The 227837-nt window shown below is 60.1% G+C and carries 212 protein-coding genes, 5 tRNA genes and 1 pseudogene (1 of these 218 only partly in view); 109 read left to right on the forward strand and 109 right to left on the reverse strand.

All coding sequences use genetic code 11. The annotated features are described in order from the left end of the window. Positions 1-212: 212 nt before the first annotated feature. From preA to hydA, 3 genes are all read right to left on the reverse strand, one after another. Positions 213-1487: an NAD-dependent dihydropyrimidine dehydrogenase subunit PreA gene (gene preA, locus E4P00_RS19030; protein ID WP_032880504.1), complete on the reverse strand. Its 1275-nt coding sequence runs from the start codon at positions 1485-1487 to the stop codon at positions 213-215. After that, positions 1487-2854, reverse strand: coding sequence for an NAD(P)-dependent oxidoreductase (locus tag E4P00_RS19035; RefSeq protein ID WP_248132531.1), 1368 nt, complete (start codon positions 2852-2854; stop codon positions 1487-1489). Before E4P00_RS19035 ends, preA begins: the two co-directional genes overlap by 1 nt. A gap of 158 nt (positions 2855-3012) precedes the next feature. Further along, positions 3013-4452 (reverse strand): dihydropyrimidinase, encoded by a 1440-nt coding sequence (gene hydA / locus E4P00_RS19040; protein WP_078821738.1) that lies wholly within the window; start codon positions 4450-4452, stop codon positions 3013-3015. A gap of 594 nt (positions 4453-5046) precedes the next feature. On the opposite strand from hydA, the gene E4P00_RS19045 reads away from it, so the two are divergent. Together E4P00_RS19045 and E4P00_RS19050 are read left to right on the forward strand one after the other, a co-directional pair. Further along, entirely contained in the window at positions 5047-6534 is a 1488-nt protein-coding gene (locus E4P00_RS19045) for an NCS1 family nucleobase:cation symporter-1 (RefSeq protein ID WP_216091753.1), read from the forward strand. 154 nt (positions 6535-6688) lie between these two features. Then, positions 6689-7960, forward strand: a complete 1272-nt coding sequence (locus E4P00_RS19050) for a Zn-dependent hydrolase (RefSeq protein WP_216091752.1) — start codon at positions 6689-6691, stop codon at positions 7958-7960. Between the two features lie 110 nt (positions 7961-8070). Here the strand turns inward: E4P00_RS19050 and E4P00_RS19055 are convergent, their stop codons facing one another. From E4P00_RS19055 to E4P00_RS19070, 4 genes are all read right to left on the reverse strand, one after another. Further along, on the reverse strand, positions 8071-8529 hold the full coding sequence (locus E4P00_RS19055; RefSeq protein ID WP_248132534.1) for a transposase: 459 nt from the start codon (positions 8527-8529) through the stop codon (positions 8071-8073). 269 nt (positions 8530-8798) lie between these two features. Further along, a complete protein-coding gene (locus E4P00_RS19060) occupies positions 8799-10217 on the reverse strand; it encodes an efflux transporter outer membrane subunit (protein WP_248132536.1) in 1419 nt (472 codons plus the stop codon). Further along, positions 10201-11370, reverse strand: coding sequence for an efflux RND transporter periplasmic adaptor subunit (locus tag E4P00_RS19065; RefSeq protein ID WP_248128245.1), 1170 nt, complete (start codon positions 11368-11370; stop codon positions 10201-10203). The genes E4P00_RS19060 and E4P00_RS19065 overlap by 17 nt, the downstream gene beginning before the upstream one ends. After that, positions 11360-14581, reverse strand: coding sequence for an efflux RND transporter permease subunit (locus tag E4P00_RS19070; RefSeq protein WP_248132538.1), 3222 nt, complete (start codon positions 14579-14581; stop codon positions 11360-11362). Before E4P00_RS19070 ends, E4P00_RS19065 begins: the two co-directional genes overlap by 11 nt. Positions 14582-14785: 204 nt before the next feature. Here E4P00_RS19070 and E4P00_RS19075 point away from each other — a divergent pair, with 204 nt between their 5' ends. Then, positions 14786-15196 carry a hypothetical protein gene (locus E4P00_RS19075; protein ID WP_005789306.1) on the forward strand — a complete coding sequence of 137 codons (411 nt, stop codon included), beginning with the start codon at positions 14786-14788 and terminating at the stop codon, positions 15194-15196. Here the strand turns inward: E4P00_RS19075 and E4P00_RS19080 are convergent. Then, positions 15193-15354 carry a hypothetical protein gene (locus tag E4P00_RS19080; protein ID WP_005789305.1) on the reverse strand — a complete coding sequence of 54 codons (162 nt, stop codon included), beginning with the start codon at positions 15352-15354 and terminating at the stop codon, positions 15193-15195. The genes E4P00_RS19075 and E4P00_RS19080 overlap by 4 nt on opposite strands. Positions 15355-15564: 210 nt before the next feature. On the opposite strand from E4P00_RS19080, the gene E4P00_RS19085 reads away from it, so the two are divergent. Then, a complete protein-coding gene (locus tag E4P00_RS19085; protein ID WP_032880515.1) occupies positions 15565-16227 on the forward strand; it encodes a peptidase C39 family protein in 663 nt (220 codons plus the stop codon). A 126-nt stretch (positions 16228-16353) separates the two neighbouring features. On the opposite strand, the gene pbpG is transcribed toward E4P00_RS19085, so the two are convergent. Both pbpG and folD read right to left on the reverse strand, forming a co-directional pair. Next, positions 16354-17277, reverse strand: a complete 924-nt coding sequence (gene pbpG, locus E4P00_RS19090) for a D-alanyl-D-alanine endopeptidase (RefSeq protein ID WP_078821725.1) — start codon at positions 17275-17277, stop codon at positions 16354-16356. A gap of 207 nt (positions 17278-17484) precedes the next feature. Continuing rightward, the gene (gene folD, locus E4P00_RS19095) at positions 17485-18339 is read right to left on the reverse strand and encodes a bifunctional methylenetetrahydrofolate dehydrogenase/methenyltetrahydrofolate cyclohydrolase FolD (RefSeq protein ID WP_005789300.1); all 855 of its coding nucleotides are present in this window, start codon (positions 18337-18339) and stop codon (positions 17485-17487) included. 274 nt (positions 18340-18613) lie between these two features. Here folD and E4P00_RS19100 point away from each other — a divergent pair. The 10 genes from E4P00_RS19100 (at position 18614) to E4P00_RS19145 (ending at position 28032) form a co-directional block, all read left to right on the forward strand. After that, positions 18614-18690, forward strand: a tRNA-Arg gene (locus E4P00_RS19100). 32 nt (positions 18691-18722) lie between these two features. Continuing rightward, a tRNA-His gene (locus E4P00_RS19105) sits at positions 18723-18798 on the forward strand. A gap of 56 nt (positions 18799-18854) precedes the next feature. Beyond that, a tRNA-Leu gene (locus E4P00_RS19110) sits at positions 18855-18939 on the forward strand. 77 nt (positions 18940-19016) lie between these two features. Further along, a tRNA-His gene (locus tag E4P00_RS19115) sits at positions 19017-19092 on the forward strand. Between the two features lie 395 nt (positions 19093-19487). Beyond that, positions 19488-20798: a trigger factor gene (gene tig, locus E4P00_RS19120; RefSeq protein ID WP_032880518.1), complete on the forward strand. Its 1311-nt coding sequence runs from the start codon at positions 19488-19490 to the stop codon at positions 20796-20798. A 91-nt stretch (positions 20799-20889) separates the two neighbouring features. Further along, positions 20890-21525, forward strand: coding sequence for an ATP-dependent Clp endopeptidase proteolytic subunit ClpP (clpP, locus tag E4P00_RS19125; protein ID WP_005789297.1), 636 nt, complete (start codon positions 20890-20892; stop codon positions 21523-21525). A gap of 112 nt (positions 21526-21637) precedes the next feature. Then, complete coding sequence (clpX, locus tag E4P00_RS19130) at positions 21638-22921, forward strand: ATP-dependent Clp protease ATP-binding subunit ClpX (RefSeq protein WP_003238279.1); 1284 nt, start codon at positions 21638-21640, stop codon at positions 22919-22921. Between the two features lie 188 nt (positions 22922-23109). Further along, on the forward strand, positions 23110-25506 hold the full coding sequence (gene lon / locus E4P00_RS19135; RefSeq protein ID WP_032880520.1) for an endopeptidase La: 2397 nt from the start codon (positions 23110-23112) through the stop codon (positions 25504-25506). A 148-nt stretch (positions 25507-25654) separates the two neighbouring features. Next, positions 25655-25927: an HU family DNA-binding protein gene (locus tag E4P00_RS19140; RefSeq protein WP_003174819.1), complete on the forward strand. Its 273-nt coding sequence runs from the start codon at positions 25655-25657 to the stop codon at positions 25925-25927. A 230-nt stretch (positions 25928-26157) separates the two neighbouring features. Next, entirely contained in the window at positions 26158-28032 is a 1875-nt protein-coding gene (locus E4P00_RS19145) for a SurA N-terminal domain-containing protein (RefSeq protein WP_032880522.1), read from the forward strand. Positions 28033-28114: 82 nt separating this feature from the next. Here E4P00_RS19145 and nhaA read toward each other — a convergent pair whose 3' ends face one another. Then, complete coding sequence (nhaA, locus tag E4P00_RS19150; protein ID WP_032880524.1) at positions 28115-29458, reverse strand: Na+/H+ antiporter NhaA; 1344 nt, start codon at positions 29456-29458, stop codon at positions 28115-28117. A gap of 118 nt (positions 29459-29576) precedes the next feature. Next, positions 29577-30755, reverse strand: a complete 1179-nt coding sequence (locus E4P00_RS19155) for an MFS transporter (protein ID WP_248132540.1) — start codon at positions 30753-30755, stop codon at positions 29577-29579. Between the two features lie 115 nt (positions 30756-30870). Here E4P00_RS19155 and E4P00_RS19160 point away from each other — a divergent pair, with 115 nt between their 5' ends. Continuing rightward, positions 30871-31776: a LysR family transcriptional regulator gene (locus E4P00_RS19160; protein WP_032880528.1), complete on the forward strand. Its 906-nt coding sequence runs from the start codon at positions 30871-30873 to the stop codon at positions 31774-31776. 83 nt (positions 31777-31859) lie between these two features. Next, on the forward strand, positions 31860-32672 hold the full coding sequence (locus E4P00_RS19165) for a DUF2242 domain-containing protein (protein WP_248132542.1): 813 nt from the start codon (positions 31860-31862) through the stop codon (positions 32670-32672). A 1-nt stretch (position 32673) separates the two neighbouring features. On the opposite strand, the gene aceE is transcribed toward E4P00_RS19165, so the two are convergent. Further along, positions 32674-35334 carry a pyruvate dehydrogenase (acetyl-transferring), homodimeric type gene (gene aceE / locus E4P00_RS19170; RefSeq protein WP_248132544.1) on the reverse strand — a complete coding sequence of 887 codons (2661 nt, stop codon included), beginning with the start codon at positions 35332-35334 and terminating at the stop codon, positions 32674-32676. Positions 35335-35479: 145 nt separating this feature from the next. On the opposite strand from aceE, the gene E4P00_RS19175 reads away from it, so the two are divergent. After that, positions 35480-35950: a MarR family transcriptional regulator gene (locus E4P00_RS19175; protein ID WP_005789278.1), complete on the forward strand. Its 471-nt coding sequence runs from the start codon at positions 35480-35482 to the stop codon at positions 35948-35950. A 55-nt stretch (positions 35951-36005) separates the two neighbouring features. Here the strand turns inward: E4P00_RS19175 and E4P00_RS19180 are convergent, their stop codons facing one another. The 3 genes from E4P00_RS19180 to E4P00_RS19190 all read right to left on the reverse strand — a co-directional run bounded on the left by E4P00_RS19180 (position 36006) and on the right by E4P00_RS19190 (position 39506). After that, positions 36006-37010 carry a pyruvate dehydrogenase gene (locus E4P00_RS19180; RefSeq protein WP_248132546.1) on the reverse strand — a complete coding sequence of 335 codons (1005 nt, stop codon included), beginning with the start codon at positions 37008-37010 and terminating at the stop codon, positions 36006-36008. Between the two features lie 327 nt (positions 37011-37337). Further along, positions 37338-38372 (reverse strand): AraC family transcriptional regulator, encoded by a 1035-nt coding sequence (locus E4P00_RS19185; RefSeq protein WP_078821716.1) that lies wholly within the window; start codon positions 38370-38372, stop codon positions 37338-37340. A 3-nt stretch (positions 38373-38375) separates the two neighbouring features. Then, on the reverse strand, positions 38376-39506 hold the full coding sequence (locus E4P00_RS19190; RefSeq protein WP_248132548.1) for a carbon-nitrogen hydrolase family protein: 1131 nt from the start codon (positions 39504-39506) through the stop codon (positions 38376-38378). A gap of 211 nt (positions 39507-39717) precedes the next feature. Here E4P00_RS19190 and E4P00_RS19195 point away from each other — a divergent pair, with 211 nt between their 5' ends. After that, positions 39718-41757: an NADPH-dependent 2,4-dienoyl-CoA reductase gene (locus tag E4P00_RS19195; RefSeq protein ID WP_103734454.1), complete on the forward strand. Its 2040-nt coding sequence runs from the start codon at positions 39718-39720 to the stop codon at positions 41755-41757. 57 nt (positions 41758-41814) lie between these two features. Next, complete coding sequence (locus E4P00_RS19200; protein ID WP_248132550.1) at positions 41815-42702, forward strand: pyridoxal-phosphate dependent enzyme; 888 nt, start codon at positions 41815-41817, stop codon at positions 42700-42702. A gap of 3 nt (positions 42703-42705) precedes the next feature. On the opposite strand, the gene E4P00_RS19205 is transcribed toward E4P00_RS19200, so the two are convergent. The 3 genes from E4P00_RS19205 to E4P00_RS19215 all read right to left on the reverse strand — a co-directional run bounded on the left by E4P00_RS19205 (position 42706) and on the right by E4P00_RS19215 (position 45347). Further along, positions 42706-43266, reverse strand: coding sequence for a cytochrome b (locus E4P00_RS19205; RefSeq protein ID WP_078821712.1), 561 nt, complete (start codon positions 43264-43266; stop codon positions 42706-42708). A 114-nt stretch (positions 43267-43380) separates the two neighbouring features. Then, a complete protein-coding gene (gene phnX / locus E4P00_RS19210) occupies positions 43381-44208 on the reverse strand; it encodes a phosphonoacetaldehyde hydrolase (RefSeq protein WP_248132552.1) in 828 nt (275 codons plus the stop codon). Between the two features lie 29 nt (positions 44209-44237). Then, complete coding sequence (locus E4P00_RS19215; protein ID WP_078821710.1) at positions 44238-45347, reverse strand: 2-aminoethylphosphonate--pyruvate transaminase; 1110 nt, start codon at positions 45345-45347, stop codon at positions 44238-44240. Between the two features lie 111 nt (positions 45348-45458). On the opposite strand from E4P00_RS19215, the gene E4P00_RS19220 reads away from it, so the two are divergent. Then, on the forward strand, positions 45459-46313 hold the full coding sequence (locus E4P00_RS19220; RefSeq protein WP_186561689.1) for a LysR substrate-binding domain-containing protein: 855 nt from the start codon (positions 45459-45461) through the stop codon (positions 46311-46313). On the opposite strand, the gene E4P00_RS19225 is transcribed toward E4P00_RS19220, so the two are convergent. Then, the gene (locus E4P00_RS19225) at positions 46289-47179 is read right to left on the reverse strand and encodes a LysR substrate-binding domain-containing protein (protein ID WP_103734459.1); all 891 of its coding nucleotides are present in this window, start codon (positions 47177-47179) and stop codon (positions 46289-46291) included. The two genes, E4P00_RS19220 and E4P00_RS19225, sit on opposite strands and share 25 nt — an antisense overlap. A 258-nt stretch (positions 47180-47437) precedes the next feature. Between E4P00_RS19225 and E4P00_RS19230 the strand changes: the two genes are divergently transcribed. Beyond that, a complete protein-coding gene (locus E4P00_RS19230; RefSeq protein WP_078821707.1) occupies positions 47438-48763 on the forward strand; it encodes an MFS transporter in 1326 nt (441 codons plus the stop codon). Between the two features lie 109 nt (positions 48764-48872). Next, positions 48873-49580 (forward strand): YebC/PmpR family DNA-binding transcriptional regulator, encoded by a 708-nt coding sequence (locus E4P00_RS19235; RefSeq protein ID WP_005789254.1) that lies wholly within the window; start codon positions 48873-48875, stop codon positions 49578-49580. 54 nt (positions 49581-49634) lie between these two features. On the opposite strand, the gene E4P00_RS19240 is transcribed toward E4P00_RS19235, so the two are convergent. Then, entirely contained in the window at positions 49635-50927 is a 1293-nt protein-coding gene (locus E4P00_RS19240; protein ID WP_248132554.1) for a leucine-rich repeat-containing protein kinase family protein, read from the reverse strand. 37 nt (positions 50928-50964) lie between these two features. Beyond that, positions 50965-52059, reverse strand: a complete 1095-nt coding sequence (zapE, locus tag E4P00_RS19245; RefSeq protein WP_148853537.1) for a cell division protein ZapE — start codon at positions 52057-52059, stop codon at positions 50965-50967. Positions 52060-52249: 190 nt separating this feature from the next. Here zapE and E4P00_RS19250 point away from each other — a divergent pair, with 190 nt between their 5' ends. The 7 genes from E4P00_RS19250 to E4P00_RS19280 all read left to right on the forward strand — a co-directional run bounded on the left by E4P00_RS19250 (position 52250) and on the right by E4P00_RS19280 (position 58566). Beyond that, positions 52250-52741 carry a spore coat U domain-containing protein gene (locus E4P00_RS19250; protein ID WP_248132724.1) on the forward strand — a complete coding sequence of 164 codons (492 nt, stop codon included), beginning with the start codon at positions 52250-52252 and terminating at the stop codon, positions 52739-52741. After that, positions 52735-53280, forward strand: coding sequence for a spore coat protein U domain-containing protein (locus E4P00_RS19255; RefSeq protein WP_032880551.1), 546 nt, complete (start codon positions 52735-52737; stop codon positions 53278-53280). Before E4P00_RS19250 ends, E4P00_RS19255 begins: the two co-directional genes overlap by 7 nt. 18 nt (positions 53281-53298) lie before the next feature. Continuing rightward, positions 53299-53841 carry a spore coat protein U domain-containing protein gene (locus E4P00_RS19260; RefSeq protein WP_032881297.1) on the forward strand — a complete coding sequence of 181 codons (543 nt, stop codon included), beginning with the start codon at positions 53299-53301 and terminating at the stop codon, positions 53839-53841. Positions 53842-53843: 2 nt separating this feature from the next. Then, positions 53844-54332: a spore coat U domain-containing protein gene (locus E4P00_RS19265; RefSeq protein WP_032880552.1), complete on the forward strand. Its 489-nt coding sequence runs from the start codon at positions 53844-53846 to the stop codon at positions 54330-54332. A 26-nt stretch (positions 54333-54358) separates the two neighbouring features. Beyond that, on the forward strand, positions 54359-55147 hold the full coding sequence (locus tag E4P00_RS19270) for a molecular chaperone (protein WP_248132556.1): 789 nt from the start codon (positions 54359-54361) through the stop codon (positions 55145-55147). Positions 55148-55219: 72 nt separating this feature from the next. Continuing rightward, positions 55220-57568 (forward strand): fimbria/pilus outer membrane usher protein, encoded by a 2349-nt coding sequence (locus tag E4P00_RS19275; protein ID WP_248132726.1) that lies wholly within the window; start codon positions 55220-55222, stop codon positions 57566-57568. 77 nt (positions 57569-57645) lie between these two features. Further along, positions 57646-58566, forward strand: coding sequence for a spore coat U domain-containing protein (locus tag E4P00_RS19280; protein WP_078821730.1), 921 nt, complete (start codon positions 57646-57648; stop codon positions 58564-58566). Here the strand turns inward: E4P00_RS19280 and E4P00_RS19285 are convergent. Then, complete coding sequence (locus tag E4P00_RS19285; RefSeq protein WP_248132558.1) at positions 58563-59300, reverse strand: anti-sigma factor; 738 nt, start codon at positions 59298-59300, stop codon at positions 58563-58565. The genes E4P00_RS19280 and E4P00_RS19285 overlap by 4 nt on opposite strands. Next, a complete protein-coding gene (locus E4P00_RS19290) occupies positions 59297-59803 on the reverse strand; it encodes a sigma-70 family RNA polymerase sigma factor (protein ID WP_248132560.1) in 507 nt (168 codons plus the stop codon). Before E4P00_RS19290 ends, E4P00_RS19285 begins: the two co-directional genes overlap by 4 nt. 130 nt (positions 59804-59933) lie before the next feature. On the opposite strand from E4P00_RS19290, the gene E4P00_RS19295 reads away from it, so the two are divergent. The 5 genes from E4P00_RS19295 (at position 59934) to E4P00_RS19315 (ending at position 65364) form a co-directional block, all read left to right on the forward strand. After that, positions 59934-61541: an amino acid adenylation domain-containing protein gene (locus E4P00_RS19295; protein WP_248132562.1), complete on the forward strand. Its 1608-nt coding sequence runs from the start codon at positions 59934-59936 to the stop codon at positions 61539-61541. Beyond that, positions 61534-62820: a hypothetical protein gene (locus E4P00_RS19300; protein WP_248132564.1), complete on the forward strand. Its 1287-nt coding sequence runs from the start codon at positions 61534-61536 to the stop codon at positions 62818-62820. Before E4P00_RS19295 ends, E4P00_RS19300 begins: the two co-directional genes overlap by 8 nt. A gap of 42 nt (positions 62821-62862) precedes the next feature. Next, a complete protein-coding gene (locus E4P00_RS19305; protein WP_248132566.1) occupies positions 62863-63627 on the forward strand; it encodes an enoyl-CoA hydratase-related protein in 765 nt (254 codons plus the stop codon). A gap of 118 nt (positions 63628-63745) precedes the next feature. Continuing rightward, entirely contained in the window at positions 63746-64828 is a 1083-nt protein-coding gene (locus tag E4P00_RS19310; protein ID WP_248132568.1) for a catalase family peroxidase, read from the forward strand. Further along, positions 64825-65364, forward strand: a complete 540-nt coding sequence (locus E4P00_RS19315) for a cytochrome b (protein WP_078821698.1) — start codon at positions 64825-64827, stop codon at positions 65362-65364. The genes E4P00_RS19310 and E4P00_RS19315 overlap by 4 nt, the downstream gene beginning before the upstream one ends. 51 nt (positions 65365-65415) lie before the next feature. On the opposite strand, the gene E4P00_RS19320 is transcribed toward E4P00_RS19315, so the two are convergent. After that, the gene (locus tag E4P00_RS19320; RefSeq protein WP_005789223.1) at positions 65416-66567 is read right to left on the reverse strand and encodes a M14-type cytosolic carboxypeptidase; all 1152 of its coding nucleotides are present in this window, start codon (positions 66565-66567) and stop codon (positions 65416-65418) included. A 464-nt stretch (positions 66568-67031) separates the two neighbouring features. Next, positions 67032-67382: a DUF3077 domain-containing protein gene (locus E4P00_RS19325; RefSeq protein ID WP_177327416.1), complete on the reverse strand. Its 351-nt coding sequence runs from the start codon at positions 67380-67382 to the stop codon at positions 67032-67034. A gap of 130 nt (positions 67383-67512) precedes the next feature. Here E4P00_RS19325 and E4P00_RS19330 point away from each other — a divergent pair, with 130 nt between their 5' ends. Then, the gene (locus E4P00_RS19330) at positions 67513-68148 is read left to right on the forward strand and encodes a S24 family peptidase (protein ID WP_032880563.1); all 636 of its coding nucleotides are present in this window, start codon (positions 67513-67515) and stop codon (positions 68146-68148) included. Here E4P00_RS19330 and E4P00_RS19335 read toward each other — a convergent pair. Genes E4P00_RS19335 through E4P00_RS19350 form a run of 4 tightly spaced genes read right to left on the reverse strand, consistent with a single transcriptional unit; the run spans position 68145 to position 73671 of the window. Continuing rightward, a complete protein-coding gene (locus tag E4P00_RS19335; RefSeq protein ID WP_248132570.1) occupies positions 68145-70070 on the reverse strand; it encodes an acetyl/propionyl/methylcrotonyl-CoA carboxylase subunit alpha in 1926 nt (641 codons plus the stop codon). The two genes, E4P00_RS19330 and E4P00_RS19335, sit on opposite strands and share 4 nt — an antisense overlap. Then, the gene (locus tag E4P00_RS19340) at positions 70067-70873 is read right to left on the reverse strand and encodes a gamma-carboxygeranoyl-CoA hydratase (protein ID WP_032880565.1); all 807 of its coding nucleotides are present in this window, start codon (positions 70871-70873) and stop codon (positions 70067-70069) included. Before E4P00_RS19340 ends, E4P00_RS19335 begins: the two co-directional genes overlap by 4 nt. A gap of 15 nt (positions 70874-70888) precedes the next feature. After that, positions 70889-72496: a carboxyl transferase domain-containing protein gene (locus E4P00_RS19345; protein ID WP_216091728.1), complete on the reverse strand. Its 1608-nt coding sequence runs from the start codon at positions 72494-72496 to the stop codon at positions 70889-70891. 11 nt (positions 72497-72507) lie between these two features. Then, positions 72508-73671 carry an isovaleryl-CoA dehydrogenase gene (locus E4P00_RS19350; protein ID WP_005789212.1) on the reverse strand — a complete coding sequence of 388 codons (1164 nt, stop codon included), beginning with the start codon at positions 73669-73671 and terminating at the stop codon, positions 72508-72510. Positions 73672-73822: 151 nt separating this feature from the next. Here E4P00_RS19350 and E4P00_RS19355 point away from each other — a divergent pair, with 151 nt between their 5' ends. After that, positions 73823-75460, forward strand: a complete 1638-nt coding sequence (locus tag E4P00_RS19355) for an AMP-binding protein (protein WP_248132572.1) — start codon at positions 73823-73825, stop codon at positions 75458-75460. Between the two features lie 99 nt (positions 75461-75559). Further along, complete coding sequence (locus E4P00_RS19360; protein WP_248132574.1) at positions 75560-80275, forward strand: NEL-type E3 ubiquitin ligase domain-containing protein; 4716 nt, start codon at positions 75560-75562, stop codon at positions 80273-80275. 548 nt (positions 80276-80823) lie between these two features. On the opposite strand, the gene E4P00_RS19365 is transcribed toward E4P00_RS19360, so the two are convergent. From E4P00_RS19365 to E4P00_RS19375, 3 genes are all read right to left on the reverse strand, one after another. Next, positions 80824-81723, reverse strand: coding sequence for a hydroxymethylglutaryl-CoA lyase (locus E4P00_RS19365; RefSeq protein WP_148853527.1), 900 nt, complete (start codon positions 81721-81723; stop codon positions 80824-80826). A 16-nt stretch (positions 81724-81739) separates the two neighbouring features. Continuing rightward, the gene (locus tag E4P00_RS19370) at positions 81740-82132 is read right to left on the reverse strand and encodes a MerR family DNA-binding transcriptional regulator (RefSeq protein ID WP_005789203.1); all 393 of its coding nucleotides are present in this window, start codon (positions 82130-82132) and stop codon (positions 81740-81742) included. 115 nt (positions 82133-82247) lie between these two features. Next, complete coding sequence (locus tag E4P00_RS19375; protein WP_078821691.1) at positions 82248-83183, reverse strand: LysR family transcriptional regulator; 936 nt, start codon at positions 83181-83183, stop codon at positions 82248-82250. 150 nt (positions 83184-83333) lie between these two features. Here E4P00_RS19375 and E4P00_RS19380 point away from each other — a divergent pair, with 150 nt between their 5' ends. Next, complete coding sequence (locus tag E4P00_RS19380; RefSeq protein WP_248132576.1) at positions 83334-84563, forward strand: acyl-CoA dehydrogenase; 1230 nt, start codon at positions 83334-83336, stop codon at positions 84561-84563. A 120-nt stretch (positions 84564-84683) separates the two neighbouring features. Here E4P00_RS19380 and E4P00_RS19385 read toward each other — a convergent pair whose 3' ends face one another. Both E4P00_RS19385 and xthA read right to left on the reverse strand, forming a co-directional pair. Further along, positions 84684-86015, reverse strand: coding sequence for a phosphate ABC transporter substrate-binding/OmpA family protein (locus E4P00_RS19385; RefSeq protein WP_248132578.1), 1332 nt, complete (start codon positions 86013-86015; stop codon positions 84684-84686). 153 nt (positions 86016-86168) lie between these two features. Further along, entirely contained in the window at positions 86169-86981 is an 813-nt protein-coding gene (gene xthA, locus E4P00_RS19390; RefSeq protein ID WP_032880573.1) for an exodeoxyribonuclease III, read from the reverse strand. A gap of 168 nt (positions 86982-87149) precedes the next feature. Here xthA and E4P00_RS19395 point away from each other — a divergent pair, with 168 nt between their 5' ends. The 7 genes from E4P00_RS19395 to E4P00_RS19425 all read left to right on the forward strand — a co-directional run bounded on the left by E4P00_RS19395 (position 87150) and on the right by E4P00_RS19425 (position 98133). Continuing rightward, on the forward strand, positions 87150-87800 hold the full coding sequence (locus E4P00_RS19395) for a GNAT family N-acetyltransferase (RefSeq protein WP_005789194.1): 651 nt from the start codon (positions 87150-87152) through the stop codon (positions 87798-87800). Between the two features lie 64 nt (positions 87801-87864). Beyond that, entirely contained in the window at positions 87865-89592 is a 1728-nt protein-coding gene (locus tag E4P00_RS19400) for an autotransporter assembly complex family protein (RefSeq protein ID WP_248132580.1), read from the forward strand. Next, on the forward strand, positions 89592-93278 hold the full coding sequence (locus E4P00_RS19405) for a translocation/assembly module TamB domain-containing protein (RefSeq protein ID WP_248132582.1): 3687 nt from the start codon (positions 89592-89594) through the stop codon (positions 93276-93278). Before E4P00_RS19400 ends, E4P00_RS19405 begins: the two co-directional genes overlap by 1 nt. A gap of 189 nt (positions 93279-93467) precedes the next feature. Beyond that, on the forward strand, positions 93468-93941 hold the full coding sequence (locus tag E4P00_RS19410; protein ID WP_005789189.1) for a MarR family transcriptional regulator: 474 nt from the start codon (positions 93468-93470) through the stop codon (positions 93939-93941). Continuing rightward, positions 93938-95389, forward strand: coding sequence for an efflux transporter outer membrane subunit (locus E4P00_RS19415; RefSeq protein WP_248132584.1), 1452 nt, complete (start codon positions 93938-93940; stop codon positions 95387-95389). Before E4P00_RS19410 ends, E4P00_RS19415 begins: the two co-directional genes overlap by 4 nt. A 15-nt stretch (positions 95390-95404) precedes the next feature. Then, complete coding sequence (locus E4P00_RS19420; protein ID WP_032880580.1) at positions 95405-96604, forward strand: HlyD family efflux transporter periplasmic adaptor subunit; 1200 nt, start codon at positions 95405-95407, stop codon at positions 96602-96604. Next, positions 96604-98133 carry a DHA2 family efflux MFS transporter permease subunit gene (locus E4P00_RS19425; protein ID WP_032880582.1) on the forward strand — a complete coding sequence of 510 codons (1530 nt, stop codon included), beginning with the start codon at positions 96604-96606 and terminating at the stop codon, positions 98131-98133. The genes E4P00_RS19420 and E4P00_RS19425 overlap by 1 nt, the downstream gene beginning before the upstream one ends. A 133-nt stretch (positions 98134-98266) precedes the next feature. Here the strand turns inward: E4P00_RS19425 and lpxH are convergent, their stop codons facing one another. After that, positions 98267-99016 carry a UDP-2,3-diacylglucosamine diphosphatase gene (gene lpxH, locus E4P00_RS19430; RefSeq protein WP_078821683.1) on the reverse strand — a complete coding sequence of 250 codons (750 nt, stop codon included), beginning with the start codon at positions 99014-99016 and terminating at the stop codon, positions 98267-98269. Beyond that, positions 99013-99516 (reverse strand): peptidylprolyl isomerase, encoded by a 504-nt coding sequence (locus E4P00_RS19435; RefSeq protein ID WP_248132586.1) that lies wholly within the window; start codon positions 99514-99516, stop codon positions 99013-99015. The genes lpxH and E4P00_RS19435 overlap by 4 nt, the downstream gene beginning before the upstream one ends. A gap of 261 nt (positions 99517-99777) precedes the next feature. Here E4P00_RS19435 and E4P00_RS19440 point away from each other — a divergent pair, with 261 nt between their 5' ends. Both E4P00_RS19440 and cysS read left to right on the forward strand, forming a co-directional pair. Beyond that, entirely contained in the window at positions 99778-101478 is a 1701-nt protein-coding gene (locus tag E4P00_RS19440; RefSeq protein WP_005789177.1) for a glutamine--tRNA ligase/YqeY domain fusion protein, read from the forward strand. Between the two features lie 19 nt (positions 101479-101497). Beyond that, complete coding sequence (cysS, locus tag E4P00_RS19445; RefSeq protein WP_248132588.1) at positions 101498-102886, forward strand: cysteine--tRNA ligase; 1389 nt, start codon at positions 101498-101500, stop codon at positions 102884-102886. A 133-nt stretch (positions 102887-103019) separates the two neighbouring features. On the opposite strand, the gene E4P00_RS19450 is transcribed toward cysS, so the two are convergent. After that, positions 103020-103355 carry a DUF6124 family protein gene (locus E4P00_RS19450; RefSeq protein ID WP_078821681.1) on the reverse strand — a complete coding sequence of 112 codons (336 nt, stop codon included), beginning with the start codon at positions 103353-103355 and terminating at the stop codon, positions 103020-103022. Positions 103356-103622: 267 nt separating this feature from the next. After that, positions 103623-104318, reverse strand: coding sequence for a peptidase E (locus E4P00_RS19455; RefSeq protein WP_248132590.1), 696 nt, complete (start codon positions 104316-104318; stop codon positions 103623-103625). Positions 104319-104459: 141 nt separating this feature from the next. On the opposite strand from E4P00_RS19455, the gene E4P00_RS19460 reads away from it, so the two are divergent. Then, on the forward strand, positions 104460-104918 hold the full coding sequence (locus tag E4P00_RS19460; RefSeq protein ID WP_078821728.1) for an HIT family protein: 459 nt from the start codon (positions 104460-104462) through the stop codon (positions 104916-104918). A 125-nt stretch (positions 104919-105043) separates the two neighbouring features. Here the strand turns inward: E4P00_RS19460 and E4P00_RS19465 are convergent, their stop codons facing one another. The 7 genes from E4P00_RS19465 to E4P00_RS19495 all read right to left on the reverse strand — a co-directional run bounded on the left by E4P00_RS19465 (position 105044) and on the right by E4P00_RS19495 (position 112217). Then, positions 105044-105382, reverse strand: a complete 339-nt coding sequence (locus E4P00_RS19465; protein WP_078821679.1) for a Na+/H+ antiporter subunit G — start codon at positions 105380-105382, stop codon at positions 105044-105046. Further along, positions 105379-105657, reverse strand: coding sequence for a K+/H+ antiporter subunit F (locus tag E4P00_RS19470; RefSeq protein ID WP_032880591.1), 279 nt, complete (start codon positions 105655-105657; stop codon positions 105379-105381). Before E4P00_RS19470 ends, E4P00_RS19465 begins: the two co-directional genes overlap by 4 nt. Continuing rightward, positions 105654-106142 (reverse strand): Na+/H+ antiporter subunit E, encoded by a 489-nt coding sequence (locus E4P00_RS19475; RefSeq protein WP_194438605.1) that lies wholly within the window; start codon positions 106140-106142, stop codon positions 105654-105656. Before E4P00_RS19475 ends, E4P00_RS19470 begins: the two co-directional genes overlap by 4 nt. Continuing rightward, positions 106139-107821 (reverse strand): monovalent cation/H+ antiporter subunit D, encoded by a 1683-nt coding sequence (locus tag E4P00_RS19480; RefSeq protein ID WP_248132592.1) that lies wholly within the window; start codon positions 107819-107821, stop codon positions 106139-106141. Before E4P00_RS19480 ends, E4P00_RS19475 begins: the two co-directional genes overlap by 4 nt. Then, on the reverse strand, positions 107818-108162 hold the full coding sequence (locus E4P00_RS19485; protein WP_005789164.1) for a Na+/H+ antiporter subunit C: 345 nt from the start codon (positions 108160-108162) through the stop codon (positions 107818-107820). The genes E4P00_RS19480 and E4P00_RS19485 overlap by 4 nt, the downstream gene beginning before the upstream one ends. After that, complete coding sequence (locus E4P00_RS19490; protein WP_078821677.1) at positions 108162-111083, reverse strand: monovalent cation/H+ antiporter subunit A; 2922 nt, start codon at positions 111081-111083, stop codon at positions 108162-108164. The genes E4P00_RS19485 and E4P00_RS19490 overlap by 1 nt, the downstream gene beginning before the upstream one ends. 204 nt (positions 111084-111287) lie before the next feature. After that, positions 111288-112217 (reverse strand): DMT family transporter, encoded by a 930-nt coding sequence (locus E4P00_RS19495; protein WP_032880599.1) that lies wholly within the window; start codon positions 112215-112217, stop codon positions 111288-111290. A gap of 92 nt (positions 112218-112309) precedes the next feature. Here E4P00_RS19495 and E4P00_RS19500 point away from each other — a divergent pair, with 92 nt between their 5' ends. Both E4P00_RS19500 and E4P00_RS19505 read left to right on the forward strand, forming a co-directional pair. After that, a complete protein-coding gene (locus E4P00_RS19500; protein ID WP_032880600.1) occupies positions 112310-112873 on the forward strand; it encodes an XRE family transcriptional regulator in 564 nt (187 codons plus the stop codon). 22 nt (positions 112874-112895) lie between these two features. Beyond that, the gene (locus tag E4P00_RS19505) at positions 112896-114290 is read left to right on the forward strand and encodes an FAD/NAD(P)-binding protein (RefSeq protein ID WP_248132594.1); all 1395 of its coding nucleotides are present in this window, start codon (positions 112896-112898) and stop codon (positions 114288-114290) included. Positions 114291-114458: 168 nt separating this feature from the next. Here E4P00_RS19505 and E4P00_RS19510 read toward each other — a convergent pair whose 3' ends face one another. The 4 genes from E4P00_RS19510 to E4P00_RS19525 are packed head-to-tail and all read right to left on the reverse strand — an operon-like array spanning position 114459 to position 119076. Then, complete coding sequence (locus tag E4P00_RS19510; protein WP_248132596.1) at positions 114459-115712, reverse strand: HlyD family efflux transporter periplasmic adaptor subunit; 1254 nt, start codon at positions 115710-115712, stop codon at positions 114459-114461. Then, on the reverse strand, positions 115702-117180 hold the full coding sequence (locus E4P00_RS19515) for a TolC family protein (protein WP_248132598.1): 1479 nt from the start codon (positions 117178-117180) through the stop codon (positions 115702-115704). Before E4P00_RS19515 ends, E4P00_RS19510 begins: the two co-directional genes overlap by 11 nt. After that, a complete protein-coding gene (locus tag E4P00_RS19520) occupies positions 117173-118372 on the reverse strand; it encodes an ABC transporter permease (RefSeq protein ID WP_032880604.1) in 1200 nt (399 codons plus the stop codon). The genes E4P00_RS19515 and E4P00_RS19520 overlap by 8 nt, the downstream gene beginning before the upstream one ends. Next, positions 118369-119076 (reverse strand): ABC transporter ATP-binding protein, encoded by a 708-nt coding sequence (locus E4P00_RS19525; protein WP_078821672.1) that lies wholly within the window; start codon positions 119074-119076, stop codon positions 118369-118371. The genes E4P00_RS19520 and E4P00_RS19525 overlap by 4 nt, the downstream gene beginning before the upstream one ends. Before the next feature lie 357 nt (positions 119077-119433). Here E4P00_RS19525 and E4P00_RS19530 point away from each other — a divergent pair, with 357 nt between their 5' ends. The 3 genes from E4P00_RS19530 (at position 119434) to E4P00_RS19540 (ending at position 124323) form a co-directional block, all read left to right on the forward strand. Then, positions 119434-120165 carry a TetR/AcrR family transcriptional regulator gene (locus tag E4P00_RS19530; RefSeq protein WP_014718925.1) on the forward strand — a complete coding sequence of 244 codons (732 nt, stop codon included), beginning with the start codon at positions 119434-119436 and terminating at the stop codon, positions 120163-120165. Positions 120166-120196: 31 nt separating this feature from the next. After that, positions 120197-120364 (forward strand): hypothetical protein, encoded by a 168-nt coding sequence (locus tag E4P00_RS19535; RefSeq protein WP_248132736.1) that lies wholly within the window; start codon positions 120197-120199, stop codon positions 120362-120364. Between the two features lie 215 nt (positions 120365-120579). Then, positions 120580-124323, forward strand: a complete 3744-nt coding sequence (locus E4P00_RS19540; RefSeq protein WP_248132600.1) for a hypothetical protein — start codon at positions 120580-120582, stop codon at positions 124321-124323. A gap of 126 nt (positions 124324-124449) precedes the next feature. Here the strand turns inward: E4P00_RS19540 and E4P00_RS19545 are convergent, their stop codons facing one another. Both E4P00_RS19545 and E4P00_RS19550 read right to left on the reverse strand, forming a co-directional pair. Further along, on the reverse strand, positions 124450-125511 hold the full coding sequence (locus tag E4P00_RS19545; protein WP_216091714.1) for an FUSC family protein: 1062 nt from the start codon (positions 125509-125511) through the stop codon (positions 124450-124452). A 163-nt stretch (positions 125512-125674) separates the two neighbouring features. Next, entirely contained in the window at positions 125675-127291 is a 1617-nt protein-coding gene (locus E4P00_RS19550; RefSeq protein ID WP_078821670.1) for an NADP-dependent glyceraldehyde-3-phosphate dehydrogenase, read from the reverse strand. Positions 127292-127429: 138 nt separating this feature from the next. Here E4P00_RS19550 and E4P00_RS19555 point away from each other — a divergent pair, with 138 nt between their 5' ends. Then, positions 127430-128290 (forward strand): Dyp-type peroxidase, encoded by an 861-nt coding sequence (locus tag E4P00_RS19555; RefSeq protein ID WP_032880609.1) that lies wholly within the window; start codon positions 127430-127432, stop codon positions 128288-128290. Between the two features lie 29 nt (positions 128291-128319). Here E4P00_RS19555 and E4P00_RS19560 read toward each other — a convergent pair whose 3' ends face one another. Beyond that, positions 128320-128841, reverse strand: a complete 522-nt coding sequence (locus E4P00_RS19560) for a DUF3087 family protein (RefSeq protein ID WP_103734493.1) — start codon at positions 128839-128841, stop codon at positions 128320-128322. A gap of 115 nt (positions 128842-128956) precedes the next feature. On the opposite strand from E4P00_RS19560, the gene E4P00_RS19565 reads away from it, so the two are divergent. Beyond that, entirely contained in the window at positions 128957-129136 is a 180-nt protein-coding gene (locus E4P00_RS19565) for a hypothetical protein (protein WP_005789140.1), read from the forward strand. A gap of 12 nt (positions 129137-129148) precedes the next feature. Beyond that, on the forward strand, positions 129149-129343 hold the full coding sequence (locus E4P00_RS19570; RefSeq protein ID WP_005789138.1) for a DUF6021 family protein: 195 nt from the start codon (positions 129149-129151) through the stop codon (positions 129341-129343). Between the two features lie 30 nt (positions 129344-129373). On the opposite strand, the gene E4P00_RS19575 is transcribed toward E4P00_RS19570, so the two are convergent. Beyond that, complete coding sequence (locus E4P00_RS19575; RefSeq protein WP_005789137.1) at positions 129374-129610, reverse strand: DUF6555 family protein; 237 nt, start codon at positions 129608-129610, stop codon at positions 129374-129376. Positions 129611-129730: 120 nt separating this feature from the next. Between E4P00_RS19575 and E4P00_RS19580 the strand changes: the two genes are divergently transcribed. Together E4P00_RS19580 and E4P00_RS19585 are read left to right on the forward strand one after the other, a co-directional pair. Continuing rightward, entirely contained in the window at positions 129731-130564 is an 834-nt protein-coding gene (locus tag E4P00_RS19580; RefSeq protein WP_248132602.1) for an arylamine N-acetyltransferase, read from the forward strand. Positions 130565-130689: 125 nt separating this feature from the next. Further along, entirely contained in the window at positions 130690-131442 is a 753-nt protein-coding gene (locus tag E4P00_RS19585; protein WP_032880612.1) for an outer membrane beta-barrel protein, read from the forward strand. Between the two features lie 59 nt (positions 131443-131501). Here the strand turns inward: E4P00_RS19585 and E4P00_RS19590 are convergent, their stop codons facing one another. From E4P00_RS19590 to E4P00_RS19705, 24 genes are all read right to left on the reverse strand, one after another. Beyond that, the gene (locus tag E4P00_RS19590; protein WP_014718915.1) at positions 131502-131816 is read right to left on the reverse strand and encodes an XRE family transcriptional regulator; all 315 of its coding nucleotides are present in this window, start codon (positions 131814-131816) and stop codon (positions 131502-131504) included. After that, complete coding sequence (locus tag E4P00_RS19595; protein ID WP_043046578.1) at positions 131806-132156, reverse strand: toxin; 351 nt, start codon at positions 132154-132156, stop codon at positions 131806-131808. The genes E4P00_RS19590 and E4P00_RS19595 overlap by 11 nt, the downstream gene beginning before the upstream one ends. A 237-nt stretch (positions 132157-132393) precedes the next feature. Then, entirely contained in the window at positions 132394-133857 is a 1464-nt protein-coding gene (gene nuoN / locus E4P00_RS19600) for an NADH-quinone oxidoreductase subunit NuoN (protein WP_043046579.1), read from the reverse strand. Between the two features lie 7 nt (positions 133858-133864). Further along, positions 133865-135397, reverse strand: a complete 1533-nt coding sequence (gene nuoM / locus E4P00_RS19605; protein WP_103734497.1) for an NADH-quinone oxidoreductase subunit M — start codon at positions 135395-135397, stop codon at positions 133865-133867. Positions 135398-135452: 55 nt separating this feature from the next. Then, positions 135453-137306 (reverse strand): NADH-quinone oxidoreductase subunit L, encoded by a 1854-nt coding sequence (nuoL, locus tag E4P00_RS19610; protein ID WP_248132604.1) that lies wholly within the window; start codon positions 137304-137306, stop codon positions 135453-135455. Beyond that, entirely contained in the window at positions 137303-137611 is a 309-nt protein-coding gene (nuoK, locus tag E4P00_RS19615) for an NADH-quinone oxidoreductase subunit NuoK (protein ID WP_003174727.1), read from the reverse strand. Before nuoK ends, nuoL begins: the two co-directional genes overlap by 4 nt. 2 nt (positions 137612-137613) lie before the next feature. Continuing rightward, positions 137614-138117 (reverse strand): NADH-quinone oxidoreductase subunit J, encoded by a 504-nt coding sequence (gene nuoJ, locus E4P00_RS19620; RefSeq protein WP_003174726.1) that lies wholly within the window; start codon positions 138115-138117, stop codon positions 137614-137616. A 9-nt stretch (positions 138118-138126) separates the two neighbouring features. Continuing rightward, on the reverse strand, positions 138127-138675 hold the full coding sequence (nuoI, locus tag E4P00_RS19625; protein ID WP_003174725.1) for an NADH-quinone oxidoreductase subunit NuoI: 549 nt from the start codon (positions 138673-138675) through the stop codon (positions 138127-138129). A gap of 11 nt (positions 138676-138686) precedes the next feature. After that, positions 138687-139694: an NADH-quinone oxidoreductase subunit NuoH gene (gene nuoH, locus E4P00_RS19630; RefSeq protein WP_003192116.1), complete on the reverse strand. Its 1008-nt coding sequence runs from the start codon at positions 139692-139694 to the stop codon at positions 138687-138689. Then, complete coding sequence (nuoG, locus tag E4P00_RS19635; RefSeq protein ID WP_248132606.1) at positions 139691-142405, reverse strand: NADH-quinone oxidoreductase subunit NuoG; 2715 nt, start codon at positions 142403-142405, stop codon at positions 139691-139693. Before nuoG ends, nuoH begins: the two co-directional genes overlap by 4 nt. A 135-nt stretch (positions 142406-142540) precedes the next feature. Beyond that, complete coding sequence (nuoF, locus tag E4P00_RS19640; protein WP_034133820.1) at positions 142541-143896, reverse strand: NADH-quinone oxidoreductase subunit NuoF; 1356 nt, start codon at positions 143894-143896, stop codon at positions 142541-142543. Continuing rightward, positions 143893-144390 carry an NADH-quinone oxidoreductase subunit NuoE gene (gene nuoE / locus E4P00_RS19645; RefSeq protein WP_003232080.1) on the reverse strand — a complete coding sequence of 166 codons (498 nt, stop codon included), beginning with the start codon at positions 144388-144390 and terminating at the stop codon, positions 143893-143895. The genes nuoF and nuoE overlap by 4 nt, the downstream gene beginning before the upstream one ends. A 2-nt stretch (positions 144391-144392) precedes the next feature. Beyond that, complete coding sequence (gene nuoC / locus E4P00_RS19650) at positions 144393-146177, reverse strand: NADH-quinone oxidoreductase subunit C/D (RefSeq protein WP_216091710.1); 1785 nt, start codon at positions 146175-146177, stop codon at positions 144393-144395. Between the two features lie 72 nt (positions 146178-146249). Then, positions 146250-146924 (reverse strand): NADH-quinone oxidoreductase subunit B, encoded by a 675-nt coding sequence (locus E4P00_RS19655; RefSeq protein ID WP_003174719.1) that lies wholly within the window; start codon positions 146922-146924, stop codon positions 146250-146252. A 10-nt stretch (positions 146925-146934) separates the two neighbouring features. Further along, entirely contained in the window at positions 146935-147348 is a 414-nt protein-coding gene (locus tag E4P00_RS19660) for an NADH-quinone oxidoreductase subunit A (RefSeq protein ID WP_003192109.1), read from the reverse strand. A 637-nt stretch (positions 147349-147985) separates the two neighbouring features. Beyond that, on the reverse strand, positions 147986-149311 hold the full coding sequence (gene aceA, locus E4P00_RS19665; protein WP_003174717.1) for an isocitrate lyase: 1326 nt from the start codon (positions 149309-149311) through the stop codon (positions 147986-147988). A 494-nt stretch (positions 149312-149805) separates the two neighbouring features. Beyond that, positions 149806-150543, reverse strand: coding sequence for a secretin N-terminal domain-containing protein (locus E4P00_RS19670; RefSeq protein ID WP_032880618.1), 738 nt, complete (start codon positions 150541-150543; stop codon positions 149806-149808). Between the two features lie 230 nt (positions 150544-150773). Further along, on the reverse strand, positions 150774-151196 hold the full coding sequence (locus E4P00_RS19675; RefSeq protein ID WP_032880619.1) for a GNAT family N-acetyltransferase: 423 nt from the start codon (positions 151194-151196) through the stop codon (positions 150774-150776). Then, complete coding sequence (locus E4P00_RS19680) at positions 151189-152355, reverse strand: cupin domain-containing protein (protein ID WP_005789108.1); 1167 nt, start codon at positions 152353-152355, stop codon at positions 151189-151191. Before E4P00_RS19680 ends, E4P00_RS19675 begins: the two co-directional genes overlap by 8 nt. An 83-nt stretch (positions 152356-152438) precedes the next feature. Next, positions 152439-153809, reverse strand: coding sequence for an adenylosuccinate lyase (gene purB, locus E4P00_RS19685; protein ID WP_005789106.1), 1371 nt, complete (start codon positions 153807-153809; stop codon positions 152439-152441). A 125-nt stretch (positions 153810-153934) separates the two neighbouring features. Beyond that, positions 153935-154558, reverse strand: coding sequence for a high frequency lysogenization protein HflD (gene hflD, locus E4P00_RS19690; RefSeq protein WP_005789104.1), 624 nt, complete (start codon positions 154556-154558; stop codon positions 153935-153937). Continuing rightward, a complete protein-coding gene (mnmA, locus tag E4P00_RS19695; protein ID WP_078821665.1) occupies positions 154555-155679 on the reverse strand; it encodes a tRNA 2-thiouridine(34) synthase MnmA in 1125 nt (374 codons plus the stop codon). Before mnmA ends, hflD begins: the two co-directional genes overlap by 4 nt. A gap of 59 nt (positions 155680-155738) precedes the next feature. After that, positions 155739-156185, reverse strand: a complete 447-nt coding sequence (locus E4P00_RS19700) for an NUDIX hydrolase (protein ID WP_032880622.1) — start codon at positions 156183-156185, stop codon at positions 155739-155741. A gap of 204 nt (positions 156186-156389) precedes the next feature. Continuing rightward, positions 156390-158615, reverse strand: coding sequence for an NADP-dependent isocitrate dehydrogenase (locus E4P00_RS19705; RefSeq protein ID WP_248132608.1), 2226 nt, complete (start codon positions 158613-158615; stop codon positions 156390-156392). A 493-nt stretch (positions 158616-159108) separates the two neighbouring features. Here E4P00_RS19705 and icd point away from each other — a divergent pair, with 493 nt between their 5' ends. Further along, positions 159109-160365: an NADP-dependent isocitrate dehydrogenase gene (icd, locus tag E4P00_RS19710; protein ID WP_005789095.1), complete on the forward strand. Its 1257-nt coding sequence runs from the start codon at positions 159109-159111 to the stop codon at positions 160363-160365. Positions 160366-160439: 74 nt separating this feature from the next. Here icd and E4P00_RS19715 read toward each other — a convergent pair whose 3' ends face one another. Next, positions 160440-160721, reverse strand: a complete 282-nt coding sequence (locus tag E4P00_RS19715; protein WP_050549411.1) for a cold shock domain-containing protein — start codon at positions 160719-160721, stop codon at positions 160440-160442. A gap of 218 nt (positions 160722-160939) precedes the next feature. On the opposite strand from E4P00_RS19715, the gene clpS reads away from it, so the two are divergent. Further along, positions 160940-161308, forward strand: a complete 369-nt coding sequence (gene clpS / locus E4P00_RS19720; RefSeq protein ID WP_005789091.1) for an ATP-dependent Clp protease adapter ClpS — start codon at positions 160940-160942, stop codon at positions 161306-161308. Positions 161309-161337: 29 nt separating this feature from the next. Next, positions 161338-163608 carry an ATP-dependent Clp protease ATP-binding subunit ClpA gene (gene clpA / locus E4P00_RS19725; protein ID WP_032880624.1) on the forward strand — a complete coding sequence of 757 codons (2271 nt, stop codon included), beginning with the start codon at positions 161338-161340 and terminating at the stop codon, positions 163606-163608. Positions 163609-163843: 235 nt separating this feature from the next. Here clpA and infA read toward each other — a convergent pair whose 3' ends face one another. The 3 genes from infA to aat all read right to left on the reverse strand — a co-directional run bounded on the left by infA (position 163844) and on the right by aat (position 165607). Beyond that, positions 163844-164062, reverse strand: coding sequence for a translation initiation factor IF-1 (gene infA / locus E4P00_RS19730; protein ID WP_002553999.1), 219 nt, complete (start codon positions 164060-164062; stop codon positions 163844-163846). Between the two features lie 100 nt (positions 164063-164162). Continuing rightward, on the reverse strand, positions 164163-164870 hold the full coding sequence (locus E4P00_RS19735) for an arginyltransferase (RefSeq protein WP_005789087.1): 708 nt from the start codon (positions 164868-164870) through the stop codon (positions 164163-164165). A gap of 56 nt (positions 164871-164926) precedes the next feature. Continuing rightward, the gene (gene aat, locus E4P00_RS19740) at positions 164927-165607 is read right to left on the reverse strand and encodes a leucyl/phenylalanyl-tRNA--protein transferase (RefSeq protein ID WP_005789086.1); all 681 of its coding nucleotides are present in this window, start codon (positions 165605-165607) and stop codon (positions 164927-164929) included. Positions 165608-166106: 499 nt separating this feature from the next. On the opposite strand from aat, the gene E4P00_RS19745 reads away from it, so the two are divergent. The 6 genes from E4P00_RS19745 to cysG are packed head-to-tail and all read left to right on the forward strand — an operon-like array spanning position 166107 to position 173610. Beyond that, entirely contained in the window at positions 166107-168515 is a 2409-nt protein-coding gene (locus E4P00_RS19745) for a DNA translocase FtsK (RefSeq protein ID WP_005789085.1), read from the forward strand. 56 nt (positions 168516-168571) lie between these two features. Continuing rightward, a complete protein-coding gene (lolA, locus tag E4P00_RS19750) occupies positions 168572-169195 on the forward strand; it encodes an outer membrane lipoprotein chaperone LolA (RefSeq protein ID WP_223018501.1) in 624 nt (207 codons plus the stop codon). A gap of 27 nt (positions 169196-169222) precedes the next feature. Further along, positions 169223-170545, forward strand: a complete 1323-nt coding sequence (locus tag E4P00_RS19755) for a replication-associated recombination protein A (protein WP_032880626.1) — start codon at positions 169223-169225, stop codon at positions 170543-170545. Beyond that, entirely contained in the window at positions 170545-170919 is a 375-nt protein-coding gene (gene crcB / locus E4P00_RS19760; RefSeq protein ID WP_103734503.1) for a fluoride efflux transporter CrcB, read from the forward strand. Before E4P00_RS19755 ends, crcB begins: the two co-directional genes overlap by 1 nt. Before the next feature lie 15 nt (positions 170920-170934). Next, the gene (gene serS, locus E4P00_RS19765; protein ID WP_248132610.1) at positions 170935-172215 is read left to right on the forward strand and encodes a serine--tRNA ligase; all 1281 of its coding nucleotides are present in this window, start codon (positions 170935-170937) and stop codon (positions 172213-172215) included. Continuing rightward, entirely contained in the window at positions 172216-173610 is a 1395-nt protein-coding gene (gene cysG, locus E4P00_RS19770) for a siroheme synthase CysG (RefSeq protein WP_032880627.1), read from the forward strand. A 114-nt stretch (positions 173611-173724) separates the two neighbouring features. On the opposite strand, the gene E4P00_RS19775 is transcribed toward cysG, so the two are convergent. The 6 genes from E4P00_RS19775 to tusD all read right to left on the reverse strand — a co-directional run bounded on the left by E4P00_RS19775 (position 173725) and on the right by tusD (position 177161). Continuing rightward, positions 173725-174720, reverse strand: a complete 996-nt coding sequence (locus E4P00_RS19775; protein WP_078821661.1) for a glutathione S-transferase family protein — start codon at positions 174718-174720, stop codon at positions 173725-173727. Between the two features lie 88 nt (positions 174721-174808). Further along, on the reverse strand, positions 174809-175810 hold the full coding sequence (locus E4P00_RS19780) for a glycosyl transferase family protein (RefSeq protein WP_078821660.1): 1002 nt from the start codon (positions 175808-175810) through the stop codon (positions 174809-174811). Next, a complete protein-coding gene (locus tag E4P00_RS19785; protein WP_032880630.1) occupies positions 175807-176142 on the reverse strand; it encodes a TusE/DsrC/DsvC family sulfur relay protein in 336 nt (111 codons plus the stop codon). The genes E4P00_RS19780 and E4P00_RS19785 overlap by 4 nt, the downstream gene beginning before the upstream one ends. Next, positions 176139-176417, reverse strand: coding sequence for a sulfurtransferase complex subunit TusB (gene tusB / locus E4P00_RS19790; RefSeq protein WP_005789074.1), 279 nt, complete (start codon positions 176415-176417; stop codon positions 176139-176141). Before tusB ends, E4P00_RS19785 begins: the two co-directional genes overlap by 4 nt. After that, positions 176417-176767 (reverse strand): sulfurtransferase complex subunit TusC, encoded by a 351-nt coding sequence (gene tusC / locus E4P00_RS19795; RefSeq protein ID WP_032880631.1) that lies wholly within the window; start codon positions 176765-176767, stop codon positions 176417-176419. The genes tusB and tusC overlap by 1 nt, the downstream gene beginning before the upstream one ends. 1 nt (position 176768) lies before the next feature. Then, positions 176769-177161, reverse strand: a complete 393-nt coding sequence (tusD, locus tag E4P00_RS19800) for a sulfurtransferase complex subunit TusD (protein ID WP_005789072.1) — start codon at positions 177159-177161, stop codon at positions 176769-176771. A gap of 157 nt (positions 177162-177318) precedes the next feature. On the opposite strand from tusD, the gene E4P00_RS19805 reads away from it, so the two are divergent. Further along, positions 177319-178494 carry a CaiB/BaiF CoA-transferase family protein gene (locus tag E4P00_RS19805; RefSeq protein WP_248132612.1) on the forward strand — a complete coding sequence of 392 codons (1176 nt, stop codon included), beginning with the start codon at positions 177319-177321 and terminating at the stop codon, positions 178492-178494. 93 nt (positions 178495-178587) lie between these two features. Here E4P00_RS19805 and E4P00_RS19810 read toward each other — a convergent pair whose 3' ends face one another. Both E4P00_RS19810 and E4P00_RS19815 read right to left on the reverse strand, forming a co-directional pair. Beyond that, positions 178588-179082, reverse strand: a complete 495-nt coding sequence (locus E4P00_RS19810) for a SprT family zinc-dependent metalloprotease (protein ID WP_003192067.1) — start codon at positions 179080-179082, stop codon at positions 178588-178590. A gap of 128 nt (positions 179083-179210) precedes the next feature. After that, positions 179211-179813: a Yip1 family protein gene (locus E4P00_RS19815; RefSeq protein ID WP_005789070.1), complete on the reverse strand. Its 603-nt coding sequence runs from the start codon at positions 179811-179813 to the stop codon at positions 179211-179213. A 283-nt stretch (positions 179814-180096) separates the two neighbouring features. Here E4P00_RS19815 and ttcA point away from each other — a divergent pair, with 283 nt between their 5' ends. Further along, on the forward strand, positions 180097-180921 hold the full coding sequence (gene ttcA / locus E4P00_RS19820) for a tRNA 2-thiocytidine(32) synthetase TtcA (RefSeq protein WP_044274647.1): 825 nt from the start codon (positions 180097-180099) through the stop codon (positions 180919-180921). A 67-nt stretch (positions 180922-180988) separates the two neighbouring features. Beyond that, positions 180989-181660: a DNA-3-methyladenine glycosylase I gene (locus tag E4P00_RS19825; protein ID WP_034120216.1), complete on the forward strand. Its 672-nt coding sequence runs from the start codon at positions 180989-180991 to the stop codon at positions 181658-181660. An 89-nt stretch (positions 181661-181749) separates the two neighbouring features. Here E4P00_RS19825 and E4P00_RS19830 read toward each other — a convergent pair whose 3' ends face one another. The 3 genes from E4P00_RS19830 to arsC are packed head-to-tail and all read right to left on the reverse strand — an operon-like array spanning position 181750 to position 183117. Further along, a complete protein-coding gene (locus tag E4P00_RS19830; protein WP_078821656.1) occupies positions 181750-182169 on the reverse strand; it encodes a DUF2069 domain-containing protein in 420 nt (139 codons plus the stop codon). Next, the gene (gene wrbA, locus E4P00_RS19835; RefSeq protein ID WP_216091701.1) at positions 182153-182767 is read right to left on the reverse strand and encodes an NAD(P)H:quinone oxidoreductase; all 615 of its coding nucleotides are present in this window, start codon (positions 182765-182767) and stop codon (positions 182153-182155) included. The genes E4P00_RS19830 and wrbA overlap by 17 nt, the downstream gene beginning before the upstream one ends. Beyond that, complete coding sequence (gene arsC / locus E4P00_RS19840) at positions 182764-183117, reverse strand: arsenate reductase (glutaredoxin) (RefSeq protein WP_216091700.1); 354 nt, start codon at positions 183115-183117, stop codon at positions 182764-182766. Before arsC ends, wrbA begins: the two co-directional genes overlap by 4 nt. Before the next feature lie 115 nt (positions 183118-183232). Between arsC and E4P00_RS19845 the strand changes: the two genes are divergently transcribed. Beyond that, positions 183233-183694, forward strand: coding sequence for a TlpA disulfide reductase family protein (locus tag E4P00_RS19845; RefSeq protein ID WP_005789064.1), 462 nt, complete (start codon positions 183233-183235; stop codon positions 183692-183694). A gap of 141 nt (positions 183695-183835) precedes the next feature. On the opposite strand, the gene E4P00_RS19850 is transcribed toward E4P00_RS19845, so the two are convergent. The 4 genes from E4P00_RS19850 to E4P00_RS19865 form a co-directional block, all read right to left on the reverse strand. Next, entirely contained in the window at positions 183836-184240 is a 405-nt protein-coding gene (locus tag E4P00_RS19850; protein ID WP_078821652.1) for an META domain-containing protein, read from the reverse strand. Then, entirely contained in the window at positions 184237-184677 is a 441-nt protein-coding gene (locus tag E4P00_RS19855) for a hypothetical protein (RefSeq protein ID WP_078821651.1), read from the reverse strand. The genes E4P00_RS19850 and E4P00_RS19855 overlap by 4 nt, the downstream gene beginning before the upstream one ends. A gap of 71 nt (positions 184678-184748) precedes the next feature. Beyond that, positions 184749-185738, reverse strand: coding sequence for a 2-hydroxyacid dehydrogenase (locus E4P00_RS19860; RefSeq protein ID WP_032880640.1), 990 nt, complete (start codon positions 185736-185738; stop codon positions 184749-184751). 97 nt (positions 185739-185835) lie between these two features. Further along, complete coding sequence (locus E4P00_RS19865) at positions 185836-188589, reverse strand: response regulator (protein ID WP_032880641.1); 2754 nt, start codon at positions 188587-188589, stop codon at positions 185836-185838. Positions 188590-188794: 205 nt separating this feature from the next. Here E4P00_RS19865 and E4P00_RS19870 point away from each other — a divergent pair, with 205 nt between their 5' ends. Next, entirely contained in the window at positions 188795-189523 is a 729-nt protein-coding gene (locus tag E4P00_RS19870) for a response regulator transcription factor (protein ID WP_005789059.1), read from the forward strand. Beyond that, a complete protein-coding gene (locus E4P00_RS19875; RefSeq protein WP_248132728.1) occupies positions 189510-190868 on the forward strand; it encodes a sensor histidine kinase in 1359 nt (452 codons plus the stop codon). Before E4P00_RS19870 ends, E4P00_RS19875 begins: the two co-directional genes overlap by 14 nt. A 3-nt stretch (positions 190869-190871) precedes the next feature. Here E4P00_RS19875 and E4P00_RS19880 read toward each other — a convergent pair whose 3' ends face one another. Beyond that, on the reverse strand, positions 190872-191387 hold the full coding sequence (locus tag E4P00_RS19880; RefSeq protein WP_005789057.1) for a DUF2062 domain-containing protein: 516 nt from the start codon (positions 191385-191387) through the stop codon (positions 190872-190874). A gap of 135 nt (positions 191388-191522) precedes the next feature. On the opposite strand from E4P00_RS19880, the gene E4P00_RS19885 reads away from it, so the two are divergent. From E4P00_RS19885 to murB, 8 genes are all read left to right on the forward strand, one after another. Beyond that, complete coding sequence (locus E4P00_RS19885) at positions 191523-193748, forward strand: DNA internalization-related competence protein ComEC/Rec2 (protein WP_248132614.1); 2226 nt, start codon at positions 191523-191525, stop codon at positions 193746-193748. Positions 193749-193857: 109 nt separating this feature from the next. Further along, the gene (locus E4P00_RS19890; protein WP_248132616.1) at positions 193858-194493 is read left to right on the forward strand and encodes a MotA/TolQ/ExbB proton channel family protein; all 636 of its coding nucleotides are present in this window, start codon (positions 193858-193860) and stop codon (positions 194491-194493) included. After that, positions 194490-194918 carry a biopolymer transporter ExbD gene (locus E4P00_RS19895; RefSeq protein WP_032880645.1) on the forward strand — a complete coding sequence of 143 codons (429 nt, stop codon included), beginning with the start codon at positions 194490-194492 and terminating at the stop codon, positions 194916-194918. Before E4P00_RS19890 ends, E4P00_RS19895 begins: the two co-directional genes overlap by 4 nt. Next, positions 194918-195928 carry a tetraacyldisaccharide 4'-kinase gene (lpxK, locus tag E4P00_RS19900; protein WP_228308572.1) on the forward strand — a complete coding sequence of 337 codons (1011 nt, stop codon included), beginning with the start codon at positions 194918-194920 and terminating at the stop codon, positions 195926-195928. The genes E4P00_RS19895 and lpxK overlap by 1 nt, the downstream gene beginning before the upstream one ends. Before the next feature lie 22 nt (positions 195929-195950). Beyond that, positions 195951-196136, forward strand: coding sequence for a Trm112 family protein (locus tag E4P00_RS19905; RefSeq protein WP_003174668.1), 186 nt, complete (start codon positions 195951-195953; stop codon positions 196134-196136). Then, positions 196133-196897, forward strand: coding sequence for a 3-deoxy-manno-octulosonate cytidylyltransferase (gene kdsB / locus E4P00_RS19910; protein WP_032880648.1), 765 nt, complete (start codon positions 196133-196135; stop codon positions 196895-196897). The genes E4P00_RS19905 and kdsB overlap by 4 nt, the downstream gene beginning before the upstream one ends. Next, positions 196897-197361 (forward strand): low molecular weight protein-tyrosine-phosphatase, encoded by a 465-nt coding sequence (locus E4P00_RS19915; RefSeq protein ID WP_078821648.1) that lies wholly within the window; start codon positions 196897-196899, stop codon positions 197359-197361. Before kdsB ends, E4P00_RS19915 begins: the two co-directional genes overlap by 1 nt. Then, the gene (gene murB, locus E4P00_RS19920) at positions 197358-198377 is read left to right on the forward strand and encodes a UDP-N-acetylmuramate dehydrogenase (RefSeq protein ID WP_228308571.1); all 1020 of its coding nucleotides are present in this window, start codon (positions 197358-197360) and stop codon (positions 198375-198377) included. Before E4P00_RS19915 ends, murB begins: the two co-directional genes overlap by 4 nt. Before the next feature lie 69 nt (positions 198378-198446). Here murB and E4P00_RS19925 read toward each other — a convergent pair whose 3' ends face one another. After that, the gene (locus tag E4P00_RS19925) at positions 198447-199118 is read right to left on the reverse strand and encodes a Bax inhibitor-1/YccA family protein (protein ID WP_003192030.1); all 672 of its coding nucleotides are present in this window, start codon (positions 199116-199118) and stop codon (positions 198447-198449) included. Between the two features lie 152 nt (positions 199119-199270). Here E4P00_RS19925 and E4P00_RS19930 point away from each other — a divergent pair. Further along, a tRNA-Ser gene (locus E4P00_RS19930) sits at positions 199271-199361 on the forward strand. Between the two features lie 116 nt (positions 199362-199477). On the opposite strand, the gene E4P00_RS19935 is transcribed toward E4P00_RS19930, so the two are convergent. From E4P00_RS19935 to E4P00_RS19975, 9 genes are all read right to left on the reverse strand, one after another. Next, the gene (locus tag E4P00_RS19935) at positions 199478-200527 is read right to left on the reverse strand and encodes a tyrosine-type recombinase/integrase (protein WP_248132617.1); all 1050 of its coding nucleotides are present in this window, start codon (positions 200525-200527) and stop codon (positions 199478-199480) included. A gap of 1 nt (position 200528) precedes the next feature. Then, complete coding sequence (locus E4P00_RS19940) at positions 200529-200771, reverse strand: DUF4224 domain-containing protein (protein ID WP_248132730.1); 243 nt, start codon at positions 200769-200771, stop codon at positions 200529-200531. A gap of 251 nt (positions 200772-201022) precedes the next feature. Beyond that, a complete protein-coding gene (locus tag E4P00_RS19945; protein WP_248132619.1) occupies positions 201023-201565 on the reverse strand; it encodes a phosphohydrolase in 543 nt (180 codons plus the stop codon). Continuing rightward, positions 201562-201960 carry a hypothetical protein gene (locus E4P00_RS19950; protein WP_248132621.1) on the reverse strand — a complete coding sequence of 133 codons (399 nt, stop codon included), beginning with the start codon at positions 201958-201960 and terminating at the stop codon, positions 201562-201564. Before E4P00_RS19950 ends, E4P00_RS19945 begins: the two co-directional genes overlap by 4 nt. 49 nt (positions 201961-202009) lie before the next feature. Next, entirely contained in the window at positions 202010-202336 is a 327-nt protein-coding gene (locus E4P00_RS19955) for a pyocin activator PrtN family protein (protein WP_065929207.1), read from the reverse strand. A 155-nt stretch (positions 202337-202491) separates the two neighbouring features. Next, the gene (locus tag E4P00_RS19960) at positions 202492-202776 is read right to left on the reverse strand and encodes a phage antirepressor KilAC domain-containing protein (protein ID WP_248132623.1); all 285 of its coding nucleotides are present in this window, start codon (positions 202774-202776) and stop codon (positions 202492-202494) included. Positions 202777-202785: 9 nt separating this feature from the next. Further along, positions 202786-203376, reverse strand: coding sequence for a hypothetical protein (locus E4P00_RS19965; protein WP_248132625.1), 591 nt, complete (start codon positions 203374-203376; stop codon positions 202786-202788). 262 nt (positions 203377-203638) lie between these two features. Next, a complete protein-coding gene (locus tag E4P00_RS19970; protein WP_248132627.1) occupies positions 203639-205309 on the reverse strand; it encodes an AAA family ATPase in 1671 nt (556 codons plus the stop codon). Positions 205310-205355: 46 nt separating this feature from the next. Further along, a complete protein-coding gene (locus E4P00_RS19975; RefSeq protein WP_248132629.1) occupies positions 205356-206102 on the reverse strand; it encodes a S24 family peptidase in 747 nt (248 codons plus the stop codon). A gap of 566 nt (positions 206103-206668) precedes the next feature. On the opposite strand from E4P00_RS19975, the gene E4P00_RS19980 reads away from it, so the two are divergent. Genes E4P00_RS19980 through E4P00_RS19995 form a run of 4 tightly spaced genes read left to right on the forward strand, consistent with a single transcriptional unit; the run spans position 206669 to position 209971 of the window. Next, positions 206669-207187, forward strand: coding sequence for a phage regulatory CII family protein (locus E4P00_RS19980; RefSeq protein WP_034127794.1), 519 nt, complete (start codon positions 206669-206671; stop codon positions 207185-207187). Continuing rightward, positions 207180-207407, forward strand: coding sequence for a TraR/DksA family transcriptional regulator (locus E4P00_RS19985; RefSeq protein ID WP_073521651.1), 228 nt, complete (start codon positions 207180-207182; stop codon positions 207405-207407). The genes E4P00_RS19980 and E4P00_RS19985 overlap by 8 nt, the downstream gene beginning before the upstream one ends. Beyond that, complete coding sequence (locus tag E4P00_RS19990; RefSeq protein WP_248132631.1) at positions 207397-209613, forward strand: VapE domain-containing protein; 2217 nt, start codon at positions 207397-207399, stop codon at positions 209611-209613. Before E4P00_RS19985 ends, E4P00_RS19990 begins: the two co-directional genes overlap by 11 nt. Next, positions 209606-209971 carry a hypothetical protein gene (locus tag E4P00_RS19995; protein WP_065929216.1) on the forward strand — a complete coding sequence of 122 codons (366 nt, stop codon included), beginning with the start codon at positions 209606-209608 and terminating at the stop codon, positions 209969-209971. Before E4P00_RS19990 ends, E4P00_RS19995 begins: the two co-directional genes overlap by 8 nt. A 536-nt stretch (positions 209972-210507) precedes the next feature. Here E4P00_RS19995 and E4P00_RS20000 read toward each other — a convergent pair. Beyond that, positions 210508-210870 carry a hypothetical protein gene (locus E4P00_RS20000; RefSeq protein ID WP_198848230.1) on the reverse strand — a complete coding sequence of 121 codons (363 nt, stop codon included), beginning with the start codon at positions 210868-210870 and terminating at the stop codon, positions 210508-210510. Between the two features lie 92 nt (positions 210871-210962). Between E4P00_RS20000 and E4P00_RS20005 the strand changes: the two genes are divergently transcribed. From E4P00_RS20005 to E4P00_RS20115, 23 genes and pseudogenes are all read left to right on the forward strand, one after another. Further along, a complete protein-coding gene (locus E4P00_RS20005; protein ID WP_043046669.1) occupies positions 210963-211307 on the forward strand; it encodes a phage holin family protein in 345 nt (114 codons plus the stop codon). Positions 211308-211512: 205 nt separating this feature from the next. Further along, positions 211513-212118, forward strand: a complete 606-nt coding sequence (locus tag E4P00_RS20010; RefSeq protein WP_248132633.1) for a terminase small subunit — start codon at positions 211513-211515, stop codon at positions 212116-212118. Between the two features lie 4 nt (positions 212119-212122). After that, the gene (locus tag E4P00_RS20015; protein WP_248132635.1) at positions 212123-214123 is read left to right on the forward strand and encodes a phage terminase large subunit family protein; all 2001 of its coding nucleotides are present in this window, start codon (positions 212123-212125) and stop codon (positions 214121-214123) included. A 1-nt stretch (position 214124) separates the two neighbouring features. After that, entirely contained in the window at positions 214125-214331 is a 207-nt protein-coding gene (locus tag E4P00_RS20020) for a hypothetical protein (protein ID WP_248132637.1), read from the forward strand. Beyond that, positions 214331-215812: a phage portal protein gene (locus E4P00_RS20025; protein WP_248132639.1), complete on the forward strand. Its 1482-nt coding sequence runs from the start codon at positions 214331-214333 to the stop codon at positions 215810-215812. The genes E4P00_RS20020 and E4P00_RS20025 overlap by 1 nt, the downstream gene beginning before the upstream one ends. Next, positions 215809-216951 carry a head maturation protease, ClpP-related gene (locus tag E4P00_RS20030; RefSeq protein WP_248132641.1) on the forward strand — a complete coding sequence of 381 codons (1143 nt, stop codon included), beginning with the start codon at positions 215809-215811 and terminating at the stop codon, positions 216949-216951. The genes E4P00_RS20025 and E4P00_RS20030 overlap by 4 nt, the downstream gene beginning before the upstream one ends. Continuing rightward, on the forward strand, positions 216948-217286 hold the full coding sequence (locus E4P00_RS20035; RefSeq protein ID WP_099236005.1) for a head decoration protein: 339 nt from the start codon (positions 216948-216950) through the stop codon (positions 217284-217286). Before E4P00_RS20030 ends, E4P00_RS20035 begins: the two co-directional genes overlap by 4 nt. Positions 217287-217348: 62 nt before the next feature. Continuing rightward, a complete protein-coding gene (locus tag E4P00_RS20040) occupies positions 217349-218344 on the forward strand; it encodes a major capsid protein (RefSeq protein ID WP_248132643.1) in 996 nt (331 codons plus the stop codon). Between the two features lie 2 nt (positions 218345-218346). Then, positions 218347-218667 (forward strand): hypothetical protein, encoded by a 321-nt coding sequence (locus E4P00_RS20045; RefSeq protein ID WP_248132645.1) that lies wholly within the window; start codon positions 218347-218349, stop codon positions 218665-218667. After that, positions 218664-219323, forward strand: a complete 660-nt coding sequence (locus E4P00_RS20050) for a hypothetical protein (RefSeq protein ID WP_248132647.1) — start codon at positions 218664-218666, stop codon at positions 219321-219323. Before E4P00_RS20045 ends, E4P00_RS20050 begins: the two co-directional genes overlap by 4 nt. Beyond that, a complete protein-coding gene (locus E4P00_RS20055; RefSeq protein WP_248132649.1) occupies positions 219323-219838 on the forward strand; it encodes a hypothetical protein in 516 nt (171 codons plus the stop codon). The genes E4P00_RS20050 and E4P00_RS20055 overlap by 1 nt, the downstream gene beginning before the upstream one ends. A gap of 29 nt (positions 219839-219867) precedes the next feature. Next, positions 219868-220401, forward strand: a complete 534-nt coding sequence (locus tag E4P00_RS20060) for a phage baseplate assembly protein V (protein WP_248132732.1) — start codon at positions 219868-219870, stop codon at positions 220399-220401. Positions 220402-220458: 57 nt separating this feature from the next. Next, positions 220459-220728 carry a hypothetical protein gene (locus E4P00_RS20065; RefSeq protein ID WP_104503369.1) on the forward strand — a complete coding sequence of 90 codons (270 nt, stop codon included), beginning with the start codon at positions 220459-220461 and terminating at the stop codon, positions 220726-220728. Positions 220729-220733: 5 nt separating this feature from the next. After that, a complete protein-coding gene (locus tag E4P00_RS20070; RefSeq protein ID WP_248132651.1) occupies positions 220734-221060 on the forward strand; it encodes a GPW/gp25 family protein in 327 nt (108 codons plus the stop codon). Beyond that, positions 221057-221938, forward strand: a complete 882-nt coding sequence (locus E4P00_RS20075) for a baseplate J/gp47 family protein (RefSeq protein WP_104503367.1) — start codon at positions 221057-221059, stop codon at positions 221936-221938. The genes E4P00_RS20070 and E4P00_RS20075 overlap by 4 nt, the downstream gene beginning before the upstream one ends. Before the next feature lies 1 nt (position 221939). Continuing rightward, the gene (locus tag E4P00_RS20080) at positions 221940-222548 is read left to right on the forward strand and encodes a phage tail protein I (protein ID WP_248132653.1); all 609 of its coding nucleotides are present in this window, start codon (positions 221940-221942) and stop codon (positions 222546-222548) included. Then, on the forward strand, positions 222541-224100 hold the full coding sequence (locus E4P00_RS20085) for a phage tail protein (RefSeq protein ID WP_223018366.1): 1560 nt from the start codon (positions 222541-222543) through the stop codon (positions 224098-224100). Before E4P00_RS20080 ends, E4P00_RS20085 begins: the two co-directional genes overlap by 8 nt. An 11-nt stretch (positions 224101-224111) precedes the next feature. Continuing rightward, entirely contained in the window at positions 224112-224543 is a 432-nt protein-coding gene (locus E4P00_RS20090; RefSeq protein WP_248132655.1) for a tail fiber assembly protein, read from the forward strand. Between the two features lie 103 nt (positions 224544-224646). Continuing rightward, complete coding sequence (locus E4P00_RS20095; protein WP_248132657.1) at positions 224647-225813, forward strand: phage tail sheath family protein; 1167 nt, start codon at positions 224647-224649, stop codon at positions 225811-225813. A gap of 12 nt (positions 225814-225825) precedes the next feature. Continuing rightward, the gene (locus tag E4P00_RS20100; RefSeq protein WP_248132659.1) at positions 225826-226329 is read left to right on the forward strand and encodes a phage major tail tube protein; all 504 of its coding nucleotides are present in this window, start codon (positions 225826-225828) and stop codon (positions 226327-226329) included. Between the two features lie 14 nt (positions 226330-226343). After that, a pseudogene (locus E4P00_RS20105) lies at positions 226344-226619 on the forward strand (phage tail assembly protein); the annotation flags it as partial. Between the two features lie 39 nt (positions 226620-226658). Beyond that, a complete protein-coding gene (locus E4P00_RS20110) occupies positions 226659-226943 on the forward strand; it encodes a phage tail assembly protein (protein ID WP_056783625.1) in 285 nt (94 codons plus the stop codon). A gap of 150 nt (positions 226944-227093) precedes the next feature. Next, positions 227094-227837, forward strand: the 5' portion of a protein-coding gene (locus E4P00_RS20115) for a phage tail tape measure protein (RefSeq protein ID WP_248132661.1). Its footprint extends 2367 nt past the window's final position; the window shows 744 of its 3111 coding nt (coding positions 1-744); its start codon is at positions 227094-227096; the stop codon falls past the right edge of the window.

Here is a 227837-nt window from a genome sequence, read left to right on the forward strand (position 1 = left end):
GTTTGATCCGGCATCCTGGTCGGCCCTAAGGCCGCCATCGGGAGCAAGTCGAATCGTCGCACCGCCCCTCCCACAGGGACAGCGCCATACCAGAAGTTGTGTAGATACCCATGCCCATCGCAGGCAAGCCAGCTCCCACATTCGACTGCATTCCTTCAGACAAAATGCGGTCAACTGTGGGAGCTGGCTTGCCTGCGATAGCGGTCTAAAGGCTACACAGCTTCCCGATACGGATTACGCGGATCCTGCGTCCAATTCAAAAATGGCTTGCCGGTGTCCATCGGCACCATCTCGATGCAGTCCGCCACCGGACAGGTGATCTGGCACAAGTTGCAGCCCACGCACTCATCATCAATCACTTCATACTTATGCGTGCCGTCCGCCTGTTTCAAACTGGCGATTGCCTGGTGTGAAGTGTCCTCACAGGCAATGTGGCAACGCCCACAACCGATACACGCCGCCTGATCGATCCTGGCGATCACCTGGTAGTTGATATCCAGGTACTTCCAATCCGTGGTGTTACCCACGGCCCGCCCGGAAAAGTCCTGCAGGCTGGTGTAACCCTGGCTGTCCATCCACCGCGACAGGCCGTCCTTCATCTCGTCCACAATCCTGAAGCCATGCAGCATCGCCGCCGTGCACACCTGCACTGCGCCACAGCCCAGGGCGACGAATTCCGCTGCATCGCGCCAGTTGCCGATACCGCCGATGCCGCAGATCGGCAAGCCCTGGGTCTGCGGGTCACGGGCGATTTCGGCGACCATGTTCAGGGCGATCGGCTTGACCGCCGAACCGCAGTAACCGCCGTGGGTACTCTGGGTGCCGACCACCGGCAGGGCGACCATGCGCTCCAAATCCACGCTGGTGATGGAATTGATGGTGTTGATCAACGACACCGCGTCCGCGCCGCCGCGATACGCTGCCCGCGCCGCCACGCGGATGTCGGTGATGTTGGGCGTGAGCTTGACGATCACCGGCAGCGAGCAATATGTCTTGCACCAGCGTGTCACCTGTTCCACATACTCCGGCACCTGGCCGACCGCTGCGCCCATGCCACGTTCGGGCATCCCGTGGGGGCAGCCGAAATTCAACTCGATGCCGTCGCAGCCGGTCGCCTCCACCAGAGGCAGGATGTTTTTCCAGGACTCCTCAACACATGGCACCATCAGCGATACGATCAGTGCACGGTCAGGCCAGTCCTTTTTCACCTGGGTGATTTCCCGCAGGTTGATCTCCAGTGAGCGGTCGGTGATCAGTTCGATATTGTTGATGCCCAGCACTTCACGATTCGCCCCGAAATGCGCCGAGTAGCGTGACGACACGTTCACCGCCGCCGGGTCTTCGCCCAGGGTTTTCCACACCACGCCACCCCAGCCGGCTTCGAACGCACGGACCACGTTGTAGGCTTTGTCGGTGGGCGGCGCGGAGGCCAGCCAGAACGGATTGGGGGCTTTGATACCGGCGAATACAATCGAGAGATCGGCCATTACGCAGCCTCCACATTCAGCATGAGTTGGGCGTGCATGGCCTCGGCGGCCAGCTTGCCGTGTTGCACGGCCTGCACGGTGAGGTCCTGGCCAAGGTTGACGCAATCGCCGCCGGCATACACGCCGGGGATACTGGTACGCAGCTGTTCATCGACAAAGATGCGCTCGCCCACGCGGTGCAGTTGCTGGGCCAGCAGGTCGTGCAGTGCGTCGTTGTCAAAGCCTTGGCCGATGGCCTTGAAGATCGCATCGGCGGCCAGTTCGAAGGTTTCCCCCGTCGGTAGCAAGCGACCATTTTCCAGGTGGGTGCGGGCCAGGCGCATACCGCGTACGCGGCCCTGGTCGTCGAGCAACACTTCGTCGGGTTGGGCCCAGGTCAGCAGCCGCACTTGATTGGCCTTGGCAATGTCTTGTTCGTGTTGGGTCGCGCCCATGTCCGCCAGGCCACGGCGGTACACAAGGTTTACCTCGCGGGCACCGAGGCGGGCCATTTGCACGGCCATGTCGATGGCGGTATTGCCCGCGCCGAGCACGATGCAGCGGTCGGCCAGGGGCAGTTGGGTGAGGTCATCGGCCTGGCGCAGCTCGCGGATGTAGTCGGTGGCGGCGAGCAGGCCGGGGGCGTCTTCGTGGGCCAAGCCGAGCTGTTTGCTGGCCGCCAGGCCGAGGCCGAGGAACACCGAATCGAATTGCTGATGCAGTTCGCTCAAGGTCAGATTGTCGCCCAGGCGCTGGCCATGGCGGATTTCGATGCCGCCTACTTGCAGAAGGAAATCCAGTTCTTTCTGAGCAAAATCATCCACCAGCTTGTACTTGGCGATCCCGTATTCATTCAGGCCGCCGGCTTTCTCCTGCGCTTCGAAAACCACCACGTCATGGCCGTGCAACGCGGCGCGGTGGGCGCAGGCCAACCCCGCCGGCCCGGCGCCGACCACGGCGATGCGCTTACCGGTGGGCGCGGCGCGCTGGAACGGGTGTTCGCTGAAGTGCGCGTTGTCGATGGCGTAGCGTTGTAACAAACCGATCAGCACCGGCGCGCATTCTTCGGCGTTGTTACGCACGCAGGCTTGCTGGCACAGGATCTCCGTGGGGCAAACCCGAGCGCAACTGCCGCCGAGGATGTTGGCCGAGAGGATTTTCTGCGCAGCGCCTTGCACGTTCTCGGTGTGGATATTGCGGATGAACGACGGGATGTCGATCTCGCTGGGGCATGCGTTCACGCACGGTGCGTCGTAACAGTACAGGCAGCGCGAGGCTTCCAGATGCGCTTGCCGGGCGTTGAGCGGCGGTGCCAGGTCGCTGAACTGGCTGGCGAGGGTGGCCGCGTCATCGCGGGGGTGGGGAAGGTGGGTCAGGGTCTGGATCACGGTATTGGCCTCACGGTTATTGAGGTGCTGCCTCTGATGGGCATTGGTTTTTGTGTTGATTGTTCGGGCCTCATCGGGAGCAAGTCGAATCGTCGCACCGCCCCTCCCACATTGGAATGCGTTCCACTGTGGGAGGGGGCTTGCTCCCGATAGCGGGTTCAGCGGTTCACAGCCACTGGTTTGGAAAGCGCTGCCCGCTTGCTCAACTGCTCGAACACCGAGGGATACGCCGGCCGCTCCACATAGCGCCCGGCACCCCGTTCTGCGCGCAGGTCGCCATCGGCCCAGACCAGCTTGCCCTGGCTGATGGTGTGGCTCGGCACGCCGCGCACGGTCTTGCCTTCGAAGATGTTGAAGTCGACCTGCTGGTGGTGGGTCTTGGCCGAAATGGTTCGCGTGCCTTCAGGGTCCCAGAGCACCAGGTCGGCATCCGCCCCGACGCGAATCGCGCCTTTACGGGGGTAGAGGTTGAAGATTTTCGCCGTGTTGGTGGAGGTCAGCGCAACGAACGCCTGCATCGACAGGCGCCCCGTGTTGACGCCTTCGTGCCACAGCAGCGCCATGCGGTCTTCGATACCGGCGGTGCCGTTGGGGATCTTGCTGAAGTCGTCACGCCCGGCGGCTTTTTGCTCGGCGCAGAAGCAGCAGTGGTCAGTCGCGGTGGTGTGCAGGTTGCCCGATTGCAGGCCGTGCCACAGGGCCTCCTGATGCCCGCGCGGACGGAACGGTGGGCTCATGACATAACCGGCGGCGGTCTCCCAATCCGGGTGCTGGTAGACGCTGTCGTCCAGCAGCAAGTGGCCGGCGAGTACTTCACCGTACACCGCCTGGCCCTTGCCCCGAGCGTAGGTGATTTCATCCAGCGCCTCTTTGGTCGACACATGCACCAGGTACAGCGGCGTGCCGATGGTCTCGGCAATTCGTATTGCGCGGCTGGCCGCTTCGCCTTCCACCTGGGATGGGCGCGACAGCGGATGGGCTTCCGGTCCGGTGATGCCCTGGGCCATCAGCTTGCGTTGCAGGTGATACACCAGCTCGCCGTTTTCCGCATGAACGGTAGGCACCGCGCCCAGCTCCAGGCAGCGTTCGAAGCTGGCTACCAAGGTATCGTCGGCGGCCATGATTGCGTTCTTGTAAGCCATGAAATGCTTGAAGCTGTTGATGCCGTGATGGCTGACCAGTTCGGCCATTTCCTCGCGTACCTGCTCGCTCCACCAGGTGATCGCTACATGGAAGCCATAGTCGGATGCGGACTTTTCTGCCCAGCCGCGCCACTGGTGGAAGGCTTCCATCAACGATTGCTGCGGGTTGGGAATCACAAAGTCGATGATCGACGTGGTACCACCGGCCAAGCCTGCGGCCGTACCACTGAAAAAGTCTTCGCTGGCCACGGTGCCCATGAAGGGCAGTTGCATATGGGTGTGGGGATCGATGCCGCCTGGCATCAAGTATTGGCCGCTGCCATCGAGTATTTCAGTGCCGGCGGGAATATCCAGATCGGTGCCAATGGCCCGAATTAGACCGCCTGCGCATAACACATCGGCGCGGTAACTTTCATCATGGGTAATAACGGTTGCGCCACGGATCAACAGCGACATGTCGAGTTCCTCACAGGCTTGACCGGCTTATGCCAGTTCTAAGTGTTGTAATACTGCCGGTCGATGGAGGATTAATTCCTGTCATCGGTGACAGGAATAGAAACTAGCCCGAGTTTTTCGATTGAGCAAGAAGATTTTTCTTAAGCTTATAATTAAATTAAGTGACTGAATTAAAAGATAAAAATAAAAAAATCACCAAAATGTAGCGAGCGCTCACCATTTTGACGCACTTGACAGCTTCTGTTTTTGAGCAACATTTCTTATTGCAAATCAGGCGCTTGAGATATGCCTCTTGACGGCACTGAAAAATAAAAATAATTGTGTTGCACCAGATTGAGACCTGACGGTTCTGGCAACTTGCGCAATGGCTGGCCCCAATAGCGCGGCAAGTAACCCAGGCTCACTCGGAAAGCTGATAAACATCAGCATGTTATATAAGTGGTGCGGGTTCAGCAGCCGTTGTCGGCACGGTAATTGAGTGCAAAGGCAATTGGTCGGGGCCCGAGATGTCATGTTGTTTATGCGGTACTCCGGCCTCCTGTACACAGCGTGCAGGTGAGCAAAAATAATTTTAAAAAAAACCGTGGAGCGGCCATGCAACAGAACAGATCGCAAGTCATCGAGCGCAACGGCCTGTACGAACTCGACGCCGGCCCCGACGTCCTCGACAGCCCTCGCTACAACCATGACATGGCACCCACCAAGGTGCATGAGCGCACCTGGAACAAATGGCACATCACCGCATTGTGGGTCGGTATGTCGATTTGCGTGCCGACCTACACCCTCGGCGGGGTACTCACCGCGTATTTCGGCTTGTCGGTGGGCGAGGCGCTGATAGCGATCCTGCTGGCCAATATCGTGGTGTTGATCCCGCTGACGCTCAACGCATTTCCCGGCACCAAGTACGGCATCCCGTTTCCGGTGCTGTTGCGCTCGTCATTCGGCATTCTCGGTTCCAACGTGCCGTGCCTGATTCGCGCGTTGGTGGCCTGTGGCTGGTTCGGGATCCAGACGATGTTTGGCGGGTTGGCGATTCACCTGTTTCTCGGTTCGATTTTCGAGGGTTGGAAGTCGCTGGGTGGTACCGGTGAAGTGATCGGCTTCATGATTTTCTGGTGCCTGAACCTGTGGGTGGTGTTGCGCGGTGCCGAGTCGATCAAGCGCCTGGAAACCCTGTCGGCGCCGTTGTTGGTGGCGGTAGGTATCGGCCTGCTGGTGTGGGCGATGCCGAATGTGTCCCTCAGCGAGCTGATGGCGATCCCACCCAAACGCCCTGAAGGCGCAAGCCTCACCGGCTATTTCATGGCGGGTCTGACCGCGATGGTAGGCTTCTGGGCCACCTTGTCGCTGAACATTCCCGACTTCAGCCGCTACGCCAAGAGCCAGAAAGACCAGATCCTCGGGCAGATCTTCGGCCTGCCGCTGACCATGTTCCTGTTCGCCGCCCTCGGCGTGATCATGACCGCCGCCTCGGTGAAACTGGTGGGCGTCAGCGTCTCCGACCCGGTGACCCTGATCGGCCATATCCAGAGCCCGGTGTGGGTGGCCGTGGCGATGGCGCTGATCATCGTCGCCACCTTGTCCACCAACACGGCGGCGAACATCGTTTCGCCCACCAACGACTTCCAGAACATCGCGCCCAAGCTGATCAACCGCACCACCGCGGTGATCCTGACCGGGCTGGTAGGGCTGGCGCTGATGGCCCATGAGCTGCTGAAAAAGCTTGGGTTGATCGTTTCCGATGTCAGCCTGGAGACCGTTTACTCCAATTGGTTGCTCGGCTATTCGAGCCTGCTGGGCCCGATTGCCGGGATCATGGTGGTGGACTACTTCATCACCCGCAAACAGCAACTGGACCTGGCAGGACTTTACCGTGATGACGTGTACCCGGCGTGGAACTGGAGTGGTTTCATCGCCTTTGGCGTGCCGGTGGTGCTGACCCTGTTGTCGCTGGGCAGCGATGCGTTCAGTTGGTTCTACAGCTATGGCTGGTTTACCGGTTCGGCGTTGGGCGGGGTGTTGTATTACGGGCTCAATGCCAAGCGCGGTATCAACCCGGTCGCAGCCAAATCATCCTTGTGAACGCGGTCAATGTGGGAGGGGGCTTGCCCCCGATGGCGGTGTATCAGTCATGCACATATCAACTCGGCCACTGCTATCGGGAGCAAGCCCCCTCCCACATTGGACTGCGTGCCACCTGTTCCAATCATAAGAAATACAGCCTGAGGAGATCCCCATGAACGCTGCCCTCGACGTTCTGCAATCGACCCATCAGCACATCAACCGCGACCGCCTGTGGCAGTCGCTGATGGACCTGGCCAAGCTCGGCGCCACCCCCAAGGGCGGGGTGTGTCGCCTGGCCCTTACCGACCTTGACCGCAAGGCCCGCGATCTCTTCGTGCAGTGGTGCGAAGAAGCCGGCTGTACCGTAAGCATCGACGGTATCGGCAATATCTTCGCCCGCCGTCCAGGGCGCAACGCGGACCTGCCGCCGGTGATGACCGGCAGCCATATCGATACCCAGCCTACCGGCGGCAAGTTCGACGGTTGCTTCGGTGTACTGGCGGGGGTGGAAGTGTTGCGCACCCTTAACGACCTCAAGATTGAAACCGAGGCGCCGTTGGAAGTGGTGGTGTGGACCAACGAGGAAGGTTCGCGGTTTCCACCGTGCATGATGGGCTCCGGCGTGTTCGCCGAAAAATTCAGCCTGGCCGATACCCTGGCCAAGGTCGATGCGGACGGCGTCAGCGTCGGCGATGCGTTGAATGCCATCGGCTATGCCGGGACCCGCCCCGAGAGTGGGCATAAGGTTGGCGCCTATTTCGAGGCGCACATCGAGCAAGGGCCGATTCTTGAGGATGAAAAGAAAACCATCGGCGTTGTACTCGGCGCCCTCGGACAAAAGTGGTTCGACCTCAAACTGCGCGGTGTCGAGGCGCACGCCGGCCCGACGCCGATGCACCTGCGCAAGGATGCCCTGGTGGGCGCAGCGGTGGTGGTGGCGGCGGTGAATGCGGCGGCGCTGGGGCATCAGCCGCACGCCTGTGGCACGGTGGGTTGCCTGCAAGCGTATCCAGGGTCGCGCAACGTGATTCCGGGGGAGGTACGCATGACCCTGGATTTCCGTCATTTAGAGCCAGCACGGCTGGACTCGATGATTGCCCAGGTGCGCCAGGTGATTGAGGACACTTGTGCCAAACATGGGCTGAGTTACGAGATGGAACCCACCGCCGACTTCCCGCCGCTGTACTTCGACAAAGGCTGCGTCGACGCCGTGCGCGATGCGGCCAATGGGTTGGGCCTGTCGAATATGGACATTGTCAGCGGGGCAGGGCACGACGCAATCTTCGTCGCCGAGCTTGGTCCGGCGGGGATGATCTTCGTGCCGTGTGAAGGTGGCATCAGCCATAACGAAATCGAAAATGCCGCGCCGGATGATCTGGCGGCGGGGTGTGCGGTGTTGTTGCGCGCCATGGTGGCAGCTTCAGCAGCTATCGCCAGCGGTTGAAAATGTGGGAGGGGGCTTGCTCCCGATGACGGTGTGTCAGTCAATTTGTCCGTCGCTGACCCGCCGCTATCGGGAGCAAGCCCCCTCCCACATTTGGACTTTTTTTGAAGTTACACCCAGATGGCATCCCACAGGGGGTAGTCGCCAATTCGCTCGACCAAGCCCGCTCGCAATGGGCTAGCCACCACATACCTGGCCATTTTGATCAGGTCATCTTCCTTGCGCAGCACCCGATCATGGAAGCTTTCCTGCCACAGCCGCCCGTTGCGTCCGCTAGCACCATTCACGGTGCGTGTGCTTTTGGATTTTACCTGGCACATCAAGTCCGCCAGCGAGCCTTTTTTCAGTTCGAAAATCCAGTGAAAGTGGTCGGGCATGATCACCCATGCCAGAGAATTCACCAGCCCTTGGTACTGAGCGAGCCGAAACTGCCAGACCACCAGGCGCCCGAGATGAAAGTCGCTGAATAGGCGAATGCGTTCATGCGTATTAGTGGTGATCAGGTAGACGCGGTTCGGTTCACTGAAGCGCCCGATGCGCAGGCGGTGTGACGCGGGTAGATCTGCCATTCCATGGCCCTCTCGTGTTGTGCTTGGAGAGGCTAGATTGCAGTGCCAATAACTGACGGGCAGGCTTATGGCAGGATGTGTCCGGGCGGACGCAATCGGGAGCAAACCCCCTCCCACAGGGGGCCGCGGTGTTCATACATAGTGTGTCTGGCGCGGCACCAGTGTGGGAAGGTGGGCAGCTCCTCCCACAGAGGGGGCATGTTCATACAGGTTGTGTCTGGCGCAGGACCAGTGTGGGAGGGGGCTTGCTCCCGATTGCGGTATTGACGTCAGGCGCCAGGTTGCCAGCCACCGCCGAGTGCGGTCAAAAGCCCCACACTTGCCACCAACTGCCGCGTCTGTACGGCCTGTAATGTGCGCTGCGCCTGTAGCGCCGCAGTTTGTGCGGTGACCACATCCAGATAACTCACCGCCCCCGCCTGATAGCTGTTCATCGCCAACGCCTGGGTATGTTGCGCCGCCTGCGCCGCCGCCTGTTCATCCTGGGCTTGCTGCTGCAAGTCCCTCAGTTGCCCCAGGTTGTCCTCTACCTCTCGTACGGCTTGCAACACATGGCTACGGTATTGCGCCGACGCCTCTTCAAACTCGGCCTTGGCCTGGCGCTCATTGGCACTCAACCGCCCGCCATCAAAGATCGGCAGGTTCACCAACGGCCCCAACGCCCAATAGCGATTGCCAGCTGACAGCAGATTGCCGACGCCTTGCGTCTGCCCGCCTATCAACCCGGTCAGGCTGAAATCCGGATACCACGCCGCCTTGGCTACGCCGATATTTGCGTTGGCCGCAAACACGCGGCGTTCAGCCGCGGCAATGTCCGGGCGACGTTGCAGCAAGTGGCTTGGCAACTGCGATGGAATCCTTGGCAAGGCCATCAACTGCGGGCTGTGCGGCAATGAAAAGTCACTGGCCGCCACGCCCACCAACTCGCCGATTGCATGCTCGGTCAGGTTGCGTTGGCCACGCACCTCATCCCGCTGCGCCTTGGCCTCGGCCAGTTGATTTTGCGCGCGGGTCAGGTCCAGTTCCGAGGCAATCTGGCCTTCGTAGCGACTGCGCGTCAGTTGCAGCGCCTGGCTGAAATCCTCCAGCGAGCTGTCGAGTATTCGGCTCTGTGCATCCAGGCCATTGAGTTGCACATATAACGTCGTCAACTGCCGTTGCAGGCTCAGGCGAGCCACCGCCAAGTCATCGCCTGACGCTTGCGCCTGAGCGTCACCGGCCGCGACCTGATTGCGAATCTTGCCCCACAGGTCCAGGTCGTAGCTCAACGAAAACCCGGCGACGTTGCTGTTGTACACCGACGGCTGCGTTGTGCCGCGCAACGGTCTCGCGTCCGATTGCCGTTGGCGCTGCGGCTGTGCGCTGGCGCTGATTTGCGGGAACAGCCCGGCGTGCAACTGGCTGGCATACGCCTGGGAGGCATCGAAGTGCGCCAGTGCCGCGGCCAGGTCCGGGTTGCTGTTGAGCAATTGCTGCTGCAGCTTGTTCAACGTTGGATCGTTATAGAGTTGCCACCACTGGGTCGCCAACTGATCGGACGGTTGCGCGCTGTGCCATGGGCCGTCGCTGGTCTGTTCGCGGTAGTGGGCGGGCAGGTCAATCGATGGCGCGGTATAGGTCGGTGCCATTGAGCAACCCTGCAACGCCAGCAGTATCAACGCCGCGAGCGGTTTAAGCCTTGGGCGCATGGGCACCTCCGGCGGCGTCGGCCAGTTGCACCGGGTCGCCTTCGCGCAGGGCATCGGGCGGGTTGTCGATGATGTGGTCGGTGGCTTTCAAACCCTGGTCGATCACTAGGCGCTCGCCCAGGTCCAGACCGATGTGGATGTCTTGCAGGTGCACATGATTCTGCCCATCCAACACCGCCACTTGCGTACCCTGGGCGCGGAAGATCAAGGCGCTGGCCGGGATGCTCACGCCGTGAGTATCGGCCGGAATCGGCAGGCTGGCTTCGGCGTAGTCGCCCGGTAGCAATTCACCGCTGGGGTTGTCGACGACGAACTGGGCGAGCAGGGTGCCGGAGCGGCGGTCGATGGCGGTGGAGTCACCGATCAGGCGCGCCTTGAAGTGTTCGCCTGGGTGCTCAGGCACGGTCAACTCGGCTTCCAGGCCCGGATGGATCACTGCCGCGTAGTTCTGCGGCACCGGCACATACAGGCGCAGTTGGTGGGTGTCGGCCAGGGTGAACAGCGCCAGATCGCTGTCGGTATCGGCTTTGATCAACTGACCGATATCGGTATGCCGCGCAGTGATGGTGCCAGCGAATGGCGCACGCAGGGTTTTGTAGCCCTCCAATGCTGACAAGCGAGCGTAGTCCGCTGCGCCAGCCTCGGCATTGGCTGTGGTCGCGGCGGCGTTCGAGGTTTTTTCATCGGCTTCCTGACGCGACACCGAATGGCTCGCCAACAGGTGTTGCCAGCGCGTGGCAGTGGTGGCTGCCAGACGTGCATTGGCCTGTTCCTGAATCAGCCGTGCGTGAGTCTGCGCCAGTTGCTGGTCGAGGTCAGGGCTGTCGATTTCGGCGAGGATTTGCCCGGCCTTGACCTGCGTGCCCATATCCACTTTCCAGTCTTTCAGATAGCCGCTGACCCGCGCATGGATCGGCGCTGTGCTCCAGGCTTCCAGGTGCGCCGGCAAGCGCAGCGTATCGCCGGCAGTGTTCTGTTGGGGTTGCAACACCATCACTTGGGGAATGGCCGCCGTTTCGGTCCAGGCAGCGACTGAACGTTCGTGCAGCGTGCGGGCGTGCAAGCCGCTGGCGACCAACAGGGCAGCGAGGGTCAGGCCGCCGACACCCATCAGCATCAGACGCTTGCGCGAGGGTTTGTGATCAGACGACATGGGGCGTTTCTCCAGCAATTGCGCGAGTAGGGTGACGGCCGTGGACCAGGCTGAAGACCACGGGTACAAACAACAGAGTGGCGATGGTGGCGAAGATCAAACCGCCGATAACGGCGCGGCCCAGCGGCGCGTTTTGCTCCTCGGACAGCGCCAGGGGCAACATGCCGATGATCATTGCCAGGGCGGTCATGCACACTGGGCGAAAGCGCGTGTAACCGGCTTCCATGGCGGCTTTCAACGCGTCGCCATGTTCGGCCAGGCGTTCACGGCAGAAGCTCACCACCAGGATCGAGTTGGCGGTGGCCACGCCCATGCACAGGATGGCGCCGGTGAGCGCCGGGACCGATAACGAGGTGCCGCTGAGGAACAGCATCCACACGATCCCCGCCAGTGCGGCCGGTAACGCCGTGATGATCACAAAGGGGTCGGCCCAGGACTGGAAGTTGACCACGATCAGCAAGTAGATCAGCACCACGGCGCCGAGCAGCCCCAAGCTCAAACCACTGAACGCCTCATGCAGCGCATCGATTTGCCCGTGCAGGCTGATGGTCGCGCCTTTGGGACGCATGGATGCAGTGTCGTCCAGCACTTTTTGCACATCACGGGCCACGCCGCCCAGGTCGCGACCTTGTACGTTGGCATACAGGTCCAGGGTCGGTTCGATGTTGTAGTGGGTGACCACCGCCGGGCTTTGTACGCGGGAGATGGTCGCCACGCCCCCGAGGATTTGCGATTGGCCATCGGCACCGGTCACCGGTAGGGCCTCCAGTGATGGCAGGCTGTCGAGACGGTACTGCGGGGTGGCGGCGACGATGGAATAGGACACGCCATTGGCCGGGTTGAGCCAGAAGGTCGGTGCCACCTGGGAGCTGCCGGCCAGGGAGGCGACCATGCTGTTGGTGACGTCTTTTTCGGTAATACCCAAGCCGTTGGCGCGCAGGCGGTCGACATTGACCTGCAAGGAGGGGTAACCGGTGGACTGCTGGATACGCAGGTCTGCAATGCCTGGTACGTGTTGCAAGCGTCGTTCGAGTTCTACGGCGTAAGCGCGGTTTTCTGCATCGCTACGCCCGGAGATTTTCACATCCAGCGGGGCCGGCGCGCCGAAGTTGAGAATCTGGCTGCTGATGTCTGCCGGCAGGAACGCAAAGTGGCTGCCGGGGAAACTTTGCGGCAGGGCTTCACGCAGTTTTTTCACGTAGTCGGCGGTGGGGGCGTGGTGCTTATTCAGGGTGACCTGGATATCGCCATCCTGAGGGCCGATGGTGCCGCTGCTGCTGTAGGCCATGTCGATACCGCTGAGCGGGATGCCGATATTGTCGACGATGGTGTCGAGTTCGTCGGCGGGGATGACCTCGCGAATGCGTGCTTCGATGCGATCGAACGCAGCGGCGCTTTCCTCGATTCGCGTGCCCAGCGGCAAGCGCACATGCAGCGCGAGGGCACCGGCATCGGTGGCCGGGAAAAAGTCCTGGCCCAGGCTCGGCAGCAACGCGAATGAGGCGATTACGCAGGCCAGGAAGCCGACAATGAAGCGCTTTCGCGCCCCCAGCGCCAACGTCAGCAAGCCATGGTAAGTGTCACGGATATTGGAGAAGTGACGCTCAAAGCCCTGTTGGAAATTCAGCACCGATTGCAGCAACGCATTGCGCGGTTTCGCGTGTTGCTCACCCTCATGATGGTTGATGAATTGATCTTCGGGATGATGCCCCACGCCTTGCTCCGGCGTATGCGGCTTGAGCAGGAACATCGCCAGCGTCGGCACCAGGGTGCGCGAGAGGATGAACGAACTGGCCATGGCAAAGATCACCGCCAGCGCCATTGGCCGGAACAGATAACCGGCGATGCCTTGCAGCAAAAACATCGGCACAAACACGATGCAGATGCACAGCAGCGAGACAAACGCCGGGCCGACGATTTGCGCGGCACCGTCGAGGATCGCAGTGTTCACCGCCTTGCCTTGTTCCAGGTGCCAGTTGATGTTTTCGATGGTCACTGTGGCGTCGTCCACCAGAATCCCCACCGCCAACGCCAGCCCGCCGAGAGTCATCACGTTGAGGGTTTGCCCGCTGACCGCCAGCAGCGCGATGGCCGAGAGCACCGCCAGCGGAATCGACGCGGCGATGATCAAGGTCGAGCGCCAACTGCCGAGAAACAACAGGATCATCGCACTGGTGAGCAGCGCGGCAATGATGCCTTCCTGGGCTACGCTGCCCACCGATTGCTTGACGAACACCGAGGCATCACCCAGCAGTGAGGTTTTCAGTGAAGGCGGCAGGGTTTCGTTGATGCGTGGCAGCATCTGGCGGATGCCGTCGATGATCGACAGGGTAGAGATGCTGCCGTTCTTCAACGCCGGCATCAGCACCGCGCGATGGCCGTCGACGCGCACGATGTTGGTTTGTGGCGGCGAACCGTCGCGCACATGGGCGACCTGGCCGATGGTGATGATTGCGCCGTCGACTGTTTTGATCGGCAGGTCATTGAGTTCATCAATGGCCTTGGGGCTGTTGTTGAGCAGGATCGTGTATTCGTTGGAACCCAGCTTGGCGGTGCCCACCGGGATGATCTGGTTCTGCAAAGCCAGGGCATTGCCGACGTCCTGGGCCGACAAGCCCTTGGCAGCCAGGGCCTGGGGGTCGAGGTCGAGGGTGATCTGACGCTGCTTGCCGCCCATCGGCGTGGGCATGGCCAGGCCGGGCAGCGCGCTCAGGGGCAGGCGGATGTTGTTCTGCACCAGGTCGCGGATCCTGGCTTCCGAAAGGCTCGGGCTGGAGAACGCCATTTGCAGGATCGGCACCGTGGAGGCGCTGTAGTTGAGGATCAGCGGCGGCGTGATGCCCGGTGGCATCTGCTTGAGCACGGTTTGCGACACCGCTGTGACCTGGGCGTTGGCGGTGCGGATATCGACGCCGGGCTGGAAGAAGATCTTGACGATACCCATGCCGGGCAGTGATTGCGATTCGATATGTTCGATGTCGTTGACGGTGGTGCTCAAGGAGCGTTCATAGGTGTAGATCACCCGCCCGGCCATGGCGTCCGGGGACAGGCCGTTGTACTGCCAGACCACCGCGACCACGGGTATGCCGATATCGGGAAACACATCAGTGGGCGTACGCAGGGCCGCCATGGGCCCGATGATGCAGATGAATATGGCCAACACGATAAACGTGTACGGCTTTTGCAGTGCGGTCTTTACCAGCCCGAGCATGCGTGAGTCTCCGAGAAGAGCAGGATTGCAAACCCCGGCAGTCTTGCCCGACCCACCTAACACGCACCTTTCAGCCAGGTGAAGGAAGATTTAGGTAATGGCTGAAGATCGTTTCATTTGTATTCATTTGTTCTGCAAACGCCGGCTCTTCAAGCTTGCCAGCCATTGGATACGTCTTTTTTTGATGTTCTTTGGAGCCCTGCCATGTCACTGAAAACCCTGTTGTTGATACCTATGCTGAGCGTTGTTGTGTTGCTCTCGGCCTGCGCCGGCCCGCTGCCCAAGGCCGACCCGAGCCAAGCCTGGATCGGCCTGAAAGAGGAAGCGCCAAATGACCTGATGGCCGAGCGGGTGGACGGTAAACGCGTCGATGACGGGCGCTACTTTGAAGTCAGCCCCGGTGACCATCGGCTGGACGTGACCTTGTTTGAAGACGAACCCGGCGACGACAACCAGCAAGACTGCCAGGGCCGGGTGGAATACAAACACTTCAAGGCGGGTGAGCATTACACACTGGAAGAGTCGAGCCTGGGCACCACCGTGCGTGCATCCCTCAAGGACGGGCACGGCAAGGAAATCGCCGCCACCCAAGACTTCAATTGCATGCCTGGCTAGGCGTGATGGGCCGTCGCCTTGGGAGGCTTGGCGGGCGCGGCAGGTTTGACGTGGGGGTGATGATGCCGGCGAGTCACGCGCATGACCCCCCACAACATGGCCGCGGCCACTGCCAACCAACCACAGATCAACAGAAAAATTGTCGTCGCAAGGCTCATTCGGGCCTCCTTTCGCCCACTTGGGGCACACACAGTCTTCTCAATGGACAGTCTAGCTACCTGGCGGTTGCCTGCTATTGACCAATGGTCGTGTCTGTCCAACTTGTTTGCTCTATCGCGGGTGCTTTACTGATGTGCCAGGCTATACCCGCGCTCAAGAGCATCCTATGATCAGGGCCCTCACCGCCCGTTGATCAAGAGAGTAAAACATTGCGCTTACGCTCGAACCTTAAAACATCCATCTTGCTGGCTTGTGCCCTGGGGTTAACGGCTTGTTCCAGCCAACCGTCGAAGCTGTCCGGCCTGCCGGAGCGCGTTGAACTCAACGGCGTGCCGACCTTTCGCAGCGAGGCTTATCAGAGCGGTCCTACGGCACTTGCCAGTATGCTGTCGCAACAAGGCATTGTCATGACACCGGGGTTGCTGGACAAGCCGCTGCGCCTGCCGGGTGCTGAGGCGAACCTCGAACGCAACATGCAGGTGCTGGCGCGCGAATACGGGCTGATGGTGTACCCACTGGACGCCAAGCTGACCGCGGTGCTGGCGCAGGTGGCGGCGGGTTACCCGGTGATGGCGCGAATCAATTCCAGCTTCTGGTCCGGAGCGCGCTATGTCGTGGTGGTGGGGTTCAACCAGCAGAAGAGCACGGTGTTGTTGCGCTCTGGAAACGAGCGCCGATTGATTATGGAATTCAGCGACTTCGAGTCGGCGTGGAAGAGCGCGGGGCACTGGGCTATCCTCACACAGCGGCCGAGCCAATTACCGGCCAATGTGGATGCGCAGCGCTGGCGTGATGCGGCGAATGCAACAGGCCAGGCGGGGCAGGAAGGGGCAGCGGCCCAAGCGCTCAAAGTGTTGGCAGAACGCAAATAAAAATGTGGGAGGGGGCTTGCTCCCGATAGCGGTTGATCAGGATAAGTTTTATAGCCTGGCACACCGCCATCGGGAGCAAGCCCCCTCCCACATTGGGCCTGCTTATTTCAATAAGATGGTGGTTAGTTAGCGGCGAACTTCTACCGCATTCCCCCGGTTCTTCAGATTCTTGTCAGCCTTGTAGCGCAACGCAACGTCCGGCACCGCGCCGCCTTTGCCGGTCTCAACCCAGCTGCGAATCCGGCTGGCGTCGGCAAAGTGGGTGAACTTGCCAAAGGCATCCAGGATCACCAGCGAAACCGGGCGGTTGCCCATGCTTGTGACCAGCACCAGGCAATGCCCCGCCTGGTTAGTGAAGCCGGTCTTGGTCAGCTTAATGTCCCAGTTGGCGCGGTTGATCAGGTGGTCGGTGTTGGAGAAACCCAAGGTGTAGTTGGGCTTGCGGAACGCCACGGTCTTTTCCTTGGTGGTGCTCAACTGGCTCAGCATCGGGAATTTACGCGCGTACGCCAGCAGCTTGCTCAGGTCGCGAGCGGTCGAGACGTTATGGATCGACAGGCCGGTAGGCTCCACATAGTGGGTGCTGGTCATCCCCAGGGACTTGGCCTTGGCGTTCATCGCCGCAATGAATGCCGCATAGCCACCCGGATAGTGGTGGGCCAGGCTCGCCGCGGCGCGGTTTTCCGAGGACATCAGCGCAATCAGCAGCATTTCCTTGCGCGGCATCTGGCTGCCGATTTTTACCCGGGAGAACACGCCTTTCATCTCTGGCGTGTCGGTGATGTTGATGTCGATGTACTCATCCATGTTCTGCTTGGCTTCCAGCACGATCAGGCCGGTCATCAGTTTGCTCACTGAAGCGATGGGGACCACCACGTCGGGATTGCTGGAATAAATGACTTTGTTGGTTTGCAAGTCCACCAGCATGGCGCTGCCGGAGGCGATTTGCAGTTTGGAGGCGTCACGCGGGGCCAGGGTGGATTCGGCGGCGTGGGCGAAGGTGCCTGTCAAAGCGAAAAACAGGCCGACAATAGAGAGACGAATTTTCACGCGGATGAACTCGCTAAAAAGTAAGGAAATACCGTTCGGGAACGGGCTTTATGAAAAATGACGTTACATTCTAGGAGTATGGATCAGAAACTGTCGAATGTTCTTCCAGAACCGGATGAAAGTGCTTAAAAACTAAGAAAAAACAGTTTTTTCTCAGGCAATAAAAAGCCCCGCACTAAGGCAGGGCTTTTTCATTACGCCTGGTTATTAACCGTGCAGGGTTTCTGCTGCGTACAAGGTATTTTCCAACAGGCAGGCGCGGGTCATCGGTCCGACACCACCTGGCACTGGCGTGATCCAGCCGGCGCGGGGCAGGGCAGTGTCGTAGACGACGTCGCCGACCAGCTTGCCGTCATCCTGGCGGTTGATGCCCACGTCGATGACGATGGCGCCTTCCTTGATCCATTCACCTTTGACCAACCCCGGCTTGCCAGCAGCGACCACCACCAGGTCGGCGCGGCCAACGTGGCCAGCCAGGTCCTTGGTGAAGCGGTGGGTGACGGTCACGGTGCAGCCGGCCAGCAGCAGCTCCATGGCCATCGGGCGACCGACGATATTGGATGCGCCTACCACGACTGCGTCCAGACCATAGAGATCGACCCCGGTGCTTTCCAGCAAGGTCATGATGCCTTTGGGTGTGCATGGGCGCAGCAGCGGGATACGTTGGGCCAGGCGGCCGACGTTATAAGGGTGGAAACCGTCGACGTCTTTGTCCGGGCGGATGCGTTCCAGCAACTTGGAGGCGTCCAGGTGCTCGGGCAGCGGCAGCTGCAGCAGGATGCCGTCCATTTCCGGATCATCGTTGAGGCGGTCAATCAGGTCGGTCAGGGCCTGTTGAGTGGTGTCAGAAGGCAAGTCGTAGGCTTTGGAAATAAAGCCGACCTCTTCACAGTCTTTACGCTTGTGCGAGACATAAACCTGAGAGGCAGGATCGCTGCCGACCAGGATCACCGCGAGGCCAGGCGTGCGCAGGCCTTGCTGGCGACGCTCGGTGACGCGTTTGGCGATCTGCTGGCGCAGGCTGGCGGCGATTGATTTGCCGTCGATAAGTTGTGCAGTCATTACGCGTGATTAACCATCGAGAGGGGGAAGAAAAGTGCGCGCATTCTCGCACGCCAGGGCGCGAGGGCAAAGGCGCTTGGTCTGCAAATTGCCCTAAGCCCTTAAATAAAATCAGTTTTTTTCAAAAAAGATTTGACGGGTATCAGGACGCTCTATACTATTCGTCGCACTTGTCGGGCACAGCCTAGCACTGGTTAGAAGGTCGAGCAGAATTGTTGTCCTGCAAGGCTGGAAACACTTAGTTTGTAATCCTCCAAGAGTACAGATTAATCAGGCGCCCGTAGCTCAGCTGGATAGAGCATCCGCCTTCTAAGCGGATGGTCGCAGGTTCGAGTCCTGCCGGGTGCGCCATTAGGCAGCTTTGGCACAAGTAGCGCTATATGGTGGGCGTAGCTCAGTTGGTAGAGCACGGGATTGTGACTCCCGTTGTCGAGGGTTCGATCCCCTTCGTCCACCCCATATTTTGAAAGGCGCCAGATTAATCGTCTGGCGCCTTTGCTTTAAGAGCTTCAAGCGCGGATGTGGTGGAATTGGTAGACACACTGGATTTAGGTTCCAGCGCCGCGAGGCGTAAGAGTTCGAGTCTCTTCATCCGCACCAATTAAAGCTTTGCTGTGCCGTCAGGCGGGGCAGGGCTCAACAAAGAAGTAGTTTGGTTTCTTTGTTAACGCAATATGGTGGGCGTAGCTCAGTTGGTAGAGCACGGGATTGTGACTCCCGTTGTCGAGGGTTCGATCCCCTTCGTCCACCCCATATTCGAAAGGCGCCAGATTTAACAGTCTGGCGCCTTTTTTGGTTTTAGCGGTTCGTATATCCGGCAGCTGCAGGTGCAAGGTCGAAAGGGTGGGGTGTTTCATCGTATTTGTGTGTCTCGATGATGCCGCGCTGCCCGCAGGCCCTGTGCGCGGGGTCGGGCGTCAGGGAAATGACTGGTTTCTTCTATATAGAAGAGGCGGCGCAGAGCCCTGGCGCAGTTGGCTGTATTTGTCACCGGGGCGAGGTGCATCCGTGCCTTCGTACCGATAAATTGCCGGCTGTTTTCCGCTGTATTTTCAGTAGGGTGACTTCTTGAGTTTGACCCACTAGAATGCATGCCCTTGATTGGGGTCGGAAATGGCCGGCTAACGTCTGTGCAACGAGGAATATCCATGCAAGTTTCTGTTGAAAATACTACTGCTCTCGAGCGCCGCCTGAGCATCACCGTGCCGGCAGAGCGTATCGAGACTGCGGTCAACAAGCGTCTGCAGCAGACTGCCCAGAAGGCCAAGATCGCTGGTTTCCGTCCAGGCAAAGTGCCGATGAGCGAAATCAAGCGTCGTTTTGGTGCCGATGCGCGCCAGGAAGCTGTAGGTGACGTGATCCAGGCTTCCTTCTACGAAGCCGTTGTCGAGCAAAAGCTGAACCCGGCTGGCTCGCCTTCGATCGAACCCAAGTCCCTGGAAGCTGGCAAGGACCTGGAATACGTTGCCGTATTCGAAGTGTTCCCGGAATTCGAAGTGGCTGGTTTCGAAGGTATCGAAATCGAGCGTCTGAGCGCCGAAGTGGCTGATTCGGACCTGGACAACATGCTGGAAATCCTGCGCAAGCAGAACACCCGTTTTGAAGTGGCCGAGCGTGCTGCCCAGAACGAAGACCAGTTGAACATCGATTTCGTTGGCAAGGTTGACGGCGAAGTGTTCGCTGGCGGCTCCGCCAAGGGCACTCAGCTGGTGCTGGGTTCCAACCGCATGATCCCTGGCTTCGAAGACGGTCTGGTTGGCGCCAAAGCCGGCGAAGAGCGCGTTCTGAACCTGGAATTTCCAGCGGACTACCAGAACCTGGACCTGGCCGGCAAAGCTGCCGAGTTCACCGTTACCGTCAACAGCGTTTCCGAGCCTAAGCTGCCAGAGCTGAACGAAGAGTTCTTCGCTCAATTCGGTATCAAGGAAACCGGCATCGAAGGTTTCCGCACCGAAGTTCGCAAGAACATGGAGCGTGAACTGCGCCAGGCCATCAAGTCCAAGGTCAAGAACCAGGTCATGGACGGTCTGCTGGCCGCCAACCCGATCGAAGTGCCAAAGGCCCTGCTGTCCAACGAAGTGGATCGCCTGCGCGTACAAGCTGTTCAGCAGTTTGGTGGCAACATCAAGCCTGACCAACTGCCAGCCGAGCTGTTCGAAGAGCAAGCCAAGCGCCGCGTTGTGCTGGGCCTGATCGTGGCTGAAGTGGTCAAGCAGTTCGACCTCAAGCCTGACGAAGACCGCGTTCGCGAAATGATCCAGGAAATGGCTTCGGCCTACCAGGAGCCTGAGCAGGTCGTGGCTTGGTACTACAAGAATGACCAGCAGCTGAACGAAGTACGTTCGGTTGTGCTTGAAGAACAAGTTGTGGATACTGTTCTGCAGAAGGCTAAGGTGACCGATAAAGCGGTCTCTTACGAAGAAGCAGTCAAACCGGCGGAAGCAGCACAAGCCGACTGATTGTCCAACTCGTTGGAAATTCAACCATAAGCCAGCCTCGCGCTGGCTTATGCGTTTTCAAGACATGACTATTTGGGAGTAACTGCAGAGCATGTTCCGTAATTCCTATATTCAGCAGAACTCTGATATCCAGGCCGCCGGCGGCCTGGTCCCGATGGTTGTCGAGCAGTCCGCTCGTGGCGAACGCGCCTACGACATCTACTCGCGCCTGCTCAAGGAGCGAGTGATCTTTCTGGTTGGCCCGGTAGAGGACTACATGGCTAACCTGATCTGTGCGCAATTGCTGTTCCTTGAAGCGGAAAACCCGGACAAGGACATCCATCTCTACATCAACTCGCCAGGTGGTTCGGTGACCGCAGGGATGTCGATCTACGACACCATGCAATTCATCAAGCCAAACGTGTCGACTACCTGCATCGGCCAGGCTTGCAGCATGGGCGCGTTCCTGCTGACGGCGGGTGCCGAAGGCAAGCGTTTCTGCCTGCCGAACTCACGCGTGATGATTCACCAGCCACTGGGCGGTTTCCAGGGCCAGGCATCGGACATTGAAATCCATGCCAAGGAAATCCTCTTCATTCGTGAGCGTCTGAACACGCTGATGGCCAAGCACAGCGGGCACACACTGGAAGAAATCGAGCGCGATACCAACCGTGACAATTTCATGAGCGCAGAAGCCGCCCGTGAATACGGGTTGATCGACGCAGTGATCGAAAAGCGCCCCGCTTAATATAAGCCGCTCAAAATAGGGCTGGTCGGCATGTCCGACCACTTGCGGGCTTGAAAAAGCCCGCATAAGCCTTCATCTTGTGTTGCAAGCCTATCGGATTTGGATCGAACGAATGACTGACACCCGCAACGGCGAGGACAACGGCAAGCTGCTCTATTGCTCCTTCTGTGGCAAAAGCCAGCATGAAGTACGCAAATTGATTGCCGGCCCCTCGGTGTTTATCTGCGACGAATGCGTCGACCTGTGCAATGACATCATCCGCGAGGAGGTGCAGGAAGCCCAGGCCGAGAGCAGTGCGCACAAACTCCCATCGCCTAAAGAAATCAGCGGCATCCTGGACCAATACGTTATTGGCCAGGAGCGTGCAAAGAAGGTTCTGGCCGTAGCGGTGTACAACCACTACAAGCGCCTGAACCAGCGTGACAAGAAAGGCGACGAGGTCGAACTCGGCAAGAGCAACATCCTGCTGATCGGTCCTACAGGCTCGGGTAAAACCTTGCTTGCGGAAACCCTCGCTCGCCTGCTGAACGTTCCGTTCACCATTGCCGACGCCACCACCCTCACCGAGGCTGGCTATGTGGGCGAAGATGTCGAGAACATCATTCAGAAACTGCTGCAGAAGTGCGACTACGACGTAGAGAAGGCCCAGATGGGTATTGTCTACATCGATGAAATCGACAAGATTTCGCGCAAGTCCGACAACCCGTCGATCACTCGGGACGTTTCCGGTGAAGGCGTGCAGCAGGCACTGTTGAAACTGATCGAAGGCACGGTTGCTTCCGTACCGCCACAAGGCGGCCGCAAGCACCCGCAGCAGGAATTCCTTCAGGTTGATACGCGCAACATCCTGTTCATTTGTGGTGGCGCATTCTCCGGCCTGGAGAAGGTTATCCAGCAGCGCTCCACCCGTGGCGGCATTGGTTTCAGTGCGGAAGTGCGCAGCAAGGAAGAAGGCAAGAAAGTGGGCGAGTCCCTGCGTGAAGTCGAGCCTGACGATCTGGTCAAGTTTGGTCTGATCCCGGAATTCGTTGGTCGCTTGCCGGTCCTGGCGACATTGGACGAATTGGATGAGGCGGCTTTGATTCAGATCCTCACCGAGCCTAAGAACGCCCTGACCAAGCAATACGCCAAGTTGTTCGAGATGGAAGGCGTGGACCTCGAGTTCCGTACCGACGCGCTCAAATCGGTGGCCAAGCGGGCACTGGAGCGCAAGACCGGTGCACGTGGGCTGCGTTCGATCCTCGAAGGCGTGTTGCTCGACACCATGTACGAAATCCCCTCGCAGTCTGAGGTGAGCAAAGTGGTGATCGACGAAAGCGTTATCGAAGGCAAGTCCAAGCCACTGTATATCTACGAAAACAGTGAGCCGACGGCCAAGGCTGCGCCAGACGCGTAAGCGTTCAGCAGTTGCGGTACAAGCAAGGGGCCTCTAGGGGCCCCTTGTTTTTTGGGGCGTTTTCTTGGTGCGGTGGTTAAATTCGCGTGTATTCATGCGTTTAACTACTGGCATTGAGCTTGTTTTTTTTGCATGTAACCCCCATCTTGGTTTCATGCTTACTTATCAACTGTCATAGAGGCGAAATCATGAAGACAACCATCGAATTGCCTCTCCTGCCGTTGCGTGATGTCGTCGTCTATCCGCACATGGTTATCCCGCTGTTCGTGGGGCGCGAGAAGTCTATCGAAGCCCTCGAGGCTGCGATGACGGGCGACAAGCAGATCCTGCTGTTGGCCCAAAAGAATCCTGCTGATGATGATCCGGGTGAAGATGCCCTGTATCGCGTCGGCACCATTGCCACTGTGCTGCAATTGCTCAAGCTGCCTGATGGCACCGTCAAGGTGCTGGTGGAAGGCGAGCAGCGCGGTGCCGTAGAGCGTTTCATGGAAGTGGACGGGCACCTGCGCGCCGAAGTGGCACTGATCGAAGAAGTCGAAGCTGCAGAGCGCGAATCCGAAGTGTTTGTGCGCAGCCTGCTCTCGCAGTTCGAGCAGTATGTGCAGTTGGGCAAGAAAGTCCCCGCTGAAGTGCTGTCTTCCCTCAGCAGCATTGATGAACCAAGCCGCCTGGTTGATACCATGGCCGCGCACATGGCGCTGAAAATCGAGCAGAAGCAGGACATCCTCGAAATCATCGACCTGTCGGCCCGTGTCGAGCATGTGTTGGCGCTGCTGGACGGCGAAATCGACCTGTTGCAGGTAGAAAAGCGCATCCGCGGTCGGGTGAAGAAGCAAATGGAGCGCAGCCAGCGCGAGTACTACCTGAATGAGCAGATGAAGGCCATTCAGAAGGAGCTCGGCGACGGCGAGGAAGGCCACAACGAAATCGAAGAGCTGAAAAAGCGCATTGATGCCGCTGGCCTGCCCAAAGATGCCTTGACCAAGGCCACCGCCGAGCTGAACAAGCTCAAGCAGATGTCGCCAATGTCGGCCGAAGCCACCGTGGTGCGTTCCTACATCGATTGGCTGGTGCAGGTGCCGTGGAAGGCCCAGACCAAGGTACGCCTGGATCTGGCTCGCGCTGAAGAAATCCTCGATGCCGACCACTATGGTCTTGAGGAAGTCAAAGAGCGCATCCTCGAATACCTTGCCGTGCAAAAGCGCGTGAAAAAGATTCGTGGTCCGGTGTTGTGCCTGGTTGGCCCTCCGGGTGTGGGTAAAACCTCCCTGGCCGAGTCGATTGCCAGTGCCACCAACCGCAAGTTTGTGCGCATGGCCCTGGGCGGTGTGCGTGACGAGGCGGAAATCCGTGGTCATCGCCGTACCTACATCGGTTCGATGCCAGGAAGATTGATTCAAAAGATGACAAAAGTGGGCGTGCGCAACCCGCTGTTCCTGCTCGATGAAATCGACAAAATGGGCAGCGATATGCGTGGCGATCCTGCCTCCGCGCTGCTTGAGGTGCTCGATCCGGAGCAGAATCACAACTTCAACGACCATTACCTGGAAGTCGACTACGACTTGTCTGACGTAATGTTCCTGTGCACCTCCAACTCCATGAACATTCCGCCAGCCTTGCTGGACCGGATGGAGGTGATTCGTCTGCCGGGTTACACCGAAGACGAGAAGATCAATATCGCCGTCAAATACCTCGCACCCAAGCAGATTTCGGCCAACGGCCTGAAGAAGGGCGAGATCGAGTTTGAGGTCGAGGCGATCCGCGACATCGTGCGTTACTACACCCGCGAGGCCGGTGTACGGGGCCTTGAGCGCCAGATCGCGAAGATCTGCCGCAAGGCGGTGAAAGAACACGCACTGGAAAAACGTTTCTCTGTGAAGGTAGTTGCCGACTCCCTGGAACACTTCCTGGGCGTGAAGAAATTCCGCTACGGCCTCGCCGAGCAGCAGGACCAGGTCGGGCAGGTGACTGGCCTGGCGTGGACTCAGGTGGGTGGCGAATTACTCACCATTGAAGCTGCGGTGATTCCCGGCAAAGGCCAGTTGATCAAGACCGGCTCCCTGGGTGACGTGATGGTCGAATCCATCACGGCCGCGCAGACCGTGGTGCGCAGTCGCGCCCGCAGCCTGGGCATCCCGCTGGACTTCCATGAGAAGCACGACACCCATATCCATATGCCGGAAGGGGCGACCCCGAAAGACGGCCCTAGCGCGGGCGTAGGCATGTGTACGGCCCTGGTGTCGGCATTGACTGGCATCCCTGTGCGCGCTGACGTCGCAATGACCGGGGAAATTACCCTGCGTGGTCAGGTATTGGCCATCGGTGGTCTGAAAGAGAAATTGCTGGCGGCTCACCGGGGCGGAATCAAGACGGTGATCATTCCGGAAGAGAATGTTCGCGACTTGAAGGAAATTCCTGACAACATCAAGCAGGATCTTCAGATTAAACCGGTTAAATGGATTGACGAGGTCCTGCAAATTGCGCTGCAATACGCGCCGGAACCCTTGCCGGATGTAGCTCCGGAGATAGTCGCGAAGGACGAAAAACGCGAGTCAGATTCCAAGGAAAGAATTAGCACGCATTAATGTGTTAAAGCCTGGGGGCTTCCTTGACAGCTTTTTAGAGCCCTTGTTATAAAGCGGCTCTTAAGTGTCTGTAGGCCACCCAGCACTGGTTTTTGCTTTTACCAAAAAACTTAGAATCATACTCAATAGATATATAAGGGGACTTAGAGTGAACAAGTCGGAACTGATTGATGCTATCGCCGCATCCGCTGATATCCCGAAAGCTGCTGCTGGCCGTGCGCTGGACGCAGTAATCGAATCCGTCACTGGCGCTCTGAAGGCCGGCGACTCCGTGGTACTGGTAGGCTTCGGTACTTTCTCTGTGACTGACCGCCCAGCTCGCACTGGCCGTAACCCACAGACTGGCAAAGCACTGCAAATCGCTGCTGCCAAGAAACCAGGTTTCAAAGCCGGTAAAGCCCTGAAAGAAGCCGTTAACTAAGCTTCGATCAAGCCTTTGCTTACCCGGGTCGGACGCACGTCCGACCTGGCAGCGGAGCGGTAGCGACCCACGTATCCATCGGGTCGCCACGCCGGGGGTGAGAGTTCAAACCCCCGTCCGCTCCGCCAGTTACGAGAAGGCGCATCCTCGGATGCGCCTTTCTTCTATCCGGACTCTACCCACGCTCCACGGTTGCCTATTTTTGAAGTTCAACCGTTTCTGGGGGACGCATGCTGCAAAATATCAGGGACAATTCACAAGGCTGGATTGCCAAGACCATTATCGGGATCATCGTCGCATTGATGGCGTTCACCGGTATCGAAGCCATTTTCCAGGCTTCGGGTAATAACGCGCAGGACGTGGCCAAGGTCAACGGTGAACAGATCACCCAGACCGAACTGAGCCAGGCTGTCGACATGCAACGTCGCCAGCTGATGCAACAGCTGGGCAAGGATTTCGATGCTTCGCTGCTGGACGAAAAACTGCTGCGCGACGCGGCCCTCAAGGGCCTGATCGACCGCAAGCTGCTGCTGCAAGGCGCTGCTGATGCCAAGTTCGGCTTTTCGGAAGCCGCTTTGGACCAGGTGATCCTGCAGACGCCGGAATTCCAGGTGGATGGCAAGTTCAATGCCGAACGTTTTGATCAGGTGATCCGTCAACTGGGCTATAGCCGTATGCAATTCCGTCAGATGCTGACCCAGGAAATGCTGATCGGCCAGGTTCGCGCAGGTATCGCCGGCAGCGGTTTCGTCACCGATGCCGAGGTGCTGGCATTCGCCCGTCTGGAAAAACAGACCCGCGATTTCGCCACCGTCAACATCAAGGCAGACCCGGCAGCGGTGAAGCTCACCGATGATGAGGTCAAGGCTTACTACGACCAGCACGCCAAAGAGTTCATGACCCCGGACCAGGTGGTCATCGACTATCTGGAATTGAAGAAGTCCTCCTTCTTCGACCAGGTCACCGTCAAGGACGATGAACTGCAGGCTGCCTACGAGAAGGAAACCGCCAACCTCGCTGAACAGCGTCGTGCCGCGCACATCCTGATCGAAGTCAACGATAAGGTCACCGAGGCGCAAGCCAAGGCCAAGATCGAAGAAGTCCAGGCACGCCTGGCCAAAGGCGAGAAGTTCGAAGCCCTGGCCAAGGAGTTCTCCCAGGATCCAGGTTCGGCCAACAATGGCGGTGACCTGGGCTTTGCCGGCCCTGGCGTCTACGATCCGGACTTCGAAACGGCCCTGTACGGCTTGAAGCAAGACCAGGTATCGGCGCCGGTGCGCAGTGCCTTCGGTTGGCACTTGATCAAGTTGCTGGGCGTTGAAGCACCTGAGGTGCCATCGTTTGCCAGCCTGAAAGACAAGCTGACCCGCGAGCTCAAGACCCAACAGGTTGAACAGCGGTTTGTCGAAGCGACCAAGCAATTGGAAGATGCGGCATTCGAAGCGTCCGACCTGGCCCAGCCGGCATCTGACCTGAAGCTGACCGTCCACACCTCGGCGCCGTTTGGCCGTGAAGGTGGCGAAGGCGTTGCAGCCAACCGTGCCGTGGTGACTGCGGCATTCAGCCCGGAAGTGCTGGATGAAGGTGCCAACAGCAGCGCCATCGAGCTGGACCCGGAAACCATCATCGTGTTGCGTGCCAAAGAGCATCTCAAGCCGGCTCAACTGCCGCTTGAGAGCGTTGCTGCGGCGATTCGCACCCAGATGACCAAGGAGCGTGCGAGCGCTGCCGCCAAAGCCCATGCAGACGAGTTGATCGCCAGCCTGCGTGACGGCAAAACCGCGCTGGACCAGCCGATTGACGGTCAGGCCTGGAAGGTGACTGAAGCGGCGACCCGCGGTCAGGAATCCATCGACCCAGCCGTGCTGCAAGCCCTGTTCCGCATGCCCAAGCCTGCGGCCAAGGACAAGCCTACCTTCACCACGGTGACGCTGCGTGATGGCAGCCTGGTGATTGTGCGCTTGAACGGCGTCAACGAAGCGGCTGCCCCTACGGACGAAGAAAAGGCGCAATACCGCCGCTTCCTCGCTTCCCGTATCGGCCAGCAGGACTTCGCGGCGTTCCGCAAGCAGCTGGAAACCCAGGCAGACATCAAGAAGTACTGATGCCGGCTTGAATAAAAAAGACCCCGTCCTGAAAAGGCCGGGGTCTTTTTTTGCCTTTGATAAAGTGGGTGCTTAACTCGCCTTATGGGTGCTTGCCTGAAAACTTGAGCTTGCCCCAGGTCAGGCCGATCACCGCTGCCAGGGTCGAAGCGGCCAATACACTGAGCTTGGCGGCCGAGAGCAAGGCAGGGTCCGAGAAGGCCAGAGAGGAGATAAAGATCGACATGGTGAACCCGATCCCGGCCAGCAGGCCAACCAGGCCGACGCCTGTCCAGGTCACACCGTCCGGCAGCTTGCAGATATTGAGCTTGACCAGCATCAGGCTCGCCAGCATCACGCCCAGGGGTTTGCCGAGTACCAGCGCAAAGATGACCCCCATGAACACCCCGTGAGCCATCGGATCATCCAGGTTGAAGCCGTGCAGGCTCACGCCAGCATTGGCCAGGGCGAAAAGCGGCATCACGCCGAATGCCACCCACGGATGCAGTGCCGATTGCACCCGTTGCACCGGCGGCAATATCTCCCGCTGGGCTTGGCGCAGTTGCTTGAGGGGCTGGGCGACCTGTTGGGGGCCTTCTGCCGAATGCGAGAAGCGCTCCATCAGCTCGTTGAACGTGCGTTCAATGGTCTCCAGCGGGCGCTCCGTGGTGGGCTTGGAGTTGACCGGCGTCATCAAGCCCAGGATCACCCCGGCGAGGGTCGGGTGCACGCCGGTCTTGAGCAGCCCGAACCATACAATCGCGCCAGGTAACAGATAGATCGCGGCCTTGCCGATGCCCATGCGTTGGAACACCAGCACCAGCGCCAGCCCGCCTGCGGCAATCACCAAGCCCATGTAATCGAGACTGGCAGTGAAGAAGATCGCGATGATCAGGATCGCCACGATGTCATCGATGATCGCCAGGGCCAGCAACAGGATACGCACGCCACTGGGAATCGACTTGCCCAGCAGCGCCAGCACGCCCACAGCAAACGCGATGTCGGTCGCGGTGGGTACCGCCCAGCCACTGGCGGCGACGGTGCCGTGGTTGAGCAGGGTGTAGATGAGTGCAGGCATCAGCACACCGCCCAGCGCAGCGCCCAAGGGCAGCGTGGCCAGTTTCAGGTTGGCCAGGGCGCCATCTTTGATTTCCTGACGGATCTCGGCGCCGACTACCAGAAAGAAGATGGTCATCAGCCCGTCATTGACCAGAAAGTGCAGGGAGCGCGACACGCTGTAATCGCCAAGTCCCAGGGTAACAGGCGTATTCCAGAAGTGCTCGTAGGTCGCTGCGGCGGGGCTGTTGGCCCAGATCAGCGCCACGATCGCTGCCAACAGCAGGACGATACCGCTCACGGCTTCGATATGGGAAAAACGCTCAAGGGCAGACAGCGCGCCCTCAGTCAGGCGCTGAGGGCGGGGGATGGCAGGGTGTTTATCAGGCACGACAAATCTCCATTGGCGGCCCGACCAATGCTTGGCTTTTAACCTGCGCCGCGCCTTATGCAGCAACGCACCCAGAGGCGATGATAGGAAGTAGAGGAATAAGTTGTAAACAAACTTGTCATCGGCCGTGCCAGGCCTTGCCCGTCATTGCACCCAGCGCCAGCGCTATCAACCCCATCACGGCCCATGGAAATGCGATGACGCCCCAGTGTTGGAGCATCAAGCCGCCAGCCAGCCCACCCCCGGCAATGCCAAGGTTCCACGCGGTGACCAGCATGGATTGCGCGGCATCAGCCGAGTTGCCGGCCGACTTCGCGAGTGCGGTTTGCAGCAGGGCCGGCAGGCCTCCGAAAGCCAGGCCCCAGGCCGCCACGCTGATGTAGATGCAGATCGCAGAGCTGGTCCAGAAACCCAGGAGCAGGGCAGCTGCGGCGAACGTCGCGCAACTGATGAGGGTCAGCAACCGCAGGTGTTGATCAATCCATATGCCCACCAACCAGATGCTTACCAACGCCATCAAGCCGAACACCAGTAATACCTGGTCGATCTCGCTGCCGATGTCGGCGGGCACCAGCAAGGGAGCGATGTAGGTGTAGAGGATGTTATGAGCCAACACATAGGTGAAGGTCACCCACAGCACTGGGCGGATTCCCGGCAGGGCCAGCACGCGATTCAGGCCCAGACGTTTGCTGGCTGCTTCGCCGGCAAAATCCGGCAATTGCCAGCGCGCCCACACCAGCAGTAACAGGGTCAGGCCGGTCATGATGGCAAAGCTGCTGCGCCAACCGACCAGCGTGCCAAGCAGGGTGCCAGCAGGTACGCCGAGGGACAAGGCCAGCGGCGCACCGAGCATGGCCACGGCGATCGCCCGGCCCTGCAGATGAGGGGCAACCATGCGGCTGGCGTAGCCTGCCAACAGCGCCCACAGCAGCCCGGCGAATACACCCGCAAAGAAGCGAGCGATCAAGGTCACGCCGTAGTGGCTGGAAAACGCGGTGACACTGTTGACCAGGGCAAAGCCGCCTATGGCGATCAACAGCAGAGGCCTGCGACGCCAGCCACGGGTCAGCAAGGTCAGCGGGATGGCCGCGAGCAATGAGCCCAGGGCGTAGAGCGTCACCAACTGCCCGACCAGCGCCTGTGACACTTCCAGCCCGGCGCTCATTTGCGGCAGCAGCCCGGCGGGCATGGCCTCGGTGAGGATGGTGATAAAGCCGGCCGAGGCCAGGGCCAGCAACCCTGCCAATGGCAAGGGTTCATGCACGGGCGCCGTAGCGGTCACTGAAGTGTTGTTCATGGGAGTCTCCTTGAAGGGGCAAGGAGGCAGGGTAGGGGGCTGCGATGCGCGGAAAAACAGGCTAAGGTGCCGAACTTATCGGACATTTTCGTCCGCAATCGACCAAGGCATCAGCATGGACAGTCTGAGCGGGCTCTCGGTATTCGTACAGGTCGCGCAAACCCGTAGCTTCACCACCGCCGGGCGGGTATTGGGCGTGTCATCCTCAGCGGTAGGCAAAAGCATCGCACGCATGGAGGAGCGCCTGGGTGTCAGGCTGTTTCATCGAAGTACCCGCAGTATCACCCTGACCAGTGAGGGCGCGCTGTTGCTGGAGCGCTCGCGGCGCATCCTGGCGGAAGTGGAAGCGGCTGAGCTGGAGTTGAGCGAGGCCAGTGCCACCCCGCGGGGCAAACTGCGTATCAGCGTGCCCCAAGTGCGCGGGTTGTTGATGCCGGTGATCAGTGGCTTTATGCGTGCCTATCCGGATATCGAGTTGGACGTGGATTTTTCCGACCGTATGGTGGATGTCATCGATGAAGGCTTCGACGCGGTGATCCGCACCGGCAAGCCGGAAGACTCGCGCTTGATGGCGCGCCATCTGGGGCATTACCAATTGGTACTTGTCGGTACGCCCGGCTATTTCGACCAATACGGCACGCCACTCCTGCCCCTGGACTTGAGTCATCACGCCTGCCTTCGGCATAAATTCTGCGCCTCCGGCAAACTCGAGCCCTGGCCGCTGCGACTGGTGCCGGGCGCGGCGGAGCCGAGCTTGCGTGCGCCGCTGGTCAGCAGCACCATTGAGTCTCTCAAGCATGTGGCTCAGGAAGGTCTCGGTATTGCGTGTCTGCCGGACTACATGGTCAACGAGGCGGTTGCGCAAGGGGCTTTGCAGCGCGTGCTGGATGAACACCTCGAACACCGCGGCAGTTTCTGGTTGCTGTGGCCGGCCAGTCGCCATGCCTCGGCCAAATTGCGCGTGTTTATCGACCATATGTGTGCCGGGCTTTTTCCTACTGACGCGGCTTCACAAGGCTGAGATGTTTAACCGACAGGAATGCGCGCTTCAAGGCCGCGTTCTGTTGCACAATACCGTCCGGACCGTTTTCCACAGGATTTTCAATGTCGACATCATTTCACTTGCGTAGCCTCGGGTTGGCGCTGGTGCTGGCGGGCGCCGCGGGCTGCTCCTCACCCAAGACCGCTATCTATGAACATGAGAATTTCGACGATTCCGGTACGTTTTCCCGCGATTACCCGGTCAGCGATGTAGCGGCGTGTGAAGCGGCGCGTCGTGCCTTGCTGAGCCAGGGTTACATCATTACCAGCAGCGATCCTAAGCTGGTGGCGGGCAACAAGAGTTTCCAGCAGACCGGCGAGACCCATCTGCAGATCAGTTTCAATGTGGTGTGTGCCGCTGATGGCAAAGGCAGCAATCACTCGACGATGTTTGCCAACGCCTTGCAGGATCGCTATGCACTGAAGAAGGTCAACAACTCCGCCAGCCTCGGCGTGGGTGTGTTGGGTTCGGTGTCGATGCCGATCGGCTCCACTGACGACTCGATGGTGAAAGTCGCGAGCGAGACCGTCTCGGCACCGAAGTTCTACGAGCGTTACTTTGCGCTGGTGGATGTGTTCCTGCCGCAGGAGGTCAAGCAGGTCGAGCATATACCCGAGCAGCCCAAGGCTGACCTGGGTGTGCCTGAACCCAAGGCCGCTCCGGTAGCCGAGAAGGTCGAGGCGCCGAAGGAGACACCTGTAGCGCCTGCCGCTTCGCAACCCCTGGCACCGCCACCTGAGGCTGCGCCGATCGCACCGACCCCGGAACCTGCGCCTGCCTCGACGCCAGCAACCGAGCCCGCGCCGGCGCCGACCAATCCCAGCCTGCCTGCGCCGACAGAGGCAATACCGCCCTTGCCAGCGCCTGCGCAGTAACTCAGATGGCTACGGGATCGGCCTTGTCGACGTTGATCCCGTAGCGGCTGATGGCCAGGGCGACGTTGTCACGACCAATCACACCGTCATCAGCCAACGCCTTCAAGGCTGCTAAAGCGATAAAGTGCCGGTCTACCTCGAAGAACTCGCGCAATGTCTCGCGGGTGTCCGATTGCCCGAAACCGTCGGTACCCAGTGCGAAAAAACGGCGGTTATGCACGAAGGGGCGAATCTGGTCGGCGAACAACTTCATGTAGTCCGTGGCCACCACCACAGCGCCGGTTCTCCCGGCAAGGCAGGTTTCGACGTAGCTTTGGCGCGGCTCGCTTTGCGGGTGCAGGAGGTTCCAGCGTTCGGCGGCGTGCCCATCACGGCGCAATTCGGTCAGGCTGGTGACGCTCCAGACATCGCTATGCACGGCGAAATCCTTGGCGAGCAACTCGGCTGCGGCGATCACTTCGCGCAAGATTGAACCGCTGCCCATGAGCTGCACCTTTGCCTGCGGGTGGCTGCTCAGCGGATACATGCCCTTGAGAATGCCTTCTTCAACGCCTTCCGGCATCGCCGGGTGCGGATAGTTTTCGTTGAGCAGGGTGATGTAGTAATAGATGTCCTCCTGTTCGACATACATGCGCCGCATACCCTCGCGAATAATCACCGCCAGTTCGTAGGCAAAAGTCGGGTCATAGGCCACGCAGCAGGGAATCACCGACGCCAGGATATGGCTGTGTCCGTCGTCGTGCTGCAAGCCTTCCCCCATCAGCGTGGTGCGTCCGGCCGTGGCGCCCAGCAGGAAGCCCCGTGCTCGCGCATCGCCCGCCGCCCAGGCCAGGTCGCCGACGCGCTGGAAGCCGAACATCGAGTAGAAAATATAGAACGGCACGGTCATCAGGCCATGGTTGCTATAGGACGTGCTTGCCGCAATCCAGGAAGAAATGGCGCCGGATTCATTCAGCCCTTCCTGCATGATCTGTCCGTCTTTGCTTTCTTTGTAGTAGCTCAATTGCCCGGCGTCCTGTGGGGTATAGAGCTGGCCGACGGCTGAGTGGATACCGATCTGGCGGAACAGGCTTTCCATGCCAAAGGTGCGCGACTCATCCGGCACAATAGGCACGATCAGCTTGCCCAAATGCGGGTCCTTGAGCAGCGTGCCGAGGATGCGCACAAAGGCCATGGTGGTGGAGATGGCGCGCTCACCGGTGTCTTTGAGTTGGGTGGCGAAGGCGCTCAGCTCGGGGATTTGCAGCGGCGCAACGCTCGTGTGGCGCGCTGGCACATAGCCTCCCAGCGCCTGCCGTCGTGCGGCAAAGTAGTGGGCCTCTTCGCTGTCGACGGCGGGTTTGAGGTAGGGGATTTCTTCGAGCCGGTCATCGTCGACCTCCAGGCCGAAGCGGTCGCGGAAAGCTTTTACCGCTTCGGCCCCCATCTTCTTCAGCTGATGGTTGATGTTTTGGCCTTCGCCAGCTTCACCCATGCCGAAGCCCTTGACCGTCTTGGCCAGTATCACCGTGGGCTGGCCCTTGTGGCGCACGGCGGCGGCGTAGGCGTTGTAGACCTTGTCCGGGTCATGCCCGCCCCGTGAGAGTTTCCAGATGTCGTCGTCGGACATGTCCGCAACCAGTGCGAGCAACTGCGGGTATTTGCCAAAGAAGTGTTCACGCACATAAGCGCCATTCTGGGATTTGTAATTCTGGTAGTCGCCGTCCACGCATTCCATCATGCGTTGGCGCAGCAGGCCGCTCTGGTCCTTTTCCAGCAGCGCGTCCCAGCCGCCGCCCCAGATCACCTTGATCACATTCCAGCCGGCGGCACGGTACAGGCTCTCGAACTCCTGGATCACCTTGGCATTGCCGCGCACCGGACCATCCAGGCGTTGCAGGTTGCAGTTGACCACGAAGATCAGGTTGCCGAGTTTTTCGCGGCCCGCCAGCGAGATGGCCGCCAGGGATTCGGGCTGGTCCATTTCGCCATCGCCGAGGAATGCCCAAACCTTGCGGCCCTGATGCTGCTTGAGGTCTCGAAACTCCAGGTACCGCATAAAACGCGCCTGGTACGCGGCGGTGATCGGCCCCAGGCCCATGGAGACCGTAGGGAATTGCCAGAAGTCCGGCATCAACCGTGGGTGAGGATAGGAAGACAAGCCCTCGCCACCGGCCTCGCGACGAAAGTTATCCAGCTGCGCTTCGCTGATACGGCCCTCCAGATAGGCACGGCCATAAATGCCTGGTGAGGAATGGCCCTGGATGTACACCAGGTCGCCGTCGAATGTGTCGGTTCGGCCACGGAAAAAATGATCGAAGCCTACGTCATACAGCACGGCGGCTGACGCATAGGTGGCGATATGCCCACCCACGCCTGAGTGTTTGCCTGCGCGCAATACCATCGCCATGGCATTCCAGCGGATGAACGCATTGGTGCGCCGCTCGATGGCCTGGTTACCGGGGTAGGGCAACTGGCGCTCAACCGGGATGGTATTGACGTAGGGAGTGGTCACCCGCCCGTAGAAGTCGCCATGCCGTGCAACGTCGAAATCCAGCAACTGATCGATCAGGTAATGAGCGCGGGGACGGCCCTCGGTGGACAGCACCGATTCGATGGAGTCCAGCCATTCGCGGGTTTCCTGCGGATCATCGTCGAGTCTTACTGGGTCATTCGGGGTCATGTGAGGCTCCAGGGTAGGCGGATTCAAGCGGCAAGCTCCTCGCGGGAGTGATGCAAAATGTAGTTGCAATTGCAACGACATGCCGGAGTCTAGCGCGGGATGAGCTACTATTGCAACCTTCTTGAAATTCCCCGGATGGTGTTGCATGTCGTCGAAAGAGCCGGATGTATGGTTCCGTTTTGTCAGGGCTCACAGGACGGTCATCCGTGAAATCGAGCGGCGCCTGGCTGCGGCGGGCCTGCCGCCGTACGCCTGGTACGATGCGTTGTGGGGCCTGGAAAGCGGGCCCGGCGGCACCCGGCGTATGCACGAACTGGCCGATGTGCTGGCCATTGAGCGCTATAACCTCACGCGCCTGGTGGACCGCCTGGAAAAGGACGGCCTGGTAGTGCGTTCCCGCTCCGATGGCGACGGTCGTGCGGCGTTTGCCTCGATCACGGACACGGGTCGAGCGCTGCGCAAGAGCATGTGGAAAATCTACGAAAGCACCGTGGACGAGCTGTTCCTTTCACAAATCGAACCCGAGCAGCGCCAGGCATTTGCCGATGCCCTGGAGCGCACGGCGGGCTTGGCGATGGATGCGGGTGTGCAAGTGCGCAGCCGACGTAAATCGTAGGTTCGAAAACAGACTCAGTGCGGGCGGGGGCTTGCTTGCGCAATTGCATTCCCCCTCACGTCAGGTGATAGCGCTGCAGTGCGTTTTCCACCTGCTGCACCTCGGTACGCCCTTCATCGGCCAGCGCTCTTAACGCTGACGCCACAATCCAATAGCGGCTCGGCGCAGAGGCCTGCATCGAGCCTGCGCCCAAGGCGATAAATCGTGCATCTACATGCGCGGCTAATTGATCGACAATCACCTGCGGATAACCGGTGACGGCAATGACGGGTGCGCTACTGCCTGCCAGGCAATCACGTAAATGGCAGCTGCGCCTGGGGGCCAAGGGGTGCAAGCGGTTCCAGCGCTCCGCGGTCGCCGCCTCACGGGCCAACCGTGTGTAGCTGGGGCTGCTCCACACCTGCGCCGTAATATTCCAGTCCTGTTCCAGCAACCTTGCGGCATGCATGACCTCTTGCAATGCCCGGCCAGCCCCGAGCAGGCGCACATCGGCTGCTTGATTACGCTGGATCGGATACATGCCTTTGTGGGCATCCTCTCGGTCCTGGGCAGTCAGTGTCGTGGGGGCATCCTGGTCATGCAGCGCCAGATAATAAAAACCTGGCTGGCCGTCGACGTACAGCGTGCGTAGTCCTGCCAGCACAATCGCTCGAGCTTCGTCTCCCGAGGCGGGATCGTAGGGTGTGCAGCGTGGATGAGCCGCCAGCCATACTGGCAATGACGGGTGCGTGCCCTTGGGCCACGGGGAAGGCTGGTTCTCGATGTCATTGCACAAGATGCCACGTTGGGCGGTCTGCTCCGACAGTGCGCACAACTGTGCAGACGACACTGCGCTGTGCAGATAGAGCAGGGGTTTTTCGCCGCGATTGCGCGCAAACCAGATAGGCCAGTTGCCCACGCGGCGGCTGCATGACTGGCCACGGATCACCCAGGCGTGCCGGCTGGATTCCAGAGTATTGGCCATGCTCATCACCGTATACAGCGGCGAGTTGCCCGGGCAAACGGCGGTGCTGAGTGCATCGATGCAGCTCTGCGCAGAATGCGCGATAGAGGCAGGCATGGGTCCAAGCTCCTTCCAACGGATATTTGTACCCTACTGGAAATGTGATTGCATTTGCAATGATTGCAATCGTACTTCAAGTCATGGGATTAAATTATCCGGCGCCTGTCGCGTTTAACTTTTCAAGCGCAGGAATGTCACAACGTCGACATTTTTTCGTCATGACGGCACTTTAGGCTGGGTTCGCAGGTCATTTACCTGCCACCGCTTTCATTTGAAGAAGGAGTCCACCATGGATGATTACCAGGAAGAACTGCTGGAGTATCAGGCATTCGAGTTGGACCCGCTGGATCCGGTCGACGATGCCACCGAGCTGTAACGCTGACTTCAGGCGGAATGCCGCTGACTGCGGCGAAATTCCCCTGGGGTCTGGTTATTCCAGCGCCTGAAGGCCCGCTGGAAGGCTTGGGCTGAAGCAAAGCCAAGCAAGTAGGCGATCTCGCCAAATGCCAGCTCGGTATCGCGAATATAGGTCATGGCCAGGTCGCGGCGGGTGTCGTTGAGAATTGCGCGAAACTGTGTGCCTTCCTCGGCCAGTTTGCGCCGCAGTGTCCAGGTCGGCAGTTTCAAGCGTGCCGCCACCTCTTCCAGGTCGGGTTCCCGGCCGCCATTGAGCATCGGCCCGAGCAACCGCGTGATGCGCTCGCGCAGGCTGCGGGTGCGAGTCAGCTGCTCCAACTCCCTTTCACACAGCTGCAGCAGCAGGTGCCAGGTGCTTGGGCAGTGCTGTGGGTTGCGCAGCGCCAAGGTGGGTTGGCTCAGACGCAGTTGATTGGCATCGGCGCCGAAGTGCACCAGGCCGCTTCCCAGCCTGTTGTAGTGTTCGTGATAGTCCGGCGCGTCGAATTCGATTTCTATCCGTTGTGCCTGCACCGGCTGTTGCGCCAGGCTGGATAATTGTTGCAGCCAACCGGCGATGATCGAGTCCACCACAAAGCGGTTATAGGCGTTGTAGGGGCTGATGGAGTAGAACCGCAGCCAGGCGCCTTCGGCATCTTCATGAAAGCTCGATTGCCCGCGATAGTTGGAGCCGTACAGCGCTTCAAAGCGTGTGAGCGTGCGCGCCGCTTCGCGCACATTGGGGGCCTGGGCGGCGGTGACACCGGCCAGGCCGGCCTGGCTCAAGCGGCTGAGTTGGCCCATGCGCAGGCCCAGGCCCGGGTCGCCGGTCAGTTGGATGGCCGCGTGGCCCAGGCGCATATAGCGCGGGATCGACAGGCGTGCGCCGGCTTCAGCCAGGCGTGCCGGGTCCAGGCCGTATTGCAGCAACAGCGGTTGCGGGTCCAGGCCGTGGCTGTGGATGGCATCGGCCAGGGTGTGCACGAAGCCCACCGACAGATCCCCCAGGCGCACCGGCTTCAAGGGCTACAGCCAGATATTCAGCAGGCGCGCGCCACGGGCATCGCCGTCGGCGAACACTTGCCCGTTGCTGCTCAGAAAACTCTGGCCGGCGCTGCCCAGGTCCCAGAACTGCCCACGTAAAAACACGCTCATGCCCGCCATTGCCTGGCTGACAGGCTGCTGGCTGATCAGGGTGAGGCGGCGCCAGGCGGCGCCTTCGCTGGTTTCTTCGGGTTTGAGGCTGACCTCGGAAGGCGTCGACACGCTCTTGAAGCCGCGCCATGGACGGTCCCAGGTGTCGCGGCCAGTGACGAAGGCCGGTACTGCGATCAGTTGCGCACCTTGCTCGTTGAGCTTGCGATAGTTGTCCGGGTACCAGCTGTCGCTGCCGACCAGGGTGCCCAGGCGCCCGGCAGGCGTATCCACCACGCTGACGACATTCTCATCGCCTGGCTCGATAAAGCCACGTTCATCGTAGATCGGGTAGAGCTGGCGCTGCGGTTGGCCCAGTGGCAAACCGTCGGCGGCAAACACCACGCTGGCGTTGTACAGCGCGCCATGGCCGACTTCCAACTGCCCCTGAATCACGCTCGGGTTGGGCAGGGCGATGGAACCGGCCACCAGGGTTACGCCAAATTCTTTTGCCAGCCCGCCGAACACCACTTGATAGTCGCGCGCCATGGCAGGGGCCTTCATGCGCAGGTAGGCGTCATCCATGCGGTTGTCGCCGGTGGCGCTGATCCAGGCTTTCGCAAACTGCAGTGGGTTGCTGATCGACAGCCAGTTCATCGCATCCTTCAAATGCGTGGCCTGGTACAGCTCGTTTTTTTCGCCCTTGAGCATCAGCCAGGTGCCGATATGTTCGGGCAGCACCACGATGGTCTTGGCGTTGATCAGGCCTTGGTCGCGCGCTTGTTGCAGGTAGCTCGACAGCTTCAAATGCAGGCGTTCCAGGCTTTGATAGTCGGCAGGGAACAGCTCTGGCTGAATGCCGAGCAGGTTGCCACGGTCGGCTGGTTCGCCCTCATTGACGGCGAGGGTGATACGCAGGTCCGACAGGTAATGCGCCACGGGGCGCTCCTGGGTCCAGACCAGATACGCGGCGAGGGCGGCAACCAGGGCCATGGTGACGGTGAACGCTAGAAGTTTACGCATGGGGCAACAGACAACAGACCAGGTGCAGGGTTCGCGACTAGGGTAGGGCCCATGGCGCGGCTTGCCAAGGGGCGCTGTGCATTTGGATCAATAACTTGTCAGTTTCAGTCATTGAGCCGTGGTCCACCGCCTCTTAGTCTGTGGGACATAAACCGATGGCACACCGTTCGAGTGCGCCACGTCCCGTGATGATCCGTTGTGGAGCTGTACCATGACCGCTGCTGCCTACCCGCACCTGCTGGCCCCGTTGGACCTGGGTTTTACCACCTTGCGCAACCGTACCCTGATGGGCTCGATGCACACCGGCCTGGAAGAAAAGCCCGGCGGTTTCGAGCGCATGGCAGCCTACTTTGCCGAGCGCGCCCGTGGTGGCGTGGGCCTGATGGTCACCGGCGGCATTGGTCCGAATGATGAAGGCGGTGTATACGCCGGGGCAGCCAAGCTGACCACTGAAGAAGAGGCGCGCAAGCACAAGATCGTCACCCAGGCGGTGCACGAGGCGGGCGGCAAGATCTGCATGCAGATCCTTCACGCTGGGCGTTATGCCTACAGCCCCAAGCAGGTGGCGCCGAGTGCGATCCAGGCGCCGATCAACCCGTTCAAGCCCAAGGAATTGGATGAGGAGGGCATCGAGAAGCAGATTCAGGATTTTGTCACCTGCTCTTTGCTGGCCCAGGCCGCCGAATACGACGGTGTGGAAATCATGGGTTCGGAGGGCTACTTCATTAACCAGTTCCTCGCCGCCCAGACCAACCATCGCACCGACCGTTGGGGCGGCAGCTTTGAAAACCGTATGCGCCTGGCGGTGGAGATCGTGCGTCGCGTGCGCGAGGCCGTCGGCCCGAACTTCATCATTATCTTCCGCCTGTCGATGCTTGATCTGGTGGAAGGCGGCAGCGTCTGGAAGGAAATCGTGCAGTTGGCCAAGGCTATCGAGCAGGCTGGCGCGACGATCATCAACACCGGTATCGGCTGGCACGAAGCGCGTATCCCTACCATTGCCACCAAGGTCCCGCGTGGCGCCTTCAGCAAAGTCACCGCCAAATTGCGCGGTGCGGTGCAGATTCCGCTGATCACCACCAACCGCATCAACACCCCGGAAATCGCCGAGCAGATCCTGGCCGAAGGCGATGCCGACATGGTCTCGATGGCGCGCCCGTTTCTGGCCGACCCGGAGTTCGTCAACAAGGCCGCCGCTGGGCGCGCCGATGAAATCAACACCTGCATCGGCTGCAACCAGGCGTGCCTGGACCACACCTTCGGCGGCAAGCTGACCACCTGTTTGGTCAACCCGCGCGCCTGCTATGAAACCGAACTCAATTACCTGCCCGTCAAGCAGATCAAGAAAATCGCGGTGGTCGGCGCCGGCCCTGCCGGTCTGGCCGCTGCCACTGTTGCCGCTGAGCGTGGGCATCAGGTGACCTTGTTCGATTCCGCCAGCGAGATTGGCGGCCAGTTCAATATCGCCAAGCGTGTGCCGGGTAAGGAAGAGTTTTTCGAAACCCTGCGTTACTTCAAACGCAAATTGCAGACCACTCACGTAGAGCTGTGCCTCAACACTCGTGTGGGCGTCGAGCAGCTGGTGGCAGGTGGTTATGACGAGGTGATCCTGGCCACCGGTATCGCGCCGCGCACCCCGGCGATCCCGGGAGTCGAGAACGCCAAGGTGTTGAGTTACCTGGATGTGATCCTGGAGCGCAAGCCGGTGGGCAAGCGTGTGGCGGTGATCGGCGCCGGCGGCATCGGTTTCGATGTATCGGAATTCCTCGTACACCAAGGCGTGTCTACCAGCCTGGATCGCGAGGCGTTCTGGAAAGAATGGGGCATCGATACCCAATTGGAAGCACGTGGCGGTGTGGCCGGGATCAAGCCCGAGCGCCATGCGCCGGCCCGTGAGGTGTTCCTGCTGCAACGCAAGGCTTCCAAGGTTGGCGACGGCCTGGGCAAGACCACCGGCTGGATTCACCGTACCGGTTTGAAGAACAAACAGGTGCAGATGCTCAACAGTGTCGAGTACTTGAAGATCGATGATCAAGGCTTGCATATCCGCATCGGCGCCGAGGGCGAACCGCAGGTGCTGGCGGTGGATAATATCGTCATCTGCGCCGGCCAGGACCCGCTGCGCGAATTGCACGACGGCCTGGTCGCCGCCGGCCAGAACGTGCACCTGATCGGCGGTGCCGATGTGGCCGCCGAGCTGGACGCCAAGCGCGCCATCAACCAGGGCTCGCGCCTGGCTGCCGAGTTGTAAGGCGACAACAGGGGCGGTGTTAGACTTGCCGCCCCTTTCTCATTCAGATACCTGCCGATGGGCCCTTTCGATTGGCTGCCTTATGCGCCCCTTGAACCTGTGCAGCTTGATTGGCTGAACGGCATCGAGTTGGCCGTGCTGCGCCTGGACCGCATCGACCCGCTGATCAGCGGCAACAAGTGGTTCAAACTTGCCGAACACTTGGCTCAGGCCCGCGCTACCGGCGCCAAAGGGGTTATCAGCCTTGGCGGGGCTCACTCCAACCATCTGCACGCACTGGCAGCGGCGGGCAAGCGCTTTGATTTTCCCACGGTCGGCCTGTTGCGCGGCCATCCCCAAGACACTCCCACGGTGCTCGACCTCAAGACCTTCGGCATGCAACTGCATTGGTTGGGCTACGGCGGTTATCGGGTGCGGCATGAGCCGGGTTTCTGGCTGCCCTGGCGCGAGCAGTATCCCGACCTTTATCCGATACCCGAAGGCGGTGGCGGTCTGGACGGTGCGCTGGGCTGTGGGGTGTTGGTGGAGCAGGCGCGGGCGCAGTTGAGACACCTCGGTTGGACGGATTACGACGCATGGTGGCTGGCGGCGGGCACCGGTACTACTCTGGCCGGGTTGGTGCTGGCGGAGGCCGGCGCGCATCCGGTGTACGGCGCAATGGCTGTGCCGGATGATCATGGTGTGGCGCAGAATGTGAGTGCGATTGTGCAGACCGGTTATGAGTTGCTGGACGCCTGCCGTGGCGGCTTTGCCAAGGTCGATCCGCTGCTGCTCGACTTTATCGAGCGCACCGAACGGGCCTGCGGTGTGCCACTGGAGCCGCTCTACACCGGCAAGGCGCTGCTGGCATTGAAGCAACAGATCGAGGCCGGACGCTTTGCCCCCGGCGCGCGGCTGATCTTCATCCACACTGGCGGCCTGCAAGGCCGCCGAGGTTTCCTGTAGGTGTCAACGGGTGGGATTGTGCCCGCCCGGCATCATTCGCAAGGCAGTGTTATCGCGCATCACATAATGGTGAAAGATCCCCGCCAGCGCATGCAGCCCGATCAGCCAGTAACCGATCTGGGCGAACAGCACGTGCCAGCCTTCAATCTCCTCGGCCAACGCCTTGTTTTCTGCAATCAGCGGCGGTAACTCCATCCCATAGAACATCACCGAATGCCCCTTGGCACTGACGATCAACCAACCGGCAATCGGCAACCCGATCATCAACGCATACAGCGCCCCATGCATCAGCTTCGCCAGCCGGCTCTGCCATGGCGGCGGTGCCGGCACGATCTTCGGCGCCACCCCCAGGCTGCGTGCGAACAGGCGCAGCCACACCAGCACAAACACGGTAAGTCCGAACATAAAGTGCATTTCGACAATCAGCGTGCGCGCACCGCTGCCTTTGGGGAATTGCCCGCGTAACTCAATGCAGGCGTAGACCACCGCCAGCAGCACTACCATCAACCAGTGCAGCGCAATCGACATGGTGCTGTAGCGCGTATCGGAATTCTTCCACGGCATTGCTTTTTTCCTCACTCATCAGGGCATACCTCCGCTCTTTAGCGACGGAGTACGTTAACTGTATGCCCGTTTTGAGCGCTTCGCTCGTTGCCAATGCCGTTGCCTTGATCCTGGTCAGTAACTTTGCGGCATTTCCCCGCGTGCCAGGCGTGCGTTGATGTCGGCGATGACATTCGGCAGGTCGTTGATAGTGTCGATCAGGTAGTGCGGGCGCGAGCCTTCGAACATCGTTTCGATGCGCTGACGCTCGCTGGCCAGTGTGGCGCTGTCCAGGGCGCGAAATTGCTCGTAGGTCAGGCCCAGGGCATTGCCCGAACAGGTCAGCGCTACGGTCCACATCCCGGCACGACGGCCTTCGAGAATACCCGGCACGGTGTCGTCGACCTTCACGCACGCGGCCACATCATCAATGCCCAGGGCGATCACGTTGGCCAGGGCCTGGGCCGGCCAAGGGCGGCCGTTGGGGACTTCATCGGTCGCGACCACGTGGTCGGCGACATAGCCGTTGGTGGCGGCCAGGGCGACGACTTTGTCCATCACCTGCTTGGGATAGCCGGAGCAGGAGCCGATCTTGATACCTTGGGCGCGCACGCCGGCCAGGGTGTTGAGGGCGCCGGGGATCAGGGCTGAGTGTTCGGCGATCTTCTCGATTTGCAGCGGCATGAAACGCTGGTAGATGGCGGTCACGTCATCATCGGTCGGTGTGCGGCCGAAGGCCTTGCGGTAGCGCTCGGCAACTTGCGGCTGGTCGCAGAGAGTGCGGATATGGTCCCACTTGCCCATGCCCATCGGGCCACGGGCTTCTTCGATAGAGACTTGCACGTCGAACTCGGCAAACGCCTCGACAAAGATCTGCGTGGGGGCAAAGGAGCCGAAGTCGACCACGGTGCCGGCCCAGTCGAGGATAACGGCCTGGAGGGTGTTGGGGTTTTGATAGTTCATGGTTCAGGTCCTGTGGGTAATGGGGGCAGTCAAATGTCCAGCACTTCCATTTCTTGCAGCACGTCGGCGATAGCCTTGACCGCCGCCTGCATACCGGCCGCATCGACATGGCCGATGCAGCCCACGCGAAAGGTTTCCACCTGGGTCAGCTTGCCGGGGTAAAGGATGAAACCCTTGGCCTTGACCCGTTCGTAGAAGTCCTTGAACTGGTAGCGCGGGTCTTTTGGTGCGTGGAAGGTGACGATGATCGGCGCCTGGATCGCCGCCGGCAGGAAACTGCGCAGGCCCAGCGCAGCCATGCCGTCCAGCAGTGCCTGACAGTTGTCGGCGTAGCGTTGATGACGGGCGGGCAGGCCGCCTTCTTCGGCGTATTGCAGCAACGCTTCATGCAGGGCCGCGACGACGTGGGTCGGTGGGGTGAAACGCCATTGTCCGGTCTTGGCCATATAGGTGTGCTGGTCGAACAGGTCCATTGCCAGGGAATGGCAGTTGCCCTGGGAGGCGGCCAGCGCAGCTTTTTCGGCAAAGACAAAGCCCATGCCCGGTACGCCTTCCAGGCATTTGCCCGAGGCGGCGATCAGCGCCTCGAACGGCACTTCGCGAGCATCGATCGGCAGCGCGCCGAAAGAACTCATGGCATCGATGATCAGGCGCTTGTCGTGGCGTTTGACGACCTGGGCGATCTCCGCCAGCGGGTTGAGAATGCCGGTACTGGTTTCGCAATGGATCAACGCGACGTGGGTGATTGCCGCGTCAGCCTGCAGTAGGCGATCTACATCGGCAGCGGTGGTGGGCTCGTCCTCAGCGGTTTCAAAGGTGCTGAACGAGCGACCGAGCACTTCGCAAATCTTCGCCAGGCGCTTGCCGTAGGCGCCGTTGATCAGCACCAACACCTTGCCATTGCGCGGGACCAGCGTGCCGATGGCGGCTTCGACGGCGAAGGTGCCGCTGCCCTGCAACGGCACGCAATGGTGGCTGTCGGCAGCATTGAGGATCGCCAGCAGCTGCGTGCAGACGCTGGCGGTGAGCTGGTTGAAGCGATCATCCCATGACCCCCAATCCACCATCATCGCCTGACGGGTGCGGGTCGAAGTGGTCAGGGGGCCAGGGGTCAACAGGATCGGCGCGGCAGTGGTCATCTCAAATCCTCGCAAGGGTCGGGGTTGAAGCTACGGCGCCTAAATTGCAGTTTGGCTTGTTATCAATCAAATTGTTTGTTGTTATGCGAGCTATCAGTGAGGCCGATAGCTATGAACCTGTTCCAACTACGTGCATTCGATGCCGTGGCCCGCGAGGGCAGTTTTACCCGTGCTGCGGCGCGGCTGTTCATCAGCCAGCCGGCGGTAACCGGGCATATCAAGGCGCTTGAAGAGCATTACCAGATTGCGCTGTTGCGCCGTACCGCCCGGCGGGTGGAGTTGACCGAAGAGGGCGCACGCCTGGCGGCCATCACCCGGGCGATCTTCGGTTTGGTGGATGAGGCGCAGACGATGCTGGAGGCCAACCGTCAGTTGCTCACTGGGCGTCTGGAGGTGGCGGCGGATGGTCCGCACCTGGTGATGCCGATGATCGCCAGCCTGCGCTCGCGCTACCCGGGCATTACCGTGAACCTGCGCCTGGGCAACGCCCAGGAAACCCTGGCGGCGCTGCTGTCCGAACATGCCGATGTGGCAGTGCTCACCGAGGTGGAGCCGCGCAATGGCTTGCACCTGCAACCTCTGGACGAATCACGGATTTGCGCCCTGGTGCCGGCAGCGCATCCGTGGGCAAAGCAGCCCGACGGGATTGAACTGGCGCAGCTGCATGAGGTGATCATGGTGCTGCGTGAACCCAGTTCCATTACCCGGCGCACGTTCGACGACGCGTGCCTGGCGGCGAATGTGCAGCCCAAGGTGCTGCTGGAACTGGACAGCCGTGAAGCCGTGACCGAAGCCGTCGCGGCCGAACTGGGGGTAGGGGTGGTGTCGTCGATGGAGGTCAGCCCGGACCCGCGGGTGCACGCTGTGCCGATCCTGGGCGATGGCCTGCTGAACCGCCATACGCTCGGCTGCATGGAGCGACGTCGTTCGCTGCGCTTGATTCAGGCCTTTTTCGAGTTGGCGTGAAGGCTGTCACGCACGATCTCCAAAAAGCTCGCCACCACGCGACGTGAGCTCTGTTCTTTCAGGCAGACGAGGGTTTCCTTCATGCGCTGAGTGCAGTCGCGGATCGGCATGGCGTACACCCGAGCGTCGGCGCCGAACTCTGCCGCCGACACCACGCCCACGCCAATGCCCACCACCACTGCTTCACGCGCGGCTTCGCGGCCTTCAACTTGAATCGCCGGGCGAATGCGCAGGCCGGCCTGGCGCATTTCCTGCTCCAGGGTCTGACGGGTCACTGAGCCGATTTCCCGCAGCACCAAGGGCGTGTCATCCAGGTCGGCCAGGCAGATGGATTCGCGCCCGGCCCAGGGATGGTTGCAGGCGACAAACGCCAGCAGTTGATCGTCGGGCAATGGCAGCGACAGCAGGCGCGCATCGTCGACATCGCGACCCAACAGCGCCAGGTCGGCCTGGTAGTTGTACAGGCGCAACAACGACTCATCGGTGTTGCCGGTTTCGATCTTCACGCTGATTCCCGGGTACAGCCGGCAGAAGCGGGCAATCTGTGGCAGTACATGTACGGGCGCATCCACCGCCAGGGTGAGGGTGCCAGTGAGCAGGGCGCGGGAGTCTTGCAGCAATTCTTCGGCTTGCGCCTCGATCACAAACAGGCGCTGAGTAATGCCCAGCAGGCGTTCGCCCAGGTCGGTCAGGCGTACCGAACGTTTGTTGCGGTGAAACAGCAACACGCCGAAGCGCTCTTCGAGTTTGCGCACCTGGTCGGAAATCGCGGGCTGGGTCAGGAACAGGCGCTCGGCGGCGCCGGTAAAACTGCCGTGCACGGCCACCGCATGGAAGGCTTTGAGTTGGGCATGGGAAACCGACATGGCACGTCCTCTTACAAGCTGAGCTTATATTTGAAATACGATAAATCGATTTTACCTATTAGTCAGCCATTGCTTTGATGCACCTCAGCCGCCGTAGGTTGAGTCCTACAACCTCGACGGCCATGGGCGCAGGCACACCGCGTTCATCTGACCAATACCGCGCCCTCCAAGGCCCGGCATTGCAGTGCTCAACCATAAAAAAAACAGGCGTTTTCTTTCGATTCTGCCGGCACACTCACACCTGAGGTCAGAACCACCATGAATATCCCTATGGGTAGCATCAAGCGTTGGCGCGTGCAGATTTTCGCCATCACCTGGCTGGCGTACGCCGCGTTCTATTTCACCCGCAAAGCCTTCTCGGTGGCAAAACTGGGGATCGGCGACGACCCCAGCTTCCCCCTCGATAAAATGATGATGGCCAACCTCGATGGCTTGTATCTCGCCGCGTACGCCGTGGGCCAGTTCACCTGGGGCATGCTCGCCGACCGCTTCGGGCCACGGGTGGTGGTGCTTGGCGGCTTGCTGGTTTCCGCCGCCGCCGCACTGGTGATGGGCACGTTTGCGACCTTGCCGATCTTTGTCACCTGCATGTTGATCCAGGGGTTGGCGCAGTCCACCGGCTGGTCGGGGTTGTGCAAGAACCTCGGTAGTTTCTTCCCGGCCCAGCAGCGTGGGCGGGTGTTGGGGCTGTGGAGTTCGTGCTATGCCTTCGGCGGCTTGGTGGCTTCACCGTTCGCCGGCTGGTGGGCCTACACCCTGATCGGTAGTTGGCACGCGGCGTTTATCTCCAGTGCTGCGGTGGTGGCGGTGGTGGCCGTGCTGTTCTTTATGTTCCAGCGCAATACCCCCCAGGATGTGGGTTTGCCAGCGGTGGAGCCCGAGCCGGTCATGAGTGCCGAGAACAGAGCCGCCGAACAGCGCATCAGTGTGCTTGAACCGTTGCGCGCTATCTTGCGCAACCGCACGGTGTTGACGCTGGGGCTGGCGTATTTCCTGCTCAAGCCGGCGCGCTACGCGATTTTGCTGTGGGGCCCGGTAATCGTCTACGAACAGATGCCGTCGGTGGGCAAGGTCGGCGCGGCCATCGTGCCCACCGCGTTTGAGCTGGCCGGTTTGCTCGGGCCGGTACTGATCGGCCTGGCTTCCGACAAACTGTTCGGCGCCCGGCGTATGCCGGCCTGTGTGCTGAGCCTGCTGGCGTTGACCGTGGCCCTGGCGTTGTTCATGGGCGCGCTGCACACCGGCAGTGTGGTGCTGGTGATGGCCTTGCTGTTTGTCATGGGCCTGACTCTGTACGGTCCGGACTCGATGATCAGCAGCACCGCTGCCATTGACTTCGGCACTGCCAAAGCCGGCGCCACGGCGGCAGGGTTTGTGAATGGTTGCGGTTCGGTGGGCGCGATCCTCGGCGGCTTGCTGCCGGGCTACTTCGATACCGTCACGGTGTTTATCGTGTTTGCCGGCGCGGCGCTGTTTTCTTCACTGGTATTGATGCCCTACTGGAACGCCAGGCCGGCTGTTCTGGCGCAGGTGGGGGACTTCATACCGGATCGCAGTGCCACCATCAAACCCCTGCGCACCTGAGGCACCTGGCCGGTTTTTTGGTGGATTAGCGTGTTCTTGCGCTATAAACTCTGCCCCCAAAGCGCCGGCCAGTAGACGTTTCGGCGCCATGGAAAGTAGAGAGTGAGTCATGGGCGCACAGTGGAAAGTCAAACATAAAGAAGCGGCAGCCAATGCCAAGGGCAAGATTTTCGGCAAGCTGGTGAAAGAGATCACCATCGCCGCCCGCAACGGCGCCGATACCGCGACCAACGCGCACCTGCGCCTGGTGGTGGAGCAGGCCAAGAAAGCCTCGATGCCCAAGGAAACCCTGGATCGTGCGATCAAGAAGGGCGCCGGTCTGCTCGGTGAAACCGTGCAGTACCACCGTGTGACCTACGAAGGGTTTGCCCCGCACCAGGTGCCCCTGATCGTTGAGTGCGTAACCGACAACATCAACCGCACCGTGGCGGAAATCCGCGTGGCGTTCCGCAAGGGCCAGTTGGGCGCTTCCGGTTCGGTGGCGTGGGATTTCAACCACGTCGGCCTGATCGAAGCATCGCCGGACACCCCGGATGCTGATCCGGAAATGGCCGCCATCGAAGCCGGCGCCCAGGATTTTGAAGACGGTGAAGAAGAGGGCACCACCCTGTTCATCACCGAAACCACCGACCTGGATGCCGTGCAGAAAGCTTTGCCTGAGCAGGGTTTCACCGTGCTGTCGGCCAAGCTGGGTTACCTGTCGAAGAACCCGGTCAGTGGTTTGACCGATGAGCAGATGGCCGAAGTCGAGGCGTTCCTGGAAGGCCTGGATAACCATGATGATGTGCAGGATATGTTTGTCGGCCTGGCTGGCTAGCCATCACTGCATAGTGGGAGGGGGCTTGCCCCCTCCCACATTGTTCCAGCGGTATTAGATAGCGCTCAGTACGCCGTCAATTTCTTCAAAGCTTGGCCGCGCCAGCACATCGGGCTGGCAACAGCTTTTTTGCAGTTCAACCAGATCCTCACTTGCTGCCCCTTCAACCCGTTCCAGCAACTCCCCCAGCAACACCCCGAATGCGCGCACTTCAATACGCTGCAACGCCCTGGTTTCCAAGGTGTCGGCCGTGGCATGGAATGACGCCGCGCCGAAGTCTCCGAGCAAACAATCACCCGTCACATTCCACAGGATGTTGTGGCCATACAGGTCACCGTGGGTAATCCCCTGACGGTGCAAGTGCGCCGCCACCGAAGCGATGCCTCGTGCCATGCGCAGCGCCACGTCGAGGCTGAAACGGGTATCGGCTTCGTAGATGTCCCGGGTGCAGGACGCCAGGCTAGGCAGCGCCGCGAGGTTGCGGTAGCTCGGGTCGATCAGGCTCATGACCAATGCTGCCTGATCTTGCGGGTGCCCGATGACGCGGCCTTGCACCTTGATCAGGTTGGGATGCAGCCCGGCGGCAATGCAGGCTTGCATTTCATGCAGCGGTGACCCGTCGCTGGTGATGGTGCCTTTGTATAGCTTGACCGCTACCGGCAGCGCCTGGGGTTTCCAGATTGCTTTGTGAATGATCCCGGAAGCGCCTTCGCCCAATACTTCTTCCAGTTCCAGTTCCGACCAGGGAATGTTCGGCGTCGTGTCATCGCCCGTCACTGTCACGGCCATTTCCACCGGGTTGCCGGCGTAGGCCAGCCAGGTCAGGCTCGGCAGCGTCAGTAGCCACTGCGGCAGGTGGGTCAAGCGGTTGGAGGCGATGCGGATCAGTTCCAGGTTTTGGCAGTGGGCCAGGCTTTGCGGCAATTGCGTCAGCTGGTTACCGGCCAGCATCAACTTTTGCAGCAGCGGGCGCTGACCCAGTTCATCGGGCAATTGGCTGATGCAGTTGTCGGTGAGGATCAGCCAGCGCAACTGCGGCGGCAGGGCGGCGGCGGGCACATGGCCGATCTGGTTGGCCTTGAAGCCGATCATGCTCAACTTCGCGCACTGGCCCAGGCACGTCGGCAGCTCGGTAAACGCGTTGTCCGAACAAAACAGCACACGCAGGTGCGTCAGGCGGTGCAGGTCCTCGGGCAGGCTACTCAAGGCATTGCCGGTGAGATTGAGGATTTCCAGGGAGTCGGCCAGGTCGAAGATTTCCCGGGGGAACTCGGTCAGCCCGCAGGCCAGGTCCAGGCGCTTGGCGCCGGCTAATTGGCCGGCCTTGAGTTGGGCGAGGGTATTCATGAACAGCGCGGCACTCGGAAGGGGGCGTAAAAGGCGCTCATGATAGCGGCTCGGGTGCGGTTTGCGGGCAGAGCATGTGCAACTGCTGCAAGCGGCTGGCGGTGCGGGCGAGGTCGATGGCCTGGCCTTCCAGGGCTTTATCCAGCGGCTGGTGACCCATGAGGGTCAGGTGTTTGTCCTGATCGTAGAGCACGTCCACCAGGTTGATAAAACGCTGTTGCACGGCGATAGGGCATTCGGCCAACTGCGGCAGGCCGTCGATGATCCAGTGGTCGAAGTCCTGGCACAGCAGCAGGTAATCCATCACGGCGGTGAGCTGTTCACACAGGTCATTGAAGGTGAACAGGATGGTCCGCGCCTGATGGTCTCGGCACAGCAACTGCCGATTGCCAACCGTCAGGGTTTGCGCCGGGCCATTGGTGGCAGGCACACCCAGGCTTTCCCGCTGCGCCGGTGTACCCGGCCACACATAGTGGCCGCGGGTGAAACGTTGTTGGGCGTGGGCCTGGGGCAGGCTGCGAAAGTCCTGGGGCGCGCTGACTTCCAGCACGTCCATGCGTGCGGCGATCAGGTCGATCACCGGTTTGAATCGTTCGTGATACAGCGGGTTGGGCAGCAACCCTTCGGGCGGGTAGTTGGACGTTACCAATACCAGCACGCCGCGTTGGAACAGGGCCTTGAACAAGCGGCTGATGAGCATTGCATCGCCGATATCGTGCACATGGAACTCGTCAAAACACAGCACACGGCAATCAGCGAGCAACTGATCCAGAGTGACGCCCAAGGCATCCTCATGCTCGCGGTGCACAAACATGCCCTGGTGCAGCCGGGCAAAGAAGTCGTGGAAATGCACGCGTTGCTTCTCGGCGATGGGCAGCGCCTGGAAAAACCCGTCCAGCAGCCAGCTCTTGCCGCGACCTACCGGGCCGTGCAGGTACAGGCTGCGCGTGGCCTGGCCATTAAGCAGGTGCTGGGCCTCCCGATTCAGGGCGGTAATCGCCCGGATTTGGCCGTCACTGAGGGTGTAGCCCTGTTGTTCGGCCTTTTTCTGAAAATAGGCAGGAATGGGCGAGGCACCCCAGACGTCGGTTTTTTTACCCAGCAGGCGCTGGAACAGGGCAAGCACGGCCAAGAATAATCACTCTGTATTGCGGTGGTCGCTTACTGTAGGACGCTTGATGCCATTTGACCAACAGTGAAGGGCGCCGAGCCTTGCAAACTGGCACTTTCGCGTTAACTGGCTAACCTCATACAAGGTTGTTACCCCTGTATAAGGAATTGGGGCAGTGAAGGGATTGGCGGTATTGGCTGTCATGGGCGCGATGCTCTGCAACACGGCTTCTGCTGCGCAACTCCAGGTGGAGGTGCGTATCGACGTGCAGCGGGGTTGCCAGTTGGTGGGCACCACTCGCACTGCGGGCATCGAGCAACTTGGCGTACTGGATTTCGGCAGCGGCCCGCGTCTGGATGACCCGGCCGGCCCCCTGAGTGCGGCCCTGATCAGCCAGCGCCAGCCGCGCCTGGAGTGTAACCCCGACACGCCTTACCAAATGCGCGTTGACGGCGGCCTGCACGGTGGCGTGGGCGAAGTGCGTTACCTCAGTAATGCGATGCCCTCAAGCAAGCCCATTCCTTATCGCATTTATGCCGACGCAGCCCGGTTGATCCCCTTGCCGGTGGACGTGCCGGTCAGCGGCCGCGTACCGGACACCGGCTCGGTTGATTTGCCGTTGTATGGCCGCATTGAACCGCTCAAAGACATCCCTGCGGTGGGCCGTTATTCCGACCTGCTCAAGGTCACGGTCACATGGTAAGCCGCTATCTGGCCATCGCGGCCTTGGGCGGCCTGCTGTTGCTGGCCGAGGACGCGCAGGCGGCTGTGGTCAACGGGCAGATTCATGCGCGGTTGGTGATTACCGCCAGTTGCGAAGTCAGCAAAGGCGTGGAACGCGCGCCAGTGACGCCGGACGGTGGCACTGCGCTGTTGGATTTTGGCAGCCAGGGACCGACCTGGAACGACACCTTGGGCGCGACCATTTCCGATGGCGATAAAGCGCCGCTGTCGGTCTCCTGCAACCCGTCGTTGGTCAGCAGTTTTACCGTGACCATCGACGGTGGCGCCCATGGCGACGGCACCACGCGCCGCTTGAGCAACGGGCGCCAGACCATTCCCTATCGGCTATCGGCCGATGCGCTGGGCCAGAGTGCCTACCGCATCGGCCAGCAACGCAATTTCGTCGTGACCCAGGGCGCGCAGGTACCCATCCCGGTATTCGGCTCCGTGGTGGCGAATACCAGGGCCCTACCGGCCGGCATCTACACAGACACCCTGACGGTGACTCTGGATTGGTAAACCATGAGGATGGATATCATGCATGTACTCGTATCGCGAATGGGCGTGTGTGCCCTGGGCCTGGCGCTGGCCTCCAGCCTGAATGCGGCGACCACGGTTACCGGGCAGATCAGTTCGAGCCTGACCTTGATCGCCAGTTGCCAGGTCAACGGCTCCGGGGCGGCTACCGGGCTGAATTTCGGTAGCTTGAACTTCGGCACCACCAACAGCCTGTTTACCAATGCCGACGCCCAGTTGCTGGGCGGCACCGGCACCGGCGGGGCGCTGTCGATTCTGTGTTCAGCCGGTACCACGCCAACGGTGACGGTGCGTGCCGGCGCCCATGATGGCGCCTCGCCGGGGGGCACCCGTGCGCTGGCCGATGGGGCGGGTAACTTCGTGCCCTACGATTTCTACACTGACAGCGGGCGTTCCGCGCTGTTGGCGATCGATGGCGTGGTGACGCTCGCCACCAGTACCGGCGTGGCACAAACCGTCAACCTCTACGGTCGCGCGGTGGGCAAGGCGGGCCTGCCGGCAGGTACTTACACCGATACCGTGGCCGTGGAGCTGACGTTCTGACCTTGTGGCTCAGGCTGGGGGTGGCCTGTGGATTGGCGCTGCCGTTGCCGTTGTCGGCAGCGACCAGCCAGAGCTTCCAGGTCAGCGCGACCATTACTCCCGGTTGCCTGATCGTGGGCGGCGGCTCCAACTACGGCGCGTTGGCCTATGGCAGCTATTCGGCATTGGCCACCGGTACGGTCACGGCAGCCCTTACTGGCGGTGTGACCTTGCAATGCACTCCGGGGGTGGCGCTGACCATGAGTGTGGATGGCGGCCTTTACAACAGCGCCGGGCGCAATTTGCAGCTCAACAGCGGCAGCGCGCGGGTGGCCTATCAACTGTTTCGCGACGCGGCGTTCAGCCAGAGCCTGGGCGTCAGCCAGAGCGTCAGCGTGACTTACAGCGATGCCAACAACATCAGCCTGCCGATTTACGGGCGGGTGGTATTACCCGGCAATCAGCCTGGGGGGACGTACAGCGACACGCTGCAGGTGCAGCTGTCGTGGTAGGGCTAACGGTATTGAGGAGTGGATTTATGCATTCAACTTCCCGGCGGTGGTGGGCCGCGGGTATTGCCTTGGGGCTTTTGTGTGGCGCAGGGCTGGTGCAGGCGGCCAGTTCGGTGCTGATCTGGCCCATCGACCCGGTGCTGGAGGCCGATCAACAGGCCAGCGCGCTGTGGTTGGAGAACCGTGGCACGGAAACGGCCAACCTGCAGATCCGCGTATTTGCCTGGAGCCAGAACGGTTTCGACGAGCAGTACCAAAACCAGCGCGACGTGATCGGCAGCCCGCCGGTGGCCAAAATCGAGCCCGGCCAGAAGCAACTGGTGCGCCTGACCCGAACCCGCGAAGTACCGCCGGGACAGGAGCTGGCCTATCGCATCATCATCGATGAAATCCCCTCGGCGCTGCAGGTGCCGGCGCCGCCGGAAGGCAAGAACACAGCGGCAGCGATTCGCTTCCAGATGCGCTATTCGGTGCCCTTGTTTGCCTACGGCGCCGGGTTGTGGAGCAAGGACGACGCCACACGTCAACGCGACCCCAAGGGTGCCGGCAAGCCGGACTTGAGCTGGCAAAAGGTCAACGTAGGCGGGCGCAGTTACATCGAGGTGCGCAACCAGGGCGCCGTGCATGCGCGGCTCACCGATGCGTCGTTCAAACAAGGCGGGCAGACCCGGCCGCTGGTAGAAGGTTTGCTCGGCTATGTGCTGCCGGGCGCGAGTATGCGCTGGCCGGTGCCGGATGCCGTATCGGCCGACCAGCCGTTGCAGGTCAGGGTCAACGGTGCGCCGCAATTGGAAAGCCTGGCGCCCAAGCGATAACCGTCAGCTAGCGCTACGGGCATACGCCCGGGTTTTAACAGGATGGAGATGTCCATTGAAGGACACAACGCCATGGTGAGTCGTGGTTGGGCTCGGGGTTTATGGCCGTCGGTGGCAGTGGCAAGCGGGCTGTGGGGCGCTGCGATGGCAGGCGACTTGCCGCCGCCGCCGGGCAGCATGGAGGCAGTCGCCGATGCACAGCTGTTTCTGGAACTGGTGGTCAACCAGATGGACACCGGCCGCGTCATTGCGGTCGACCAGCGCGCCGGCCAGTTGTTTGTGCCCGCCAGCGCGTTGCAGGACGTGGGTATGAAATTGCCCGGCGAGCCTGTCGGCAGCGTGGCCCTGGACCAGGTGCCTGGGCTGCACAGCGACTACGACAGCAATGGCCAGCGCCTATTGCTGGATGTACCGCCATCCTGGTTGCAGGCGCAGTTTATCGGCAATCGCAATACCTATCCGCGCACCCAGGCCATGAGCAGCTTCGGCGCCTTGCTCAACTATGACGTGTATTTCAACGACACCGATGACGGCGGCAGCTACCTCGCCGCCTGGAACGAAGTGCGGCTGTTCGACACCTGGGGCACCTTGTCCAACACCGGGCAGGTGCGCCAGGCCCTGGCTGATGGCATCACCGACAGTACCCTCGGCAACGGTTACCGGCGCTACGACACCACCTGGCGATTTTCCGATGATGAGCGCCTGCTCACCTACGAGGCGGGCGACGTGATCAGCGGCTCGCTGCCCTGGAGCAGCTCGGTGCGTCTGGGCGGGGTGCAAGTGTCCCGGGACTTTGCCGTGCGCCCGGACCTGGTCACTTACCCTTTGCCGCAGTTCGCCGGTGAGGCGGCGGTGCCCTCGTCGGTGGACCTGTTTATCAACGGCTATAAATCCGACACCGCGCAGCTGCAACCCGGGCCTTATACCCTGACCAACGTGCCATTTATCAACGGCGCCGGGGAGGCTGTCGTGGTGACCACCGACGCTCTCGGGCGCCAGGTGTCGACCACGGTGCCGTTCTACGTTACCAGCACCTTGCTGCAACAAGGCTTGACGGATTTTTCCGTGGCTGCCGGTACCTTGCGCCGTGACTACACCCTGCGCGATTTCGGTTACGGGCCGGGCATAACCAGTGGCACCTTTCGCTATGGCTATTGCGACAGCCTGACCCTGGAAAGCCATGCCGAAGCATCCAGCGACCTGACCCTCGGCGGGCTTGGCGCCAACCTGCGCCTGGGCAACTTCGGCGTGCTCAATACCGCCCTCAGCCAGAGCCAGTTCGACAGCCGCAGCGGCCAGCAACTCAGCCTTGGCTACCAGTACAACAGCACGCGCTACAGCCTGATGTACCAGCGCGTTGAACGGCGCGATGACTACGCCGACCTGACCCTGGTCGACACCCCTTACGCCAGCCTCAGCAAGCGCAGCGAGCAGGTGACGCTGAGCCTCAACCTTCAACGTTTCGGCAGCCTGGGCCTGGGGTATTTCGACGTGCAGGCGGCAGACGATTCGCGCACGCGCCTGCTCAACCTCAGCTGGAGCAAACCGCTGTGGCGCAACACCAGCTTCTACCTGTCGGCCAACCGCGAAATCGGCGACAGCAACTGGGCCATGCAGGCGCAACTGGTGATCCCGTTCGACCTCAACGGCAGCCTGGCCTTGAGCACCGAGCGCAGCAAGGACGGCACCAGTCGCCAGCGCATCAACTACAGCCGCGCGGTGCCCAGCGAAGGCGGCGTGGGCTACAACCTCGGCTATGCCCAGGGCGATGCGCCAAGCTATCGGCAGGCCGACCTGACCTGGCGCTTGCAGTCAGTGCAGTTGCAGGCCGGCGTGTACGGCAGCAGTGACGCCCAAACGCGCTGGGCGGATGCCAGCGGCTCGCTGGTGTGGATGGGCGGCGAAACCTTTGCTGCCAACCGTATCAATGACGCGTTTGTGGTGGTGAGTACCCAGGGGTTCGCCGGGATTCCAGTGCGCTACGAAAACCAGCTGGTGGGCCAGACCGACCGCAACGGTCATTTGCTGGTGCCATGGAGCAGCGCGTATTACCGCGGCAAATATGAAATTGACCCGTTGAACCTGCCGGCGAACGTGCAGAGCCCCAATGTGGAGCAGCGCGTGTCGGTACGCCGGGGCAGCGGCTATCTGTTGGAGTTCCCGCTGCGCCGGGTGCTCGCCGCCAGTATCACCCTGGTGGATCGCCAGCATCAGGAGCTACCGCTGGGCAGCCTGGTGGTGCACGAGCAAAGCAACACCCAGGCGGTGGTGGGGTGGGATGGGCTGGTCTATCTGGAAAACCTCAGCGCCCACAATACTTTGCAGGTCACCCTCAGTGAGGGGCGCACCTGCCAGGCGACATTCGCTATCGATGAGCAACAACAGGACGTGCCCCTGATCGGGCCGTTGGTGTGCCAGTGAGTGGTTGAGCAAGGAGACTGCGGGTGAGGGGCAAGGCATGGGTGTATGGGGCAGGGCTGTTGTTTTCCGGGCAGGTTATGGCGGTGTGTTCGGTGGTTTCCACGGTGCCGGCCAGTTTCGGTTCGATCAGCTCGATGACGGTGCGCACTGCCGCGCAAACCAGCTCTACCACCAACTCCGGATTGAGTTGCACCCAGGCGTTGATTTCGCTGCTGGTGTCCACCGACCACTTCTACGCCACGATCACCTCGTCCACCGCCGGCATGGTCGGGCCGACCGGTGATGTGATTGGCTACACGATTTATGGCAACAACAGCACCAGTTATCCCATCACCCGCGGCACTCAATTCGATTTTGGGGGCGCGGGCGGCATTGCCCAGAGCATTGGCCTGATCGCCGGGCCCGGGGCGAAAACCGTGCCGTTGTACCTGAGCAGCATTACCGGCAGCAATATCGCAGCGGGGCTGTACACCGAGACATTAAACATCGCCTGGGTGTGGAATTATTGCTCGGGAATCGGCGTTGGCGGCATTTGCCTGGGACGTGACACGGGCAGCGGCACGGCAAGCCTGACCGTCAGCATGACCGTGACCAATGACTGCCAGATCACCGCGCCGAATATCAGCTTTGGCAGCGCGCCGGTGGTCAGTGGGTTTACCGCAGTGACCGGCCAGACCATCAATATCGCCTGCACCAAGGGCAGTGCCTACACCGTGGGCTTGAGCGACGGCCAGAACCCGATCAGTGTCGGCGGGCGCCGACGCATGGTTTCCGGCAGCAACTACCTGGCCTATGACCTCTTCAAAAGCGCCGGCACCACACGTTGGGGCAGCGTCGGCGCGGCGCGGCGGGCCAGTTCCACAGCGGAGGTCAACCCCGGCAATGGGTTGGGCATAGGCAGCCAGGTATTTAACTACAACGCTCGCATCTACACCGACCAGCCCACACCACCCGGCGGCACCTACCTGGACAACGTGGTGCTGGACGTGGGCTTCTAGAACTTCATCAGCGCCGGGATGGGCTGGTCTGCCGGGCTGACCATTGCGTAGTTATAGCCGCCGCCCGACCAGTACTCGGCCTGCAAACCATCGGCGCTGCGGCTGCCACGAGGCAGGAAGCCGTTGTTCGGTCCCGGCGGGCGGATATAAAAGCTGATGCGTCGGCCTTGGGGGTCTTGGTACAGCACCATGGCGGCTGCCCCCTGATCGGTAGTGAGCAGGCGCCCGCTGACCGGCTTGAAGCCTGCCTGGCTCAGGTCGGGCAGGCGATGGGCTTGATTGAAATAGCGGTCGAGCCAGGCTTGCATAGTGCCGCTGCCGTCGTCGTTGTAGTCGGCGGGCATGACGCCGTCCTGGGCAAACAGACGGTAAGCCTGCATGGCATCGGTCATCGGCAGCGGCTGTGGTTGGGTGGCTTCGCGGGCGTGCCAGCCGCCAAGCCCGCCAAGGCTCACGGCAATCAGCAACACCGCCGCGCTGGCGAAGTGGCGGCGGGACTGACGCTTGATACGCTGACGGATCAACGCCGGGTCCAGTGCCGGATTACTCGGCTGCTGCAGGGTGCCGCTCAAGGATGCCCGCAATAATTGCGCGTCCTGTTGCCAGGCGTGGACCTGGGCGGCCGCTTCGGGGTGGTTGGCCAGCCAGGTTTCAAGCACGCGGCGGTCACTGTCCGGCAGTTGGTGATCGACGTAGGCATGCAAATCGCGTTCGCTGGGGGGCAGGCTGATCATTTGAGTCTCCGCAGGGCAGGGCCGGTAATTTCGCCATCGCTGAGCTGACGCAACGCTTGGCGCGCACGGGACAGGCGCGACATCACGGTGCCGATGGGTACCTGAAGGATCTCGGCGACTTCCTTGTAGCTCAAACCCTCCACGGACACCCACAGCAAAAGGGCGCGTTGTTCGGTGCTGAGTTGGTCGAAGGCTTGCAGGGTGGATTGGGCCATCACTGTGCGCTCCACCGACGGTTGCGCATCATCGCACCCGGTGAAGAATTCGAGCATACGTGCATAGCGTCGGCTGCGGCGATGGGCGTCGAGGAACTGCCGATAGAGGATCGCGAACAGCCAGGCGCGCAGGTCGCCTTCGACACGCTTATCAGCCCAGGCGATGATCGCCCGCTCCAGGGTCGCCTGCACCAGGTCATCGGCACTGCTGCTGTTGCGCGTCAGCGACACGGCAAAACGCCGCAACCTGGGGATGAGTTCGCGTAACTGTTCGTCGAGTTCATGCATGGGGATGAGTCTACTCACGTGTGTTGAAGTAGACGTTATACCTTGAGAGTCTGTAATCTCGTGCGCAGCCCTCTATCCACCCTTGCATCTGTCGGCATTCAGCCGGCAGTTGAATAGTGAGAGGGTGCTTATGACGTGTTTGCCGAGTGATAAACAGTTTTTTTCCTGCATCTCGCTGGCTCATTTGCCTGCCGCGCAGCGGGTTTTATTTGAGCGATGGGGTTGTGGCCTTTCAACCCGAGCCACCTACGCCAACGTGCACCAAGCCTTCGAAGCGCAAGCGAGGCTGGCACCCCAGGCGACCGCTGCGGTATGCGCGGGCCAACGTATCAGCTATGAACAACTCAACCGACAAGCCAATCGATTGGCTGAGCATCTGCTTGGGCAGGGTGTTAAGCGTGGGGACACGGTGGGATTGTTCGTCGAGCGCTCGATTCCCATGCTGGTCGGGCTCCTGGCGGTGTTAAAGATTGGCGCCGCGTATGTCCCTCAGGACGCCAGAATCGTACCCACCCTGCAATTGGGCATGGTCCTCGAATCATTGACCAGCCCGCTGATTCTGACCTTATCGAGCCTGGTGGAGCGCATTCCGGCAGACGCTTCCCACCGCTGCCTCAATTTGGATACGTTCATTGCTCAAACGCCATGGCTGGCTGAAGACAATGATTGCGTGCGTGTCGGTGCTGGCCCGGATGATCTGTGCTTTGTACTGTTTACATCTGGAACCACAGGGCGCCCTAACGGCGTGTGTGTCAGCCACCGTAACGTATGCAATATTCTGCTCACTGAACCTGGGCGGATGGGTATGGCACCGGGTCGTACCGTAGGGCAGATTCTCAATATCGGCTTTGACATGGCGGCTTGGGAAATACTCGGTTGCCTGGCTCATGGTGCGACCTTGCTGATTCGCGGCAAAGACATCGCGCAGACGGCCGCACAGTGCAATGTGTTGATCGCAACGCCTTCGATACTGGCCACCCTTGAGCCTCGACAGTGTCCCCACCTCAACGTCGTTGCGGTGGCTGGAGAAGCCTGCTCCCAGGCTCTGGCGGATCGGTGGGCCGAGCACTGTACGTTCTACAACGGCTGCGGTCCTACCGAGACGACCATCGTCAACACGCTGCACCGGCATGTACCAGGCACGCCACTGACTATTGGCCGGCCAACCCCCAATAACACTGTCTATGTGCTCGATGAGCAGGGGCGTGCCTGTGCCTTGGGTGAAACGGGAGAGATGTGGGCCGGTGGTGCGGGTGTGACAGCAGGCTACCTGAACAATACGGCATTGACCCAGCAGCGATACCGTCCGGATCCCTTTCTCGGTGGCGACGCCATGATGTTCCGCACACGAGATTTGGGGCGCTGGGTGGGAGACGGCCAGCTCGAACACTTAGGGCGCGTGGATGACCAAGTGAAAGTCCGCGGCTTTCGCGTGGAACTGGATGCGGTGTCGGCGGCTCTGGAGGCCGGCGCTGGATGCATGCGCGCCGTCACTTTGAAGCTGGACAGCCGCACGTTGGTGGCCTTTGTTTCGCCTGCCAGCACTGACATCGAGGCTTGCCAAACCGCGTGCCAACAGCGCCTGGCCTATTACTGCGTGCCTCAGTCGATCTACGCAGTGGAGCATTTTCCACTGACAGCGAGGGGCAAGATCGATAAGGCATTGTTACTGCAAACGGCCCGGGAGAATCAGTTGGCGGTGCTGGCGTTCGCGACCGGGGAGCCCGGCCATGATTGATACGCTGATCCGTACCGTTGTACCGCCCAAGCCGGCGCTTTGGCGTCGCTGGACGTCACTGCCGATGTTTTCCTGTTACAACCGCCTGGCAGCCGCCGCGCTGATGGGCAACCTGGTGTTTTTGCTGTTGGCTGTGGACCTGCACGCCATCCCGGTTCAGACGCTGTCGGACATGGTGCTGATCAACCTGTCGGTTGCCATTCTCGTTCGCCAGCAATACGTGATCAATGGGCTGTTCTGGCTGGCAACGCGAATACCGCCTACATGGCCCTTACAGGTGCGGCGTAGCGCGGCCAAGGTGTACCACTTCGGTGGGCTGCACAGTGGCGCAGCCTTTGCGGCCACTGGGTGGTTTGCCGCCCTGGTTGGCGTGCAGGTTACGCGTTACCTGCAACAACCTGACAGTGTTTCGGTGGCCGAGTTAGGGGTCAGCGTTATGCTGCTCAGCTTATTGCTGCTCATGGTGGTCATGGCTCAACCACGTATTCGAGGCCGGTTCCACAATGGGTTCGAACGCGTTCATCGGTTTGGCGGTTGGAGTGCGTTGCTGTTGTTCTGGTGGCAAACGTTACTGACCACGTCGAGCCTGCTGCACAGCGTTACGTTTTGGATGCTGGCAGTGCTGACCCTGAGCGTCCTGCTGCCCTGGCTGCGGCTGCGCAAGGTGGCTGTTGAACACGCACGGCCTTCCGGGCATGCGGTGATTACGCGTTTGAGCCACACCACACCGTTCGCCGGTTCATCCACCGCAATCAGCCGCAACCCACTGCTGGAGTGGCATTCCTTTGCCAATATTCCCACGCCACACGAGGCGGGTTTCCGCCTGATAATTTCCCGCGCGGGGGATTGGACCGGGCGATTTATCGAGGACTTGCCGCGACATGTGTGGGTTAAGGGCATCACCACAGCGGGTGTTGCCAATGTAGAAACCCTGTTCAAGTCGGTGGTGTACATCGCCACTGGCAGCGGCATCGGGCCTGTCATGCCGCATCTGCTGGCGGCTCAGGTACCGATTCAGTTGATCTGGTCTGCCCGTAGCCCGAGGACGACCTATGGCGATGAACTGGTGGAGGAAATTCTGCGCGCCCAGCCTTGCGCATTGATCTGGGACACCGATGAGCGCGGCAAGCCAGACCTGGTGAAGTTGGCTTACGGTGCAGTGCAAGCCTTTGGTGCAGAAGCCGTGATCTGTATTGCCAACCAAACGGTGACCCAGCGTCTGGTGCAAGAGTTGGAAGCTCGGGGAATACCCGCCCATGGCGCGATCTGGGATTCCTGAGACAGCCCCAAGTGTGAACAACATCAATCAGTGGAGATGCCTATGAACGTGTTTGTGGAACGTCATGACCGAGTGGTCCTGGTCAAGCTCAACCGTCCTGAAGTCAAGAATGCGCTGAGTTCGGCGCTGATGGCTGAGTTGATCAGTCATCTGGAAGCAATGGATCGAGACCCTCGGATTGGGTGTTTTGTCATTACCGGCACCGCAGAGTTCTTCGCGGCAGGGGCCGATATCAAAGAGATGAGCGGCAAGTCCTATCTGGACGTGCTCAACGAAGACTACTTCGTCGGTTGGGAGGGCTTCACCCGTTTGCGCACCCCGACGATTGCCGCAGTGGCGGGCTATGCGTTTGGCGGAGGCTGTGAGCTGGCGATGATGTGCGACATGATTTTCGCTGCTGATACCGCCACCTTTGCACAGCCGGAAATTAAGCTAGGCGTCATCCCGGGCATGGGCGCGACCCAGCGGTTGACCGGGCTGATCGGCAAGGCCAAGACCATGGATCTGGTGTTGACTGGCCGGTCAATGACCGCCACGGAAGCAGAGCAGGCGGGGTTGGTGTCGCGGGTTTACCCGGCTGCGAACTTGCTGGACGAGGTGATGGCGGTGGCGGCACAAATTGCCTCCTTCTCGCGAACGGCCACCCGTGCAGCGCGGCAGGCGGTGGAGCATTCTCTGGAGGTCGGGTTGCACGAAGGTGTGCGTCAAGAGCGAAGGTTGTTTCATGGACTGTTTGCCACGCCTGATCAGCAAGAAGGAATGCAGGCATTTCTTCACAAGCGGCAGGCCTTGTTTAATCAGCCCTAGCCGGCACTCGATCTGGCCACGTGTTGACTACAAAGAAACTACAGTGAAGGGGGAATAAGCCTACGTGGGATTCGTCTCATAACACTTTCCCCCTGCGGCCTCGGGCCCTGGAGCTTCTATGGTTGATCACTCTTTACCGCCGCGTCCGCCTCTTGGTACTACAAGTCTGCTCGTAAGGCTGGCGTGTATAGGGGGCGTGGTGGCAGTGTTGGTGGTTGCATTTGCCTACGTCAACGGCACCCTCGACCCACAGCGTCTGCGGCCAAAGACCTTGGTCAATGCCCTGGAAACCAATAACGGCGTACACCCGGGCTTTCGCCGCAATCATGCCAAAGGTGTGTGTGTGGCGGGTTACTTCGAGGCGAGCACAGAGGCGCGTGCCTACTCCAGCGCCCAGGTGTTCAGCGAGGCCAAGACCCCGGTGATTGGCCGGTTTGCCTTGCCCAGCGGCAATCCCTATGCACCGGACAGCAGTGTGCCGATTCGCAGTTTTGCCGTGCAATTCAGCCAGGCAAACGGCCAGCAGTGGCGAACGGGAATGAACAGTATGCCGGTGTTTCCGGTGGGCACGCCCGAGGCGTTCTACCAGCTGCTCAAGGCGGGTGCGCCAGACCCGGCCACCGGCAAGCCGAACCCTGCGAACATGCCGGCGTTTTTTGCCGCACACCCGGAGACGGCGCCGTTCCTGGCCTGGGTCAAGACTGCCAAGCCATCGGCCAGTTATGCGACGCAAACCTATAACGGCATCAATGCGTTTTACCTGGTGGGCGAAGGTGGCAAGCGCCAGGCCGTGCGGTGGAGTGTGGTGCCGCAAAGCCAGGACGCGGCGGGTGATGCTGCGCCGTCGGGCAGTGACTTCCTGGAACAGGATTTGGTGCAGCGCCTGGCCGCCGGGCCTTTGCGTTGGCAGTTGAACATGACCCTGGCCAACCCCGGCGACCCCTTGGATGACGCGAGCAAGACCTGGACTGGCCCGCATACGCAGTTCAACGCCGGCACTCTGGTACTGCAAAGCAGCCAGCCGCAGGCAGACGGTGATTGCCGTGATATCAACTTTGACCCGCTGATTTTGCCCAGCGGTATCGAGGCCTCCAACGACCCGTTGCTGGCCGCACGCTCCGCCGCGTATGCCAGTTCGTATCTGCGCCGTGCGGGTGAAGTCAGCCCGTTGCACAGCATCCCTCAGGAGTCGAAGCCATGAATGCTCAACCGCGTTTTTTTGCACCGCTGGCGCGTCTGTTGCACTGGCTGATGGCGCTGATGATCATTGCCATGCTGTTTATTGGTGCGGGATTGGCGGCGTCGGTGTCGGAACGCCATGAATGGCTGATCCACCTGCACAAACCGCTGGGTATTGCGATCCTGGCCCTGGTGCTCGTGCGTTTGGCCGTGCGCTTTACCACCCGGCAACCGCCGCTGCCAGCCGATTTGCCGATGTGGCAAGTGCTGGCGGCCAAGGCTTCCCATGTGCTGCTGTATGCGTTGATGCTGGTGTTGCCGCTGCTGGGCTGGGCGATGATTTCGGCCGCCGGTGACCCGGTGATGCTCAGCAGTTCTGTGCAACTGCCAGCCCTGGTAGGGGCGAATGCGCCGTTGTTTGCGCTGTTGCGCAAGGCTCACGGCTACCTTGCCTACCTGTTGTTCCTGACAGTGCTGGTGCACTTGGCGGCGGCGCTGTTCCACGGGTTGATCCGCCGCGATGGGGTATTGCAGAGCATGACCGGCACCCGGGATTGATCGCTTCTGTGGCGAGCAAGCTCGCTCGCCACAAAAAGCTTGCCACAAGGGTTAACGCAAAAGCCCGACGATATCGGCGACGCTGCTCAATACGTCCTTGCCCAGCTGTTTCGATCGATCGCCCGACCAGCCGGTACGCGGGTTGGGCGCATCGTCGTTGTCCTTGAAGGGCATCTCCAGGGTCAGGGACAGGCAGTCGTACTTCTCACCGACTGCGTTGCAGGCCAGGGTCATGTTAGCTTCGCCCGGCAGGTCGCGGGTGTAGCCGTAGGTGGTTTGGAAGTCCCGGGTCAGATGGCTCAGGTGGTTGCGAAAGTGTTTTTCCAGGGCTTCGATGCGTGGGGTGTAGCCTGGATTGCCTTCGCAGCCGGCGGTGAAGATGTAGGGGATTTCTTCGTCGCCATGGATATCGAGGAACAGGTCCACGCCGTACTTTTCCATTTGCTGCTGCACAAACAGTACTTCCGGGCTGGTTTCCTGATTGGCGCTCTGCCAGGCGCGGTTCAGATCCTGGCCCATGGCGTTGGTACGCAGGTGACCGTGAAAAGCGCCATCGGGGTTCATGTTGGGCACCAGGTACAGGTCGGCCACTTTCAAGAGTTTTTTCAACTCCGCGTCACCGTCCTTTTGCAGGCGTTCAATCACGCCCTCCATAAACCATTCGGCCATGTGTTCGCCGGGGTGCTGTTGGGCAATGATCCACACCTTACGGCGACCTTCAGCCCCTTTGCCACGGCGCAACAGTTGTATATCGCGGCCCTCGACACTCTTGCCGGTGGCCAGCAGCTTGACGCCGGCGTACTTCAGGGCTTGTTCGATCAGCCAGTCGTGACGTTCACGGCTGTAGGGTTCGAAGTAGGCGAACCATACGTGCTTTTCGCGGGTCTGGAGCGTGATATGCAGGATCTCGCCATCAAAGCGCGTTGGCACCCGGAACCAGTTGATATGGTCATAGGATGCCACGGCATTGTAGCCGCTCCAGGCGTGTTTATAGGATGAGCCACCGGCGTTGCTCAATCGAAAAGTGTGGGTGTGCCCCACATGCATGCCTTCGGCCTTGAAGTGGAACCATTGAAAATGTTTGCTGCGGGTGTCGGGTTTGATTGCCAGTAACAACTGATAGGCATCGCTGGCATCCAGGACCTGGATATTGCCGCTGTCGAAGTCGGTGCTGATCTTGATGGAGGTCAAGGCCACGGTCATAGTCTGGTTGCCTGAATATGAGTGATGTGGCGGCTATATTACACAGAGGTCAGGTAAAACCTGGATGCAAAATTGTTGCACGGGGAGGGGGCGTCATCCCTGACGCCGCGGCAGCTTAGGGGCTATGAGATTGATTCTCAAGCGCTATTTCGCAAAGATCCGGGCTAGAGCTGTCGTGTGGCTTTCTTTCGACGATGGTCTTTTGCTACCATGCGCGCCATCGAGCAACACACAGTCTTCATTAGCCTGAAGCCATGCCAGGGAAACTGGCAAAAAAAAGACCCGGCCAAAGAGCCGGGTCAAAAACCGTGATTAGCCTGATGAGGAGATATTCCAAGAGTCCGACCTAAGGTCCCTTGGTCTATCGACTGATCTCGCGATCAGCTGGGTCCAATAATAATCATTATCATTTGCAAGTCAAATGTTTTTATCCCTTGGATAGAAATATTTTTCTTTCGCGTCTGTTACGCATTTGCCTGGGCCCGCGGCGCTTGCAACGAGCGCTCCACCATCGCCTTCGCCATATCGATCAAATACACCACGGAAAACGCCAGGTCGCGCTGATTGCCTTGATGGCTGCACGCTGATTCGTAGGCGGTTGCCGCAGCACTGCGCAGCAGGTCAGACGCGTGAACCAGGGCCTCCTCTTGGCTGACGCCCGGCTTGATCGCGAACAGGGCACCCTCCACGGCTGGTGCCGACATATCTTCTTTCAAGTAATAGTCCAGCGCGCGCTGGGCCGCGCCGCTGTGGCACATGTTCTGTAATTCAACCTGTTCGGGTATTTCGGGCAATGAAAGCGGGCTATTCGTCATAAGCGGCAGTACTCCGGTGGGTGTCGAAATCCTTAGGCTTGATGATAGTACGTATCGTATTTATGTCGTTTTATGGATTACTACAAACTGTTTATTGCCCCGAAAAATACGCACCGTATTGTCAGGCGCCATGGATAACTGGATAGCGTTGGTCAAAGCCAACATGAAAGACCGCAAGGTCACGCAGGAGCAACTGGCAGAGCGCCTGGGTATGTCCCAGGGCGGCGTCGGCCATTGGCTCAACAAGCGCCGAGTGCCGAGCCTTGCGGACATGAACCGGGTGCTGGCCGAGCTCGGGCTGGGCTACCTGGAGGTGGCGCTGGAGATTCGCGAACGGGCCGCGCAAGAGCCTGCGTTGCAACAGCACTACAACCCGTATTTTCGCTATCCGGTCAGCGACTGGCAGCAGGCGTGCGAGCTGCGCGAAGAACGTGCACTCTATGGGCCTGGCCGCTACGAATTGACCGATTACCACGCGCGTGGCGAGGCGTTCTGGCTGCCTGTAATGGGCGACGCCATGACCGCGCCCACGGGCATGAGCATAGGTGCCGGGACGATGATCCTGGTGGACCCGGCCATCGATCCTGTACCCGGCAAACTGGTTGTCGCCCAATGGTCTGGCAGTTCCCAGGCCACTTTTCGCCAATTGCAGGAAGAGAGCGGCCAGCGCTATCTGGTGCCGCTCAATCCGACGTACCCCAAGGCGCTGCTCACCGACGACTGCCACATCCTTGGCGTCGTGGTGCAAGCCACCGCGAAGTTCTAGGCGGCGGTTTCAAGCTCCACCAGCGCGCTGCCTTCGGCAACCATTTCACCTTCCTGGCAGAACAGCGCCTTGACCACCCCGGCATGGGGCGCACGGATGCTGTGTTCCATCTTCATGGCTTCGAGTACCACCAGCTGTGTGCCAGCCTCAACGGTTTGGCCTACCTCTACCAGCACGCGAACGATGCTGCCGTTCATCGGTGCGCTGAGACCGCCCTGATGAGATTGGCCGGCCTCGACCGCCGCAATCGGGTCGAACAGCCTGATGGCATGCATCTCGCCATTCCAGCGCAGGTACAGGCTGCCTTCGTTGCGGACCGCCAGATGGGCACGGCGTACACCCTGGTGTTCGATCAGCAGCTGCTCGCCGCACAACTGCGACGTGTGCCCGGCCAATGTCACCAGCCGATCCTGCCCGTTGCAGCTCAGATGCAGCGACACTTCGGCGGGCAGGCCCGCACGAAAGCCCTGGTTATTGGCCCAAGGCCCATCACCTACCAGCAGGCTCTGCATAAACGCCGAACCTGCTGCCTGCCAGAATGCATCGCTCAACTCACCGGGCGCCGGTAACAGTTCATCCTGATAACGCGGGATAAACCCGGTGTCCAATTCGGCCGCCGCGAACGCGGGATGGCCGATGATGCGCCGCAGAAAACCCAGGTTGGTCTTGAGCCCACCCACCGCGAACTCATCGAGCATACTTAAAAGTCGCAGGCGTGCCTGTTCGCGGTCTTCACCCCAGGCAATCAGTTTGCCGAGCATCGGGTCGTAGAAGGGCGACACGCTGTCCCCTTGCTCGACACCGCTGTCTACCCGACGGCCCGGGCCTGGGCTGGATTCGCGGTACAGCGCCAGGTGACCGGTGGCCGGCAGGAACTCGTTGGCCGGATCTTCGGCATACAGCCGCACTTCAATCGCATGACCGATCAAGGGTACCTGCTCCTGTGTGATCGGCAGCGCCTCGCCCTGGGCGACCCGGATCTGCCACGCCACCAGGTCCAGACCGGTAATCGCTTCGGTGACCGGATGCTCCACCTGCAGTCGCGTGTTCATCTCCATAAAGAAAAACTCGCCACGGGCATCCAGCAGAAACTCCACCGTACCGGCACCGACGTAGCCGATGGCCTGGGCCGCCCGCACGGCCGCTTCGCCCATGGCCTTGCGTTGCTCAACGCTGAGCCCTGGCGCCGGCGCTTCTTCGACAACCTTTTGATGGCGCCGCTGGATCGAACAGTCGCGCTCATTGAGGTACAGGCAATGGCCATGCTGGTCGGCAAACACTTGAATCTCGACATGGCGCGGCTTGAGCAGGTACTTCTCCACCAGCATCTGCCCATTGCCGAAGGACGACAGCGCCTCGCGCTGGGCGGAGGCCAGGGCATCGGCCAATTGGCTGACATCCTCGACCACCTTCATGCCCTTGCCGCCGCCACCGGCCGTAGCCTTGAGCAATACCGGGTAGCCAATACGCTCACAGGCGGCGCGGAAGGTCTCCAGGTCCTGGGCCTCGCCGTGATAGCCCGGCACCAGGGGCACACCGGCGGTTTCCATCAATGCCTTGGCCGCCGATTTGCTGCCCATGGCGTCGATGGCGGCAGCGGGCGGGCCGAGGAAGATCAAGCCTGCCGCCTCGATGGCCCGGGCAAAGCCAGCGTTTTCCGAGAGGAAGCCGTAGCCGGGGTGAATCGCCTGGGCGCCACTGGCGTGGGCGGCGGCAATCAGTTTGTCGATTTGCAAGTAACTGTCGGTGGCTTTGCTGCCTCCCAGATCGACACGAATATCCGCCTCGCGGCTATGGCGCGCATCACGGTCGATGGCGCTGTGCACGGCCACGGTCGTCAGCCCCATGGCCTTGGCGGTGCGCATGACACGGCAGGCAATCTCGCCACGGTTGGCTACCAGTACGGTGGTCAGTGTGCTCATGAGCGCGGCTCCTGGGCTTGCCAGCTCGGCGCACGTTTTTGCAGGAAGGCCCGCAACCCTTCCTGGCCCTCGGCGCTTACGCGAATGCGCGCAATGGCGTTTTCGCAATAACGTCGCAGCGCCGGGGTGAGGGCACCGTTGCCCACTTCACGCAGTAAATCCTTACTGGCGCGCATCGCCGCCGGACTGTTTTGCAGCAGGTTGGCCACCCACTGGTCCACCTGGTGATCCAGGCTCTCGGCCGGATAACTCTCTGCCAGCAAGCCGATCTCCTGCGCCCGCTGGCCGCCAAATCGCTCAGCCGTCAGAGCATAGCGGCGGGCCGCGCGTTGGCCGATGGCCTGCACCACGAATGGGCTGATCACTGCGGGCGCCAGGCCGATGCGCACTTCCGACAGGCAGAATTGCGCGTCATCGGCGCCGATGGCCATGTCGCAGCAACTGATCAACCCCAGCGCGCCACCATAGGCCGCACCTTGCACCACGGCCAGCGTGGGGATTTTCAGCTTGGACAGGTTGTACATCAGCTCCGCCAGTTCGCGAGCGTCGTCCAGGTTGGTGTGGTAGTCCAGCTCGGCCGACTGCTGCATCCAGGCCAGGTCGGCGCCGGCACTGAAATGCTTGCCGCGCCCGCGCAGTATCAGAAATCGCAGGGACGGGTCGGCTTGCACCCGGTCCAGGGCGATGATCAGTTCGCGGATCATTTCGGCATTGAACGCGTTGTTCTTGGCTTCACGACTGAGCCACAGCGTGGCAAAGCCACGGCTGTCGGTGATCAGTTCGAGGGTGTTGAAATCGTTCATGGGGTGCAGCTCCATTTACATGCGGAACACGCCGAAGCGGCTCGGCTCGATGCGGGCGTTCAGTGCGGCGGACAAGGCCAGGGCCAGCACGTCGCGGGTCTGCAGTGGGTCGATGACACCGTCATCCCACAAGCGCGCGCTGGAGTAGTAGGGATGGCCCTGGGTTTCATACTGGTCGAGGATCGGTTGCTTGATGGCGGCTTCCTCCTGCGCACTGAAACCGCTGCCTGCGCGCTCAGCCTGCTCGCGCTTGACTTGTACCAGCACCCCGGCGGCCTGTTCGGCGCCCATCACGCCAATGCGTGCGTTGGGCCACATCCACAAGAAGCGCGGGTCATAGGCGCGGCCGCACATCCCATAGTTACCGGCGCCAAAACTGCCACCGATGATCACGGTGAACTTCGGCACCCTGGCGCACGCGACCGCCGTGACCAGCTTGGCACCATGTTTGGCGATGCCGCCGGCTTCGTATTTCTGGCCGACCATAAAGCCGGTGATGTTTTGCAGGAACAGCAGGGGGATCCCACGCTGGCAGGCCAGTTCGATAAAGTGCGCGCCTTTCTGCGCGGCCTCGGCGAACAGGATGCCGTTGTTGGCCAGGATCGCAATCGGGTAGCCATGCAAGTGCGCAAAGCCGCAGACCAACGTTGTCCCGAACAACGCCTTGAACTCGTCGAACACCGAAGCGTCCACCAACCGCGCGATGACTTCGCGCACATCGAACGGCTGCTTGGCATCCGCCGGAATCACGCCGTACAGCTCTTCGCTGCTGTACAGCGGTGCCACAGGCGTGCGCTGCAGCAACTCACCTTGTTTGCGCCAATTGAGGTTGGCCACGCTGCGCCGGGCCAGCGCCAGGGCGTGTTCGTCGCTGTCGGCGTAGTGGTCGGCCACGCCGGAGATCTTGCAGTGCACATCGGCGCCGCCGAGGTCTTCGGCGCTGACCACCTCACCGGTGGCCGCCTTCACCAGCGGCGGGCCCGCAAGGAAAATGGTGGCTTGCTGGCGCACCATGATTGCTTCATCGGCCATCGCCGGCACATAGGCGCCGCCGGCGGTACATGAACCCATCACCACGGCGATCTGCGGGATGCCCTGGGCGCTCATGTTGGCCTGGTTGAAGAAGATCCGCCCGAAGTGTTCGCGGTCGGGGAATACCTCGTCCTGGCGCGGCAGGTTGGCGCCGCCGGAATCCACCAGGTAGATGCACGGCAGACGATTCTGCTCGGCGATGGTTTGGGCGCGCAGGTGCTTTTTCACTGTCAGTGGGTAGTAGGAACCGCCTTTGACCGTGGCATCGTTGGCGACGATCATGCACTCCACGCCTTCCACGCGGCCGATTCCGGCAATCACGCCAGCCGCCGGTACGTCTTCGCCATACACCTGATGAGCCGCCAGTTGGCTGAGTTCAAGAAACGGCGAACCTGGGTCGAGCAAGCGATTGATGCGCTCCCGGGGCAGCAGCTTGCCGCGCGAGGTGTGGCGTTCCTGGGCCTTGGCACCGCCACCCTGTTGCACGTGGGCGAGCAGGGTATGCAGGGCGTCGACCTGTGCAAGCATCGCCGCGCTATTGGCGGCAAATTCCGCCGAGCGCGGGTTGAGTTGGGTATGCAGGGTGGCCATGACGCGCTCCTTCAGCGGGTTTCGTTGAACAGTTCGCGACCGATCAACATCCGCCGAATCTCACTGGTGCCGGCGCCGATTTCATACAGCTTGGCGTCACGCAACAGGCGCCCGGCGGGGAATTCGTTGATATAGCCGTTGCCGCCCAGGATCTGGATCGCATCCAGGGCCATCTGCGTGGCGCGCTCGGCGCTGTACAGGATCACACCGGCGGCGTCCTTGCGCGTAGTCTCGCCGCGCTCGCAGGCTTGGGCCACGGCGTAGAGGTAGGCGCGGCTGGCGTTGAGCTGGGTGTACATGTCGGCAACCTTGCCCTGGATCAGCTGGAATTCACCGATGCTCTGGCCGAACTGCTTGCGGTCGTGGATGTAGGGCACGATCAAATCCATGCACGCCTGCATGATCCCGGTGGGGCCGCCGGACAGCACCACGCGTTCGTAGTCCAGGCCGCTCATCAGCACTTTCACGCCGCCATTGAGCACGCCGAGGATGTTTTCTTCCGGTACTTGCACGTCATCAAAAAACAGCTCGCAGGTATTGGAGCCGCGCATGCCCAGCTTGTCGAACTTGTTGCTGCGACTGAAGCCTTTCCAGTCGCGCTCGACGATGAAGGCCGTGATGCCGTGGGGGCCTTTTTCCAGGTCGGTCTTGGCGTAGATCACATAGGTATTGGCGTCGGGGCCGTTGGTGATCCAGGTCTTGCTGCCGTTGAGTACGTAGTGGTCGCCGCGTTTGTCGGCGCGCAGTTTCATCGAGACCACATCGGAGCCGGCATTCGGCTCGCTCATGGCCAGGGCGCCGATGTGCTCGCCGCTGATCAGCTTGGGCAGGTACTTGAGTTTCTGTTCGTGGTTGCCGTTGCGATTGATCTGGTTGACGCACAGGTTGGAGTGCGCACCGTATGACAGCGCCACCGAGGCCGAGCCGCGGCTGATTTCTTCCATGCTCACTACATGGGCCAGGTAACCCAGGCCGGCGCCGCCGTATTCTTCCGGCACGGTGATGCCCAGCAGGCCCATGTCCCCGAACTTGCGCCACAGGTCGGCGGGGAACAGGTTATCGATGTCGATCTGCGCCGCACGCGGTGCGACTTCCTTGGCCACAAAGGACTGCACCTGGTCGCGCAGCATGTCGATGGTTTCGCCGAGGGCGAAGTTCAGGGACGGGTAACTCATGGGCAGGCACCTTAATGTCAGCTTTGTTGTTGTGTGGGTTGGGCGCAGGAGGAGGGCGCTCACCTTTACGTTAACGTAAGCTTGCGTTGCGGTGCTGTCAATCGTAGTTTACGTTTACGTCAACCTACAAAAAAGACAACAAGGGGTCGTTATGGATCAACCGAATCAGAGCTACAGCCGTGGCTCTCAGGACAAGCGCTTGCTGGCCATGACCATAGGCCAGGCATTCGATCAAACCGTCGCGCAGTATCCCGATGGCGAAGCCTTGGTGGTTCGCCATCAGCAGCGGCGCTACACCTGGCGGCAACTGGCCGAGACGGTTGATCTGCATGCACGGGCGTTCCTCGCCTTGGGTATGCAGATCGGTGACCGCCTGGGTATCTGGGCGCCCAATTGCGCCGAATGGCTGATCTGCCAAGTGGCAAGCGCTAAGCTCGGTGTGATCCTCGTCAATATCAACCCGGCCTATCGCAGCAGTGAGCTGGATTACGTGCTCAAGCAATCCGGCTGCCAATGGCTGGTGTGCGCCGGTTCGTTCAAGAGCTCCGATTACCACGCCATGCTCCAGGCATTGAAGCCTGAGCTGCGCGGCCTCATCAGTCTCGATCCCAGCCCGCCGCCTGAATTCATGCCTTGGTCGCAACTGTCGGCCCTGGGCGCCGGAGTTAGCCCCGAGCAACTGCAAAGCCGGCAGACCAGCCTGCACTTCGACCAACCCGTGAATATCCAATACACCTCCGGCACCACCGGTTTCCCCAAGGGTGCCACCCTCAGTCACCACAATATCCTCAATAACGGTTACATGGTCGGCGAAAGCCTGGGCTTGACCGCGCAGGACCGCCTGGTCATCCCGGTGCCGCTGTATCACTGCTTCGGCATGGTGATGGGTAACCTCGGTTGCATCACCCACGGCACCACCATGATCTATCCCAATGACGGTTTCGACCCGCTGCTGACATTGACTGCCGTCGCCGAAGAACGAGCCACCGGCCTGTATGGCGTGCCGACCATGTTTATCGCCATGCTTGATCACCCAGGCCGGGCCGGGTTCGACTTGGCCAGCCTGCGCACCGGCATTATGGCCGGGGCGACATGCCCGATCGAAGTCATGCGTCGGGTCATCAACGAACTGCACATGCGCGAAGTGCAAATTGCCTACGGCATGACCGAAACCAGCCCCGTGTCGCTGCAAACCGGGGCGGATGACGATATAGAACGGCGCGTCACCACGGTGGGCCGCACCCAACCGCAACTGGAGACCAAGATTGTCGATGATGCCGGCAACACCGTGGTGCGCGGCGTGATCGGTGAACTATGTACGCGCGGCTACAGCGTGATGCTCGGTTACTGGAACAACCCCGACGGCACCCGCGAGGCAATCGATGAGGCCGGCTGGATGCACACCGGCGACCTGGCAACCATGGACGAGCACGGCTACGTCTGCATTGCCGGGCGTAACAAGGACATGATTATTCGCGGGGGCGAGAACGTGTACCCGCGTGAGGTGGAAGAGTTTTTCTTCACCCACCCGGCAGTGGCCGATGTGCAGATCATCGGTATTCCGGATGAGCGTTACGGTGAAGAAATCGTCGCCTGGATCAAGTTTCATCCCGGCCATGTGGCCAACGAGCTGGAACTGTCGAGCTGGTGCAAGGACCGCATCGCCCACTTCAAGACGCCCAGGTACTTCAAGTTTGTGGACGAGTTTCCGATGACGGTGACGGGCAAGATCCAGAAATTTCGCATGCGCGAGATCAGCATTGAGGAGTTGGCGTCTGCCCGAGAATGAGCCGTGGGGCGCTTTGTAGCGCGGGCTAGCTGAATACCACCGTTTGAAGCGCGAACGATCGCACATTGATCGTTTGTTCCTTCAAATGGAGTTTGGTAAATGAGTGAGCTTGATCAACCTGGCAGCAGTCAATCAACGGCGGTGCAGAGCGTTCATGCACGGGTGATACAGGACCGGTTGCCGTCCTGGTACGGCGCCGCCGACCTTAAGCGCAAAAAGGAGTTTTCTGAAACGCAGTTCGCGATGCCCGAATGGTATAAAAACTTGTCGTCGGGGAAAAAGTTGAAGCTGAGTGATGCTTACATCCGCAGCTTTAATTCGCTGAATAGACTGGATGACAGTTTTAATGGGCTTAAAGGGGTTGTGGATTTTGCCGAACCACTTTTAGTTGCGGCCATGAAAGAAAAATTCGGTGGGCGTCACAATGTAAGGCAGCTATTTTTTGCCACTGAAAAGTTGATGCCGGCTGATCGCTCTAAAGTCTTTGGGCGAGAGGCATCATGTTATTGCTATTACGAAGGTGTTAGTCTGCTTGAGGCGGCATTAAAGAACTTTGCGATAGAAGATACCCTTGAGGTGGCCGATCAGAACGCCAGGCTTATCACTCAGTATGATTTTCATCGACAATCGCCCTCTTATACGTTCAATCATACACAAACGCTCGGCGGTAGAGTCTCGATACAACCTCATTTGTTTGCCAGCCTGTGCCGAGATTTGGATTTGGGTACGCAATACTTGAGGCATGTCGAGTCGTTTATCTGTCCCGAAGACACACCCAACTTTGCAGCGGGCACCGCCACCAAGACCATGCGTAATCGCATGTTGAATTCGGCCAGGTATCAGTTCCTGTTCGCCGCCGAGGTAGCGCTTGGGTGCGGGGATATTCAAGAAGACACCTACCAGGTGATGCGGAAAACAGCGGATAACCATCAGGAATTAAAGTGGCGAGAGAAAACACTCACTTATTCGGGACTTAAGTTGCTTGGGCAGCCGCTGGCGCAAATTGTTGTTATAGGTAATGTCAATGTGCAAGTTGCTCATCGCAGCCTGGTGTTCATGAATGAGCCTTGTGTGGTGTTCATTCCAGGAGATCCTGTTTGTATGTTGAAGGAATACTCGAGTTTGACAAGCTTCAAACTTGATTTGGTTGAGCGATTGTGTTTGGTAAGTTATCGAAGGTTTTTTAGTCAGTTCATACCCTACGAGCGACAAGGTGTATTTTTTACTAAGCTCAAGCGGCATCTTGATCCCTCCGGTAAATTTTCTGAACGTGAAGATTATGATTCTGACAAAAAGGATCTCAGGGGCGTCACCGCTTCTTATGGGGGGCGTTTTTCGGTGTTGTGGCGCGAACACGCTTGGCAAAAAGCCAATCTAATACTGAGGAATGCGCAAGCGATGGCCGTTTCCAATGATGCGGCGGATCAGCGTGCACGTAACGCCTGGTTGGTCAAAATGGGCAGCATGGCTTTGAATGTATTGAATGTTGCAGTTTTTATTTTCCCCGAGCTGGCTCCCGTGATGCTCGCAATTGGGGCAGCGCAAATGTTATGGGAGGTCGCATCGGGAATAGCGGCGTGGGACGAAGGGGATACAAAAGCGGCATGGGCCCACGTTTCGGCCATTGCCTTTAATGTATCTACGGCGGCGGTGGGGGCCAAGTTGTTTCCGCTGGTCAAGACGGCATTTGTTGAAAGCCTGGCCCACGTTCGTTGCCCCGATGGCAATATCCGTCTGTATTCTCCTGACCTGAGGCCTTATCAGCGCCAGGTCACAATGCCTGATGGTCTCACGGCCAATGAAGACGGATTGTTTGAACATGAAGGGGGATTATACCTGCGGGAAAAAAATAACACGCATTACTTGGTGGAGCGGATGGGTGCCAGCAATGACTTTAAAATCCTGCATCCGGACAACCCGGCGGCTTATACCCCAAAGGTAAGCCGTACGGGCGCCGGGGCGTGGGCACATGAGCACGAGAACCCGATGACATTGACCGGGCCGCAGTTGATGCAGCGGTTGGGCCCGATGGCAGAGCGTTTTGCCAATGAGCCTCTTAAGCTCGAACGCATAGTGCAAATGACTGCAACGGAAGTGGACACTCTACGTAAGATACATACAGACCAGGCAGCACTGCCCGCGCTACTGACCGATACCTTGAAGCGACTTGAAATGGATAATGTCGTGGCAGAGGAAGTTTCCACTGTCAGGGCCTCACAGAGAGCGGCGTATCAATCTGACCTTTTCACCCAGCGCTACGCCGCCGCCGAGGGTGGAGAAAGCGCGACAGTAAGGTTTATCAAACGCTTATTCCCTTCTCTACCCACGGCGGTTGTCGAGGAACTGTTGAACGGTGCCAACTCCTCCGAAATGCAAGCGCTCACCGAGCGCCAACGCATGCCGCAGAACTTGGCTGAAGAGGCCCGTCATTATCAGCAGCAGGTGCGTTTGGCGCGAACGTATGAAGGGTTATACCGAAAAACCCTGGCCAATGACGACACGCAACGCATGGTGCTGCACAGTCTGGATAAGCTTCCTGGTTGGCCATCAGACCTGCGCATTGATGTTGTCGAACGGCTGCCGGGTGGAGAGCGCCTACTGGATTCGGTGGGGCCAGAGAATGCGGCGGTCAAGCGTCGTTTCATCAAGTTCGGTCCCAAGAACCTTTATGAGGTACAGGACGAAAAAATCGCGGTATTGAACCATCAGGCGGACATCTATGGGGCTGTACAGTCAGCAGTTTCACCTGAGGATTGGAGGGCGATGAACCTGACGGCCTCTGATCGCGGCGCGAGTCTGAAACAGGCACTGGAGCAAATGCCGCTGATGCCTCGCGATGAACTGCGTGCGTTGCTGCGCATGCAGCCTGCCAAACCACGCTACAAACCGCCAATGCGCCTTGCCGATGGACGCTTTGGTTATCCATTGAGCCCGGTAGGCGGTGCGGGTCGTCGACCTTATGCATGTGAAAGGGCAGCGTTAGACCTTTATCCGTCAACGTCCATCGAGGAGGTGGATCAGATGCTGGGGCTAGAGGGCGTCAACGATATTGGATTTATGGCAAAAATGGATTTGCTCAAAGACGAGTTCAAGCAACTCAATACAGACTTGGACGCCTGGCGGGCCGACGGTGATAGCCAGCAACGCAGGACCCGTGGCCGGGTCGCCGATGCAATCAAGGATGCATGGCAGCGTCGGTCGCCGCAACAGGCCATGGCCGCCGAGCAAGAGCACATGGCGTACATCCTGCGCTTGGCTGATGAGCAACCCGGTGAGTTACCGGCGATTACGGCGAACATGGACCATGTGGACTGTTTGGATTTATCCAGAATGTACCTTTCGGATGCGTCCTTGCCCTTCTTGCGCGCATTCGGCGGTTTGCGCTGGTTGGATATCAGCTCTAGCAACTTCACGCAGCTGCCGGAGTTTGCCAACGGTGGAGCCGGTTTGACCTGGCTCGATATGAGCAGTAACGACATTCGGTTGACGAGGCAAAGCCAGGCGCATCTCGAAGGCATGCAGCGTTTGACCGTACTTAACCTCTCCCATAACCGTCAGTTGGGATGGGCCGCCGATCTGAGCAACATGCGTGACTTGAACCGGCTGAATCTGGCGAATACCGGAACGACGACCTTCCCCAGAGGTGCCGGGCGCCTGCATAACCTGGACTGGATCGATCTGCACACAAACGCGATTACTCAGCTGCCCGAGTACGCCGTTGAGAATCCGGACCGAATCAACGTGCATGAAAATCCTGTGTCGCAAGTAGTCCTTACCGATGACCACGTCACCCTGGCTGAGGCGCGCAGGTTGTGGCTGCACGATTCCCCCCCAGCCATGCAGGCCGGTCGCGGCGAAATGTGGGACCAGCTCAGTTCCAGCCCTGAGGCGGCGGCATTTTTTACCGTGGTGGCGGACACAACCCGTTGTGCAGAGTACAAATCCGGGGTTACCCGGCCGCAACTGGCGGAGCGCGTTTGGGACATGATTGGGGCCGTCCATGAGAACCAACACACTCGCGATGTATTGTTTAAATCAGCTGATGATCGCGTTACCTGTGGTGACGGGAGTGTGCTGGAGTTCATGAACATGGAAACTGATCTGTTGGTGGAAAAATCGCTTGAGAGGGTCGGAGAGCATGACGTTGAGGCGACCCTGATTGGCACCGCAGAGCGACTATTTCGCCTGAAGTTGGTAGATATCATCGCTGAGCGTGACGTCGAGTCGCGCGGGCCGGCCTTCACCGAGCAGGCCGAAGTCATCTTTGCTTATCGCTCCGGCTTGGCGCAGCGACTGGATTTGCCGATCAAATCCCTTGAGATGCTCTATCGCCCTATCGCGGGTGTGGCCCCGGAGACTCTTGATGCTGCCTATGTACAAGTGCTTGAGGGCGAAAAAAACATCAGTGAAAAAAGTCATTTTTTTGTGGACATGGAATTTTGGAGAAACCAACTTCGCGCCCAATACCCACAGGACCTCAGCACCCTGACGATGGCCGATTTTGAGGTAATAACCGAGAAGCAAGAGGCGTTGGAAAAGGTGGTAGATCTGCAGAACACACAGGATGACCTTGTAGAGCAGGATGCAAAGAAGGCTTGGCAGCTAGAGTACGAGACAGCGGTTAACAGAGTTGCCAGCCTGCTGGGTAAGAGCCGGGATCAAATTCTGGCCGATGGGTCAATGACCAGTGGTTTCTATAACCAGGAAATGAAACAACTGAGGGCGCAGCGACAAGCCAAGGAAACAGCTGCGCTGCGGGCTTTGACGGTTACTGTGCTTAACCAATTTTCGACGAAGAAGGTGGCATCCGCCTAAGTCACATAAGTGCAAGCAGCACAAAGGGGACCCGAAGGTCCCCTTTAATTTGTCGTTGCGTGCTCTTTTCTTATTATTGAGGGGCGGCCTGTTGTTGTTTTTGGTAGCCGTGGCCCGTACCGCTATTTTTGGCGACCCCCATCCGGGGTCAAGAGCAAACGTATTTTTTTGAGCGCTGACCTGCTTCTTCGTAAACGATCCAACCAGTGGTAGCTACCTGAGGTAGTTTTATTTTTCTCTATCCGGTTGCGGGTTGCGGCATGCCGTACCCTGCGAAGCACATCTTCTCCAAAAAAATCTGTTAGCTGCGTCTCTGCCGTGTTGTTTTTGTTATGTCAGAGTCGTTTCGTCTTGTTTTTATTAGGTTTGGCGCTTTTTATTCTTGTTATGCCATAGAGATAGCAGGAGCCATGCCAACTTTTTAAATTCGTTTAAAATCATGTAGTTAGTATTTATCGGGCAAATGGTTTTGCCTAGGCATGACGAATTATGTTCCCGCGTTACCCGTTGTGCAGGTGTGCGGTAACACATTGTCACAGCTGTGCTACTCAACTGGCGTTACGCACCTTCGCAACACGCGACCCGCTAGGTCGACCAAGGACGTGGCTGATCTGCCGGCCCGCGCCAATCAAGCGTTCCAGGTCGATCCCCGTTTCGATCCCCAAACCGTTGAGCAGGTACAACACGTCTTCGGTGGCCACGTTACCGCTGGCGCCCTTGGCGTAAGGGCAGCCGCCGAGGCCCGCGATAGAGCTGTCGAATACATTTATACCTTCCAGCAGGCTGGCATAGATATTGGCGATGGCCTGGCCGTAGGTGTCATGGAAATGCCCGGCCAGCTTGTCCCTTGGCACTTGCGCCCCGACCACTTCGAACAGGCGCCGAGTTGCGCCCGCGGTGCCCGTGCCGATGGTGTCACCCAGGGACACTTCATAGCAGCCCATGGCGTACAGCTCACTGGCGACCGCGGCCACTTGCTCCGGGGCGATATCGCCTTCGTAAGGGCAGCCCAACACGCACGACACATACCCGCGCACGCTGATGCCGTGCTGTTTGGCCGCGGCCATGATCGGCGCGAATCGCTCCAGGCTTTCGCTGATGGAGCAGTTGATATTGCGCTGGGAAAAAGCCTCGGACGCCGCGGCAAACACCGCAACTTCCTTGACCCCGGCCGCCAGCGCATCCTCGAACCCGCGCAGGTTCGGCGCCAGTGCACCGTAGGTCACGCCGGGCTTGCGCTGGATCTGCGCGAATACCTCAGCCGAGCCGGCCATCTGCGGCACCCATTTGGGCGAGACAAAACTGCCGACTTCGATATAGCTCAAGCCGGCTTCGCTCAACGCGTCTACCAGCTGGACTTTGTCCGCCACGCTGATGGGCTGGGCTTCGTTCTGCAAACCGTCGCGTGGGCCGACTTCCACCAGGCGCACGTAAGAGGGGAGGGACATGGCAGTTACCTTCTGGTTAATGGCCGGCTTGGCTCATGGTGTGCGCAAGGGCCTGGGTGCAGCGCTCTTCAGCGGTGTCCAGTTCCAGCTTCATTTGTTCGATATCCAGCAGTTGCTGTTCCAACTGTTCGCGGCGTTCGGCGATCTTGGCCAACATGCTGTTGAGCTGGATCTGGTTACCGCCGCTGGGGTCGTAGAGTTCGATCAGTTCGCGGCATTCGGCCAGGGAAAAGCCGATGCGCTTGCCCCGCAGGATCAGCTTGAGGCTGACTTTGTCCCGCGCCGAGTAGATACGCTCCTGGCCCCGACGTTCCGGGGCCAGCAGGCCTTGTTCTTCATAGAAGCGAATGGCGCGGGTGGTGATGTCGAGCTCGCGGGCGAGGTCGGAGATGCTGTAGGTGGTGCTCATGGCGATGCTCAAGAAAGGCTTGGCGCTAAGCTAATTGCAGGTTGACGTGAACGTCAAGGGGCGCTGCGCGTGCCATCGGGGGCAAGCCCCCTACCACAATGGGTATTGTTGAACCTTAGGATTGCTGTTTGTCGAGCTTCTTTTCGTGGGCGGTGACTTGCTGGCACAACTCGATCATCTGCTCACGCATCCAGCGGTTCGCCGGGTCCTGGTCGGTGCTTTCATGCCAGTACAGGTGGGTTTCCACCGGTGGCACGTCGTTGACCGGCAGGTTGAACCAGTGCAGTTCATGGCGACGAGCGAAGCGTTCGGGCACGGTCATGACCATGTCGGTCTGCTGCAACACTTGCGAAGCCATCAGGTAGTGCTGCGAGCGCAGGGCGATCTTGCGCTGGATGCCCATTTTGCCCAGCGCCAGGTCCACATGGCCCAAGCCATTGCGACGGCTGGAGATATGGATGTGGGTCAATGACAGGTAGTCATCCAGGCTGAATTTGTCCTTGCCTGCCATGGGGTGACCCTTGCGCATGGCGCACACGTAGCGGTCTTCCATCAATTTGACATGGCGCACCTGCGGGTCGGTGTTGAGCGGCGCATCCACGGCAAAATCCAGGCGCCCGGCGGCCAGTTCCTTGGTGGTCTCACGGCGCTTGCACAGGAAACTCTCGATCACCACGGTCGGCGCCAGGCGGCGCAGGCGCTGGAACAATAACGGCAGAATCACCGCTTCAGTGAGGTCGGTCATGCTGATGCGGTAGGTCTTGGCGGCCTGCTGGGGATTGAAAATCCGGCTTTCCTGCACCGACACGCGCAGCAACGACAGCGCATTGCGCACCGGGCCGATGATGTTCTGCGCCATCGGTGTGGGCACCATGCCTTGGGCGGTGCGCACAAACAGCGGGTCGTTGAAGGTTTCGCGCAGACGTGCCAGGGCGTTGGACACCGCTGGCTGGGTGATGCCGACGATCTGCCCGGCGCGGGTCAGGTTGGCTTCGGTATAGATCGCATCAAAGACGATGAAGAGGTTGAGGTCGACCTTGCTCAAATTCATTTCGTTGCGCTCTTATTGTGAGTGTCCATGCGCCGATCATATATCGGTGATGAATGTTAATACACGCCGAGAATAGGCTAGGTAAATTATCAGCGCTGTTCTAGCATCGAATACATGACCTAAACAACCTCTCAAAGAAGGGAGCTGCTCATGGATTTCGCCTATTCGCCCAAGGTTCAGGAACTGCGTGAGCGCGTCACTGCGTTCATGGACGCATACGTCTATCCGGCCGAGCCGGTGTTTGAGCGCCAAGTCAGCGAAGGTGATCGCTGGCAGCCCACGGCCATCATGGAAGAGCTCAAGGCCAAGGCTAAAGCCGAGGGCTTGTGGAACCTGTTCCTGCCGGAATCCGAGCTGGGCGCTGGCTTGACTAACCTTGAGTACGCGCCGCTCGCGGAAATCATGGGTCGCTCGTTATTGGGCCCGGAGCCGTTCAACTGCTCCGCTCCCGACACCGGCAATATGGAAGTGCTGGTGCGCTACGCCAACGAAGAGCAGAAACAACGCTGGCTTGAACCACTGTTGCGTGGCGAAATCCGCTCGGCCTTCGCCATGACCGAGCCCGATGTTGCCTCCTCGGATGCCACCAACATGGCCGCCCGCGCCGAACGCCAGGGCGATGAGTGGGTGATCAACGGCAAGAAATGGTGGACCTCCGGCGCCTGTGACCCGCGTTGCAAAATCCTGATCTTCATGGGCTTTAGCAACCCGGATGCGCCGCGCCATCAGCAGCACTCGATGATTCTGGTGCCGGTAGACACCCACGGCGTGAAAATCGTGCGCCCGTTGCCGGTGTTCGGCTACGACGATGCCCCCCATGGCCACGCCGAGGTGCTGTTCGACAACGTGCGCGTGCCGTATGAGAACGTCTTGCTGGGGGAAGGTCGTGGCTTCGAAATCGCCCAAGGCCGCCTTGGCCCGGGCCGCATCCACCACTGCATGCGCTCCATCGGCATGGCTGAGCGTGCCCTGGAATTGATGTGCAAACGCTCGGTGAGCCGCACCGCGTTCGGCAAGCCGCTGGCCCGTCTGGGCGGCAATATCGACAAGATTGCCGACTCACGCATGGAAATCGACATGGCGCGCCTGCTGACCCTGAAAGCGGCGTACATGATGGACACCGTGGGCAATAAAGTGGCGAAAAGCGAAATCGCCCAGATCAAGGTGGTGGCGCCGAATGTGGCCTTGAAGGTGATCGACCGTGCGATCCAGATCCATGGCGGCGCCGGGGTTTCCAATGATTTTCCGCTGGCCTATATGTACGCCATGCAACGTACTCTGCGCCTGGCGGATGGCCCGGACGAAGTGCACCGCGCGGCGATCGGCAAGTTCGAGATTGGCAAGTATGTGCCGCGGGAGATGATGCGCGGCGGGCAGTAACACCGCGTCACCTCTATCGGGAGCAAGCCCCCTCCCACATTTTGACGGTATTCACAAATCCAAGTGTGGGAGGGGGCTTGCCCCCGATGAGGCCAGTCCAAGCACCTCAAACTCCAAGGCTCAGTACACCCAAACCTCCACCCGCCGATTCTTGATCCTACCTTCGTCCGCGGTATTCGCCGCCACCGGCATCTGGGCGCCAAACCCGCGAATATCCTTGAGCACCACGCCGCTCTTTGCCAGCTCGCGGCGCACCGCCATCGCCCGTAACTTCGACAGCAACGCCGCACGTTGCGGATCGTTCTTGGTATCGCCAAAGCCCACCAGCGTGACCTGCTTGTTCAGCTTGCCGTGGCTTTTGATATAGGCCACCACCCGCTGCAAATCCTGGCGTGCCTTGTTGTCGAGGCTGGCGCTACCCTCTTCGAAGCGAAAATTTACCGTCAGGCGCTGAGCGTCGCGGGCGATGGCCTGGTAGTCGTCAGGCATTGACGGGCGAGGTGTCACGCCGATCGCCTGCACCTGCTGGGCGATAAAACCATTGGCCGCCACAATCGCTTGGCCTTTACTGGATTGGGTAAAGTCCACCAACGCCTTGGCCCACGGATTGCGGGAGGAGGGCGGCAGATAAAAGAACAGCCGTCGCGACAGCGGGTAATCTTCGGTGGCGATGAGGCTGGTCAGCGGCAACATCGGTTGCGAGGCGCCATCGGCAATCGCCACTGCTTTGGCCTGACGCACATAGGGCAGGCCGATAAAGCCGATACCCTGGGGGTCCTGGCTGACTGCGTCGGACAGTTGTTCGCTGGATTCGAAACGCTTGGCTGACGGCGCGAGCGGCTGCTGACGTCGGCTCAACACCAGCTCCCTGAAGGTGTCGTAGGTGCCGGACTGATCATCACGGGCATATAAATGAATGGCACCGCCACTCCCGCCCAACGCCTCCCAGGTGCTGACTTCGCCGTTGAAGATCTGGGCCAACTGCTCGGTGTCAAGAGTATTGAGTGGGTTGCGTGGGTTAACAATGATCGCCAGGCCATCAATGGCGATGACCTGTTCGGCATCGGGGCTTTTCAGGTCGCCCAGAGGTTCAAGGTCCACCAGTTCGCCGTCCTTGATCGGGCGGGACGCGGCGGCGAGGTCCGCGCGGGTATTTTTCAGCGCGGCAAAGCCGGTGCTGGAACCGTGGGCCGCGACTTCGATGGTCACCGTCTTGCCTTGGTGCGTCGTGCCGACCACGCTCTGTTCATTTGCCCCGGCGCCCGGTTCGCTGCGCACATCCCGTAAGCCTTGATGCTCCATCAAACCCATGACCAACGCCGGGCCGAGTGCCGCGCCAATGGTGTTGGAGCCCTGGATGCGCAGAGCCGGACCTTGGCCGGGAATGGGAAGCGGGGCTGCCACGGCAGGGAGGGCGATCGCAATACACAGGAACAGAACGCGCAGCATCATGCCGGCACCTTCTCAAGCCAAAGGAAGTGCCGCGAGATTAAGTCAGTTGGGTTGCAGCAATGTGACTGATGCATCGCAAGGCTAAATGTGGGAGGGGGCAAGTCGAATCGTCGCACCGCCCCTCCCACATTTAGATCTTCACCAGGCTTGCTATCAGCTCAGTTCCAACCAGATCGGTGCATGGTCCGACGGCTTCTCCAGGCCACGCAAATCGTAATCCACCCCGGCATCCTTGACCCGTGGCACCAGCCCGGTGGACGCCATGATCACGTCAATGCGCAGCCCGCGCTTGGGCTCATCCTCAAACCCACGGCTGCGATAGTCGAACCAGCTGAAACGGTCGGTCACGTCCGGGTTGAGGTGGCGGAAGCTGTCCACCAGGCCCCAGTTCTTCAGGCGCTCCATCCACTCGCGCTCCTCCGGCAGGAAGCTGCACTTGCCGGTTTTCAGCCAGCGCTTGGCGTTATCGGCGCCGATACCGATGTCGCAGTCTTGCGGGGAAATGTTCACGTCGCCCATCACCACCAGCGCCTGGTCATTGCTGAACTGGCTTTCCAGCAGGTGCTGCAAGTCTTCATAGAAGCGCTGCTTGGCCGGGAACTTGGTGGGGTGGTCGCGGCTTTCGCCCTGGGGGAAGTAGCCGTTCATGATGGTCACCGGGTGGCCATTTTCATCGGCGAAGGTGCCCCAGATAAAACGACGCTGGGCGTCTTCTTCATCGCTGGCAAAACCTTTGTGCAGGCTCAAGGCCGGCTGGCGCGAGAGCAGGGCCACGCCGTAGTGGCCTTTCTGCCCGTGGTAGTACACGTGATAACCCAAAGCCTGCACTTCGGCCAGCGGGAACTGATCATCGTGAACCTTGGTTTCCTGCAGGCCGATCACGTCAGGTTGATGCTTTTCAATCAGCGCCGCCAGCTGATGAGGGCGAGCACGCAGCCCGTTGATATTGAAGGAGACGATTTTCATGGTCGGCAGTCCAGTCTGGCAAAAGGGCGATGCTAGCCGACAAGTCGGACGGGGGCCAGCGTGGCGGCAGGGTGAATGCGCTGCTAATGTCTGGGAACGACTGGAGCTGCACAGGTTCGTACCCATAAGAACGCCATGTTTGAGTGGCGCCCAGGGAGATTGACTGTTATGCCAGACACTTCGACGGCCACTGCCGAAATCCGCCTGCTCAATAGCGGTTATTCCCGTGAAGCGCGATCCCTGCTTTACCAGGCGTATCGCCATGAACCGACCTTCGCCTATATCTTCGAAGCCGAACGGCCGGGTTATGAACAACGGGTGCGCGCCACCGTGCGCGAATTGGTCAAACAGCACTTTTTTCAGAAGCTTCCCGCCATCGGCCTGTTCGTCAACGACCGGCTGATCGGTATCGCCCTGATTGCGCCGCCGCAACGACGCCTGGGCATCACCGAGAGCTGGGCCTGGCAGATCCGCATGTGGCTGAGTACCGGCGTGCGCGGTACCCGGCGTTACCTGGAATACCATCAGGCAGTCCTGGCGTGCCTGCCCAGCGAGGCTGTGCATGTGCTGCCGTTGCTGGGTATTCACCCGCAGTTCCAGGGCCAGCATCATGGTGAGCAACTGCTTGAAGCCGTGCACAATTGGTGCGCCGACGATCCGCACTCCTCAGGCGTGGTGCTTGACACCGGCAACTCCCGTTACCTGGATTTCTACAAGCGCCAAGGCTATGAGGAGATCGGTGAAGTCGCCGTAGGGCCGGTGCTGGAGCATGTGTTTTTCCATCCCAATCCCCAGGCGTTACATCCTGCAACGTCTTAGGACAGAATTATTCAGACAAATCCGAGTTCAAAGTCCCTCCCTAGCTCGTGTAGCATCCGCGCCTATGAAGTATCCAGGAAGATTTACCAGCGGCTTGATTCTGCTGTTCACAAGCTGCGGCGCATTGGCGCAAAGTGAACTGGACGTGCGGATCAAACCCTCAAACGACGCGCTGAAAGCCAACATCGAAGGCTATATCGGCGGGGTCGGCGATCGTGACGAAGAAGCTTTGCTGCGGTTCAGCCGTGGCGCCGAGGAGCAGGCGCGCAAAGCCGTGCAGGCACTGGGCTTCTATCAGCCACAGATCGCCAGCGAGGTGAAGGGCGGCAAGAATCCGCGCCTGACCCTCACCATCGACCCCGGCGAACCGGTGCATTTGCGCGACGTGACCATTCGGGTCGATGGCCAGGCCGCGAGCCTCAAGGCCTTTCGCGTGCCCGCCAGCGACGACCTCAAGCCCGGTGCCGTGCTCAATCACGGTCATTACGAAGACGCCAAGCGCCTGATCCAGAACCAGGCGTCACGCTACGGCTTTTTCAGCGGGCGCTTCACTAGCCAGAAGCTCGCGGTTGACCCTCAAGCGGGTGTGGCCGACATCGAACTCATTTACGACAGCGGCCCGCGCTACAGCATGGGCAAGGTCAGCTTCAGCGGCGACACGCCGTTTGATGAGGAGCTGTTGCAACGCATGGTGCCCTTTGACAGTGGCACGCCGTACGACTCCGAACTGGTCGCCGAACTCAACCAGAACCTGCAAGCCAGCGGTTTCTTCGAAGGCGTGCGCGTGGACGCCAGCCCCACCGCCGCGACTGATGACGTGATCCCGGTCGCTGTACAATTGGAAACCCGCAAGCCCCGCACCATGGGCCTCGGCCTGGGTTACTCCACCGACGTCGGCCCACGGGGCAAAGCCAACTGGACGCGGCATTGGGTCAACCCCCAGGGCCACAGCTACGGTTGGGAAGCCGAATTGTCGGCACCGCGGCAGAACGTCGGCCTGTGGTATGACATCCCGCTGGACCCGCCGCTTACCGACAAATTGCGCTTTGCCGGTGGCTATCAGAATGAAGAGATCGCCAACACCGACACCTTGAGCAAGCTGCTCACCATTGGCCCCGAATGGCACAGCAAGTTGCCCAGCGGCTGGACGCGGGTGATTTCCCTCAAGTACCAGCGTGAGGAATACCGCCTGGGCAATGACTCGGGGCTGAGTAACCTGTTGATGCCGGGGGTGAGTTATTCCTACCTGCGCAGCGACAACCGTATCGACCCGCACCATGGCTATCGCCTGATGTTCGACACCAAGGTCGCCAAAGAGGGCCTGGGGTCTGACACCAACCTGCTTTACGGCACGGCCACGATCAAGGGCCTGACCACCTTGTGGGACAACCACCGTTTTCTGGGGCGCGCACAATTTGGCGGCAGTGCCACCAACGGCTACAAATCCGTGCCGCCGTCGTTGCGCTTCTTTGCCGGTGGCGACCAGAGCGTGCGCGGCTACGAGTACCAGACCCTGTCGCCGGAGAACGACCGCGGCGACCGTATCGGTGGTCGCTACATGGTGGCCTTGAGTGCCGAGTATCAATACTCCATCACCGATAAATGGCGGATCGCGACCTTCATCGACCAGGGTAACTCGTTCAACAACCTGGACCTGCCGAGCCTGAAAACCGGCGTCGGCGTCGGCGTGCGCTGGGTGTCGCCGGTGGGGCCGATCCGCCTCGACCTGGCCCATGCCCTCGAAGATCCGGGCGGCGTTCGCTTGCACTTTTCCATGGGGCCTGAGCTGTGATGCGTGGTTTGAAGATAGCGGGGCTGGTGCTGGTCGCCATCCTCGTGTTGCTGTTGTTGGCGCTGTGGTCAGTGCTTGGCACCCAGGCGGGCAGTCGCTGGGCCTTGGGCCAGGTGCCAGGTTTGAGCGTGGAGAATTACCAGGGCCGCCTGGGCGGGCAGTGGAGTGCCGATCATCTGCTGTGGCAGCAGGACGGCAGCCGCGTCGAGCTGAATGCGCCGACGTTTGACTGGTCGCCCGGCTGTCTGTTGCGCATGACCCTGTGTATCAACCGACTGGACGTGGAACAGGTCAGCCTGGAATTTGCCCCCAGTGCCGAAGAGAGCAGCAGCGGGCCGATTCAACTCCCCGACCTGAAACTGCCGGTTGCCATCCAACTGGGCGACGTTCGCATCGGTAGCCTGCTGTTCAACGGCAGCGAAGAACTCAAGGGCCTGCAACTGGCGGCGCACTGGACCACCGCTGGTATGCAGATTGACTCGGTACATTTGCAGCGCGATGACCTGGTGCTCGACCTTGCCGGCCTGCTGCAACCTACCGGCGATTGGCCGCTGAATGCCACCGGCAACCTGAGCCTGCCCTACGCCCCAGGCGGTGCACCCTGGAGCGTCGCGCTCAAGCTCGACGGCGACCTGCTCAAGACCCTCAAGCTCGACGCCGACAGCAGCGGCTACCTGCCGGCCAAGCTCAAAGGCGAGCTGCAACCCCTGGCCGAAAACCTGCCGGCGCAGTTGCACATCACCTCCGAGGCGTTCAAACCCAGCGCCGACCTGCCTGACACCTTGCAACTCAACCAGTTGGACTTGAGCGCCAAGGGCAACCTGAAAGATGGCTACCAGTTGCTGGGCAAGGCCGTGCTGCCAGCGGAAAAAGGCCCGGTGGATTTACTCCTGCAAGGCAAGGTCGACGCCAAGGGCGCGCAGATCGCCGGGCTGGACCTGAATGCCGGTGACCAGCAAAGCCTCAAGCTCAGTGCCAACCTGGACTGGCAACAAGGCTTCAGTGCTGACGCCAAAATCGACTGGCTGGACTTCCCCTGGCATCGCCTCTATCCCGTCATCGACGAGCCGCAAGTGGCATTGCGTACCTTCAATGGTGAAATCTCCTATAAGGACGGCAATTACCTGGGCAACCTCAAGGCCGACCTTGATGGCCCGGCGGGTAAGTTCAATGTGGTCACCCCCTTCAGTGGCGACCTCAAGCAAGTCTTCCTGCCCGAGTTGAAACTGACGGCCGGTCAGGGCAAGGCCCAAGGCCACCTGAACCTGCAATTTGCCGACGGTATTGCCTGGGACACCGCGCTGGACCTGTCGGCACTGAACCCGGCGTACTGGGTGGCCGAGTTACCCGGCACCCTGGCCGGACCGCTGCGCAGCAAAGGCGAGTTCAAAAATGAACAACTCAAGCTCAACGCCGACCTCGATCTCAAGGGCCGCCTGCGCGGGCAAACCGCTGTGCTGGCGGCCAAGGCCGAAGGTGCAGGCGAACAATGGACCCTCGCCAACCTGGACATCCGCTTGGGTGACAACCGCATCAACGGCAGTGGCAGCCTGCAACAACGCCTGGCCGGGCAGATCGACATCAAGCTGACGCGCCTGGCCCAGCTTTGGCCGCAACTGCGCGGGCAAATCAATGGGCGTGTCGATGTGGCCGGCACTTTGAAGGCGCCGCAAGGCAAGCTCGACCTCAAGGGCCAGCAATTGGCATTTGCCGACAATCGCCTGCAAACCCTCAACCTCGACGCCAGCCTCGATAGCGCCCAACGCGCCAAGCTCGACCTCAAGGCCAGCGGCATCTACGCCGGCGAAACCCAGGTCGGCAACCTGACCGCCAGCGCCCAGGGCGATATCAAGAACCAAAAGGTCCAACTGGACCTGGCCGGCCCCTTGGTCAAGCTGGCCCTGGCATTGGATGGCAACCTCGATAAAAACAACTGGCGCGGGCGCCTGGCCAGCGGTGACGTACAAGCCGGCGGCCAGGACTGGCGGCTGCAAGCCCCGGCGAAAATCGAGCGCCTGGCCGATGGCAAGCTGACCTTCGGTGCGCACTGCTGGGTCTCCGGGCCCGCCAGCCTGTGTGGCGAAGACCAGCGCCTGATGCCCGAACCGAAGCTGCGTTACCACCTCAAGCAATTCCCCATCGACAGCCTTGCGGCATTTTTGCCCAAAGACTTCGCCTGGCAGGGCAAGCTCAATGCTGACGTACAGCTCGATTTGCCCGAAAGCGGACCCAAGGGCGTAGTGGCGGTAGATGCCAGCGGCGGCACCTTGCGCGTGCGTGACAAGGGCCAGTGGCTGGATTTCCCCTACGACACCCTGAAGCTGGAAACCACCCTCAACCCCAAGCGTATCGACACCCAGCTGAATTTTCGTGGCGGCAAGCTTGGCGAGTTGTTGTTGCAGGCGCAGATAAATCCGCTGCCGAACAATAAGCCGATCACCGGCAATTTCAGCCTCACCGGCCTGGACCTCGCCGTGGCGCGGCCGTTTGTGCCGATGGTGGAAAAGCTCACCGGCAAGCTCAACGGCAGTGGCCGCATCTCGGGCGGTTTGCTCGCGCCGCTGGTCAACGGCAACCTGAACCTGGTGGACGGTGAAGTCTCCGGGCCCGAGTTGCCCATCAGCCTTGAGGGCTTGAACCTGCAGGCGCAGATCGCCGGCGAAAGCGTGCAGCTCAACGGTGGCTGGCGTAGCGGCAAGGCCGGGCAGGGTAGCCTCACGGGCCAGATCGACTGGGGCCGCGCCCTGGTGGTCGACCTCAGCCTCAAGGGCTCGCAACTGCCGGTCACCGTAGAACCCTACGCCAAGCTGGAAGTGGCGCCCGACCTGAAGATCAGCCTCAAGGACGACAAACTGGCGATTGCCGGCAAAGTGCATATCCCCCGTGGCGATATCACCGTGCGCGAGCTGCCGCCTTCGACGGTCAAGGTCTCTGACGACACGGTAATCATCGGCAGCCAGACCGAAGAGGGCAAAGCGCCAATGGCCATGGCCATGGATATCGACGTGGAAGTGGGTGAAGACCAGCTCAACTTCGCCGGATTTGGCCTCACCGCCAAGGTTCAGGGCCATGTGCATATCGGCGACAACATGGACACCCGTGGCGAGCTGTGGCTCAACGACGGCCGCTACCGTGCCTACGGCCAGCGCCTCAACGTGCGCCGCGCGCGGCTGTTGTTCGCCGGGCCGCTGGACCAGCCGTTCCTGGATATCGAAGCGGTGCGCGTAGTGGTCGAATCGTCCCGCACCGTGACTGCCGGTATTCGCCTGAGCGGCAGCGCCGAACAGCCGGCCACGCAGATTTTCTCCGAGCCGGCCATGGCTCAGGAAGATGCGCTGTCGTACCTGGTGTTGGGTCGTTCGCGCACCAACACCGGCGAAGACAACAACATGCTCGCCGAAGCCGCCCTGGGCCTGGGCTTGATGGGCAGCGCCGGCGTGACCTCGGATATCGCCAATAAGCTGGGTATCCAGGATTTCGACCTCGACACCCAGGGTACCGGTAACAGCACCGCGGTGGTGGCCAGCGGCAAGATCAACGAGAAGCTCAGCCTGCGTTATGGGGTCGGGGTGTTTGAACCGGCTAACACCATTGCGTTGCGCTACCTGCTGAGCAAGAAGGTGTACCTGGAAGTCGCTACGGGCGTAGCCAGTTCCCTGGATATCTTTTACAAACGCGATTTCTGATCGGTACGCGGTAAAAAATGTGGGAGGGGCGGTGCGACGATTCGACTTGCTCCTCCCACATTGGTTTTCATTTCACTCCAGCCTTCGGTCAACTACCAAGCAACCTAATTATTCCATTTGACATTCGCTGCCTAAGCAGTAACATCTCGTCACACATTCACTGCCTAGGCAGTAATAAGGTGACTTTCAATGCCTCACTTCACCCCCGATAACTTCCACAACTGCCACCTCGGCCTGTTGCTGGGCCGCGCCGCGATCCTCAAGGACCGCATCATCGACACCCACATGGAACCCCACGGCATCACCGCCGCGCAGTTCAAGGTGTTGATCATCATGGCCCAGTTCGGCGTCGACACCCCGGCAGAGCTGTGCCGCAACCTGTCCCTGGACAGCGGTTCGATGACGCGGATGCTCGACCGGCTGGAGCAAAAAGACTTGCTCAGCCGCAAGCGCTCCGAGCTGGATCGCCGCCAGGTGCAGTTGGTGCTGACCGCCGAGGGCCAGCGCCTGGCGGACATGCTCCCGCACATCGGCGCCCAGGCCCTCAACCAGCTGGCCGGCGCGCTTGAACCGGGCGAGCTGGAAACCCTGGAGCGGATCCTGAAGAAGATACTGATCGCTGCGGGTGACCCCATCACGATCCAGCGGGTAGGTAGATCATGAACACACGCGCACTCAGCCTGGTGCTGGCGGCGATGACGTTGGCCGGTTGCGCCAATTACAGCGGCCTCGACACCCAGGGTCAGCGCCTCGACGCCAACACCCTGCAAACCGGCAAATCCCTCAGCGGCGTGACGCTGTCGAGCGCCGCCTGGCCGGCCGCCGACTGGTGGAAAAGCCTCGGCGACCCACAGCTTGACGGCCTGATCCAGGAAGCCCTGCAAAACAGCCCCGACATGCAAGTCGCCGACGCCCGTGCCCATCAGGCCGAAGCCGCCGCCTATGCCGCCAACGCCGCCCGTATGCCGACCGTGGATGCCAGCGCCGGTGTAAGCCGCTCTCGCTTGGCCAAGGACCAGGACCCGCGTGGTCAGGGCGATGCCTATTCGACGGTGCGCAACATCGGCGCCAGCTTCAACTACAACTTCGACCTCTGGGGCGGCCAGCGCGCAGCCTGGGAAGCCGCGTTGGGCCAGGCCCGCGCCGCCGAAGTCGACCAGCAGGCCGCGCGCCTGACCCTGGCGGCCAACGTGGCCAAAGCCTACAGCGACCTGGGCCAGGCGCATATCGTGCGTGACCTGGCTGTCGATGACCTCAAGCGCACCCGCCAGATGCTCGACCTGAGCAAGCGCCGCCTGAGTTCCGGCATCGACAGTGAATACCAATACCAGCAGACCGAGAGCCTGGAAGCCAGCTCCCAGTCGCAACTGATCGACGCGGAAAAACAACTGCAAAGCGCCAAGATCGCCCTCGCCGTATTGCTCGGCAAAGGCCCGGACCGGGGTGGCGAGTTGGCCCGCCCAGCGGTGCTCAAACCCAGCGCCGTCGCGGTGCCCGCGGTGTTGCCTGCCGAGCTGCTCGGTCGTCGCCCGGACCTGGTCGCCGCACGCTGGCGAGTGGAGGCGGCGAGCAAGAACATCGACGCCAGCAAAACCCGCTTCTACCCCAACCTCAACCTGAGCGCGAGCGCAGGCGCCGAGTCGTTGCTGGGCGATGCGATGTTCGGTTCGGCCAGCCGTTTCTTCAATATTGCGCCGACGATTTCGCTGCCGATTTTTGATGGCGGCCGCCTGCGCGCCGACCTTGACGCCCGCGACGCCGACTACGACCTGGCCGTGGCCCAGTACAACAAAACCCTGGTGCAAGCCCTGGGTGATATCGGCAACAGCCTTTCGCAGCTGCGCGACACCGGCCGCCAGATCCAGGCCCAGCAACATGCCGCCGACATCGCCCAGCAGTCCTACGACACCGGGGTGCAACGCTACAGCTCGGGCATCGGTAACTACCTGGATGTGCTCAGCATCGAGCAGCAACTGCTGCAGGCCCAGCGTCAGCTGGCGACCCTGAAGGCGGCGCAGATCGATCTGTCGATTCAACTGATGCAGGCCCTGGGTGGCGGATACAACGCCAGCAACGTGGCCGCGACCCCCCCCGCCACACGCACGGAATAATTTGAGGTATTTGTCATGGCCACTGCCGACAGTAACAACGCAACTGAACAACCCAAAGACAACAACCCACGCAAACGCAAAGTCATGCTCATCGGCCTGGCGCTGATCGTCATCCTCGGTGTGGTAGGCGTGTGGGCCTGGTATGAGTTCTACGGGCGCTTCAACGAGAGCACCGATGATGCCTACGTGAACGGCAACGTGGTGGAAATCACCCCACTGGTCACCGGCACCGTGGTCAGCATCGGCGCCGACGATGGCGACCTGGTGCATGAAGGCCAGGTGCTGATCAATTTCGACCCCAACGATGCTGCCGTCGGCCTGCAAAGTGCCCAGGCCAACCTGGCCCGCACTGTGCGCCAGGTGCGCGGCTTGTACAGCAATGTCGACGGCATGAAAGCCCAGGTCAATGCGCAGAAGGCCGATGTGCAAACGGCCCAGGACAACTACAACCGGCGTAAGACCCTGGCCCAGGGCGGCGCGATCTCCCAGGAAGAACTGTCCCACGCTCGCGACAGCCTGACCGCGGCCAAGAACGCCTTGACCAACCTTGAGCAACAACTCAAAACCACCAATGCCCTGGTGGATGACACGGTGATTTCGTCCCACCCCGACGTGCAAGCCGCCGCTGCACAACTGCGTCAGGCCTACCTGACCAATGCGCGCAGCACCCTGATTGCGCCGGTCACCGGCTATGTAGCCAAGCGCACCGTACAACTGGGCCAGCGTGTTCAACCGGGCACCGCGCTGATGGCCGTGATTCCGCTGGACCAGCTGTGGATTGACGCCAACTTCAAGGAAACCCAACTGCGGGATATGCGCATCGGCCAGCCGGTGGATATCGAGTCGGACATCTACGGCAGCGACGTGAAGTACAGCGGCACCGTCGACAGCCTCGGCGCCGGCACCGGCAGCGCGTTCGCCTTGCTGCCCGCACAGAACGCCACCGGCAACTGGATCAAGATCGTGCAGCGGGTACCGGTGCGCATCCATATCAACGCTGAAGAGTTGGCCAAGCACCCGCTGCGGGTGGGCTTGAGCACCGTGGTCAACGTAGACCTGCACGACCAGAGCGGCCCGGTGCTGGCGCAACAGGCGCCGCAAAAGGCCTCGTTCACCACCAGCGTGTATGACCGTCAATTGGCCGAAGCGGATGCCATGATCAATCAGTTGATTCATGACAACAGCGTCGCCGCTCCCAAGGCTGCGCAACGCTGATGAGCAATAACGCCTCGTTCACGCCACCCAGCCTGTTGATGGCCACTATTGGCCTGTCGCTGGCGACCTTTATGCAGGTGCTCGACACCACCATCGCCAACGTGGCGTTGCCGACCATTTCCGGCAACCTGGGCGTGAGTTCGGAGCAGGGCACCTGGGTGATCACCTCGTTTGCGGTGAGTAACGCCATCGCGTTGCCGCTCACCGGCTGGTTGAGCCGGCGCTTTGGCGAGGTGAAGCTGTTTCTGTGGGCGACCATCCTGTTTGTGCTGGCTTCGTTCCTGTGCGGGATTTCCACCTCGATGCCCGAGTTGATCGGCTTTCGGGTGCTGCAAGGTTTGGTCGCCGGGCCGTTGTACCCGATGACGCAGACGCTGTTGATCGCGGTCTACCCACCCGCCAGGCGCGGGATGGCCCTGGCGTTACTGGCAATGGTCACGGTGGTGGCACCGATTGCAGGCCCTATCCTTGGCGGCTGGATCACTGACAGCTACAGCTGGCCGTGGATCTTTTTCATCAACGTGCCCATCGGTATCTTCGCGGTGATGGTGGTGCGCTCGCAATTGAAGAAGCGTCCGGTGGTTACCAGCTACCAGCCGATGGATTACGTTGGTTTGTTGAGCCTGATCGTCGGGGTCGGCGCCTTGCAGATCATCCTCGACAAGGGCAATGACCTGGACTGGTTCGAATCCAATTTCATCATCATTGGTGCGGCCATTTCGGTGATCGCCCTGGCGGTGTTCGTCATCTGGGAAATGACCGACAAGCACCCGGTGGTCAACCTGCGGCTGTTCGCACACCGTAATTTCCGTATCGGCACCATCGTGTTGATCCTGGGGTATGCGGGCTTTTTCGGCATCAACCTGATCCTGCCGCAGTGGCTGCAGACCCAGATGGGCTACACCGCCACCTGGGCCGGGCTGGCGGTGGCACCGATCGGTATCCTGCCGGTGCTGATGTCGCCGTTCGTAGGCAAGTACGCGCACAAGTTCGACCTGCGCTTGCTGGCAGGCCTGGCGTTCCTGGCGATTGGCCTGAGCTGCTTTATGCGCGCCGGTTTCACCAACGAAGTGGACTTTACCCATATCGCCATGGTGCAGCTGTTCATGGGTATCGGCGTGGCGCTGTTCTTCATGCCGACCTTGAGCATCCTGATGTCCGACCTGCCGCCGCACCAGATTGCCGACGGCGCAGGGCTGGCGACGTTCCTGCGCACCTTGGGCGGCAGTTTTGCGGCGTCGCTGACCACCTGGATCTGGATTCGCCGGGCGGACCAGCACCATGCCTACATGAGCGAGAACATGACCACCTACGACTCGGCCACCCGTGATGCCTTGCAGGCGCTGGGCGGGGCAGGGCAGAAGGCGTACACGCAGCTGGACCAGATTCTCACCAGCCAGGCGTACATGATGTCCACCGTGGATTACTTCACGTTGCTGGGGTGGATGTTCATGGGGTTGATGTTGCTGGTGTGGCTGGCCAAGCCGCCATTTACCGCAAAGGCAGGGCCGGCGGCTGCGGGGCACTGATCATAAGGTCAGCGCGGTCCCTGTGGGAGCTGGCTTGCCTGCGATGCCGACACCTCGGTGTATCAGATGCACCGAGGTGATGCTATCGCAGGCAAGCCAGCTCCCACAGGTTGATCGGTGTTGTGTCATAGGTTTAGGCGCCAGGCAACGCCAACTGCGGGTTGACGAAATCAAACGCCGCCAGTTGAAAGCCTTGCTCATCCACCTGCAGCGCCCATCCTTGCTTGTCCCAGTCCCCCAGCACAATGCGCTTGGCCGCCTGGTCGCCGATCTGCAACTTATGGATCGCAGGGCGGTGCGTATGGCCGTGGACCAGGGTGCGCACGCCGAACTGCTGCATTACTCGCGGCACTTCTTCAGGCGTGACATCGACAATGTCGTTGGCCTTCATGCGCACTTGGGCAGAGCTTTCGCTACGTAGTTTGCGTGCCAGTTTGTGGCGCGTGCCCAGGGGCAGATGGCGCAGGATAAACAACACAATCGGGTTACGCAGGATGCGCCGCAGCTTCATATAGCCAAGGTCGCGGGTGCAGAGGCTGTCGCCGTGCATCAGCAGCACAGGCTCGCCATACAATTGCACGACACTCGGGTCCTTGAGCAAGGTGGCGCCTGCCGCTTTGCAGAACGCCTTGCCGATCAGGAAATCGCGGTTGCCATGCATGATGAAAATCGGGGTGCCGCTGTCGCTCAGTTCACGCAACGCCGCACAGATGGAACGCTGGAAGGCGGTCATGCCATCATCGCCAATCCAGGCTTCGAAGAAGTCCCCCAGAATGTACAACGCCTGGGCGCCACGGGCGCGGCCGTGGAGCAGATCCAGAAACGCCCGGGTGATGTCCGGGCGCTCCTCTTCCAGATGCAAATCTGAAATCAGTAATATCACCCAACGATCTCGGCTTTCTCGACGATCACGTCTTCGGCTGGAACGTCCTGGTGACCGGCCTTGGAGGTGGTGGACACGCCTTTGATCTTGTCGACAACGTCGGTGCCTTCGGTGACTTTACCGAACACCGCGTAGCCCCAACCCTGCACGTTCTTGCCGCTGTGGTTGAGGAAGGCGTTGTCGGCGACGTTGATGAAGAACTGCGCGGAGGCCGAGTGCGGCTCCATGGTACGGGCCATGGCGACGGTGTACTTGTCGTTGGAAAGGCCGTTGTCCGCTTCGTTCTGGATGCTTGGGCGCTTGTCTTTCTTTTCTTTCATGCCAGGCTCGAAACCGCCGCCCTGGATCATGAAGTTGCCGATGACACGGTGGAACACGGTGTTTTCGTAGTGGCCGGCTTTCACGTATTCGATGAAGTTGGCGACGGTGATCGGCGCCTTGTCGGCGTTCAGCTCGATGACGATGTCACCGTGGTTGGTGGTCAGTTTGACTTGAGTCATGTTCACTACTCTTTTCAGGGAATTCGTGGGTTTGGGCGCCTGGGCGCCACGACCGGTTTGGCGAAGCTTGGGCCAAGACGCGCAGTTTAGCGTGCCTTGCAGGAATTTCGAGGTGGTTTTTTACCGCGCCTGTCATTAAAGCAGCAATTTAAGCAGCAGTTTTCGACCGCGCTCTGTCAGGTGGTTGACAGCTTCGGCTATGATAAGCCCTTTGTTTTATCTGGCCTGACCCGGCCACGAACCTGTCTGTTCAAGGATCCTATGAGCAAGCCCACTGTCGACCCTACCTCGAATGCCAAGGCCGGACCTGCCGTCCCGGTCAATTTCCTGCGCCCGATCATCCAGGCGGACCTGGATTCGGGCAAGCATACGCAGATCGTCACCCGCTTCCCGCCAGAGCCCAACGGCTACCTGCACATCGGTCACGCCAAGTCGATCTGTGTGAACTTCGGCCTGGCCCAGGAGTTCGGTGGCGTCACGCACCTGCGTTTCGACGACACCAACCCGGCCAAGGAAGACCAGGAATACATCGACGCCATTGAAAGCGACATCAAGTGGCTGGGCTTCGAATGGTCCGGTGAAGTGCGCTATGCCTCCAAGTATTTCGACCAGTTGTTCGACTGGGCTGTCGAGCTGATCAAGGCCGGCAAGGCCTATGTGGACGACCTGACCCCGGAGCAGGCCAAGGAGTACCGTGGCACGCTGACCGAGCCGGGCAAGAACAGCCCGTTCCGCGACCGTTCGGTGGAAGAGAACCTGGACTGGTTCAACCGTATGCGCGCCGGCGAGTTCCCGGACGGCGCCCGCGTGCTGCGTGCCAAGATCGACATGGCCTCGCCGAACATGAACCTGCGCGACCCGATCATGTATCGCATCCGCCATGCCCACCACCACCAGACCGGTGACAAGTGGTGCATCTACCCCAACTACGACTTCACCCACGGTCAGTCGGACGCCATCGAAGGCATCACCCACTCCATCTGCACCCTGGAGTTCGAAAGCCATCGCCCACTGTACGAGTGGTTCCTGGACAGCCTGCCGGTACCGGCGCACCCGCGTCAGTACGAATTCAGCCGCCTGAACCTGAACTACACCATCACCAGCAAGCGCAAGCTCAAGCAACTGGTGGATGAAAAGCACGTACATGGCTGGGATGACCCGCGCATGTCCACGCTGTCGGGCTTCCGTCGCCGTGGCTACACCCCGGCGTCGATCCGCAACTTCTGCGACATGGTCGGCACCAACCGTTCCGACGGTGTGGTCGACTTCGGGATGCTGGAATTCAGCATCCGCCAGGACCTCGACGCCAACGCCCCCCGCGCCATGTGCGTGCTGCGGCCGTTGAAGGTGGTGATCACCAACTACCCGGAAGGCCAGGTCGAGAACCTCGAACTGCCGCGTCACCCACAGAAAGAAGAGCTGGGCGTGCGCAAATTGCCGTTCGCCCGCGAAATCTACATCGACCGCGACGACTTCATGGAAGAGCCGCCCAAGGGCTACAAGCGCCTGGAGCCGAACGGCGAAGTGCGCCTGCGCGGCAGCTACGTGATCCGTGCGGACGAAGCGATCAAGGACGCTGACGGCAACATCGTCGAGCTGCGTTGCTCCTACGACCCGGACACCCTGGGCAAGAACCCTGAAGGCCGCAAGGTCAAGGGTGTGGTCCACTGGGTGCCGGCCGCTGCCAGCATCGAATGCGAAGTGCGCCTGTACGATCGTCTGTTCCGCTCGCCGAACCCTGAGAAGGCCGAAGACAGCGCGAGTTTCCTCGACAACATCAACCCTGACTCACTGCAAGTGCTCACAGGTTGTCGTGCCGAGCCATCGCTTGGCGACGCACAGCCGGAAGACCGTTTCCAGTTCGAGCGCGAAGGTTACTTCTGCGCAGATATCAAGGACTCCAAACCTGGTGCTCCGGTATTCAACCGTACCGTGACCTTGCGAGATTCGTGGGGCCAGTGATTCTGTTTAAGGAACTGTCGTGCTAACGATCTACAACACACTCAGCAAGACCAAAGAAGTCTTCAAGCCGCTGGATGGCAACAAGGTGCGCATGTACGTGTGCGGCATGACCGTGTACGACTACTGCCACATCGGCCACGGCCGCAGCATGGTTGCCTTCGACCTGGTGACCCGCTGGCTGCGTTTCAGCGGCTATGACTTGACCTATGTGCGCAACATCACCGACATCGACGACAAGATCATCAACCGCGCCAACGAAAACGGCGAGTCGTTCGACGCGCTGACCGAGCGCATGATCGCTGCCATGCACGAGGACGAGGCGCGCCTCAACATCCTCAAGCCGGACATGGAACCGCGTGCCACGGACCACATCCCTGGCATGCACGCGATGATCCAGACCCTGATCGACAAGGGTTACGCCTACGCCCCAGGTAATGGTGACGTGTACTACCGCGTCGCCAAGTTCATGGGCTACGGCAAGCTCTCGCGCAAGAAGATCGAAGACCTGCGCATCGGCGCGCGCATCGAAGTCGACGAAGCCAAGCAGGACCCGCTCGACTTCGTACTGTGGAAAGGTACCAAGCCCGGCGAGCCAAGCTGGGAATCGCCGTGGGGCCCTGGGCGTCCGGGCTGGCACATCGAATGCTCGGTAATGTCCACCTGCTGCCTGGGCGAGACCTTCGATATTCATGGCGGCGGCAGCGACCTGGAGTTCCCGCACCACGAAAACGAAATCGCCCAGAGCGAAGCCGCCACTGGCAAGACCTACGCCAACGCCTGGATGCACTGCGGCATGATCCGCATCAATGGCGAGAAGATGTCCAAGTCCTTGAACAACTTCTTCACCATCCGCGACGTGCTGGAAAAGTACCACCCGGAAGTGGTGCGTTACCTGCTGGTGTCCAGCCACTACCGCAGCGCCATCAACTACTCGGAAGACAACCTCAAGGACGCCAAGGGCGCCCTGGAGCGTTTCTACCACGCGTTGAAAGGCTTGCCAGCGGTGGCACCTGCTGGTGGCGAAACGTTCGTGGCACGCTTTACCGAAGTCATGAACGACGACTTCGGCACCCCGGAAGCCTGCGCGGTACTGTTCGAGATGGTGCGCGAGATCAACCGCCTGCGTGAGAGCGATCTCGACGCGGCGGCAGGTTTGGCGGCGCGCCTGAAAGAACTGGCAAGCGTGCTCGGCGTGTTGCAGATGGAAGCCGATGACTTCCTGCAAGCCGGCGCTGAAGGGCGTGTGGATGCGGCGCAGGTGGAGGCGTTGATTCAGGCGCGTCTGGCTGCTCGGGCTAACAAGGACTGGGCGGAATCCGACCGTATCCGTGACCAACTGACCGCGATGGGTGTGGTGTTGGAAGACGGGAAGGGTGGGACGACGTGGCGGTTGGCTGATCAGGCCTGATCCAGATGTGGGAGGGGGCTTGCTCCCGATGGCGGTAGGTCAGTCAGCTCGTCTGCAACTGGCCCACTGCCATCGGGAGCAAGCCCCCTCCCACTTTTGACCGTGCTCACTTTGCTCGGTCTTCGGATCAGATCTATCCGTGAATTGGTTTGTCTTTGAGTTTTAGCGTTTTATCCACCATCAGCTGAATCCCTTCCAGCATCCGGCAAATTCCCAGAGCTACGCTACGCGGGGTGCCTTCGATCTCAAAAGCCAAATGGCTTGCCAGCGCTTGAACCGACGCAAGATCCTCCGACGCGTTGACCAGCAGCGTCTCGACGTCTAATCCTTCACGTACGGTAAACAAACCATGATCCTCAGCAGCTGGCTCTGGTTTTTCAGACGGGTTCAGGTAGTGATTTATCGCTCGATGAGCGGCAGTGTGAAATGCGGTTGAATCTGACGGTGGATTCGGACTGTCTTTAATCATGGCGTAGCTCCTAGAGTATCGGAGTCACCACCCATCGCTGCGAAACGATATTTGGGTGGCAGCTGTACGCAGGTTCGCAGACCGGGACTCTAGCACCCGGCATACCCGAAGGTATCCCGCGCACAGCCGCCATAACATCAGGCATTAAAAAGCGCCCGCTATCTGAGGTGGACGCTGTGCGTCTAGAGTTTAACCGAGCTGCGAAACCCGGTCGCTGAATTTGCAGCGACCGCCAAAGATTAGGCGGCCATTTTCTGAGCGGCAACCCTAAAGAGCTGTAGGGCGTTTCCTTGCAATGGGCTCCGAAGTGCTGCTGAGTTTATATGCACTACCAGTCGTGTAGTTATGAACAGTCGCATGGTATTCACCGTTCTTGAAATGCAGGGCAACTCCGTCATCCAGCGCGTAGGCGGGGCGTATGTTTTTAAGTCGAACCAGTTCAACGAGCGTAGATTCTCTTCCCGCCTCTGAGCTGAAGTGCGGGCACAGCGCGCCAGGGAGAAAACCCAGCCCGTCGATCAGCGCATATACGCCCCCTGAGTCGGAATGCCCGTGGTTGAACCAGCAGATGGCGCCGGCACTGACGCCGCAAAGCACTTTGCCGTGTTCCTGGGCTTGCTTCAAAAGGGCGGTCACGTCAAATTCACGCCAGATGGCCAGCAAGGCTCGGGTGTTGCCGCCGGCCACGTAGATGATGTCAGCCTGTTCAAACAGCGCGGCAACATGAGCTGGGGTTGGAAAAGGCGGAATGAAAAACGTCAATGGCACAACGGTGCAGCCGGCGCTTTGGTATTTGAGCGTGAAGTCGGCAATCTTCGTACGGTCATCGCCATTGGCGGTGGAGATATAGAGCACCGTGGGCTGGGTTTTGCCCGACGAAGCGACGATATATTCGTCGATGCGGGTCATGCGCGTCATGTCTTCGCTGGACTCGCCGCCGATGACAATGATGTTTTTATCCATGGTGAACTCCTGTCTCAGCACAGCGGGCATACCCAGGTCTTAGGACATTTCCCAAAATGCCCATAGGGTTTGACGCCCATACCATCCTAGCTTTAGATGATTGCCACGACCAAACCCAAGACGAAACTGGCGGTGATTCAAATGGATTGTATTTTCTGCAGCATTGTCCGCAAAACTTCCCCGGCCCATATCCTGTGGGAGGATGATCAGCATATGGCGTTCCTGTCGATCTTCCCTAACACACCGGGTTTCAGCGTGGTGATTCCAAAGCAGCATTACGGCAGCTATGCGTTTGCGCAGTCGGATGAAGTGTTGGCAGGGCTCGCGGTCGCAGCAAAGAAAACCGCACAACAGATCGACCGCGCATTTCCCGATGTGGCGCGTACGGGGATGATTCTGGAAGGGTATGGGGTGGACCACCTGCATGCGAAGTTGTTTCCCATGCATGGGACCGGGCAGGACAGTACATTCAAGCCAATGAGTTCGAAGGTGGAGAAGTTTTTCGAGGCGTATGAGGGCTACATCTCGTCCCACGATTTTGTGCGGGCGGATGATGCCGAATTGGCGGAATTGGCGGCAAGAATCCGATCCTTCGCCTAGCACCCATCCAACTGTGGGAGCTGGCTTGCCTGCGATAGCGGTGGGCCAGCCAACCTCTTCAGTGACTGATCCGACCTCATCGCAGGCAAGCCAGCTCCCACATTTTTATGTGCCTGCCTGAGAGGTCAGCGGCGGCTGCTGACTTCAGCCGGCACATCGTCACCGGCCATGCGTTTGCGGAATAGGGCGGTTCGCGCCAACAGCAGTGTGGTGACCGGCACGGTGATCGCGAGCAAAACCGGAATCAACCAACCATGCAACACCGGCCCGGACTTGAGCACCGAAAAATAGATAATCGACGCCAGTGCCACGCACCATGCGCCCAATGTCGAGGCGAGTGCCGGCGGGTGCATGCGTTGGAAAAATTCCTTCATCCGCAGCAAGCCAATCGCGCCAATCAACGCAAACACACTGCTGAGTAACAGCAACGCCGCGACTATGACTTCAACCCATAACGGCATCATTCAATCACCTCCCCACGCAGCAGGAATTTCGCCAGGGCAAACGAGCCCACGAAGCCGAACAGCGCGATCAGCAGCGCCGCTTCAAAGTAGGTATCACTGGCATAGCGAATACCCAGCACCAGCATCATCAGCATGGCCAGGATGTACAGGTAGTCCAGCGCCAGGACTCGGTCCTGGGCGGACGGGCCTTTGAACAGGCGGATCAGGGTCAGCACCATCGCCAGCGAGAACAGGAACAGGCTGGCCAGGATCGCATTGGAGAGCAGGGCGCTCATTCGAAGATCTCCATCAGGGGCCGCTCGTAGGTGGCTTTGAAGTGCTGGATAAACAGGGCTTCATCGTCAAGGTCGAATACGTGCAGCAGCAAGATGCTACGGTCCAGCGCCAGTTCCGACCAAATGGTGCCGGGGATCACCGTGGTAATCATCGACAGCGCGGCAAGGCCGTTGGGGCTGTGCAGGTCCAGGGGGATCTTGATGAAGCGCGAGCGCGGCGGGCGTGTGCCGCAGGTCAGTACACCCCACGCCACTTGCAGGTTGGAGACGATCACGTCGCGGCCCACCAACAGGAACAGACGCAGGATCACGCCAGGGCGACGCAGGCTGATCGGCTGCGGGCGCAGCGGCGCCATCAGCAAAGGCGCGAGAAAGCCCAGCAGCGCGCCCAGCAGCAGGTTACCGGGGCTGATCGACAGGTTCAGCAGCAGCCACAACACCCACAGGGCCAGCGACAACCAGGGTGCAGGAAACAGGCGCTTCATGGTTGCACCTCCAGCGCGGCGGCCTTGGCTTCAGGGCTTGGCACGGGACGTGTGGCCATTACCGCCATCACATAGCTTTCCGGGTTGTTCAGGCTCTTGGCGGTGGCCAGGGTGTAGCGCATCAAGGGTTCGGCCTTGAACGTCAAGGCGATGCTCAAGCCCAGCAGCACGAAGATCGGCACGCACTCGTAGCGTCGCAGCAGCGGTGATGGGCGCTCTTCCGGGGTCCAGAAGCGCTGGATGCCAAGGCGGGCGAAGGCGATCAGCGACGCCAGGCCAGACAAAATCAGTAACGCCACCAGGCCCCAGGCTGCAGGACGGATCGATTCGTCCACGGTGTTGCCCAGGCCCAGTGGGTTGATCAGCGCACTCAAAAGGCTGAGCTTGCCGATGAATCCCGACAATGGCGGCATGCCGATAATCAGCAGCGCGCAGGCGATAAAGCTCAAGCCGAGAAAGGCCATGGTCCAGGGGATGACCTGGCCGACCACGGCTTTCTGCTCATCGTCCAGGTTCACACCCGGACGCGGATGCAGCGACTCCATGGCCTTGGGCAGCGCATCAATCTCTTCATCAAGCGGCAGGTCGTTGGCCGAGCGCGAGCGTTCGATCAATTCAGCCAGCAGGAACAGCGCACTCAGTGCCAGGGTGGAGCTGACCAGATAGAACAATGCCCCAGCGGTCAGGCTTGGCTGGGCAAACCCTACCGCCGACAGCAGGATCCCGGCCGAGACCAGAATGCTCAGGCTCGCCATGCGCTCCAGGCGTTGCGCCGCCACCATCGCCAGCGCCGCGCAGACGATGGTCGCCATGCCGCCATACACCAGCCAGTCGCCGCCAAACAGCGCCGAAGCGCCGGCCTGGCCGGAAAACAGCAGGGTCCACAGGCGCAGCACGGTGTACACGCCAACCTTGGTCATGATCGCAAACATCGCCGCCACCGGCGCACTGGCCGAGGAGTAGGCGGGCGCCAGCCAGAAGTTCAGCGGCCACATGCCGGCCTTGGCCAGAAACGCGGTCGCCAGGATCGCTGCGCCAGCGTGCAGCAGGCCGCGATCAGCCTCCGGCACCAGCGGGATTTTCAGTGCCAGGTCAGCGAAATTCAGCGTGCCGGTGACGCCGTAGATCATCGCCGCACCAATCAGGAACAGCGACGACGCCAGCAGGTTGATCGCAATGTAATGCAGGCCGGACGACACCCGAGCACGACCCGAACCATGCAGCATCAGGCCGTAGGACGCCGCCAGCAGCACCTCGAAGAACACGAACAGGTTGAACAAATCCGCGGTGAGGAATGCGCCGTACAGACCCATCAGTTGGATCTGGAACAGCGCATGGAAGCTAGTGCCCGCACGGTCCCAGCGGGCCATCGCGAACAGCAGCGCGCTCACGCCGATGATCCCGGTCAGCACCAGCATCATTGCCGACAGTTGGTCCACCACCAACACGATGCCGAACGGCACCTGCCAGTTGCCCGGCAGGTACACACCAATCGAGCCGGGGCCGCCTTGTTGCGTCCAGTACAGCAGCAGGATCGCGATGCCCAGGCCGATGACACTGGAGAACAGGTTGATCTGGGCCTTAAGTGGGCGGCGCTTTTCGCCGAGCATCAGCATCAACCCGGCCGTGAGCAGCGGCAGCAGGATCGGCGCGACGATCAGTTGATTCATCCACGTCATTCCTTGGGCTCCCGGCCGTCCACATGGTCAGTGCCGGTCAGGCCCCGGGATGCCAGCAGCACCACCAGGAACAGCGCGGTCATGGCGAAACTGATCACGATGGCCGTCAGCACCAGGGCCTGGGGCAGGGGGTCGGTGTAGTTGAGCAGGTCTTGCGGCACGCCGTCCTTGATGATCGGCTCCTTGCCGATAAACAGGCTGCCCATGCTGAAAATGAACAGATTGACCCCGTACGACAACAGGCACAGGCCCATCACCACCTGGAATGTCCGTGGCCGAAGCACCAGCCAGACGCCGGAGGCCGCCAGGACCCCAATGGCAATTGCGATGACTTCTTCCATCAGGCGGCTCCTTCGGTTGCAGCAACGACTTTGGGCTGGTTGCTCGGTTTATGTGCTCGCACAGATTGGTGGCCGAGGGCGGTCAGCATCAGCAGCGTCGAGCCCACGACCATGGCGTACACGCCAATGTCGAAGAACAACGCACTGGCGATATGGATATCGCCGAGCAGTGGCACGTGGAAATGCCAGGTATGGGTGGTCAGGAACGGGTACCCGGCGAACAGCGCGCCAAGGCCGGTCAAGGTCGCCGACAGCAGGCCGAAGCCCATCCAGCGCATGGGCCGCAGGCTCATCTGCGCTTCGACCCATTGGGTGCCCGCCACCATGTATTGCAGGATAAACGCTACCGACATCACCAGCCCGGCGACAAACCCGCCGCCTGGTTGGTTGTGACCGCGCAGGAACAGGTAGAACGACACCACCAGCGCAATCGGCAACAGCAGGCGCACCAGCACCGCCGGCACCATCATAAAGCCCAGCGCGGTGTCACTGGCCTGGCGCGGGTTGACCAGGTCGGTGGCCACGTCCGGTGCCAATTGGCGCTGTTGCGCCGGCAACTCCATGCTTTCCTTGGACGGGCGGAAGCGTCGCAGCAAGGCATATACGGTCAAGGCCACGGCACCCAGCACGGTGATTTCGCCCAGCGTATCGAAGCCCCGGAAGTCCACGAGCATCACGTTCACCACATTGCTGCCGCCGCCTTCGGGCAGGGCGCGGCTCAAGTAGAACGAGGAGATATCGTTGGGTGTCTGGCGGGTCAGCATCGCGTAGGACAACAGCGCCATGCCGCCGCCCACTACAGTGGACAGCAACAAGTCGCGCACCCGGCGAATGCGCGCCTTGCGCAAGGTGTTGGGCAATGGCCAAACCTCCTCGATACGCCGTGGCAGCCAGCGCAGGCCGAGCAGGATCAGCACGGTGGTCACCACTTCCACCACCAATTGGGTCAGGGCCAGGTCCGGCGCCGAGAACCACACGAAGGTCACGCACGTCATCAGGCCGCACACGCTGACCATGGTCAGGGCCGCCAGCCGGTGATACTTGGCTTGCCAGGCGGCGCCCAGCGCGCAGGCAATCGCCAGCAACCACAGGGTGACGAAGACGATGGAGCCCGCAATCTTCGGCCGGTCGCCCCAGGTGAGGCCACTGTTGATCATGGGGATCATGGCCCCGATCACCGCGACGATCACCAGTAGGAACAATTGGGTTTGCAGGCGCTTGGTGCTGATGCGTTTCTCGATCCTGCGCACACCGCGCATCATCACCACCAGGCAGCGCTCGAAGCCACGCTTGCCGTTGAAATAGCCGATCAGCGGCGGGTATTCGAAGCGGCCACGCTTGAGTTGCTTGCGCAGCATCAGGTACAGCACCACGCCGCCGGTCATTGCCACCAGGCTCATGATCATCGGCGCGTTCCAGCCGTGCCAGATCGCCAGGCTGTACTCGGGCAGCACACCACCGACCACGGGCAACGCCGCTGCGGCAAGGATCGAGCCGACCACCTGGGCCGGGAAAATCCCCACCAGCAGGCAGGTGAACACCAGCAATTCCACCGGCGCACGCATCCAGCGCGGTGGCTCGTGAGGCGTGTGCGGCAAGTCGGTAGCCGGCGGGCCGAAGAACACATCCACGGTAAAGCGCAGGGCGTAGGCCACGCTGAAGGTGCCGGCGATGGTCGCAATCACCGGCAGGGCGATTTCCACCCATTGCGTCGACGAGATGAATACGGTTTCGGCAAAGAACATCTCTTTGGACAGGAAGCCATTGAGCAACGGCACACCGGCCATGGAGGCACTGGCTACCATGGCCAGGGTAGCGGTAAACGGGATCAGACGCACCAGGCCACTGAGCTTGCGGATGTCCCGCGTGCCGCTTTCGTGGTCGATGATGCCCGCCGCCATGAACAGCGACGCCTTGAAAGTCGCGTGGTTGAGGATATGGAACACTGCGGCGACGGCGGCCAGCGGGCTGTTAAGGCCCAGCAGCAGGGTAATCAGCCCGAGGTGGCTGATGGTGGAGTAGGCCAGCAGGCCCTTGAGATCGTTTTGGAACATGGCGCAGTAAGCGCCGAGGAGGAGGGTGAGGGCGCCGGCACCGCCGACGATCCAGAACCATTCTTCGCTGCCGGACAGCGACGGCCACAGGCGGGCCAGCAGGAACACGCCGGCCTTCACCATCGTCGCCGAATGCAGATACGCCGAAACCGGGGTCGGTGCCGCCATGGCATGGGGCAGCCAGAAGTGGAACGGGAACTGCGCGCTTTTGCTCAAGGCGCCGATCAGCACCAGGGCCAGCATGACCGGGTACAGCGAGTGCGCGCGAATCTGGTCGCCCGCCGCCAGCACCTGGTCCAGGTCATAGCTGCCGACGATATGCCCCAGCAACATCACCCCGGCCAGCAGGCACAACCCGCCTGCGCCGGTGACCATCAGGGCCATATAGGCACCACGCCGCGCATCGGCGCGGTGGTGCCAATAGCCGATCAGCAGGAACGAGAACAGGCTGGTCAGTTCCCAGAAGAACACGATCTGAATCAGGTTGCCGGAAATCACCAGGCCAAGCATGGCGCCCATGAACGCGAGGAAGAACGCAAAGAAGCGCGGCACCGGATCGTCCGGCGACATGTAATAACGCGCATACAACGACACCAGCGTGCCGATGCCGAGCACCAGCATCGAGAACAGCCAGGCAAAGCCGTCCATGCGCAACACGAAGTTCAGCCCAAGACTGGGCAACCACAGGAATTCTTCGCGTATTACGCCACCATGGGCGATCTGGGGGTAGAGCAGTGCGACTTGAATAGTGCCGACCAATGCCACCAGGCCGGCCAGCAGGGATTCGGTATTACGTGCGTTGTGCGGCAGCAAGGCCGCCAGACAGCTGCCAATGAATGGCAGAAGCAGTAGAACTATCAGGGACATAGGCTTCTAATCTGCGGGAGTTTGGGATGCATCATACGTGCCGCTTTCACGATCACCAAACGGCAAGATGTGGCAGGATCCTACAAGGTAGGCCGAAACCTCTCATTCAGCACTGGTTCAAAACTCTTGAATTGAAACGCCGACCCCTGTGGGAGCCGGGCTTGCCCGCGATGACGATAGAGCGGGCACCACAGGGTTTGCAGGTTATCCCTGACGCTCCTGTTCCAAGGCATCTGCGAGTTCAATTGCCTTCTGCCCCTTCGTCTTCATCTCACTCACAATCACCGCTACCACAATCAACACCGCCCCGACCATTGCAATCGGCGGGAAGCGCTCTCCGGCAATTCGCCCGACCACGCCTGCCCACACCGGCTCGCCGGCATAGATCAAGGTAGCCCGGGTTGGCGACACACTCTGCTGCGCCCAATTCATCGCGACCTGGATCACCGCACTGGTCAAGCCCAGGCCCACGGCGCTGAACAGCAACAGCCAAGAAAAGCCCGGCAACGCCTCGCCCATGGGCACCACCATCATGAACGACAGCACCGAAGCGGTGGCCAGTTGCACCACGGTCACCCGGCGAATATCCACCTGGCCGGCAAATGCACTGATCAAGATGATCTCGGCCGCTATTGCCACGGCACCGATCAGCGTAGCGATTTCACCTGGGCTGAAGTTCAGTGAAGCCCCCGCCGGGCCAGTCAACAGCATCAACCCGGCAAACGCCAGCATGATGCCGATGCTGGGCATCAACCCGGGGCGACGGCCCAGCACCAGCCACTGCAACAGCGGTACGAACGGTACATACAACGCGGTGATAAACGCCGACTGGCTGCTCAGGATGGTCTGCAAGCCAATCGTCTGCAAACCGTAGCCAAACATGATCGCCACCCCGATAAACACCCCGGCCTTCAATTCGAACAGGGTCAGGTCGCGCAGGGTGCGCAAGGAAAAGAACCCCACCACAATTGTCGCCGCCGCGAAGCGCAGCCCCACAAAAAACATCGGCCCGCTGACGGTCATGGCATGTTGCACCAGCAAAAAGGTACCGCCCCAGATCATGGTGATCACCACCAGGATGCATTCGGCTTTGCTGAAGCGGTTGAATCGCGAAGGGGAGGTCGGGGCAGTCATGGCGGCTCGGTCTTGCAAGGGAAAGGCACGGACCGCACAATGCGCCGCACGCTGGGCAGTATACTGCGCACACCCACCTATTGAGCAATATAGTGCACAAAGAAAATCCGCAACGGGCCTCGGTCCTGCAGCACGTCAGCCAGAACGTCCGTCGCCTGCGCCACGCCGCCGACCTGAGCCAGACTGCACTTTCGGAAAAGTCCGGGGTCAGCCGGCGCATGCTGGTGGCGATTGAAGCGGGGGAGAAGAACGTCAGTCTCTCCACCCTCGACCGTGTGGCTGAAGCGTTGGACGTGGCGTTCAGTGATCTGATTCAGGCGCCGGATGTGCGGGACCACAGCCGTATCAACGAGCTGGCCTGGGCGGGCGAGATTGTCGGGAGTAAGGCGGTGCTGCTGGCCAAGGCCACGGCACGGCGTGAAGTCGAATTGTGGGAGTGGCGGCTTGAACCCGGTGATCGTTATTGCCCGGACCCTGATTTGGAAGGGTGGAGCGAACAACTGTTCGTGTTCGAGGGCAGCCTGACGCTGGTGATAGGTGATCAGGAAAATGTCATCGAGGCTGGAGAGTTCTTTATGTTCGCCAGCCACCAGCCCCATGCTTATCGCAATGATGGGAACGCGGCGGTACGGTTTGTTCGAAATGTGGTGATTTGAGCAACAATAAGGGCGAACTGGCATGAGTGAATCCACCCGCGTTGCCGATGTACTGATCATCGGCGGCGGCCTGAGCGGTACGATGCTGGCCGTGCAGCTGCTGCGCCTGCCGGGCACGCGGCGCATCCTGGTGATTGAGCCGCGTGCTGAGCTGGGGCGGGGCGAGGCCTATAGCGCGGTCGAGCTGGGTCATACCTTGAACGGCAATGCGGCGCGCATGAGCGTCGACCCGGACAACCCCGACGACCTGACCCAATGGCTCACTGACTACATCGCTGGCGGTGGTTGGCCTGAGTCGGATCAGCAGCATGTGCCCATCAGCGAACTGTTCCCGCCACGCGGGATTTTCGGGCTGTACGCGCAACAGCGCTTGGCCGAGGCCAAGGCGTTGTCTACGTCGACCGTCGAGCATATCCGCGCCGAAGGGGTGGACCTGCAAGTCGACGCAGCCTCCACGCTGTTGACCCTCGATAATGGGGAGCAGCTGCGTGGCACTTTTGCGGTATTGGCCACCGGCATGTTCCCGGCAGCGCGCACGCCCCTAACCGAGTCCAGCGGTTTGAACACCGCAGCCATGGACCCATGGGACGTGCAAGCGATGACCCAACTCGACCCGCAATCAACGGTACTGATCATCGGCTCCGGGTTGACCATGGTCGATGCCGTGGTGTCGCTGGAACAGGCCGGGCATCGCGGTCCCATCGAGATCTTTTCGCGCCACGGCCTGTTGCCCCATGTACGCCGGCAACCGCCAAGTTGGGACGATTTCCTGGCCGCCGACCACCGCCTGCGTAGCCTTCGGCAATTGCTGCGCGAGGTGCGTCGGCAATGCCGCATCGCACTCGACCAAGGCATCGATTGGCAGGCACCGCTGGACACCGTGCGTGTGCATATCGCACGTTTATGGAGCCAGGCCAGTGAGCGTGAGAAGCGCCAGTTCGTGCGGCATGTGCGGCCTTGGTGGGAAAGCCACCATCACCGCTCGCCCCCATTGAGTGCGCACTTGGTGGAGCGCTTACAGGGGGAAGGGCGGCTGCGAGTTCGCGCAGCGTCATTCAAGGGCTTGGTGCCGTCGGATGAGGGCGTTGCCATTGCGGTGCGCCAGCGTGGCGAGCAAGGACTCATCCGGGTTTCGGGCGCGGTGTTGATCAACTCGAGCGGCATTGAATACGATTGGCGCCGCGTGGCCCGGCCATTGCCGCAACAACTGCTCAAGCGTGGGTTGATCCGGCCTGGGCCTTTGGCGTTGGGGATTGCGGCGGATGCAGCCGGCGCGGTGCTGGATGCCCAGGGCCATGCCAGCCAGCGACTGTTTGCCATGGGGCCGCCGTTGCGGGGCATGTGGTGGGAGAGTACGGCGGTGACGGATGTGGCGCTTCAGGCCAAGGCACTGGCAACCAAGCTCACACAGATCTAAGTGGGGGAGGTGAGCAAGCCCTGATCCGCGAAGTGAACGTCAATGCTCAAAGCAACGAAAATCAAATGTGGGAGGGGGCTTGCTCCCGATGAGGGCTTGTCAGTAAATACATTTGTGGCTGATGCACCGCTATCGGGAGCAAGCCCCCTCCCACAGGTTGATCTGCGCTTATCTTGAGGTTTTCACAAAGCCTGGCTTGAGTCCGAATACCTCAACGCCCTGGGGCGTCGATTGCCCAGTGGTCACTTTCACCCGCTGCACCGGTTTATCCATCGCCGCCCGATACTCCACCGTCATGTCTGCCTGGATCGCCTGGCTGGGAATCACGATCGCCTGGTCATTGTTATAAGTGACAATCGTCAACCGCGCACTCATGCCCAGGCGCACCCGTTGCAACTGCTGCGGTGTCAGCTTGGGGATCGACAGGGTCACCGGAAATTGCGCGCTGCCCTGGTTGTCGCTGGCGATGGCCAAGCCACTGACCACGCTGACCGAGCCGGTCAGCCGTTCGCCGTCGAAGCCATCGCCCATTACTTCCACCGCCTGGCCCTGGTGCAACTGGTTGATGTCCAGCTCGGAGACCTTGGCGACGATTTTCAGCCGCTCGATATTGGCCAGGCCAAACAGCACTTGGCCCTGGCTGACCTTGCTGCCGGCCTGCACCGGCGCGTTGTTGTTGCCACCCCCTTGGGCGGTGTTGCTGCTGCCGGGCGCGGGCACTACGATGCCGGAGAACGGTGCCTTGACCTCCTTGCCTTCAAGGAGTTTTTGCAAGGCTTCGTATTTCACCGTGGCATTGGTCAGCTCCATTTCGGCAATCTGTCGGTATTCGCCTCTGCCTTGGTCCTGGGCCTGTTGCAGTTCGCCGCGCGCCGCTGCCAGGTCGAGTTGCTGCTGTTGGGTTTGCTGCTTGAGATCGTCCAGTTCGTTGCGCGGAATGATGCCGCGTTTGAACAGGTTTTCGCTTTCGGTGAGCTTGCGTTGGGTGTTGCCAGCGGTCATTTCAGCGGTGCGCAAGCTGCGGCGGGCGCGGCTGACGGCGGGGCTGCTATCCCAGTCCTGCATTTCCTGTACGGCACGCCGGGCCTTGAGCAGGGCGGAGAGGGCGTCGCGCAACTGCACTTCAAGAGTCGCCGGGTCCATGCGCAACAGCACCTGGCCGGCCTCGACGCGCTGGCCTTGTTCGACCAGGTTGGCCAACACGTTGCCGTCGAACGGCGCCGTGAGGGTGACGGTAGTGTCAGGCTCGATCTTGCCCACCAGGCCGATCTGGTGCTCCAGCGGGTCGGGTTTTACCGCTAGCCACTGCTCGGTCGGACCTGCCTGCTCGGCGCCGTTGCGCTGGTTGAGCAGACTGATTGCCGCGCCAGCCAACAGCAGGATCGAAACAACGACTAGCAGCGTTTTTTTCTTAGTAGTCATTGAGGGCGATTTCCCAACTTTCCAGCGTCATGCCCAGGGTCAGGTCGAGTTGAGTCTGGGCGTTCAAATAAGCGATCAGCGCGTTGAGCTGGGCATTTTCGGCGTTGCGAAGGTCGGTTTCGAAGCTCAACACCTGGAAGTTAGTGGAGCGTCCGGCACTGAGTTTTTCCCGTTCGATTTCGATCTTGCGCCGTGACAACTCCACGGCACGCTTGGAAATTTCATATTGGCGCCAGCGGGTGCCGAGGTCACGCACCACGTTGTTGACGTTGCGCTCCAGCTCCTGGCGCGCATCGGTAATGCGGATTTCCTGGTCCTCGACGTTCACTCGCGCACGTACCTCGGCCTGATGCGTGCTGATGTCGCCGATGGGGATCTGCACCTGCACCCCCGCGTAGCTGTCCCAGGTACGGTTATTGTCATGGCCGTTGTTGTTGTCGGTGGCGGCGCGCACCTGGTTGGCGCCGGCGACCAGGTCCACTTGCCAGCGCCCGGAGTCCTTGGCGATCACCAGGTTGAGGTCGGCCTGTTGGCTACCGAGCAGGGCGGCGAGGTATTCCGGTTGCTGGTTTTGCGCCAGGTTGAAGGCTTGGCGTTGGTCAATTTCCATGGGGTTGGCCTCCAGGGCTTCGGTGGCGCGCACTGGTGTCGACAGGTCCAGCGCCAGCAGGCGCAGCAAGGCCAGGCGGCTGGTGTCCAGTTGATTGCGAGCTTCTTCCACGCCCAACTGCTGGGTGGCGATGTCGGCTTCGGTTTGCACGATCTCGAACTCGGCCATGCGCCCGGCGCTGATCAGTGCCTTGTTCACGTCCAGCAAGGTGTTGGAGCGCTTGAGCGCGTCCTGCACGATCACCAGTTGTTCCTGGGCACGCAGCAGTTCGCGATAGGTGGCGATGATTTGGCTGATGGTCTGCGCCACGGTGGCCTTGAGGTTCAGGCGGTTGGCCTGCTCGGCCAGGCGCGACAGGCGCAGCGGCGCGGTGGTGGCGTCCCAGCCGGCGCCGCGCATCAGCGGTTGGATGATCGCCAGGTCGAGCCCGTCGCTGCGGTAACGGCCGGCGCGGTTGGCGTTGTTCAACTGCTGGGTCCAGGCCATGCTCAAGCGCGTGCCGTATTCGCCGAGCAGGCTGCTGGTGGGCGCGACGTTGGCGTTGCGCGCATTGTCTTGGGAGCCGCGGGTGCTGCGGTAATAGCTGTTGAGGGTGAGCTTGGGGTTGAACACATCTTCGGCCACGCGCAGATCGAACTTCTGCGCCACTCGTTGCAGGTAGGCGCTGCGAATCGCCGGGTTATTACGCAGGCCCAGGTACACCGCGTCGCCCAGGGTCATGGTGGTAGCCTGGGCGTTCAGCGAGACGCTACGCTCGTAGCCGCTGCGGGTACTGCTGGGCGCCGAAGGGTTGATAACCATCTCGGCAGTCATGCCCGGCAGGCTGATCAGCAGAAGGAGCAGCCCGCACTTATTCATCGCGCAGGGCCTCCACCGGCTGTAACCGCGAGGCCGAGACCGCCGGGTAGATGCCAAAGAACAAACCTACCAGTAACGTACTGCCCACCCCCAGGGGCAGGGCGGCCACCGCCAGGGCAAATGCCCAGCCCGACAGCCACGCATACAGCCAGGCTGCGGTCATGCCCAGCACCGCACCGCACAGCGCACCCACGGCGGTGAGCGTGACGGCTTCGAGCAGGAACAGGTTGCGGATATCGCGCTGGCGTGCGCCCAGGGCCATGCGGATGCCGATCTCGCGGCGGCGCTCCGAGACATTCATCAGCATCACGTTCATCACCCCGACACCGCCGCCCACCAGGGAAATCGCGCCAAGGGCCAACAGCAGGTAGGCGAAGGTGCGACTTTGGCGCGTCATGCCGTCGATCATCTGCTGGGGCACCGTGATATTGACGTCGTGGTCGCTGAGTTGGGGTTGCAGCGCAGCGGTGGCGTCCCTCGCGATACGCTCCATGTCCTGCCCTGGCGCCGCACGGATGATCACATTGCTGATCTGCGGGGTGGCATAGATGCGGCGCATACCTTCGGCCGGAATAAACAACGACTCGTTGGCCTGCACTGGCATCAGCATGGCCCGGGGCTGGTCGTGCAGGATGCCCACGATCAGAAACAGGTAGTCGTTGATGCGCACGCGGTCGCCCAGTTGCAGTGGGTCGCCCGGCGCACTGAGGGCCTGGGCAAGTGGGTCACCAATCACAGCGAAAGTTTCGCTGGCGTCGAAGGCCGACAGGAAGCGCCCCTCGCGCACGGCCAGGCGCATGGCGGCCTGTATACCCGGCGTGCTGCCGACCAGGTTGGCATTGGTGGTGCGCCCATGAAACACGATGGGCCCGCTGAACAGGCTGAGCGCGCCGATATGGGCAATGCCCGGTACGGCCAGGCGTACGGCGTCGAGGTCGAGTTGGGTACGCATCGGCACATTGCTGCTGCCCTTGGGCGGGAACTGGGCGATGAGGGTATCGGTGCCCATGTCCTTGAAGATCATCGCGGCATCCACTGCCGCGTTGTGGCCGATATTGATCAGCGCCACTACCGAGGAGCTGCCGATCACAATGCCCAGCAGCGCCAGGATCGAACGTTTGCCCAGGGTGCGCAGGCTGATCAAGGCTTCATGCAGCAGTTGGCTGAGGCTCTGCTCGACCCGCAGGCTCATGGGCGCTCGGCCTCGTGCACCACACCGTTGCGCACCAGGATCTTGCGCTCCAGGCGCTCGGCAATGTGGGCGTCGTGGGTGACGATGATCAGCGTCACCTGCTGCTCACGGTTGAGGCTCAGCAGCAGGTCCATGATTTCCTGTGCGGTGGTGCTGTCGAGGTTGCCGGTGGGTTCGTCGGCGAGGATCACCGAGGGTTTGCCGACCAGTGCGCGGGCAATGGCGACGCGCTGACGCTGGCCGCCGGAGAGGTCGGCCGGGCGATGGTGGGCGCGCTCGGCCAGGCCGACTTGATCGAGCATACGCTGGGCCTGTTCCACCGATTCATGCCGCGATACGCCGCGATAACTCAAGGGCAGCGCGACGTTGTCCAGGGCGCTCAGGCGGGGCAGCAGGTTGAAGCTCTGGAACACAAAACCGATCTGCTGGTTGCGGATCGCGGCCAGTTCGTCGGGCGTGGCATTGAAAATATCGTGACCGGCAAAGTGGTACTGGCCGCAGTTGGGCAGGTCCAGCAGGCCGAGAATGTTGAGCAGGGTGCTTTTGCCGGAACCGGAGGCACCGAGGATGCCGCAGCTGTCACCGCGAGCGATGGACAGGCACACGTCATTGAGAATGCTCAGCTCCTGCCCGGCGAGCTGATAACGCTTGCCGATGCCTTGCAGGGAGATCAAGCCGGGTTGCGTGGGGGTGTCTGTCATCATGACTACGCCTGCAGTCACGACGGTACTGCCATGCCCCCGGAAAATCCTTGTAACAAGTTCGGGAGCTGCCTGTACGCGTCACGGACTGGTTTTATTTCTTGTTTTTAAAATATTGTTTGAATAGTACCTGCGTTCAATCTGCTTCGCCAGCCATGGATGTAGAGCGGTTTTACCCTTTGAAACGTTCTGCCGAATGCAGGTTTCGGACCGGTAGAAATCCTTTCAATAGGTCTCGATAGCCCGGTTATACAGGCTTTTAGTGATATGGCGGAGTGTCACTACTTGCTTTCGCCGGGCCGCCCCGGTATAAAAAAATCAAATTATTTTTTAAAACAATATTTCCGCCGTGGAACCCTTATGGTCGCGAAGAAACTCAGCGCTCCAAACGTTACCAAGACTCGATTGCTGGATGCGACAGAGGCCCTCTTCATCAAGTACGGCTACGACGCCGTGTTGCTACGCCAGATAACCGAACGCGCCCAGGTCAACCTGGCGGCGGTGAACTACCACTTCGGGGACAAGGACTCCCTGATGAAAACCCTGCTGATGCAACGCCTGGAGCCGCTCAACGAGCAGCGCCTGGAATTGCTCGCCCGCTGCGAAGCCGAATCCGATGGCCCGCTGGATTGCGACACGCTGCTCGGCGTGCTGTTCGCCCCGGCCATGGGCCTGGAACGCAGCGACCCGGCCAGCGGGGAAGGGCGCTCGTTCATTCGCTTCCTTGGCCGGGTTTACAGCGACACCTCGCCGTTTATCCAGGAATACCTCAAGGTGCATTACCAGCCGGTGTTCCAGCGCTTCTTCGAAGCCTTCGCCCTGGCACTGCCAGACCTGCCGCGCAATGAGCTGGGCGTACGCCTGCAATTTGCCCTCAAGGCGATTTCCGGGGTCATGGCCGGCACCGAACTGCGCCTGCTGATGAACTCCATGAGCCTGGGCCGCCCGGCCACGGATGCCGAGGTGATGGCCAAGCTGATCACGCTGGTGTCGGCGGCGATTCGGGTGCCGCAGCAAAGTGCAGAGGCTGAAACGGCGTTGGCGAAGGTGCTGGATACCCAGCGCGCCATTCGCGAACAAGCCACACGCTGAAGCCACTCCCCAAACCCCTGTAGGAGCGAGCTTGCTCGCGAAAAACGTCAACGATAACGCGGGCATTCTGGTTAACCGCGGCGTCATTGCGTTCTTCGCGAGCAAGCTCGCTCCTACAAAAGCGGGGCGTTTTCCAGCGCCAAAAAGCAGGCAAAAAAAAGCCCGCTGGGGCGGCGGGCTTGATATGCAACGTTTGTAACGGATGAGGCTTCACACTACGTCTCGGCTTGTGAATAAAACGTGAAAAATATGTAAGAGAAAGTGTGAATGTGCGGGCATTGTATCAACGGCACTTTTGTTCGCTGTATTACCACTCGTCGCTACTGTCATCTTTGACAGCTAGACGCCTATCCCCTTCAAGCGTCTGATTTCCTTGTTCCATAGCCGTCCAGGCCTCACCCAAGGAGTTCAGTCATGTCCAAATTACCAGCCCCCGAGGAACGTTTTCCGGTTGTGCGAAGCTCATCCACTCCCCGCAATGATCTCGACCTGCCGGTCTACTCGACCCCGGTGCTCAACGTGGTTGGGGCTGACAGGGGCCTAGGCGTGCGACATCTCGATACTTACCTATATGTAACCATTGTGCGCTGGACTAATTTGCAAGCGGGTGATACTTGCGAATACTTCCACGGCAGCCGTACGCTGCGTCTGGGCTTTCACATTGTCAAGCCAGAGGAAACAGGCAAAAGCTCTTTTCAACTGGCCATCAACGAGGAACGTATACCGCGGGGGCTATCCTTTCCTGTGTTTGTACGGGTTGTGCGTAATGGCCCAGGCACGCCGCCTACATCAGGCGACTTGACCGTCTTCGTCAAGGACGCACGGCCAGGCCTGGATGAGCAGCCCGGGCTGGGTTACCACGACAAATTGCTGCTGAGCTTGCCGGACGACCTGGCAGCGCCCGGCGCAGTGTTGACGCCGCAGCGCGCCGCCCAGGGCGTAGTGTTCACTCTCGATTACCCCGGTAAGCGAGTGCGCGATAAGGTCTATCTGTACTGGGACACGATCACGCAAGTGGTGGTTTTCGAACTCGATGAAGACCATGCAAGCGGCACAAAGCCGATTGAAGTGGAAGTTCCGGCAAGTGTCATCGGCACCGGCAGTGGCCTCCTACCGATACGCTATCAGGTGCTCGATGAAGTGGAAAACCGCTCTGGGCATGTCGAGCACTTTTCTCAGGCCGTGCATGTACAGGCCGAGCTTGACCCCAGCCTGCTCAGGCGGGCGCGCTTCCTCGTCGGCTCCACCTCGGTCACCTCGGTCAATTATGATCAGGATGCAGGGAAATTCTTTGCTGTTCAGGTGGTCACGCCTTTTCAGCTTCCGGATGGCCGTTTTGTCCCGGCGAATACTCGCGTCATTGCAACCTTGAGTGGTACTCACGCCGATGACTCAACGTTTGACCTCGATCTGCCCGATCAGGGCGCTGACCCGGGTTGGCCAACGTCGTTTCCTGTCGATGACGCCATCATCAAACAATTAATCCAAGGCTCGATGAAGATCACCTGGCGGCTTGAGTTCCCGCTGGGCACCTTACTGGCCAAGTCCCAATCCCTGACGATCCTGATCTCTGGCACGATTGCGGACATGCCGGCAGTCACGGTGGTGCAGGCCGATGCCGGCTTGATTGACCCCGAAGAGCCTTACATCACCATTAATTATCCGAACCCGGCCTATACGCCCTACGATCCGAATAATCTGGTCAGGCTGCGGATGGAGGCTGTTCTACCGGGTGGCGGGTTGGTTGAATACGAACAACGCCATAACGCAGGCGCCCCACCACCGCCCACCCGTTTTCGTACCGTAACCCAAGCCAACTTCGCTCGGTTTATCGGGCTGGGCGATGTGCGGGTTTTCTACACGGTAGACGACGGCCTCATGCGGGCATTGGGCACAGGGACGCAGGCCATCCGCGAGTCAGAGTCGACGTATGTGCGGTTCGGCGAGCGTATCGCCGAAATGCCAAGGCCGGAAATCGACCGGGTCGATGAGGACGACAACCTAGACCCAGATGACTTGTTTGGCCAGCTCGACATCACGCTGCCCTACGCTGAAACTTACGATGGCGATGTCTTTACATGGCGCCTGACAGGCACTGCCGCGGACGGCAGCACCCAGGATGACATCCGCCTGAATCGCGCCACCGCGGGAGCCCCCGTCTCCTTTTCGCTGGACCGACACTACGCCGACACCAACCTGGGCGGCGTGATTCGCTTGAGCTATTCACTGATCCCCGCGAATGGTGGGCGCACCCTGCGCTCTGAAATACTCGAAGTGACTGTCGGTAAGGCGCTGGGCGACTTGCCTCGCCCGGAAGTCGTCGAAGCGTCCCAAGCCCTCGACCAATTGGCACCGGAAGCGGTCACCGCCGGTGCGACCATTCGAGTCACCTTCCCGCAAATGCTGCCCACCGACCGTATTCGAGCGTGCTGGACAGGCATACCCGACATCGGCAGCCACTGTGAAACCAAGGACGGCAACACCCGTAAAACCGTGGACTTCACCGTCCCGCCTGAAGTCGTGGGCGCCAGTATTGCGCCATTTGGCCAACGGATCAACGTGCAATACTTCCTGATACGTAACGGACGAGAAACGCCTTCTCCAATCCTCGACCTGCTGCTGCTCAACCTAACCACCTTGCCGATCCCGACCATCGAAAGGATCGGGGATGCCCCGGTGCTCGAGACTTCCAAGTTGAATGGATCCGAGCGCACGATGATCAATATCTGGCACTTCATTCATCGGGCTCAGCGCATCTGGATGGAGTACAGCGGCACCTATGACACCGTTCCAGAGACGCCATACTTTGAGGCCACCTACACCAACAACCTGGTGACCGAAGAAGGCGAAGCCAGTGGAATCCTGCCACCGACCCCCGTGGACGAACTGCGCAAGCTCAAGGATGGAACGCTATTGACCATCCGTTTCTGGGTCTGCTTTGATCGCAGTTTCAACAAGGCCAATGCGGTGTTGTTCCGCGAGCGCCACTACACCATCCAGTCCCTGCCGAGCGTATTGCCCCACCCGTTTATCAATGGCACCACCGACACCGGGCCGAACGTGACGGTGGACCCGCTGCCCATTGAACACAATACGACGGCAACGGTTCGCTATGACGGTATGAGTGGGCAAGATTTCATCACGCTTTACTGGTTTTTTGCCGACGGCACCTCTTATTCAACCCGCGAGCAGGGGCAGGATGGAGGCACGCTGGTATTCAACCTGACCTCGGCCAAGGTCTTGCACCGCAGTGTGAACAGTACCGTGTGCTTGAAGTATTCGGTAGAACGGCCGGGCGTGGCAGAGCCGATTCCGTCAAATGTGCAGACGGTGACGGTCAATACCATTCTTGCTGCCAGTTTGCCGCAGCCACGGATCAACAACATTGCTTCTGGCGGTACGCTGGATGTCAACAATTTCGCGGGTAGCGCCACGGCTGCAGTGCTCAAATGGTCGTTGAGTCACACAGGGCAACGGGTCTGGTTGATTTGCAGCGGTGCAGGCGTAACCCCGCTAACTGTTCTCAATGGTGTGGCAATCACCGCAACAGAGGCTGTTAATGGGCTTGCAAACAAGGAAGTACTGCGTAGTTGGCTGAAGCGCATAACGAATGGTACACGAATAACGATAACCTGTGAGGTAACGTTTGACGGCAGTAATGATAAGTCAAAAGCCGTTATTTTTAACAACGCTCAATATACCAAGGCAGACCCTTGGACAGATGTCGGCCATTACTTTAACACTGGAAATTTAGGCGGATGGACTTTAGGAAGAGGCGGTCTGGGCGCTACGTTTGGTGTCCTTGGTTTGTATGTGGATACTCCCCATCCCTCTAATGCTGGCGCAGTGATCTCAAGGACATTTAACTTTAATAGAGTGCATCGCTATAGCATCAGTTATTCCATCGGGAACACTAGTCCGTCCGGTGGTGTCCCGCCCATCACGGCTGTTCTCGTGGGCTCGCAGGTTGCTATACCGAAATTTACAGTTCCAAATTCCGGCTATATTGAAGGCCAACAAAATTTGTCCTTCATACCGGCGGCTAACGGGCCGGCTTCCGTTGTGCTTCATAACTATCAAGATCTAGGGGGCGGTTCAGGCTCTCAAGGGGGCAATGACTTTCACGTCTACTACATAGGCGTATATCGCCTCGATTAAATGAAAAATGAGAGTAAGAAGTAACGCGCAATGAAAAGGGGTGGATCTATTTTATTTGTGGGTCAGTCCTAACTAAAAACGGAACAGATCTATTCAAGATAGATCTGTTCCGTTTTTGCTGTGATATCAAATCTTCCAGCGCGCCGAACTTCTGAAGAGCCGCTCGCGCATCCCATCAATATTCGCGGCCAGTTGCAGCGTCAACAGCCGGTAGCCGTCCAGCCCGTTGTGTACCGGGGCCTCCAGCAGCGTGACGTTCGACGTAACACTACCCGATCGCTCCAACCGCTCCGTCACCCCCGACTTCAACGCCCGTGCCATCCCTACCAATTGCACCCGAATCTGCCGATGCTCGGCCTTCAACATCACCTGCATCCGTGCCATCGCTTGCTCATTCCGAGGATCCGGGCGGGTATTGCCGAGAATCTCCAGAGTGCTGATGCACATGCGCAGATGACGCTGGATCGCGTCCAGTTCGGTCATGGAAATCCGCACCTCCTTGGACACCGATGGCATCAATGAACGCAGTTGCAACATCGCCGCGTTCAAGCGGTTGAGCAGTTTGAGGTGTTCATCGTCGGTCACCGATTGGCCATTGATGATCCGACTATAAATTTGCGCGCAGTCGCGCAACGCACTGGCCAGGTTGTAACGCCACGAATATACGGCATACAGCGGCAAGGCAAAGGAAAACGCCAAGGCCAGCACGATACCGATCAGGATATCGACCGTGCGCCATAAGCCATCTGATATCGGGTTGTCACCGTGGCCGGCAACGATAAACACTGTGATAGCCGACAGCAGCGCGATGTAACCGCCCTTGCCGATGGCATGGTAGGAAAAGAACCCGCACACCAATGACATCAACAGATAGGTCAACAGCGGCAGGCCGAAGTAAGCCTGTTGCACCACCAGCAGTAAACCGACGCTGGCGCCGATCAAGGTGCCATAGGCGCGCTCGACGGCTTTCTTGCCGATATTGCCATGGTGCTGCAAGCCGCCGATCACGATCAGCATGGTCACCGATGCCCATTCCCCGTGGGGCAGGTTCAGGCCACTGGTGAGCAGGATGGTCGCCAGCAAACCGACGGATACGCGCGCGGCGTGGATCAGCTTGGCGTGGCGAAAGCGCCGGTACGGGTCGAGCAGGGGGCGCAGCAGGCGCCGGGCAAAAATGGGCAGGTTCATCGGTATTGAAGTGGCCTCAAGTGTATGAATGTGCTCGACTCAATGTGGGAGCTGGCTTGCCTGCGATAGCATCACCGCGACCTGACTGAAAGACCGAGGCGCCGGCATCGCAGGCAAGCCAGCTCCCACACTGACCTGTCTGCACATTGGAACGGGGTTGGCTTCAGAAAATGTAATCGGTCGTCAGGAAGCTCGAGTCACGGTTGCGCAGGATATCGCTGACCAACGCCTTGTTACTCTCCTGGAACTTGGTCGCCACCAGGGTACGGATCGAAAACACGCGCAAGGCGTCATGCACCGACAGCGTGCCCTCGGCCGAGTTCTTGCGGCCGTTGAACGGAAAGGTGTCCGGCCCGCGCTGGCACTGGGCGTTGATATTGATGCGACCGACCTGGTTGGCAAAGGTGTCCACCAGGCGCCCGACGGCGACGGGGTCGGTGCCGAAGATACTCAACTGCTGGCCAAAATCCGAATCCAGCACGTAGTCGATCACGGTCTCCAGGTCACGGTAGGGCACGATCGGCACCACCGGGCCGAATTGCTCTTCATGGTAGACGCGCATCTGCGGGTTCACCGGATACAGCACCGCCGGGTAGAAGAACGAACCACGGCTGCTGCCACCCTCGGCATTCATCACTTTGGCCCCATGCCGTGCGGCATCGGCCACCAGTTCGTTGAGGTAATCCACCTTGCCCACCTCGGGCAGTGGCGTCAGCGCCACGCCGTCTTCCCAGGGCATACCGGGCTTGAGCGTCGCGAGTTTGGTGTTGAATTTCTCGATAAAGCTATCGACGACATCTTCATGCACGAACAGGATCTTCAATGCAGTGCAACGCTGGCCGTTGAACGACAACGAACCGGTGACCGCTTCACTCACCGCGTTATCCAGGTCCACCTCGGGCAGCACGATGCCGGGATTTTTCGCGTCCAGGCCCAGGGCGGCTCGCAAGCGGTGCGGCTTGGGGTGCAGCTTTTTCAGGTCGCTGGCGGCCTTGTTGGTGCCGATAAAGGCAAAGATATCGATCTTGCCGCTGGCCATCAGCGCGCTCACGGTTTCGCGGCCGCTGCCGTAGATCACGTTGATCACCCCGGCCGGGAAGCTGTCGCGGAACGCCTCCAGCAAGGGGCGGATCAACAGCACACCAAGTTTGGCCGGCTTGAACACCACGGTATTGCCCATGATCAACGCCGGGATCAGCGTGGTGAAGGTCTCGTTCAACGGGTAGTTGTAAGGCCCCATGCACAGCGCCACGCCCAGCGGTACGCGGCGGATTTGCCCGAGTGTGTCCTGTTCCAGCTCGAAACGGCTGCTACGGCGGTCGAGTTCCTTGAGGGCGTTGATGGTGTCGGTGATGTAGTCGCAGGTGCGGTCGAATTCTTTCTGCGAATCCTTGAGGTTCTTGCCGATTTCCCACATCAGCAGCTTCACCACCGCATCGCGCTGTTCGCGCATACGCCGTAAAAATGCCTCGACGTGCTGGATACGTTCGACAACGCGCATTGTCGGCCACTCACCCTGGCCACGGTCATAGGCACGCACGGCGGCATCCAGGGCGGTGAGGGCGGTGTCGGCATCCAGCAATGGCGTGCTGCCGATATGCACGCGCTCATCGCCCAGTTGCACCGGGCTTTGCACGCGAGCGAGCGGGCCGTTCCACACCCGCAACTGGCCATCGACCAGGTAATCACGCTGCTCAATGGGCGCCGCCAGGCGAAATTGCTCGGGAATCTGGGTGACGGAAGTGGGAAACAGCTGGGCGAGCAGGTTGCTGGTGGTCATGTCGCTACCCCTGGAATAGTTGCAAAACATGACTAGAGAGTCACCCAACTAGCGGCTCTAAGGCAAGGCTTACGCGCATTGTTGTTCGCAGCGCGGTGCGCGCCGGGTAAACTGCGCGGCTTTTCAGAAGGAGTTCACATGAGTCAGTACCAGCCGGGCATTCTTGCCGCACCGGTGCCTTTGCAGGCCCGCCATCTGTTTTTCGCCCTCGATTCCCTGCAAGCCGTGCCCGCGGCGCTGGACGCGCTGGTGCAGTTGACGGATGCGGCGGCCGTGGTCGGTTTCGGTGAACCGCTGGTAAAGGCGCTGGGCGCCGAAATTGAAGGGCTGCGTGCATTCCCCGCCGTCAGCGGCCCTGGCGCTGACAACCCTTCGACTCAACAGGCGCTGTGGGTATGGCTGCATGGGGTGGATCGTGGCGAGTTGCTGCTGCGTAGTCGTGCCATCGAGAAAGCCCTGGCCCCGGCGTTTCGCCTGGTGCAATCGACTGAAGGCTTCCGCTACAAGACCGGCTTTGACCTGACCGATTACGAAGACGGCACCGAAAACCCCCACGACGATGCCGCCGTGGAAGCCGCCTTGACCGACAGCGGTGCCAGCTTTGCCGCTATCCAGCAATGGCAGCACGACCTCGACGGGTTCGCCGCGTTGCCTGCGCAGGAGCGTGACCACATCATCGGCCGCCGCCATGGCGACAACGAAGAACTCGACGACGCTCCGGAATCGGCCCACACCAAGCGCACAGCCCAGGAAAGCTTCACCCCGGAAGCCTTCGTGGTGCGACGCTCGATGCCTTGGGCCGAGAATGGCCAGGCAGGATTGATGTTCCTCGCGTTTGGCCATTCCTTCGATGCGTTTGAGGCGCAGCTTCGGCGTATGAGCGGGTTGGAGGATGGGATTGTCGATGGTTTGTATCGCATCAGTAAGCCATTGACTGGTGGCTATTACTGGTGTCCCCCGGTCAGGGAAGGGCGTCTGGACCTGAGTTTGGTTTTTTAACGGCCTTTGCCTGCTCCCTGACGTACGCCTCAAGCGCTTTTGAGCGTTTCCAGCCACGCGGGGTCAAGCCGGGTTTGTTCGGTATCGATCCCCAGTGCGTGCATCTTGGTCTTGTGTGCGTCGATCTCGCCGACCAGTTGCGCCTGGGCGCTGGAGTTGGCATCCAGCTCATGCATTTGCGTCAGCCCCAGGTGATAGAAACGCAACAGTTTGATGGCGGCCGGGTCGTTGGCTTGTACCCGCTCGGTGACCTTGTGCATTACGTTGGTCACGCTCATCAGGCTGCGCTTGAGTTGCCAGCCATACACCGCCGGCGCCAGCCAGGGCTGGGACCAGAACGGGCCACGCACCAGTGCGACGGTGATCAACACCCCGGCAAATACACCGCCGACATTGAAGCGAAAGTTGTCCCCGCCAGGCTCACCGAACAGCATCACCGCGAGGCTCGACAGCAGCATGGCCAGGGCCAGGAACAGCACGGCCACTATCAGCGTGCTGCGGCGGGTCTGTTGACGGTAGGTGACAGGGTCGCAGGGTTTGAGCTCGAACATCCGGGTCAGGTCTCCAGAAAGGGCGGTCATCTTCTCATGCTTGCAGCAATGAAGTTGAACGATGACTGCGCACGGTTTCTCTAAACCTGTGAAGCCCCTCATGAGGTAAGCCATCATGTCTGAACACAAGCAGCCACCGCCAGGTACACCGGATCCGAACCGCACGCCGGGTGAGGAGGAGCGCGACAACGATGCGTTGCGCCCCAACGATCCCAAAGAGCGTGGCCCCGACAACGATGTCGAGCACGTCGAACAAGACCTGGAAAACCTCCACGACAAAGCGCGCCCGCTTTAGCAGGAGCATGTGATGAACAAACGTACCGATGGTCCCCACTCCAACGAGCACGCCAGTGGCAAGGATGAGCTGGGTTTCGACCCGGACTCGCCAGATGTGGCCGACCCTCAGGTCGACCCGGTAGGTCCGGCTATTGCGCCGCTGGATGAGAAAAAGTCATCTGAGAAAAAGCCGCCCTACGATCCGTTGGGCGACTTGAAGAAGTGAATCGAGCCCCGCCGTCGTGCGGGGCTTTGTTTATTTGGGGGGGGTCCAACTGACGTCGGTGATGCCGTATTTTTCCGCCCAGGGCCGGGTGGTTTTTTTCACTTGCTCGTGACCGACGCGGCCGATGCGGCTGACATGGGCAATGTCGGCATCAACGGCCGCCCAGTGCCAGGCTTCGGCGTTATTCATCACCTCGGCGCGCACCACGAAAGACTTGGGTTTACCGTGTAGCTGATAGTGGATGGTGTAGATTTTTGCGGTACTCATGTTGCCTCCCTGTCTTGTTATAGATGGATAGGCCAGCGTTCTAAAAGGTTCATTCAAAATGACAACGTACGCAGTGGCGCGGCATAGTGACGCTCTTGCCCTGCGCCCGAGGATCGCGCCATGCTCATACCCACGGATAGCCGCCTGTACCTGCAACGCCTGGGCTATGCCTCGCCACCGGCACCCACCTTGCAGACCCTGCGGGACTTGCAGCTGCGCCATGTCTGCACCTTTGCCTTTGAAAGCCTGTCGACCCTGATGCACGCGCCGGTGCCGATTGACCTGCAAAGCGTCACACAGAAGGTGTTGCACCAAGGACGCGGCGGCTATTGTTATGAGTTGAACCAGCTGTTCCTGGCCTTGTTGCAGGAGCTGGGCTATGAGGCTCGCGGCATTACCGGTCGTGTGGTGATTGGCGGGCCACCGGACGCCCACACCGGCCGTACTCATCGTCTGAGCCTGGTGACCCTCGACGGCGTGCGCTATATCACCGATGTCGGCTTCGGTGGCATGGTCCCCAGCAGCCCGTTGCAACTGGACAACGAAGCGCCCCAGGCCACTGCCCATGAGCCTTTTCGCCTGACATGCAATCAGGGCAGCTACACATTGTGGGCCCAGGTCGGTGAAGAGTGGCGCGGCTTGTACGTGTTCGATCTGCAAGTGCAGGCAGATATCGACTACGAAATCGGCAACTGGTACGTCTCCACGCACCCAGGGTCGCCGTTCGTTGGGCAGTTGAAGGCCGCGCTGCTTGCCCCCGGTAAACGTCATACCTTGGCCAACGCCCACTATGCGCTTCATTACCTGGATCGGCCCAGTGAAAAGCGCACGCTTCAGAGTGCCGACGAGTTGCTGGCGCTATTGCACGACACGTTCGGGATTCAGCTGCCGGATCAGCCTCAACTTCGCGAAGCCGTTGGAAGCCTTATCCGCACGAATCCTGAAGAATATTGAGATAGAGCCTTCGCTGAACCGTTTTTTCTCCATTTTGGTGCAAATCAGTTCGAACTTTTCGCAAACGCCAAGGTTCGAACCGATTCCTGAATACTTTGCCCACCTTAAAATGGAGATGTAAAACGATGTCCAAACTATTCGGAAAATTTCTCAAGAACACCTCGTTGCTGGCCCTGGTCGCTGCGCCTGGCGTGGTGTTCGCTGCACCTTCCACCGACCCGATCTCCACGTTCGGGATCCTGGGCAGCTACAACGACTTCAAGCTGGAAGGCGGTAGCGAAAGCGACAAGGACCACATGCCTGAAGCGGGCCTGTTCTATAACTTCGGCAACAAGCTCACCGCCGAGTCCGGCTTCATCTACCAGGCCGGTATCGAAGCCAAGTACGGCGAAAAAAGCGACAACAAGCTCAAGGAAGGCCAGGCCGACCTTGACCTCGGCTGGCGTGCCGCGCTGGATGCGCGCAACTTCGTCGACGTGATCGTAGGCGGTGGCTACACCTGGACCCGCTATGAGCCGGACACCAATGGCTACGATATGAAGCTGACCAACAAGTCGCCGTTCGCCAAGGCTGCGCTGGGCTACAACCACCAGTTCGATGACATGACGCTGCGCGTTGAAGCCGGCGCCCGTCACACCATCGATGGCCGTGCCAAACTCAAGGTAGACGGCGTTGGCAGCGACAGCGTGGACCTCAAGGACCGCACCAACCCCTATGCTGAAGTCAGCCTACTGATGAACCAGAAGGGCGACCTGCCAGTGATGGCGGGCCTGTACTACACCCGCACCGAGTACAAGCTCGACGACGACTCCTATGTGGCCGACAACACCAAGCTCAAGCGTGACGAATACGGCTTCAAGGTCGGTATTGCATTCTGACGCTGTTGTACTGCAAAAAACGCCTCGATAATCGGGGCGTTTTTTTTTGCTTTCGCAGGTCAGCCCAATGCGGCAAGTTGCGCCACGGTTTCAGGAAAACGCGCTACCAGACGGATCAGGGTGACGGCCTGGGCGTTGGGCTTGGCCCGGCCTTGTTCCCAGTTCTCCAGGGTGCGGGTGTTGGTACGCAGGTACATGGCGAATACCGACCGGGAAAGGTTGAGTTGCTGGCGCACGGCGATCACCTCATCAGCGGTGAGCGGCGCCAGCTTGTTAAGGTGGACCTTGTGGTTGCGCAGGGTGATTTTACCCTGGCGCTCATCGGCCAGGGCGTCGAAGCCTTCGACCAGTTCGGAAAAGATGTCACGTTTCATGATGTGTTCTCGCTTTGATTTCCCTGTCCAGCATGTGTTTAAGAGCTTTCTTGTGGTGGGGTGTCAGGTCGCTCTGTTCGTGCTTGCCGTACAAGGTGAATAACCAGAATTGCGTGCCGCCTGACCACCAGTAGTAAATGACTCGCAGGCCACCACGCTTGCCTTTGTTTCGCCTTTCATCAACGAAGCGAACCTTTCTCAACCCGCCCGTTCCTTCGATCACATCTCCTGCTTCGGGGTTTTTCATTAACTCCTGTTGAAAACCCTGGAAAAGCTCCTCACTCAGATAGTCCTTGCGATGCCGCTCGAATGCCGGCAGTTCGATAAATAGAGCATCCATGTTCTGTACGTAGCCTGCGTAGAGTTTGGTGGCCCACTCGCGTTAGGTCAAGTGACCGCGCTGTGGGAACTTTCTTAAAACGCAAACACCATACGGCCGGTTTCATCGGGTAGATGCCGGATGAAGAGGCAGATCGAGGAGGAAAATTCAGCGAGCAGGGGAGGGGAAAAGCAGATCCTGGGAAACGCAAAACGGCGCCCAAAGGCGCCGTTCTGTTGACTGCATCAACCTAAGCGATCAAACCCCCAGCACCGCATGCTGCACCAAGGTGAGCAACGGTTGCGGGTACACGCCCAGGAAGAACGCGAGCAGGGCGATGGCCAGCAGCATCACGCCACCGGCTTTCTGTTCCCAGTGCAGCTCGGCATCCACACGGCGCAGGTTTGGCTCGATCAGGTACAGGGTGACCATCACACGCAGGTAGTAGAACACGCCGATGGCGCTGCCCAGTACCAGGGACGCTACCAACCACCACTCGTGGGCTTCAACACCGGTCGCGACAATGTAGAACTTGCCGATAAAGCCCGCGGTCAGCGGGATACCGGCCAGCGACAGCATCATTACGGTGAGTACGGCGGTCAGGTACGGACGGCGCCAGAACAGGCCGCGGTATTCGTACAGGGCGTCGGCGTCACGGCCTTTATAAGGCGACGACATCAGCGTGATCACGCCGAATGCGCCAAGGCTGGTGATCACGTAGGTGACCAGGTACACGCCGATGGCTTCCACGGCCAGGCCTTTGCTCGCCACCAGGGCGATCAGCAGGTAGCCGAAGTGGGCGATGGACGAGTAACCCAGCAGGCGCTTGAGGTTGTTCTGGGTCAGCGCCAGCAGGTTACCGAACAGGATCGACGCAATGGCGATTACGGTCAGCACGTTGCTCAGCACGCCGGTGTTGGCGGCAGGGGAGATCTGGAACAGACGCACCATCACCGCAAATACCGCTACCTTCGACGCAGTCGCCAGGAACGCGGCCACCGGCGCCGGGGCGCCTTCGTACACGTCCGGGGTCCACAGGTGGAAGGGTACCAGGGAGAGCTTGAACGCCAGGCCGATCAGCATCATCGCCAGGCCCAGCTGGGCAATCGGCGCCGGGCTGTTGGTGGCGGCCAGGGCCTGGCCGATACCGGTGAAGCTCAGGCTGCCGGCTTCGGCGTAGAGCAGGGCCATACCGAACAACAGGAACGCGGAACCGGCGGCCGACAGCACCATGTACTTGATACCGGCTTCCAGGGAGCGCTTGTTGAAGAAGGCGTAGGCCACCAGGCCGTAGGTCGGGATCGACAGCAGTTCCAGGCCGATGAACAAGCCGGCCAGGTGCTGCGCGCTGACCAGCACGATACCGCCGGCCGCAGCCAGCAGGATCAGCAGGTACAGCTCTTCCTTGTTACCCGGGTAGCCGGTGCCGCCTTCGCCGAGGTAGGCGTGGGCGAGGGTGACGCAGGCCAGGGTCGCCACCAGGATCAGGGCGATGTACAGCAGCGCGAAGTCATCGACCATCATCAATGGCGTGACCGCCAGTGGCGCGACCTTGAGGGCCGGGATGATCGACAGCAGGGCCAGGTTCAACCCGGCGCAGGACAGCAGGAACGTTTGCGAGTGATTGCGGCGCCAGGCGATTGCCAGCATCACCACCACGATGGTGAGGCTGGTAATCAGCAGCGGCGCAAGCGCGATAAAGTGTTGGATCGTGAATTCCATAGCGCTCTTACCGGGCCGAAGCGAGTTGAGAGAAGGCGGTGCCGAACCACTGCTGCACGCCATGCATCGTTGCGGCAGAAGTGTCCAGGAACGGTTGCGGGTACACGCCGATGAAGATCAGCAACACCGCAAGGCCGAGCACCATGATCAGTTCGCGCGCATCCATCCCTTGCAGGACGGTGTCGGACTTGGCCGGGCCGAAGTAGGCGCGGTGGATCATGATCAGCGAGTACACCGAACCGAACACCAGGCCGGAGGTAGCAATGGCGCTGATCCACGGCGTCTGCACAAAGGCACCCATCAGGATCAGGAACTCGCCGATGAAGTTACCGGTACCCGGCAAGCCCAGGGATGCAGCGGCGAAGAACAGGCTGATCGCCGGCAGGTAAGCAATGCGCGACCACACGCCACCCATTTCACGCATGTCACGGGTATGCAGGCGCTCGTACAACTGACCACTGAGGATAAACAGGGCAGCGGCCGAAACACCGTGGGCCAACATCTGGATCACTGCGCCTTGCAGCGCCAGTTGGCTGCCGGAGTAGATGCCGATCAGTACGAAACCCATGTGGGAAACAGACGAGAAGGCAATCAGACGCTTGATGTCGGTTTGCGCGAAGGCCAGGAACGCACCGTAGAAGATCCCGATCAGACCCAGGGTCATGGCGATCGGCGCGAATTCGGCCGAGGCATTCGGGAACAGCGGCAGGGCGAAACGCAGCAGGCCGTAGGCCGCCGTCTTCAACAGGATACCGGCCAGGTCCACGGAACCGGCTGTCGGCGCCTGGGCGTGAGCGTCAGGCAACCAGGAGTGAAACGGCACCACTGGCAGCTTCACCGCGAAGGCGATGAAGAAGCCGAGCATCAGGATGTACTCGGTGGTCAGCGACATCTTGGTTTTCAACAGGTCGGCGTAGTTGAACGTAATCACGCCGGTGCTGTTGAAGTTGACCAGGACCAGGCCCAGGATCGCCACCAACATGATCAGGCCGGAAGCCTGGGTGAAGATGAAGAACTTGGTCGCCGCGTAGATCCGGGTTTTCTTGCCGTCCGAAGAACTGTGACCCCAGAGCGCGATGAGGAAGTACATCGGCACCAGCATCATTTCCCAGAAGAAGAAGAACATGAACAGGTCCAGCGCCAGGAACACGCCGACCACGCCGCCCAGGATCCACATCAGGTTCAGGTGGAAGAAGCCCACGTGACGCTGGATCTCTTTCCAGGAGCAGAGTACCGAGAGGATACCCAGCAGGCCGGTCAGCAGGATCATCAACAGCGACAAGCCGTCGAGAGCCAGGTGCACGTTGATGCCGAAGCGCTGGATCCACACGTGCTTGAATTCAAGCGCGAAGGTGGGATCGACACCCGGTGCCGGAGCGAATGAATAGTCACCATGGGCCCACAGCCAGAGGCCGAGTGCGAGTTCCAGGGACATGGTCAGCAACGCAATCCAGCGGGGGAGGGTGGCGCCGAAGCGTTCACCCATCCAGCAGAGCAGGCCGCCGATAAAGGGGATCAGGATTAGCCAGGGCAGAATCATGACGGGCTCGTTTCCTTTCGCAAGTTTGCAAAGTACGCAGTGCACTTAAACATAGTCAGACCGCTACCACGACGATGGCGCCGATCACCAGCACGGCACCGGCCGCCATGGACGCTGCATACCAACGCAGTTGGCCAGTCTCGCTGCGGCTCAGGGCTGTGTGACCGGCCTTGGCGGCACGCGGGATCAAACCGATAGTCTGGTCGAGCGGGTCTTTGCGCAGCACGTGGCTGATCGCAAGGTAAGGTTTGACGAACAGTTTGTCGTAGATCCAATCGAAGCCCCAGGCGGCGAACCACCAGGCCGAGAGGAAACGGCCAATGCCACTGTTGGCCACGGCAGTCACGAAGCGACGCTTGCCGAGGAACAGCAGGGCGGCCAGCAGGATACCGGCGATGGCGATGGCGCCCGAGGCGATTTCCAGGCTGTGCTGGGCTTCGCCGCCGGCATGGCCGACGCTTTGCGGCAACACACCGTGCAGCGGTGGGGTGATCATCGCACCGACGAAGGTCGATAGAATGATCAGCACCGACAGTGGCAGCCAGTGGGAGATACCGTGGCCTGCGTGCGCTTCGGTCTTGGCTTCACCGTGGAAGGTGATGAAGATCAGGCGGAAGGTGTACAGCGAGGTCATGAACGCACCCACCAGGCCTGCGTACAGCAGGTTCTGGTTACCGCTGGCAAAGGCTTCCCAGAGGATTTCGTCCTTGGAGTAGAAACCTGCGGTCACCAGCGGCAGGGCAGCCAGGGCGGCACCACCGACGATGAAGCTGGCGTAGGCCAGTGGCAGTTTCTTCCACAGGCCGCCCATCTTGAAGATGTTCTGCTCGTGGTGGCAGGCGACGATCACCGCACCGGAGGCGAGGAACAGCAACGCCTTGAAGAACGCGTGGGTCATCAGGTGGAAGATCGCCGCGTCCCAGGCGCCAACGCCCAGGGCCAGGAACATGTAGCCGATCTGGCTCATGGTCGAGTAGGCGAGGATACGCTTGATGTCGGTCTGCACCAGCGCGGCGAAGCCGGCCAGTACCAGGGTCACGCCACCGACGATGCCTACCAGGTGCAGGATGTCCGGTGCCAGGGTGAACAGGCCGTGAGTACGGGCGATCAGGTAGACACCGGCGGTCACCATGGTTGCGGCGTGGATCAGTGCCGACACCGGGGTAGGGCCGGCCATGGCGTCTGCCAGCCAGGTTTGCAGTGGCAGTTGCGCGGATTTACCCACGGCGCCGCCCAGCAGCATCAGGGTCGCCAAGGTGATCCAGAAGTCGCCGACCTGGAATTTCTGCGGTGCCAGCACCAGCAGTTCCTGGATGTTCAGCGTGCCCACCTGTTGGAACAGGATGAACAGGCCAATTGCCATGAACACGTCGCCGATACGGGTGACGATAAATGCCTTGAGTGCCGCATTGCCGTTGTTGCGGTTGCTGTAGTAGAAACCGATCAACAGGTACGAGCACAGGCCCACGCCTTCCCAGCCGAAGTACAGGAACAACAGGTTATCGCCGAGCACCAGGAACAACATGCTGGCGATAAACAGGTTGGTGTACGAGAAGAAGCGCGAGTAGCCCGCTTCACCGCGCATGTACCAGGACGCGAACAGGTGGATCAAAAAGCCTACACCGACCACCACGCCGAGCATGGTGATCGAAAGGCCGTCGACGTAGAGGGCGAAGTTGGGCTTGAAGCCTTCCACCGACATCCACTGCCACAGCACCAGGGTGTAGTGACCGCCTTCTGGCGGCGCCACGTTGAATTGCCAGATGACATAGGCGGCCACGATGGCCGACAGGCCGATGGAACCCACGCCGATCAAGGCCGAGAGGTTTTCCGACCAGCGTCCGCGAGAGAACGACAGCAGCAGGAAACCGATCAGGGGGAATACGAAAGTCAGAAAGATCATGTTCATCCGCGCATCTCACTGGCAGCGTCGATATCAAGCGTGTGGAAGCGACGATACAGCTGCAGCAGGATCGCCAGGCCAATACTGGCTTCGGCGGCTGCCAGGCTGATCACCAGGATGAACATGACTTGTCCATCCGGCTGGCCCCAACGTGCGCCCGCCACGATGAACGCCAGTGCCGCGGCGTTCATCATGATTTCCAGGCTCATCAACACGAACAGAATGTTACGGCGCACCATCAGGCCGACCAGGCCAAGGCAGAACAGGATGCCGGCGACCGCCAGACCATGCTCCAAAGGGATAGCAGGCATCGTCATTGCTCCTTGGCTTCGTTGCGGCCCAAGTGGAAGGCGGTGATGGCTGCGGCGAGCAGCAGCATCGAAGCCAGTTCGACCACCAGCAGGTACGGCCCGAACAGGCTGATGCCCACGGCTTTGGCGTCTACGGTGGTGTGGCCGATGGCCTGGCCGCTCTGGTGAGCGAATAGTACATACAGCAGTTCACCCAGCAGCAATGCTGCGAGGACAACCGGGCCGAGCCAGATGCCGGGCTTGAGCCAGACGCGCTCCTGGGCGACCGAAGCCGGCCCCAGGTTGAGCATCATCACCACAAACACGAACAGCACCATGATGGCGCCGGCGTAGGCGATCACTTCCAGTACACCGGCGAACGGTGCGCCGAGGCTGAAAAAGGTCATGGCCACGGCGATCAGCGAAATGATCAGGTAGAGCAGGGCGTGCACGGGGTTGGTGTTGGTGATCACGCGAAGCGTGGACACCACTGCAATACCCGATGCGAAATAGAAAGCGAATTCCATCTTTCTTCCTTAAGGCAGCAAGCTCTTCACGTTGATCGGCTCGGCTTCGTTTTGTGCGGCGCCCTTCGGCTTACCGGCAACGGCCATACCTGCAACACGATAGAAGTTGTAATCAGGGTTTTTACCGGGACCAGAGATCAGCAGATCTTCTTTCTCGTACACCAGGTCCTGACGTTTGAACTCGGCCATCTCGAAATCCGGTGTGAGCTGGATCGCGGTGGTCGGGCAAGCTTCCTCGCAGAGGCCGCAGAAAATGCAGCGCGAGAAGTTGATACGGAAGAAGTCCGGGTACCAGCGACCGTCTTCGGTTTCAGCTTTCTGCAGGGAGATGCAACCCACCGGGCACGCCACGGCGCACAGGTTGCAGGCTACGCAACGCTCTTCGCCATCGGGGTCGCGGGTCAGTACGATGCGGCCGCGATAGCGCGGCGGCAGGTACACCGCTTCTTCGGGGTATTGCAGGGTGTCGCGTTTGCGAAAGCCGTGACCGAACACCATCACCAGGCTTCGCAACTGGGTACCGGTACCCTTAACGATGTCGCCAATATATTTGAACATGGGTCAAATCCTCACTGAACCGCGGCAGCTGGCGTGTTCAACAACACGACGGCAGCCGTCACCAGCAAATTGATCAGGGTCAGCGGCAGGCAGAATCTCCAGCTGAAATCCATCACCTGGTCATAGCGTGGGCGCGGAATCGAGGCGCGCAGCAGGATGAACAGCATGATGAAGAACGCGGTCTTCAAGAAGAACCAGAAGAAGGCCAACTGCGGCAGGATGCCGAACGGACCGTGCCAGCCGCCGAAGAACAGCGTGACCAGCAGGGCCGAGATCAAGATGATGCCGATGTACTCACCGACGAAGAACATGCCCCACTTCATGCCGGCATATTCAATGTGGTAACCGTCGGCCAGTTCCTGCTCCGCTTCCGGCTGGTCGAACGGGTGACGGTGAGTCACGGCCACGCCAGCGATGAAGAAGGTGCAGAAGCCAAAGAACTGCGGAATGATGAACCACAGGTTCTGTGCCTGGTACTCGACGATATCGCGCATGTTGAACGAGCCGACCTGCACCACGATGCCCATCAGGGCCAGGCCCATGAACACTTCGTAGGACACGGTCTGGGCCGAGGCCCGCAAGCTGCCCAGCAGGGCGAACTTGTTGTTACTGGCCCAACCGGCGAACAGCACCGCATACACCGACAGACCGGCCATGGCGAAGAAGAACAGCAAGCCGATGTTCAGGTCCGCCACGCCCCAGGTCGGGGTGATCGGGATGATCGCGAAGGCGATCAGCAAGGCGCTCATGGCTACCACCGGTGCCAGGGTGAAGATCACCTTGTCGGCGAACGGCGGGGTCCAGTCTTCCTTGAAGAACATTTTCAGCATGTCGGCCGCGATCTGGAACATGCCGAATGGGCCCACGCGGTTCGGACCGTAACGGTCCTGCCACCAGCCCAGCAGGCGACGTTCGACGAAGCTGAGCAGCGCGCCCGCGACGACCACGGCCAACAGGATCACGATGGCCTTGACCACCGAGATGATCACGTCAATTACTTCCGGCGTGAACCAAGTCATTGCGCTGCCTCCTGCAGACCGTCAACGGTTTTGCCGAAAATGGCAGGCGGAATACCGGCGATGCCTTTAGGCAGTGCAACCAGGCCGGCACCCAGCTCGTCATTGATACGCAGCGGCAGACGCAGGGTCTGGCCGGCCACGTTGAGGCTGAGCAGCGCACCGTCGTTGACGCCCAGGCGGTCGGCTTCGGACTTGGCCACGGACACGTAAGCGGCAGGAATGCGCTCTTGAACCGGCGCGGCCTTGGAAGAGGTTTCTTCGCTGCCGAACAGGTGGAAGAACGGCACGACCTGCCAGGTACCCGGAGCCGGGTTGAACGGACGCGGTACCGCAGTGAACCAGTTCAGCGCGTCACCGGTGCTTTCGATCAGGCGGGTGCCCGGGTCGCCAGCACGGATGTGACCACCGACTTCATCCTGGAACTTGTTCCAGGCCTGCGGCGAGTTCCAGCCCGGCGACCAGGCAAACGGCACCTGCTGACGCGGCTCGGCCGAGCCCGAGTAACCTTCCATGGAGAAGGCGAACGCAGTGTCGATGTCTTGCGGGGTACGCGGTTCGTGCACGCTGATGTCGGCGCGCATGGCGGTACGACCGGAGTAGCGCAGCGGTTCACGGGCCAGTTTCAGGCCCTTGATACGGAACGCGGCAGACGGCGCGGCATCGACAATACGAGCCAGCTGCGGCGCGCTGGCGGCGGTGGCAGCGGTCACGTGGTCGAGCTGGGTCCAGTCGATCGGCTGGTTCAGCAGGGTCGCGCGCAGGGCGTGCAGCCAGCGCCAGCCTTCGTGCACCAGGATGCTGGCATCCATGTACTTCGGATCGAACACCTGGAAGAAGCGCTGGGCGCGGCCTTCCTGGCTGACCAGGGTACCGTCGCCTTCGGCGAAGGTGGCGGCTGGCAGCACCAGGTCGGCACGCTCGCTGGTGGCGGTCTTCTGGTGGTCGGCCACGATCAGGACTTTGGCAGCGTCCAGCGCAGCGTCAACCTTGGCGGCAGCGGTGCGGGTGTACAGGTCGTTTTCCAATACCACAATGGCGTCGGCGCTGCCGTCGGTCACTGCTTGCAGGGCGGCGTCCAGGGACTCGCCACCGAGCATGGCCAGGCCCAGGCTGTTGGCTTCCGGCACCACCAGGCTGATGGAGCCGTTCTTGTCGCGCAGCTTCAGGGCTTTGGCGATGTTGGCAGCGGCTTCGATCAGCGCCTTGGAACCCAACGAGGTACCGGCAATGATCAACGGGCGCTTGGCCGCCAGCAGGGCGTCGGCGATGCGCTGGGCCAGTTCGACGGCTTCGGTGTCCAGGCCGTCGACGGCAGGCGCGCTGGCGTCGAGGGCGTGGGCCACGGCGAAACCGAGGCGTGCCAGGTCGTCCGGTGCGGCGTGCACGCATTCTTCGGCGATGTCGTCGAGCTTGGTTTCAGCCAGCGAGGCGATAAACAGCGGGTTCAGCGCGTGCTGACCGATGTTTTTCACCGCCGCGTCAAGCCACGGCTGTACGCGCATGGCGTCGGCCATTTCTTCGGCCTTGCCTTTGACCGACTGGCGCAGCGACAGGGCAATGCGCGCCGCGGTCTGGGTCAGGTCTTCACCGAGCACAAAGATGGCATCGTGGTCTTCGATGTCGCGCATGTTCGGAACCGGCAGCGGGCTGTCGTTCAGCACTTGCAGGACCAGGCGGATGCGCTCCAGCTCGCCGGCTTCGGTACCGCAGTAGAAGTGTTCGGCACCGACCAGCTCGCGCAGCGCGAAGTTGCTTTCGAGGCTGGCACGCGGCGAACCGATACCGACGATGTTGCGTCCGCGCAGCAGGTCGGCGGCTTTATCCAGCGCCGCGTCCAGGCTCAGCTTGGCGCCATCGGCCAGCAGCGGCTGGCGTGGGCGGTCTTCGCGGTTGACGTAGCCATAGCCGAAACGGCCACGGTCGCACAGGAAGTACTGGTTGACCGAACCGTTGAAGCGGTTTTCGATGCGACGCAGTTCGCCGTAGCGCTCGCCCGGGGAGATGTTGCAACCGCTGGAGCAGCCATGGCAGATGCTCGGCGCAAATTGCATGTCCCACTTACGGTTGTAGCGCTCGGAGTGGGTCTTGTCGGTGAACACACCGGTCGGGCAGACCTCGGTGAGGTTGCCGGAAAACTCGCTTTCGAGCACGCCGTCTTCAACGCGACCGAAGTACACGTTGTCGTGGGCGCCGAACACGCCCAGGTCGGTGCCGCCGGCGTAGTCTTTATAGAAACGCACGCAGCGGTAGCAGGCGATGCAGCGGTTCATCTCGTGGGAAATGAACGGGCCGAGGTCCTGGTTCTGGTGGGTACGCTTGGTGAAGCGATAACGGCGCTCGTTGTGGCCGGTCATCACCGTCATGTCTTGCAGGTGGCAGTGACCGCCTTCCTCACAGACCGGGCAGTCGTGGGGGTGGTTGGTCATCAGCCATTCGACAACGCTGGCGCGGAACGCCTTGGATTCTTCATCGTCGATGGAGATCCAGGTGTTGTCGGTGGCTGGGGTCATGCAGGACATGACGATACGACCACGGGTGTCGTTCTCGTCGGTGTATTGCTTGACCGCACACTGGCGACAGGCACCGACGCTACCGAGCGCGGGGTGCCAGCAGAAATACGGAATATCGAGGCCGAGTGACAGACACGCCTGTAACAGGTTGTCCGCCCCATCGACTTCGAGCGCTTTGCCGTCTACGTGGATAGTGGCCATGGTTCAAAGTTCTTCGTTGGCCCGTTGTCAGCGGGCGTGGCTAATGGAATCTTGTTATTCATGTGCATCTACACAGCCTTTACGGCGTCAGCACATGAGCAGGCGAAGGGCACGGACCCTTCGCCTGTTTAAGCGTTACGCGCCGACTACGATCGGCTTCGCCAGAGGCGGGACGGCGGCGCTGGTGGGCGCGATACCGGCTTCGAACTCCGAGCGGAAGTATTTGATTGCGCTGCCCAATGGCTCTACGGCGCCCGGTGCGTGAGCACAGAAGGTCTTGCCTGGGCCGAGGAAGCCGACCAGGCCCAGCAGGGTTTCGATATCACCCTCGCGGCCTTCGCCGTTTTCCAGGGCCATCAGCAGCTTGACGCTCCACGGCAGGCCGTCGCGGCATGGGGTGCAGAATCCGCAGGATTCACGGGCAAAGAACTGCTCCATGTTGCGCAGCAGCGAGACCATGTTCACGGTGTTGTCGACCGCCATTGCCAGGCCGGTACCCATCCGGGTGCCCACCTTGCCGATGCCGCCGGCATACATCTGGGCGTCCAGGTGTTCGGGGAGCAGGAAGCCGGTACCGGCGCCGCCTGGCTGCCAGGCCTTGAGGGTGTAGCCGTCGCGCATGCCGCCGGCGTAGTCCTCGAACAGTTCGCGCGCGGTCACGCCAAACGGCAGTTCCCACAGGCCAGGGTTCTTGACCTTGCCGGAGAAGCCCATGAGCTTGGTGCCCATGTCTTCACTGCCTTCGCGGGCCAACGATTTGTACCAGTCCACGCCGTCGGCAATGATCGCCGGCACGTTGCACAGGGTTTCGACGTTGTTCACGCAGGTCGGCTTGCCCCACACGCCGACGGCGGCAGGGAAGGGCGGCTTGGAGCGCGGGTTGGCGCGGCGGCCTTCGAGGGAGTTGATCAGTGCGGTTTCTTCACCGCAGATATAACGCCCGGCGCCGGTGTGTACGAACAGTTCGAAGTCGAAACCCGAACCGAGGATGTTCTTGCCCAGCAGGCCCGCAGCCTTGGCTTCTTGCACCGCACGGTTGAGGTGCTTGGCGGCGGTGGTGTATTCGCCACGCAGGAAGATGTAGCCGCGGTAGGTTTTCAGCGCGCGGGCGCTGATCAGCATGCCTTCGATCAGCAGATGGGGCAGTTGCTCCATCAGCATGCGGTCTTTCCAGGTGTTGGGCTCCATCTCATCCGCGTTGCACAGCAGGTAGCGGATGTTGATGGATTCGTCTTTGGGCATCAGGCCCCACTTCACACCCGTGGGGAAGCCTGCGCCGCCGCGGCCCTTGAGGCCGGCGTCCTTCACGGTCTGGACGATATCGTCCTGGGCCATATCGGCGAAGGCTTTGCGCGCTGCGGCGTAACCGTTCTTGGCCTGGTATTCGTCAAGCCATACCGGCTCGCCGTCGTCACGCAGGCGCCAGGTCAGCGGGTGGGTCTCGGCCGAACGCTTGATCAGGTTGGCCGGGCCGAAGGAAGTCAGGGTCATGGGTAGCCCTCGAGCAATTGGGTCACGCCAGCAGGCTGTACGTCACCGAATGTGTCGTCGTCGATCATCAACGCCGGCGCCTTGTCGCAGTTGCCCAGGCAGCACACCGGCAGCAGCGTGAAGCGGCCGTCGGCGGTGGTCTGGCCGAGGCCGATGCCGAGCTTGGCCTGGATTTCGCTGACCACGGACTCATGGCCGCCGATGTAGCAGACCATGCTGTCGCACACGCGAATGATGTGACGGCCGACTGGCTGACGGAAGATCTGGCTGTAGAACGTCGCCACGCCTTCAACGTCGCTGGCGGGGATGCCGAGGATCTCGCCGATGGCGTAAAGGGCGCCGTCGGGCACCCAGCCACGTTCCTTCTGGACGATCTTCAAGGCTTCGATCGACGCCGCGCGCGGGTCTTCGTAGTGATGCAGCTCGTGCTCGATGGCCGAGCGCTCGGTTTCACTCAAGGTGAAACGGTCTGTCTGGATAAGCGTGCTGTTCATGCTTAGCGGTCCACGTCGGCCATAACGAAATCGATACTACCCAGGTACGCAATCAAGTCTGCGACCATCTCGCCTTTGATCACCGAAGGGATCTGCTGCAAGTGGGCAAAACTTGGGGTACGAATCCGGGTGCGGTAGCTCATGGTGCCGCCATCGCTCGTCAGGTAATAACTGTTGATACCCTTGGTCGCTTCGATCATCTGGAAGGATTCGTTGGCCGGCATGACCGGGCCCCACGAAACTTGCAGGAAGTGCGTGATCAGGGTTTCGATGTGCTGCAGCGTGCGCTCTTTGGGCGGCGGCGTGGTCAGCGGGTGATCCGCCTTGTACGGGCCGGCCGGCATGTTGCGCATGCACTGCTCGATGATCTTCAGGCTCTGGCGCATTTCTTCGACGCGCACGATGCAACGGTCGTAGGCATCGCCATTGGCCGCCAGCGGTACTTCGAACTCGAAGTTCTCGTAGCCGGAGTACGGGCGCGCCTTGCGCAGGTCGAAGTCGCAACCGGTGGAACGCAGGCCTGCACCGGTGACGCCCCATTCCAGGGCCTCTTTGGTGTTGTACTGGGCGACGCCGATGGTACGACCCTTGAGGATGCTGTTGTCCAGCGCGGCTTTCTGGTACTCGTCCAGACGCTTGGGCATCCAGTCGATGAACTCCTTGACCAGGCGCTCCCAGCCGTTCGGCAGGTCGTGGGCCACGCCGCCGATGCGGTACCAGGCCGGGTGCAGGCGGAAACCGGTGATGGCTTCGATGACCTTGTAGGCGCGCTGACGGTCGGTGAAAGTGAAGAACACCGGAGTCATGGCGCCGACGTCCTGGATATAGGTACCCAGGAACAGCAGGTGGCTGGTGATGCGGAAGAACTCGGCCATCATGATGCGGATGGTGTCGACGCGGTCCGGCACTTTAATGCCGGCCAGCTTCTCGACCGAGAGCACGTACGGCAGGTTGTTCATCACGCCGCCGAGGTAGTCGATACGGTCGGTGTACGGGATGAAGCTGTGCCAGGACTGACGCTCGGCCATCTTCTCGGCGCCACGGTGGTGGTAGCCGATGTCCGGGACGCAGTCGACGATTTCTTCGCCGTCCAGTTGCAGGATGATACGGAAGGCACCGTGAGCCGAAGGGTGGTTCGGGCCCAGGTTGAGGAACATGTAGTCCTCGTTGGTGCCGGAGCGTTTCATGCCCCAGTCTTCCGGACGGAAGCGCGCCGCTTCTTCTTCAAGCTGCTGCTTGGCGAGGTTGAGGCTGTACGGGTCGAATTCGGTGGCGCGGGCAGGGAAGTCCTTGCGCAGTGGGTGACCTTCCCAGGTCGGCGGCATCATGATGCGCGTCAGGTGTGGGTGGCCAGGGAAGTCGATGCCGAACATGTCCCATACTTCGCGTTCGTACCAGCTGGCGTTCGGCCAGATACCGGTCACGGTCGGGATGCTCAGGTCGCTTTCCGACAGGGCGACCTTGATCATCACGTCGCTGTTACGTTCCAGCGACATCAGGTGATAGAACACGGTGAAATCAGCGCCGCTCGGCAGCCCCTGGCGCTTGGTGCGCAGACGCTCGTCCACGCCATGCAGGTCATAGAGCATGACGTACGGCTTGGGCAGGTTGCGCAGGAAGGTCAGGACTTCGACGAGCTTGGCACGCGCCACCCACAGCACCGGCATACCGGTGCGTGTGGCCTGGGCAGTGAAGGCGTCAGGGCCAAAACGGTTATTGAGTTCGACGACCACATCCTGGTCGTCTGCCTTATAAGGCGGGATGTACAGAGCACTGCCTGTAGTCATGGTTTTTTATCGCTTTCGGTCAACGTAAAGAATGAAGCCAGGTTTTCGTTCTATAAAAGAAGCAGTGCTGGATCAGACTTCGTCGGGGCTGCGCAGGTTGGTGACTGCGATTCGCTGTTCGCGGCGCTGTTCCTTTTGTGACGGCATCTCGGCGCGGTACACGCCTTGATCGCCGACAACCCAGGACAGTGGGCGACGCTCCTTGCCAATCGACTCCTGCAGCAGCATCAAGCCTTGCAGGAAAGCTTCAGGGCGGGGCGGGCAGCCAGGCACGTAGACGTCCACGGGCAGGAACTTGTCGACCCCCTGAACCACGGAGTAGATGTCGTACATGCCACCGGAGTTGGCGCACGAACCCATGGAGATAACCCACTTCGGCTCGAGCATTTGCTCGTAGAGACGCTGGATGATCGGCGCCATCTTGATAAAGCAGGTACCGGCGATAACCATGAAATCCGCCTGGCGCGGTGATGCCCGGATAACCTCGGCGCCAAAGCGCGCGATGTCGTGGGGCGCCGTGAAGGCGGTGGTCATTTCCACGTAGCAGCACGAAAGGCCGAAGTTGTACGGCCACAGGGAGTTCTTACGCCCCCAGTTGACCGCGCCACTCAGCACGTCTTCCAGCTTGCCCATGTAGATGTTTTTGTGGACTTGGTCTTCTAACGGGTCGGAAACGGTTTCCCGTTCGCCGATGGGGTACTGCTCGTTAGGAGCATCCGGGTCGATCCTGGTGAGATTGTATTGCATTGCCAAAGCCTCATTGTTTCAGCTTCGCCTGCCGCTTGCGACGAGCTTCCGGAGCCCAGTCAAGGGCGCCCACTCGGAACAGGTAGACAAGACCTGCCAACAGAATTGCTATGAAAACGAGAGCTTCGACGAATCCGGTCCAGCCGCTTTCGCGGACGGACACAGACCAGGCAAAGAGAAAGAGGGCTTCGATATCGAAGATCACGAACAGCATCGCGACCAGATAGAATTTGGCTGAGAGCCGCAAGCGGGCGCCACCTGTAGGTAGCATGCCGGACTCGAACGGTTCGTTTTTGCTGCGGCCCCAGGCTTTTGACCCAAGGAGGCTGGAAACACCGAGCATGAAGGCGCAGAGGCCGACAACACCGAGGAGGAAAATGGCAAAGCCCCAGTTGTGGGCCATGAGTCCTGTCGCGTCGGTCATGCTGGAAATCCTTAACAGAGAGCAAAGGTCTCTGAGCTCGAAAAAGTAACGATGCAGTGACGATATGTCGCACTGCAATCAATCGCGGTGATTTTATGGCTAAACACCGGGCAAGTAAAATTCCCAGGGCGAAATTATTCGGTGGAATAAGCACATAGTGCACCTTCTTGGGGCTGTAGCCCTTGTACCGTGGGCATTAGCGGGCTTTTCATCAATTATGTTTTGTTTAAGCTGCAACGAAGTTTTCAGGCGCCAAATGATAATGAATATTGTTTGCGTGGGGTTTAAGCGATTGTTTCTCATGTGGCGGGGGAAGTTGCCGTTACTTGCTTGAGTGTCGCTTAGTTGTCGCAACGGTTCTTTTAACCGATTGGATGTGTGCGAATACCGCTCTGGATCAATGTTTTGCGCAAAATTCCTTGTGGGAGGGGGCTTGCTCCCGATAGCTGAGTATCAGCTAACCCAGCTGTTGCTGATCCACCGCTATCGGGAGCAAGCCCCCTCCCACATTTGGTCCGCAGTGCATCGGTAGGTTTTGTGCAGGCAAAAAAACGCCCCGAACCAGTCGGGGCGTGATTGTTGTGCGGCACTGCGGTTAGGTCTTCCCTGGGGCCGCAGTGGCCGTGTACTCAGTGGATCAGTGGAACTGCTCTTCTTCGGTCGAACCGGTCAGCGCGGTCACGGACGAGGTGCCGCCCTGGATCACGGTGGTCATGTCGTCGAAGTAGCCGGTGCCCACTTCCTGCTGGTGCGCCACGAAGGTGTAGCCTTTGGCGGCGTCAGCGAATTCCTGCTCTTGCAGCTTCACGTAGGCAGTCATGTCGTTGCGGGCGTAGTCGTGCGCCAGGTTGAACATGCTGTGCCACATGTTGTGAATGCCGGCCAGGGTGATGAACTGGTGCTTGTAGCCCATGGCCGACAGCTCGCGCTGGAACTTGGCGATAGTCGCGTCGTCCAGGTTCTTCTTCCAGTTGAAGGAAGGCGAGCAGTTGTAGGACAGCAGTTGGTCCGGGTATTCCTTCTTGATCGCTTCGGCGAAACGACGGGCTTCGTCCAGGTCCGGCTTGGCGGTTTCGCACCAGATCAGGTCGGCGTAAGGAGCGTAGGCCAGGCCGCGGGCGATCGCCTGGTCCAGGCCGGCGCGTACTTTATAGAAGCCTTCCTGAGTGCGTTCGCCAGTCACGAACGGCTGGTCGTACGGGTCGCAGTCCGAGGTCAGCAGGTCAGCGGCGTTGGCATCGGTACGGGCCAGGATGATGGTCGGAGTACCGGCGACGTCGGCCGCCAAACGAGCAGCGGTCAGCTTCTGTACGGCTTCCTGGGTTGGTACCAGTACCTTGCCGCCCATGTGGCCGCATTTTTTCACGGAAGCAAGCTGGTCTTCGAAGTGCACGCCGGCAGCGCCTGCCTCGATCATGCTCTTCATCAGCTCGTAGGCGTTGAGTACGCCGCCGAAACCGGCTTCGGCATCAGCCACGATTGGCGCGAAGTAGTCGATGTAGCCTTCGTCACCCGGGTTCTTGCCGGCTTTCCACTGGATCTGGTCGGCACGACGGAACGAGTTGTTGATGCGCTTGACCACGGTTGGAACCGAGTCCACCGGGTATAGCGACTGGTCGGGGTACATGGATTCAGCGGAGTTGTTGTCCGCTGCCACTTGCCAGCCGGACAGGTAGATCGCCTGGATGCCGGCTTTTACCTGTTGGACTGCCTGGCCGCCAGTGAGGGCGCCCATGCAGTTGACGAAATCTTTGTCGGGACGGAAGGACGGCTTGGCACCTTGGGTGACCAGGTTCCACAGCTTCTCGGCGCCGAGTTTTGCAAAGGTGTGCTCAGGTTGGACCGAGCCACGCAGGCGGACGACGTCAGCAGCGGAATAAGCGCGGGTCACGCCTTTCCAGCGTGGGTTTTCAGCCCAATCTTTTTCAAGGGCTGCAATTTGCTGTTCGCGTGTCAGTGCCATGGGGAAAAACCTCGTCGCATAGGTCTAGGTGGAAAATTCCATTTGCCAGCCACGTACAAAGTGCGTGGTGATGGCTGCTCGCTGACCAGAAGCTTGGGTGTTCAAGTCAAGTTCGGCGGGGTAGGCGACGGGATGAACGATTGGCTCAAGGCGGAGTTGAGCAGGTAAGGGCAAACTGCAAACGGTCTTCGGGCGTCGTGGGCCTTTGTACGATTCATCAGTGCGTAGCCGGGTTACCTGGTTAGCTTCCGTCCCTCGGGACAACTTCGTTCCAGTCGCAACCTCGTCCAACGTGCCTTGTGGGCGGTACAGACACGAATCGGCTCAGGTGGGTAACTTGGAGCGGCGATCCGAAGGCCCTTGCCAGGGCCCCTGATTAGCGGGAGCGAGGCCATCATGCCCATGCTTTTTTGGATCGTCAAATGTTTTGTAGTGCTTTTTTCAAGGCACTACATCTTTGGTCTAATACGACTCGCCAGTCAGTTTTTGGTGCTTCAGTTCAGGGTGTCGACCTTGACCCGTACCGTCAGGTCATCGCGGCCCTGAGTAGAGTAGCTGCGGGTTGTAGAAGATTTGTCGGCCTGGGTTTCGCCATTGATGCCTGCCAGGGTAATCCATTCGCCCAAGCGTCCGCTGACGGTTGTGTCGGTGCTCTGCACGTTCACTACATCAGGACGTTCCTGGCTCATACGGTCACGGTTGGTACTGATAGCCAGGTGTACGGTCTCGCCGGTGACGCTGGCGGTGACGTAAAAGCCCTGGGTGACGTTGCGATACTGGGTCTGGTTCTGCAGGCGGCCATAGCCATCCTGGTGCGTGGTGGTCAGCGGTACGCTCTGGCCGATCTGAATAAGCGCCGGCACGCCTTCGCTGGCCTGGATCTGCTGGATGCCGCCATCGCGGCTGACGGTGCCATAGCTGATGATGCGGGTCTGGCTGTCGCCGCTGTTCTGCTGGTTGGTTTCGTTGGTGTCGACGGTGATCAGCAGGCGCTTGGCCGGCGTGTCCAGTTGGGAGAGCAGGGTACGCAAGCCCTCGATCTTCGCAGGGTCGGCGTTAACGATAAGCTGGTTGCCGTAGGCGCTGACGGTGCCGTCCTTGCCGATGAAGTTCTGCGCCACGGGCAGTAGGTCGGCGCTGGTGCGGTTGCTCAGGTTGACGACCTCGGTGGCAGCCATGGCCGAAACACTGGCGGTCAGGAGCAGGGCGGTGAGCAGGGTGCGTAGGGACATGTCCGTTATCTCTGCGAGTCATTTGGCTTGATAGTGCCAGTTTGTCGGCCTGGCGGGGCGCAAGTTGAATCGTAGACGGCAAAATGCCCTGGCAGGCAGGGCATTTTGAGGTGTTGCTGATATGGCTATCGGGAGCAAGCCCCCTCCCACATTTTGACCGCGTTTCAAAGGATGGACTCAGTCAAATGTGGGAGGGGGCTTGCTCCCGATATAGGCGACTCGGTCTTGAGTCAGCCCCCGCGCACCATATCCACATGCGGAATCCCGACTTCAAGAAACTCATCGCTGACGATCTTGAAACCCAACCGCTCATAAAACGGCGCCGCATACACCTGCGCACTGAGGAACTGCCGGGTCTGGCCGCGCTTTTCAGCCACTCCAATCACCGCTTCCATCAGCTTGTCGCCCACCTTCAGCCCGCGCCAGTCCTTGAGCACCGACACGCGACCAATCTCGCCGCTGGGCAGCAGGCGTGCGGTGCCAATCGGAAAGTCGCCTTCGAATGCGAGGAAATGCATGGCGCCAGCGTCGTCCGCATCCCACTCGAGCTCGGCTGGAACCGATTGCTCGGCGATAAATACCGCTTCACGAATGCGCCGAATCTCGTCGATATCCTTTCGCCAGTCCGCGACACTTACGTGAATCTTATTCATCCGCGAACCCCAGGCTGCCTTGCTTGACCAGTTCGCACAGCAGGTCGCGGCCGTCTTCGTCGGCCAGCCATACGCTGAGGTTTTCGCTGTGCAGTGCGTCGGCCGAGCACACCAGCTTCAGCAGTTCACGCAGCTTGCCGGGCAGGTAACGGCTCTGGCCACTGGCAAACAGCAATACATCGTCGTCGACTTCAGACCAGGCCAGGCGCGCGCTTGGGTTGCGTACCAGAATCGCGCCATCTTGCAGGCTGTTGATGAAGTCTTCTTCGCCCAGCTCTTCACCAGCGACCAGTTCCGGGTAGCGCGGCTCGGTCATGAACTGGCCGAACCAGGTCAGCAACATGCGCTCGTCGCTCATGTGCTCAGCCAGCAGACCCTTGAGGCGATCCAGAGCGTCGACCTGAATCTGGTGTGGGTCGCTGACCGGCTGGGCGTCGGCGTCGGTGTAGCGCTCTTCGTCAGTCAGGTACTGGCTGAGGAAGTCGGTGAAGTGGGTCAGCACTTCGGCGGCGCTCGGGGCGCGGAAACCCACCGAGTAGGTCATGCAATCGTCTTCGGCAATGCCGAAGTGCGCCAGGCGCGGTGGCAGGTAGAGCATGTCGCCTGGCTCCAGCACCCATTCGGCGCTTTCTTCGAATTCGGCGAGGATGCGCAGGTCAGCGTGTTGCAGCAGCGGGCTTTCGGAGCTGCACATCTGGCCGATCTTCCAGTTGCGCTTGCCCTGGGCTTGCAGCAGGAACACATCGTAGTTATCGAAGTGCGGACCGACGCTGCCGCCGGGCGCGGCGAAGCTGATCATCACATCGTCGATACGCCAGCTTGGCAGGAAACGGAAGTGCTCCAGCAGTTCGGCGACTTCCGGCACGAACTGGTCGACCGCCTGCACCAGCAGGGTCCACTCACGCTCTGGCAGGGCGCTGAAGGCATCTTCGGCGAATGGGCCGCGACGCAGTTCCCACGGGCGCTCGCCGTGTTCGATCACCAGGCGCGATTCGACTTCTTCTTCCAGGGCCAGGCCTGCCAGTTCGTCGGCGTCGATCGGGCTTTCGAAGTCAGGGATGGCCTGACGGATCAGCAGGGGTTTCTTCTGCCAGTAGTCGCGCAGGAATTCCCGTGCCGTGATGCCGCCCAGAAGTTGAAGAGGGATATCAGGATTCATGTGTAACCTATTGAAAAAAAGCACTTTTAAGACTGGAATAAAAACGCCCGGCGCGGCCGGGCGTCTCAAGGGTCTTGCGGTAATCAGATGCGCTTGGCTTGCTCTACAGCGTTACCGATGTAGTTGGCCGGGGTCAGCAGTTTCAGCTCGGCCTTGGCGGCAGCTGGCATGTCCAGGCCGTCGATGAAAGTCTGCAGCGCTTCAGAGGTGATCCCCTTGCCGCGTGTCAGTTCTTTGAGTTTTTCGTACGGGTTTTCGATGTTGTAGCGACGCATCACGGTCTGGATCGGCTCGGCCAGGACTTCCCAGCATGCATCCAGGTCAGCGGCGATTTTCTGCTCGTTGAGCTCAAGCTTGCTGATGCCTTTGAGGCTGGCTTCGTACGCGATCACGCTGTGGGCAAAGCCTACACCGAGGTTGCGCAGTACGGTGGAGTCGGTCAGGTCGCGCTGCCAGCGAGAGATCGGCAACTTGCTGGCCAGGTGCTGGAACAGCGCGTTGGCGATGCCGAGGTTGCCTTCGGAGTTCTCGAAGTCGATCGGGTTGACCTTGTGCGGCATGGTCGACGAGCCGATTTCACCGGCAATGGTGCGCTGCTTGAAGTAGCCCAGGGAGATGTAGCCCCAGATATCGCGATCGAAGTCGATCAGGATGGTGTTGAAGCGCGCAATCGCGTCGAACAGCTCGGCAATGTAGTCGTGGGGTTCGATCTGCGTGGTGTAAGGGTTGAAGCCCAGGCCCAGTTCGTCTTCGATGAAGGCGCGGGCGTTGGCTTCCCAGTCGATCTCGGGGTAGGCCGACAGGTGGGCGTTGTAGTTGCCCACGGCGCCGTTGATCTTGCCCAGCAATGGCACGGCGGCCACTTGAGCGATCTGGCGCTCCAGGCGGTACACCACGTTGGCCAGCTCTTTGCCCAGGGTGGTCGGCGAAGCCGGCTGGCCGTGGGTGCGCGAGAGCATCGGCACATCAGCGAAACGGATCGCCAGTTCACGGATGGCGTTGGCGGTCTGGCGCATCAGCGGCAGCATCACGTCATCACGGCCTTCGCGCAGCATCAGGGCGTGGGACAGGTTGTTGATGTCCTCGCTGGTGCAGGCAAAGTGGATGAATTCGCTGACCTGGGCCAGTTCCGGCAGCTTGGCCGCTTGCTCTTTGAGCAGGTACTCGATGGCTTTGACGTCGTGGTTGGTGGTGCGCTCGATCTCTTTCACACGCTCGGCGTGCTCCAGGGAGAAGTTTTCCGCCAGGGTGTTCAATACAGCGTTGGCCTCGGCGGAAAACGCCGGCACTTCGCCGATGGCAGGGTGAGCGGCCAGGCGCTGGAGCCAGCGCACTTCAACCAGTACACGCGCACGGATCAAACCGTATTCGCTGAAAATAGGGCGCAGGGCCTGGGTTTTGCCGGCGTAGCGGCCGTCAACAGGGGAAACCGCAGTGAGCGAAGAGAGCTGCATGGGGTGTTCTCGGACAGTCGGGCAACGAAATGGGGCGCGTATCATACATGAAAAAATCCGCCGGTCCGTTGCCAACTGACCGGCGTATTACGCGTAACGGCTTGAAAATGGCCTGCTGATGCGACTTATTCGTTGCGCATCAACGGGTAAAGCTCTTTAAGCAATTTGCGTCGGCTGATCACCAGTTGCCAGCGATGTCCGCCCAACTGCCGCCACAACCGCGCCGAACGAATGCCGGCCAGGAGCAGCGCGCGGATCTTCGAGGCGTTATTGGGTTGCTGCAGGTTGCGCATGTCGCCGTGCACCTGGATGCGCTGGCGCAAGGTGCTCAAGGTGTCCTGGTAAAGCGCCCCGCAGGCCGCGATTACGTTCTCGTGGGCCGGGCCGAAGTGCTCAACCTGGGACTGGATTTGCGGCAGGCGCTTGCCGATGGTTTCCAGCAGGTCGTCGCGCTTGGCTAGCTGCCGTTCCAGGCCGAGCATCGACAGGGCGTAGCGCAACGGCTCGCGCTGCAGGGTGCTTGGGTCGCGTTCGAGGGCGCCGATCAGGGCGCGATAACCTTCGCGCAGGCTCAGGTCGTCGCCGCCGTACACGTCCAGGGTATCCTTCGGATCAACCACCAGCAGGCTGCCGAGCATGCACGTCAGGCCGGCCTCGGTCACCTGGCCGGTCTTGGCGATCTTGTCCACCAGGACTGCCGCGAGGAAGACCCCGCCCAGCGCCGTCAATTGCTCCTGGGTCGGGCTCATGCCGGATGGCTCCAGGCTTGCGCAACTTCAATCACGCCGCCGCCCAGGCAGATTTCGCCGTCGTAGAACACCACGGATTGGCCTGGGGTGACCGCACGTTGCGGGTCGTCGAAGGTCGCGCGGTAACCTGTGGCGGTTTTTTCCAGGGTGCACGGCTGGTCGCTCTGGCGATAGCGCACTTTGGCGGTCAGGCGGCGTGGCGCGCTCAGGTCGATCGGGTTGACCCAGTAGATCTCGGAAGCGAGCAGGGCGCCGGAGAACAGCAGCGGATGTTCGTTGCCCTGGCCGACCACAAGCACGTTGTTTTCCAGATCCTTGACCAGCACGTACCAAGGCTCTTCACCTGCGTCTTTCAGGCCGCCGATGCCCAGGCCCTGGCGCTGGCCAATGGTGTGGTACATCAGGCCATGGTGACGGCCGATCACTTCGCCGTCAGTGGTCTTGATCTCGCCCGGCTGCGCCGGCAGGTACTGCTTGAGGAAATCGCTGAAGCGGCGCTCGCCGATAAAGCAGATCCCGGTGGAGTCTTTCTTCTTGGCGGTGGCCAGGCCGTGTTTCTCGGCGATCTTGCGCACTTCGGGCTTTTCCAGTTCGCCGACCGGGAACAGGGTCTTGGCAATCTGTTCACCGCCGACGGCGTGCAGGAAGTAGCTCTGGTCCTTGTTCGGGTCCAGGCCCTTGAGCAATTCGGTGCGGCCATCGATATCGCGACGGCGCACGTAGTGGCCCGTGGCAATCAGGTCGGCGCCAAGCATCATGGCGTAATCGAGGAACGCCTTGAACTTGATTTCGCGGTTGCACAGGATGTCCGGGTTCGGCGTGCGGCCGGCCTTGTATTCGGCCAGGAAGTGCTCGAACACGTTGTCCCAGTACTCGGCGGCGAAGTTGGCAGTGTGCAGCTTGATGCCGATCCTGTCGCACACGGCCTGGGCGTCCGCCAGGTCGTCCATGGCGGTGCAGTATTCGGTTCCATCGTCTTCTTCCCAGTTCTTCATGAACAGGCCTTCCACCTCATAACCCTGCTCCATGAGCAGAACGGCGGAAACGGAAGAATCCACGCCGCCGGACATACCGACGATGACGCGCTTCTTTTGTGTGTCAGAAGGGGCTGGATCACGCATAGGGTTTCAACGGGTGTCTTGAAAAAGGACGCGATTCTATCAGGCCCGAGCCGCTAAGGCTAAAGAGAAGGGCGGATCAATTCGAGACTGTGCCGGTGGCCGGCCAGATAATCATCGATACAGCGGATGATCAGCTCGCTGCGCCAGTCATCGCGCACGGTCATCAGCTCGTCACGGGTCAGCCAGCGGGCGCGCAGGATGCCTTCGTCGAGTTGATAGTCCGGGTGATGTTTCAGCGCCTTGGCGATAAAGCATACGCGCTGATAGGTCACGCCATTGCTCGGTGCGGTGTACAGGTAAATGCCGACGATGCCAGTGGGCTCGACATCCCAGCCGGTTTCTTCGAGGGTTTCACGCACCGCGGCCTCGGTGAGGGTTTCGTTCGGGTCCAGGTGGCCGGCGGGCTGATTGAGTACGGCGCGGCCGCCCTTGAGTTCTTCAACCATCAGGAAGCGGCCGTTGTCTTCGACGATGGTGGCGACGGTGATGTGGGGGAGCCAGGTCATTGCAAACCTCGGTATCGGGAAGGTGACTCGGTCAATGTGGGAGCTGGCTTGCCTGTGATGGCGGTGGGTCAGCTGCACCTGTATGAACTGACAGACTGTAATCGCAGGCAAGCCAGCTCCCACATTTGATTGGGTTTCTTCAATGAAGTCCCTACAAACAGAAACCCCGGCACTGGGCCGGGGCTTCTTTGCATCCTTACAACCTTACTTCAACTTGGCAATCGCCGCATTGAGGGTGTTGCTTGGGCGCATGGCCTTGCTGGTCAGCTCGGGGTTCGGCGCGTAGTAGCCGCAGATGTCCACGGGCTTGCCCTGTACCGCGTTGAGCTCGGCAACGATGGTTGCTTCGTTCTCAGCCAGGGTTTTTGCCAGTTCGCCGAACTGCGCTTGCAGTGCAGCGTCTTCGGTCTGGGCGGCCAGGGCTTGGGCCCAGTACAGCGCCAGGTAGAAGTGGCTGCCGCGGTTGTCGATGTTGCCGACTTTGCGCGATGGCGACTTGTTGTTGTCCAGGAACTGGCCGGTAGCCTGGTCCAGGGTCTTGGACAGTACCAAGGCTTTGGGGTTGTTGTAGGTCACACCCAGGTGCTCAAGGGAAGCGGCCAGGGCCAGGAACTCGCCCAGGGAGTCCCAACGCAGGAAGTTTTCTTCCAGCAGCTGCTGAACGTGCTTGGGAGCCGAACCGCCAGCGCCGGTTTCGAACAGGCCGCCGCCGTTCATCAGCGGCACGATCGACAGCATCTTGGCGCTGGTGCCCAGTTCCATGATCGGGAACAGGTCGGTCAGGTAGTCGCGCAGCACGTTGCCGGTCACCGAAATGGTGTCCAGGCCCTTGCGGGTGCGCTCCAGGGTGAACTTCATCGCATCGACCGGGGCCATGATGCGGATGTCCAGGCCTTCGGTGTTGTGGTCTTTCAGGTACGCCTGAACTTTCTCGACCACTACGCCATCGTGAGCGCGCTTGGGGTCCAGCCAGAAAATGGCCGGGGTGTTGCTGGCGCGGGCACGGTTGACGGCGAGCTTGACCCAGTCCTGGATCGGCGCGTCTTTGGTCTGGCACATGCGGAAGATGTCGCCGGCCTCGACTTTCTGTTCCATCAGCAGGTTGCCCTGACTGTCGGTGACGCGAACAACGCCGTCAGCCTTGATCTGGAAGGTCTTGTCGTGGGAGCCGTACTCTTCGGCTTTCTTGGCCATCAGGCCAACGTTTGGCACGCTGCCCATGGTGGTCGGGTCGAAGGCGCCATTGGCCTTGCAGTCTTCGATGACCGCCTGGTAGATGGTGGCGTAGCAGCGATCCGGGATCACAGCCTTGGTGTCGTGCAACTGGCCGTCGGTGCCCCACATCTTGCCGGAGTCACGGATCATGGCCGGCATCGAGGCGTCGACGATCACGTCGCTCGGCACGTGCAGGTTGGTGATGCCTTTGTCGGAGTTGACCATCGCCAGGGCAGGACGAGCGGCGTAGACGGCCTGGATGTCGGCTTCGATCTGCGCTTGCTGGTCGGCCGGCAGGGCCTTGATGCGGGCATACAGGTCGCCGATGCCGTTGTTCAGGTTGAAGCCGATCTGCTCAAGCACGGTAGCGTGCTTGGCCAGGGCATCTTTATAGAACTCGGCAACGATCTGGCCGAACATGATCGGGTCGGAGACCTTCATCATGGTGGCTTTGAGGTGAACCGACAGCAGAACGCCTTGCTTCTTGGCGTCTTCGATTTCAGCGGCGATGAAGCTGCGCAGCGCTTTCTTGCTCAGCACGGCGGTGTCGATGATCTCGCCGGCCTGGACGCTGGTCTTTTCTTTCAGGACGGTGGTGGTGCCGTCCTGAGCAACCAGCGCAATTTTGACAGCATCGGCGGCTTCGATCTGTACGGCTTTTTCGCTGCCGTAGAAGTCACCATTGCTCATGTGGGCAATGTGCGACTTGGAGTCGGCAGCCCAGGCGCCCATCTTGTGCGGGTGCTTGCGTGCGTAGTTCTTGACCGACAGCGGCGCGCGGCGGTCGGAGTTGCCTTCGCGCAGTACCGGGTTCACGGCGCTGCCCTTGACCTTGTCGTAACGTGCACGGGTTTCTTTTTCCGCGTCGGTGGTTACGGTTTCCGGGTAGTCCGGCAGGGCGTAGCCCTGGGCCTGCAGTTCCTTGATCGCGGCTTGCAGCTGCGGGGTCGAGGCACTGATGTTAGGCAGCTTGATGATGTTGGCTTCAGGGGTTACGGCCAGGTCGCCCAGTTCGGCGAGGTGGTCCGGGATAGCCTTGGTGCCCAGTTGCTCGGGGAAGCTTGCGAGGATGCGCCCTGCGAGGGAGATGTCGCGGGTTTCAACGGCAATATCAGCGGAAGCCGTGAAGGCTTCTACGATAGGCAACAGTGAATAGGTGGCGAGGGCTGGAGCTTCGTCGGTGAAGGTGTAGATGATCTTCGAGCGGGTGGGCATATTCGGATTAACTCTCTTCTTTGCTGAAAGCGTGCGCAGAAACTCGAGATGCGCCGGGTGGAGCGCGTTCGTTCAAAGTCATCCATGAGCGAAATGTCGAGGTTTCTTCGCGGTGATGTTGGGTTGCATCAGTCGAGCGTCAAGCGTTTGGACTATTGTAATAGTCCTGCTTTCTGGCTGAAGGCTACTGTCTAGAGCGGTCAACCGTCGTGACTCTTTGGTCAGCGGCGGCATTATACATAGGTCGCTATGCTTACGCAGAGCCTTCATACAAAAGGTGTGTCGTCCATTGGTCTAAAGGTCGCAGGGGCGGGGTTGCGCCGAAAGTTGAATGATGTGCTCAAGATTGGCACTTTTCCCTTTGCTTTCAGGCTTGTAGGCGACAATTTATGCTGTTTTCGATGCAAATGAGCATGGCGCGAGGTTTCGGTCGCCATTTATCTGGAGTAGGCTCGAACGCAGCCAGATGTTCAATCCATAGATGGAGTTCAGCATGGGATACAAGAAGATTCAGGTTCCGGCAGTCGGCGACAAAATCACCGTCAATGCAGACCATTCTCTCAATGTTCCTGACCAACCGATCATCCCCTATATCGAAGGTGACGGTATTGGCGTCGACATCAGCCCGGTGATGATCAAGGTAGTCGACGCAGCTGTTGAAAAGGCTTACGGCGGCAAGCGCAAAATCTCGTGGATGGAGGTGTATGCCGGCGAAAAGGCGACCCAGGTCTACGACCAGGACACCTGGTTGCCCCAGGAAACCCTGGACGCGGTCAAGGATTACGTGGTGTCCATCAAGGGCCCGCTGACCACGCCGGTCGGTGGTGGTATTCGCTCGCTGAACGTGGCTCTGCGTCAGCAGCTCGACCTGTATGTGTGTCTGCGCCCGGTGCGCTGGTTTGAAGGCGTGCCCAGCCCGGTCAAGAAGCCAGGCGATGTGGACATGACCATCTTCCGTGAGAACTCCGAGGATATTTACGCGGGTATCGAGTGGAAAGCCGGTTCGCCTGAGGCGATCAAGGTGATCAAGTTCCTCAAGGAGGAAATGGGCGTTACCAAGATCCGTTTCGACCAGGATTGCGGGATTGGCGTCAAGCCGGTGTCGAAAGAGGGTACCAAGCGCCTGGCGCGCAAGGCCCTGCAGTATGTAGTCGATAACGACCGCGACTCGCTGACCATCGTGCACAAAGGCAACATCATGAAGTTCACCGAAGGCGCCTTCAAGGAGTGGGCCTACGAAGTGGCGGCTGAAGAATTCGGCGCGACGCTGCTCGACGGCGGCCCGTGGATGCAGTTCAAGAACCCCAAGACCGGCAAGAATGTGGTGGTCAAGGATGCGATTGCCGATGCCATGCTCCAGCAGATCCTGCTGCGTCCGGCTGAGTATGACGTGATTGCCACGCTCAACCTCAATGGCGACTACTTGTCCGATGCCTTGGCGGCGGAGGTTGGTGGTATTGGTATCGCGCCGGGAGCCAACCTGTCGGACACCGTGGCGATGTTCGAAGCCACTCACGGTACTGCGCCCAAGTATGCGGGCAAGGACCAGGTCAACCCGGGTTCATTGATTCTGTCGGCGGAAATGATGCTGCGTCATATGGGCTGGGTCGAGGCGGCTGACTTGATCATCAAGGGCACCAATGGTGCGATTTCTGCCAAGACCGTGACCTATGACTTTGAGCGCCTGATGGATGGCGCTACGTTGGTGTCGTCGTCGGGCTTTGGTGATGCGCTGATCAAACATATGTAAGCAGGCAGAGAAAACCGGCCGCCCTGATGATTCGGGGTGGCCGGTTTGCTTTCAATACTTTGTTCAATAATTGATCAGGCGTGTTGCTTTTTTGAATGTAAGTCGGTGTTTCTGCTTTTCTTTTCGACGTTCGTAGTGGCAGGCGTATCAACGAGAACGATATTCGTGGCCTGCATACCCTTTGGGCCTTGAACGATATCAAAGGTGACAGGCTGATTCGCTTTCACCGTTTTGTAGCCTTCCACTTGAATCGCCGAATAATGCGCAAAAAGGTCTTCAGTCTTGCCGTCTTCATTGATGAAGCCGTACCCCTTGGCATTGTTGAACCACTTGACCTTACCACTAGCCATTCCCATATCCCTCTGCACCAGACTCCATCACTGGAGTATCATCCAGTTTATCCGTCCTAACCCGAATAAATAAGGTTGACTGCGCGGACCTTTTTTACCCACTGTGGGCTCTATTGGTTGTAACACCGATTTGCCGATAGTCAAGGCGACCAGTCGGTCAGAGTTGAAATTCTGACAGCTCGCCCCCACCACTGTAATTGAACCACTGACGAACCTTTCTTTCCATGCATGCAAATAGCCAGATTCGACTAACATTCAATCAGGATCGCCCGGATCAGGAACATGACGACGACGGTTCTGCAGGCATTGCTGTTCAGGAGGCCAAGCCTGCTTTACAGGCACCGCCGATGTACAAGGTGGTTTTGTTCAATGATGACTACACACCGATGGATTTCGTCGTCGAAGTGCTCGAGGTGTTTTTTAACCTGAACCGCGAGTTGGCGACCAAGGTAATGCTGGCCGTTCACACAGAAGGACGGGCAGTATGTGGAGTGTTTACCCGCGACATCGCCGAGACAAAGGCCATGCAGGTCAACCAGTACGCCAGGGAAAGCCAGCATCCGCTACTCTGTGAAATCGAGAAGGACGGTTAACGCCGACCACTTGGGTATGAGGTGAAGCTATGTTAAACCGCGAGCTCGAAGTCACCCTCAATCTTGCCTTCAAGGAGGCTCGTTCGAAGCGTCATGAGTTCATGACCGTCGAGCACCTTTTGCTGGCACTTTTGGATAATGAAGCTGCCGCCACCGTTCTGCGTGCGTGCGGCGCCAACCTCGACAAACTCAAGCATGATCTGCAGGAGTTTATCGACTCCACCACGCCACTGATCCCCGTGCATGACGAGGACCGCGAGACCCAGCCAACCCTGGGCTTCCAGCGGGTATTGCAGCGTGCTGTCTTCCACGTACAGAGCTCCGGTAAGCGTGAGGTCACAGGCGCAAACGTGCTGGTGGCAATTTTCAGCGAACAGGAAAGCCAGGCCGTGTTTCTGCTCAAGCAGCAGAGCGTTGCCCGTATTGATGTCGTCAATTACATCGCCCACGGTATCTCCAAGGTGCCCGGGCACGGCGATCATTCCGAGGGCGAGCAGGATATGCAGGACGACGAGGGCGGTGAGTCTTCTTCTTCAAGCAACCCGCTGGATGCCTATGCCAGCAATCTCAATGAGATGGCGCGACAGGGGCGGATCGATCCGCTGGTCGGGCGTGAGAGCGAGGTCGAGCGTGTAGCGCAGATTCTCGCGCGGCGTCGCAAGAACAACCCGTTGTTGGTGGGTGAGGCGGGCGTGGGTAAAACCGCGATTGCCGAAGGCCTGGCCAAGCGCATTGTCGACAACCAGGTGCCGGACCTGCTGGCCAACAGCGTTGTCTACTCCCTTGACCTGGGCGCATTGCTCGCCGGGACCAAGTACCGTGGCGATTTCGAGAAGCGCTTCAAGGCGCTGCTCGGCGAGCTGAAAAAACGCCCGCAGGCGATCCTGTTCATCGACGAGATCCACACCATCATTGGTGCCGGTGCGGCCTCCGGTGGGGTGATGGACGCCTCCAACCTGCTCAAGCCATTGCTGTCTTCGGGTGATATCCGCTGCATCGGCTCCACCACCTTCCAGGAGTTTCGCGGCATTTTCGAAAAAGACCGTGCCCTGGCGCGACGCTTCCAGAAAGTCGACGTGTCCGAGCCTTCGGTTGAAGACACCATTGGCATCCTGCGTGGGCTCAAGGGGCGTTTTGAAGCGCACCACGGCATCGAGTACACCGATGAGGCCCTGCGTGCGGCGGCCGAGCTGGCGTCGCGCTACATCAATGACCGGCACATGCCGGACAAGGCCATCGACGTGATCGACGAGGCGGGCGCCTACCAGCGCCTGCAGCCGGTCGAGAAGCGTGTGAAGCGTATCGATGTGCCTCAGGTCGAGGACATCGTGGCGAAGATCGCGCGGATTCCGCCAAAGCACGTCACCAGTTCCGACAAGGAGCTGCTGCGTAACCTGGAGCGCGATCTCAAGCTCACTGTGTTCGGTCAGGATGCGGCGATCGACTCGCTGTCCACTGCGATCAAGTTGTCCCGTGCGGGCCTCAAGTCGCCGGACAAGCCGGTCGGTTCGTTCCTGTTCGCAGGGCCTACCGGCGTCGGCAAGACCGAGGCGGCGCGGCAGTTGGCCAAGGCCATGGGTATCGAGCTGGTCCGTTTCGACATGTCCGAGTACATGGAGCGTCACACCGTGTCGCGCCTGATCGGTGCGCCGCCGGGCTATGTCGGTTTCGATCAGGGCGGCTTGTTGACCGAGGCGATCACCAAGCAGCCGCATTGCGTACTGCTGCTCGATGAAATCGAAAAGGCTCACCCGGAAGTCTTCAACCTGCTGTTGCAGGTCATGGATCACGGGACGCTGACCGATAACAACGGGCGCAAGGCGGACTTCCGTAATGTGATCGTGATCATGACCACCAACGCCGGTGCTGAAACTGCTGCGCGAGCGTCTATCGGCTTCACGCATCAGGATCACTCTTCCGATGCAATGGAAGTGATCAAGAAGAGCTTCACGCCGGAGTTCCGCAACCGTTTGGACACCATTATCCAATTTGGTCGCCTCAGCCATGAGGTTATCAAGAGCGTGGTGGACAAGTTCCTCACCGAGCTTCAGGCGCAGTTGGAAGACAAGCGCGTGCAGCTGGATGTGACGGAAGCGGCTCGCAGTTGGATCGCAGAGGGCGGCTACGATGCGGCAATGGGCGCTCGCCCAATGGCGCGTCTGATCCAGGACAAGATCAAGCGGCCGCTGGCCGAAGAGATCCTGTTCGGCGAACTCTCCGACCATGGCGGCGTGGTGCATATCGACCTGAAGGACGGCGAGCTGACCTTCGAGTTCGAGACCACGGCAGAAATGGCCTGATCGCTGTGCAGCAACACAAAAAGGCGCCGAAAGGCGCCTTTTTGCTGACTTGAAATGCAATTCTCAGAACAATCGAGATCCAATGTGGGAGGGGGCTTGCCCCCGATAGCGGTGGTTCAGCAACAAATTAGTTGCCTGACACACTGCTATCGGGGGCAAGCCCCCTCCCACAATTTATGTGTATGCCACCCACACAAAAACGCCCGGCATAACCGGGCGTTTTGTATTGACTTGCTTAGCGAGCGCGGTAAGTGATGCGCCCTTTGCTCAAGTCATAGGGCGTCAGCTCGACGCGCACTTTGTCACCGGTAAGAATACGAATGTAGTTCTTGCGCATCTTGCCGGAGATATGCGCGGTTACGACGTGCCCATTTTCCAACTCCACACGAAACATGGTGTTGGGCAGGGTGTCGACGACAGTGCCTTCCATTTCGAAGCTGTCTTCTTTCGACATGCAGTAAAGCCCTCGGTATCCAGTGAATGGCCCGGTGCAACTGCGCCAGGCAAAAGCGGCGTGCATTGTGCCCGAAAAAGAGGGTTCAAGCCAAGGGGTTCTAGTTAAGTGTGACCCATCTTTGATTAATCAGCAGCTCAATGGGCCGATATTGGGTCTTGTAGTTCATCTTTTTGCAGTTCTTGATCCAGTATCCGAGGTACACCGCTTCCAGTTCCAGGCGCAGCGCTTCACCTATTTGCCAGAGGATCGCAAAGCGCCCGAGGCTGCGGCGTTCCTCTTCGGGTTCATAGAAGGTGTACACCGCCGACAGGCCGTTGGGCAGCAGGTCGGTCACCGCCACGGCCAGCAGCCGTCCATCGAGGCGGAACTCGTAGAAGCGCGAGAACGGCAGGTCACGTACCAGGAAGGTGGAAAACTGATCACGGCTGGGCGGGAACATGTCGCCATCGGCATGACGTTGCTCGATGTAGCGCTGATAAAGGTCGAAATACTCTTCGCTGTACTGCGGCTTGACCGCGTTTACCGTCAGGTCGGCGTTGCGTTTGAGAATGCGTTTCTGATTGCGATCGGGCAAAAATTGCGCGGCAGGGATGCGCGCGGGCACACACGCGTTGCAATTCTGGCAGTGAGGTCGGTACAGATGATCGCCGCTGCGCCGAAACCCCATCTCCGAGAGGTCGGCGTACACGTGCACGTCCATCGGCTGGCTGGGATCGAGGAACAGCGTGGTGGCCTGCTCGTCGGGCAGATAGCTGCAAGAGTGGGCTTGAGTGGCATAGAACTTCAAGCGCGCCAGCTCGGTCATGATCAACCCTCGGGATAAGCTTTGGAATAAGTGTAAGCCAGGTAGGCGAAAGTCGCCTACGAAACCCACGGTCCAGAGCTGGGTTGGTCCAAATGCTTGCGCAGCAAGTCAGCGAAGTCGCTGCGCGGTATGGCGCGGGCGCCCAGGCTGTGCAGGTGGTCATTGGGCATCTGGCAGTCGATCAGCACGAAGCCCCACGCCTGCAATTGACGGGTCAATGTGGCGAAACCGAATTTCGAGGCGTTGTCGGCGCGGCTGAACATGGATTCGCCAAAAAACAGCTGGCCCATCGCCAGGCCATACAGGCCACCTACCAGTTCGCCCTGGTCCCACACTTCCACGGAGTGGGCGTAGCCGCGCTTGTGCAGCGCCAGGTAGGCGTTCTGGATGCCTTCGGTGATCCAGGTGCCGTCCGCGTAGGCGCGCGGTGCAGCGCAGGCCTGGATGACGGCGGCGAAATCCTGGTCGAACGTCACGGTATAACGCTGTTGGCGCAGCAGTTTGCCGAGGCTGCGGGACACATGCAGTTCGTCGGGGAAGATCACCGTGCGTGGGTCGGGTGACCACCAGAGGATGGGCTGGCCTTCGGAGAACCACGGAAAGCAGCCATGGCGATAGGCCTGGATCAGGCGTTCGGCCGACAGGTCTCCACCGGCGGCGAGCAGGCCATTGGGTTCGCGCATGGCCTTGGCCAGGGGCGGGAAAGTCAGGTTGTCGCGTTGTAACCAGGTCAGCATGGCATCCAGGCTTATGGAAGGGGAGGGGAGTGGCAGGCAAGGCGTCTGCCGCACAAGCGTTGATTATTGTCGACCCGGCGCCAAGGGGCCAGCCCGATTAAGCGGTGAGGCCGGATTAGCATGAGCGGGTGTTTCTGCAACTCTGCGCATAAGGCGCGGTCGTAATCGGGGCTGGCACATGCCAGCCATTTGCCAAGTTTGCCTGGATTGCCAGATACAGCTCATAAGCCTTTGTCAGCAAAGGCAATGCATGCTCAAATTGAACAGGCTTTGACACTTCGATTGCCAAGGCTGCCAGGTGGAGGGCAAGTGTGTGGCATCGCGCACGCAAACCCGTACAATGCGCCCATTGTGGCGTTATCGCCATTTCACCTATCCGTGACCTGGTGTTAAAAGTAGATTCAGCAACATACGTTCATTTTTCAGCTGCTCGGGATAGGGCAGTCATGTGTAGTCATTCAACAGATGGACGCGCTAAAGGCGCAGGAAAAGACCCGTTTTGAAGAAATCCGCCGCAGCACCTAAAGCAGCAGTCGTACCGGCCTGGCGCCAGCACCTGCATTACCGACTCAAGGAAGGCGCACTGATTGCCATCGGTGCCCTGTGCCTGTTCCTGATGATGGCCTTGCTCACCTATGGCAAGGACGATCCGGGCTGGAGCCATAACAGCAAGATCGACGATGTGCAGAATTTCGGTGGGCCGGTAGGGTCCTACAGCGCCGATATCCTGTTCATGATCCTGGGTTATTTCGCGTACATTTTCCCGCTGCTGCTGGCGATCAAGACCTGGCAGATCTTCCGCCAGCGTCACGAGCCGTGGCAGTGGAGCGGCTGGCTGTTTTCCTGGCGCCTGATCGGCCTGGTGTTCCTGGTGCTGTCCGGCGCGGCGCTGGCGCATATTCACTTCCATGCGCCCACCGGTCTGCCGGCGGGTGCGGGCGGGGCGCTGGGCGAAAGCCTCGGTGACCTGGCGCGCCGCACGCTGAATATCCAGGGCAGCACCTTGATGTTCATCGCGCTGTTCCTGTTCGGCCTCACGGTCTTTACCGACCTGTCATGGTTCAAGGTGATGGACGTGACCGGCAAGATCACCCTTGATCTGTTCGAATTGTTCCAAGGCGCCGCCAACCGCTGGTGGGCTGCCCGTGTGGAGCGCAAGCAGATGGTTGCGCAGCTTCGCGAGGTGGACACTCGTGTCAACGAGGTGGTGGCCCCGAGCACGCCGGATCGGCGCGAGCAGGCCAAGGTCAAGGAGCGCTTGATCGAGCGTGAGCAAGCCCTGAGCAAGCACATGTCGGACCGCGAGAAGCAGGTGCCGCCAGTGATCGCTCCGGCACCGCCCAAGGCGCCGGAACCCAGCCATCGCGTACAGAAAGAGAAACAGGCCCCGCTGTTTATCGACAGCGCCGTCGAAGGCACCTTGCCGCCGATCTCGATTCTTGACCCTGCTGAAAAGAAACAGCTCAATTATTCCCCCGAGTCCCTGGCAGCCGTTGGCCATCTGCTGGAAATCAAGCTCAAGGAGTTCGGCGTCGAAGTGTCGGTGGATTCGATCCATCCCGGCCCGGTGATTACCCGTTACGAAATCCAGCCGGCCGCCGGTGTAAAAGTCAGCCGTATTTCCAACCTGGCCAAAGACTTGGCCCGTTCCCTGGCCGTGACCAGCGTGCGCGTGGTGGAAGTGATCCCGGGCAAGACCACCGTGGGTATCGAGATTCCCAACGAAGACCGCCAGATCGTGCGTTTCTCCGAAGTGCTGTCGACCCCCGAGTACGACAATTTCAAATCGCCGGTCACCCTGGCCCTCGGCCATGACATCGGCGGCAAGCCGGTGATCACCGACCTGGCGAAAATGCCTCACCTGCTGGTAGCCGGTACCACCGGTTCCGGTAAGTCGGTGGGTGTCAACGCAATGATCCTGTCGATCCTGTTCAAGTCCGGGCCGGATGACGCCAAGCTGATCATGATCGACCCGAAGATGTTGGAACTGTCGATCTACGAAGGCATTCCGCACCTGTTGTGCCCGGTGGTTACCGACATGAAGGACGCCGCCAACGCCCTGCGTTGGAGCGTTGCCGAGATGGAGCGCCGCTACAAGCTGATGGCCAAGATGGGCGTACGTAACCTGTCGGGCTTCAACGCCAAGGTCAAGGAAGCCCAGGACGCCGGCGAACCGCTGACCGACCCGCTGTACAAACGCGAAAACATTCATGACGAGGCCCCGCTGCTGACCAAGCTGCCGACCATCGTGGTGGTGGTCGACGAATTCGCCGACATGATGATGATCGTCGGCAAGAAGGTCGAAGAACTGATCGCGCGTATTGCCCAGAAGGCACGTGCCGCCGGGATTCACTTGATCCTCGCGACTCAGCGCCCGTCGGTGGATGTGATCACCGGCCTGATCAAGGCCAACATCCCGACACGCATGGCGTTCCAGGTATCGAGCAAGATCGACTCACGGACCATCATCGACCAGGGTGGCGCCGAGCAACTGCTGGGCCACGGTGACATGCTCTACATGCCGCCGGGCACCAGCCTGCCGATTCGCGTTCACGGTGCCTTTGTGTCCGATGACGAAGTACACCGCGTGGTCGAAGCCTGGAAACTGCGCGGCGCCCCGGAATACAACGACGACATCCTCGCAGGCGTCGAAGAGGCCGGCAGCGGTTTTGACGGTGGCAGCGGCGGTGGCGACGATGATGCCGAAACCGACGCGCTGTACGATGAGGCCGTGGCCTTCGTGCTGGAAAGCCGTCGCGCCTCTATCTCCGCAGTGCAACGCAAGTTGAAAATCGGCTACAACCGCGCAGCCCGCATGATCGAAGCCATGGAACACGCCGGCGTCGTCACTGCAATGAACACCAACGGCTCGCGTGAAATCATCGCCCCCGGGCAGATGCGCGACTGACCCCGGTGCCGCGTGGTAACACGCGGCACCGCCCTGACTACTCAATGAGGACTCCCATGCGCTTTATCCGCATGCTTTTGTTGCCGGCACTGGCCCTGACCGCTGTTTCGGCTCACGCTGACCCGGCTTCCGTCGCCAGCCTGAAGAATCTGTTGGACAAATCCCAGACCCTGACCGCGCGCTTCTCCCAACTGACCCTGGATGCCGGTGGCACCCAGTTGCAGGAAACCGCCGGTGAGATGGCTGTGCAGCGCCCTGGGTTGTTCTACTGGCATACCGAAGGCAAGGCTGAGCAGACCATCGTTTCCGATGGCCAGAAGGTCACCCTGTGGGACCCGGACCTGGAACAGGCGACCATCAAGAAGCTCGATCCACGCCTGAACCAGACACCCGCACTGCTGCTGTCGGGTGACGTGTCGAAAATCAACGACAGCTTCGACATCACTTCCAAACAGACCAGCAACGTGATCGAGTTCACCCTCAAGCCAAAATCCAAGGACACGCTGTTTGACACGCTGTCCCTGTCGTTCGGCAACGGTGTGATCAATAACATGCGCCTGGTCGACAGCGTTGGCCAGCGCACCGATATCCTGTTTTCCGGGGTCAAGGCCAACCAGCCGGTGCCCGCGTCCAAGTTCAAGTTCGCCATCCCCAAGGGTGCCGACGTGATCCAGGAATAACCTGCCGAGAGGTTTCAAGCGCTGCCCATGGATCTGTTTCGAAGTGACCCGATTGCCCAGCCCCTGGCCGCACGCTTGCGTTCGACCAACCTGGATGAGTACGTCGGTCAGGAACACCTGCTCGCTCGCGGCAAGCCTTTGCGCGAAGCGCTGGAGCAGGGCGCGCTGCACTCGATGATTTTCTGGGGCCCGCCGGGCGTGGGCAAGACCACCCTGGCGCGGCTGCTGGCGAAAGTCTCGGATGCCCACTTTGAAACGGTCTCGGCGGTGCTTGCCGGGGTCAAGGAAATCCGCCAGGCGGTGGAAGTCGCCAAGCAGCAGGCCGGCCAGTACGGCAAGCGCACCATCCTGTTTGTCGACGAAGTGCATCGCTTCAACAAGTCGCAGCAGGATGCGTTCCTGCCGTATGTTGAAGACGGCACCTTGATCTTTATCGGCGCCACCACTGAAAACCCTTCGTTTGAACTCAACAACGCCTTGTTGTCGCGAGCGCGTGTCTACGTGCTCAAAAGCCTGGACGAGGCGGCGATGCAAAAGCTGCTGCAGCGGGCCTTGAATGAAGACAAGGGCCTGGGCAAGCGCCATCTGAGCGTCAGTGAAGAAGGCTTCAAGATCCTGCTCACCGCCGCAGATGGCGATGGCAGGCGTTTTCTCAACCTGCTGGAAAACGCTTCGGACCTGGCTGAAGACGGCGGTGAAATTGGCGTCGATCTGCTGCAAAGCCTGCTGGGTGATACGCGCCGGCGCTTCGACAAGGGCGGTGAAGCTTTCTACGACCAGATTTCCGCGCTGCACAAGTCCGTGCGCGGCTCCAACCCGGACGGTGCGCTGTACTGGTTCGCACGGATGATCGACGGCGGTTGCGATCCGTTGTACCTGGCCCGTCGCGTGGTGCGCATGGCCAGCGAAGACATCGGCAATGCCGACCCACGAGCCCTGAGCCTGTGCCTGGCGGCCTGGGAGGTGCAGGAGCGCCTCGGCAGCCCGGAAGGCGAGTTGGCGGTGGCCCAGGCCATCACCTACCTGGCCTGCGCACCGAAAAGCAACGCGGTGTACATGGGCTTCAAGTCGGCGCTGCGAGCGGCGGCTGAACATGGTTCGCTGGAAGTGCCGATGCACTTGCGCAACGCGCCGACCAAACTGATGAAGCAGCTGGGTTACGGTGACGAATATCGCTACGCTCATGACGAACCGGATGCCTATGCAGCCGGCGAAGACTACTTCCCCGATGCGCTGGAACCGTTGCCGCTCTACCAGCCAGTGCCCCGTGGGCTGGAGCTGAAGATCGGCGAAAAGCTCAACCATCTGGCCCAACTCGACCGTCTCAGCCCCCGTCAGCGGAGAAAGTAGTGCTCAAGACGATTCTTGCCGTGTCCGCAGCCGGCATCGCTGGTACATTATTGCGTTTCGCCACCAGCACCTGGGTCAGCGCCCAGTGGCCGAAGCATTTTTATGCGGCGACCCTGGCAGTCAACCTGGTGGGCTGTTTGATTATCGGGCTGTTGTACGGCTGGTTCCTGTTGCGCCCGGAAGTGCCGATTGAAATTCGCGCCGGCTTGATTGTCGGTTTTGTAGGCGGTCTGACGACCTTTTCATCCTTTTCACTGGATACGCTGCGCCTGCTGGAAAGCGGGCAGGCCCTGGTCGCCTTCGGGTACCTGGCCATCAGCGTATTCGGCGGGCTGCTCGCCACCTGGGCCGGCCTGTCCTTGACCAAACTTTGATAACGAGAGACCGACATGCTCGATTCCAAACTGTTACGTAGCAACCTTCAGGACGTAGCGGACCGCCTGGCATCCCGTGGCTTTGCCTTGGATGTTGCGCGCATCGAAGCGCTGGAAGAACAGCGCAAGACCGTCCAGACCCGCACCGAAGCACTGCAGGCTGAGCGTAATGCGCGTTCCAAGTCCATTGGCCAGGCCAAACAGCGCGGCGAAGACATCGTACCGCTGATGGCGGATGTCGAGCGTATGGGCACTGAGCTGTCCAACGGCAAAACCGAGCTGGAAGGCATCCAGACCGAGCTGGACTCGATCCTGCTGGGCATTCCGAACCTGCCCCACGAATCCGTGCCGGTAGGCGAAGACGAAGACGGCAACGTTGAAGTACGCCGCTGGGGCACGCCCAAAACCTTCGATTTCGAGATCAAGGACCATGTGGCCCTGGGCGAATTGACCGGTGGCCTGGATTTCGAGACCGCGGCAAAAATGTCCGGTGCCCGTTTCGCTTTGCTGCGTGGCCCGATCGCCCGTATGCACCGTGCGCTGGCGCAGTTCATGATCAACCTGCACACCGGTGAGCATGGCTACGAAGAAGCCTACACCCCGTACCTGGTCCAGGCGCCGGCGCTGATGGGTACCAGCCAGTTGCCGAAATTCGAGGAAGACCTGTTCAAGATCACTCGCGACGGCGAAGCCGATCTGTACCTGATCCCGACCGCCGAGGTGTCGCTGACCAATATCGTCGCCGGCGAAATCCTCGATGCCAAGCAACTGCCGTTGAAGCTGGTTGCCCACAGCCCGTGCTTTCGCAGTGAAGCCGGCGCATCGGGTCGCGATACGCGCGGCATGATCCGCCAACACCAGTTCGACAAGGTCGAGATGGTGCAGGTGGTCGAGCCGTCGACTTCCATGGAAGCCCTGGAAGGCCTGACCGCCAATGCCGAACGCGTTCTGCAACTGTTGGAGCTGCCGTACCGCGTACTGGCGCTGTGCACTGGCGACATGGGCTTCAGCGCTGTGAAGACCTACGATTTGGAAGTGTGGGTACCGAGCCAAGACAAGTACCGCGAAATTTCGTCGTGCTCCAACTGCGGTGATTTCCAGGCCCGTCGTATGCAGGCGCGTTTCCGCAACCCGGAAACCGGCAAGCCGGAGTTGGTGCACACCCTTAACGGTTCGGGCCTGGCCGTAGGCCGTACCTTGGTGGCCGTGCTGGAAAACTACCAGCAGGCTGACGGTTCGATCCGTGTACCTGAGGTGCTCAAGCCGTACATGGGCGGCGTTGAGGTCATCGCCTAAATGGAATTTCTGCCGCTGTTTCATAACCTGCGCGGCAGTCGAGTGTTGGTCGTCGGTGGCGGGGAGATTGCCTTGCGCAAATCCCGGCTGCTGGCCGACGCCGGTGCGTTGCTGCGGGTGGTTGCTCCCCAGATCGAAGACCAGTTGCGTGAACTGGTACTGGGCAGTGGCGGGGAACTGATTTTGCGCGGTTATCAGGAGGCTGACCTGGAGGGTTGCACCCTGATCATCGCGGCAACGGACGACGAGCCGCTGAACGCGCAAGTGTCCAGTGAGGCCAAGCGCCGTTGCGTGCCGGTCAATGTTGTAGATGCGCCGGCCTTGTGCAGCGTGATCTTCCCGGCGATTGTCGACCGTTCGCCGTTGGTAATTGCGGTGTCCAGCGGCGGCGACGCGCCGGTGCTGGCGCGCTTGATCCGCGCCAAGCTGGAAACCTGGATTCCGTCCACCTACGGCCAATTGGCCGGTTTGGCCGCGCGTTTTCGCGCCCAGGTCAAAGGTTTGTACCCGGATGTGCAGCAGCGCCGTGCGTTCTGGGAAGAGGTGTTCCAGGGGCCGATTGCCGACCGTCAACTGGCCGGGCAGGGCGATGAAGCTGAGCGCCTGTTGATCGAAAAGGTCAATGGCGCGCCACCTTATGCACCCGGCGAGGTGTACCTGGTGGGTGCAGGCCCGGGTGACCCGGACTTGCTCACCTTTCGTGCCTTGCGCCTGATGCAGCAGGCCGACGTGGTGCTGTACGACCGTCTGGTGGCGCCGGCGATCCTGGAACTGTGCCGTCGTGATGCCGAGCGAGTTTACGTCGGCAAGCGGCGTGCTGACCACGCTGTGCCTCAGGATAAGATCAACCAGCAACTGGTCGACCTGGCCAAGCAAGGCAAGCGCGTGCTGCGCCTCAAGGGCGGTGATCCGTTCATTTTTGGGCGCGGTGGCGAAGAAATCGAGGAATTGGCGGCCCATGGCATCCCGTTCCAGGTGGTGCCAGGCATCACGGCGGCCAGTGGTTGCGCCGCGTATGCCGGGATTCCGCTGACGCACCGTGACTATGCGCAATCGGTGCGCTTCATCACCGGGCACCTGAAGAACAATACGTCGGATCTGCCCTGGCAGGACCTTGTCGGGCCGTCGCAGACCCTGGTGTTCTACATGGGCTTGATTGGCTTGCCGATCATTTGTGAGCAGTTGATCAAGCACGGGCGCTCGGCGGACACACCGGCGGCTTTGATCCAGCAGGGCACCACTTCCAACCAGCGTGTGTTTACCGGCACCCTGGCGGACCTGCCGCGCATGGTGGCGGAGCATGAAGTACATGCGCCGACGCTGGTGATCGTGGGTGAGGTGGTGGTGTTGCGCGAGAAGCTCAAATGGTTCGAAGGGGCTCAGTCTCAGGTCTGAGCCTTAAAAGCATCGGGAGCAAGCCCCCTCCCACATTTTGGTTTGTGAACACAGTCAAAATGTGGGAGGGGGCTTGCTCCCGATGAGGCCATCAAATACAACCGATAATCCAGATCAGCTAAAGACACCTTTACCTGAAAGTCGCGCCCGATCATGGCTGTTGTCAAACTCTTGCAACGGCCCCTTCGGCACAATCCCCGTCGGGTTGATCGTGCGATGGCTGGCATAGTAATGCCCCTTGATATGGGCAAAGTCCACCGTCTCGGCCACGTCCGGCCACTGATACATCTCCCTTAGCCAATTCGACAAATTCGCATAATCGGCAATCCGCCGCAGGTTGCACTTGAAGTGGCTGTAATACACCGCGTCAAAGCGAATCAACGTGGTAAACAGCCGCACATCCGCCTCTGTCAGGTACTCACCGGCCAGATAACGATGCTGGCCCAGGTGTTGTTCCAAATGATCCAGCTCGGCAAACACATCATCAAACGCACGTTCATACGCCTGTTGTGACGTGGCAAAACCTGCGCGGTATACGCCGTTGTTCACGGCCGGGTAGATACGTTCGTTCAGGGCGTCGATGGTCGGACGCAGCGTGTCGGGATAAAAATCCAGGGTATTGCCGGTCAGCCCGTTGAACGCGTTATTAAACATGCGGATGATTTCCGCCGATTCATTGCTGACGATGCGCTTGAGTTTTTTGTCCCACAGCACCGGCACGGTGACGCGCCCGGTGTAGTCGGTCGTATCGGCGGTGTAGCGCTGGTGCATGAAGGCCAGATCGTCCAGTTTGTCACCGCTGGAGCCGTGGGCCTTGTCGAAGGTCCAGCCGTTTTCCAGCATCAACCAGCTGACCACTGACACGTCGATCAGGCTTTCCAGGCCTTTGAGCTTGCGCAGGATCAAGGTGCGGTGCGCCCAGGGGCAGGCCAGGGATACATAGAGGTGATAGCGGCCAGCCTCAGCCTTGAAGCCACCTTCGCCACTCGGGCCGGGCGCGCCATCGGCGGTCACCCAGTTGCGGCGTTGTGCCTGTTCCCGTTGGAAAGCGCCATCTGCGCTACTTTCATACCACTGGTCTTTCCACTGTCCTTCAATCAGCAAACCCATGACTGGCTCCTTGGCTGTTAAACGTTGGAGTCCAGTCTAAAGGGATGAGTTCGAACTAAAAGCGCAAAGACCGGGGGTGAATGATCGACTAAATCGATTTATCCCGTGCATCCCAGTATTGCTGGGCCAGTTCGAAGGCCTGTTGCCGCGGGTGGCCGAGACCGCGCAACGCCAGGGCCATGGTGGCGATCAGCGCCAGTTGCGGGTAGCTGTCCTCGACTTCGCCACGCCACAACGCTTTCAACTGTTCAGGCTCAAGCGTCGCCGGTTTGACGTGACGCTGGGCGGAGAGCGCGGGCCACTCTTCGTCCCAACTCTGACCGCCGGTGGTGCCATACAGGTGACTGAGGGTGTCGGGGTTGATTTCGATCTCGCCGCCGTCGCCCTTGACCACGATCACATTGTCCCCGAGCAGGCCGCTGGCATCGCGGTGTACGCCCTGGTAGCCCGGGTGGAAGATGCTTTGCAGGCCGCAGCGCGCATTCAGCGGGTTAAGCAGCCGCGCCAGGGAATGAATGGGCGAGCGCAGGCCGAGGGTGTTGCGCAGGTCGATCATGCGTTGCAATTGCGGCGCCCAGTCGCCCAGCGGGATAAAGGCCAGGTTGCCCTGCTCGAAGGCGCTTCCCACCTGCTGCCAATTGCGGCACAGCGGGATCTGCAGCGTCTGCAGCAGTTGCTCGGTGTACAGCCGGCCCGCCGTGTGGGCACCGCCGCCGTGCATCAGAATGCGCACACCGTTTTGCGCCAGGCACTTGGCCGCCAGCAGAAACCACGGCAGATGGCGCTTTTTGCCGGCGTAAGTCGGCCAGTCGATATCCACGTTCAACGCCGGTGCATCCAGGCGTTCACGTACCGCTTCGGTGAAACCGGCGAGTTCTTCCGGGCTCTCTTCTTTGTGACGCAGCAGCATCAAAAAGGCGCCGAGCTGGGTGTCTTCGACCTTTTCGTCGAGCAACATGCCCATGGCTTGCCGCGCTTCTTCGCGGGTGAGGTTGCGTGCGCCGCGCTTGCCTTTGCCGAGGATGCGTACGAACTGGGCAAAAGGGTGCTCTTCGGGCGTGTTGAGGGTCAAGGGGGCGAAGTCGGTCATAAGCAATTCGTCGGCCTGGGCAGGCCCGCCAGCTTGGCGGCGAGTTTGGCGGGAGTGCCGTTGAACAGTTTGTTTAGATGCAGGCTGTTGCCCTTTTCCGGGCCCAGTTTCAAGGCGGTGTACTTGATCAGCGGGCGTGTGGCAGGGGACAGCTGGAATTCGGTATAGAACTGGCGCAGCAGCTTGAGGATTTCCCAGTGATCCGCGGTCAGCTCCAGGGCTTCGGCAGCGGCCAGGGCGTGCGCCACCTCATCGGACCAGTCATTGAGGTCGACGAGGTAACCGTCCTTGTCCAGTTCGAGGCTGCGTGTGCCGACGGTCAGGGTGTTCATAGCCAGGTGTTGACCTTGTCGTAGTCGATCGACAGTTGCACGAAACCTGGATAATCCACGCTGTCAGCCCAGTCGGGAAGCGGCAGGTTGCGCGCCTGCATGTCTTCGGCCAGTACAAAGACCTTCACGCCTTTGCTTTGCAGGGCGGGCGTGTGTAGCGCGTAGGCACCGTCGCCACACAGCAGGATTGCGTCCTGAGCGCCGCAGATGCGCAGGCAGCTGTCGAGGCGGCTGTCGGTAAAGGGAGAGTGAGACACCACATGTAGAGTCGACATCAGAGGGTAATCACCTGGTCGTAACGATCAATCAGCTCGCAAATGGCTTGGCTGTGCAGCGTCTGCGCATTGGCGGGCGGCAGCAACCCGCGTGCGGACAGGCTGTGGCCGCAGGCGAACACGTCATCAATGCCGAACAGGCCCAATGCCTGCAGGTTGGCGCTCAGGTCTTTTTGTTGCACGGCCTTGGCGGCCTGATGCGGCGCCAGCTGGAACACACCGTCATCCAGAAACAGCAGACCAATGGGCAGATCAAACGCGCCACCAGCCAGCACGATATCCAGTGCTTCCCGCGCACTTGGCCCGGACCACGGCGCCTGTCGGCTGATCACCAATAAGGATTTGGACATCTCACGGCCCTCCAAAACAGATCAGGCGGTCGGCATCCTGGATCGCGTCATGCAATTGCCCAAGGCCCGATAACGCCCATGGCGCCTGCAGATTGACCGCGCTGCGTTGATAGCGTGCGGCCTCCTCGGCGTTCAGCACACCACGGCGCAAGGCGGCGGCGATGCACACCACGCCGTCGAGCTGGTGCTGGCTGACAAACTCGCGCCATTGGCGCGCAATGTCTGGCTCGTCCTGGGGCGCTACGATGTTATTGGACGCGCTGTACACGCCATCCTGATAAAAAAACAGCCGCACAATCTCATGCCCGCCCGCTAGCGCTGCCTGTGCGAACAGCAGGGCGCGGCGCGAGGAGGGCGCGTGGGCGGCGCTATACAGTGCAATCGCGAACTTCATGGGAGACTCTGCCAACAAACGTCGGCCAATGATAAAGCCGCCGCGGCGAAAAAGCCCGCCGTGATCAAAACGGTCACTGTCGCTGATCGTTCTGACGATTGCCGGCAGGCACAAGGCTGCCTAGTCTGTGGGGATTCGCAACCCGGATGGAGTCCGTATGTCAGGTCCCTTGGCGTCCCTTAAAGTGCTGGATTTTTCCACCTTGCTGCCTGGCCCGTTTGCCTCGTTGATGCTGGCGGACATGGGCGCCCAGGTGCTGCGTATCGAATCGCCCACGCGCATGGACCTGTTGCGGGTGTTGCCGCCCCATGACCGCGGTACCTCGGCGAGCCACGCGTATTTGAACCGCAACAAGCGCAGCCTGGCCCTGGACCTCAAGCAGGCCGAGGCGGTGGAGATCGTGCGTGAGCTGGTCAAGGGCCATGACATCCTGCTCGAACAGTTTCGCCCTGGGGTCATGGAGCGCCTGGGGCTGGGTTATGAGACGCTGAAGGCGATCAATCCCGGGTTGATTTATGTGTCGATTACCGGCTACGGCCAGACCGGCCCTTACAAGGACCGCGCCGGGCACGATATCAATTACCTGGCGTTGGCCGGTGTGGCCAGTCACACCGGGCGGCGGGACAGCGGGCCGTTGCCGCTGGGCGTGCAACTGGCGGACGTGGCAGGTGGTTCGTTGCATGCGGTGGTGGGCTTGCTGGCGGCGGTGATTGCCAGGCAGCAGAGCGGAGTGGGGCAATACCTGGATGTGAGCATGACCGATTGTTCGTTCAGCCTGAACGCCATGGCTGGCGCCGGCTATTTGGCCTGCGGGGTGGAGCCGGAGTGGGAAAGTCATGTGCTCAATGGAGGGAGTTTTTACGATTACTATCGCACTCGCGATGGGCGCTGGATGTCGGTGGGCAGCTTGGAGCCGGCCTTTATGCAGCAATTGTGCGAGGCGCTCGGAAGGCCGGAGCTGGCGGCCCACAGCGTGAAGCCTGAACAGCAGGGGGCCTTGAAGCAGGCATTGCAGGTGGAATTCGAGAAGCGCAGTTTTGAGGAACTGTGCGAGTTGTTCGCCGGGGTGGATGCGTGTGTTGAGCCGGTGTTGAGCCTGGCGGAGGCTGTTGAGCATCCGCAGTTGAAGGCGCGGGAGCTGGTCAGCCATGTGCCCCGGGGGGATGGCTCGACACAAGCGCAATTGGCCTGCCCGCTGAAGTTCTCAGAAGGGTTGCCGGCGCCCAGGCATATTGGGGTGGCGGTGGGGGCGCATAGTGATGAGGTGTTGGTGGAGTTGGGGATCAGTGCTCAGCGGATAGATGAATTGCGTCAGGCCAAGGTTGTAGGTTGACTGAGCCGACGCTTTCGCAGGCAAGCCAGCTCCCACATTTTGATTGCGTTCACAGATCCAGATGTGGGAGCTGGCTTGCCTGCGAAGAGGCCCTCATTCCACCCGAGTTTCCCCGGTGAACACCAGAGTCTGCCGACACCGCCGACACAAATACCGCCGCCCCTGGTTCACCAGGCCATGGCGCTGCGGCGAGAACGGGAAGTCACTGTCCGCGCACGGGCAGCGGTAGATATAACGGGTCACCTGGCGGCGCTTGACCTCATAGGTATGGCAGCGGTCCGGTGGTAGTTCGTAAACCCCGCGCATGATCAACTGCCATTCCTCGCCATGGGGCTGTATACGCTCGCCAAACAACTGGTGGGCAATCAGGTGCGCCACTTCGTGGGCCACGGTTTGCTTGAGAAAATGCTGGCTGTTTTCACGGTACAACTGAGGGTTGAAGCGCAGCAGGTTCTCGTGCAAATGCGCGACACCGGCTTTCTGGCCCCGCAGCTTGAGGCTGACCTGGGGGCGTTTGAAGCTTCGTTTGAAAAAGGATTCGGCTTGCAGGAAACAATCTTCGACGCGGGTATTGAGTTGCTCGGGCATGCTGTACAAATCTCCAGAGACGCCCAGTATGCCGCAAAGCAGGGTGTTTCCGAATCTGTCAGGCGCCGAATGGTCATGCATAACGCACAAAGCCACCTTGCGGTGGCCTTGCCTGCGGGTTGAGTTGCCTAGTTGGTGTAGATGGGCCCTACGCCCAGGCCCCACACAATCACGGTAAACGCCATGATCGCCACCAGTACCACCAGGCCCACGGCCAATACCGAACTGGAAAACAGGAAGCCTTCGTCCGGGTCGATACTCATGAAGGTCGGCAGCCCCACATACAGCAGGTACACCGTGTAGCAAATGGCCGCCGTGCCGACCACCATGCCCAGCCACATATGCGGGTAGAGTGCCGCCAGCCCGCCGACAAACAGTGGTGTTGCGGTATAGGTGGCGAAGGCCACGCAGCGTGCCATGCTGGGGCTGGCGTCGTAGGTGCGGGCCATCCAGTGAATGAACGCGCCCATCACCGCCACGCCGCCAAGCATGGCCGCGTACGACATGAGCGTCATCCACAGTGCGCTTTCCTGGGTCAACATCACCGGCGCCCGGTTGCCGATGACCCAGCCAACCTGGGTGGTGCCGATAAAGGCGGACACGGCGGGGATCGCCGCGAGAATCAGGGTGTGAGTAAGGTACATGTGGCCGATACTTTCTTCTTTATCGCCACGGATTTCCCGCCATTCCTGGTCGGGATGGGTAAAAAGCCCCACGACGTGATGGATCATGCCAGTCACTCCTGTCGTTATTACCATCGCCCCCCATCGGAGCGCCCACCGGCCAGATGGCCTGAAAGGTTTGGATATGTGTGCGACCTCAAGTCGCAGTATAGGAAGTGATGACCGGAATAACTGTAGGGCCTTTAGAGCAAATTGCGCTGTAAACAGGGCGCTTAATCGCGGTGGGGTCTGTCAAATGTGGGAGCAAGCCCCTTCCCACATTGGAACTCGGCCGCTCATATCGGTAAAATGCTGCGCTTTTCGTCACACACCTTCAGCGGATCCAAGCGCCATGGGCACTCTTACGGTCAACCAGAACAAACTGCAAAAACGCCTGCGTCGCCTGGCCGGTGAAGCGGTCGCCGATTTCAACATGATCGAGGACGGCGACAAGGTCATGGTCTGCCTCTCTGGTGGCAAAGACAGCTACACCATGCTCGACGTATTGCTGCACCTGCAAAAGGTCGCGCCGATCAAGTTCGAGATCGTGGCGGTGAACATGGACCAGAAGCAACCCGGCTTCCCCGAGCACGTATTGCCGGCCTACCTCAAGGAATTGGGCGTTGAATACCACATCGTCGAGAAAGACACCTACTCGGTGGTCAAGGAGCTGATCCCGGAAGGCAAGACCACCTGCTCGCTGTGCTCGCGCCTGCGCCGTGGCACGCTCTACACCTTTGCCGACGAGATCGGCGCGACCAAGATGGCCCTGGGTCATCACCGCGATGACATCGTCGAGACGTTCTTCCTGAATATGTTCTTCAATGGCTCGCTCAAGGCCATGCCGCCCAAGCTGCGCGCCGATGACGGGCGCAATGTGGTAATCCGCCCGCTGGCGTATTGCAACGAGAAGGACATCCAAGCGTACTCCGACTTCAAGCAATTCCCGATCATCCCCTGCAACCTGTGCGGCTCCCAGGAAAACCTGCAGCGCCAGGTGGTCAAGGAAATGCTGCTGGACTGGGAGCGCAAGACCCCCGGGCGTACCGAGAGCATCTTCCGCAGCCTGCAAAATGTGATCCCGTCTCAACTGGCTGATCGCAACCTGTTCGATTTCACCAGCTTGAAAATCGATGAGACGGCTGCTTCGCGTTTCGTCAATGTAGTGAACCTCTAAGCCTCGTCGAGGCTCTAGTAAACGGCGCTTGCGGGCGCCGTTTTCAATTCAACTGCCAGGAGAGGGCATGCGCGATTACAAGTGGCTGCACGAATATTGTCTGAACCGCTTCGGTTCGGCGGCCGAGCTGGAAGCCCACCTGCCTGTGCCCAAGACCCCGGCGCAATTGCGCAAGATCACCGATGACCGTTACCTGTCGACCCTGGCGCTGCGGGTCTTCCGTGCGGGCTTGAAGCACAGTGTGGTCGACGCGAAATGGCCGGCGTTTGAACAGGTGTTTTTCGGCTTCGATCCGGAAAAAGTCGTGCTGATGGGCGCCGAGCACTTGGAACGCCTGATGCAGGACACCCGCATCATCCGCCACCTGGGCAAGCTCAAGAGTGTGCCGCGCAATGCGCAGATGATCCTGGACATCGAGCAGGAAAAGGGCAGCTTCGGTGCGTTTGTCGCCGATTGGCCGGTAACCGATATCGTCGGGCTATGGAAATACCTGAGCAAGCATGGCCACCAACTGGGCGGGCTGTCGGCACCGCGTTTCCTGCGCATGGTGGGCAAGGATACGTTTGTGCCGAGCTATGACGTGGTGGCGGCGTTGAATGCGCAGAAGATCGTCGACAAGGCGCCGACCAGCCTGCGGGATTTGGCCACAGTACAGGGCGCCTTCAACCAGTGGCATGCCGAGAGTGGGCGGCCGATGTGCCAGTTGTCGATGATGTTGGCGTACACCGTCAACCATTGAGACCCAGGTGATGCCTTCGCGAGCAAGCCCACATTTTGACCACGCCGCCTATCAACATGTGGGAGCTGGCTTGCCTGCGATAGCGGACTTCAGGCCGATACAGGTTCTGCAGCCAACCGCCGATTCAACTGATGCCGCCAACGCACATACAACAGCGCCGTGCAAAACACCGCCAGGCTCGCCAGCATCTCCAACACCCCGAACCACTGGCGGTTCGGGTCGTACGCCGCCAGCGCGCCCTTGATGAAATACAGATTCACCACAAAGCACATCCACGAATGCCCGCGCGCACTGCCGATCATCATCCCTGGCGCCAGTACCAGCAGCGGCACCAGTTCGATCAGCAGGATCACCCATGGGCGCGCCCCATGCAGGTCGGCGATGAACAGGTAGTACACGCACAACAAGCCCACCAGGGCAAAAAACGCCAGCAGGCTCAGTGCGCGTGCAATGTTTACCCGCGGTTCCAGCCACGCCTGGGGCGGCAGGATTTTAGGTTTGCGGGCCACGGCCGTGCTCCAGCAGCGTGGCGGTCTTGGCCAGGCGCAGGCCCAGGGCCCGGCACAGGGTGATTTCATGTTGATCGAGCATCCGCTTGCCGTCAGGCCCGGAATGGTGGCTGGCGCCGTATGGCGTGCCGCCGCCCTGGGTATCAAGCAGTGCCTGTTCGCTGTAAGGCAGGCCGGTGATCAACATGCCGTGGTGCAGCAGCGGCAGCAACATCGACATCAGCGTGGTTTCCTGGCCGCCATGCAGGCTGGCGGTAGAGGTGAACACGCCGGCGGGCTTGCCGACCAGGGCACCGGTGAGCCACAGGTTGCTGGTGCCGTCGAGGAAGTACTTGAGCGGTGCAGCCATGTTGCCAAAGCGTGTCGGGCTGCCCAGGGCCAGGCCTGAACAGTGCTTCAGATCATCCAGGCTGGCATACAGCGCGCCTTCCTCGGGAATGCTCGGCGCCACCGCTTCGCACTCGGTGGAAATCGCCGGCACGGTGCGCAGACGTGCTTCCATGCCGCCTTGCTCGATCCCCCGGGCAATCTGCCGGGCCATTTCGCTTACCGAGCCGTTGCGGCTGTAATACAGCACCAGCACATAGGGCGTGGTCACGGCAGAATCTCCAATACGTTCTCGGGTGGGCGGCCAATGATGGCTTTGTCGGCAGTTGCCAGGATCGGGCGTTCCATCAGCTTGGGGTGCCCGGCGATAGCGGCGATCAATTGCGCTTCGCTCAAGTTGGCATCGGCCAGGTTGAGGGTTTTGTATTCCTCTTCGCCGGTGCGCAGCAGTTGGCGCGCGCTGAACCCCAGCTTTTTGAGCAAGGCCTGGATTTGCGCGGCGTCCAGCGGGGTTTCCAGGTAGCGCACCACGGTCGGGTTGAGGCCGCGAGCTTCAAGCAGTTCGAGCGCACCGCGGGATTTCGAGCAGCGCGGGTTGTGATAAAGCGTCAGATCGGTCATGTGCGGGTCGCATCTTGCGTAAGGTGGCGGGTATTCTACCTGCGCTGGCGCCTGTCCTTAAACCGTAAGAGGCGATAGGTCGCAGCCAACGTTCATTTTTGCGAAGGAATACCCCATGACAAGGCGACTGATCGGTGCATTGGCGATCATCACAACCCTGCTGCTCAGCGGCTGCGGTAACGATTACGGCGTTGACCAATATGGCCAGAAAGTGGCGGCCGAACGCCTGGACAAACAGTGGCTGGTGGTCAATTACTGGGCCGAATGGTGTGGCCCATGCCGCACGGAAATCCCCGAGCTCAATGCCTTGGCCGAGCAACTGAAAGGGCAGGGTGTGGAAGTATTCGGGGTTAACTTCGACAACGTGCAGGGTGAGGAACTGAAGGCCGCCAGCGACAAGCTGGGGATCAAGTTCACGGTCCTGGCCCAGAACCCGGACGGGATCTTCGAGATTCCACGCAGCGAGGCGTTGCCGGTGACCTACATCATCGACGACAAGGGCAAGGTGCGTGAGCAGTTGATGGGTGAGCAGACTGCAGAAGGGGTGCTGGCCAAGCTCAAGGCCCTGCGCGGTTAAAGCAACACCTCAGAGAAAGTGTGGGAGGGGGCTTGCTCCCGATAGCGGTGTAACAGTCAATTGATGTATTGACTGACACACTGCTATCGGGAGCAAGCCCCCTCCCACATTGAGATCCCATCAATCCAAAGACTGGGGATATCAGCCCTCTTCAAGCCACAAACGAATCGGCTTGCCCTCGGCCGGCCAGAACCGCGTCTGTTCGATCGGCGAGATGTCCCAGCGCTGCACGCCTTGCAAGGCCTGGAAGAAGCGGTGCTCCTGCTCCATCAACGCCTCGGCGCACATTTTGCGGGTGCTGCCGATAGATCCGAAGCTGAGCTTGTCACCCTCGACGGTATACGGTGCAAACCAGTGATTGCAGCCGCCGTTGCCGTAGGCGCGGCCATCAGCGCCAAGGGTGACGGTCAGGTGCGCGTAGTCCATCAGCGGGCGCTCACCGATCCACTCCACCACGTAGCTGTGGTCGCGTTCGAGCTTCGGGCCGTCGGCAGCACAACCCGTCAGAGCCGCGCCGATTGCGGCGAGCAGCAGCGGGCCCTTCATTGTGCGGCCTGCTGGCATTTCGGGCAGCGGTGCTTGTCGCCTTCACTGGCCCAGCCGAGTTCTTTGATGCGTGCGTTGGCGGCCGGTTGCAGCGGCTCTTTGGTCAGCTTGGTTTCCACCGAAAATTCAAACTCCAGCACGACGTCGCAGCTGTCGCAGTTGACCTTCCAGGTGTGAATTTCCAGTTCGCCGAACTTCGGCCCCTGGGCCATGGCGACCCATTGGCCCGCCGGGCGTATGGAGTAGCGTGCGTCACCTTCGACGGTCAGGCGCATCGACAGGGTTTTACTGCCGCGCAGGGTGACGATCAGCACGTCACCGTGCTTGATCGAACCACCGTTGCCGGTGACCTGGTAACGGCCCGGCACAAGGGCGCGGCATTCGATCAGGGTGTGTTGCGGGCTCAGCAAGCTGAAGCGGAAATCGTGTTCGGCCATGGATCCTCCAAATAGGCGCGGCATCCTATCACGGGTGCCGGCCCATCATGAGCCTGGTATGTGACCGCTGATCAACCCTCGACCAGGTTCTGTGGCCGACCATCGGCCCACGCCACAATGTTGGCCAGCGTCGTACCGGCGATCGCCGCCAGGGCTTCACGAGTGAGAAATGCCTGGTGCGCAGTGATGATCACGTTGGGGAAGGTCAGCAGACGCGCGAGTACGTCGTCTTGCAGGGGCAGGTCCGAGCGGTCCTCGAAAAACAGCTGGGCTTCTTCTTCATAAACGTCCAGCCCCAGGTAGCCCAATTGGCCCTCCTTGAGGGCTTCGATCAGCGCGGGCGTATCGACCAAGCCACCGCGGCCGGTGTTGATCAGCATTGCACCGGGCTGCATGTGCGCCAGGGAACGGGCGTTGATCAGGTGTTTGCTGTCGGCAGTCAACGGGCAGTGCAGGCTGATGATCTGCGCCTCGGCCAGCAAGTCGGGCAGGCTGACGTAGCGAGCGCCCAGGGCCTGGACGTGTGGGTTGGGGAAGGGGTCATAAGCCAGTAATTGGCAGCCGAAGCCGGCCATGATCTTGGCGAAGGTCGCGCCGATCTGCCCGGTGCCGACCACGCCGACGGTTTTGCCGACCAGATCGAAACCGGTGAGCCCATGCAGGCTGAAGTCGCCATCACGGGTACGGTTGTAGGCACGGTGCAGGCGGCGGTTGAGAGCCAGGATCAGCGCCACGGCGTGTTCGGCCACGGCGTGGGGCGAATAGGCGGGCACGCGCACGATGCTCAGGCCCAGGCGTTTGGCGGCGACCAAGTCAACATGGTTGTAGCCGGCCGAACGCAGGGCAATCAGGCGTGTACCGCCCTTGGCCAGTTGCTCCAGCACCGGGGCGCTGAGGTCGTCATTGATAAAGGCGCAGACCACCTCATGGTGTTCGGCCAGGGCTACGGTGTCGAGGTTGAGGCGGGCGGGTTGGAATTGCAGCTCCAGGGCCGAGGGGAGCGGTTCACCGAGAAAACTGTCACGGTCGTAGGTCTGGCTGCTGAAAAGAATGACGCGCATCAAGAAGGCTCCCTGCAATTTACACGATGGAAATGCTGACTAAATGTGGGAGGGGGCTTGCTCCCACATTTTGATTGGTGTTGTCCATAAAATTGCGTCAGGCGCTGACTCTGGCTTCACTGGCCAGCCGCGCAATCGCCATGTCCAGTTCATCCAGCGCGGCCATGGCCTTGGCATCGTCCTGCTTGAGCAGGGTTTCAGCGCGTTGGCACGCCGCGCGCAGTTGCGGCACGCCACAGTAGCGCGTGGCGCCGTGCAAACGGTGCACGCGTTCGATCAGGGCGTGATTGTCATTGGCTTCGCGGGCGACGGTAATCGCCAGGCGGTCGGCTTCCAGGGAGGCCAGCAGCATGGCGAGCATGTCGGCGGCGAGGTCGGCCTTGTTGGCGGCCAGGCGCAGGCCCTCCTCGTGGTCGAGCACCAGCAGTTGCACACCTTGAGCCGGGCCGTCGTTGACGCGTTCCGGGCCCTGGTTACGCAGGGCCAAGCCGGTCCACTTCAACACCACCTGGGCCAGTTGCCGCTCGCTGATGGGCTTGGTCAGGTAGTCGTCCATGCCGCTCTGCAGCAGGGCGCGTTTTTCATTGGCCATGGCGTGTGCCGTGAGGGCCACCACCGGCAGCGGCGTGCCGTGGCGCTCGCTTTCCCACTGGCGGATCGCCTCAGTGCTTTGGCGGCCGTCCATGCCGGGCATTTGTACATCCATCAATACCAGATCGAAGGTTTCCTGCTTCACCGCATCAATGGCCGCGTAACCGCTCTCCACCGCCTGCACCTTGGCGCCCATGTCTTCCAGCAGGGTTTGTACCAGCAACAGGTTCGCCGGGTTGTCGTCCACGCACAGCACACGCGGCGCACGGCTGGACAGCGGCTCACCCGGCTCGCTGCGTGAAGGGCGGGGGCTGATCAGGTCGGCCAGGGAGCGGCGCAGCTTGCGTGTACAGGCCGGCTTGGCCTGCAATTGGCTGTTGGGGTTGGGTACCGATTGGTTGAACAGCATCTGTTCGGTGGTCGGGCACAGCACCAGCACTTTGCAACCCAGGTGTTCAAGGTCCCACAAGTGCTGGTTGAGACGCTCGGGCGGAATGTCATTGGCCGTCACGCCGAGCACCGCCAGGCTGATGGCCTGCTCGGTCTGGTGCGCACTGGTGATGCCGTTGGTCAGGCTTTCCAGGGTATTGAAGGGTGTGACTTCCAGGCCGCAGTCTTCCAGTTGGTGTTGCAGGGCCTGGCGCGCCAGCTCGTGGTTTTCCAGTACGGCCACGCGGCGACCCAGCAGCGGCGGGGCGGGCAGGTCTTCGACGTCGTCGCGGGTCTTGGGCAGGTTCAGGCTGATCCAGAATTCCGAGCCTTCACCCGGCGTGCTGTCGACGCCGATTTCACCGCCCATCTGCTCGATCAAACGCTTGGAAATCACCAGGCCCAGGCCGGTGCCGCCAGGTTGGCGCGACAGCGAGTTGTCGGCCTGGCTGAACGCCTGGAACAGCGCGCGCACATCCTGGTTGGACAGGCCTATGCCGGTGTCTTGCACGCTGATGCGCAATTGCACGCTGTCCTCCTGTTCGTCCTCGACCATCGCCCGGGCGACGATGGTGCCTTCGCGGGTGAACTTGATCGCGTTGCTGATCAGGTTGGTCAGGATCTGCTTGAGCCGCAGCGGGTCGCCCACCAACGCCAGCGGCGTATCGCGGTACACCAGGCTCACCAGTTCAAGCTGCTTGGCATGGGCGGCGGGGGCGAGGATGGTCAGGGTGTCTTGCAGCAAGTCTCGCAGGTTGAAGGGCACGCTGTCGAGCACCAGCTTGCCGGCCTCGATCTTCGAGAAATCGAGGATTTCGTTGATGATACCCAGCAGGTTATCGGCGGATTTTTCAATAGTGCCCAGGTAATCCAGCTGGCGCGGCGACAGCTCGCTTTTTTGCAGCAGATGAGTAAAACCGAGGATGCCGTTGAGCGGCGTGCGGATCTCATGGCTCATATTGGCCAGGAACTCGGACTTGATGCGACTGGCCTCCAGGGCCTCCTTGCGCGCCAGGTCCAGCTCGATGTTCTGGATCTCGATGGTCTCCAGGTTCTGGCGTACGTCCTCGGTGGCCTGGTCGATGCTGTGTTGCAGTTCTTCCTGGGCGTTTTGCAGGGTTTCGGCCATGCGGTTGATGCCCGATGCGAGCTGGTCCAGTTCCTGGCTGCCCAGGGGCGGCAGGCGTGTTTCCAGGTTGCCGTCCTTGAGCTGGGCCACGGCTTGCTTGATCTGGCCAATCGGCGAATTGATGGTGCGGCTGATCCGCAGGGCGAGCGCTGCGGTGAACATCAGGCCGATGGCGATCAACAACAGGCTGGCGAACAGGCTGCGGTAGCCGCGCAGCAACATGCCATTGTGGGACAGCTCTACTTCGACCCAGCCCAGCAGGCGGTCTGCCTCATCCGGGATCACGTCGCCGGCGAGGTTGCGATGACGGCCGAATACCGGCAGCAGATAGCGGGTGGCATCGTTGCCGGTGCGCTGCAACAGGCGCGAACTGTTGCCGGTGGGTGGTGGGTTGAGCATGGTCGGGCCGGCGTGGGCCAGGGACGAACGGTCTGGCGCCAGGAACGACACGGCGCGCACGTCCGGTTGCTCCAGGGACTGGGTGGCGATGCGCTCCAGCAGCTCGGCGTTCTTGTGGCCCAGGGCCGGCGCTACCAATGGCGCCAATTGCTCGGCAATCATTTCGCCGCGCTGCAGCAACTGGCTCTGCAACTCCGAAAGTTGCATCCAGGTGAAATAGCCTCCCAACAACAGAGCCATCAGGCTGGTCGGTAATAAGGTCAGCAACAGTACGCGGCCTTTTATCCCCATTCTTCTAAGCACGCCACTCTCCTGCTACCACGTTGTTATCCATTATCCACACAGGCATCCGGCCCGCGCCACCTGCGCAGTGTAGCCATTTGCACGGCCTGGAATCTTGCAAATTAATGACATGCGGCAATCTTCGGGCCATTCGGCGCCGGGTGGCGATTGCCTGTGAACGTTTAATCTTGAATAATCAGTGATTGAGAATGACTTGCAGACGCTAATGACTCCCGCAGCAGTTGGCCTACCCACAATCCTGACCATCGAAGATGACCCTGTGCTGGGTGCCTACGTGCATGAGCAACTTGGCCGCAGTGGTTTTCAGGTGACGTGGTGCCGCAACGGCCAGCAGGGCCTGCAAATGGCTTGCGAGCAGGCGTTCGACCTGGTGTTGATGGACATCCTGCTGCCGGGGCTCGACGGCTTGTCGATCCTCACCCATTTGCGCAAGAGCCATGCCATGCCGGTGATCCTGATGTCGGCCCTGGGCGCTGAAGCCGATCGCATCAGCGGTTTTCGCCTGGGGGCGGACGACTACCTGCCCAAACCGTTCAGCATGGTAGAGCTGCGTGTGCGCATTGAAGCCATCCTGCGCCGCGTGGCCCTGGATCGCCGACCCGAGCCGCCGCGCCCGGTGATGCGTGAGGATGCCCGGGTGTTGCAGTTTGACGATGAGCGCTGTGATGTGGCCTGCCAGCAACACTGGGCCGGGTTGACGCGCAGCGAATACCGGCTGCTGGAAACCCTGCAGCGCAATGTTGAAGAAGTGCTCAGCAAAGCCTTCCTGTATCAACACGTGCTGCAGCGCGGTTATGCACCCCATGACCGCAGCCTCGACATGCACGTCAGTCAGATTCGCCGCAAACTCAAGGCCATCGGCTACGCCGAGCGTGAAGTGCGTACAGTGTGGGGCAAGGGCTATGTGCTGAGCGGTCATGATGAAGGGCTTTGAGCGGCTGCCTGGCAAACACTCATTGTTCTGGAAGCTGGCCTGCCTGTTGATCGCCTTCTGTTTGCTGATGATTTGGCTCAGTTGGTCGTGGGGCCGCTACATGGAGCAGCAGAGTGCTTACCTGTCCGACAAGTCGCGGGAGATCCTCAGCGGTTACGCTGCAGGTGCCGAACTGGCGTGGAGTACACAAGGCCGCGCCGGCGTGGATGCCTGGTTGCAACTGATGGCCAAGCGTGAAACCACCTGGGTGGGTGTGATCGGCAACGATTTGCAATCCCTGGGCAGCAAGCCGCTCAGCGACAAGGAAAGCCAGCGCCTGACCTTCTTGCGCGGGCTGGATTGGCCGGTCAGCCGACATGTCATCGGTTTGCCGTGGATGAAGGTGCCGTTTCCGGTTGATCCTGGGATGGGGTCGCTGGTGATCGAGTTGCCGCAGCGCTTTATGCCGGGGCGTTATCAACTGTTCTGGCGGGTGGTGACCAATGGCGTCATCCCGGGCCTGTTTACCTTGTTGCTGTGCATCGGCCTCTATCGGCTGCTGATCATGCCCCTCAATCAATTGCGCGAGCAGGCCAATGCCTGGCGTGCGGATCAATTGAATACGCGGATGTCCCGGGATGCGACCAGTCGACAGGATGAGCTCGGGGAGCTGGGGCGCGCCTTTGACCATATGTCTGAACGCTTGCAGGGTACGGTGCGCTTGCAACAGCAGTTGCTGCGCGACATGTCCCATGAATTGCGCACGCCTTTGAGTCGCCTGCGGGTGGCTTGCGACAGCGAGCAAGACCCGGCCAGGCTGCGTGAGCGCCTGGGTCGGGAAATCGACGCCATGCAGCGCCTGGTGGAAGACAGCCTGCAACTGGCCTGGCTCGACAGTGAAACAGCGCCGCTGCCCCAGGAAGACATTCAGCTCCAGGCGCTGTGGGACATGTTGCGGGAAAACGCCTGTTTCGAAAGCCACTGGCCGGCGTCGCGCTTGCCGTGCTTATTACCGCCGGACAGTTGGGTGCGCGGCAACCTGAATGCACTGGCCCAGGCTCTGGAGAATATCCTGCGCAACGCCATACGCCACTCGCCAGCCGAGGGTACCGTGCTACTCGACGGCTGCCGCGAAGGAGACTATTGGCATATCTGGCTACAGGACCAGGGCGGCGGTATTGATGAGCAGGATTTGGAAACTATCTTCGCGCCCTTTACCCGGTTGGACGGCTCGCGGCCCGGCGATGGCGGGTTCGGCCTGGGCTTGAGCATTGCCCGCAACGCCGTGCAGCGTCAGGGCGGGCGCTTATGGGCGCAGAACTGCGGTCCGGGTTTGCGCGTGCATATACGCTTGCCGGCCCGTTAACCGTCAACGGCGACGCAGCTTGCGTTTCTTCCACTGGTGCGCGACCCACCAGCGCCAGTAGGCCATGGTCAAGCAATAAGCCAGCGCCCCCAGCACCAGCCCCAATACCACCGAACCCAGCAGAAACGGTTGCCAGAGCGTGCTCAACTGGCCGCTGATCCATTCCCATGTCAAATCGTCAGGTAGGCTGCGTGGCGGCACATTCATCAGCCAGGCGCCGGTCAGGTAGGTACAGACGAATACCACCGGCATGGTGACCGGATTGGTCAGCCACACCAGGCTGACCGCTATCGGCATATTGCCGCGCACGGTGATCGCCAGGATCGCCGCAAGCAGCATCTGCAACGGAATCGGTATAAACGCCGCGAATAAACCCACCGCCATGGCGCGAGCCACCGAATGCCGGTTCAGGTGCCAGAGGTTCGGATCATGCAGCAGGGTGCCAAGAAACTGTAATGACTTGTGTTCCCTGATGCTGCTGGGATCGGGCATGTACCGTTTGAATAAGCGCCGGGGCATAAGGGGTCCAGGTCAATTTGAAGGGCAAGTATGCCCGGATTCTATAAACAGAAAATTCAGACTTTGTGACAAAACATCATAGGCGCTCTCGGTCAGCCGGCTAAGACTGAATGGATCACTGGAAAAGGATGATTCATGAAAACAGGGATGTTCGCGCTGGCGCTGGGGTTGCTGGTATTGCGCTGGTTACCCGCATTGCCGTCTGGCGCCGGGTTGCTGGCTATGCTGATACTGGCCTTGATGCTGCTGCCTTTTCGTACCTATCCTGTGGCGTTTCTTCTGGTCGGCCTGAGTTGGGCCTGCATCAGCGCACAGTGGGCGCTGGATGATCGATTGCAACCGGCGCTGGACGGGCAGACGCGCTGGGTACAAGGGCGTGTCATCGGCTTGCCGCAGCAGACCGGCACGGGCGTGCGATTCGAGTTGGCCGACAGTCGGGCGCGCAATGCACGGCTGCCCAAACGTATTCGGGTGTCCTGGCACGGCGGGCCGACCGTAAACAGCGGCGAGTACTGGCGTCTGGCACTGACGCTCAAGCGGCCCGCCGGCCTGCTCAATTTTCATGGCTTTGACCACGAAGCCTGGCTGCTGGCCCAGCGTATCGGCGCCAGCGCGACGGTGAAGGATGGTGAGCGCCTGGCGCCGGCGCGCAATGCCTGGCGCGATGCCGTTCGCCAGCGCCTGATGGCCGTGGAAGCGCACGGCCGCGAGGCGGGCCTGGCGGCGTTGGTGCTGGGCGACGGTTCCGGGCTTGCACCTGAGGATTGGCAGGTGTTGCAGAACACCGGCACGGTGCATCTGCTGGTGATTTCCGGACAGCACATTGGTTTGTTGGCGGGGTTGATCTACGGCTTGATCTCTATGTTGGCGCGCTATGGTTGCTGGCCGCGAGGCTGGCCATGGCTGCCATGGGCGTGCGGCTTGGCGTTTGCCGGGGCGTTGGGCTATGGCCTGCTGGCAGGGTCCGGCGTGCCGGTGCAGCGGGCTTGTGTGATGGTGGGCCTGGTGCTGTTGTGGCGTTTGCGTTTTCGCCATTTGGGGGTGTGGTGGCCGTTGTTGCTGGCGTTGAATGGCGTGTTGCTCATCGAGCCCTTGGCCAGTCTACAGCCGGGGTTCTGGTTGTCGTTTGCGGCGGTCGCGGTGTTGGTGTTGGCATTCAGCGGGCGCCTGGGACCGTGGAGCGTCTGGCAAATCTGGACCCGTCCACAGTGGTTGATCGCAATTGGCTTGTTTCCGGTCCTGCTGGTGTTGGGGTTGCCCATCAGCCTCAGCGCCCCAGTGGCCAATCTGTTCGCCGTGCCCTGGATCAGCCTGGTAGTACTGCCTTTGGCGCTGCTGGGCACGGCGCTGCTGTGGGTGCCGTTGGTCGGCGAGGGCGTGTTGTGGCTGGCCGGTGGCGCACTGGACGGATTGTTCAAGGGCCTGGCGCTGCTCGCTGCACAACTGCCGGCCTGGGTACCGGCTGAGGTACCTTTGAGGTATTGGCTGGTGAGCCTGGCGGGCGCAGTGATTGTGTTGTTGCCCAAGGGGCTGCCATTCCGAGTGCTGGGTTGGCCCATGCTGTTGGTGGCAGTGTTTCCACCCAGGGATGGGGTGCCCCATGGCCAGGTGGAGGTGTTGCAACTGGATGTCGGCCAGGGCCAGGCACTGATCCTGCGTACCCGCCATCACACCTTGCTCTACGATGCCGGGCCGCGCTCGGGGCCTGCCGATCTGGGCGCGCGCGTGGTCTTGCCGTCGTTGCAGAAGCTCGGGGTAGGGCAGTTGGACATGATGCTGCTCAGTCATGCCGATGCCGATCATGCCGGCGGTGCCGCGGCGGTGGCCCGTGGCCTGCCCATCAAGCGTGTGGTAGGCGGTGAAACCGAAGGGCTGCCAGCGTTTCTTGCTACGCAACCCTGCAGGAGCGGTGAACATTGGGAGTGGGACGGCGTGGCATTCGAACTGTGGCAATGGCCTGGTGCTATCGAGGGCAATCCGAAATCCTGTGTATTGCAGGTCCAGGCCAACGGTGAACGCTTGCTGCTCACCGGTGATATCGATCGCGCCGCCGAGCAAGCATTTCTGGCCTCGCCGCTGGCGGTTCCGACCGACTGGCTGCAAGCCCCGCACCATGGCAGCCGCAGTTCTTCGTCCTGGCCTTTCCTGCAGCGGCTGGCGCCAACCGCGGTGCTGATTTCCCGGGGGCGCGGCAACGCGTTCGGCCATCCGCATCCGCAGGTGCTGGAGCGCTATCAGGCGCTGGGTAGCCGGGTATATGACAGTGCCGAGCAAGGCGCTGTACGGCTGCGCCTGGGGGCATTCACGCCACCAACGGTTGCGCGCAGTCAACGTCGTTTCTGGCGCGAACCGTTACCGTAACCCAGCGTTACCAAAGACTCAGGGGCACGACAGGCGGGCCTGTTGCCGACGAACCCCGCTGCCGAACCTATATGGTAAAGTGGCGCACTTTTTCGAGGGGACATTCACTGTGTGGGAATTGGTCAAATCCGGCGGCTGGATGATGTTGCCGATCATTCTGAGCTCCATCGCCGCACTCGGCATCGTCGCCGAACGCCTGTGGACCCTGCGCGCCAGTCGCGTGACCCCTGAACACCTGCTGGGGCAGGTCTGGAGCTGGATCAAGAACAAACAGCTCGACAAGCAAAAACTCAAGGAACTGCGCGCCAATTCGCCGCTGGGTGAAATCCTCGCTGCCGGCCTGGCCAACTCCAAGCATGGTCGCGAGATCATGAAAGAGTGCATCGAAGAAGCGGCTGCCCGGGTTATCCATGAACTGGAGCGCTACATCAATGCCCTCGGCACCATTGCCGCCATGGCACCGCTGCTCGGTTTGCTCGGCACGGTACTGGGCATGATCGATATCTTCAGCTCGTTCATGGGCTCGGGCATGACCACCAACGCGGCAGTATTGGCCGGGGGGATTTCCAAGGCATTGATCACCACCGCCGCCGGCCTGATGGTGGGGATTCCTTCGGTGTTCTTCCACCGCTTCCTGCAGCGTCGCATCGACGAACTGGTGGTTGGCATGGAACAGGAGGCCATCAAGCTGGTGGAAGTGGTGCAGGGCGATCGTGACGTAGATCTGGTCGAGGGCAAAGCGTGAAATTTCGCCGCAAGCAACGGGAAAATGTCGATATCAACCTCGCGTCATTGATCGACGTGGTGTTCATCCTGCTGCTGTTCTTTGTCGTGACCACCACCTTCACCCGGGAAACCCAGCTGCGTGTCGACTTGCCGGAGGCGGTGAGCGGTTCACCTGCCGAAGACCAGCAGGTCAAGCAACTGGATATCGCCATCAGCGCAGACGGCGTATTTTCAGTGAATAACCAATTGCTGCAGAAAAACGACCTCGCCAGCCTGATGGAGGCCTTGCAGAAAGAGTCCGGTGGCGACACCCAGCTACCGCTGTCGATCAGTGCTGATGGCAAGACCCAGCACCAAGCGGTGATCACCGCCATGGACGCGGCCGGCAAGCTCGGCTTCAGCCATTTGCGCATGACCACCGTCGAGGCGGCGAGCCCGCCCTGATGGCCATTTCCGATCGTTTGCTCAAGGCCTGGTACGAGGGCCATCCGGCATTGGTGCTGTTGCGGCCGCTGGAGTCACTGTATCGCCGGGTGGTGCAACGCAAGCGTGCGCGCTTCGTGGCAGGTGAGGGCGAGATTTATCAATCGCCGGTGCCGGTGGTGGTGGTCGGCAATATCACCGTGGGAGGCACCGGCAAGACGCCGCTGATCCTGTGGTTGATCGAGCATTGCCGTCGTAGCGGTTTGCGCGTGGGCGTGGTCAGCCGTGGCTACGGTGCCAAGCCGCCGCAGTTGCCGTGGCGGGTCGAGGCCAGCCACAGTGCCGAGGTGGCCGGCGACGAGCCCTTGCTGATCGTGCAGCGCAGCGGCGTAGCGCTGATGATCGACCCCGATCGCAGCCGCGCGGTAAAGGCCCTCTTGGCCAGTGAACCCCTGGACCTGATCCTCTCCGACGACGGCCTGCAGCATTACCGCCTGGCCCGCGATCTCGAACTGGTGCTGATCGACGCTGCCCGTGGCCTCGGCAATCGTCGCTGCCTGCCGGCCGGGCCGTTGCGCGAGCCGGTGGAGCGCCTGCAAAGTGTGGATGCGTTGCTCTATAACGGTGCCGGTTCGGACCGTAAGGATGGTTTTGCCTTCCGGCTGCAGCCCACCGCGCTGGTCAACCTGCACAGCGGCGAGCGCCAGCCCGTCACGCACTTTGCGCCGGGCCAACAGGTGCATGCGGTCGCCGGTATCGGCAATCCGCAACGTTTCTTCAATACCCTTGAAACGCTACACTGGCAGCCGCTGCCCCATGCTTTTGCCGATCACGCGCCCTACAGCGCCGAGGTCTTGAATTTTACCCCGTCATTGCCGCTGGTCATGACCGAAAAGGACGCGGTGAAGTGCCGCGCCTTTGCCCAACCCGACTGGTGGTACCTTGCGGTGGATGCGGTGCCGTCGCCGGCGTTTGTTGCCTGGTTCGACACGCAGCTGATGCGTCTGCTGCCCAACCGTCTATTGCCTTAACGCTTCTTTCCAGGAATCACTCATGGACACCAAACTGCTCGACATCCTCGCTTGCCCGATCTGCAAAGGCCCGCTCAAGCTCAGCGCCGACAAAACCGAGCTGATCAGCAAAGGTGCCGGCCTGGCTTACCCGATACGTGATGGCATCCCGGTGATGCTTGAAAGCGAAGCCCGTACCCTGACCACCGATGAGCGCCTGGATAAATGACCACCGCCTTTACCGTCGTCATTCCCTCGCGCTATGCCTCGACGCGCCTGCCGGGCAAACCGCTGCAAATGATCGGCACCAAGCCGATGATCCAGCTGGTGTGGGAACAAGCGTGCAAGAGCAGCGCCGAGCGGGTAGTGGTGGCCACCGATGACCCGCGTATCATCGAGGCGTGCAAAGGGTTCGGTGCCGAAGCCGTCCTGACCCGCGAAGACCATAACTCCGGCACTGATCGTCTGGCCGAGGTGGCGACCAAGCTTGGCCTGGCGCCCGACGCCATCGTGGTCAACGTGCAAGGTGACGAGCCATTGATACCGCCGGGTGTCATCGACCAGGTCGCCGCCAACCTCGCGGCCCATGGCGAGGCGCGTATGGCGACCCTGGCCGAACCGATCGAAGACATCGAGACGCTGTTCAACCCGAACGTGGTGAAAGTGGTCAGCGACATCAACGGCCTGGCACTGACCTTCAGTCGCTCTACCTTGCCGTGGGCGCGGGATGCCTTTGCCAGGAGTCGCGACGTGTTGCCGGAAGGCGTGCCGTATCGCCGCCATATCGGCATCTACGCCTACCGCGCGGGTTTCCTGCATGATTTTGTCAGCTGGGGCCCGTGCTGGCTGGAAAACACCGAATCCCTCGAACAACTGCGTGCCCTGTGGCACGGCGTGCGCATCCATGTGGGCGATGCGTTGGAAGCGCCGCCGGCGGGTGTCGACACTCAGGAAGATCTCGAACGCGTCCGTCGCCTGCTGGGCGCCTGATGGAAGTTCTGTTTGTATGCCTGGGCAATATCTGCCGCTCGCCAACCGCTGAAGGCGTCCTGCGCCATAAATTGCGCGAGGCGGGCTTGGCCGGCCAGATCGAGGTAGCGTCTGCCGGCACCGGTGAATGGCATATCGGCAACCCGCCGGATCAGCGCAGCCAGCGTGCGGCACTGGGGCGTGGTTACGACCTGTCGTCCCAGCGTGCCCAGCAGGTTAGCCGCGCCGACTTTGCGCGCTATGACCTGATCCTGGCCATGGATCACAGCAACCTGCGCAACCTCAAGGCCATGCAGCCGGGGCAGGGCAAGGCGGAACTGGATTTGTTCCTGCGCCGCTTTGACGGCGAAGTGGATGAAGTGCCAGACCCTTACTACGAAGGTGAACAAGGTTTCGAGCGGGTCCTGGACCTGATCGAGCGCGCCTGTGATTTATTGGTGATCGAATTGAAGGGGCGGTTATGACCTTGCAAGTGCTTGCGCAGGTATCGCTCAAGCCATTCAACAGCTTTGGCATTGATGTGCGCGCTCAATTATTTGCCGAGGCCCACAGCGATGCCGAGGTTCGCGAAGCCATCGCCTATGCCGCTGCACACGCGGTACCGTTGCTGGTGATCGGTGGCGGCAGCAATTTGCTATTGACCCAGGATGTCCCGGCGTTGGTGTTGCGCATGGCAACAGAAGGCATTCGCGTGCTGCACGACGATGGCGTGCACGTGCTGGTCGAAGCAGAAGCGGGCGAAGCCTGGCACCCGTTCGTTTTGTGGACCCTTGAACACGGCTTCTGCGGCCTGGAAAACCTCAGCCTGATCCCCGGCACCGTCGGCGCCGCACCCATGCAGAACATCGGGGCCTATGGCGTGGAGATCAAGGATGTCTTCGCCGGCCTCACCGCCCTGGATCGCCAGACAGGCGAACTGCGGGATTTCAGCCTGGACGAATGCAACTTTGCTTACCGTGACAGCCTGTTCAAGCATGAAGTCGGGCGGTGGTTGATCCTGCGGGTACGCTTTGCCCTCAGCCGCACCAATCACCTGAAACTCGACTACGGCCCGGTGCAACAGCGCCTGACCGCGCAGGGCATCACCCACGCTACACCAAGCGATGTGAGCCGGGCGATTTGCAGCATTCGCCGCGAGAAACTGCCGGACCCGGCAGAGTTGGGCAATGCCGGCAGCTTCTTCAAGAACCCACTGGTGTCCCAGGCCCTCGCTGCCGAACTGCAAAGCCAATACCCGGACTTGGTCGCATACCCTCAGGCCGACGGGCAAATGAAACTCGCCGCCGGCTGGCTGATCGACAAGGCAGGGTGGAAGGGCTTTCGAGACGGCGATGCGGGGGTACACAAGATGCAGGCGCTGGTGCTGGTCAACTACGGCGCAGCCACAGGGCGCGAGATTGCCAACCTGGCGCTACGTATCCAGCAGGATATCTTCAAGCGTTTCAAGGTTGAGCTGGAGATGGAACCCAACCAGTACTGATCTTTCAGGCCTGGAAATGAAAATGCCCCGTATCTTGCGATACGGGGCATTTTTTATTGCGCTGGTTGATCAGTCGTCGCGGCTCATGATGCCGAAGATCTGCAACAGGCTGATAAACAGGTTGTAGATCGATACATACAGGCTGATGGTGGCCATGATGTAGTTACGCTCACCACCGTGGATGATGGCGCTGGTCTGGAACAGGATGCACACCGAGGAAAACAGCACAAAACCTGCGCTGATCGCCAGTTGCAGGCCGCTGATCTGGAAGAACATGCTGGCCACCACCGCCGCCAGCAACACGAAGAAGCCTGCGGTGATGAAGCCACCCAGGAAGCTCATGTCCTTACGGCTGATCAGCACGTAGGCCGACAGGCCACCAAATACCAGCGCCGTCATGGCAAACGCCGAACTGACCACTTCCGCACCGCCGGCCATGCCGAGGTAACGGTTGAGGATCGGGCCGAGGATAAAGCCCATGAAACCGGTCAAGGCAAACGCCGACACCAGGCCCCAGGCCGAATCGCGCAGCTTGTTGGTCAGGAAGAACAGACCATAGAAGCCGATCAGCACGACAAAGATATTCGGATAACCAACGCGCATCTGTTGGGCCACATACGCCATCACGCCGCTGAATGCGAGCGTCAAGGCGAGCAAGCCGTACGTATTGCGCAACACGCGGCTGACTTCAAGCTGCTCAGCCTGCGCGTTGCCATTCACTGCGTAATTCTGTTCGCGCATGGCGACACTCCTTCAGTTTTGAAACGTTCAGTCGCAAAGATCATAACAGACGCTCTGTAACAAGCGATGCAGAGAGTTTGACAGTGTGTTTCATTCGGGTATTATGGCGCCCGCTGACACGGGATGAGCTACTATAATCCTGTGATGCACAAGGGAAATTGGCAGAGTGGTTGAATGCACCGGTCTTGAAAACCGGCGGACGTTAATAGCGTCTCCAGGGTTCGAATCCCTGGTTTCCCGCCAAGATTTACACAAAAGCCCCGCGATTGCGGGGCTTTTGCGTTTTCGGGGTTTGGATAGGCAGAGGCAGTTTCTGAGAGGGGTTCCGAAACTTTCGGGTAGGCGTTCCGAAACTTTGCCTATTTGGAGGGTTTAGCGGTAGCGCCGATCCGCCTGTAAACCCGCTTGGTAATCTCCTGCTTACTATGTCCCAGCAGTAGACTTGCGTCGCCAATATCGACAATTTCCGATGCGGCCTTGGGCCGAATGTCACGAAACTGAAACCCTCCAATTTTTGTTGCGAGCATTGAGTCCCCCTGATCCAGTGCGTTCTGCTGTGCCTGTTCCCTTGCCTTGTCCCATCGTAAGCGCAACATGCCCTTCGTCATCCTCTTTCCGTACTTGTTGATCAGCAGGTATTTGGATGAGTGGTGAGCGTTTCTTTCTGTTATCTCTCGAACTAATTTCCCAAGGCTGTTTTCCCCGGCTTCCGTTCGCATCAAGATTCTGAGCTTTTGTCCTGTTTTACCTTGGGTGACCAGGAAGTAATCGCCATCGGCGTCGTCGCTACGCATTACGATCACGTCAGCTGGCCGCTGGCCTGTCAGATAAGCCAGATCCATTGCTTCCCTTAACTCCGGTCCTGCGGTCCCATAAACTGCATCCCAAACTACTGCATTGGCATAATAGTCGCGTGGCACCTCCTTATTCTTCCTGACGCCTTGGCATGGATTCTCCCGCTCGGTAAGTCCCCATTCGCGTGCCATATTAAACACGTGAGAAAGAAGGGCGATTTCCCGGTTGGCCCTAACCTTGGCTGTACGTGCATCACGATATCCTGCGATATTGGCCGGAGTGATGGAGTCGATGGGGGCGCCGTCGAATGTGGGTCTCAGCTGTTTTAGTTCGGCCAAATTGTCTTTCTGGGTACGCTCGCCCTTTTTCGGTATGACGTCGCGGACGTACCGATCAAAGATGCCCTTCATGATCGTCAGGTCTGCTGGCTTTTCCTTGGCCTCAAGTTCTGCCCACTTCAATCGAGCCTTGTTAAGGTCCCCTCCAAGCGGGATTTCCTTGCCAGTCGCATCCCTGTAGTAATAACCGACCCACACTTTGCCGTTCTTGCGGGGACGCTTGCGCCGCACCATTCCAGGCGGCAAGTCCCTGTTCTCAGTGTTTCGAGGTCGCATTTCAGTTAACTCTAGAGAAGTCTGGTGTCCAAACTGGTCGCGTCAATGGAGGGCTTTGGCCGACTAGTACTGGATTGATCATGCCGAATTTCATGCGAGCGTACATGCGGCCAACTAAAGGTCGGCCGCCACGGCTCTCGATGAACACCCAACTGCGTTCTTTGAGCCATCTCCGCTGGTGGGCCCGCTGTTTATAGCCAGTAAGGTCGGCCAGTTCTTCGTCTGACAGGATTTCGGCTTCGATGGTTTTGGCGGGGAGATGGGGGTTATACCCCAAGGCAGGCTGCGCGAGCGGGCGTGCTGGAGCGGTTAGCGTTGCATCAATGGGCGCTGCCCCGCGCAGCTTTTCGTGGGGTATAAGTGCCTCGGCAGTGGCGCTGGGAGGAGCAATAATGCCTGCTGCTGCGCAGCAGAGACTGTTTGTTTCTAGCGTGTCGCCCCCATTTGCAGTACGGAGCAAAGCGGACTGGGCACTGGTGTTTTTCTGTTGGTTCTTCATGCCGCTTTCCTCCGGTGTTCGATAGCAAGTTGGTCAATCAGGCGCTGGTGGTAGGTGTTGCGGGCTTCTGCGGCAGACCATGGTCGGATGGTTTCAACCATGGGTTCGATGCCGACCAAACAATCCCAGATAGCCGGATTGGATGGCATGAGGTCGCGGCGTTCGGTAGCTAGCGCTATCAGGTTGGCCTTGTGGACGCAGGCGGGGAGTTCTGGTGCTATGCCGAAGCGATCACAGATGCGCCACCAGATACAGTCCTCGAAGTGCTCATAGACGCTGATCCATTGCTTGAGTGGTCGCGTCATGTCGCCCAGGTACGCCTCGGGTGCGTCATGAAGTAAGGCCGAGAGCTTGTATTCTTCCGGCACTAGCTCGGCGACGATGCAGCTGTGCTGGGCCACGCTGTAGAACTCGCGGGTGTGACCGTTGAAGCGGCACAGGTGCGCCAGTGCGTGCGAGATATCCCGTGGGTCGACCATGTCGGCGTCGGGTTCGAGCAGGTCAAAGTGTTTGCCTGAATGGGTTAGGATCCAGTTCATGCTGCGTCTCCTAACTCGAATGGGTCCAGCTGGGCAGCCATGTTCAGTGCCTTGTCACGTAAGGCAAGTGCTTGAGTAGCCTGGCTGTGAGATCTCACCGCTCGGAAGGTGTCGGCCGCTAGCTTGAGCTTTTCGGCAATGGCTAACAGGGTGAGGCGATCCAGTGGCTGATGGTCCAATATCAGCTGCAGGCGCCGACTACGCTCGGAGATCTGCTCGAGTGCGGTAGAGCCCGCTGACTCCCCCTCGTCCATCCCTTCAACGAACCCTTGTGCGTGGCCCTCGTCATAGCCCTGTGCCAGACCATCCATTAAGCCGCCTCTGTAGCCGATCCAATAAAGGATCGCGAGCGCGATAACGATGGTGATCAGTGCGCAGATTTGAATTACGGTCATGTGGTGTGCTCCTGGTGGTTTTGTTGGCTGGTGGTGGCAGCCGTTGGTGTTACTGCTCTGGCTCGGTTGAATCAGTTTGTGGTCGCGGCATGTCCTCATCCGCCCTGTAAGCGCGGATATCAATCAGTGCCGCGACATGCTTGATGTGGGCATACCTCAACGCTTTGACGCTGTGATCCAGGGTGGTCACCGGCAGCTGAATACGGCCGCTGTTGATAGCCTCAGTAAAAGTCTTTTCGTTGAGGTTCTTGAAGTAATGCACGCGCAGCTTTTCCAGGGGGATAAGCACGTCGCCGAATAGTTGGTGCAGCATCTCGACGGTTGCGCTATCCGGCGCGGGTTGCAGCCGTAGCGGTGTTTGACTGTTGTTGCTCATGGGCAGCGGCCTCCTTGCGTTTGAGTCGTGAGGGGTGATTCCAGGCATTTAGGCAGTGGCGTTTGGTCAGCTCCCGCAGATGCTCCGGCACTTCGAGGAGCGCGGCATTGCGCTCCTCGCGTGTGTGCATGGCGACGATCTGGCGGGCGTACTCCCTAGGCCACGTCACGGTTGTCTGCCGGGATGGCTGGCAGTTCGAGGCCTAGCTGACTTGCCAGCCAGGGCATGCCGGCTTGCCGGACCTTCGTCGACTGGCTGTATTGCATTCCGGCCGTCTCGTGGTACCAGTTGCCGTTCTTGATCCGCAGGTACTCACGGTCACGGACGGGGAAGGCCGGCAGGTTGCGGTCGTTGAGTAAGCCCTTTTCACGCATGAGCGCGATCAGCTTGGGGCGGGTGATGCTGAAGTACTTGGCGGCTTTTTCCAGGCTACGTTCCATCACGGCCTCCTACGCTGCATGCGCGGCAGGTGTAGCTGCTGCGGCCAAGTTGTTGATGGATGCCACGACCATGCCGTACAGCTCCACGTCGGTCCCGTACACGGTGAAGCACTTGGTGCGCGGCGACTTCACGCCGATGCCCATGATGGTGGTGATACCAGAGCGGGTTTTGTTGCGGTGAATCGCCAAGTAGATGGGCAGCTCGAATCCCAGGTCGAGACTGATCGACCCGCCGGTGCGCACAAGCTCGAACACTTGCTGCTTGTGTTCCACATCAAACGCGCCATAGCGACGGTTTGCGTGGAGAGCCGGCAGTGAATCAGGCAGTGCGGTGGGATCGGCCGGGCCATTGGCAATTTCTTCGATGAAGTCGGCCAGTTTGAGGTGCATTTTTTTGCTGTTGGTCAGGGTCAGCGTGTGGCGTTCGCTGCCCAGCTCAACGGTGAAGTGGGTGTCCGCTTTGCTACGTTCAACTTTCAGGCGGAAAGCCAGCACATCACGCCGTGGTGTGGTGCGCAACGTGTGGTTGAAAGTCTCGCTGAGGTTGACTTGGGCATGCAGTAGGGCAAGGGTGCGGTTGTCGAGTTTGAACTTGCTCATGCTGCGTGCCCTCCGCCATTCGGATCGAACGGTGCGGGCGCGGTGCGCTGTTTTAGCTTGGGTTTGGATGCGATGAAGGTGCACCCGCAATCTTGCGCCAGGCGGCGGATCTCGAAGATGCGGAGGGGATTAGCAGCGGCCGGGTGGACGTGCAGTGTGGCTGTGGTGTGCATGGAATTGCCTCGCTCTGTGGTGTGAGAGTGAGGCAATAATAACCTTTGAGGTTAATAAGTCCAGGGCAGAATAACCTTTTGGGTTATTTTTAGCCTGGGATTCCTTTGCGCGTTGGCTCATTAAGCCAATGTCTGATGCCCCTCATGAATAGCCAAACGTCGTCATCACTGGGCTTCATGTAGTGCTGGCTATTCGGATCCTCTCCGATTTTCTCAAACATGCTGATTAGCCACGACGGTCCGTGTCCGCGTACGTCAAGGTCTTTCATCCATGACTCTAGCTCCCCATTTGGTACGATAAACACTCCGTACGAATTCATTTGTTCAATTAAATCTTTTGCGGTTTGTAATTCCTGCCCTTTTAATATTTCAATGCCGCCATCGATTTTCATATTTTTGCCGGATTTCTCGAAATAGCTTTTAACAGTTTGCCGTGTTCCGGCCAATCCATTATGTATTCCTTCCGGAACGCCAGCGCTGGTAAGCAAATTAGTCCAGGTTTTTCCGCCATCTTTGATAGCATCAATGTCAACGATGCCCGCGGCGGGAATTCCCAACTTTCTTAGCGGGGCCATTATTGTCGGAATGGTTTGTTTGTTTTGAGCTTGTATGAACAAGCAGTTTGGAATTCCCCATTCCGGCTTGTATTGGAGGAGCCTTTCGTTTATCTCTTGGTAATAGGCACGATCAGCGTCTGATTCGGTGATAACTACAAATTCATAAAATAGGCCGCTTAGAACTCCGGAGGACCTGAGTAGAGGGTTGCGCATTAATTCTAATATTTCGTGGCTGGGTAATACTCTTGCTGTAGGTATATTTTCTCGGTACGTTAGTCTAATGATTGTGATTGGAGTTCCTGATTGAACGCAACCCATTAGAAAAGCTGGGCTATGGGTCGAAACAAAAACATTTTTTTTGCTAGTTTCTGCTGCGCGGGCTACTTCTAATCCTAACTTAGACGCAAGCGGGGGGTGCAGAAAAGCCTCTGGTTCGTCGATTATGAGTACCTTTGGATCCCCTGCGATCAATTCTACAATTATGCCTGTAAAGGCTTTAATGCCGTCACTTGCGGTATCAATGAGCTGAGCTTGCTTATGAAATTCTAAGGACGCATCGTGCAGCCCACGTTCTGTTGCGTGAGAGTCAGGTGCAGTGGGTGACAACCTAATTCGGAGTGATCCAACCATCGTTGGATCCAGCACAAAGTATCTTTTAAATGCATCATGAATTATTCTTCTAACATCCTCTCTTTTGGCATCGTTTGTAAATAGTATTTGAAAGCTATTAGAGGACGGTGTTAGAAGGTCGAATATCTGCTGAGGGTTGCATATCGTTGTTCTATTTTGACCATTTAGCAGTTTTGTTGTCGGGGCGACAATCACATTGCAGTAAAATGGTCGGTTGTTTATTTCGTTAGGGGCATTGGTTTTTTCCAAAAAGACGTTGTAGTCAAATAAAGTGCCGCCCTTTAGTTTTACTACTTTTGGAATGTGAGCTTTTTCAGATTCGCTGAGTGAAGTTGTTACGGTTGCGATCAACTCCAAGGATTGAGCTGGACTTGGAGATGTAAATGTTATTGTGTTGAGTATATTTTTGGTGTCGGCTTCTCCTAAAGTACAGAACTTATGTATTTCGTTTAGGGCGTTGCTTTTTCCAGAGTTGTTAGGTCCTACAAAAATGACGACGGGTGTGACCTCGATGGACTCGCCAGGTGAACCTGGAGTTCTTCCAAATCGTAGCTTTAATTCTTTTATAATCATGGAATTCCATTTCATCATGGTGTCGTAGAAAAAGAGTTAAAGGAACTCAAAGGTCAGATATTTTCCAGCGAGCACGGCCACAAATAGTCCACTCTTCAGTCATTCGAATTATGCGCTCCGGCCAATCAGGGTTTAGAGCGTATAGGTACTGCTCATTTCCTTCCTGTTTCAGCTGCTTAAGAGTCGCAGCATCATCTCTCGTTCTTTTAGCTGCTACGAAATGACCGGGCAAAGCTTCAAGCGATGGGTCAATAACGATCTTGTCCCCTTCAAGAAATTTCGGCTCCATACTTACCCCCTCCACACGAAGGATGAAAGCCCGTGGACCAACAGGGCCAGGAGCATCAATCCACTCTTCTGCGTCACGCGGATCGAAATTACCTTGTGCTTCACACCATGCCCCAGCGGCAATTGAGCCTATGACCGGCAATTTGCGGCCTGTGTGGCTTAGCACTGTGGTGCGATTGAGTTCATCGAGGCCGTAGGGCATGTCGAGATAGCCATTATGAAGGTTTAGGGCCTTTTCAATCTCACGAGCTATCTGATCTCCGATGCCTTTCGTGGGGTTTTTACCTCCAAACGCGCTCACCTGCGCAGGAGCTTTATCTAAACGCTCAGCAATGTCAGTCAGGCGGAGTTTTTTCTCAGCAATGACTCTTCGGAAATTTTGTAGGCGGGTATCTGAAATTTTCATGTGCTGATTCTGGCTATGTTCACCTTTAAGGTGAATATCCATTTTGGTGTTGAAAAAAGTAACCTCATGGGTTAATTTGGTTTCTAGGAGGTAAACCAAGTGAAGCTACGCGACTACATTAGCCATCTAGATGCTGAGTCATTAACTGCATATGCGCGACGGTGCCGGATTGCAACGAGCTATCTGCGACTCCATGTCAAATATGCAAGTAAAGACCCTAGCGTCTCATTGATAAAGTCTTTAACCAGAGAAAGTGAAGGGAACGTATCGCTTGCTGAGGTGCTGGAGCACTTCGGCATTACTTAGACGAATTCAAGGTCCAAGGCTGCAGCGTAGATAGAAAAAAGGCGACCCAAGGGGCCGCCCAGTTCCTCCCGGCACACACCACCACAGTGCTGTCGGGTCGCGACGAAGGTAGGAGGGCACACCACATGCAAACCACCTCCCTTTATCGCGCTGCCAAGACACGGATGTCTTGGGTTGCTGCCTTTTCCACCACAGATTAGGCAGCTGTTGCGCCAGAGGTGAGCAACGGATTGTTCGCCTCGGCACGGTGCCGGTTTCGATCCCTAGATCTAGCCGGCGTTTGGGCCCTTTCAAGCCACGCGGCAAATGTATCACCACTACACGTCGCGGGGCACTGGCAACTTAGTAGGATTAATGCCATGAGCCGAGTAGCTTTAAGCTGTGTTGATCGAGCGCAAAAGGAAGTACTGACGCTTGAATTAGCCCTGTACCACGCCGCACGGGACTATCCCGGCGGTGCCGCAGCAATCGCCGCCACCACCGGCCGCAATGCCACCACGCTGCAGCACAAGTTGTCTCCCACCCATCCCTCGCACACCGTCAACATCCAGGAGTTCGGCGAGATCCTCGAACTGACCAAGGACCGCCGCATTCTCGATGCGGTGCACGCCCTTGTCGGCGATACGATCTGGCAGGAACTGGCTGAGGCGTACACCAATGACATGCCTGAGACCCTGACCACGGGTATCGCCATGTTTTTCCGGCAGGTCGCCGATTTGTCCGAAACCTGGGCCAAGCACATTGGCGACGGCAAGGTCGATGACCGTGAGCTGGCTGAGATACGCCAGTTGGTGTTTCGTGGCATTCAGGGGTTGCTGGGCATGTACAACCGCGCCCGCTACGTCAACCAGACGACTTGTGGGGTGGAACGTGGCTGATATCGCTGACTTCGCAAATGACCTGGTGCAAGAGCGCATTGATCAGGCCGTCGCTGCACGCTTGGCACTGATTTCCAACACGGCTCAGCATTCGCTGATGTTCTGTGACGAATGCGATGGTCCCATCCCCGAGGCCCGTCGTTTGGCACAGCCCGGTTGCACACTCTGCATAGAGTGCAAGACCGTCGATGATCAGAGGGCTTCCCGTTATGCTCGATGATGTGATCAATCAGTTCGCGGACTATGGTCTTGAGCCCGCTCAACCCTTGGTATTCGGCAAGCTCACCCGCTGCAAAACCACCCAGGACAAAGGCAAGGAAAAAAACGGCTGGTACGTCATCCATGAACACCGTACCGAAAAAAACGAGGCGCTGATCTTCGGCAGCTTCGGCGACTGGCGTTCTGGCGATACCCAAAAGATCAAGGTCAAGCCCGGACGCATGAGTCCTGAAGAGCGCGAAGTCATGCGCGCTCGCCAGGAAGATGCCAAGCGTAAGGCTGCCGAGATCGCGGCCAACGCATCACGCCGAGCGGCCAACCGTGCTGCCGGCCTGTTCAAGCGCATGCCCGAAAAGGGCAAGAGCGCCTATCTGGATCGAAAGCAGATCGTTGGCTTCAAGGTTCGCTATGCGCCACGTTCTGGCGCATTTTTGGTGCCCATGTGCAACGTCCGTGACCAGATCGTCGGCCTGCAGGTGATCTTCCCGGTCAAGCAAGAAGACACCGGTCGGGATAAACAGTACTGGCCGCACGGTATGTCAAAAGAGGGCGCTTTCCACCTGATCGGTCCCCACCCCGAGCCCGGCGAACCGGTGCTGGTGTGTGAGGGCTACGCCACAGGCGCAAGCCTGCACATGGCGACTTCGCTCACTGTCGCCATCGCCTTCGACGCGGGCAACCTGCTGCCTGTCTCCAAGGCAATGCGCGAGCGTTTTCCCGGCTGCCCGCTGATCATATGTCGCGATGACGACTGGAAAACCAAGCGCCCCAACGGTGACCCTTGGAACCCAGGCGAAGAGAAGGCCAACAACGCCGCGCTGGTTGTCGGCGGTCAAGTCGTCGCCCCTATGTTCTCCGGCGAGCGCGAGATCAAGTGGACCGACTTCAACGACCTGCACGTAGCCGAGGGGTTGGAGTCTGTGCGCCGCCAGGTGCTTGCGGTGGTCAAGCCTCCCGCAGCGGGTGGCTGGAAGGACCAACTAGCCCGCACCGAAAACGGCTCTTTGATTGCGCACATGCAAAACGTTGAGCTGATCCTGGGCAATGACGAACGTTGGGCCGGTGTCATCGGCTACAGCGTGTTCAGCTCCAAGATCGTCAAGCTGCGGTCTGCGCCTTTCGGCGGCGGTGCCGGCGACTGGGCCGACATTGACGACATGCGAGTGATGAAGTGGCTCGCGCAGCAATACAACCTGCGGGTCAAAGCTTCCCATGTGATTGAGGCGGTCAGCGTGGTTGCCCACGACCATGCCTTCCACCCGGTGCGTGAGTACCTGGAGAAGCTGGAGTGGGATCGCATGCCACGCATTGAAACCTGGCTGACCGACGTGTTGGGCGTTCAAGCCAGTGAGTACTCGGCCAAGGTTGGTAAGCGCTGGCTTATCTCGGCTGTTGCCCGTGTGATGCGTCCGGGCTGCAAGGCCGACTCTGTGATGATTCTCGAAGGCGGGCAGGGCGCCGGTAAGTCCACGGCCATGGGCGTCCTCGGCGGCGAGTGGTTCATGGACACGCCCTTTGCCCTCGGTGATAAGGACAGCTTCCAGGCGATTCGCGGCAAATGGATTGTCGAGCTGGGCGAGCTGGACAGCTTCAACAAGGCGGAAAGCACCAAGGCTAAACAGTTCTTTTCCGCGTCCACCGACACCTACCGAGAGAGCTATGGCCGCAGAACGAATGACGTGCCACGCCAGTGTGTTTTCGTGGGCACCACCAACCAAGAGGAGTACCTCAAGGACGCCACGGGTAACCGTCGTTACTGGCCGGTGTTCTGCAACAAGGTCGATCTGGAGCAACTGCGCGAGATCCGCGATCAGCTATGGGCCGAGGCGCTGTTCTGCTTTGAAGCGGGCGATATCTGGTGGGTGAACAAGGACGAGTCCAAGATGTTCGCCGAGGCTCAAGACGAGCGCTTTGTGGTGGATGAATGGGAAGGGCCGATCCTGGCCTGGATGGAAGAATCCCAGATCGGGGAGACCGCCACCGGCAACGAGATCCTGACCCAGGCGCTGAAGCTGGACTTCGGACATTGGGGCAAGCCCGAGCAGATGCGGGTCGGGGCGATCATGCACCGGCTGGGCTGGCGCAAGCGGCGTATGCCTGCTCTGCCAAAAAGCGGTGTGCGGCCATGGGCCTATGAAAAGCCTGCGGGCTGGGGGCGTGCGTCTGCGTTGCAGCAGGCGGTGATCGAGGAGCCTTGCTTTGATTAAGCGAATCGATGAGATGCTCAAACTCTGGGCGCAGGATCTGCATTCGCCTGTGCCGGACGGCGCTGGCGGGCCGAGTGGCGGCAATATGATCGCCATGCTGATGGAGTGCAAAGGTGAGTTGATACGCGGCACACGGGGTAGTCGGGTGCTGCTGGATGAGTCGGCCGACATAGAGTTGATCGTCAACAAGCACTTGCCGCCGCAGCTGTCGGTAGTCGTGCGTGAGCACTACTGCAACCACGAAAGCTTCCTGTCGCAGAAGTACACCCACTGCGGATGCAGCCGGGATACCTATTATCAGCGGCTCCATGAGGCACACCTGCACATTGCCGGCATGCTGATGGGGAAGGCTGCATGATCCTCGGCATCACTCCGCGTGCCTCTGTCCTACTGTCCTGCTTTGTCCGACTGTCATTTGGCGCAGTTGGACAGGCGCAGGCCGCGCCGTTGCTGGGCCGTCCTACTGTCCAACCTTCACCCTCCCCACGCACACATGAGCATAGCGGGCACGTAGTCGCGCCCATGGCGCGTACGCGTGCTTTTAACTTTCTCTCTATACACAAGAGAAAAGAAATAAAGGTAGGACAGTAGGGCAGAACCCCGTATTTAGGCGCCTGTAGCTGTCCTACTCCGATCTAGAATAGTGGGACAAGTAAGACAGGGCACTAGAAGCGATAGCCGAATGAATGCGTTATCCCTGCGTTGCACCTGCGTCATACCTGTATTGCACCCGTATTGCGCTATGGCATTAAAACTCCCTTGCTGCCACCGGAATCCACCTGTAAAAAGTACCCATCTTCGATAGGTGCGACCGCAAGCAGCGGGACACACCACCACACTGAACCCGGCCATTGCGCCGGGTTTTTGCGTTTATGGGGGGCGGAGGTGATTTTTTCAGTTCTCGGAGGGTTCGGCTTTTTCGGCTCTTTCCTTAAGCACTGTCGCTCGCCAAATAGCAGCGAACAGAGTTCCGGCGCCAAGGAACACGAAGAAATTCATGAAATATACAAAGAGTTCGATCACTTCAATTCTGCTCACTGGCCCAACCGACGTTGCAAAGGTTGCAAAACCATATGCACTTCTAGCCATTACGAATGCCACCATGACCAATACGGCTGCTTTGAAGCCGAATGACCGAATCTTCCGTATCTGCATTGCCGCACTCTCTCTGCTCGCGGGGCTGGCGAACAGCCAAGCAACGATACCGCCTGAGATTACAGACGCGATGACTGTTTGAACGAAAAGCGATGTATCCACCTGATTCTCCTTGAATCGTAGTTGGGGCGAATGAGCAAACCTTATCAAAGAACCCGGTTTGAAAGCCGGCTTCTGCATTTCTGGAGTTGTGTATGACGAACGAGCAGCAAGCGCTTATTGATATGCCGATCTGGATGGTGATCGTGCTGTCCCTGGTCGGCGGCATATCCGGCGAGGCATGGCGAGCCGACAAAGCGGGGGTAAGCGGCTGGTCTTTGATTCGCCGCTTGCTCCTTCGGTCCGGGGCCTGCGTGGTCTGCGGGCTTTCCACCATGATGTTGCTGCACGCTTCGGGCATGTCGGTCCTGGCGGCAGGGAGCATCGGATGCCTCACCGCGATGGCCGGCGCCGATGTCGCCATCGGGCTGTATGAACGCTGGGCCGCCAAGCGGTTGGGCGTGTGCGATGTGCCGCCCTCGGGAAGCGGTCAGGCATGACGCCCTGGAGGCCTCGGAATACGAGGCCTGTAGGGGGGTGCGTCAAAATGGTGCGCCGAGAGTCGCCGGGGACCCTGGCGGCATTCGAGGGACACGGGGCATGAAACCCGCGGGAAAGCGTTAGCGGCAGGGCTGCCAGCTTACTGAAATTCAATCCATTGAAATTGAAAGGTTTCCATTGAAAAGCCGTTGAAAAGGAGGGCTTATGACGGATCCACAGTTCCTGTCTAAAAGCGCTTTCGCGGTTCGCATCGGCAGGACGCCGAGCTACATCACCTGGCTGAAAGACAACAACCGCCTGGTGCTGTCGCCGGATGGCAAGAAGGTCGACGTGCTGGCAACAGAAGCACTGATCCTCGAAACCGCCGACCCCAGCAAGGCCGCCGTCGCGGCTCGACACCAGCAAGACCGGCTCCAGCGTGACGTTTACAGCCAACTGTCCCCCATGGTCGAGCCGACTAGCACGGCTGCGCCGCCGCAGCCTGCTGGCGCGAAAAGCGGGCAACCCGACTTCCAGAAGGCTCGCGCACACCGAGAGTACTACCTGGCCCAACTGGCCGAAGCCGAGTTTCACAAGGTGCAGGGCTCGCTGGTGGATATGAAGGCGGTCACCGCCGGGGCCTACAACGCCGGACGCATGCTGCGCGATCAGTTGCTTAGTATGCCCCCGCAATTGGCCCCAGAACTGGCGGCGATGTCCGACCCTTGGGAGATTGAGCAGCGCCTGACCAAGGCGCTGCGGCTGTCTCTTGAAGAGGCCGAGCGCATGTCTTCGGCTGATCTTGAACGCGATTTGATTACTACGAGTTAGCCCCATGCATACGGAAAAACCTGACGGCGCTGAGGTGTACCGTGAGGCGTATTTCCGTGGGCTGCGTCCAGACCCCAGCCTCTGGGTGGACGAGTGGGCCGACGAGTACATGCGCATCCCGCGTGATACCGGCGCCGCCGAGCCAGGGAAATATCGCACCGTTCGAACGCCCTACGCACGCGAGCCGATGCGTTGCTTATCACCGGCTCACCCGTGCAAGCGCGTGGTCACCATGGTTGCCTCGCAACTGATGAAAACCCAGATCGCCTTGAACTGGATCGGCGCGTTAATCCACATGGTGCCGTCGAACATCCTCACGCTGCTGCCAAGCTTGGGTCTGGCAAAGCGGGTGTCTTCGCGTATCGGTAAGACGATCAAGGCCACCCCGGTGTTGCGCGAACGAGTGGCGGCGAGCCGCTCGCGGGACTCGCGCAACACCATGGACACCAAGGAGTTCGAAGGCGGCTCGCTGTACGTCACCACAGCCGGCTCTGCGGCCAACTTGGCCGAGCTGTCGGCGCGCTATGTGTACGGCGATGAGATTGACCGCTGGGAAGTCGACGTAGGCGAAGAGGGCGACCCCATCGAGCTGGCGGAGACGCGGGGCAGTACCTTCGGGCGCAATGCCAAGTTCTACTTCTCCAGTTCGCCGACGATCAAGGGCGCCTCGCGCATAGACGATCTGTTCGAGGGTAGCGACCAGCGTTACTACTACGTGCCGTGCCCGACCTGCGGACACATGCAAACTTTGGAGTGGGAGCGGCTGCATTACTCCCAGGACTTCAGCGTCGTGCATTACGAGTGCGCCGCGCCTGACTGCGACGTGCTGATCGAGGAGCATCACAAGGGCGATATGCTCGCCCGTGGTGAGTGGCGTGCCCATGCCAAGGGCGACGGCGAGACGGTCGGCTTCCACCTTAACGCGCTGTATTCACCGTTGGGCTGGACGGGCTGGAAGTCGCTGGCGAAGCAATTCGAGAAGGCGAAAAAGGCCCAGGCCAAAGGCGACCTTGAACCCATGCAGGTGTTCTACAACACCCGTCTGGCTAAGGTGTGGGACAGCGCGCAAGAACAGACTAAGGCTTCGGTGCTGATAGAGCGAGCGCGTAAAGAAGGGTTCTCCCTCGGTGCGATGCCCGCCGCCGTGATGATGATCACGGGCGCCGTCGACGTTCAGGCCGACCGCCTGGAGTTCATGGCGATGGGCTGGGGCGTGGGCATGGAACGCTGGGTCATCGATCACAGGGTGATTGCGGGCGACCCGTCAGACGAACGCACCTGGGCAGTGCTGGATGAACTGCTGAAAGAGCGGTACCGGCATCCGTGCGGTGTCGGCCTGGGCATTCTCGCGGTTGCGGTCGACTCCGGTGGTCACCACACCGACGAGGTCTACCAGTTCTGCCGCGTGCGGCGCTGGCGCAACATCTTCGCCATCAAGGGGGCGAGCAAACCTGGTAAGCCGGTAATCGCTCAGCGGCCGTCCATGGTGGATGTGACCTGGAAGGGCCAGACCGAACGCGGCGGCGCCGAGCTGTGGTTTGTCGGTACCGACACTGCAAAGGACTGGATCTACAACCGCTACCCGTTCGAATCCGGGCCCGGCGCGCTGCACTTTGCCAACGATCTACCGGACGAGTTCTTCGCCCAGTGCGTGGCCGAGCGCAAGGTCGCCAAGTACGTGCGGGGTCACAAGCGCATCGAGTGGATCAAGGGCAAGGCCGAGCGCAACGAAGCCCTCGACCTGATGGTGTATTGCCTGGCGATGGCTCATTACCTCGGCATCAACCGTTATCAGGAACACGACTGGGACCGTGTGCGTAACTCGCTGGCCCAGGCCGGATTGTTCGATGAAAAGGTGGTCGCCGCCGAACGTATCACGATCGCCGAGCAGGCTCCCGCGACACCGCAAGTGACGCCGCAACCCGTTGCCCCTGTCGCCCAACCGCGACTCGCTGCACCCCCACAACGCCGCAGCTCCACCAGCGGTTACCTGAAGAGACGCTGATATGTCGTTTACTCCGAAGCACCTCGAAACCATCGAGCGCGCCATCGCACGCGGTGAAAAGATCGTGCGCTACAGCGACCGCACGGTGGAATACCGCTCCATCGACGAACTGCTCAAGGCCCGCGACGAGATCCGCACGTCGCTGACCAACGCAGCCGGGCCGCGCTCTCGCGTGGTTCGACTCATGCATGGAGGCAAGGGACTCTAATGGCACGACACTATCCGACGCTGACCCGTAATGGATTCTTGCTGCCGTCGAACATCAAGGCCAGTTACGAAGGCGCGGGTGAGGGCCGACGCTCGGCCAGTTGGGAAGCCACCGACAACGGCATCAACAGCATCAACACTCCGGCGCTGCGTAACTTGCGGGCGCGTTCACGGGCGGCGGTGCGCAATGACCCGTACGCCTTCAATGTCATCGACAAGCGCGTCAGCAATCTGATCGGCACCGGCATCACGCCCAGGCCGACCACGGATGACGCGGAACTGCGCAAACTCCAACAGCAGCTGTGGGACGACTGGGTTGACGAAGCGGACGCCGATGAGCTGACCGACTTCTACGGCATGCAGGCCCTGGTCGCGCGCACGGTTGAAACGGCCGGTGAGTGCTTTGTGCGATTGCGGCCGCGCAGCCTCAGTGAGGGGCTAGCGGTGCCGCTACAACTGCAGGCGCTGGCACCTGAGTTTGTCCCACATGACAAGTTCGAGACGGCCAAAAACGGCAACGTCATCCGCGCCGGGATCGAGTTCAACCCGGCCGGCAAGCGCGTAGCGTATTGGATGTACTTGTCGCACCCACGCGATTCATCGTCGCTGAATGCCGGGTACAACCAGTTGGTGCGGGTGCCGGCGCCGCAGGTGCTGCACATCTTCGAACCGATGGAGCCAGGGCAACTTCGCGGTGTGCCGCGTCTGGCACCGGTATTGAAAAGATTGCGCAGCCTGGACAACTACGACGACGCGGTGCTGTTTCGCCAGGAGGTGGCAAATCTGTTTGCTGGCTTCATCAAGCGCCCCGCGCCGGACAGCGGGCACCAACCGCGTGACCCAGTAACTGGGCAACTGCTGACCACCGACCGCGACGGCTTCACACCGATGGTGGCCCTGGAGCCCGGCACCATGCAGGAGCTGGGGCCAGGTGAAGAGGTGGAGTTCTCCAAACCACCGGACGCCGGCAACAACTACGCGGATTTCATGCGGCAGCAGCTGATGGCTGCGGCGGCGGGTTCGGGCACGCCGTACGAGATCCTTACCGGCGATATGCGCGAGGTCAACGACCGGGCGCTGCGGGTAGTGCTCAACGAGTTCCGGCGGCGCTTGGAGCAACTGCAATTCGGCGTCTACGTGCATCAGCTGTGTCGTCCGGTGCGCGCTGCTTGGATGGACATGGCAGTGCTGTCCGGCGCTATGGTGCTGGAGGACTACGCGCAACGTCGGCGCGAATACCTGCGCACACGCTGGGTGCCACAAGGCTGGGCCTACATTCAGCCGGTGCAGGACGTCCAGGCGCGGCGGATGGAAGTGCAGGCGGGCTTCGGTTCACGCAGCGAGATGTGTCTGCGCAACGGCTACGACGCGGAAACCATCGACGCGGAAAACGCGGCCGACCTCGCCAGGTCCACGGAACTGGGCCTCAACTACACCACGCTTGATGCCATCGAGCCGATTGATGACAAGGAACAACCATGAGTAAAAAAGCGATCCCGCGCATTTATGACAAGGCTGGCAAGCAGGTCAAAGTCGCGGATAAAAGTTGGTACACCTTCCAGGCCAGCGGTGAAGCCGAGCAACAGACCATTGAGGTCTTTGTATACGGCGAGATCGGCACCTGGGGTGTCAGCGCAAATCAGTTTGTTCAGGACCTGCGGGCTATGGATGACGGCGCTTCTCCGGTCGTTGTGGCGTTCAACAGCATCGGCGGCGACCTGTTCGACGGCCTGGCTATTCACAACGCGCTGTCGCGCTTGGGCGAACGCTGTACCGGGCGCATTGACGCGCTGGCGGCCAGCGCGGCCAGTGTTGCCGTGTGTGGCGCTCACCGGGTGGTCATCGCGGCCAATGCCATGCTGATGATCCACAACCCCTACACCTTTACTGGCGGTGATGCCGATGACTTCCGGCGTGTCGCCGACGTGCTGGACCAGACACTGGAAGCGATTATTGCGGCCTACAAGTCCAAAGCGCCCGACATCGACGAGGCCGAGCTGCGGCGCATGGTCAACGCCGAGACCTGGTTGACCGCCAATGAGGCGGTGGCGCTAGGCCTTGCGGATGAAGTGGGCGACGGGCTGAAGGTGAAAGCCTGCCTCGGTCAGGGCAGCGTTTTGCAGCGCTTCCAGAATGCCCCCGCTGAATTGCGGGCCCAGTTGGACGAAGAGCCGGATGTCGAACCGACTGATCCTGTAAACCCTGAGGATCCAGCACCCGTATTGGACGCTGCCGGATTGGCGTTGATGGTTACCAAGGGGTGTGCGGCGGCAGGCATTAGCAACCTGGTGGACCCGATACTCGCTTCGACGAAGCTGGAAAGCGAAGCGGTAGTCACTGCGGCGCTGACCAAGGCGAAAGCGCTGCACGGGCTGTGTGTCGCGGCACGATTGCCGGAACTGACCGGCGAATTTCTGGCTGCCGGTCTGGATGAAGCAGCTGTCAGGGCGCGCCTGTTCGACAAGCTGGTAAGCAGCGGCGGCGGTTTTGAAATCAACAACAGTCTGCCGCTCGACAATGATCCGGCACCCACTATCAAGGCCAAACAGGTCGACAGTCATTCAATCTGGGCAAGCCGGCAGGCGGCGCAGAACGGAACCTCGAAAGGAGTAAGAGCATGAAAATTGAATCGATGCATGCGGGCGAGTTCCTGCTGTCTGAAGGCCCCGGCACTATTTCACGCGAAGCAATCAACGTCGCCGCCGGGCCGGCGTTGGAGCCGGGCCAGATCCTTGGGCTGGTGACTGCTACGGGCGAGTTTGCACCCTATCAGCCGACAGCTGAGGACGGCTCTGAAAACGCTATCGCGATCCTCTACGGTCCGCTGGGGCAGTCTGATGTGGTTCGTCGCGGCCGCGCCATCGTGCGTCAGGCCGAAGTCAGCGAAGTCCACTTGACCGGCCTCGACCCCGCAGCCGAAAAGGCCCTTGCCGCCCATTTCGTGATCGTGCGTTAAGACGCTCACCTCATTTATCCATCCCGCCGAGCGCGGGATTTTTCGTTTCTGGAGAGTACCCCATGGCCGATATCGCCATTTTTGAAGACGATGCATTCAGCGTCTCCTCGCTGACCGCTGCAATCAATGAGCAGCAATATCTGCCGGGCCGCATCAGCAGCCTTGGCCTGTTCCGCGAAGAGGGCATCAGCACGCTGACCGTGCAGATCGAGAAAGACGGCGACACCCTGGCCCTGGTGCCAGCGGGTGAGCGTGGTACCTCGGGCCTGGTGGTCGGCGGGACTAAGCGTATGTTGATTCCGTTCAACACCGTACATCTGCCTGAGCGCTTCACCATCAAGGCAGATGAGATCCAGGGTATCCGCGCCTTCGGCTCTCTTACCGAGTTGCAGGCCGTGCAGGATGTAGTCAACAAGCGTCTGGGTAAGGCACGCCGCCAATTGGATGCCACCCACGAGTTTCAACGCATGGGTGCATTGAACGGGACGGTGCTGGACGCGGACGGCAAGACGGTACTGTTGGACATCTATGATCGTTTCGGTGTCGAGCGACAGAGGCTTCCCATGGAACTTGGTAACCCTGCCACCGAGATCCGGGTGAAGTGTGGCGAAGCCTTGGATATGCAGGAGGAAGCGTTGGGCAGCGTAACTACTACTGGCTCTCGCGCCTTCTGTGGCAAAAACTTCTGGAACAAGCTGCTCGTCCATAAGTCGGTAAAAGAAACCTACCTCAACACCATGCAGGCGGCTGCTCTGCGCGGTGATGCCCGCGAAAGTTTCGAGTTCGGCGGGATCGTCTGGGAGCGCTATCGCGGCAAGGTTGCCGGCGTTGCGTTTGTCCACGACGACAAAGCACTGCTGGTACCCGAGGGCGTCCCTGATCTGTACATCTCGTCCTTCGCACCGGCCGACTACATGGAGACGGTCAACACCCAGGGCATCCCGTACTACAGCAAGATCGAGCCGCTGCCTTTCAATAAGGGTGTGGCCGGCGAAGCCCAGTCCAACCCGCTGCACCTGTGCACGCGGCCTCGCGCGCAGATCCTGCTGGAGATGTGATCGTGGCCTTCCGCGATCTGATCGACGACATCGACGAAGTGGTCTTCGAAACATTGGGCGATAGCGCGCGGATCGAGGGCCGTAAAGAGCCGGTGCTTGGCATGTTTGCCGCGCCCTGGTTGCAGCCGAAGCTCGGCAAGCTCAATACCGGCTTGCGTGAGCCTCGGTTTGAGATCCGCGTCAGTGATTCGGAAGGCTTGAAACGCGGGCTTTTGGTCAGCATCGACTTGCCCGCCCTGGACGGCGGCGGCGATTACGACTTGCTGCAGTTGGAACCGAGCGGCGACGGTCTGGTCGCCTTGATCCTAAGGTTACGCCCATGAGCATCGGTAGCTATGTCAAACCCACGGCAGGCGGCGGGATGATCTCGATCCAGTCGTCAGCTGCAGATATCCAGGCGTTTCAGGACTTCGCCAAGTTGGTGCCCAAGGCAGCTGCGGCGGCTCACCGACGCGCGATCAACAAGACGTTGGGCTGGTTGCGAACGCACATTGCCCGAGCAGTCAGTAGGCAGGAACGCATTGCCGTCGCGGCGGTGCGTCAAAGGTTGCGCAGCTACCCGGTGTCAGGCGGGGCAGCGAGCGGCAAGCTGTGGTTCGGCTTAAATGCCATCGAGTCCAGCCGGATCGGCCGGGCGAGGCAAACCGGCAGCGGTGTGTCGGTGGCGGGGCGGCGTTATCAAGGCGCGTTTCTCAAGAAGGTCTACGGCAACAAGCCAGACATTTGGATTCGCACTGCGAGCAAGCATTTTAATGCTGATGATTACCCAGATAGCACGGTATCCGCTGGTCGCGGTGCAAGTTCTGGATGGGTCGCAGAAAATGGAAGTCGTTTTCCATTAGCGAAAGCCAAGGTATCTCTGGAACAAGCCCGTCCGCACTTTGAAAGCTGGGTACAAAAGGCGGACGAGCGTCTGTTGGAGGTCCTGCAGCAGGAGCTCAACTTCGAACTACAGAAATACTTGAAGAGGATCGGTTAATGGCTGACCAACCTTTTAGCCTGGACCAGCTTTACCGGGCCGTCGAGCAACACCTGGTGAGCCATCTGCCAGGGGTTCAGACGGTAAGTGCCTGGCCAGACATTCAGGATCGCATCGCGTTACCGGCGGTCTTTCTGGAGCTGGCCGAGATCGAGCCCGGTACCGATATCGGCACGGGTGAAACCACATTGGTGTGTAAGTTCGAGGCACGTATCGTCGTCGACCCGATCTATCCTCTGCATCAGCAACAGGCGGTGCAGCTGGCTACCCAACTTGCGGTCCTACTCCGGGCTCAGACCTGGGGGCTGGAAGTCGAGCCGGCAGAGTTCGTTCAGGCACTACAGGACTGGACCCAGCCAGTGTTGGATGGTTACACCGTTTGGCTGGTGGAATGGACGCAGCAGGTGTACCTCGGCCCTGAAGAGTGGCCTTGGCCCGATCAGCCGTCCGGCATGCTGTTGTTTGGCTTTAACAACGACGTCAAAGAGGACTTTGTTCCAGCGGAGGATTTGTGAGCGGCTATGTTGCTGCCCAGCACGACCGCATGCTTGCGGGGGTGGTCAAGGATTGTTTTGTGGTCGCAGTCGACTTGGCTGCCTCTCCGCCGGTGTGTCGGGTTTCGGACGGCGAATGGACTAGCGCCTGGGTGCGCTGGCACAGCGTCGCCGCCGGCAAGGCCAGGCATTGGAGGGCTCCGTCTCTGGGTGAGCAGGGGACATTGGTCAGTGCCAGCGGTGACGTGTCACAGGGCACGTTCATTCCGGGATTGTATGGCAACGCGGGTCCGCCACCGGATAACCGGGATCATGTGGAAGTGTGGCGGTTTGATGATGGCGGCTCGCTGATTTACGACTGGCAGGCCAAGAGCTACAGCATCACCCTGCCGAGCGGTACGGTGACCATCAAAGTTGCCAGTACAGAAGTGGGCGTGACGGACAGCGCCGTGAACGTGACCACCGGCAACATCAATCTGAAAGCAGCGGTGATGATCGACGGGGCGTTACACGTCACGAAAGGCATCACCAGTGCCGGTGCGATCATCGACGCTGGTGGCAACAGCAATCACCACACACATTAATTTCAACCCACAAACAGCCCGCCCAGTGCGGGCTTTTTCATATCTGGGGTTTGCCTTATGAGTAAGTCTAGAACTGATAGCGATTCTGCCGAGGCCATTGTGGTTCCGGGGTTGAAGCCGGCACCGCTGGGTTTCCCCGTTACTGCTGAAGCGGTTGAGTCCATCGGAACAGCGCGTGTTTTTCGCGACAAGGTTTTCACCTCGCGGACATTGATCCTACCCGGCGGCGGGACGCTTCCTGTTGTTGCTGGTCGAGTTACCGCATGTGGTGATGATCAATTTGCGTTCTTGAAAGCGCATCCAGATCTGGAGCAATTGAAGGAGTAATGACAATGATCGGAATGGATCGCCACACCGGCCAACCCATTTCCGGCATCGCACACTTGCGGCAATCGGTTCCAGACATATTGGGCACGCCGTTGGGCAGCCGGCGGCATCGGATGGCTTACGGCAGCAAGCTCCGGCGATTTGTGGATTTGCCCGTCACCGATGGCTGGAAAAGCGCCGTGCAGGCGGAAGTCGCCCGCGCACTGGGCCGCTGGGAGCCGCGTTTGAAGCTGGATCAAGTGCGCGTCATTTCCGTTATCAGCGGGCAAATTAACCTGAAGATCGTCGGGCAGTACCTGGGCGACAGCGTCACGCTGGAGGTGGCCGTATGAGTATCGTGGACCTATCGTCGTTGCCGGCGCCAACCGTGTTGGAGCCGCTGGACTTCGAAGAGGTTTTTCAGGAGGGGCTGGGCGTCTTTCGCGGATACATGGGCGGCAACTGGACTGCTGCGCTGGAGAGCGATCCGGTGCTTAAGGTGCTGGAGGTTGGCGCTTACATCAAGGTCGGCAACCGCGCCCGAGTCAATGACGCCGGCAAAGCGGTATTGCTGGCGCACGCCATACGCGGTGATCTCGATCACCTGGGTGCCAACGTCAACCTCAAGCGCCTGATCATTCAAGCTGAGGATCTGCTGGCTTTTCCGCCGGTTCCAGAAGTCAAAGAAGACGACGATGCGTTCCGAGAGCGCATCCAGTTGGCCTATGAGGGACTGACCACGGCCGGCCCGCGTAACAGCTACATCCTGCATGCGCGTAACGCCTCGGGGCTGGTGGCGGATGCCACGGCCGAAAGCCCGGCGCCTTGCTACGTGACGGTAACGGTGCTGGGATTGGACGGGGAGGGGGAGGCTTCTCCGGAGTTGCTCGCCACGGTGGCAACCGCGCTGAATGACGACGATGTGCGGCCGGTGGGGGATAGGGTGACTGTTCAGAGCGCCCAGGTGATCCGCTACCAAATCAAGGCGATCCTGCACATGACCAGCGCGGGCCCAGAAGCTGATGCCAGTTTAGCTGAAGCGAAAAGTCGATTGGCGGCGTGGATCAATCCGCGTAAACGGCTAGGCGTTGAAGTGGCGCGTTCCGGCGTAGACGCTCAGTTACACGTTGCCGGCGTTTCTCGGGTTGAGCTGGTCGGCTGGCAGGACTTGGCGCCGACCAAAGCTCAGGCGGCGTACTGTACGGGCTACACCGTGACGCTGGCGGCTTGACATGAAAAGCCTACTGCCGATCAACAGCACGCAGCTCGAACGGGCCATGGAGGCTACGTTTTTCGAGAAAACGATTGTCCCGCTTCGCGACCTCTACAACGCTGATACCTGCCCGGTACATTTGCTGCCGCATCTGGCATGGGCATGGTCGGTGGATCGCTGGGATTACCGATGGACCGAGGCGACCAAACGCGCCGCCATCAAGGCCTCTTATTACATACATGCCCACAAGGGCACCATCGGCGCGTTACGCCGTGTGGTAGAGCCTCTGGGCTACCTGATCGAGATTATCGAGTGGTTCAACATGAGGCCCGAAGGGACCCCAGGCACCTTTGCGTTAAAGGTCGGAGTGTTGGACACCGGTATCACCGAGGAAATGTATCAGGAGCTGGAGCGGCTGATTGATGACGCCAAGCCCGTCAGCCGTCACCTGACAGGGCTGGCGATTAGCCTCGAAACCCAAGGCGTCTTGAACATCAGTGTTGCCCTCTACGAAGGCGACGAAATCGACGTTTACCCGCCGGTTATGCGTGACATCGAGGTCACAGGAACCATCGGCGTGGTCGGGCACGAACACTCCATAGACACCCTGGACGTTTATTATGATTGATGCGAATTCGCAGTTTTTCGCGATCCTCACGAACGTGGGGATGGCCAAGCAGGCCAATGCTGACGCGCTCGGCATTCCCTGGAAGTTCACCGAGATGGGTGTGGGCGATGCAAACGGCACCGACCCCATTCCCAGTGCGACACAAACCCAATTGATCAACGAATGGCGCCGCCGTCCACTGAATCAGGTGCGGGTCGATCCGGTGAACCCGGCGGTGATCATTGCCGAGCAGATTATTCCGGCTGATGAGGGGGGGCATTGGATTCGCGAAATCGGGCTGTACGACGCAGCTGGCGATCTTGTGGCTGTGGCCAACTGCGCGCCGAGCTTCAAACCGTTGATGTCTCAGGGCTCGGGCCGCACGCAAGTAGTGCGCATGAATTTCATCGTGTCCAGCACCGGCAACATCACGCTCAAGATTGACCCGGCCGTAGTGCTGGCTACTCGCGAGTATGTTGATCAGCGGATCATGGAAGAGGTGTACAAGCTCGACAGCAAGCAGTCGGTACGGGTGGCGACCACAGCGAACATTGCGCTCGCCGGCCTGCAGGCTGTCGATGGCGTCGCCCTGGTAGCTGGTGATCGTGTACTCGTGAAAAACCAGGCTGGCGCAAAGGACAACGGTTTGTATGTTGTCTCCGCTGGTGCCTGGGCGCGCACCGCGGATGCGGACGCGAACGCAGAGGTCACGTCGGCGATGCTGGTCTCTGTTGAGCAGGGCGCCACATTGGCCGATACACGCTGGCAGTTGATCACCGACGGGGCCATTGCTCTGGGCACCACCCCACTGACTTTCCAGAACGTGACGCAAGGGTTTGCACCGATTAACTCGCCAGCGCTCGTTGATCCCTCAGCCAACACACCACCACTATTCGACAGTTCAAAATCGCTCGCGACGACTGAGTTTGTTGCACGTTCGGCAGGTAGCTTTGGCGGATCTATCAGCATTACAGCCAGTAGGGTGCTGACTGTCAGCGATATCGGTAAGCGCCTGGAGTTAGCGACCGGCGTAACCGTGACACTGCCGGCGACGGAATCCGTTCCCAATGGCGCGGCGGTTTTGATATCTGCGGGGCCACAGTCCGCCACCTCGCGTGTTGCTGTTGCCGCTGGTGATCAGTTGGCAATGAACAACTTGGCCGTGGCAGTTCCTTACACACTTTCTCCTGGCGGAGACTTCATCGCTATACGTGAATCCAACGTATGGCGCTGTCACTTCGGTAGCGAAACGCTACGCAATGCATTAATTTTTGCCGCTTCTTTGCAGGCTAACGGCTACCAGAAACTCCCCAGTGGCCTGATTATTCAGTGGGGCTACAGAACTACCAGCGCGCTATCAAACGTTTACACAACCGACGTAGTAACGTTCCCAATCGCCTTTCCTCAAGCAACCTTGTTCAGGGGTGGCTCATTTGGTTCGGGTGCAGATTCCACCTGGCTCTCCTACACGCTTGAAGTTACGCAAAATCCTCGAGCCTCTATGACTATCAGGGCGGCCAGTGGCTCACCCCTCGCTGGGCAGCCGTTCAGTTGGGTCGCCATCGGCCTTTAAGGAGAGAACCAATGTTTGCATCAAAATCCAATCGCGGCTTCTACGATGCCGAAATCCATGGGGCCAGTCTGATTCCTGACGATGCGATAGAGATCTCTGCTGAGTATCACGCAGAGCTGCTCGCGGGGGAGTCGGAAGGCAAGATTATTACCTGGGGTGATGACGGTCTCCCGGTGCTGGTTGATCCGCCGCCGCCCAGTGATGAGGCGTTAGCTGCTGTTGAGCGGGCTTGGCGGGATCAGCGACTATTTGAAACGGATGGTTCAGTTTCGCGCCATCGGGATGAACTGGAAGAGGGTCAAATTACCACCCTGACTCCCACGCAGTACACCGAGCTTCAGGCTTACCGCCGAGCACTGCGAAACTGGCCAGAAGCGGGTGAGTTCCCGTTGACTGAACACCGACCGCCAACGCCCCTCTGGGTGGTTGACCAGCTGCTATAAACGCCCCGCATCGAAGGGGCGTTTTCTTTTCCTCCACTCGCAACACAAACACCCTCCCGGCCTCGCTTACGCGGGGCTTTTTCGTTTCTGGAGCATTAGCTTTATGAGTTTCTTTCACGGCGTTACTACAACGGATATCAAGACAGGCGCGCGCACTATTTCCTTGCCATCGTCTTCCATCATCGGACTTTGCGACACCTTCACCCCAGGCGTCCTCGGCGGCGGCACCGCCAAGGCCGGCGAGCTCAAGTTGATCACCACCGAGCGCGAGGCTATCACTGCCTTCGGTGCTGAATCGGCGATCACCAAGGCTTGTAAAGCGATCTACACGAAAGCCAAAGCGGTGATCGTTGCCATCGGCGTGCCGAAGCTCGAAGACGCGGCGCTGCAAACCTCGGCGATCATTGGCGGCGTTATGGCCTCGGGTCAGCGTACCGGCCTACAAGCCTTGCTCGATGGCAAAAGCCTGTACAACGCGCAGCCGCGGCTGTTGATTGCGCCGGGTCACACGGCCACTCAGGCGGTCGCTACCGCGCTTGATAGCCTAGCGCAGAAGCTGCGGGCAATCGGCATTCTTGATGGCCCTGGCACCACGGATGAGGCGGCGATGCTTTATGCCGATAACTTTGGCAGTCGCAACCTGTTCATGGTCGATCCGGGCGTTCAGTACTGGGACACTGAGTCCAGCAAGACAGTTGATGCGCCGGCTTCGGCCTGGGCGGCGGGCTTGTTCGCCTGGACCGATGCTGAATACGGCTTCTGGGCCTCGCCGTCGAACAAGGAGTTCACCGGTATCACCGGCACGACCCGAGCTGTCGAGTACCTGGACGGCGACGAGACGTGCCGGGCCAACTTGCTGAACAACGCCAATGTCGCGACGATCATTCGCGACGACGGCTATCGCTTGTGGGGTAACCGAACGCTGTCGAGCGATCCGAAGTGGGCATTTGTCACGCGCGTTCGCACTCTGTTCATCCTTATGGATGCTGTGCAGGCCGGCCATAAATGGGCTGTTGACCGCTCGATCACCAAGACCTACGTCAAGGACGTGACCGACGGGTTGGATGCGTTCATGCGCGACCTCAAAGCCCAGGGCGCGATTATCAATTTTGAGGTATTCCCGGACACCGAGCTGAACACTGCCAGCCAGATCGCCCAGGGCAAAGTTTATTGGCGCATCCGCTTCACCGACGTGCCGCCGGCAGAAAACCCGAATTTCCTTTTCGAAGTCACCGATCAGTGGATGACCGAAGTTCTTGAAGCAGCCTAAGGGGCCTAGTTAATGATTCCTCAAACTTTGTTTAATACGAACCTGTTTGTCGACGGCGTCAACTTCGCCGGTGACGTGCCAAGTCTTACGCTGCCCAAGCTGACCACCAAGACTGACGAGTATCGCGCTGGCGGCATGGCCGGTGCGATTGAGATGGACCAAGGCCTGGAAAAAATGGAGGCGTCCTTTGTTACCAAGGGCGTGCGCCGCGAGTCGTTGAAGCACTTTGGTCTGGCCGATGGCACCGCTTTCAATGCGACGTTCCGGGGTGCCTTCAAGGGGCAGAAAGGGGCCGTCACGGCGGTTGTCGCTACCCTGCGCGGTCGCCTCAAGGAGCTCGACCTGGGGGACTGGAAAGCCGGTGACCCTGCCGAGATCAAGCACGCCGTGGCAGTCGCTTATTACAAGCTCGAAATCGACGGGCGCCTCATGTACGAAATCGACATGGTCGCCGGTGTTCAGGTGATCGACGGCAAAGACCAACTCCTTGAAGTGCGCACCGCACTCGGCCTCTAAGGGAATAGATCCAAATGAATAAAGCAACGTCCAAAGCAGTACCGGCTTGGCTATCACTCACTGCGCTTGCAGCCGTCGTAACGCTCACGCGACCTAGCAATGCCAATGGCGTTCTGGTCGAAACATTGACCTTGCGGGCCCCGCTGGTACGGGAAGTGCGAGCAGCCGACCGCGCCTCTAATGGCGACGAAGAACAGCGAGAACTGATGTTGTTTGCTGGTTTGGCTGAGGTGGGTGTTAAGGATCTTGAAGGCCTGAAGCTGGCGGACTACCGCCGTGTTCAAGCCGCTTACGCACACTTGGTGCCGGATACCGACTATTCGGAATCAATGCCGTCGTGGCTGTCGGTCAACACTGATCGCGCCCAGGTCACCCTGACCTGCCCAAGCGAAATCAATGGGGTATCGGTTGATACCTTGGTCCTGCGCTCCCCGACAGTGGGCGATGTGCGCGCGGCTAATCGTGACGCGGGCGGAGATGACGAACAGCGTGAATTGATTTTGTTTGCCGCGCTTGCCGGTGCGCCTGTCACGGACCTGGAGGGCCTGAAGCTGGTGGATTTTAACCGTCTGCAGGCCGGCTATTTTCGTTTGGACCAAGACGACGGGGTTTAACCCTCACGTCATAAAGATGGCCGCGAAACGTCTGGCGGCGGAAACAGGATTTTCCGCTGCTGAGATTTTGTCGATGCCCTTTGCAGAAATGGTGTGGTGGCTCACGGACTGAGCCGCCTTCGATAAGGCTATCCAAATGAGGGCCGTGACATGGCGAACAAAATCGCCCTCGGGCTGGTGATCGGCGGCGCCGTCAGTTCGACTGTCGGTGCTGCGTTTAAAGATGTAACGGGGCGCATCAAGCGTCTTGAGGCGGAAGGCAACAAGGCGCGTGTCCTGCAGCGCACTATCGGTGACACCATTCGCCTGCGCGACGAGTGGAAGAAAGCCCACGACAGCGGATCACAGGGCGCGACCAAGTTGTTAGGCCGGTTGAATTCCAACCTCGATAGTTTGAAAAAGCAGGGAATCGAGGTTGGCCGACTGGAGAAAGCCTATCGCTCTATGGGGCAGACAGCCATCAAGGCGGAGCTCAAAGCCAAGGGGCATCAGCAGATCGATGCTGGTAAGACTGGCATGAAAAGCGCTGTCGGTGCCGCTGTCGTCGGTGTCGGCATGCTGGCTGTTCCGACCAAGGTCAGTGCGGATTTTGGGGCCATTGTTCGTGATATCGCGATCAAGGCCGGCATTGCCAACAAACCGCAAGAACAGGAGATGTCGCGCAAGATCATTGATACGTCGCGCGACACGGGCATGGCGCGTAACGATGTAGCCGATGTGGTCAACCAATTGGTTGGCGCCGGCATGGATTTGAGCAAGGCCCTGGAATATGCGCCAGTCGCGGCCAAGTTCGTCGTGGGGCAAGGGTCGAGCGGTGTTGATACAGCAAAGATGATCAACGCACTGGGGCAGAATGCCAGGATCACAGATCCTAGGCAGATGCAGCAGGCCCTG

Source organism: Pseudomonas sp. B329 (assembly GCF_023127835.1).
Lineage (GTDB): Bacteria > Pseudomonadota > Gammaproteobacteria > Pseudomonadales > Pseudomonadaceae > Aquipseudomonas > Aquipseudomonas synxantha_A.

Excerpts from the sequence above, each read along its gene's own strand:
- nuoN (WP_043046579.1), bottom strand. The coding sequence starts at position 133,857 with ATGGAATTCACGATCCAACACTTTATCGCGCTTGCGCCGCTGCTGATT.
- xthA (WP_032880573.1), bottom strand. The coding sequence starts at position 86,981 with ATGAAAATCGTCTCCTTCAATATCAACGGGCTGCGTGCTCGCCCTCAT.
- E4P00_RS19240 (WP_248132554.1), bottom strand. The coding sequence starts at position 50,927 with ATGAATACCCTCGCCCAACTCAAGGCCGGCCAATTAGCCGGCGCCAAG.
- E4P00_RS19215 (WP_078821710.1), bottom strand. The coding sequence starts at position 45,347 with ATGACCACTGCCGCGCCGATCCTGTTGACCCCTGGCCCCCTGACCACT.
- E4P00_RS20035 (WP_099236005.1), top strand. The coding sequence starts at position 216,948 with ATGAAAATTGAATCGATGCATGCGGGCGAGTTCCTGCTGTCTGAAGGC.
- nuoF (WP_034133820.1), bottom strand. The coding sequence starts at position 143,896 with ATGACCCTGACTTCCTTCGGCCCGGCCAACCTGATCAAGCGTTCGGCC.
- E4P00_RS19160 (WP_032880528.1), top strand. The coding sequence starts at position 30,871 with ATGGACAGTCTGAGCGGGCTCTCGGTATTCGTACAGGTCGCGCAAACC.
- E4P00_RS19070 (WP_248132538.1), bottom strand. The coding sequence starts at position 14,581 with ATGCTCGGGCTGGTAAAGACCGCACTGCAAAAGCCGTACACGTTTATC.
- E4P00_RS19670 (WP_032880618.1), bottom strand. The coding sequence starts at position 150,543 with ATGTCCCTACGCACCCTGCTCACCGCCCTGCTCCTGACCGCCAGTGTT.
- nuoE (WP_003232080.1), bottom strand. The coding sequence starts at position 144,390 with ATGAACAGCACGCTTATCCAGACAGACCGTTTCACCTTGAGTGAAACC.
- E4P00_RS19255 (WP_032880551.1), top strand. The coding sequence starts at position 52,735 with ATGGTAAGCCGCTATCTGGCCATCGCGGCCTTGGGCGGCCTGCTGTTG.
- E4P00_RS19540 (WP_248132600.1), top strand. The coding sequence starts at position 120,580 with ATGTCCAAATTACCAGCCCCCGAGGAACGTTTTCCGGTTGTGCGAAGC.
- E4P00_RS19315 (WP_078821698.1), top strand. The coding sequence starts at position 64,825 with ATGAATGCTCAACCGCGTTTTTTTGCACCGCTGGCGCGTCTGTTGCAC.
- E4P00_RS19885 (WP_248132614.1), top strand. The coding sequence starts at position 191,523 with ATGAAAACAGGGATGTTCGCGCTGGCGCTGGGGTTGCTGGTATTGCGC.
- E4P00_RS19425 (WP_032880582.1), top strand. The coding sequence starts at position 96,604 with ATGAGCAATAACGCCTCGTTCACGCCACCCAGCCTGTTGATGGCCACT.
- E4P00_RS19825 (WP_034120216.1), top strand. The coding sequence starts at position 180,989 with ATGCGCGATTACAAGTGGCTGCACGAATATTGTCTGAACCGCTTCGGT.
- nuoJ (WP_003174726.1), bottom strand. The coding sequence starts at position 138,117 with ATGGAATTCGCTTTCTATTTCGCATCGGGTATTGCAGTGGTGTCCACG.
- clpP (WP_005789297.1), top strand. The coding sequence starts at position 20,890 with ATGTTCCGTAATTCCTATATTCAGCAGAACTCTGATATCCAGGCCGCC.
- E4P00_RS19590 (WP_014718915.1), bottom strand. The coding sequence starts at position 131,816 with ATGAAACGTGACATCTTTTCCGAACTGGTCGAAGGCTTCGACGCCCTG.
- E4P00_RS19250 (WP_248132724.1), top strand. The coding sequence starts at position 52,250 with ATGCTCTGCAACACGGCTTCTGCTGCGCAACTCCAGGTGGAGGTGCGT.
- clpX (WP_003238279.1), top strand. The coding sequence starts at position 21,638 with ATGACTGACACCCGCAACGGCGAGGACAACGGCAAGCTGCTCTATTGC.
- E4P00_RS19380 (WP_248132576.1), top strand. The coding sequence starts at position 83,334 with ATGGATTTCGCCTATTCGCCCAAGGTTCAGGAACTGCGTGAGCGCGTC.
- preA (WP_032880504.1), bottom strand. The coding sequence starts at position 1,487 with ATGGCCGATCTCTCGATTGTATTCGCCGGTATCAAAGCCCCCAATCCG.
- E4P00_RS20070 (WP_248132651.1), top strand. The coding sequence starts at position 220,734 with ATGATCGGAATGGATCGCCACACCGGCCAACCCATTTCCGGCATCGCA.
- E4P00_RS19310 (WP_248132568.1), top strand. The coding sequence starts at position 63,746 with ATGGTTGATCACTCTTTACCGCCGCGTCCGCCTCTTGGTACTACAAGT.
- E4P00_RS19340 (WP_032880565.1), bottom strand. The coding sequence starts at position 70,873 with ATGAACGATTTCAACACCCTCGAACTGATCACCGACAGCCGTGGCTTT.
- E4P00_RS20060 (WP_248132732.1), top strand. The coding sequence starts at position 219,868 with ATGCTTGCGGGGGTGGTCAAGGATTGTTTTGTGGTCGCAGTCGACTTG.
- E4P00_RS20110 (WP_056783625.1), top strand. The coding sequence starts at position 226,659 with ATGCCGTCGTGGCTGTCGGTCAACACTGATCGCGCCCAGGTCACCCTG.
- E4P00_RS19880 (WP_005789057.1), bottom strand. The coding sequence starts at position 191,387 with ATGCCCCGGCGCTTATTCAAACGGTACATGCCCGATCCCAGCAGCATC.
- E4P00_RS19145 (WP_032880522.1), top strand. The coding sequence starts at position 26,158 with ATGCTGCAAAATATCAGGGACAATTCACAAGGCTGGATTGCCAAGACC.
- E4P00_RS19565 (WP_005789140.1), top strand. The coding sequence starts at position 128,957 with ATGTCTGAACACAAGCAGCCACCGCCAGGTACACCGGATCCGAACCGC.
- hflD (WP_005789104.1), bottom strand. The coding sequence starts at position 154,558 with ATGAGCCCGACCCAGGAGCAATTGACGGCGCTGGGCGGGGTCTTCCTC.
- E4P00_RS20010 (WP_248132633.1), top strand. The coding sequence starts at position 211,513 with ATGACGGATCCACAGTTCCTGTCTAAAAGCGCTTTCGCGGTTCGCATC.
- E4P00_RS19875 (WP_248132728.1), top strand. The coding sequence starts at position 189,510 with ATGAAGGGCTTTGAGCGGCTGCCTGGCAAACACTCATTGTTCTGGAAG.
- E4P00_RS19450 (WP_078821681.1), bottom strand. The coding sequence starts at position 103,355 with ATGATTAAAGACAGTCCGAATCCACCGTCAGATTCAACCGCATTTCAC.
- E4P00_RS19435 (WP_248132586.1), bottom strand. The coding sequence starts at position 99,516 with ATGACTCAAGTCAAACTGACCACCAACCACGGTGACATCGTCATCGAG.
- E4P00_RS19190 (WP_248132548.1), bottom strand. The coding sequence starts at position 39,506 with ATGCGTAAACTTCTAGCGTTCACCGTCACCATGGCCCTGGTTGCCGCC.
- E4P00_RS19050 (WP_216091752.1), top strand. The coding sequence starts at position 6,689 with ATGAACGCTGCCCTCGACGTTCTGCAATCGACCCATCAGCACATCAAC.
- E4P00_RS19410 (WP_005789189.1), top strand. The coding sequence starts at position 93,468 with ATGCCTCACTTCACCCCCGATAACTTCCACAACTGCCACCTCGGCCTG.
- E4P00_RS19295 (WP_248132562.1), top strand. The coding sequence starts at position 59,934 with ATGACGTGTTTGCCGAGTGATAAACAGTTTTTTTCCTGCATCTCGCTG.
- E4P00_RS19385 (WP_248132578.1), bottom strand. The coding sequence starts at position 86,015 with ATGATGCTGCGCGTTCTGTTCCTGTGTATTGCGATCGCCCTCCCTGCC.
- E4P00_RS19355 (WP_248132572.1), top strand. The coding sequence starts at position 73,823 with ATGGATCAACCGAATCAGAGCTACAGCCGTGGCTCTCAGGACAAGCGC.
- E4P00_RS19990 (WP_248132631.1), top strand. The coding sequence starts at position 207,397 with ATGCTCGATGATGTGATCAATCAGTTCGCGGACTATGGTCTTGAGCCC.
- E4P00_RS19815 (WP_005789070.1), bottom strand. The coding sequence starts at position 179,813 with ATGATCCATCACGTCGTGGGGCTTTTTACCCATCCCGACCAGGAATGG.
- E4P00_RS19365 (WP_148853527.1), bottom strand. The coding sequence starts at position 81,723 with ATGTCCCTCCCCTCTTACGTGCGCCTGGTGGAAGTCGGCCCACGCGAC.
- aat (WP_005789086.1), bottom strand. The coding sequence starts at position 165,607 with ATGCTGACCTGGTTACAACGCGACAACCTGACTTTCCCGCCCCTGGCC.
- E4P00_RS19965 (WP_248132625.1), bottom strand. The coding sequence starts at position 203,376 with ATGAGCAAGTTCAAACTCGACAACCGCACCCTTGCCCTACTGCATGCC.
- E4P00_RS20085 (WP_223018366.1), top strand. The coding sequence starts at position 222,541 with ATGATTGATGCGAATTCGCAGTTTTTCGCGATCCTCACGAACGTGGGG.
- E4P00_RS19915 (WP_078821648.1), top strand. The coding sequence starts at position 196,897 with ATGGAAGTTCTGTTTGTATGCCTGGGCAATATCTGCCGCTCGCCAACC.
- ttcA (WP_044274647.1), top strand. The coding sequence starts at position 180,097 with ATGGGCACTCTTACGGTCAACCAGAACAAACTGCAAAAACGCCTGCGT.
- lon (WP_032880520.1), top strand. The coding sequence starts at position 23,110 with ATGAAGACAACCATCGAATTGCCTCTCCTGCCGTTGCGTGATGTCGTC.
- E4P00_RS19155 (WP_248132540.1), bottom strand. The coding sequence starts at position 30,755 with ATGAACAACACTTCAGTGACCGCTACGGCGCCCGTGCATGAACCCTTG.
- murB (WP_228308571.1), top strand. The coding sequence starts at position 197,358 with ATGACCTTGCAAGTGCTTGCGCAGGTATCGCTCAAGCCATTCAACAGC.
- serS (WP_248132610.1), top strand. The coding sequence starts at position 170,935 with ATGCTCGATTCCAAACTGTTACGTAGCAACCTTCAGGACGTAGCGGAC.
- E4P00_RS19370 (WP_005789203.1), bottom strand. The coding sequence starts at position 82,132 with ATGAGCACCACCTACAGCATCTCCGACCTCGCCCGCGAGCTCGACATC.
- E4P00_RS19935 (WP_248132617.1), bottom strand. The coding sequence starts at position 200,527 with ATGCGACCTCGAAACACTGAGAACAGGGACTTGCCGCCTGGAATGGTG.
- cysG (WP_032880627.1), top strand. The coding sequence starts at position 172,216 with ATGGAATTTCTGCCGCTGTTTCATAACCTGCGCGGCAGTCGAGTGTTG.
- E4P00_RS19860 (WP_032880640.1), bottom strand. The coding sequence starts at position 185,738 with ATGCGCGTCATTCTTTTCAGCAGCCAGACCTACGACCGTGACAGTTTT.
- E4P00_RS19735 (WP_005789087.1), bottom strand. The coding sequence starts at position 164,870 with ATGACCGAGCTGGCGCGCTTGAAGTTCTATGCCACTCAAGCCCACTCT.
- E4P00_RS19285 (WP_248132558.1), bottom strand. The coding sequence starts at position 59,300 with ATGATCAGCCTGCCCCCCAGCGAACGCGATTTGCATGCCTACGTCGAT.
- E4P00_RS19280 (WP_078821730.1), top strand. The coding sequence starts at position 57,646 with ATGGCGGTGTGTTCGGTGGTTTCCACGGTGCCGGCCAGTTTCGGTTCG.
- E4P00_RS19335 (WP_248132570.1), bottom strand. The coding sequence starts at position 70,070 with ATGAGCACACTGACCACCGTACTGGTAGCCAACCGTGGCGAGATTGCC.
- E4P00_RS19505 (WP_248132594.1), top strand. The coding sequence starts at position 112,896 with ATGAGTGAATCCACCCGCGTTGCCGATGTACTGATCATCGGCGGCGGC.
- E4P00_RS19660 (WP_003192109.1), bottom strand. The coding sequence starts at position 147,348 with ATGACCGACGCGACAGGACTCATGGCCCACAACTGGGGCTTTGCCATT.
- E4P00_RS19055 (WP_248132534.1), bottom strand. The coding sequence starts at position 8,529 with ATGGCAGATCTACCCGCGTCACACCGCCTGCGCATCGGGCGCTTCAGT.
- E4P00_RS19415 (WP_248132584.1), top strand. The coding sequence starts at position 93,938 with ATGAACACACGCGCACTCAGCCTGGTGCTGGCGGCGATGACGTTGGCC.
- E4P00_RS19560 (WP_103734493.1), bottom strand. The coding sequence starts at position 128,841 with ATGTTCGAGCTCAAACCCTGCGACCCTGTCACCTACCGTCAACAGACC.
- purB (WP_005789106.1), bottom strand. The coding sequence starts at position 153,809 with ATGCAGCTCTCTTCGCTCACTGCGGTTTCCCCTGTTGACGGCCGCTAC.
- folD (WP_005789300.1), bottom strand. The coding sequence starts at position 18,339 with ATGACTGCACAACTTATCGACGGCAAATCAATCGCCGCCAGCCTGCGC.
- E4P00_RS19955 (WP_065929207.1), bottom strand. The coding sequence starts at position 202,336 with ATGAGCAACAACAGTCAAACACCGCTACGGCTGCAACCCGCGCCGGAT.
- icd (WP_005789095.1), top strand. The coding sequence starts at position 159,109 with ATGGGATACAAGAAGATTCAGGTTCCGGCAGTCGGCGACAAAATCACC.
- E4P00_RS19195 (WP_103734454.1), top strand. The coding sequence starts at position 39,718 with ATGACCGCTGCTGCCTACCCGCACCTGCTGGCCCCGTTGGACCTGGGT.
- E4P00_RS20090 (WP_248132655.1), top strand. The coding sequence starts at position 224,112 with ATGTTTGCATCAAAATCCAATCGCGGCTTCTACGATGCCGAAATCCAT.
- E4P00_RS19845 (WP_005789064.1), top strand. The coding sequence starts at position 183,233 with ATGACAAGGCGACTGATCGGTGCATTGGCGATCATCACAACCCTGCTG.
- E4P00_RS19850 (WP_078821652.1), bottom strand. The coding sequence starts at position 184,240 with ATGAAGGGCCCGCTGCTGCTCGCCGCAATCGGCGCGGCTCTGACGGGT.
- E4P00_RS19060 (WP_248132536.1), bottom strand. The coding sequence starts at position 10,217 with ATGCGCCCAAGGCTTAAACCGCTCGCGGCGTTGATACTGCTGGCGTTG.
- arsC (WP_216091700.1), bottom strand. The coding sequence starts at position 183,117 with ATGACCGATCTGACGCTTTATCACAACCCGCGCTGCTCGAAATCCCGC.
- E4P00_RS19755 (WP_032880626.1), top strand. The coding sequence starts at position 169,223 with ATGGATCTGTTTCGAAGTGACCCGATTGCCCAGCCCCTGGCCGCACGC.
- E4P00_RS19805 (WP_248132612.1), top strand. The coding sequence starts at position 177,319 with ATGTCAGGTCCCTTGGCGTCCCTTAAAGTGCTGGATTTTTCCACCTTG.
- E4P00_RS19870 (WP_005789059.1), top strand. The coding sequence starts at position 188,795 with ATGACTCCCGCAGCAGTTGGCCTACCCACAATCCTGACCATCGAAGAT.
- E4P00_RS19045 (WP_216091753.1), top strand. The coding sequence starts at position 5,047 with ATGCAACAGAACAGATCGCAAGTCATCGAGCGCAACGGCCTGTACGAA.
- E4P00_RS19305 (WP_248132566.1), top strand. The coding sequence starts at position 62,863 with ATGAACGTGTTTGTGGAACGTCATGACCGAGTGGTCCTGGTCAAGCTC.
- E4P00_RS19970 (WP_248132627.1), bottom strand. The coding sequence starts at position 205,309 with ATGATTATAAAAGAATTAAAGCTACGATTTGGAAGAACTCCAGGTTCA.
- E4P00_RS19575 (WP_005789137.1), bottom strand. The coding sequence starts at position 129,610 with ATGAGTACCGCAAAAATCTACACCATCCACTATCAGCTACACGGTAAA.
- E4P00_RS19480 (WP_248132592.1), bottom strand. The coding sequence starts at position 107,821 with ATGACGTGGATGAATCAACTGATCGTCGCGCCGATCCTGCTGCCGCTG.
- E4P00_RS19810 (WP_003192067.1), bottom strand. The coding sequence starts at position 179,082 with ATGCCCGAGCAACTCAATACCCGCGTCGAAGATTGTTTCCTGCAAGCC.
- E4P00_RS19290 (WP_248132560.1), bottom strand. The coding sequence starts at position 59,803 with ATGCATGAACTCGACGAACAGTTACGCGAACTCATCCCCAGGTTGCGG.
- E4P00_RS19485 (WP_005789164.1), bottom strand. The coding sequence starts at position 108,162 with ATGGAAGAAGTCATCGCAATTGCCATTGGGGTCCTGGCGGCCTCCGGC.
- E4P00_RS19345 (WP_216091728.1), bottom strand. The coding sequence starts at position 72,496 with ATGGCCACCCTGCATACCCAACTCAACCCGCGCTCGGCGGAATTTGCC.
- hydA (WP_078821738.1), bottom strand. The coding sequence starts at position 4,452 with ATGTCGCTGTTGATCCGTGGCGCAACCGTTATTACCCATGATGAAAGT.
- E4P00_RS19655 (WP_003174719.1), bottom strand. The coding sequence starts at position 146,924 with ATGCAATACAATCTCACCAGGATCGACCCGGATGCTCCTAACGAGCAG.
- E4P00_RS19275 (WP_248132726.1), top strand. The coding sequence starts at position 55,220 with ATGGTGAGTCGTGGTTGGGCTCGGGGTTTATGGCCGTCGGTGGCAGTG.
- E4P00_RS19855 (WP_078821651.1), bottom strand. The coding sequence starts at position 184,677 with ATGGCCGAACACGATTTCCGCTTCAGCTTGCTGAGCCCGCAACACACC.
- aceA (WP_003174717.1), bottom strand. The coding sequence starts at position 149,311 with ATGGCACTGACACGCGAACAGCAAATTGCAGCCCTTGAAAAAGATTGG.
- E4P00_RS19785 (WP_032880630.1), bottom strand. The coding sequence starts at position 176,142 with ATGAACACCCTGACCGTCGGCACACGCAGCCTCGAACTGGACAAGGAC.
- E4P00_RS19470 (WP_032880591.1), bottom strand. The coding sequence starts at position 105,657 with ATGAGCGCCCTGCTCTCCAATGCGATCCTGGCCAGCCTGTTCCTGTTC.
- aceE (WP_248132544.1), bottom strand. The coding sequence starts at position 35,334 with ATGACCCCGAATGACCCAGTAAGACTCGACGATGATCCGCAGGAAACC.
- E4P00_RS19200 (WP_248132550.1), top strand. The coding sequence starts at position 41,815 with ATGGGCCCTTTCGATTGGCTGCCTTATGCGCCCCTTGAACCTGTGCAG.
- E4P00_RS19905 (WP_003174668.1), top strand. The coding sequence starts at position 195,951 with ATGGACACCAAACTGCTCGACATCCTCGCTTGCCCGATCTGCAAAGGC.
- clpA (WP_032880624.1), top strand. The coding sequence starts at position 161,338 with ATGTTAAACCGCGAGCTCGAAGTCACCCTCAATCTTGCCTTCAAGGAG.
- E4P00_RS20005 (WP_043046669.1), top strand. The coding sequence starts at position 210,963 with ATGACGAACGAGCAGCAAGCGCTTATTGATATGCCGATCTGGATGGTG.
- E4P00_RS20050 (WP_248132647.1), top strand. The coding sequence starts at position 218,664 with ATGAGCATCGGTAGCTATGTCAAACCCACGGCAGGCGGCGGGATGATC.
- E4P00_RS19405 (WP_248132582.1), top strand. The coding sequence starts at position 89,592 with ATGCGTGGTTTGAAGATAGCGGGGCTGGTGCTGGTCGCCATCCTCGTG.
- E4P00_RS19235 (WP_005789254.1), top strand. The coding sequence starts at position 48,873 with ATGGGCGCACAGTGGAAAGTCAAACATAAAGAAGCGGCAGCCAATGCC.
- nuoG (WP_248132606.1), bottom strand. The coding sequence starts at position 142,405 with ATGGCCACTATCCACGTAGACGGCAAAGCGCTCGAAGTCGATGGGGCG.
- E4P00_RS19165 (WP_248132542.1), top strand. The coding sequence starts at position 31,860 with ATGTCGACATCATTTCACTTGCGTAGCCTCGGGTTGGCGCTGGTGCTG.
- E4P00_RS19525 (WP_078821672.1), bottom strand. The coding sequence starts at position 119,076 with ATGATGACAGACACCCCCACGCAACCCGGCTTGATCTCCCTGCAAGGC.
- E4P00_RS19375 (WP_078821691.1), bottom strand. The coding sequence starts at position 83,183 with ATGAATTTGAGCAAGGTCGACCTCAACCTCTTCATCGTCTTTGATGCG.
- E4P00_RS19080 (WP_005789305.1), bottom strand. The coding sequence starts at position 15,354 with ATGAGCCTTGCGACGACAATTTTTCTGTTGATCTGTGGTTGGTTGGCA.
- nuoL (WP_248132604.1), bottom strand. The coding sequence starts at position 137,306 with ATGAACATGATCTTTCTGACTTTCGTATTCCCCCTGATCGGTTTCCTG.
- E4P00_RS19455 (WP_248132590.1), bottom strand. The coding sequence starts at position 104,318 with ATGGATAAAAACATCATTGTCATCGGCGGCGAGTCCAGCGAAGACATG.
- E4P00_RS19550 (WP_078821670.1), bottom strand. The coding sequence starts at position 127,291 with ATGACCACCAGCAACCTGCTCGCCCAGCTGTTTCCCACTTCCGTCACC.
- E4P00_RS19475 (WP_194438605.1), bottom strand. The coding sequence starts at position 106,142 with ATGAAGCGCCTGTTTCCTGCACCCTGGTTGTCGCTGGCCCTGTGGGTG.
- E4P00_RS19700 (WP_032880622.1), bottom strand. The coding sequence starts at position 156,185 with ATGACCTGGCTCCCCCACATCACCGTCGCCACCATCGTCGAAGACAAC.
- E4P00_RS20065 (WP_104503369.1), top strand. The coding sequence starts at position 220,459 with ATGAGTAAGTCTAGAACTGATAGCGATTCTGCCGAGGCCATTGTGGTT.
- E4P00_RS19980 (WP_034127794.1), top strand. The coding sequence starts at position 206,669 with ATGAGCCGAGTAGCTTTAAGCTGTGTTGATCGAGCGCAAAAGGAAGTA.
- E4P00_RS19705 (WP_248132608.1), bottom strand. The coding sequence starts at position 158,615 with ATGCCCACCCGCTCGAAGATCATCTACACCTTCACCGACGAAGCTCCA.
- infA (WP_002553999.1), bottom strand. The coding sequence starts at position 164,062 with ATGTCGAAAGAAGACAGCTTCGAAATGGAAGGCACTGTCGTCGACACC.
- E4P00_RS19320 (WP_005789223.1), bottom strand. The coding sequence starts at position 66,567 with ATGACCGTGGCCTTGACCTCCATCAAGATCAGCACCGACTTCGACAGC.
- E4P00_RS19520 (WP_032880604.1), bottom strand. The coding sequence starts at position 118,372 with ATGAGCCTGCGGGTCGAGCAGAGCCTCAGCCAACTGCTGCATGAAGCC.
- E4P00_RS20100 (WP_248132659.1), top strand. The coding sequence starts at position 225,826 with ATGATTCCTCAAACTTTGTTTAATACGAACCTGTTTGTCGACGGCGTC.
- E4P00_RS20020 (WP_248132637.1), top strand. The coding sequence starts at position 214,125 with ATGTCGTTTACTCCGAAGCACCTCGAAACCATCGAGCGCGCCATCGCA.
- tusC (WP_032880631.1), bottom strand. The coding sequence starts at position 176,767 with ATGTCCAAATCCTTATTGGTGATCAGCCGACAGGCGCCGTGGTCCGGG.
- kdsB (WP_032880648.1), top strand. The coding sequence starts at position 196,133 with ATGACCACCGCCTTTACCGTCGTCATTCCCTCGCGCTATGCCTCGACG.
- E4P00_RS19395 (WP_005789194.1), top strand. The coding sequence starts at position 87,150 with ATGCCAGACACTTCGACGGCCACTGCCGAAATCCGCCTGCTCAATAGC.
- E4P00_RS19515 (WP_248132598.1), bottom strand. The coding sequence starts at position 117,180 with ATGAATAAGTGCGGGCTGCTCCTTCTGCTGATCAGCCTGCCGGGCATG.
- nuoC (WP_216091710.1), bottom strand. The coding sequence starts at position 146,177 with ATGACTACAGGCAGTGCTCTGTACATCCCGCCTTATAAGGCAGACGAC.
- tig (WP_032880518.1), top strand. The coding sequence starts at position 19,488 with ATGCAAGTTTCTGTTGAAAATACTACTGCTCTCGAGCGCCGCCTGAGC.
- E4P00_RS20030 (WP_248132641.1), top strand. The coding sequence starts at position 215,809 with ATGAGTAAAAAAGCGATCCCGCGCATTTATGACAAGGCTGGCAAGCAG.
- mnmA (WP_078821665.1), bottom strand. The coding sequence starts at position 155,679 with ATGCGTGATCCAGCCCCTTCTGACACACAAAAGAAGCGCGTCATCGTC.
- E4P00_RS19260 (WP_032881297.1), top strand. The coding sequence starts at position 53,299 with ATGCATGTACTCGTATCGCGAATGGGCGTGTGTGCCCTGGGCCTGGCG.
- E4P00_RS19945 (WP_248132619.1), bottom strand. The coding sequence starts at position 201,565 with ATGAACTGGATCCTAACCCATTCAGGCAAACACTTTGACCTGCTCGAA.
- E4P00_RS19595 (WP_043046578.1), bottom strand. The coding sequence starts at position 132,156 with ATGGATGCTCTATTTATCGAACTGCCGGCATTCGAGCGGCATCGCAAG.
- E4P00_RS19230 (WP_078821707.1), top strand. The coding sequence starts at position 47,438 with ATGAATATCCCTATGGGTAGCATCAAGCGTTGGCGCGTGCAGATTTTC.
- E4P00_RS19225 (WP_103734459.1), bottom strand. The coding sequence starts at position 47,179 with ATGTCGGTTTCCCATGCCCAACTCAAAGCCTTCCATGCGGTGGCCGTG.
- E4P00_RS19400 (WP_248132580.1), top strand. The coding sequence starts at position 87,865 with ATGAAGTATCCAGGAAGATTTACCAGCGGCTTGATTCTGCTGTTCACA.
- nuoK (WP_003174727.1), bottom strand. The coding sequence starts at position 137,611 with ATGCCTGCTATCCCTTTGGAGCATGGTCTGGCGGTCGCCGGCATCCTG.
- E4P00_RS19270 (WP_248132556.1), top strand. The coding sequence starts at position 54,359 with ATGCATTCAACTTCCCGGCGGTGGTGGGCCGCGGGTATTGCCTTGGGG.
- E4P00_RS19360 (WP_248132574.1), top strand. The coding sequence starts at position 75,560 with ATGAGTGAGCTTGATCAACCTGGCAGCAGTCAATCAACGGCGGTGCAG.
- E4P00_RS19075 (WP_005789306.1), top strand. The coding sequence starts at position 14,786 with ATGTCACTGAAAACCCTGTTGTTGATACCTATGCTGAGCGTTGTTGTG.
- E4P00_RS20055 (WP_248132649.1), top strand. The coding sequence starts at position 219,323 with ATGGCTGACCAACCTTTTAGCCTGGACCAGCTTTACCGGGCCGTCGAG.
- E4P00_RS19675 (WP_032880619.1), bottom strand. The coding sequence starts at position 151,196 with ATGAATAAGATTCACGTAAGTGTCGCGGACTGGCGAAAGGATATCGAC.
- E4P00_RS19420 (WP_032880580.1), top strand. The coding sequence starts at position 95,405 with ATGGCCACTGCCGACAGTAACAACGCAACTGAACAACCCAAAGACAAC.
- E4P00_RS19925 (WP_003192030.1), bottom strand. The coding sequence starts at position 199,118 with ATGCGCGAACAGAATTACGCAGTGAATGGCAACGCGCAGGCTGAGCAG.
- E4P00_RS19580 (WP_248132602.1), top strand. The coding sequence starts at position 129,731 with ATGCTCATACCCACGGATAGCCGCCTGTACCTGCAACGCCTGGGCTAT.
- E4P00_RS19715 (WP_050549411.1), bottom strand. The coding sequence starts at position 160,721 with ATGGGAATGGCTAGTGGTAAGGTCAAGTGGTTCAACAATGCCAAGGGG.
- E4P00_RS19960 (WP_248132623.1), bottom strand. The coding sequence starts at position 202,776 with ATGGAACGTAGCCTGGAAAAAGCCGCCAAGTACTTCAGCATCACCCGC.
- E4P00_RS20025 (WP_248132639.1), top strand. The coding sequence starts at position 214,331 with ATGGCACGACACTATCCGACGCTGACCCGTAATGGATTCTTGCTGCCG.
- E4P00_RS19330 (WP_032880563.1), top strand. The coding sequence starts at position 67,513 with ATGGATAACTGGATAGCGTTGGTCAAAGCCAACATGAAAGACCGCAAG.
- E4P00_RS19555 (WP_032880609.1), top strand. The coding sequence starts at position 127,430 with ATGAGTCAGTACCAGCCGGGCATTCTTGCCGCACCGGTGCCTTTGCAG.
- E4P00_RS20040 (WP_248132643.1), top strand. The coding sequence starts at position 217,349 with ATGGCCGATATCGCCATTTTTGAAGACGATGCATTCAGCGTCTCCTCG.
- E4P00_RS19460 (WP_078821728.1), top strand. The coding sequence starts at position 104,460 with ATGGATTGTATTTTCTGCAGCATTGTCCGCAAAACTTCCCCGGCCCAT.
- lolA (WP_223018501.1), top strand. The coding sequence starts at position 168,572 with ATGCGCTTTATCCGCATGCTTTTGTTGCCGGCACTGGCCCTGACCGCT.
- E4P00_RS20075 (WP_104503367.1), top strand. The coding sequence starts at position 221,057 with ATGAGTATCGTGGACCTATCGTCGTTGCCGGCGCCAACCGTGTTGGAG.
- E4P00_RS19510 (WP_248132596.1), bottom strand. The coding sequence starts at position 115,712 with ATGACTACTAAGAAAAAAACGCTGCTAGTCGTTGTTTCGATCCTGCTG.
- E4P00_RS19175 (WP_005789278.1), top strand. The coding sequence starts at position 35,480 with ATGTCGTCGAAAGAGCCGGATGTATGGTTCCGTTTTGTCAGGGCTCAC.
- E4P00_RS19570 (WP_005789138.1), top strand. The coding sequence starts at position 129,149 with ATGAACAAACGTACCGATGGTCCCCACTCCAACGAGCACGCCAGTGGC.
- E4P00_RS20095 (WP_248132657.1), top strand. The coding sequence starts at position 224,647 with ATGAGTTTCTTTCACGGCGTTACTACAACGGATATCAAGACAGGCGCG.
- E4P00_RS19780 (WP_078821660.1), bottom strand. The coding sequence starts at position 175,810 with ATGACCGACTTCGCCCCCTTGACCCTCAACACGCCCGAAGAGCACCCT.
- nuoH (WP_003192116.1), bottom strand. The coding sequence starts at position 139,694 with ATGACTTGGTTCACGCCGGAAGTAATTGACGTGATCATCTCGGTGGTC.
- E4P00_RS19465 (WP_078821679.1), bottom strand. The coding sequence starts at position 105,382 with ATGATGCCGTTATGGGTTGAAGTCATAGTCGCGGCGTTGCTGTTACTC.
- E4P00_RS19300 (WP_248132564.1), top strand. The coding sequence starts at position 61,534 with ATGATTGATACGCTGATCCGTACCGTTGTACCGCCCAAGCCGGCGCTT.
- E4P00_RS19205 (WP_078821712.1), bottom strand. The coding sequence starts at position 43,266 with ATGCCGTGGAAGAATTCCGATACGCGCTACAGCACCATGTCGATTGCG.
- nuoM (WP_103734497.1), bottom strand. The coding sequence starts at position 135,397 with ATGATTCTGCCCTGGCTAATCCTGATCCCCTTTATCGGCGGCCTGCTC.
- E4P00_RS19585 (WP_032880612.1), top strand. The coding sequence starts at position 130,690 with ATGTCCAAACTATTCGGAAAATTTCTCAAGAACACCTCGTTGCTGGCC.
- E4P00_RS19220 (WP_186561689.1), top strand. The coding sequence starts at position 45,459 with ATGAACCTGTTCCAACTACGTGCATTCGATGCCGTGGCCCGCGAGGGC.
- E4P00_RS20015 (WP_248132635.1), top strand. The coding sequence starts at position 212,123 with ATGCATACGGAAAAACCTGACGGCGCTGAGGTGTACCGTGAGGCGTAT.
- lpxK (WP_228308572.1), top strand. The coding sequence starts at position 194,918 with ATGGCCATTTCCGATCGTTTGCTCAAGGCCTGGTACGAGGGCCATCCG.
- E4P00_RS19495 (WP_032880599.1), bottom strand. The coding sequence starts at position 112,217 with ATGACTGCCCCGACCTCCCCTTCGCGATTCAACCGCTTCAGCAAAGCC.
- tusB (WP_005789074.1), bottom strand. The coding sequence starts at position 176,417 with ATGTCGACTCTACATGTGGTGTCTCACTCTCCCTTTACCGACAGCCGC.
- E4P00_RS19065 (WP_248128245.1), bottom strand. The coding sequence starts at position 11,370 with ATGTCGTCTGATCACAAACCCTCGCGCAAGCGTCTGATGCTGATGGGT.
- E4P00_RS20080 (WP_248132653.1), top strand. The coding sequence starts at position 221,940 with ATGAAAAGCCTACTGCCGATCAACAGCACGCAGCTCGAACGGGCCATG.
- phnX (WP_248132552.1), bottom strand. The coding sequence starts at position 44,208 with ATGAACTATCAAAACCCCAACACCCTCCAGGCCGTTATCCTCGACTGG.
- E4P00_RS19490 (WP_078821677.1), bottom strand. The coding sequence starts at position 111,083 with ATGTCCCTGATAGTTCTACTGCTTCTGCCATTCATTGGCAGCTGTCTG.
- E4P00_RS19350 (WP_005789212.1), bottom strand. The coding sequence starts at position 73,671 with ATGAGTTACCCGTCCCTGAACTTCGCCCTCGGCGAAACCATCGACATG.
- E4P00_RS19530 (WP_014718925.1), top strand. The coding sequence starts at position 119,434 with ATGGTCGCGAAGAAACTCAGCGCTCCAAACGTTACCAAGACTCGATTG.
- E4P00_RS19545 (WP_216091714.1), bottom strand. The coding sequence starts at position 125,511 with ATGAACCTGCCCATTTTTGCCCGGCGCCTGCTGCGCCCCCTGCTCGAC.
- E4P00_RS19440 (WP_005789177.1), top strand. The coding sequence starts at position 99,778 with ATGAGCAAGCCCACTGTCGACCCTACCTCGAATGCCAAGGCCGGACCT.
- E4P00_RS19950 (WP_248132621.1), bottom strand. The coding sequence starts at position 201,960 with ATGACCGTAATTCAAATCTGCGCACTGATCACCATCGTTATCGCGCTC.
- nuoI (WP_003174725.1), bottom strand. The coding sequence starts at position 138,675 with ATGTTCAAATATATTGGCGACATCGTTAAGGGTACCGGTACCCAGTTG.
- E4P00_RS19680 (WP_005789108.1), bottom strand. The coding sequence starts at position 152,355 with ATGAATCCTGATATCCCTCTTCAACTTCTGGGCGGCATCACGGCACGG.
- clpS (WP_005789091.1), top strand. The coding sequence starts at position 160,940 with ATGCATGCAAATAGCCAGATTCGACTAACATTCAATCAGGATCGCCCG.
- E4P00_RS19775 (WP_078821661.1), bottom strand. The coding sequence starts at position 174,720 with ATGGGTTTGCTGATTGAAGGACAGTGGAAAGACCAGTGGTATGAAAGT.
- E4P00_RS19325 (WP_177327416.1), bottom strand. The coding sequence starts at position 67,382 with ATGACGAATAGCCCGCTTTCATTGCCCGAAATACCCGAACAGGTTGAA.
- tusD (WP_005789072.1), bottom strand. The coding sequence starts at position 177,161 with ATGAAGTTCGCGATTGCACTGTATAGCGCCGCCCACGCGCCCTCCTCG.
- E4P00_RS19180 (WP_248132546.1), bottom strand. The coding sequence starts at position 37,010 with ATGCCTGCCTCTATCGCGCATTCTGCGCAGAGCTGCATCGATGCACTC.